This window comes from Echinicola vietnamensis DSM 17526 (assembly GCF_000325705.1).
In the GTDB taxonomy this organism is placed as follows: domain Bacteria; phylum Bacteroidota; class Bacteroidia; order Cytophagales; family Cyclobacteriaceae; genus Echinicola; species Echinicola vietnamensis.
In genome coordinates this window covers 5,103,529-5,334,214 of record NC_019904.1, presented here as the reverse complement: position 1 = coordinate 5,334,214, position 230,686 = coordinate 5,103,529, and the positions used below count along the sequence as shown (strand labels likewise).

General features: G+C 45.2%; 191 protein-coding genes, 1 tRNA gene and 3 pseudogenes (2 of these 195 running past the window's edge). 160 read left to right on the top strand and 35 right to left on the bottom strand.

Annotated features, from left to right (window positions below):
* Together ECHVI_RS21710 and ECHVI_RS21705 are read left to right on the top strand one after the other, a co-directional pair.
* Positions 1–274, top strand: the 3' portion of a protein-coding gene (locus ECHVI_RS21710) for a heavy metal translocating P-type ATPase (protein WP_425386805.1). The gene continues 1,472 nt to the left of window position 1, outside the view; the window shows 274 of its 1,746 coding nt (coding positions 1,473–1,746); its start codon lies off the left edge, out of view; it ends in the stop codon at positions 272–274.
* Between the two features lie 373 nt (positions 275–647).
* Positions 648–1,871 (top strand): transposase, encoded by a 1,224-nt coding sequence (locus ECHVI_RS21705; protein WP_222840300.1) that lies wholly within the window; start codon positions 648–650, stop codon positions 1,869–1,871.
* An 852-nt stretch (positions 1,872–2,723) separates the two neighbouring features.
* On the opposite strand, the gene ECHVI_RS21700 is transcribed toward ECHVI_RS21705, so the two are convergent.
* Complete coding sequence (locus ECHVI_RS21700; RefSeq protein ID WP_015268159.1) at positions 2,724–3,308, bottom strand: Crp/Fnr family transcriptional regulator; 585 nt, start codon at positions 3,306–3,308, stop codon at positions 2,724–2,726.
* Between the two features lie 327 nt (positions 3,309–3,635).
* On the opposite strand from ECHVI_RS21700, the gene ECHVI_RS21695 reads away from it, so the two are divergent.
* Positions 3,636–4,061, top strand: a complete 426-nt coding sequence (locus tag ECHVI_RS21695) for a MauE/DoxX family redox-associated membrane protein (RefSeq protein ID WP_245553392.1) — start codon at positions 3,636–3,638, stop codon at positions 4,059–4,061.
* A 424-nt stretch (positions 4,062–4,485) separates the two neighbouring features.
* On the top strand, positions 4,486–4,755 hold the full coding sequence (locus ECHVI_RS21690) for a hypothetical protein (protein WP_015268157.1): 270 nt from the start codon (positions 4,486–4,488) through the stop codon (positions 4,753–4,755).
* A gap of 53 nt (positions 4,756–4,808) precedes the next feature.
* Here the strand turns inward: ECHVI_RS21690 and ECHVI_RS21685 are convergent, their stop codons facing one another.
* The 3 genes from ECHVI_RS21685 to ECHVI_RS23155 all read right to left on the bottom strand — a co-directional run bounded on the left by ECHVI_RS21685 (position 4,809) and on the right by ECHVI_RS23155 (position 11,470).
* The gene (locus ECHVI_RS21685; RefSeq protein WP_015268156.1) at positions 4,809–6,167 is read right to left on the bottom strand and encodes a RagB/SusD family nutrient uptake outer membrane protein; all 1,359 of its coding nucleotides are present in this window, start codon (positions 6,165–6,167) and stop codon (positions 4,809–4,811) included.
* Positions 6,168–6,870: 703 nt separating this feature from the next.
* Positions 6,871–10,083: a SusC/RagA family TonB-linked outer membrane protein gene (locus tag ECHVI_RS21680; RefSeq protein WP_015268154.1), complete on the bottom strand. Its 3,213-nt coding sequence runs from the start codon at positions 10,081–10,083 to the stop codon at positions 6,871–6,873.
* 34 nt (positions 10,084–10,117) lie between these two features.
* Positions 10,118–11,470: a TlpA family protein disulfide reductase gene (locus tag ECHVI_RS23155; RefSeq protein ID WP_015268153.1), complete on the bottom strand. Its 1,353-nt coding sequence runs from the start codon at positions 11,468–11,470 to the stop codon at positions 10,118–10,120.
* Between the two features lie 934 nt (positions 11,471–12,404).
* On the opposite strand from ECHVI_RS23155, the gene ECHVI_RS21670 reads away from it, so the two are divergent.
* The 6 genes from ECHVI_RS21670 to ECHVI_RS23145 all read left to right on the top strand — a co-directional run bounded on the left by ECHVI_RS21670 (position 12,405) and on the right by ECHVI_RS23145 (position 20,488).
* Positions 12,405–12,806 carry a helix-turn-helix domain-containing protein gene (locus ECHVI_RS21670; protein WP_015268151.1) on the top strand — a complete coding sequence of 134 codons (402 nt, stop codon included), beginning with the start codon at positions 12,405–12,407 and terminating at the stop codon, positions 12,804–12,806.
* 107 nt (positions 12,807–12,913) lie between these two features.
* Positions 12,914–14,935 (top strand): ATP-dependent nuclease, encoded by a 2,022-nt coding sequence (locus tag ECHVI_RS21665; protein ID WP_015268150.1) that lies wholly within the window; start codon positions 12,914–12,916, stop codon positions 14,933–14,935.
* A gap of 6 nt (positions 14,936–14,941) precedes the next feature.
* A complete protein-coding gene (locus tag ECHVI_RS21660) occupies positions 14,942–16,687 on the top strand; it encodes a UvrD-helicase domain-containing protein (protein ID WP_015268149.1) in 1,746 nt (581 codons plus the stop codon).
* Positions 16,688–16,960: 273 nt separating this feature from the next.
* Positions 16,961–17,326 (top strand): 4-fold beta flower protein, encoded by a 366-nt coding sequence (locus ECHVI_RS23150; RefSeq protein ID WP_015268148.1) that lies wholly within the window; start codon positions 16,961–16,963, stop codon positions 17,324–17,326.
* A gap of 287 nt (positions 17,327–17,613) precedes the next feature.
* On the top strand, positions 17,614–19,197 hold the full coding sequence (locus ECHVI_RS21650) for a type I restriction-modification system subunit M (protein WP_015268147.1): 1,584 nt from the start codon (positions 17,614–17,616) through the stop codon (positions 19,195–19,197).
* Positions 19,198–19,249: 52 nt separating this feature from the next.
* Positions 19,250–20,488, top strand: coding sequence for a restriction endonuclease subunit S (locus ECHVI_RS23145; protein WP_015268146.1), 1,239 nt, complete (start codon positions 19,250–19,252; stop codon positions 20,486–20,488).
* Here ECHVI_RS23145 and ECHVI_RS24180 read toward each other — a convergent pair.
* Complete coding sequence (locus ECHVI_RS24180; RefSeq protein WP_052331478.1) at positions 20,481–21,557, bottom strand: restriction endonuclease subunit S; 1,077 nt, start codon at positions 21,555–21,557, stop codon at positions 20,481–20,483. The genes ECHVI_RS23145 and ECHVI_RS24180 overlap by 8 nt on opposite strands.
* A gap of 130 nt (positions 21,558–21,687) precedes the next feature.
* Here ECHVI_RS24180 and ECHVI_RS21635 point away from each other — a divergent pair, with 130 nt between their 5' ends.
* From ECHVI_RS21635 to ECHVI_RS23485, 10 genes are all read left to right on the top strand, one after another.
* Positions 21,688–22,614 (top strand): tyrosine-type recombinase/integrase, encoded by a 927-nt coding sequence (locus ECHVI_RS21635; RefSeq protein WP_015268144.1) that lies wholly within the window; start codon positions 21,688–21,690, stop codon positions 22,612–22,614.
* Between the two features lie 277 nt (positions 22,615–22,891).
* Positions 22,892–23,797: an Abi family protein gene (locus tag ECHVI_RS21630; protein ID WP_015268143.1), complete on the top strand. Its 906-nt coding sequence runs from the start codon at positions 22,892–22,894 to the stop codon at positions 23,795–23,797.
* Positions 23,798–23,984: 187 nt separating this feature from the next.
* Positions 23,985–25,217, top strand: a complete 1,233-nt coding sequence (locus tag ECHVI_RS21625; protein WP_015264509.1) for an IS4 family transposase — start codon at positions 23,985–23,987, stop codon at positions 25,215–25,217.
* Positions 25,218–25,318: 101 nt separating this feature from the next.
* Positions 25,319–28,195, top strand: a complete 2,877-nt coding sequence (locus ECHVI_RS21620; RefSeq protein ID WP_015268142.1) for a type I restriction endonuclease subunit R — start codon at positions 25,319–25,321, stop codon at positions 28,193–28,195.
* A 131-nt stretch (positions 28,196–28,326) separates the two neighbouring features.
* Positions 28,327–28,746 carry a hypothetical protein gene (locus tag ECHVI_RS21615; protein WP_015268141.1) on the top strand — a complete coding sequence of 140 codons (420 nt, stop codon included), beginning with the start codon at positions 28,327–28,329 and terminating at the stop codon, positions 28,744–28,746.
* A gap of 819 nt (positions 28,747–29,565) precedes the next feature.
* Complete coding sequence (locus ECHVI_RS21610) at positions 29,566–30,039, top strand: DinB family protein (RefSeq protein ID WP_226333958.1); 474 nt, start codon at positions 29,566–29,568, stop codon at positions 30,037–30,039.
* Positions 30,040–30,572: 533 nt separating this feature from the next.
* Positions 30,573–31,487: an IS1595-like element ISEvi2 family transposase gene (locus ECHVI_RS21605; RefSeq protein ID WP_015268139.1), complete on the top strand. Its 915-nt coding sequence runs from the start codon at positions 30,573–30,575 to the stop codon at positions 31,485–31,487.
* A gap of 226 nt (positions 31,488–31,713) precedes the next feature.
* Complete coding sequence (locus ECHVI_RS21600) at positions 31,714–32,184, top strand: JAB domain-containing protein (RefSeq protein ID WP_015268138.1); 471 nt, start codon at positions 31,714–31,716, stop codon at positions 32,182–32,184.
* 196 nt (positions 32,185–32,380) lie between these two features.
* On the top strand, positions 32,381–32,530 hold the full coding sequence (locus tag ECHVI_RS23800) for a hypothetical protein (protein ID WP_015268137.1): 150 nt from the start codon (positions 32,381–32,383) through the stop codon (positions 32,528–32,530).
* A 10-nt stretch (positions 32,531–32,540) separates the two neighbouring features.
* Positions 32,541–34,094 (top strand): recombinase family protein, encoded by a 1,554-nt coding sequence (locus ECHVI_RS23485; RefSeq protein ID WP_342662028.1) that lies wholly within the window; start codon positions 32,541–32,543, stop codon positions 34,092–34,094.
* On the opposite strand, the gene ECHVI_RS21595 is transcribed toward ECHVI_RS23485, so the two are convergent.
* Positions 34,060–34,132: transfer RNA gene (locus tag ECHVI_RS21595), tRNA-Gln, on the bottom strand. The genes ECHVI_RS23485 and ECHVI_RS21595 overlap by 35 nt on opposite strands.
* Positions 34,133–34,290: 158 nt before the next feature.
* Positions 34,291–37,977: a phosphoribosylformylglycinamidine synthase gene (purL, locus tag ECHVI_RS21590; RefSeq protein ID WP_015268135.1), complete on the bottom strand. Its 3,687-nt coding sequence runs from the start codon at positions 37,975–37,977 to the stop codon at positions 34,291–34,293.
* A 517-nt stretch (positions 37,978–38,494) separates the two neighbouring features.
* Between purL and ECHVI_RS21580 the strand changes: the two genes are divergently transcribed.
* The 4 genes from ECHVI_RS21580 to ECHVI_RS21565 are packed head-to-tail and all read left to right on the top strand — an operon-like array spanning position 38,495 to position 45,023.
* The gene (locus ECHVI_RS21580; RefSeq protein ID WP_015268134.1) at positions 38,495–39,100 is read left to right on the top strand and encodes a TetR/AcrR family transcriptional regulator; all 606 of its coding nucleotides are present in this window, start codon (positions 38,495–38,497) and stop codon (positions 39,098–39,100) included.
* A 3-nt stretch (positions 39,101–39,103) separates the two neighbouring features.
* Positions 39,104–40,459 carry a TolC family protein gene (locus ECHVI_RS21575; protein ID WP_015268133.1) on the top strand — a complete coding sequence of 452 codons (1,356 nt, stop codon included), beginning with the start codon at positions 39,104–39,106 and terminating at the stop codon, positions 40,457–40,459.
* Positions 40,456–41,619, top strand: coding sequence for an efflux RND transporter periplasmic adaptor subunit (locus ECHVI_RS21570; protein WP_015268132.1), 1,164 nt, complete (start codon positions 40,456–40,458; stop codon positions 41,617–41,619). Before ECHVI_RS21575 ends, ECHVI_RS21570 begins: the two co-directional genes overlap by 4 nt.
* 2 nt (positions 41,620–41,621) lie before the next feature.
* Positions 41,622–45,023, top strand: a complete 3,402-nt coding sequence (locus ECHVI_RS21565; protein ID WP_015268131.1) for an efflux RND transporter permease subunit — start codon at positions 41,622–41,624, stop codon at positions 45,021–45,023.
* A 241-nt stretch (positions 45,024–45,264) separates the two neighbouring features.
* Here ECHVI_RS21565 and ECHVI_RS21560 read toward each other — a convergent pair whose 3' ends face one another.
* Together ECHVI_RS21560 and ECHVI_RS21555 are read right to left on the bottom strand one after the other, a co-directional pair.
* On the bottom strand, positions 45,265–45,684 hold the full coding sequence (locus ECHVI_RS21560; RefSeq protein ID WP_015268130.1) for a hypothetical protein: 420 nt from the start codon (positions 45,682–45,684) through the stop codon (positions 45,265–45,267).
* 118 nt (positions 45,685–45,802) lie between these two features.
* On the bottom strand, positions 45,803–47,659 hold the full coding sequence (locus tag ECHVI_RS21555; protein ID WP_157501568.1) for a M1 family metallopeptidase: 1,857 nt from the start codon (positions 47,657–47,659) through the stop codon (positions 45,803–45,805).
* A 233-nt stretch (positions 47,660–47,892) separates the two neighbouring features.
* On the opposite strand from ECHVI_RS21555, the gene ECHVI_RS21550 reads away from it, so the two are divergent.
* Both ECHVI_RS21550 and ECHVI_RS21545 read left to right on the top strand, forming a co-directional pair.
* A complete protein-coding gene (locus ECHVI_RS21550; protein ID WP_015268128.1) occupies positions 47,893–48,207 on the top strand; it encodes a hypothetical protein in 315 nt (104 codons plus the stop codon).
* Positions 48,208–48,217: 10 nt separating this feature from the next.
* Positions 48,218–48,889, top strand: a complete 672-nt coding sequence (locus tag ECHVI_RS21545) for a hypothetical protein (RefSeq protein ID WP_015268127.1) — start codon at positions 48,218–48,220, stop codon at positions 48,887–48,889.
* Positions 48,890–48,973: 84 nt separating this feature from the next.
* Here the strand turns inward: ECHVI_RS21545 and ECHVI_RS21540 are convergent, their stop codons facing one another.
* The gene (locus tag ECHVI_RS21540; protein WP_015268126.1) at positions 48,974–50,035 is read right to left on the bottom strand and encodes an endonuclease/exonuclease/phosphatase family protein; all 1,062 of its coding nucleotides are present in this window, start codon (positions 50,033–50,035) and stop codon (positions 48,974–48,976) included.
* Between the two features lie 246 nt (positions 50,036–50,281).
* Between ECHVI_RS21540 and ECHVI_RS21535 the strand changes: the two genes are divergently transcribed.
* The 3 genes from ECHVI_RS21535 (at position 50,282) to ECHVI_RS21525 (ending at position 53,876) form a co-directional block, all read left to right on the top strand.
* A complete protein-coding gene (locus ECHVI_RS21535; protein ID WP_015268125.1) occupies positions 50,282–50,860 on the top strand; it encodes a DUF2911 domain-containing protein in 579 nt (192 codons plus the stop codon).
* Positions 50,861–51,067: 207 nt separating this feature from the next.
* Positions 51,068–53,503, top strand: a complete 2,436-nt coding sequence (locus ECHVI_RS21530; RefSeq protein ID WP_015268124.1) for a penicillin acylase family protein — start codon at positions 51,068–51,070, stop codon at positions 53,501–53,503.
* Between the two features lies 1 nt (position 53,504).
* The gene (locus ECHVI_RS21525; RefSeq protein WP_015268123.1) at positions 53,505–53,876 is read left to right on the top strand and encodes a hypothetical protein; all 372 of its coding nucleotides are present in this window, start codon (positions 53,505–53,507) and stop codon (positions 53,874–53,876) included.
* 62 nt (positions 53,877–53,938) lie between these two features.
* Here ECHVI_RS21525 and ECHVI_RS21520 read toward each other — a convergent pair whose 3' ends face one another.
* Positions 53,939–54,442 (bottom strand): UpxY family transcription antiterminator, encoded by a 504-nt coding sequence (locus tag ECHVI_RS21520; protein ID WP_015268122.1) that lies wholly within the window; start codon positions 54,440–54,442, stop codon positions 53,939–53,941.
* A 693-nt stretch (positions 54,443–55,135) separates the two neighbouring features.
* On the opposite strand from ECHVI_RS21520, the gene menD reads away from it, so the two are divergent.
* From menD to ECHVI_RS21340, 36 genes are all read left to right on the top strand, one after another.
* The gene (gene menD / locus ECHVI_RS21515) at positions 55,136–56,872 is read left to right on the top strand and encodes a 2-succinyl-5-enolpyruvyl-6-hydroxy-3-cyclohexene-1-carboxylic-acid synthase (RefSeq protein ID WP_015268120.1); all 1,737 of its coding nucleotides are present in this window, start codon (positions 55,136–55,138) and stop codon (positions 56,870–56,872) included.
* Positions 56,873–56,883: 11 nt separating this feature from the next.
* Positions 56,884–58,413, top strand: coding sequence for an MATE family efflux transporter (locus tag ECHVI_RS21510; RefSeq protein WP_015268119.1), 1,530 nt, complete (start codon positions 56,884–56,886; stop codon positions 58,411–58,413).
* Positions 58,410–59,288 (top strand): SDR family NAD(P)-dependent oxidoreductase, encoded by an 879-nt coding sequence (locus tag ECHVI_RS21505; protein ID WP_015268118.1) that lies wholly within the window; start codon positions 58,410–58,412, stop codon positions 59,286–59,288. Before ECHVI_RS21510 ends, ECHVI_RS21505 begins: the two co-directional genes overlap by 4 nt.
* A 167-nt stretch (positions 59,289–59,455) precedes the next feature.
* A complete protein-coding gene (locus tag ECHVI_RS21500) occupies positions 59,456–60,772 on the top strand; it encodes a UDP-glucose dehydrogenase family protein (protein ID WP_015268117.1) in 1,317 nt (438 codons plus the stop codon).
* Between the two features lie 39 nt (positions 60,773–60,811).
* Complete coding sequence (locus ECHVI_RS21495; protein WP_015268116.1) at positions 60,812–61,900, top strand: SDR family oxidoreductase; 1,089 nt, start codon at positions 60,812–60,814, stop codon at positions 61,898–61,900.
* A 26-nt stretch (positions 61,901–61,926) separates the two neighbouring features.
* The gene (locus ECHVI_RS21490) at positions 61,927–62,925 is read left to right on the top strand and encodes a mannose-1-phosphate guanylyltransferase (RefSeq protein WP_015268115.1); all 999 of its coding nucleotides are present in this window, start codon (positions 61,927–61,929) and stop codon (positions 62,923–62,925) included.
* Between the two features lie 52 nt (positions 62,926–62,977).
* Positions 62,978–63,739, top strand: a complete 762-nt coding sequence (gene cysQ / locus ECHVI_RS21485) for a 3'(2'),5'-bisphosphate nucleotidase CysQ (RefSeq protein ID WP_015268114.1) — start codon at positions 62,978–62,980, stop codon at positions 63,737–63,739.
* A gap of 387 nt (positions 63,740–64,126) precedes the next feature.
* On the top strand, positions 64,127–65,446 hold the full coding sequence (locus ECHVI_RS21480) for a nucleotide sugar dehydrogenase (protein ID WP_015268113.1): 1,320 nt from the start codon (positions 64,127–64,129) through the stop codon (positions 65,444–65,446).
* An 824-nt stretch (positions 65,447–66,270) separates the two neighbouring features.
* Positions 66,271–66,783: a helix-turn-helix domain-containing protein gene (locus tag ECHVI_RS21475; RefSeq protein WP_041739111.1), complete on the top strand. Its 513-nt coding sequence runs from the start codon at positions 66,271–66,273 to the stop codon at positions 66,781–66,783.
* 240 nt (positions 66,784–67,023) lie between these two features.
* Positions 67,024–68,340, top strand: coding sequence for a UDP-glucose dehydrogenase family protein (locus ECHVI_RS21470; RefSeq protein WP_015268111.1), 1,317 nt, complete (start codon positions 67,024–67,026; stop codon positions 68,338–68,340).
* A 141-nt stretch (positions 68,341–68,481) separates the two neighbouring features.
* Positions 68,482–68,787 carry a GIY-YIG nuclease family protein gene (locus tag ECHVI_RS21465; RefSeq protein WP_015268110.1) on the top strand — a complete coding sequence of 102 codons (306 nt, stop codon included), beginning with the start codon at positions 68,482–68,484 and terminating at the stop codon, positions 68,785–68,787.
* A 250-nt stretch (positions 68,788–69,037) separates the two neighbouring features.
* Positions 69,038–71,623: an SLBB domain-containing protein gene (locus ECHVI_RS21460; protein ID WP_015268109.1), complete on the top strand. Its 2,586-nt coding sequence runs from the start codon at positions 69,038–69,040 to the stop codon at positions 71,621–71,623.
* A gap of 110 nt (positions 71,624–71,733) precedes the next feature.
* Positions 71,734–72,849 carry a GNVR domain-containing protein gene (locus ECHVI_RS21455; RefSeq protein WP_015268108.1) on the top strand — a complete coding sequence of 372 codons (1,116 nt, stop codon included), beginning with the start codon at positions 71,734–71,736 and terminating at the stop codon, positions 72,847–72,849.
* Positions 72,850–72,959: 110 nt separating this feature from the next.
* On the top strand, positions 72,960–74,279 hold the full coding sequence (locus ECHVI_RS21450; protein WP_015268107.1) for a nucleotide sugar dehydrogenase: 1,320 nt from the start codon (positions 72,960–72,962) through the stop codon (positions 74,277–74,279).
* Between the two features lie 95 nt (positions 74,280–74,374).
* Complete coding sequence (locus tag ECHVI_RS21445) at positions 74,375–75,598, top strand: O-antigen polymerase (RefSeq protein ID WP_169316429.1); 1,224 nt, start codon at positions 74,375–74,377, stop codon at positions 75,596–75,598.
* Positions 75,591–76,706, top strand: a complete 1,116-nt coding sequence (gmd, locus tag ECHVI_RS21440; protein WP_015268105.1) for a GDP-mannose 4,6-dehydratase — start codon at positions 75,591–75,593, stop codon at positions 76,704–76,706. The genes ECHVI_RS21445 and gmd overlap by 8 nt, the downstream gene beginning before the upstream one ends.
* A complete protein-coding gene (locus ECHVI_RS21435; protein WP_015268104.1) occupies positions 76,699–77,646 on the top strand; it encodes a GDP-L-fucose synthase family protein in 948 nt (315 codons plus the stop codon). The genes gmd and ECHVI_RS21435 overlap by 8 nt, the downstream gene beginning before the upstream one ends.
* Positions 77,639–78,796, top strand: a complete 1,158-nt coding sequence (locus ECHVI_RS21430; RefSeq protein ID WP_015268103.1) for a DegT/DnrJ/EryC1/StrS family aminotransferase — start codon at positions 77,639–77,641, stop codon at positions 78,794–78,796. Before ECHVI_RS21435 ends, ECHVI_RS21430 begins: the two co-directional genes overlap by 8 nt.
* A 66-nt stretch (positions 78,797–78,862) precedes the next feature.
* Positions 78,863–80,116 carry an oligosaccharide flippase family protein gene (locus ECHVI_RS21425; RefSeq protein ID WP_015268102.1) on the top strand — a complete coding sequence of 418 codons (1,254 nt, stop codon included), beginning with the start codon at positions 78,863–78,865 and terminating at the stop codon, positions 80,114–80,116.
* A 7-nt stretch (positions 80,117–80,123) separates the two neighbouring features.
* Complete coding sequence (locus ECHVI_RS21420; RefSeq protein WP_015268101.1) at positions 80,124–81,248, top strand: glycosyltransferase family 4 protein; 1,125 nt, start codon at positions 80,124–80,126, stop codon at positions 81,246–81,248.
* Positions 81,249–81,264: 16 nt separating this feature from the next.
* Positions 81,265–82,443, top strand: coding sequence for a glycosyltransferase family 4 protein (locus ECHVI_RS21415; protein WP_169316428.1), 1,179 nt, complete (start codon positions 81,265–81,267; stop codon positions 82,441–82,443).
* 5 nt (positions 82,444–82,448) lie between these two features.
* A complete protein-coding gene (locus ECHVI_RS21410; protein WP_015268099.1) occupies positions 82,449–83,183 on the top strand; it encodes a glycosyltransferase family 2 protein in 735 nt (244 codons plus the stop codon).
* The gene (locus ECHVI_RS21405) at positions 83,180–84,160 is read left to right on the top strand and encodes an NAD-dependent epimerase/dehydratase family protein (protein WP_015268098.1); all 981 of its coding nucleotides are present in this window, start codon (positions 83,180–83,182) and stop codon (positions 84,158–84,160) included. The genes ECHVI_RS21410 and ECHVI_RS21405 overlap by 4 nt, the downstream gene beginning before the upstream one ends.
* Before the next feature lie 53 nt (positions 84,161–84,213).
* On the top strand, positions 84,214–85,482 hold the full coding sequence (locus ECHVI_RS21400) for a hypothetical protein (protein WP_015268097.1): 1,269 nt from the start codon (positions 84,214–84,216) through the stop codon (positions 85,480–85,482).
* Between the two features lie 8 nt (positions 85,483–85,490).
* Complete coding sequence (locus ECHVI_RS21395; protein WP_015268096.1) at positions 85,491–87,194, top strand: capsule assembly Wzi family protein; 1,704 nt, start codon at positions 85,491–85,493, stop codon at positions 87,192–87,194.
* 48 nt (positions 87,195–87,242) lie between these two features.
* On the top strand, positions 87,243–88,397 hold the full coding sequence (locus ECHVI_RS21390; RefSeq protein ID WP_015268095.1) for a glycosyltransferase family 4 protein: 1,155 nt from the start codon (positions 87,243–87,245) through the stop codon (positions 88,395–88,397).
* Positions 88,398–88,644: 247 nt separating this feature from the next.
* Complete coding sequence (locus ECHVI_RS21385; RefSeq protein ID WP_015268094.1) at positions 88,645–89,571, top strand: nucleotidyltransferase family protein; 927 nt, start codon at positions 88,645–88,647, stop codon at positions 89,569–89,571.
* A 218-nt stretch (positions 89,572–89,789) separates the two neighbouring features.
* Entirely contained in the window at positions 89,790–90,095 is a 306-nt protein-coding gene (tnpA, locus tag ECHVI_RS21380) for an IS66 family insertion sequence element accessory protein TnpA (RefSeq protein ID WP_041738757.1), read from the top strand.
* Positions 90,095–90,436, top strand: coding sequence for an IS66 family insertion sequence element accessory protein TnpB (gene tnpB / locus ECHVI_RS21375; protein WP_015267031.1), 342 nt, complete (start codon positions 90,095–90,097; stop codon positions 90,434–90,436). The genes tnpA (ECHVI_RS21380) and tnpB (ECHVI_RS21375) overlap by 1 nt, the downstream gene beginning before the upstream one ends.
* Positions 90,437–90,606: 170 nt before the next feature.
* Positions 90,607–92,160 (top strand): IS66 family transposase, encoded by a 1,554-nt coding sequence (tnpC, locus tag ECHVI_RS21370; RefSeq protein ID WP_015267032.1) that lies wholly within the window; start codon positions 90,607–90,609, stop codon positions 92,158–92,160.
* 230 nt (positions 92,161–92,390) lie between these two features.
* Complete coding sequence (locus ECHVI_RS21365; RefSeq protein WP_015268093.1) at positions 92,391–92,771, top strand: plasmid mobilization protein; 381 nt, start codon at positions 92,391–92,393, stop codon at positions 92,769–92,771.
* Positions 92,768–94,036, top strand: a complete 1,269-nt coding sequence (locus ECHVI_RS21360) for a relaxase/mobilization nuclease domain-containing protein (RefSeq protein WP_015268092.1) — start codon at positions 92,768–92,770, stop codon at positions 94,034–94,036. Before ECHVI_RS21365 ends, ECHVI_RS21360 begins: the two co-directional genes overlap by 4 nt.
* Entirely contained in the window at positions 94,036–96,018 is a 1,983-nt protein-coding gene (gene mobC, locus ECHVI_RS21355) for a conjugal transfer protein MobC (RefSeq protein ID WP_015268091.1), read from the top strand. Before ECHVI_RS21360 ends, mobC begins: the two co-directional genes overlap by 1 nt.
* Positions 96,019–96,348: 330 nt before the next feature.
* A complete protein-coding gene (locus tag ECHVI_RS21350; protein ID WP_015268090.1) occupies positions 96,349–96,543 on the top strand; it encodes a hypothetical protein in 195 nt (64 codons plus the stop codon).
* Positions 96,543–98,375, top strand: coding sequence for a tetratricopeptide repeat-containing sensor histidine kinase (locus ECHVI_RS21345; RefSeq protein WP_015268089.1), 1,833 nt, complete (start codon positions 96,543–96,545; stop codon positions 98,373–98,375). Before ECHVI_RS21350 ends, ECHVI_RS21345 begins: the two co-directional genes overlap by 1 nt.
* A 771-nt stretch (positions 98,376–99,146) precedes the next feature.
* Positions 99,147–99,530, top strand: coding sequence for a response regulator (locus ECHVI_RS21340; protein WP_015268088.1), 384 nt, complete (start codon positions 99,147–99,149; stop codon positions 99,528–99,530).
* Between the two features lie 422 nt (positions 99,531–99,952).
* On the opposite strand, the gene ECHVI_RS21335 is transcribed toward ECHVI_RS21340, so the two are convergent.
* On the bottom strand, positions 99,953–100,504 hold the full coding sequence (locus ECHVI_RS21335) for a hypothetical protein (RefSeq protein ID WP_015268087.1): 552 nt from the start codon (positions 100,502–100,504) through the stop codon (positions 99,953–99,955).
* 271 nt (positions 100,505–100,775) lie between these two features.
* Positions 100,776–101,174, bottom strand: coding sequence for a hypothetical protein (locus tag ECHVI_RS21330; protein WP_041739099.1), 399 nt, complete (start codon positions 101,172–101,174; stop codon positions 100,776–100,778).
* 907 nt (positions 101,175–102,081) lie between these two features.
* Here ECHVI_RS21330 and ECHVI_RS21315 point away from each other — a divergent pair.
* The 3 genes from ECHVI_RS21315 to ECHVI_RS21305 all read left to right on the top strand — a co-directional run bounded on the left by ECHVI_RS21315 (position 102,082) and on the right by ECHVI_RS21305 (position 108,284).
* On the top strand, positions 102,082–103,440 hold the full coding sequence (locus tag ECHVI_RS21315; protein ID WP_015268084.1) for a TlpA family protein disulfide reductase: 1,359 nt from the start codon (positions 102,082–102,084) through the stop codon (positions 103,438–103,440).
* Positions 103,441–103,457: 17 nt separating this feature from the next.
* Entirely contained in the window at positions 103,458–106,664 is a 3,207-nt protein-coding gene (locus ECHVI_RS21310) for a SusC/RagA family TonB-linked outer membrane protein (protein ID WP_015268083.1), read from the top strand.
* A 264-nt stretch (positions 106,665–106,928) separates the two neighbouring features.
* Entirely contained in the window at positions 106,929–108,284 is a 1,356-nt protein-coding gene (locus ECHVI_RS21305; RefSeq protein ID WP_015268082.1) for a RagB/SusD family nutrient uptake outer membrane protein, read from the top strand.
* A 47-nt stretch (positions 108,285–108,331) separates the two neighbouring features.
* On the opposite strand, the gene ECHVI_RS21300 is transcribed toward ECHVI_RS21305, so the two are convergent.
* Both ECHVI_RS21300 and ECHVI_RS21295 read right to left on the bottom strand, forming a co-directional pair.
* The gene (locus tag ECHVI_RS21300; RefSeq protein ID WP_015268081.1) at positions 108,332–108,601 is read right to left on the bottom strand and encodes a DUF6520 family protein; all 270 of its coding nucleotides are present in this window, start codon (positions 108,599–108,601) and stop codon (positions 108,332–108,334) included.
* 166 nt (positions 108,602–108,767) lie between these two features.
* Positions 108,768–109,199: a MauE/DoxX family redox-associated membrane protein gene (locus tag ECHVI_RS21295; RefSeq protein ID WP_015268080.1), complete on the bottom strand. Its 432-nt coding sequence runs from the start codon at positions 109,197–109,199 to the stop codon at positions 108,768–108,770.
* Positions 109,200–109,471: 272 nt separating this feature from the next.
* Here ECHVI_RS21295 and ECHVI_RS21290 point away from each other — a divergent pair, with 272 nt between their 5' ends.
* From ECHVI_RS21290 to ECHVI_RS23480, 21 genes and pseudogenes are all read left to right on the top strand, one after another.
* Entirely contained in the window at positions 109,472–111,001 is a 1,530-nt protein-coding gene (locus ECHVI_RS21290; protein ID WP_015268078.1) for a cyclic nucleotide-binding domain-containing protein, read from the top strand.
* A 4-nt stretch (positions 111,002–111,005) separates the two neighbouring features.
* The gene (locus ECHVI_RS21285) at positions 111,006–111,845 is read left to right on the top strand and encodes an RteC domain-containing protein (protein WP_015268077.1); all 840 of its coding nucleotides are present in this window, start codon (positions 111,006–111,008) and stop codon (positions 111,843–111,845) included.
* A 259-nt stretch (positions 111,846–112,104) separates the two neighbouring features.
* Entirely contained in the window at positions 112,105–112,452 is a 348-nt protein-coding gene (locus tag ECHVI_RS21280; RefSeq protein WP_015268076.1) for a hypothetical protein, read from the top strand.
* Positions 112,430–112,735 carry a DUF4134 domain-containing protein gene (locus tag ECHVI_RS21275; protein ID WP_015268075.1) on the top strand — a complete coding sequence of 102 codons (306 nt, stop codon included), beginning with the start codon at positions 112,430–112,432 and terminating at the stop codon, positions 112,733–112,735. Before ECHVI_RS21280 ends, ECHVI_RS21275 begins: the two co-directional genes overlap by 23 nt.
* A gap of 1 nt (position 112,736) precedes the next feature.
* Complete coding sequence (locus ECHVI_RS21270) at positions 112,737–113,063, top strand: DUF4133 domain-containing protein (RefSeq protein WP_015268074.1); 327 nt, start codon at positions 112,737–112,739, stop codon at positions 113,061–113,063.
* Entirely contained in the window at positions 113,056–115,524 is a 2,469-nt protein-coding gene (locus ECHVI_RS21265; RefSeq protein WP_015268073.1) for a TraG family conjugative transposon ATPase, read from the top strand. The genes ECHVI_RS21270 and ECHVI_RS21265 overlap by 8 nt, the downstream gene beginning before the upstream one ends.
* Positions 115,525–115,538: 14 nt before the next feature.
* The gene (locus ECHVI_RS21260) at positions 115,539–116,219 is read left to right on the top strand and encodes a conjugal transfer protein TraI (protein ID WP_157501566.1); all 681 of its coding nucleotides are present in this window, start codon (positions 115,539–115,541) and stop codon (positions 116,217–116,219) included.
* Positions 116,203–116,853, top strand: a complete 651-nt coding sequence (locus tag ECHVI_RS21255) for a hypothetical protein (protein ID WP_157501564.1) — start codon at positions 116,203–116,205, stop codon at positions 116,851–116,853. The genes ECHVI_RS21260 and ECHVI_RS21255 overlap by 17 nt, the downstream gene beginning before the upstream one ends.
* The gene (locus ECHVI_RS21250; RefSeq protein ID WP_157501562.1) at positions 116,850–117,479 is read left to right on the top strand and encodes a TerB family tellurite resistance protein; all 630 of its coding nucleotides are present in this window, start codon (positions 116,850–116,852) and stop codon (positions 117,477–117,479) included. The genes ECHVI_RS21255 and ECHVI_RS21250 overlap by 4 nt, the downstream gene beginning before the upstream one ends.
* Positions 117,476–118,516: a conjugative transposon protein TraJ gene (gene traJ / locus ECHVI_RS21245; protein WP_015268069.1), complete on the top strand. Its 1,041-nt coding sequence runs from the start codon at positions 117,476–117,478 to the stop codon at positions 118,514–118,516. Before ECHVI_RS21250 ends, traJ begins: the two co-directional genes overlap by 4 nt.
* 1 nt (position 118,517) lies before the next feature.
* Positions 118,518–119,135: a conjugative transposon protein TraK gene (gene traK, locus ECHVI_RS21240; protein WP_015268068.1), complete on the top strand. Its 618-nt coding sequence runs from the start codon at positions 118,518–118,520 to the stop codon at positions 119,133–119,135.
* A gap of 294 nt (positions 119,136–119,429) precedes the next feature.
* Positions 119,430–120,644, top strand: coding sequence for a conjugative transposon protein TraM (gene traM, locus ECHVI_RS21235; RefSeq protein WP_015268067.1), 1,215 nt, complete (start codon positions 119,430–119,432; stop codon positions 120,642–120,644).
* A gap of 1 nt (position 120,645) precedes the next feature.
* Positions 120,646–121,521, top strand: a complete 876-nt coding sequence (locus ECHVI_RS21230) for a DUF4138 domain-containing protein (RefSeq protein ID WP_041739088.1) — start codon at positions 120,646–120,648, stop codon at positions 121,519–121,521.
* Positions 121,522–121,524: 3 nt separating this feature from the next.
* Positions 121,525–122,304: a hypothetical protein gene (locus tag ECHVI_RS21225; RefSeq protein WP_015268065.1), complete on the top strand. Its 780-nt coding sequence runs from the start codon at positions 121,525–121,527 to the stop codon at positions 122,302–122,304.
* A gap of 236 nt (positions 122,305–122,540) precedes the next feature.
* A complete protein-coding gene (locus ECHVI_RS21220) occupies positions 122,541–123,098 on the top strand; it encodes a beta-galactosidase small subunit-related protein (protein ID WP_041739085.1) in 558 nt (185 codons plus the stop codon).
* Positions 123,091–124,536, top strand: coding sequence for a sulfatase (locus tag ECHVI_RS21215; protein ID WP_015268064.1), 1,446 nt, complete (start codon positions 123,091–123,093; stop codon positions 124,534–124,536). The genes ECHVI_RS21220 and ECHVI_RS21215 overlap by 8 nt, the downstream gene beginning before the upstream one ends.
* A 634-nt stretch (positions 124,537–125,170) precedes the next feature.
* Positions 125,171–125,506, top strand: a complete 336-nt coding sequence (locus tag ECHVI_RS21210) for a JAB domain-containing protein (protein WP_015268062.1) — start codon at positions 125,171–125,173, stop codon at positions 125,504–125,506.
* A gap of 131 nt (positions 125,507–125,637) precedes the next feature.
* Positions 125,638–126,906, top strand: coding sequence for a site-specific integrase (locus ECHVI_RS21205; RefSeq protein ID WP_015263897.1), 1,269 nt, complete (start codon positions 125,638–125,640; stop codon positions 126,904–126,906).
* A complete protein-coding gene (locus tag ECHVI_RS21200) occupies positions 126,899–127,882 on the top strand; it encodes a tyrosine-type recombinase/integrase (RefSeq protein ID WP_015263898.1) in 984 nt (327 codons plus the stop codon). The genes ECHVI_RS21205 and ECHVI_RS21200 overlap by 8 nt, the downstream gene beginning before the upstream one ends.
* Complete coding sequence (locus tag ECHVI_RS21195; protein WP_015263899.1) at positions 127,869–128,882, top strand: site-specific integrase; 1,014 nt, start codon at positions 127,869–127,871, stop codon at positions 128,880–128,882. The genes ECHVI_RS21200 and ECHVI_RS21195 overlap by 14 nt, the downstream gene beginning before the upstream one ends.
* A gap of 117 nt (positions 128,883–128,999) precedes the next feature.
* Positions 129,000–129,158: pseudogene (locus ECHVI_RS23480) on the top strand (JAB domain-containing protein); the annotation flags it as partial.
* A gap of 170 nt (positions 129,159–129,328) precedes the next feature.
* Here ECHVI_RS23480 and ECHVI_RS21185 read toward each other — a convergent pair.
* Complete coding sequence (locus ECHVI_RS21185) at positions 129,329–133,495, bottom strand: hybrid sensor histidine kinase/response regulator transcription factor (RefSeq protein ID WP_041739081.1); 4,167 nt, start codon at positions 133,493–133,495, stop codon at positions 129,329–129,331.
* 327 nt (positions 133,496–133,822) lie between these two features.
* Here ECHVI_RS21185 and ECHVI_RS21180 point away from each other — a divergent pair, with 327 nt between their 5' ends.
* From ECHVI_RS21180 to ECHVI_RS21125, 14 genes and pseudogenes are all read left to right on the top strand, one after another.
* Positions 133,823–136,996: a SusC/RagA family TonB-linked outer membrane protein gene (locus ECHVI_RS21180; RefSeq protein ID WP_015268060.1), complete on the top strand. Its 3,174-nt coding sequence runs from the start codon at positions 133,823–133,825 to the stop codon at positions 136,994–136,996.
* Between the two features lie 16 nt (positions 136,997–137,012).
* Positions 137,013–138,506 (top strand): RagB/SusD family nutrient uptake outer membrane protein, encoded by a 1,494-nt coding sequence (locus tag ECHVI_RS21175; RefSeq protein WP_015268059.1) that lies wholly within the window; start codon positions 137,013–137,015, stop codon positions 138,504–138,506.
* 50 nt (positions 138,507–138,556) lie between these two features.
* Positions 138,557–139,486, top strand: a complete 930-nt coding sequence (locus tag ECHVI_RS21170; protein WP_015268058.1) for a dihydrodipicolinate synthase family protein — start codon at positions 138,557–138,559, stop codon at positions 139,484–139,486.
* A 37-nt stretch (positions 139,487–139,523) separates the two neighbouring features.
* Positions 139,524–142,235, top strand: coding sequence for a sodium:solute symporter family protein (locus ECHVI_RS21165; protein ID WP_015268057.1), 2,712 nt, complete (start codon positions 139,524–139,526; stop codon positions 142,233–142,235).
* An 18-nt stretch (positions 142,236–142,253) separates the two neighbouring features.
* Positions 142,254–143,813 (top strand): sialidase family protein, encoded by a 1,560-nt coding sequence (locus tag ECHVI_RS21160; protein WP_041739079.1) that lies wholly within the window; start codon positions 142,254–142,256, stop codon positions 143,811–143,813.
* Positions 143,810–145,345, top strand: coding sequence for a sulfatase family protein (locus ECHVI_RS21155; protein WP_015268055.1), 1,536 nt, complete (start codon positions 143,810–143,812; stop codon positions 145,343–145,345). The genes ECHVI_RS21160 and ECHVI_RS21155 overlap by 4 nt, the downstream gene beginning before the upstream one ends.
* 43 nt (positions 145,346–145,388) lie before the next feature.
* Positions 145,389–146,576, top strand: coding sequence for a n-acyl-d-glucosamine 2-epimerase (locus ECHVI_RS21150; RefSeq protein ID WP_015268054.1), 1,188 nt, complete (start codon positions 145,389–145,391; stop codon positions 146,574–146,576).
* 59 nt (positions 146,577–146,635) lie between these two features.
* Entirely contained in the window at positions 146,636–147,406 is a 771-nt protein-coding gene (locus tag ECHVI_RS21145; protein ID WP_015268053.1) for a creatininase family protein, read from the top strand.
* Between the two features lie 5 nt (positions 147,407–147,411).
* Complete coding sequence (locus ECHVI_RS21140) at positions 147,412–149,517, top strand: GDSL-type esterase/lipase family protein (RefSeq protein ID WP_015268052.1); 2,106 nt, start codon at positions 147,412–147,414, stop codon at positions 149,515–149,517.
* 7 nt (positions 149,518–149,524) lie between these two features.
* Positions 149,525–150,262, top strand: coding sequence for a family 20 glycosylhydrolase (locus ECHVI_RS21135; RefSeq protein ID WP_083892007.1), 738 nt, complete (start codon positions 149,525–149,527; stop codon positions 150,260–150,262).
* A 75-nt stretch (positions 150,263–150,337) separates the two neighbouring features.
* On the top strand, positions 150,338–151,228 hold the full coding sequence (locus ECHVI_RS21130) for an IS4 family transposase (protein ID WP_281168832.1): 891 nt from the start codon (positions 150,338–150,340) through the stop codon (positions 151,226–151,228).
* Positions 151,210–151,569: a transposase gene (locus tag ECHVI_RS24265; protein WP_281168831.1), complete on the top strand. Its 360-nt coding sequence runs from the start codon at positions 151,210–151,212 to the stop codon at positions 151,567–151,569. The genes ECHVI_RS21130 and ECHVI_RS24265 overlap by 19 nt, the downstream gene beginning before the upstream one ends.
* 93 nt (positions 151,570–151,662) lie before the next feature.
* Positions 151,663–151,755, top strand: a pseudogene (locus tag ECHVI_RS24260) (family 20 glycosylhydrolase); the annotation flags it as partial.
* 12 nt (positions 151,756–151,767) lie between these two features.
* Complete coding sequence (locus ECHVI_RS21125) at positions 151,768–152,988, top strand: hypothetical protein (protein WP_245553391.1); 1,221 nt, start codon at positions 151,768–151,770, stop codon at positions 152,986–152,988.
* 62 nt (positions 152,989–153,050) lie between these two features.
* Here ECHVI_RS21125 and ECHVI_RS23795 read toward each other — a convergent pair whose 3' ends face one another.
* Positions 153,051–153,308 carry a hypothetical protein gene (locus ECHVI_RS23795; protein WP_015268051.1) on the bottom strand — a complete coding sequence of 86 codons (258 nt, stop codon included), beginning with the start codon at positions 153,306–153,308 and terminating at the stop codon, positions 153,051–153,053.
* A gap of 340 nt (positions 153,309–153,648) precedes the next feature.
* Here ECHVI_RS23795 and ECHVI_RS23135 point away from each other — a divergent pair, with 340 nt between their 5' ends.
* Together ECHVI_RS23135 and ECHVI_RS21110 are read left to right on the top strand one after the other, a co-directional pair.
* Complete coding sequence (locus ECHVI_RS23135) at positions 153,649–154,299, top strand: hypothetical protein (protein ID WP_015268050.1); 651 nt, start codon at positions 153,649–153,651, stop codon at positions 154,297–154,299.
* Between the two features lie 137 nt (positions 154,300–154,436).
* On the top strand, positions 154,437–155,012 hold the full coding sequence (locus tag ECHVI_RS21110) for an AAA family ATPase (RefSeq protein ID WP_015268049.1): 576 nt from the start codon (positions 154,437–154,439) through the stop codon (positions 155,010–155,012).
* 182 nt (positions 155,013–155,194) lie between these two features.
* Here the strand turns inward: ECHVI_RS21110 and ECHVI_RS21105 are convergent, their stop codons facing one another.
* From ECHVI_RS21105 to ECHVI_RS21085, 5 genes are all read right to left on the bottom strand, one after another.
* A complete protein-coding gene (locus ECHVI_RS21105; protein WP_015268048.1) occupies positions 155,195–156,418 on the bottom strand; it encodes a PepSY-associated TM helix domain-containing protein in 1,224 nt (407 codons plus the stop codon).
* Positions 156,419–156,436: 18 nt separating this feature from the next.
* Positions 156,437–157,690, bottom strand: a complete 1,254-nt coding sequence (locus tag ECHVI_RS21100; protein WP_015268047.1) for a hypothetical protein — start codon at positions 157,688–157,690, stop codon at positions 156,437–156,439.
* 46 nt (positions 157,691–157,736) lie between these two features.
* Positions 157,737–160,115 carry a TonB-dependent receptor gene (locus ECHVI_RS21095; RefSeq protein ID WP_052331474.1) on the bottom strand — a complete coding sequence of 793 codons (2,379 nt, stop codon included), beginning with the start codon at positions 160,113–160,115 and terminating at the stop codon, positions 157,737–157,739.
* Positions 160,115–160,732: a hypothetical protein gene (locus tag ECHVI_RS21090; RefSeq protein WP_015268045.1), complete on the bottom strand. Its 618-nt coding sequence runs from the start codon at positions 160,730–160,732 to the stop codon at positions 160,115–160,117. Before ECHVI_RS21090 ends, ECHVI_RS21095 begins: the two co-directional genes overlap by 1 nt.
* A gap of 138 nt (positions 160,733–160,870) precedes the next feature.
* The gene (locus ECHVI_RS21085; RefSeq protein ID WP_015268044.1) at positions 160,871–161,422 is read right to left on the bottom strand and encodes an RNA polymerase sigma-70 factor; all 552 of its coding nucleotides are present in this window, start codon (positions 161,420–161,422) and stop codon (positions 160,871–160,873) included.
* A 247-nt stretch (positions 161,423–161,669) separates the two neighbouring features.
* On the opposite strand from ECHVI_RS21085, the gene ECHVI_RS21080 reads away from it, so the two are divergent.
* Complete coding sequence (locus tag ECHVI_RS21080) at positions 161,670–163,976, top strand: TonB-dependent receptor (protein ID WP_217189906.1); 2,307 nt, start codon at positions 161,670–161,672, stop codon at positions 163,974–163,976.
* A 138-nt stretch (positions 163,977–164,114) separates the two neighbouring features.
* Here ECHVI_RS21080 and ECHVI_RS21075 read toward each other — a convergent pair whose 3' ends face one another.
* Positions 164,115–164,261: a hypothetical protein gene (locus ECHVI_RS21075; protein ID WP_157501559.1), complete on the bottom strand. Its 147-nt coding sequence runs from the start codon at positions 164,259–164,261 to the stop codon at positions 164,115–164,117.
* 208 nt (positions 164,262–164,469) lie between these two features.
* Here ECHVI_RS21075 and ECHVI_RS21070 point away from each other — a divergent pair, with 208 nt between their 5' ends.
* The 5 genes from ECHVI_RS21070 (at position 164,470) to ECHVI_RS21050 (ending at position 172,436) form a co-directional block, all read left to right on the top strand.
* Positions 164,470–165,033 carry an RNA polymerase sigma factor gene (locus ECHVI_RS21070; protein WP_015268041.1) on the top strand — a complete coding sequence of 188 codons (564 nt, stop codon included), beginning with the start codon at positions 164,470–164,472 and terminating at the stop codon, positions 165,031–165,033.
* A gap of 90 nt (positions 165,034–165,123) precedes the next feature.
* Positions 165,124–166,095, top strand: coding sequence for a FecR family protein (locus ECHVI_RS21065; protein WP_015268040.1), 972 nt, complete (start codon positions 165,124–165,126; stop codon positions 166,093–166,095).
* A 114-nt stretch (positions 166,096–166,209) separates the two neighbouring features.
* Positions 166,210–169,728, top strand: a complete 3,519-nt coding sequence (locus ECHVI_RS21060; RefSeq protein WP_015268039.1) for a SusC/RagA family TonB-linked outer membrane protein — start codon at positions 166,210–166,212, stop codon at positions 169,726–169,728.
* 20 nt (positions 169,729–169,748) lie between these two features.
* A complete protein-coding gene (locus ECHVI_RS21055; protein ID WP_015268038.1) occupies positions 169,749–171,488 on the top strand; it encodes a RagB/SusD family nutrient uptake outer membrane protein in 1,740 nt (579 codons plus the stop codon).
* 18 nt (positions 171,489–171,506) lie between these two features.
* Positions 171,507–172,436, top strand: coding sequence for a DUF6528 family protein (locus ECHVI_RS21050; protein ID WP_015268037.1), 930 nt, complete (start codon positions 171,507–171,509; stop codon positions 172,434–172,436).
* A 1,411-nt stretch (positions 172,437–173,847) separates the two neighbouring features.
* Here the strand turns inward: ECHVI_RS21050 and ECHVI_RS21035 are convergent.
* Positions 173,848–174,873, bottom strand: coding sequence for a LacI family DNA-binding transcriptional regulator (locus ECHVI_RS21035; protein ID WP_015268035.1), 1,026 nt, complete (start codon positions 174,871–174,873; stop codon positions 173,848–173,850).
* 217 nt (positions 174,874–175,090) lie between these two features.
* On the opposite strand from ECHVI_RS21035, the gene ECHVI_RS21030 reads away from it, so the two are divergent.
* The 8 genes from ECHVI_RS21030 (at position 175,091) to ECHVI_RS20995 (ending at position 187,833) form a co-directional block, all read left to right on the top strand.
* Positions 175,091–178,174, top strand: a complete 3,084-nt coding sequence (locus ECHVI_RS21030; protein WP_015268034.1) for a SusC/RagA family TonB-linked outer membrane protein — start codon at positions 175,091–175,093, stop codon at positions 178,172–178,174.
* A gap of 12 nt (positions 178,175–178,186) precedes the next feature.
* Entirely contained in the window at positions 178,187–179,551 is a 1,365-nt protein-coding gene (locus ECHVI_RS21025; protein ID WP_015268033.1) for a RagB/SusD family nutrient uptake outer membrane protein, read from the top strand.
* 38 nt (positions 179,552–179,589) lie between these two features.
* Positions 179,590–181,032: a CBM96 family carbohydrate-binding protein gene (locus ECHVI_RS21020; RefSeq protein WP_015268032.1), complete on the top strand. Its 1,443-nt coding sequence runs from the start codon at positions 179,590–179,592 to the stop codon at positions 181,030–181,032.
* A 127-nt stretch (positions 181,033–181,159) separates the two neighbouring features.
* Positions 181,160–181,933 (top strand): 6-phosphogluconolactonase, encoded by a 774-nt coding sequence (locus ECHVI_RS21015; RefSeq protein ID WP_015268031.1) that lies wholly within the window; start codon positions 181,160–181,162, stop codon positions 181,931–181,933.
* A 27-nt stretch (positions 181,934–181,960) separates the two neighbouring features.
* Complete coding sequence (locus ECHVI_RS21010) at positions 181,961–183,562, top strand: family 20 glycosylhydrolase (RefSeq protein WP_015268030.1); 1,602 nt, start codon at positions 181,961–181,963, stop codon at positions 183,560–183,562.
* Position 183,563: 1 nt separating this feature from the next.
* Positions 183,564–185,036: a sodium:solute symporter family protein gene (locus tag ECHVI_RS21005; protein ID WP_015268029.1), complete on the top strand. Its 1,473-nt coding sequence runs from the start codon at positions 183,564–183,566 to the stop codon at positions 185,034–185,036.
* Between the two features lies 1 nt (position 185,037).
* On the top strand, positions 185,038–186,198 hold the full coding sequence (locus tag ECHVI_RS21000; RefSeq protein ID WP_015268028.1) for an N-acetylglucosamine-6-phosphate deacetylase: 1,161 nt from the start codon (positions 185,038–185,040) through the stop codon (positions 186,196–186,198).
* Between the two features lie 27 nt (positions 186,199–186,225).
* Complete coding sequence (locus ECHVI_RS20995; protein WP_015268027.1) at positions 186,226–187,833, top strand: beta-N-acetylhexosaminidase; 1,608 nt, start codon at positions 186,226–186,228, stop codon at positions 187,831–187,833.
* Positions 187,834–188,062: 229 nt separating this feature from the next.
* On the opposite strand, the gene ECHVI_RS20990 is transcribed toward ECHVI_RS20995, so the two are convergent.
* The 3 genes from ECHVI_RS20990 to ECHVI_RS20975 form a co-directional block, all read right to left on the bottom strand.
* Positions 188,063–188,248: a hypothetical protein gene (locus ECHVI_RS20990; protein ID WP_015268026.1), complete on the bottom strand. Its 186-nt coding sequence runs from the start codon at positions 188,246–188,248 to the stop codon at positions 188,063–188,065.
* Between the two features lie 174 nt (positions 188,249–188,422).
* Positions 188,423–188,638, bottom strand: coding sequence for a zeta toxin family protein (locus ECHVI_RS24175; RefSeq protein WP_245553390.1), 216 nt, complete (start codon positions 188,636–188,638; stop codon positions 188,423–188,425).
* 699 nt (positions 188,639–189,337) lie between these two features.
* The gene (locus ECHVI_RS20975; protein ID WP_157501557.1) at positions 189,338–189,580 is read right to left on the bottom strand and encodes an ATP-binding protein; all 243 of its coding nucleotides are present in this window, start codon (positions 189,578–189,580) and stop codon (positions 189,338–189,340) included.
* Positions 189,581–189,697: 117 nt separating this feature from the next.
* On the opposite strand from ECHVI_RS20975, the gene ECHVI_RS20970 reads away from it, so the two are divergent.
* The 17 genes and pseudogenes from ECHVI_RS20970 to ECHVI_RS20895 all read left to right on the top strand — a co-directional run bounded on the left by ECHVI_RS20970 (position 189,698) and on the right by ECHVI_RS20895 (position 200,947).
* Positions 189,698–190,510: an alpha/beta fold hydrolase gene (locus ECHVI_RS20970; RefSeq protein WP_015268024.1), complete on the top strand. Its 813-nt coding sequence runs from the start codon at positions 189,698–189,700 to the stop codon at positions 190,508–190,510.
* 109 nt (positions 190,511–190,619) lie between these two features.
* Positions 190,620–191,177 (top strand): dihydrofolate reductase family protein, encoded by a 558-nt coding sequence (locus tag ECHVI_RS20965; RefSeq protein WP_015268023.1) that lies wholly within the window; start codon positions 190,620–190,622, stop codon positions 191,175–191,177.
* Positions 191,178–191,237: 60 nt separating this feature from the next.
* Positions 191,238–192,317, top strand: coding sequence for an aldo/keto reductase (locus ECHVI_RS20960; RefSeq protein ID WP_015268022.1), 1,080 nt, complete (start codon positions 191,238–191,240; stop codon positions 192,315–192,317).
* Between the two features lie 14 nt (positions 192,318–192,331).
* Positions 192,332–192,829 (top strand): hypothetical protein, encoded by a 498-nt coding sequence (locus tag ECHVI_RS20955; RefSeq protein WP_015268021.1) that lies wholly within the window; start codon positions 192,332–192,334, stop codon positions 192,827–192,829.
* Positions 192,826–193,374: a sigma-70 family RNA polymerase sigma factor gene (locus tag ECHVI_RS20950; protein WP_015268020.1), complete on the top strand. Its 549-nt coding sequence runs from the start codon at positions 192,826–192,828 to the stop codon at positions 193,372–193,374. Before ECHVI_RS20955 ends, ECHVI_RS20950 begins: the two co-directional genes overlap by 4 nt.
* 59 nt (positions 193,375–193,433) lie before the next feature.
* A complete protein-coding gene (locus tag ECHVI_RS20945; protein WP_015268019.1) occupies positions 193,434–193,901 on the top strand; it encodes a DUF2703 domain-containing protein in 468 nt (155 codons plus the stop codon).
* 12 nt (positions 193,902–193,913) lie between these two features.
* The gene (locus tag ECHVI_RS20940) at positions 193,914–194,330 is read left to right on the top strand and encodes a VOC family protein (RefSeq protein ID WP_015268018.1); all 417 of its coding nucleotides are present in this window, start codon (positions 193,914–193,916) and stop codon (positions 194,328–194,330) included.
* A 70-nt stretch (positions 194,331–194,400) separates the two neighbouring features.
* Positions 194,401–195,321: a macrolide hydrolase EstT gene (estT, locus tag ECHVI_RS20935; RefSeq protein WP_041739056.1), complete on the top strand. Its 921-nt coding sequence runs from the start codon at positions 194,401–194,403 to the stop codon at positions 195,319–195,321.
* A gap of 115 nt (positions 195,322–195,436) precedes the next feature.
* A complete protein-coding gene (locus tag ECHVI_RS20930; protein ID WP_015268016.1) occupies positions 195,437–195,781 on the top strand; it encodes a YciI family protein in 345 nt (114 codons plus the stop codon).
* Positions 195,782–195,784: 3 nt separating this feature from the next.
* A complete protein-coding gene (locus ECHVI_RS20925; RefSeq protein ID WP_015268015.1) occupies positions 195,785–197,029 on the top strand; it encodes an RNA polymerase sigma factor in 1,245 nt (414 codons plus the stop codon).
* A 94-nt stretch (positions 197,030–197,123) separates the two neighbouring features.
* Positions 197,124–197,579: a helix-turn-helix domain-containing protein gene (locus ECHVI_RS20920; RefSeq protein WP_015268014.1), complete on the top strand. Its 456-nt coding sequence runs from the start codon at positions 197,124–197,126 to the stop codon at positions 197,577–197,579.
* A gap of 299 nt (positions 197,580–197,878) precedes the next feature.
* A pseudogene (locus ECHVI_RS24340) lies at positions 197,879–198,067 on the top strand (integrase core domain-containing protein); the annotation flags it as partial.
* A 33-nt stretch (positions 198,068–198,100) separates the two neighbouring features.
* Positions 198,101–198,829: a helix-turn-helix transcriptional regulator gene (locus ECHVI_RS20915; RefSeq protein ID WP_015268013.1), complete on the top strand. Its 729-nt coding sequence runs from the start codon at positions 198,101–198,103 to the stop codon at positions 198,827–198,829.
* Positions 198,830–198,895: 66 nt separating this feature from the next.
* Complete coding sequence (locus ECHVI_RS20910; RefSeq protein ID WP_015268012.1) at positions 198,896–199,432, top strand: dihydrofolate reductase family protein; 537 nt, start codon at positions 198,896–198,898, stop codon at positions 199,430–199,432.
* Positions 199,433–199,436: 4 nt separating this feature from the next.
* Positions 199,437–199,841 carry an SRPBCC domain-containing protein gene (locus ECHVI_RS20905; protein WP_015268011.1) on the top strand — a complete coding sequence of 135 codons (405 nt, stop codon included), beginning with the start codon at positions 199,437–199,439 and terminating at the stop codon, positions 199,839–199,841.
* 121 nt (positions 199,842–199,962) lie between these two features.
* Positions 199,963–200,535: a Crp/Fnr family transcriptional regulator gene (locus tag ECHVI_RS20900; RefSeq protein WP_015268010.1), complete on the top strand. Its 573-nt coding sequence runs from the start codon at positions 199,963–199,965 to the stop codon at positions 200,533–200,535.
* A 76-nt stretch (positions 200,536–200,611) separates the two neighbouring features.
* Positions 200,612–200,947, top strand: a complete 336-nt coding sequence (locus ECHVI_RS20895; protein WP_041739053.1) for a DUF4386 family protein — start codon at positions 200,612–200,614, stop codon at positions 200,945–200,947.
* On the opposite strand, the gene tnpC (ECHVI_RS20890) is transcribed toward ECHVI_RS20895, so the two are convergent.
* The 3 genes from tnpC (ECHVI_RS20890) to tnpA (ECHVI_RS20880) all read right to left on the bottom strand — a co-directional run bounded on the left by tnpC (ECHVI_RS20890) (position 200,925) and on the right by tnpA (ECHVI_RS20880) (position 203,295).
* Positions 200,925–202,478: an IS66 family transposase gene (tnpC, locus tag ECHVI_RS20890; protein ID WP_015267032.1), complete on the bottom strand. Its 1,554-nt coding sequence runs from the start codon at positions 202,476–202,478 to the stop codon at positions 200,925–200,927. The genes ECHVI_RS20895 and tnpC (ECHVI_RS20890) overlap by 23 nt on opposite strands.
* A gap of 170 nt (positions 202,479–202,648) precedes the next feature.
* Positions 202,649–202,990: an IS66 family insertion sequence element accessory protein TnpB gene (gene tnpB, locus ECHVI_RS20885; protein WP_015267031.1), complete on the bottom strand. Its 342-nt coding sequence runs from the start codon at positions 202,988–202,990 to the stop codon at positions 202,649–202,651.
* The gene (gene tnpA, locus ECHVI_RS20880) at positions 202,990–203,295 is read right to left on the bottom strand and encodes an IS66 family insertion sequence element accessory protein TnpA (RefSeq protein WP_041738757.1); all 306 of its coding nucleotides are present in this window, start codon (positions 203,293–203,295) and stop codon (positions 202,990–202,992) included. The genes tnpB (ECHVI_RS20885) and tnpA (ECHVI_RS20880) overlap by 1 nt, the downstream gene beginning before the upstream one ends.
* Before the next feature lie 24 nt (positions 203,296–203,319).
* Between tnpA (ECHVI_RS20880) and ECHVI_RS20875 the strand changes: the two genes are divergently transcribed.
* Together ECHVI_RS20875 and ECHVI_RS20870 are read left to right on the top strand one after the other, a co-directional pair.
* Positions 203,320–203,757 carry a DUF4386 domain-containing protein gene (locus ECHVI_RS20875; RefSeq protein ID WP_052331471.1) on the top strand — a complete coding sequence of 146 codons (438 nt, stop codon included), beginning with the start codon at positions 203,320–203,322 and terminating at the stop codon, positions 203,755–203,757.
* Positions 203,758–203,770: 13 nt separating this feature from the next.
* Positions 203,771–205,159, top strand: a complete 1,389-nt coding sequence (locus ECHVI_RS20870; protein ID WP_015268009.1) for a S41 family peptidase — start codon at positions 203,771–203,773, stop codon at positions 205,157–205,159.
* Between the two features lie 16 nt (positions 205,160–205,175).
* On the opposite strand, the gene ECHVI_RS20865 is transcribed toward ECHVI_RS20870, so the two are convergent.
* Entirely contained in the window at positions 205,176–206,063 is an 888-nt protein-coding gene (locus tag ECHVI_RS20865) for an IS1595-like element ISEvi1 family transposase (RefSeq protein WP_015266931.1), read from the bottom strand.
* Between the two features lie 279 nt (positions 206,064–206,342).
* Here ECHVI_RS20865 and ECHVI_RS20860 point away from each other — a divergent pair, with 279 nt between their 5' ends.
* From ECHVI_RS20860 to ECHVI_RS20830, 7 genes are read left to right on the top strand one after another with little or no spacing between them, the layout of a single operon-like run.
* On the top strand, positions 206,343–206,666 hold the full coding sequence (locus ECHVI_RS20860; protein WP_015268008.1) for a metalloregulator ArsR/SmtB family transcription factor: 324 nt from the start codon (positions 206,343–206,345) through the stop codon (positions 206,664–206,666).
* Positions 206,666–207,628 carry an SRPBCC domain-containing protein gene (locus tag ECHVI_RS20855; protein WP_015268007.1) on the top strand — a complete coding sequence of 321 codons (963 nt, stop codon included), beginning with the start codon at positions 206,666–206,668 and terminating at the stop codon, positions 207,626–207,628. Before ECHVI_RS20860 ends, ECHVI_RS20855 begins: the two co-directional genes overlap by 1 nt.
* A gap of 5 nt (positions 207,629–207,633) precedes the next feature.
* On the top strand, positions 207,634–208,014 hold the full coding sequence (locus ECHVI_RS20850; protein ID WP_015268006.1) for a DoxX family protein: 381 nt from the start codon (positions 207,634–207,636) through the stop codon (positions 208,012–208,014).
* 5 nt (positions 208,015–208,019) lie between these two features.
* Entirely contained in the window at positions 208,020–208,232 is a 213-nt protein-coding gene (locus tag ECHVI_RS20845) for a DUF4287 domain-containing protein (RefSeq protein WP_015268005.1), read from the top strand.
* A gap of 18 nt (positions 208,233–208,250) precedes the next feature.
* On the top strand, positions 208,251–208,628 hold the full coding sequence (locus tag ECHVI_RS20840; RefSeq protein WP_015268004.1) for a nuclear transport factor 2-like protein: 378 nt from the start codon (positions 208,251–208,253) through the stop codon (positions 208,626–208,628).
* Positions 208,629–208,649: 21 nt separating this feature from the next.
* A complete protein-coding gene (locus tag ECHVI_RS20835; RefSeq protein ID WP_015268003.1) occupies positions 208,650–209,054 on the top strand; it encodes a cupin domain-containing protein in 405 nt (134 codons plus the stop codon).
* Positions 209,047–209,289, top strand: coding sequence for a hypothetical protein (locus ECHVI_RS20830; protein ID WP_015268002.1), 243 nt, complete (start codon positions 209,047–209,049; stop codon positions 209,287–209,289). Before ECHVI_RS20835 ends, ECHVI_RS20830 begins: the two co-directional genes overlap by 8 nt.
* 24 nt (positions 209,290–209,313) lie before the next feature.
* Here ECHVI_RS20830 and ECHVI_RS20825 read toward each other — a convergent pair whose 3' ends face one another.
* Complete coding sequence (locus tag ECHVI_RS20825; protein ID WP_015268001.1) at positions 209,314–209,742, bottom strand: hypothetical protein; 429 nt, start codon at positions 209,740–209,742, stop codon at positions 209,314–209,316.
* Positions 209,743–209,854: 112 nt separating this feature from the next.
* Here ECHVI_RS20825 and ECHVI_RS20820 point away from each other — a divergent pair, with 112 nt between their 5' ends.
* From ECHVI_RS20820 to ECHVI_RS20775, 10 genes are all read left to right on the top strand, one after another.
* A complete protein-coding gene (locus tag ECHVI_RS20820) occupies positions 209,855–210,175 on the top strand; it encodes an ArsR/SmtB family transcription factor (protein WP_015268000.1) in 321 nt (106 codons plus the stop codon).
* Positions 210,176–210,184: 9 nt separating this feature from the next.
* On the top strand, positions 210,185–210,649 hold the full coding sequence (locus ECHVI_RS20815; RefSeq protein ID WP_015267999.1) for an SRPBCC domain-containing protein: 465 nt from the start codon (positions 210,185–210,187) through the stop codon (positions 210,647–210,649).
* Positions 210,650–210,655: 6 nt separating this feature from the next.
* Positions 210,656–211,039: a DoxX family protein gene (locus ECHVI_RS20810; protein ID WP_015267998.1), complete on the top strand. Its 384-nt coding sequence runs from the start codon at positions 210,656–210,658 to the stop codon at positions 211,037–211,039.
* A complete protein-coding gene (locus ECHVI_RS20805) occupies positions 211,036–211,392 on the top strand; it encodes an iron chaperone (protein ID WP_015267997.1) in 357 nt (118 codons plus the stop codon). Before ECHVI_RS20810 ends, ECHVI_RS20805 begins: the two co-directional genes overlap by 4 nt.
* 9 nt (positions 211,393–211,401) lie before the next feature.
* Entirely contained in the window at positions 211,402–211,755 is a 354-nt protein-coding gene (locus ECHVI_RS20800) for a DUF4180 domain-containing protein (RefSeq protein ID WP_015267996.1), read from the top strand.
* A gap of 17 nt (positions 211,756–211,772) precedes the next feature.
* Positions 211,773–212,351 (top strand): YdeI/OmpD-associated family protein, encoded by a 579-nt coding sequence (locus ECHVI_RS20795; RefSeq protein ID WP_015267995.1) that lies wholly within the window; start codon positions 211,773–211,775, stop codon positions 212,349–212,351.
* Between the two features lie 108 nt (positions 212,352–212,459).
* Positions 212,460–212,603 carry a hypothetical protein gene (locus tag ECHVI_RS20790; RefSeq protein ID WP_245553388.1) on the top strand — a complete coding sequence of 48 codons (144 nt, stop codon included), beginning with the start codon at positions 212,460–212,462 and terminating at the stop codon, positions 212,601–212,603.
* Positions 212,604–212,785: 182 nt separating this feature from the next.
* Positions 212,786–213,109, top strand: coding sequence for an ArsR/SmtB family transcription factor (locus tag ECHVI_RS20785; protein ID WP_015267993.1), 324 nt, complete (start codon positions 212,786–212,788; stop codon positions 213,107–213,109).
* Positions 213,099–213,602 carry an SRPBCC family protein gene (locus tag ECHVI_RS20780; protein ID WP_245553387.1) on the top strand — a complete coding sequence of 168 codons (504 nt, stop codon included), beginning with the start codon at positions 213,099–213,101 and terminating at the stop codon, positions 213,600–213,602. Before ECHVI_RS20785 ends, ECHVI_RS20780 begins: the two co-directional genes overlap by 11 nt.
* Before the next feature lie 628 nt (positions 213,603–214,230).
* Positions 214,231–214,932, top strand: a complete 702-nt coding sequence (locus ECHVI_RS20775) for a hypothetical protein (protein ID WP_041739046.1) — start codon at positions 214,231–214,233, stop codon at positions 214,930–214,932.
* A gap of 40 nt (positions 214,933–214,972) precedes the next feature.
* Here ECHVI_RS20775 and ECHVI_RS23790 read toward each other — a convergent pair whose 3' ends face one another.
* The 3 genes from ECHVI_RS23790 to ECHVI_RS20765 all read right to left on the bottom strand — a co-directional run bounded on the left by ECHVI_RS23790 (position 214,973) and on the right by ECHVI_RS20765 (position 216,616).
* Entirely contained in the window at positions 214,973–215,137 is a 165-nt protein-coding gene (locus ECHVI_RS23790) for a hypothetical protein (protein ID WP_169316427.1), read from the bottom strand.
* A 471-nt stretch (positions 215,138–215,608) separates the two neighbouring features.
* On the bottom strand, positions 215,609–216,034 hold the full coding sequence (locus ECHVI_RS20770; protein WP_157501553.1) for a hypothetical protein: 426 nt from the start codon (positions 216,032–216,034) through the stop codon (positions 215,609–215,611).
* Between the two features lie 207 nt (positions 216,035–216,241).
* Positions 216,242–216,616, bottom strand: coding sequence for a GreA/GreB family elongation factor (locus tag ECHVI_RS20765; protein WP_015267989.1), 375 nt, complete (start codon positions 216,614–216,616; stop codon positions 216,242–216,244).
* A 664-nt stretch (positions 216,617–217,280) separates the two neighbouring features.
* Here ECHVI_RS20765 and ECHVI_RS20755 point away from each other — a divergent pair.
* The 5 genes from ECHVI_RS20755 to ECHVI_RS20735 all read left to right on the top strand — a co-directional run.
* Positions 217,281–221,363 (top strand): hybrid sensor histidine kinase/response regulator transcription factor, encoded by a 4,083-nt coding sequence (locus tag ECHVI_RS20755; protein ID WP_015267986.1) that lies wholly within the window; start codon positions 217,281–217,283, stop codon positions 221,361–221,363.
* 178 nt (positions 221,364–221,541) lie between these two features.
* Entirely contained in the window at positions 221,542–224,616 is a 3,075-nt protein-coding gene (locus tag ECHVI_RS20750) for a SusC/RagA family TonB-linked outer membrane protein (RefSeq protein ID WP_015267985.1), read from the top strand.
* A 14-nt stretch (positions 224,617–224,630) separates the two neighbouring features.
* Positions 224,631–226,367 carry a RagB/SusD family nutrient uptake outer membrane protein gene (locus ECHVI_RS20745; protein WP_083891999.1) on the top strand — a complete coding sequence of 579 codons (1,737 nt, stop codon included), beginning with the start codon at positions 224,631–224,633 and terminating at the stop codon, positions 226,365–226,367.
* Positions 226,368–226,424: 57 nt separating this feature from the next.
* Complete coding sequence (locus ECHVI_RS20740) at positions 226,425–229,298, top strand: SusC/RagA family TonB-linked outer membrane protein (RefSeq protein ID WP_083891998.1); 2,874 nt, start codon at positions 226,425–226,427, stop codon at positions 229,296–229,298.
* 15 nt (positions 229,299–229,313) lie between these two features.
* A protein-coding gene (locus ECHVI_RS20735) for a RagB/SusD family nutrient uptake outer membrane protein (RefSeq protein ID WP_052331467.1) crosses the window boundary here: on the top strand, positions 229,314–230,686 show its 5' portion. The gene runs 307 nt beyond the window's last position; 1,373 of the gene's 1,680 nt are visible here — the first part of the coding sequence; the start codon lies at positions 229,314–229,316; the stop codon falls past the right edge of the window.

Sequence of the window (230,686 nt, the reverse complement as noted above, 5' to 3'; positions counted from 1 at the left end):
AATGGGTGGTTTGGGCAGTGATGCCGCCATTGAGACAGCCGATGTGGTCATTCAGACCGACCAGCCCTCTAAAATTGCTACTGCTATTCAAATAGGTAAACAGACCAAGCGTATCGTATGGCAAAATATCAGCCTGGCATTTGGGGTGAAGGTTATTGTGCTGGCACTGGGAGCCGGAGGCCTGGCTACCATGTGGGAAGCCGTCTTTGCTGATGTGGGAGTGGCCTTTCTCGCGATTTTGAATGCGATAAGAATCCAGAAAATGAAGTTTTAAACCAAACTGTAGTGTGTTTAATTATAGCTGAATGTAATTAGAGAGGTTTTAAAGGACTAAATAGTGCCTGTAAGAAAACAAGAAAATAGCCTTTAGGACAATCCCAGGGCTGGTTTTGTTGTGGATTTTATTTTGAATCTAAAGGGGGGAATTATGTCAAAAGGTCAAAAAGGCTTATTTTGGGCCATATAAAGCGATTCAGGTTTTCAGGTTCGGACCAAAATAATTCTTTGTCAACAAATATGCGCCCACGATTCGAAGCCCAGCTCAGCCTGGGATGTACCCCGATAGAAGAAGTGAAGATCCCCACCAAGACACGCAGCCACCTGGCCGCGTTGATGGCGGCCCTGCAGTACATTTATATCACATGTATATGCAGTACTTTCTGGGCTACAGTTCCTACAGCCCGGAACCTCCTTTTGACCCCTCCCTTTTTGTGGAGATCCGCAAACGGATGGGAGATGAACTGATCGCCGAGATGAATGCCAGGGTACTGGCCTACAGCTCACCGGTACCGGTCCGGGACATGAATGGCGACGGGGCTGACGATGACGGGGACGGCCCCCATAAGGGGGAACTGCTGATTGATGCCACGGCCTGTCTGCAGGACATTGCCTACCCCATCGATCTGAACCTGCTCAATGATGCCCGCCTGAAGAGCGAGTCGATCATTGATCTGCTCCACAAAAAGCTTCCGGAGGGCAAGAAGCCGCGAACCTATCGTAAGAAGGCCCGTAAGGACTACCTTAAAGTGGCCCAAAACCGGAACCCGGGCCGTAAAACGATCCGAAAGGGCATCAAGTCCCAGCTCCAATACCTCAGGCGTAACCTGAAAACCATAGAAGGCCAACTGGACAGGTTCAAAATATTTCCCCTGCCCCATAAATGGCAGCGGTATTATTGGATCATCCAGACACTGTACCTCCAGCAGAAGGAGATGTTCGATAACCGGTCGAGGAGTGTGGAGGACCGGATCGTGAGTATCCACCAGCCCCATGTCCGCCCGATAGTCCGGGGCAAGGCCCGGAACAAAACCGAGTTTGGGGCGAAGATCCACCTTTTGCTGGTAGACGGATATGCCTTTTTGGACACCATTTCCTGGGACGCCTACCATGAAGGCTGCCACCTGGCCGATTATGTGGAGAACTACCGGAAGCGCTTTGGCTTTTATCCTGCCAAGGTTTTGGCCGATAAACTGTACTGCAGCCGGGAAAACCGGAAATGGCTTAAATCCAAGGGGATCAAGCTGTCGGCCAAGCTCCTGGGCCGGCCCTCGGCCCGGGCAGTGGAAGACCACGTAAGGCCGGGGGAAAGGAATCCGATAGAGGGCAAGTTCGGGCAGGCCAAGAACGGTTATGGGATGGACCGGATCAGGGCAAGGCTCAGGAATACCAGCCAATCATGGATTGCCTCTATCATCTTGGTGCTCAACCTGGTCAGATTGGCCGGGCGGGCACTGTTGTGCCGGAGTTTTTCAGCATGGAATGCCCTGGGAATGACCATTATAGACCGGGAAAATAGCTTCTTGGACGACCTGGTTGATAAAAACCGGCCTGAGCGGAATTTCAGGCCGGTTCTTATACCCTGTTCATGCTGAGTTTTTCAGCAGGCCCTACTTATACTACCAGGGACTGGATTGGAAGAGCGAGTCGGGAAGTCCGCTATGGGACTGAGTGATGACCGCCAACAAGTGGGTGTGGAACCTGGATAACTGAGCTTGGGATTTTGAGATTTCAACATTTTAATAGGTTAAACGGAGGACAGTTTGCCCCAATCCGGGGCCGCGATCCTGCGGCCAGCAAGATGTAGTTTTGTATACAAAACCATCTCTTCAGCCTCCAAAGTCGGATTGAAAGGTGCTCGGGACTCGCAGCCTTTTGATGGGGGAAACTATTGGTTTTATGGTGGGAACTTGGCTTTTACTTGCCTTTGAAAAGATCAATTTTTTAAGGAGCTAATCGGTTAGTTGGAGCAGTTATGATTTCATATCCTTAATGATAATTTTATCGGTATCCACTTCCCCTTCCTGCAAAGATATTCCGGTCAGGAAAACGGTCAAGGGCAGGCTAAATGCTTCCTGCCGTCAGCACCCTTGACCTTTATTCCTTCCCGTTATAAAGTGGCATCCAAGAGAAGTGAATGGGGAGGTGTGGTTGAAGGCAGTCATCAAAAGGCAAAATGTGAGCTATTGCAAAGAGAAATTATTAAGGTTTTGAAGGAGATATTGGGTGTCGTTCTGGACACCAGCAAGATGTAGGATTGTCTGATGCCATTCCCATCTTGCAGTTCCCTTTATTATTATGGGAACAAAATCCTTCGAAGGCGGATTTTTTGTTTTTGAGATAAAGGACAATAAGTGAAACTCTGTTTTGCGAAACATTTTTTTTAGAAATAGGTTAATTGACTTTTTATCAGGTAGAGAGGGGCTTCAATCATTACATGTGTTGCTTTATGGAAGCTGATTGATCAATTTGGTGATAGTGGCTGAGGATGTATTGAATATAAAAGCCAGGTCTTTTTTGGAGAGAAAGGCCCTCTCTTCTTTGTATTGTTCCCAGAAAAATGGGAAGCCCTCATCGATGGGAAGCTGAAAGGATTTTAGGTATTTGTAGGTTTCTTCCAATAATTCCCGGTTGATCAGTGTACTTAGTCGGCTGATTTCGGGCATTTCATTTAGAAGTGCGATTTCTGCTTCTTTTTTCAATGAAAAGCAAGAAACGTAACTCAGTGCCCTTAGGTAGAAAGGGGAATCGGATTGGTCAAAATAGGCATTTAGATCAGCGGCCACAGTACCTTCCATGAAAATCTTTACTCGGTAGTCACGTCCTTTCTTGGCCGGAAAAAGTAGGGCAGCTGTACCGGTATAAATAAAATGAGTGGATTGTTCTGGTTCATTCAGCTCACGAATGATTTCTCCTTTTTGAAAGGTGTTGACCTGAAGATAGGGCCTCAGGTTTCTGTATATCTCAGGACGTAATTTTATCAAATGGTCAAAAGCTTCTTTCAGCAATTCGGTCTTCAATACCTTCCCCATAATGCAAACAATTAGGTGAAACAATCATCATCATTCTGTTGGATTAAAACAGTAAATCATATCCAAAATACTAAGGGAGAGGTTTCCCTTCAAATATTCAAATACAAATTAGGGATGGTTTACCCTCTAAACAAGAAAATAGATTTATGTGGTAATTGATTGTAAATCAATGGTGTAATTTTTTTTAGGATCGGTTTTAGGTTTTACCTTCAAAAATACAAAGTCAAATGTATGGCCAGGTTTAGGAATGATTTCCTTAGACTTTATGGGCAATAAATCGAATAAGAAGATGCATAAATGATGGATGGCGTTTTGATGGTAACTAATATGAAGATCAATATAAACTGGTTGGTGTTTCAGGCGGCAGTGATTGCATTTGTTGTTTTATGGACAATGACAGGATTGGAAAAGCTGATAGGTTTTGGAGAATTTCAAGATGCAATGCAGAACCAAACCCTTCCGGTCGGGATTTCCAGGAAGCTGGCTACTTTGATTGTTTTCCTTGAGCTTTTATTTGTCCCTTTCTTACTGTTCAGGAAAACGCAAAAGTGGGGATTGTTGCTGTCCATACTGCTGATGACGGTCTTTTCAACATATATAGGACTTGTGTGGATGGGAGCATTTCCTAGGGTGCCCTGCTCTTGTGCAGGATTTATTGAATCCATGAGCTGGTCGGGGCATTTATTGTTCAACTTGGCTTTTATTCTACTCGGAGTGTTAGGGCTAATGATAAAAACGGAGGTTGAACGTTAGGTGATCTGATCTCTGGGTTTAGGTGGACAACTGATGGAACTACTGAGCATAGAATAGCATATTACTATTAAATAACTAATAATTACAATTCAACAAAAAAAAATACTGCCCAATCTCTCGGGAGAAGGTGTTAGGTGAGATTTACTTTTTCTCTGGCAGTAAAAGGAGGATGCCGAAAATCCTATAAAGTGTAGGCAAAAAGCAACCTATAACCCGAAAGATGCATTAGCATATCTGTTGCAGTTTGAAATTGCTTTAAAATCAGTCGCTACGCTTTAGTTTTCGACTCTACCGTAGCAGAGCTACGCTTGCGTCTCCAAACTAACTGATTTTCTTGCACTATCAAACATCACTACGATTCCCAATGCATAAATCGGGTTTAAACGTTAGGGGATTTTGATGGTTAAAAATCCCATTTTCAATAATGAAAAAGTTAATTAATAACATACCGCTGTTGGCATTTGTGCTGACAGCCATGACAGCGTTGACAATCAACCTCTCCGCAGAGGATGTGCAGGGAACCAAAGAGGCCCTGAACCCAAATACCCATACCTGGGAGGATATCACCAATCAGGAATTGGGGGTAGATTACAATTGTGATACGGAGGTCGATACGGACTGTACCCGTGAAATGGATGAGTTGGGACAAGAGGTTCCTGACTCGAGAGTGGAAGGCGAATTCAAGCCCATCTAAATTTAAAAACTATTTCAATTAAAAAAGCCAGGGGCCATGCCCCTGGCTTTTTTCTATCTTGGATTTTGTTTCATGTCATTCAGCTGCAATTCATCCAATGGTATGGGATAGGCATATTTTGGACTTCCTGGTTCTAAAGTGTAGATTTCCCCATCCAAGTCCCTAGTGACTATCTTTTCATATTGACTGCCTGTCAGTCTCCTCAAATCCTCCCAACGCAATCCACGAAAAACCAATTCTTTTCTTCGTTCTTCCAATATCCGCTCCAATAAATCCTCCCCTGAAATCCCTGCTATGGGTTCAAACTTTCCTACCTCAAATCGGTGCTCTAATAGATAGTTCAGATCCTCCAAAGCCAGCTCCTCATTGCCCAGTCTTACAGCCGCTTCTGCCCTGTTCAGCAAAAGTTCATCCGTGGCTATTCCATCAAACAAATAAAGATTACCCATATAGGTTCCCCTGAATTTGACATGGCCATCCTGATTAGGTTGGGTAAAGAACAGTGACTTTCTTAGGTCACCGGCTGCATAACTTTCATAGATTTCCGAAAGGATAAAAGTATCGGAAGAATAACCAATGGAGCCTGATGAAAAATAACTGCAATAGACCACTTCCTCATTAAGCCTCTTGAAACCAAAAGTATTACCCTGCTCTAAATTGGCATAATCCATCAGTTCATTTCCCAGTTCAAGTGCAAGTGAAGTGTAATTAAACACTTTTTGATAATCCCCCATAGAAAGATAAACCCTTGCCAATAGCCCATAAACCGCTTGCTTGGAAGGTCTGGTGGCAATGGTCGCCCTCGAAGGCAATAAGTCCAATGCGACTTCCAAATCTGCAATTACCTGGGCATAGCTATCTTCGATGGAAGACCTTTTTGCCAGTTTATTAACATCAGCACTTAATTTTAAAGGGATACCCAAATCAGGATCTGCCAGATGATAGGGCATGGTAAAAATCCGAAGCAGATTATAAAATGCACTTGAACGATAGAATAAAGCCGATCCCCTCAAACGGTCCCAGTCCACCTGCTCATTTGAATCCGGCACAATATCATCAAGTTGCTCCAGGGCAACATTAGCGTAAAAAACCTGTTCATAAAGGGAGTTCCAAGAAACAAACCTGCCTGTTGGAGAGATAATGTCTGCCCAGACATGGGCATTACGGGTAATCTCATTCCAGCTTTCCCATTCTTGCTTGCTGATAAAATAATCATCTGAGGCTACCTCACCCATATCGGAATTTCTGTTCATGATATATTCATTATCCAAAAGGGCCTGTATATCTTCCAAGTTATCAGGAACCACCAGATCGGTACTGGGCTTTTCATCCAGAAAATCCTGACAGGAAGACAATAAATGAATGATACTGATGATCATAATGGTGAGTATGGGGTTAGTTATGTTTTTCATTTGGTTAGATTTTATGTTAGATATTAGACACCAGACGCTAGACAAAAGACTTGTTTACGGATTCTAGGCCGTATCATACCCGTCATTGCTGTTATGGTTTCCATGTCAATTAATTACCCCCTAAATCCCCCTTGAGGGGGACTTCTTGATATCGTAACCAAAATCGGTTCTTCCCCCTTCAGGGGAGGTTAGGAGGGGGTAAATTCTTTCTTATTTACTCTTTTATCCATCTTGCTACTTTCTTCTAAAAAGAGTCCCGGTTTCCCGTCTGGAAACATTTCCCGCAGTTTATTAAGATGATGTATGATCACATATGAAGAAATTGCGCGGTAAGGGACTCGTTGATAGTAGCTAGATTTTAGTACATAGTAGCAAGACTTGTTCACGTGAGCGAGATTGTTACTTTTTCCGTCATTGCGAAGGATCTGCCCTGTCTGACGCAGTCAGGAGTGGCGGAGACTGTGGCAATCTCCTATTCCAAAGACGGGACTGCCACTCCGCTTGTGCGGATCGCAGTGACGGAGAAATAGGTGTTCTCGCCTCCGAATTCAATCTTTCCTCTTTTTTCTTTATTCTGTCTTGCTACTATCATCTTGCTACTTTTTACTTAAAGTAAGCCCCGCCCACCAAGATTTGCCTTTAATAATCAATCCGGTTTAAAATAAACATAGATTAGGGCGGACGGAGCTATACCTTTAGTGCTTTAGAAATCTATTTTCACTCCTAGAGCAATGCTCTTAAGTGGCTTTGCTGTTCTGAAATCGGGATCCAAAGGGTCATCTTTTGCCGCTTTCCAAATGATCCCCAGGTTATTGGCATAGGCATATAGGGCCATTCTTTGGAAAGGTAGTTTGGGGGATGTCCTTTGGTCAAAGGTATATCCCAAGCGGATGTCCTGTAGCCTAATATGATCCCCTTTCTCCACGAGCACCGAGGAAAAACTATAGAAATTATCCCTATTGGCATTCAACCTGTCCGGCATGGATGGCACGTGGGTACTGGTTTCATCCCCCGGGTTTTGCCAACGCAGGGCAAAGTCCCCATGTCCCCCTTGGGCATTGAGGACATTGGCATATCGCACGCTGTTCCTCCTGTAATAATAGCCCAAGCGGTAACTGATATTAAAGGACAGGTTCCATCCTTGCCAACTGAAATCATTTCTAAGTGCACCAAAATGGCTTGGTCTGGATGGCCCATGGTAAATCAGGCTTTCAGGGGTGGCTCCAGTGATGATGCCTCGATAATCATTGGAGGCTTCGCCGTCCAGATAGCCCAAGGGATCTCCGGTATCCGGGTCCAGTCCTGCCCAAGCATAGCTATAAATAGCATAAAGCGGTTTCCCACTAAGTGGTATGGGCAAATCATGATCTCCGCCCATTCCCAATGAAAGGTATTGGTTCACAGGGCCCACCAACTCATAATCGCCGACCCTTTCCTTGATCCAAGAATGGAAATGATTGATGCGCCACTGGAAAGCTCCCCTGATCACTGAAGCACTGATATTAAAATCCAGGCCATGTGTTTGTGTACTGGCCGTGTTTCCCCTAAACTCCGTAATGCCGGAACTTGGGGCATAGGGTATATCCCCGATCAGGTCCAGTCCATTTTTGATATAATATTCCAAGGTGCCCGAAAACCTATCATCCTTCGATGCCCAGTCCAATCCCAGGTTGACGATCTTAATGCGCTCCCAGCTCAATGATGGATTGGGCGGGTTGAGGATGATTCCTTTGGGCAAACCTGTAATATTGCTGTTGCCGTTCCTTATGGCCGTAGTATAGGCAGAAACCCGCTTGTCAATATTGCCATTATAGCCATAGGTAAATCTCAGCTTGGCATAGGGCAGCCAATCTTTCATGGGATAGAAATCTTCCTCACTCAATATCCATGCAGCCCCAACAGACCAAAGCGGCACGCCCTTTTGGTTGGCATCTACCCCAAAGAGGTTGGAGGTATCCTTTCTGCCACTTACCGAAAGGGTATATTTCCCCTGATGGGTATAGGCAGAATTCAGGTAATAGCTAAGATAGCGGTCCACTGTCCCGCCTACCTGGTCCCCATTGGGAATGCGTAAGGAGGCAGAGGGGAAATAATACACTGGATAGGGATTGACATAGTCCATCTGGGCAATATTGCCCACCCGATAATTATATCCGTAAAAGCGGGTCCCAAGACTGGAACTTTCAAAGGACTTTACTTCTGCCCCTGCTATGGACACCCAGTCCCCTTGCTCCCAGTCCGTTTCATAGTTCAGCTGCGCCCGTCCGTTATGTGAAAAGCTTGAATATTGGGAACGGTCCAAAATCCCGCCCTCAGGAATGATGCGGGTAAGGTTTCCCTCTTCATCCACCTGTGTGTACTGGTTGACCCAGTCACGGGCATAATAGCTTTTCGCTCCATAGTGCTGTTTAACTTCCTGCTCATTGGTCCAGTACTGGTAGGATACTTGGGCATTCAGGCCTTTGATGATTTTATAATCCAATCCAAGGTTCATACGGATATCCCTGCCTTGCAAAATATCGGATTGCTCATGGATGTCCTGCAAGGGATTATAGCGCCAGTCCAGCAGACCTTCAGCTTCAGCACCATCCAAAAATCCACCCCGGTAGTCCTTGGTGATGGCCATAGGATTACCATTTTCATCCCTGAACTGCACATAAGGGGCCAGCACATCATTGCTGGATTGCTTGAGTTCACCATAGGCCAGCCCATTGCGGTCTTTATGGGTTTTGGTGAAGTAGATACCTGTGCTTAGCTTTAGCCGATCCTTCAGTAGCTTGATTTCCTGTTTTCCTCCCAGGGTAAAGCGTTCCATGCCCCTGTACTTGACGGTCTCCAGGTTCTTATCCCAACCTGCTGTCAGGAAATAACTTTGTCTTTCGCTGCCACCGGAGATATTCAGGGCGTATTGTTGATTGATGCTTTTTCGGTAAAAATCCCTCAAGTATGCCTCCCGCAGATCCTGTTTTCTGTAGGCAGCTATGCGAGCATCCGCTATTGACTGGTCGATTTCCCCATCCCTAGCAGCGATCAAGGTTTCCACTACAGGACTTAGCGCTGTCTTTCTGGGCGTGTTTTCTTTGGAATTATAAAATCCCCTGTCAAAAAGCATCAGCTCGGTATCTATAAAATCATTTACCGACATCTGGGGCTGGTAATAAGGATCAAAGACCTCTCCGATTGTAATATTGCTGTTCAGGGAAACCTTGGGCTTACTGCCTATCCGGCCGCTTTTGGTGCTGATCACGATCACCCCATTGCCGGCCTTTACTCCCCAGATGGAAGCGGCAGCTGCATCCCTGAGTACATTGATGCTTTCCACATCATTGGGGTTGATGTTCTCTATGGGACCATCATAGGGAAAGCCATCCACTATGATCAATGGGCTGCTATTGGCAAATAGGGTGCTTCTGCCACGGATGGAAAGAGCATCAGATGCAGGGCCATTTCGGTTAAATATCAGTCCCGGCGTCACGTCCCCAAGCCGCTCAAGAATGCTAGTGCTAACAGGGCGCTCGATCAGGCTGCTGTCCAGATGGACAAAAGAGCCAGTGGCCCGCTCCTTGGAAATTTGCTGGTAACCCGTGGAGACCACTTCCACGCCTTCCAGTCCCATTGCTTCTTTTTCCAGTTTTACGATCAGCTCCTCCTCCAAGGGTAGGCTAATGTCCCTGCTTTGTCTTTGGTAGCCCAAATAGCTGGATACTATACGGAGCTCAGATTTAGCTACCTGAAGTGAAAAAACTCCGTATTCATCCGTCACCGTTCCCTTTCCACTATCCGCTATCTGTATGGTCGCCCCAATCAACGGCACATCCCGATGGTCCAAGACCTTCCCCTTGAGGATATAGGTCTCCTGTGCCATGGCCATTCCGGACCACAGCCAACAAATTATCCATGGTATAATCTTTTTCATATTTGTGATTTTATTAGGGTTAAAAATTTATTTGTCATTGACCCCGATCCCTGATGACCAGCATCTTGATGGGCATGACCTTTTTGACCAGGTCCAAGCCATAGGGAGCAAGGGTCTTCCTGATACTTTCCAGGTCATTCATCTTGCCCTCCAATTGGATATCTACCCTATACTCAATCCCCGTATCATCCACGATGGGAATCCTCATGAGTTGAAGATGGAAACGCCAGTGATAGGGGAGCAGTCCTATTCGCTCATTGTTCAGCTCGAGTCCAAAAGCATCCATTTCTATCTTTCTTTCTCCACCATCTGTTCTCAGGTCAATGGATGTATCCGTCCGGACCAAGGCCAATACCTCGGTATCCCTCATCTCCACAGCTGCCCAGTATTCGGGGAACATCCTTTCCAGGTCCGCTTTCATGATATCATATTCCTGCCCAGGGTATTGGGGAGATACGATAAGCTCATAGCAGAAACGATGGTCCAGCTTCCATTCATCATAATTGTCCAGATCGGCATTGTATTTTAGCAAGTCCGGTTCCTTTACTTCCAAAATCCTTCGATTGCGGTTGAAGTCCACCTTCCCCGCACCATAGGCAAGCCCGAAATAGGTGGGCAGGTCGGAATTGGTCAGGAAGATGCGCATCCAGCTTTTATCGGATTCCCCCGTGACCTTGTACATCGCCGGCATGCCCTCGATATAGGGCATAAAAACCGACTGCAGTAGAATCCGCTTGTCCTCATCAAATCCTCTGTTCCCGAAAAACAGCAGTTCATTCCTTTTAAAAAGGGCCTTGGGAGCTGATTTGCTTTCCAATTCTTTTACTCCCTCCAAAACTTGTCTGATACTGTCCCGAACCACCGATTCCTTAGAGGTAAAGGCCATTACCTTGCCCTCAGGGTCTATCCATACATAATGGGGCAAGGTCCTGTGTGGAAATAGCTGCCGTAAGGTATTGTCCGAAATCGCCATGGGCATCTCGATATCCTTTAGCACCTTCAATCGTGAAAAAAGTTTGTCCACTTCCTCCTGATCTTGGTAGGTTACTGGCAGGATTTCCAGCTTCCCCTCAAACTCCCGCCGTAAGCTATCCATCTTCGGAAAGCCTTTCACACAGGGCGCACACCAAGTGGCCCAGAAGTCCAGGATCAGCAGCTTGCCCTGGTAATCGGACAGTTGTATTTCCCCTTCAGGGTGATTGATAACATTTTTCACCAATAAGTCAGGCATCAGCTCACCCACCTTAAGTTCCTTCACCTGCAGGGAGACGGTATCGCCTACCGCCCCCGCAGGTGGGGTGCCTGCAACTTCCAATTGATTTCCATATAGATTGCTTCCGAAAAGGCATAGGTATGCCAGGAAGCAGTTTTTCGTTAACGCTTTCATAGTTATTAAGGTCTTTGTAGAAATATTGGAATACCTAAGGAGTCTCCTTAGGAGTAGCTAGTATTGAGTCGTGAGTATGGAGACTCGTTTTCGGAGTCGAGAACGTCCACTATCCGTCATTGCGATGACCAGAGGGAAGAAGCAATCCCGCCTTTGAAATACGATAGTTCCGCAGTCGTCTTTATGGTCTCCTTCGCAACGACGGATAAAATTCAACCTCGTAAACGAAACCTAATCTAGCTACTAACATCTAGCTACTAGCTACTCCAATAGCTTCTACATTTATAAGAAATTGATTTAATCCCAGTGCTTATAAAGCTCTAGGCCAGGCTGCCCTACCAGACGCCAATGATCTTCCGGAGGATCACTTGACGAATGCAGCCAACGAATTTTGTAGTCTTGAGTAACTAGTCATGAGTCATGAGCTCAATTGTTCTAACTACTCCATTTCGTAAAAATTGATACCGATTTTAGGTTCGATAGTATTTTAGGAAATTCGGTATCGGTATGTGATTCATATTCAGTAGCAAGTAATTAGTATAGCTTCCGTGAACAAAAGCTCCAGACTCCCTACTCAATACTCCCTACTAATTTTATATTGGATTCTTCGGTTTACGTTCGAAAAGTATATCGTACTTGGAGATGCCAGGCAGGATATCAAAGGAACGGTTATCATAATAGCATACCATAGCTTGCTCCTCAGGTTTTAATAATCTGAGCAGTAAGGAGGTGGCATTATGTGATCCGAAATGAACCATACACAATTTTACAGGAATGGCTTTGAAAAGCCTTAAAAACATAGTAGTTTCGTTATATATCTTAGTAGTTTAAAACAACTAGGAATTGGAATAATCCATATTTCATGCTAAAACACTTTTAAAAACTACAGGAAGTATGGTTATTTTTGTATATTGAATATAAATTCAAGCATCATATGAAGGAGGAAAATGGAAGCGAGTTTACAGTACTCGAGAACAAGAATATAGGTAGAAACTTTTCTGCTTTTCGTAAACTAAGGGACAAGAAAGCTTTAGAGGTGGCTGATTATTTGGGTATGTCAGAAGCCAACTATACCAAATATGAGCGTGGAGAGAATAAAATTACGATTGATCTTATTCAGAAGGTTGCTGAATTCTTGAAGGTGGATCCACTTCAGATTGTTTCCAGTCAACCAGGACATGTAATAGAAAATCTTACCGGTTCCCCTGTTGCAATACAAACTAATAGTACCTTTCAAACTACTAACGAAAAGCAAAATGAAATGATGCTCACGCTTATGCAAGAGATTGTTGAAATGAATAAGGCATTACGGAAAATGATAGAGGATAAGAAGTAATTTAGGATAGATTTTATGAGTGAAACTGTTGAAAAATACCCCATATGGGGTATTTTTTTTGTTTTATGTAACCCTTAGTTTTAAGGGGTGCATTGAAAATCTATTATATGAAAATCGAAAAAGTAGAAATAAATAACTTTAGGCTATTAAAAAACACTAGTCTTTCATTGCAAGAAAAAACAACCGTTATTGTTGGTCGTAACAACTCTGGTAAAACATCATTAACTGAGATATTCAGACGCTTCTCAAAACGAGATAGGTTTAAATTGGAAGATTTTAGTCTTAGTTCATTTCCTGATTTTTCTAGAGCTTTAAAAGCAAATTTAGCCCAAGAAAAGGATTCAGCAATTCGAGAAATTCTTCCAAGTATCGATATAATATTGATAGTTAACTATTTGGAGAATAAAGACGATTACGGAGTACTAAGTAATTTCATTATTGATTTAGATGAAAATTTAACAAATACACAAATTAAAATTTCATATAGATTACAAGATGGAAAGATAGATAGCTTTTTTTCAGGTATGACTGATGAAAAAGCTCCTGATTTCTTTGATATCATTCGGGAAAGAATTCCCATGTATTATGACTTTGAGGTAATTGCAATTGATTTAAAAGACCCTGATAATACTGCAAAAACTGAATTTGAAAACTACAAAAGATTAATTCGAACAGATTTTATTAATGCACAACGTTGGCTTGATGATGAAACTATAAAGGAAAACGATGTACTGGGAAAAGTACTAAGTAGCATTTTTAGCAATGCATCTAAAGAATCTGCACCAGAAGAAATGCAGAAAAAATCGAAAGAGCTTGATGAAGTTGTAAAACAAATACAAACAACGGTTGATTCTGATTTTAACACTAAAGTAAAAGCCTTAATTCCTGCTCTGAATATTATGGGATATCCAGGATTAAGTGACCCAAACTTTACTACAAAAACATCTTTTGATGCTAAAACTATTATTGAGAAAAACACCAAACTTCTATATGAGAAAGCTCATGGGATTACTCTACCGGAAACATATAACGGATTAGGTTCTAGAAACCTAATATTTATCTTGTTTCATTTATTTGACTATTTCAGACAATTTCAATCGGATGAAATACAACCAAAAAATCATGTAATCTTTATTGAAGAACCTGAAGCACACCTTCATCCTCAAATGCAGGAAGTATTTATCCGAAAGCTATATGAGATAGCAGATACTTTCTCTACACAGCTGAATGGAGGAAAAAAATGGCCAGTTCAATTTATAGTAACGAGCCATTCTACACACATTGCAAATGAAGCTGAATTTGATTCCATACGCTATTTTCTTACAAAAGGAACTGAAGATTTACAGACTTATATAAAAGACCTAAATGAGGAATTTAGTAAACCGGATAACGAAAAGGACAAAAACTTTATTCATAAATATTTAACGCTTACTAAATGTGATTTATTCTTTGCTGATAAGGCTATTCTAATTGAAGGGCCAACAGAAAGGATTCTAATGCCTGAATTTATAAAAAAACTAACTACGGCAAATCTAAACAGTCAGTTTATTTCAACGGTAGAGATTGGAGGTGCATATGCTCATCATTTTTATAAATTTCTTGATTTCCTAGAGTTAAAAACATTAATTATAACAGACCTCGATTCTACTAAACATAAACAAACTGACAAAGGGATTAAATACGAAGCATGCCAAGTTTCTGCTGGTGAAAAATCAAGCAACACAGGAATAATTAAGTGGTTCAGTTATAAGGACGATGAAGGTAATGATAAAGAAAATGTTGATTTATCTGAAATACGCACAAAAGTTCTAGAAGATAAAATTCAAGGCACTAGGAGAATAGCTTACCAAATTGATGAAGAGGTAAGAGAGTGTTGCGGTAGAAGTTTTGAAGATGCCTTTATTATTACAAACCCGACACTTTTTGGTATAGCTGAAACCAAAGGCAAAGCTTTAGAAGCAAAAGCATTTGAAGAAGCTAAAAAGTATACATCTAAAAAGACTGATTTTGCAATCAAATATGCTTATGTGGAATCAAAATGGGAAATTCCGCTTTATATTAAGGAAGGGTTAACATGGTTGTCTGAAAATGAATCGGATAAGGTTTTGAGTACAGATGTGATTAAATAATTGATTATGAATAGTCCAGCTGAAAAAGCATCAGAAGAGACATTAAAGAAAATCTACCTTGCGTTAGATAATGGAAATTCATTTCGTGTTGAAGCAGGTGCAGGTGCGGGTAAAACTTACTCTTTAATAAAAGCTTTACATTATTTGATAGAACATAAGTCAGCAGAGCTTCAAAAAGGATTTCAGAGAATTGCTTGTATAACATACACGAATGTCGCTACTGAAGAGATTAGAAATCGAATTGATAACCACCCATCGGTTTTTGTTGATACTATACATGGGTTTTGTTGGTCAATATTACAAGGGTTTCAGGCTCAAATGAGGGCTCAGATTGAATTAATAGGTGACGAAAAACTTATAGAAAAAATAGAGGACGCGGGAGGGCTAAGAAAACAAAAAATTGTATATGATTTAGGATATCGTAGTGCAACAGAAAAGGAAATCTTTATTCATCATGACAATGTGATTCAGTTATTCACTGCATTACTTTCCAAAGAAAAATTCAGAAGTATTCTTAAAAATCAATATCCAATTATTTTTATTGATGAATACCAAGACACAAATGAAGAGTTAGGAAAAGCAATAATATCAAATTTGATTGAATCAAAGTCTGATATGCAAATAGGATTATTTGGAGACCATTGGCAGAAAATTTATGAAAATGGTATTGGTGGAATGGTATCCGTTGATATTGAGGAAATAGGTAAAAAGGCAAACTTTAGGTCTGAAAAGAATTTAGTTAAATTTCTAAATAGGATGCGCCCAGGACTCCCTCAAATGGAAAAAGACCCATCTTCTGCTGGAGAAGTTAAAATCTTTCATTCAAATAATTGGATTGGTGTGAGGAGAGATGGTAAAGGAGGTGGACATTGGACAGGAGATTTGCCAGAGGCTGAAGCAGGTAATTATTTTAGAGCAGTAAAAAATAAGTTGATACAGGAAGGTTGGGAGTTTTCATTTGAAAAAACTAAAATTCTAATGCTTACTAATTCTGTTCTCGCTAGAGAACAAGGTTATAGCGGAATAACTAAAGTATTTAGGTTTTCAGATGATTATCTAAAAATGCAAAATAAATACATTGATTATTTTGTAAATATACTAGAACCAGTTTCAGAGTCATTCAGCAAAAAGAAATATGGTGAAATGTTAAAAGCGATTGGCATAAGAACACCAAGATTGAAAAACCATAGTGATAAGAAAGTTTGGAATGATAGTTTAAGCAAATTAATTAAAAATCGAAATTCTGGAACTATAGGTGATGTAATAGATTGTTTAGCCGAAACTCAAAAGCCTCGTTTGTCATCGAAAATTGAAGAATCTGAAGAGAAATATTCTAAACTCAAAGATTTAACCGAATTTGAGGATGAAGCAGACAAAAAACTTGTTTCAAAAATTAAAAAACTTAAATCTGTAAAATATTCAGAGGTCATTGAACTAGCTAAGTATATTGATGATAAAACCCCATTTTCAACAAATCATGGCGTAAAAGGAGCGGAATTTGAAAATGTATTGGTCATATGTGGTAGAGGATGGAATAAATACAATTGGAACCAGTTTCTTACCTGGGCAAACGATGGAGTTCCTGATGATAAGAAAGAATCTTTTGAACGTAATCGTAACCTTTTTTATGTTTCTTGTTCCAGACCTAAGAAAAGATTAGCAGTTTTATTTACACAAGAATTGTCTAGTTCAGCTATGGCAACATTAAACAAGTGGTTTTTACCAGAGAATATTTTCCCAATAATAATATAGACCAATATTCATTTTTCATGAGAAATCAGCTTTAGTTCTAAATCTTAAAACGAATTTGTTATATCGTAGGAATTAAGTAATTACTTGTTATCTTCTAACTCTGAAAATCTTCATGGATTTTCGGAATCGTGTATACTTGCTAAGTATAAGTACTAAATCATGCAACTACTCCTAGCCGGTACATTTAAACTCGAATTACAACATACCTACCTTATCGATTAATCTATAATTAGAAGTTTAATTAATGACTTTGTTAAAGAAAGTTTAGATATTATGCAAGAAACATTGTTTGACCGAAATGGAAATGCCATAGCCTATGTGGACTATGATGATGAAAACACAATCTATTTATGGAATGGAAAGCCCGCTGCCTATCTTGACGATGATAAACGTATTTATGGATTTAATGGCAAACACTTAGGTTGGTACGAAAATGGTGTTATTTGGAATTTGAGTGGAGAAAAAAATGGTTTTAATGATTCCGCTTTACCAGTATTTGCCAAATTTGAGCCTTTCAAATCATTTAAAAAATTTAAACCATTCAAATCCTTTAAACAATTCGCGAAGACTAAACCATACTATAAAACCAACACAAGTAAAGAATCACTATCTCAATTCTTAATGAATGGAGCTAAATAAGGATTAATAAATCAATGGAAATTTTATTGGGAGTATTCGCAGAACACTGTCTAAGACTTTAAAATTCATTTAAAGGAACAAAGTTTGACTTTAATTACTAGCATAGTCAAACTGAAATAACCAGTACACTTATGTAAATACTAAAAGCTGATTTCGAGATGAGATCAGCTTTTTATTTTTCAATAACTTCATGAAATCAATTTCCTCAATATCTTTTTTTATTATTTTTAGCCTAGCCCAGCCGACTTTACTATTTTTAGCCTTCCATTTTTATTGAATACACCGAAATGTCAGAAGATCAAAAACAAAAGCTGGAAAGTCAATTATGGGGTATTGCCAACCTCCTTCGTGGAAAGATCAGTGCGGATGATTATAGGGATTATATCCTGGGCTTTATATTCTACAAATACCTTTCCGAAAAACAATACCTCTATGCCAATGAGCTGCTCAAGAGTGAGGGAATAGAAGATTATGCGAGCTTAACTGAATCGGATTTATTGGATGCCATTAAGGAAGAATCATTATTGAAATTGGGCTACTTCTTACAGCCTCAAGAACTTTTTTCAGCTTTGGCGGCCAAGGGGAATACCGATTATGAAGATCCTGATAAGGTGGAGGGTAATGGCAGCAATTATATCCTGGATGATCTGCAAGCCGTGCTGAACCATATTGAGCAGAGCACTATGGGTACGGAGTCGGAAGATGATTTTAATGCCCTGTTCGAGGATCTTGACCTGAACTCCACCAAGATCGGCCGTACACCCAATGCCCGAAATGAGATCATCGTGCAGATCCTTAATCGCTTGAATCAAATCGATTTTAAACTAGAATATATTCATTCTGACGTATTGGGCGATGCCTATGAATACCTGATTGCGAAGTTTGCTGCCGGTGCTGGCAAATCAGCAGGGGAATTTTATACCCCGCAGCAGGTGTCCAAGATTTTGGCTAAAATCGTGACCACAGGAAAATCTAAACTAAAGTCAGTGTACGATCCTACCTGTGGTTCTGGTTCCTTACTCCTTCGAGTAGCGAAAGAGGCGACGGTAAGTGAATATTATGGGCAAGAGCTGAATCGTACCACTTATAACCTTGCGCGGATGAATATGATCCTTCATGATGTGCATTTCAGTGATTTTGATATCCGCCATGAGGACACCCTGGAAAATCCCCAGCATAAGGATGAACGTTTTGAAGCCATCGTGGCCAATCCGCCTTTTTCGGCTCACTGGAAATCAGATGCCAATCCTCTGAATGCCACTGATGAGCGTTTCAGTCAATATGGCAAGTTGGCACCCAAAACCAAAGCGGATTATGCCTTTGTGCAGCACATGCTGTATCATCTGGCAGACAATGGCATTATGGCTTGTGTGCTTCCCCATGGGGTGCTCTTTCGTGGTGCATCCGAAGGAATTATTCGCCAGTACCTGATAAAGGAACTCAATTACTTAGATGCAGTGATCGGCCTCCCTGCCAATATCTTTTATGGGACTTCTATTCCTACCTGTATTTTGGTGCTCAGTAAGTGCCGAAAGTCGGATGATAATATAGTCTTTATTGATGCCAGTGGAGAGGATCACTATGTAAAGGAAAAGAACCAGAATGCTTTGCGGGACCAGGATGTGGAATTGATCGTGGACACCTATCAAAATCGTAAATCCATCGACAAGTTCAGTTATGTGGCCAACTTAGCAGAGATCGCTGAAAATGACTATAACCTCAATATCCCTCGCTATGTGGACACTTTTGAAGAGGAAGAACCGGTGGATATTGATGCTGTAATGAAAGAAATCAAAAGTTTGGAGGCCAAGCGGGCAGAACTGGATCAGGAAATTGCCGGGTATTTTAAAGAACTGGGCTTGAATTTTTAATTGACCATTATCAATCCTTAATGTTTTTTAATACAGAGAAAAGCGAACAAGAATGGCAAAGCACAACAAAGAAGTAGGCAATTTTCCCCCTTTGAGATTTCACAAGAATAATAAGGAGTGGGTCAGAAAGAAGATAGGAGAGATATCATCTATATCATCTGGAGGGACTCCAAGTCGTGGAAAATATGAATTTTGGGGTGGAAACATTCCATGGATTACAACTAGCTTAATAGATTTTAATGAAATCCAACGAGCAGAAGAATATATTACAAAAGAAGGGTTAAACCAATCCTCTGCTAAACTATTCCCAAAAGGAACAATACTGATGGCAATGTATGGACAAGGGAAAACGCGAGGTAAAGTTGCAATTTTGGGAATCGAGGCAACAACAAATCAAGCATGTGCAGCTATCAAAGTAAAACAGGGAATGGATGCCAGATTCCTTTATACCTATTTGGAAAAGGAATATGACAGAATAAGGAATATAGCGAACGACGGAGGACAACAAAATCTAAGTGCAAGTCTTATTAAAAGCTATAAAATAAGTCTGCCAAACTTAAATGAACAAGTAAAAATATCCTCCTTTCTTTTGTTAATTGATCGACGTATTAACACCCAAATCAAAATCATTGAACAATTAGAAACCTTAATGTCAGGTCTTCGGCAAAAAATCTTTTCTCGGCAGCTAAGATTTAAGGATGATGAGGGGAATGATTTTCCAAAATGGGAGGAGAAGAATCTAATACAATTGGCAAGTAGAATCATATCCAAAAACAAAGAGAATAACCAAAATGTATTAACCATATCTGCACAACAGGGCCTAATTAGTCAATTGAAGTTTTTCAACAAATCAGTTGCAGCCAAAGATCTTAAAGGATACTATTTAATGAAAAATAATGACTTTGCTTATAATAAAAGTTATTCTGATGGGTACCCAATGGGCGCAATTAAAAAGCTTACTCGATACGATAATGGAGTTGTGTCTTCACTTTATATCTGTTTCAGGTTTAACGCCTTCGTAAACACAGTATTTATGGAGCATTATTTTGAATCTGGCCTACATAACCGTGAGATTGAAAAATACGCCCAAGAAGGCGCAAGAAATCATGGGTTACTGAATATTGGGATTATTGACTTTTTCAATACAAAAATTTCAATTCCAAATACTGACGAACAAACCAAAATCGCCAATTTTCTCTCATCCTTTGACAAGAAGATAGAGGCAGAAAAGGAAATCTTAATCCAGTACCAAAGCCAGAAAAAATACTTTTTACAAAACCTGTTTATATAAATAAATTTTGCAAGAAATATCGCTTTTGCTGCTTCAATAGCTCTAAATGTTTGGATTCAAGATCTATTTTTTGATCTATTGCGAATAAAGTGGTGGTGATTTTTTGTTGTTCTTTAACACTTGGGATTTTAATTGCAATTTTCTCTATGGTACTTTTCGAAAGACTTGGCACCCCTGAGGCTTCATTAAATTTCAACCAATTTATCTGCTCAAAAACATAAAATAGGAATCGAGGTAAAATGCTCTTATAGGAATGAGTAAAAAACAAAGTGTCGACGGTCCAGATCTTTCCATTATAGTAGAATGGTTTATCTATGGTTCCTTTTCTGCCAATACATACGGTTTCTCCCTCATAAAGGCAGGAATCAACGGATGTCATGTACCCACCTGTTCCAAACACAGGTACTTCTCCTTCAGCTAGATGTTTATAATCTTTACCGCTTCCAATTTTGACAACATCACCAATCTTAACCTCCTTCCACTTTTCAATGTGTTCCAAAAAACGAACTTGACATGACAATAATTTTTTGCTTAGAGAATTCTTTTGGGACTGCAACTCCTCAATGATTTTGATTTGGGTTTTGATTCGTTCGCTTAATAAAGATAAGAAACTGGCAATTTTCTGTTGCTCAGATACTGTTGGAAATGATACTTTAAATCCTTTAATGCTTTCGAAATTTAAGCCTTCACGTCCACTGCCAGTTTGACCTTCAAAAATTAGCTTTTGACCACGCCATGAGCTTAGAATTGATTGAAGAAAATTTGGATTATCTTTTTTCAGCCGTATTATTGAAACATGTTGATTTACATTACCTTCTTTAAAATTCGTTGGAACGACACAGCTTCGTCCTATTGATCCTCCAGTAATATTCAGAAGAATATCACCCGCCAAAACTTTACTACTTTTCATACTTTCATGCATTTCTTCAGGAATACATGTATGATCCAATATAAGAGAGTTATCTATTACGTTCTGACTCCTGATAAAAGGTATTCCAGAAGTATGATATACACTCTCACCTCCTTTTGGTGTTTTTACCACTTCCAATTTTTGAGGATAGGTCTCCAATCCGTTTTAGCTTCCACTCCCCACTAAACCCCGGAAATCTCAAAGGGGGAAACTAGATGATTTATCCTCCTCAAGGTTCTATAGCCTAGTTTGACTTCCTTTGGCCTTATTTATCTTAAAACTAAAAAACATGTTAAAACAAATGACTATTTCGGAAGTGATCACATTATGGAAAACTGACAAAAAGCAATATGTAAAAAAGTCCAGCTTTTCGGCTTATGTACTGCTGATCGAAAATCATATCCTTCCGGAATTTGGTAATGAATGTCAACTCAGTGAAAGTAGGGTCCAGGATTTTATTTTCCGAAAATTGGACCAAGGTCTTAGCCAGAAAACCGTAAAAGATATGCTGATTGTTTTGAAAATGATTTTGAAATTCGGTGTGAAAAACCAGTGGCTTAGAGATAGCCCATTGGATATCCGGTTTCCAACAGAACGAGAAAAACAACATATAGAAGTTCTGAGCAAGTCCCAGCAGAAAAAGATCATGCAGCATATACAGCAGCATTTTACTTTCAGAAATCTGGGCATTTATATTTGTTTGAGTACTGGTCTACGTATCGGTGAGGTCTGTGCCCTCTCCTGGGAAGATGTAGATACCGACATGGGAATCATTCGTGTGAGCAAATCCATCCAGCGGATTTATACAATAGAGAATGAAATAAGGAAAACAGAACTGATATTGGATACGCCTAAAACGAAGAACTCCATCCGTGAGATTCCTATCAGTCGGGATTTATTGCGCTTGCTGAAACCTATTAAGAAAATTATGAACCCCGCTTTTTTCGTCCTTACCAATGAGCAAAAGCCTACTGAGCCGAGAACTTATAGAAGTTACTATCAGAAATTTATGGAAGAATTAAATATGACCGGGCTAAAGTTTCATGGTTTGCGTCACAGCTTTGCGACACGCTGTATAGAAAGCAATTGTGATTATAAAACGGTGAGTGTCTTGCTGGGCCATTCGAATATTAGCACTACCCTTAATCTGTATGTTCATCCGAATATGGAGCAAAAGAAAAAAGCCATTGATAAAATGGCCATGGCCTTGAAGTAGTAATCATTTTAATTTATTTGCGCCTCATTCTCAACAGCTAGAACTCTTTTATTAATCTTAATGTAAATATTAATAATATGTACAATTGTTGTAGAAATAGCGAGAATAATATTTACAGGTATTGACAAAAATATTTACAAATATTTACAAAATGTGACAAAAGTGTGTACTTTTGTATCAACAGTACTCGCCACGCTACCCATCAGAACAGCGTCCCAGGGCGAGTCTTTTGCGTTTTAGGGGTTTTTATTACCATTTTTTATACTTTTCTTGCACTATGCTGTATGAAAAGAAACCTACTTCCATAGATGAACAAATAGCACTTTTGCTGGAGCGGGGAATGATTATCAAAAACATTCCATTAGCAAAAAAGTACCTTAGCCATGTCAGTTATTACCGCTTGGTAGGGTATTGGTACCCCATGTTTGCTGATAAAGAAACCCACGAGTTCAAGGAAAACAGCCGATTTGAAGATGCCATTTCCTTATATAATTTTGATCATAAACTTAGGATGCTGCTTTTTGATGTGATTGAAAAAATTGAAATCAGCTTGCGTACCAAAATGATCTACCATTTATCCCATGAATTTGACCCTTGGTGGTTCCAGGACAGCAACCTATTCATTAATATTCCTTCCTTAGTAAAAACACTTGGTAACTTGGAGGAGGAAGTAGAAAGATGCAAGGATATCTTTATGAAAGAACACAAGAAGAAATATAAAGATGACCTCAGGTTCCCCCCTTCCTGGAAAAGTTTAGAGCTTACAAGTTTAGGAGGCTTGTCCAAACTCTATGGAAATTTAAAACCTTCTGTAAAATCCAAGGATATCATTGCCGGAGAATATGGCGCGGTAAACCATACATTTCTCCCCAGTTGGCTTCAGTCCATTACCCAAATCAGGAATTATTGTGCCCATCATAGTCGCTTATGGAATAAAAATTTACCGGGAAGACCAAAGCTATTATCTTCACCACCACACCCATGGATTGAAGATCTACCTAAGCAACATGAATTCCAGAAAATATATATCCACCTGTGCATCATGAAGTACCTTTTGAATACCATCCAGCCCAACAATTCTTTTACCTTGAGGTTGGCCAAACTTCTGGAGGATTTCCCTACAGTGGATCCCAATGCATTAGGTTTTAAGGGAAATTGGAAAAGCGAACCTTTATGGTCTTAATAAATACGTTTAGATATTAAATTCTTAGCATTTTATAGGCCTTTCGGTAATGAAACCATTATCTTAGGTGTCAAAAGTAGATTTTTTAACATTGGTGTCCGGTAAAAAATAAATGAAAGAGGGCCAGTCCATTGCTGAACCAGCCCATTGTGGCTACTTTTGAGTTACGACACAAAAAAGTTAAGCCATGGGCAAAAGTAGTAATTTTAGCGGACAGCCGATATTCAATCAGTTAATAAAGTTCATTGACAAGGGGGAGGTAAGGGAGATAGCCCGCAGGCATAATGCGGAGCGTTATGTGAAGAAGTTCACGACTTATAACCACTTGATAGTAATGCTGTTTGTAGCATTTGAGGGCTATCATTCCATTCGTGAGACACTTGTCGGTTTGTTGGCCAATGCCCATAGATTGGCCCATTTGGGTCTGAACTATGTGGTAAGGCGGAGTACGTTATCAGAAGCCAACAAACGACGTGTGAGCGATGTGTTCGCCGATATATACATGAGTGTGTACCAAAGGCATGGTGACAGTTTAACGGACAGCCGGTTGAAGGATGCTGATATGAAGAGGCTCTATATTATGGATTCTACCACCATTAGTCTGTTCAAGGATATTCTCAAGGGAGTAGGCAGGAACCCTAAAACGGGCAAAAAGAAAGGAGGTATTAAGGCCCACACCATCATCAGGGCGAGTGACCATGTTCCTTATCTTGTCCGTTACAGTGCGGCTGTCCGACATGACCATACCTTCCTGGATGAGGTTTTCAACCTGCCCGGGGGCTCTATCATCACTTTTGATAAGGGATATGTGGATTATGGAAAATATGAGGTCCTGACCGAAAGCGGGATATGGTATGTGACCAGGTTAAAAGACAATGCTGTCTATCAGGCCCGAAAGGAGTTTAATATTCCTGATCAGGCAGATTCCGGAGTACTCAAGGATGAAGAAATCATCTTACGATATGGCAAGAACAAGCAACAGGAGCACCGTTCCAGGAGAATAGCCTATTGGGACAGCAAAAGTGAACGCCTGTTTGAGTTCATTACCAATAATTTTGAGATGGCAGCAGAGAAGATAGCACTCATCTATAAAAGACGCTGGCAGATAGAGCTATTATTCAAACAGCTTAAGCAGAACTTCCCTTTAAAGTACTTCTTGGGCGACAATGAAAATGCCATAGAAATACAGATATGGTCGGCCATGTTGGCCAATCTCCTTTTGACCTTGATCAAAAGCCAGGTCAAAAGGAAATGGGCTTTCTCCAACTTGGTATCCCTGGTCAGACAGCAATTAATGAATTATATCAGCTTGTATAGGTTCCTGGAGGATCCGGAAGGAAGCTGGAGAGCCATCATACAAGAAGATATTTTGAAAAATCAAAACACACTGTTCCCTGAGATGAGGGGGGCTTGCTCCTGACAAAAACCAAGTAACCGCTTTATAATCAGTAGGTTGAGAATTGAATTTAACTAATATCCGGGTTTACCGGACAACAATGATTTTTTAAGTAGAAATAGCATATGACCACACAGCCTGAACAGGTACTGGAAAATAACCTTATCAAGCAGTTGCAGCAACTGGGCTATCAGAAAGTGATGATTCCAGATGAAGCAGCTTTATTGAGCAATTTAAAAGCCCAGCTTGAAAAGCACAATAAGACCCAGCTAAGTGAGCAGGAGTTTACCCAAATCCTAAACTATATCAATAAAGGCAGTATCTATGACAGGGCCAAGATCCTGCGTGATCGGGTTCCCTATGTCAATGCCCAAAATGAAACCAAGACCATTGAGCTGATCAATCAGGTACACTGGTGCCAAAATGAATTTCAAGTGGCCCAGCAGATCAGCATAGAAGGCAAATACAAGAACCGCTATGATGTGACCATCCTGATCAATGGACTTCCCTTGGTACAGGTGGAGCTAAAGCGTAGGGGACTTGAACTAAAAGAAGCTTTTAAGCAGATAGAACGCTATGGGATTCACTCTTATGGGACTGGTCAAGGCCTGTTTCAGTTTATCCAGTTTTTTATCATCAGTAATGGGGTCAATACCAAGTACTATGCGAATACTCCTATAAAAGACAGGCAGTTCAAACAGACCTTTTACTGGGCGGACACACATAATAAACTAATCACACAGCTTTCTGCCTTTGCGGATGTATTTATGGAGCCTTGTCACCTCTCCAAGATGATCACCAAGTATGTGGTTTTGAACGAATCCAACAAATCCCTGATGGTCTTGAGACCCTATCAATTTTATGCTACAGAGGCCATTATCGATCGGGTAAAGACCACAACCAAGTACGGTTATATCTGGCATACTACTGGATCTGGCAAGACGCTGACTTCATTTAAAACTAGCCAGATATTGACCAATCTTCCACAGGTGCATAAGGTGGTCTTTGTGGTGGACAGGAAGGACTTGGATTATCAGACCACCAAGGAGTTTAACAGCTTTAGCAAAGGAAGTATAGACGGTACCAATGATACCGGAACCTTGGTAAAGCAATTGGCAGGCGATAATAAATTGATCGTAACTACCATACAAAAACTCAATACTGCGGTCACCAAAAAGCGCTTTTTCCATAAACTGGAAACCCTGCAGGACAAGCGCATCGTCTTTATATTTGATGAATGTCATCGTAGTCAGTTTGGCAAGACCCATGAAAGCATCAAAAGCTTTTTTGTGAATGGGCAGATGTTTGGCTTTACGGGGACACCGATTTTTGAGGAAAATGCAGGTACCAATGAATACGGTAAGCGGACTACCACCATGCTCTTTCAGGATTGCCTCCATAAGTATGTGATCACTGATGCCATACGGGATGAAAATGTATTGAAATTTTCGATAGAATATATCCAGACCTTTAAGCGTAAGGATCAGGTTCAGGATATCAATGTAGAGGCTATTGATGAAGCGGAAGTGATGGAAGCCTCTCCTCGATTAAATAATATTGTTGATTATATCATCACCCACCATAAGCGAAAAACCCATAACCAACGTTTTACGGCCATCTTCTGTGTGCCCAGTGTGGAAGTATTGATCCGTTATTATGTATTGTTCAAGAAAAAAGCAGTAGAAGAGCAACATGATTATAAAATCGCCACCATCTTCTCCTATGGTGCCAATGATGAGTTATTGGGCAAAGATGAACAGGATAATACCAATCATTTCAATATCTCTTCAAGAGTGAGTATTGCGGCAGAAGATGCCGGACCTTATGGACAAGCCACCATCAAGCATCCTCGGGAGTTTTTGGATGACTTTATCAGTGACTATAACCAGACCTTTGGGTCTAACTATAGTACCAAGGACAGCCAGACCTTTTATAATTATTACCAGAATATTGCTAAGCGGGTGAAAAATCAGGAAATAGATATTCTTCTGGTGGTGAATATGTTCTTGACCGGTTTTGACAGCAAGCACCTCAATACCCTCTATGTTGATAAAAACCTACAATACCATGGATTGATACAGGCTTATTCCAGAACGAACAGAATCCTAGATGAGCGCAAATCACAAGGAAATATCGTCTGCTTCCGGAACCTGAAGAAAAACACCGATAAGGCTATTAAACTCTTTTCCAATATTGAAGCCAAAGATGAAATCATCATCGCTCCCTATGAAGAGTATGTACGAAAATTCAATGAGCTGTTTATCGATATGCTCAAAATCGCTCCTACCATCAATAGTGTTAACAGCCTAAAAACCGAGGAGGATGAGTTGGCTTTTATTAAGGCCTTTAGGGAATTGATGCGGGTACGTAATGTATTGAAGACCTTCACGGAATTTGAGCACGATGATCTTTCTATGACTGATCAGGGGTTTGAAGATTATAAAAGCAAGTATCTGGACCTTTATGATAAAACTCGCAGCCAAAACCAAAAGGAGAAAGTATCCATATTGGATGATATTGATTTTGAGTTAGAGCTGATCCACCGAGACGAGGTAAATGTAGCTTATATTGTTAAGCTGCTAGGTCAGCTAAAAGATGCCAAACCAGAAGAAAGGGAAAAGCAGCAAAAGGCTATTGTAGATATGGTTTCTGGAGATACACAGCTAAGAAGTAAACTCAAGCTGATAGAGAAGTTTATCAATGAAAACCTTCCCAAGGTACAGGATTCAGATGATGTATCGGATGAATTTGATGCTTTCTGGACCAAGGAAAAGATGCAGGCCATTGAGGACTTGAGCAAGGAGGAGCACCTTGATATGGAAAAGCTGCAGGGTGTTATTGGCAATTATATGTTTACAGAAAAGCGGCCTTTGCGGGATGATGTAATAGGGATGATGAAAAAACGACCAGGATTACGGGAGCGACGTACCGTTGCAGAACGGGTGACTGATAAGGTGTTAGGCTATGTAGAGACCTTTATCAATGGAGTGAGTAGGGTTTAGTAATCATCACTCTAGTTTTACATTGGGACCTTGGATAATGAAATAGGTTATTATTGGGAAAATTGGGAGATTATTAAGTGACGTAGTTTTTAGTATTTCATTAATTATTTTATGAGTAAACATTCGAAAGTATGCCGTTTGAATTAGGTAATATCAAGCTTCCCGCAGCAATGACAATTATTATCCTATTGATTTCTACATTAGGTTCAGGAATATTGATGATTTATGCCTTTAATAGACCTTTGTTTTTTGAACTTGAAACAGTCAAATTAATATTGTTAGCGACGTCTATTTCTACACCGATATGGGCATTTAATACTTTCCTCATTATGTATTTTGAATTTGCAGATAACAATCTTGATGAAGTAATGTATGTAAATAGTATTGTAGGGAGTTTTGTAACTTCCTTAGTATTTGCCTTACCTACTATTATAGCATTTTTATATCCTTATGAGGTTAAATATGCTGTCATAGCCATTATAGTCTTACAGTTCTTATTTTTAATGGCATTGATTTATGATAAGAAGGTGAGTGGTTCGCAAACACATTAGGTGTCCTAATTATTCCTAATATTATTCTAGTTAGACTTCCTATTAGTTTATAGTTACCAAAATATGCCACTAATCAATATAATATTTCCAAGAATTAATTTACCTGAAGGTAACGTATCCCCAAGACATCCCCTAGGTATCTATAAGGGAAGTACTAAGTAGGAGTAAAGAGGAGACATAGAGGGAACATCGAGGAGACATAGAGGGAACATCGAGGAGACGTAGTGGGAACGTCTAGGGAACGTCCAAATTTTATTTGGTGGTTATCTTATGTTCTTTTATTCAGGGATAGTATAGTTTTAACGGTCTTCATGAATGCCTTGCATTTCCATTGATGAAAAGAACCAAACCTGCCTGCTGCAGGCAGGAATCTAGGCCCGTGGAGCCTTCTTCAAATTGAGGAAATTTGGTTACCGATAACAATTCAATTGCCTCAATTTAATTTTGTGCCACTTGATTTTGGCTAAAAATGAGTAGATCTCGCTCGTCCACTTCGCGAGCTAACTCATTTTTTTAACGCCCCCATCAACTGTCACAAAACCGAATGCTCCAAAGGCCAATTAATGGGATTTCGATGAGTATTTCGTTTCTTCAGGGATCGGATAGTAGTAAAGAGGAGACATAGAGGGAACGTCTAGGGATTGTTTGGGTTTTATATTGTGGCTTTGGGAGGGGGGAAAGGGTAGGGGTTCTCCTATGGATGCTCCCATGCCTAGTGGAGATCCCCAGTGTCAAGTCAAGGTGTAAATGAAGTATAAGGTCTAACTGAAGCGAGTAATAATCAAGTTTAAGAAAAAATAAAATACACTTTTCGATATTATGATAATGACTCAAACTGAATTAATTATTTTAAATTTTAAAGAAATAAGGCGCAGAAGCATAGCACTCTGGCAGGGACTCCCCAAAAGCCATTATAATTGGAAACCTGATGAAAATGCAACAACTGCTATTGAAATGGTTAGGCACGTCCTAGAGGCTGACTACGGTTGGAATATTATCATTAATAATGGTGATATGTCAACTTACAGCACTCCATGGAAGAATAGACCCTTTCAGAGTGTTGAGGATGAACTTGAATTTGCTAAACCATATCGAGAAATATTTCTAAATAGTGTACAGAAGTTTTCAGACAGAGAGCTTATTGAAAACACTATTATTCATCCTGGTAATGGGGAATTGAAACCACTCGGACAATATTTATTACGAATAGGTTATCATGAATCTGTCCACGCAGGGCAATTTATTTCGTACCTGAGAGGAATGGGGGTAGAGCGACCATTTATTTGGGATTAATTTCTAAAAATTACAGTTAACAAAATCTGAATGCAAGTGGTCAGGCAGGGATGAACAGATAAACTATTAACTAACTTTGGACGTTATGGGAAGGTCTTAATTTTTTTTGGTGGTTTTAGAGGGGAAAAGGGCTGGGGCTGCCCTGCAAGCTGGCTACTCGCTAAAAACAGTCACTGACTGTTTTCTTTACGCTCGTCCCCCTATGGATGCTCCCATGCCTAGTATACCCCTAGTATACTATACGTTTACTTTTGGCTGAATTCTAAGAAACCGTTGTACTTTATGGATAGGTTAAGATTAGGCCCTTCGCTATAGATCTTTAATGTATAAAACTTTCACAAATCCATTTTACTGACCCAAAATATAAATCGGTGAGGCCATTATTTTTGTTAAAGATGTGTTTTTGAAATTAATAAATATGTATATCCGCAATTGCACCAGTAGCCAAATAAAATAACATTGACAGTTGGTGTCCATTGCTTCAATAGAGTTATTACTATCTATAAATTAGGTCAAAACAAACGGTTCTGACCATGAATATCATCAACTTCATCAATCGGTTTCCTGACGAATCTTCCTGTGTCGAGTTTATCAGGCAGAAAAGGGGCCAAGCTGGTATTGTCTGTAAAAGGTGCGACTGTACCAAGCATTATTGGTTGGCCAACAAAAAGTCCTTTCAATGCTCTTCCTGCAGCTTCCGAACAAGTATCAAAAGTGGTACGGTTATGGAAAACAGTAACCTTCCGATCAGGACATGGTTGTTGGCCATGACCTTCATTACAGCTACCAAGAAGGGATTCAGTGCATCGGAACTGCAAAGGCAGCTGGGCATGAAGCGATATGAACCTGTTTTCAGAATGTACCATAAGCTCCGCAAGGTCATGGGGAAACGCGATGATATCTACAGGCTTGAAGACATGGTCGAGTATGACGAGGCTTTTGTGGGCCAAGCCACCAAAAGCCCGAACAAGCTCAAACGAGGCAGGGGCAGCCAAAAACGGTCGATTGTGGCGGTAATGGCCGAATCAACGGTTTTGGAAGACCTTGAAACGGGCAAGTCCGACAAGAGCTGTAGATATTTTAAGATGAAGAAGATAAAGAACCTGGAGGCGAAAACTGCCCAGAATTTGGTCAGGGAATTTATTGATCCAAACTCCGTGCTTCAAACAGATATGAGCACCACCTTCTCAGACCTGAGTGATTGTATAGATGTGCATGTCAAGGAGATATCGGGAACCGAAAAGGGGCACTTCAACCTCAAATGGGTACACATTGCTATAAGTAACTTAAAGAAACACCTGCAGACATACCATATGATAAGTGAAAGAATGATGCAAAACTATCTTGACGAGTTCTGTTATAAGCTCAACAGAAGATATTTCGGTCAAAAACTATTTGACAGGCTCATCATTGCTGCTATTTATCCCTACTGGCATGATTGCGGATAATCATATTAATAAATTAGACCCTTCATTATGGCTAAGCGCTTTTATCAATGATTCTTATTAATCATGTCACAATTTAGCTTTCGGGCTGCTGAAGCGGCCAAGAGTGTCCGGCATAAACACTTTCCTGCCCACATAGCCCTCATTTATTCCGTTGCCACTTGGCCTTGATTGCCCTCAAGCTGTATTACGTACCATAATTAATTTCTAACCATTAAATCGAAATATTATGGATATCAAGAACATAAATCTCGTGTCAAACCAAGTATCAGAAATAATTTTGAGCTATCAGCCGGAAATCAAGTTGTCAGACTTGCCAAAAATCACTTCATCCAAGGAAGCATATGAACTGTTAATTGGGAATTGGGATCAATCCAAACTGCGATTTATAGAGCAGTTTAAAGTGATGTTGTTGAACCGGGCCAATAAGGTTCTCGGAATCGTAAATATATCTACTGGGGGTATATCTGGAACTGTGGCTGATCCCAAGTTGATTTTTGCCAGTGCTTTAAAGACCAATAGTTCAGCAATCATCTTAAGCCATAATCATCCCTCGGGAAATCGTATGCCAAGTAGGACAGATAGGATACTTACCAAAAAGATAGTTGAATTGGGAGTATTGATGGAACTGCCAGTAATTGATCATATTATTGTGACCTCTGAAAGTTATTATTCATTCTCAGATGAAGGAGGGCTGTAAGGCCCTTTTTTTATTGCTGGTAATTTTTTAGTTTTATCTTGATCAAGATGATGTACTTTTTGCCGGACCATCTTGTATTCGTGCCTTTTCGATTTTTTAAAGGAGTGAAAATATTTTACCCTACTTGGGATTAACTGGTGAATAGTTTCCAAGCAAACAATGGACTTTATAGGGTTTACCAAACCATATCCATTTTATGCAGGAATTAAAACCAGAGCTAGCACAAAAAATATTGGAGAAACATGGACACACCATTTCCTCATCAGAAGCAAGTAGCCTGCTCCATTTTATGGAAGAGTTGGCAATTGGTATTGTCAAGGCAGTATTGCGGAAGGAAATGGAATAAATAAAATAATATGATGGAAACGGCTGATTTGTATGTAAGGGTGAGTACAGACGAACAAGCAGACAAAGGTTACTCACAGCGGAACCAAGAAGAGGTATTGGTAAGGTATTGTAATAATCATGGAATTACCGTCAACCGGGTGATATATGAAGATTTTTCTGCTAAAACATTTTATCGTCCAGAATGGTCTAGACTTCTTGGGCAACTTAAAGAGAAAGGGAATAAGAGTAACCTCGTGCTATTTACCAAATGGGATCGCTTTAGTCGAAATGCCGGAGATGCCTATATGATGATCAATACCCTCCGAAAGCTGGGGGTAGAGCCACAAGCCATCGAACAACCCTTGGACTTGTCAATCCCTGAAAATAAAATGATGTTGGCCTTTTATCTGGCAGCACCCGAAGTAGAGAATGATCGTAGGGCATTGAATATATTTCATGGTATGCGGAGAGGATTAAAGGAAGGTAGATGGCTTTGGATGGCACCCTTTGGATATAGAAATGCTAGGGATAGTTTTAAACGTCCTATTATAGAGATTGAGGAGGAAGAGGCAGCTCATGTAAAATGGATTTTCGAAAACCTTGCAGCTGCTAATTACTCCTCAGAACAGGTGCTTTTGCATGCCAGAAGAAGAGGGGCTAAACTGCCAAAAAATAAGTTTTGGAGGATTGTTAGAAATCCGTTCTATTGTGGGAAGCTTTATGTCCCTGAATTTAATGGTGAAAAGGGACATTTTGTAAAAGCTCAACATCAAGCCTTGATTTCAGAGGATCTGTTTTATAGGGTGCAGGATGCGTTACAGTTGAAAAAGAGAAAGCGGAGAACTGAAATTGTAAGTCCAGAAGAGATTCCTTTAAGAGGTTTCTTAAAATGTCCTAAATGCAGCAGGAACCTTACAGCAAGTGCTTCAAAAGGTAGGAACCAATATTATCATTATTACCACTGTACATCAAAATGTGGTGTGAGGTTTAAGGCCAAGGATGTAAATACCTCCTTCAGAAAATTCCTATCGAAATACAAGCCCAAAAAGGGTATGATAGACTTATTCGAAATGATCTTTAATCAAGCTTTTTTAAGCGAAAATAAAATTGACCTGAGCGAAAAAAGAAAGCTGAAAACAGCCATAGAAAAACTGGAACAAAAGATTTCCAAAACCAGGGATTTGTACATTGATGAAAAACTGGATATTGAGGATTATCGAGTGGTAAAAAGAAGGTGCGAAGAGGAAATAGAACGATTGGAAGCCAAAGGGACAAAAATCGAATCAATCATTACCCAGGATATTCCAGAGAAAGTCAAAAAGGCCCTTGGAATGGCTGAGAGGCTTGATTTATTTTTCGATACTGCTGATTTGGGAATTAAAAGAAAGATAATTGGTTCGATCTTCCCCGAAAATATCGTCTTTGATGGTAAGCAACATCGAACCGCTCGGGTGAACGAATTCTTTCGGGCTATCTATAAGATTAACAGTATGATAGCCTGTAAAAAAATAAGTCCAAAGTCGAAAAATTCAACTTTGGACCGAGTTGTTGACCCACTAGGGCTCGAACCTAGACTCTTCTGAACCAAAATCAGACGTGTTGCCAGTTACACCATGGGTCAGTATTTATGCCTTTAAGACCTCGTTTGCCTTAAATGTGACACAAAGGTATGCGCTTTTTTTTTTAATGCAAACCCTGCTATAAAGTTTTTTTTAAGGGTTTTTTGTAAGTCCCTTGGAGTCAGTAAAAAAAAATACTGGCGCCAAGGGACCCTTTGTGTTATTGATGGGAAGCGACCCATTCCTTGGCATTGACGAATGCCTCTACCCAAGGGGTGATTTCTTGGTCTTTTAGATCCGACGGATAGTGCGGCCAGTTCCAAGGTGCCAATGAACGTTCGATATGCGGCATGATGGCCAAATGCCGGCCGTCCCTGGAGGCCAGGCCTGCCACGGCATGGTCCGATCCGTTCGGGTTGCCCGGGTAGGCCTGGTAGCTGTATTTCATGCCGATGTTATACGCCTCCTGGTCCTTTGGAAGGGAGAATTTACCTTCCCCATGGGCCACCCAAACGCCAAGACGTTGTCCGGAAAGGGATCCGAACATCACCGTGTTGTTCTCTGGAATGTCCACGTTGACAAAGGCCGATTCAAATTTATGGCTTTCGTTGTGCAGCATTTTTGGCTTCACATCGTGGTCGCGATTGATCAGTCCGAGTTCGATCATGAGCTGACAGCCGTTGCAAACGCCAAGGCTCAGGGTGTCTGGGCGTGCATAGAACTTGTCCAGTGCCGTTTTGGCCTTTTCATTGTACAGGAAGGCCCCTGCCCAGCCTTTGGCGGATCCCAGTACGTCGGAATTGGAGAAACCGCCTACAAATACGATCATGTTGACATCTTCCAGGGTTTCACGCCCCGCGATCAGATCGGTCATGTGGACGTCCTTCACATCGAAGCCTGCCAGCCAAAGGGCGTAGGCCATTTCTCGATCGCCGTTGACACCCTTTTCCCGAATAATGGCCGCTTTGGTGCCGGATGCATCGTGGCGGAAAGGGTTGAGCTTAAAGGCATCGTAGGTGCCTTCCCAGTCTTTGCCGAAGGTGAAATCCAAGGCTTGGTGCTTGTAGTTTTCAAAACGTTCCTTGGCCAGTTTTTTGCCGCTCTGTTTTTGGTCAAGCAAGAAGGAAGACCTGAACCAGGTGTCACGGTGTTCGGCGACATCCAGCGACAGTCCTTGTCCTTCAAGGGTGATTTTACTGTCAGCGGTTACCTCGCCCAAGGCAATATACGAAATGCCCAGTTCGTCCAATGTAGCTTTAACCGCTTTGGCCTCCTTGGCCTGGATGACCACGCCCGGGTTTTCTGCGAAAAGGGCCTTGATGATGTCTTTTTCTGCGAGTTGATCGGTATTGATTTTCAGTCCACATTCCTGGGTAGGAAAGGCCATCTCGAGCAGGGCAGTGATCAGTCCCCCGGAAGAGATGTCGTGGCCAGAGAGGAGCATCCCTTTTCCGATCAACTGCTGGACGGCCATAAAGGCCTTTGCAAAGTAGGTGCTGTCCTTGACAGTAGGAGGGGTGCTGCCGATTTTATTGACCACCTGCGCAAAGCTGCTTCCGCCGAGCTGTGCACTGTCCCTGGAGAAGTCGATGTACAATATTTCGGTGCCCACTGCCGGTTTGAGGTCAGGGGTTACCGTCTTGCGGATATCCGCACATTCGCCCACACTGGAGATGATGACGGTACCCGGGGAATAAACCGTTTTGCCATCAGGATACTTTTGGGTCATGGACAGGGAGTCCTTTCCGGTAGGGATGTTGATGCCCAGGTCTATGGCAAAATCACTGACCGCCTGAACGGCCCTGTACAACCGGTCGTTTTCCCCTTCGTTCTTGGCGGGCCACATCCAGTTGGCGCTGAGCGAAACCCCGCTGAGCCCATCTTCTATCGGTGCCCAGACCAGGTTGGTAAGGGCTTCGGCGATGGCCAGTTTGGATCCTGCCTCCGGATCGGCCAGTGCTGCCACGGGGGCATGGCCAATGGAGGTGGCAATGCCTTTTTTGCCGGTAAAGTCAATGGCCATTACCGCCACGTTGTTCAGGGGTACCTGGATGGCGCCAGTGGTCTGTTGGGTGGCCACACGGCCAGTGACCGAACGGTCCACTTTGTTGGTCAGCCAGTCCTTGCAGGCCACGGCCTCCAATTGGAGGACTTCTGCAATATAATGTTCCAGCGCATCTACCTTGTAGGCAGGTTCGGCATAGTTTACGGTTGTTTTCTTATCGGTAAGGATGGTTTTCGGCGAGCTGCCGAACATATGGGAAAGGTCCCAGTCTACCGGCTTTTCGCCGGAATTTTTGTTTTCGAACTTGAAGTGCATGTCGCCGGTGGTCTCGCCCACCACATAGAACGGTGCACGTTCCCGTTCGGAGATCTTTTTCAGCGTTTCCACATGCTCCTTGCCAATGACCAAGCCCATTCTTTCCTGGGATTCGTTGCCGATGATTTCCTTGGCCGAAAGGGTAGGATCGCCGACGGGCAGCTTGTCGATATCGATGTTCCCTCCGGTATCTTCCACCAGTTCCGAAAGACAGTTCAGGTGGCCGCCGGCACCGTGGTCGTGAATGGAGATGATCGGGTTATGGTCGTTTTCGGCCATGGCACGGATGACATTGGCCACCCTTTTTTGCATCTCCGGGTTGGAACGCTGGATGGCGTTCAGCTCGATGGAATTGCTGAATTCTCCGGTGTTTACAGAAGAAACGGCACTTCCCCCCATGCCGATGCGGTAGTTGTCTCCGCCCATGATGACGATCTTGTTGCCCTTTACGGGAGTGTTTTTAAGGCTGTATTTTTCCCGGGTGAACCCAATGCCACCCGCAAGCATGATGACCTTGTCAAAGCCAAACTGCTTGTCGTTTTCTTCGTGCTCAAAGGTCAGGACACTGCCGGAGATCAAAGGTTGGCCGAACTTGTTGCCAAAGTCACTGGCGCCGTTCGAAGCCTTGATCAGGATATCCATCGGCGTTTGGTAGAGCCATTTTCGCTCCTTGAGGTCTTTTTCCCAGCTTCGCCCCGCTTCGCTCCTGGAATAGGAAGTCATATAAACAGCCGTACCGGCAAGTGGGACGGAGGCCGTTCCCCCGGCAAGCCGGTCCCGAATTTCGCCCCCTGAACCGGTGGCCGCCCCATTGAAGGGTTCCACGGTGGTGGGGAAGTTGTGGGTTTCCGCTTTCAGCGAGAGCACCGTATCAATGGTCTGAGGCTGGAAATAATCGGCCTTGTCCTGGCTCTTGGGGGCAAACTGCTGTGCTTTTGGCCCCTTTACAAAGGCCACATTGTCCTTATAGGCCGAAACAATTTTATTGGGGTGCTTGATGGAGGTCTTTTTGATCAGTTGGAAAAGGGTGTTTTCCTTTTCTTCTCCATCGATGATAAAGGTTCCGTTGAAGATTTTATGGCGACAGTGTTCGGAATTTACCTGGCTGAAGCCGAACACCTCACTGTCGGTCAGCGGTCTGCTCAAGCTTTTGCTGACCTTTTCCAAGTACTCGATTTCCTCATCGCTCAGCGCAAGGCCTTCCTGTGCATTATAGGATTTGATGTCCGTAATTGGCAGTACTTCCTCAGGTTTCAGGTCAATGGTAAAGATGTCCTGGTCCAGCCCAGGGTATTTGGCCTGGAGCATGGGATCGATTTTCTGGCCTTCTTCCAAAAGGCTGAATTCCTCGATCCTAAGGATTTCCGGGATGCCCATGTTGGCAGCGATTTCCACCGCATTGGTAGACCAAGGGGTGATCATTTCTTTTCTGGGGCCGGCAAAGCTGCCTTCCACCTTTTCTTGCGCCAATTGGTCGGCTTCTCCAAAAAGCCACGAGAGCTTTTGGAGATCTTCAGGTGCGACAGGTTGCTTGGCTTCTAGCGCGTAGATGGTATTTTTTTGTGGGGATTGGAAAAAGAGAATCATGTCCGCTGTTATTGGATGACCATAAATTAAGCAGCAAAGGTACGCAAATGGTTGAAAAGTTGGAAGGGGCTATAGCATTTTATGTCGATTGGCACCGGTGGGCATGGCGATTGCCATTTTTGGGAAAATCCCTTCCGGGTCAAATAGTTAGTGTTCAACGGGTTAAGGGAAAGGGGCGTTGGGGCATTTGGCACTTTACCGATAGGAGTAGGGACTTTACCGAGTATTTCGGAGGAATTGCCTAAAGGATCATGGTTGCTTGCCCTGTCATGGATACCTTTGCAAAAGGGAAAAAGGCTTGCCTATGGAACTGTTCGTATTCGGGCATTGCTTTGATCGGATATGGACAGTGGGGCCGGGGGATGGTGACCTTACGGGGCCAATGCACTGTTTTTTGACTTCTTGTAAGGTTTTTGTTAAATGGATCAAGGTGTTGAAATAAAACGTCGGAAACTTTGAGATTCCATAAAGTTTCCTCAGTTTTGCATGCGTGAACAATTAGAAGTGGATTGAGATTTTGGAGACACGCGAAAAGATAATGACCATTGCCATGGACCAATTTGCCCGTTTGGGGGTAAGGTATGTGACCGTGGACGACATTGCCCGGGCTGCCGGGGTATCAAAGAAGACCATTTACCAGGAATTCAAGGACAAGGCGGAATTGGTGCTGGAGGCCTTTAGGAACAAGATGCTGGAAGACCAGGCGTTTTTTACCAACCTCTACGATGAGAACAAAGGGGCGATATGGCATTTTGTGGAGGTTTCCAGGTATATCCGGTCCAGGTTTTCGTACATCAACCCGGTGGTCTTCAGTGAGATCCAGCGGTACTATCCGGGGTGTTGGAAGTTGTTTGAGGATTTTAGGCAAAATTGTGCCATCAAGACCATTTCCGACGTCCTGGAGAAAGGGAAGAAGGAAGGTACTTTCAGGCCTGAAATCAATGCGGATATTTTGGCACTGGTCAGGATGGACCAGATCGCGAGTACATTTGATTCGGAAAAATTCCCGCCATCAAAGTTCAATGTACTGGAAGTACAGATGGCGATCATGGACCATTTCATCCATGGTATATTGACCGATAAAGGAAGAGAACTATTTTATAAAATCAATAATCAGGAATAATTCATGCGTTTAACAACCAAATTCTCCCTTTTTGGTGTGCTGCTCACCTGCCTTTTGGCGGGCCGGGTATCCGCCCAGGAAGTGTTGGAGTTTACTTTAGAGGAAAGCGTCCAGTACGCTTTGGAAAACAACGCCGATGCCAAGAATGCCTTGTTGGAGACTTTTGCGTCGAAAGCTTCGGTGGGCGAGCAGGTGGCCCAGGGACTGCCCCAGATCAACGGCAGTTTTGATTTTACCAAGAACGTATCCATTCCGGTGATGTTCCTGCCCAACGAAGGCCCTTTTGCCGATCCCGACAACCCATCGGACGTGCTGCCGGTACAGTTTGGTGTCAACTACCAAAGTGGCATAACGGTAACGGTAAACCAGATGATCTTTGACGGTTCGTACTTTGTGGGGCTCAAGGCCGCACGGACGTACAGACAGCTCAGTGAATTTGACAAGGAAAAGACCGAAAACGATGTGATCGAAAACGTCAAAAAGGCCTTTTTTACCGTCCTGGTGAACAAGGAAAGGCAGGAGCTCGCAGAGGCCAACCTGGCCAGGATCGATACGCTGCTGCAGGAAACCACAGCCCTGTACGAGGAGGGGTTTGCCGAGAAGATCGAGGTCTCGCGGGTGAAGGTCCAGTACAACAACATCAGGACCGAGCTGGACAAGATCAATGCGGCCACCGAGATCAGCAAGCAATTGCTCAAGGTCCAAATGGGCCTGCCCATTGAATATGAAATCAGCGTGACCGAGAGCCTGCGGGATTTGAACCAGCCCCAGCAGATCCAGGAGTTATTGGACAACCCCGGGTACCGGCGAGTGGAAATGGACCAGCTGCAGACCAATTGGGAACTGGTAAAGCTGGACCTCAAGAACAACACCGTGCAGTACCTTCCCAGCCTCAATGCAAATTTCACCTACCAGCGTAACGGCGCAGGGCAGGAATTCAATACGGTATGGGACAGTGAAAACTGGTTTACGGGCGCATTTGTGGGACTTACCCTGAATGTTCCCATCTTTGACGGGCTGGCCAAGGCCAAGCGGATCCAGCAAAACCGCATCCAGCTGCAGCAGATCGAAAACCAGATGGACATGCTGGACGATAACATCGAGGTGGAGCGTTTCCAGGCAAGGACAAATTTGCAGAATAACCTCAAGACCCTGGATGTACAGCGGGAAAACATGGAACTGGCCACCGAGGTGTACGAGATCAGCCGGATCAAATACTCGGAGGGCGTAGGTTCCAACCTGGAAGTGGTGGAAGCCGATTCCGATTTAGTGGAGGCGGAAATCAACTACTACAGCGCATTATACGACGCCTTGATCTCCAAGGTGGACCTTGAAAAAGCATTAGGAATATTAAGATGAAAAAATACATATACCATTATAGCAATATGAAGACCTTTTCCCGATTATCATTGGCATTAGTGGCGGTCATGGCGTTTTCCTGCGGTGAGCAGGGGTCGGACCTGGAAGCCAAAAAAGCCCAGTTGAAAGCATACAAGGATCAGTACCACGAGCTGAAAAACAATATCTCGGAACTCGAAAAGGAGATTGCCGCCGAGGATTCCACTTTTGCAAAGAACAATAGGAAATCCGTATTGGTGACCACGGTGAAGGCCCAAAACCAAGCCTTTGAGCATTACCTGGAAGTGACCGGATCGGTACTCTCCAAAAAGAACGTCAACATCAGTGCGGAAGTGGCCGGAAGGATAGAGCAGATCGAGGTACAGGAAGGAATGCGGGCTACCAAGGGAGAGGTATTGGTGAGCATTGACGGGGAATCCATCGACAACAACATTGCCGAGCTGGAAACCCAGCTGGACCTGGCCACTACCCTGTACGAAAAGCAACAGCGCCTCTGGGACCGGGAAATCGGTACGGAAGTACAATACCTCGAGGCAAAGAACAGGGTGGAGTCTCTGGAAAAAAACCTGGCTACCCTGAAGACACAGAAAAACAAGACCACCATCCGCGCACCGTATCACGGTACCGTGGAAGAGGTCATGGTCAAGTTGGGAGAGCTGGTGCAGCCGGGCATGCCGATCATCAACTTTGTCGGGGAGAGTGACCTGTACATCGAAGCGGACATATCGGAGGCATATGTAGGAGTACTGGAGCAGGGCGATTCGGTAAGGGTGGAGTTTCCCTCCCTCGGCCGTGACATCAAGACCAAGGTGACCGCGGTCGGAGCCATCATCAATCCCAGCAACAGGACCTTCAAAATAGAGGTGTTCCTGCCCCGCTTGAAGCACATCAAGCCGAATATGATATCGGTATTGCGGATCAAGGATTATGAAAACAAAGCGGCCACTACCGTGCCCACCAACCTTATCCAACGGGATAACAAAGGGGAATATGTCTATGTGGTGGACAAGGGACAGGCCAAAAAGCAATACATTACCAAAGGGGAGACCTACCACCGGGTCTCCGAAATCAAGGAAGGACTTTCAGGAGGAGAAGTGCTGATCGACAAGGGATTCAGGGAAGTGGCTGAAGGTTCCAAAGTTCAAATCGTCGAAAGTTAATCATGGCAGAAAAACAACAAGATAAAAATGTAACCAGGGAATTTGGGCTATCCTCACTTGCGGTCAACAACAAGACCAGTGTGATCATCCTTTCGCTGATCATTACGTTTATGGGCCTTTACGCCTACCGGACGATGCCCAAGGAGAGTTTCCCTGAAATTGTGATCCCCACGGTCTATGTGGGGACCAGCTATCCGGGAAATTCCCCGGTGGACATGGAAAACCTCATCACACGTCCCATTGAAAAGGAGCTGAAGTCCCTCAAGGACGTCAAGACGATCGAGTCTACTTCCATACAGGATTACTCTACCATTATCATCGAGTTCAACCCAGGGGTGGACATTTCCAGGGCCCTGCAGGATACCAAGGATGCCGTGGACAAGTCCAAGAGCGAACTGCCCACCGACCTGGACCAGGATCCCAATATCTTCGAACTGGATTTTTCGGAGATGCCGATCATGTTTGTGAACCTTTCGGGCAATTATTCCCAGGAAGAACTGAAGGAGTTTGGCGAGTACCTGGAAGATGAGATCGAAGCCTTGCCCGAAATTTCGAGTGCTGACCTTACCGGTACCATTGAGCGGGAGATCCAGGTCAATGCCGACCTTTTCAAGATGGAGGCCATGGAGGTGAGCTTTGGGGATATCGCCGATGCGATATCCTCCGAAAACGTGACCATCTCCGGGGGAAATATCCTCAGCGGGGATTTCCGCAGGGCACTGCGGATCACAGGGGAGTTTGAAGACCCCGAAGAACTCAACGAGATCATTGTCAAAAGTGAAGGCGGCAACATCATCTACCTCAAGGATGTGGCCGAGGTAAAGGATACCTATAAGGAACGCGAAAGTTATGCCCGCGCTTCCAAGTTGCCGGTGGTAACGGTCAATGTGATCAAAAGAGGAGGCGAAAACCTCCTGGCCGCCAGTGACAAGATCAAGGAAATACTCGATGAGGCCGAGGCCAATCATTTTCCATCGGACCTGAAGGTCAGTATTACCAATGACCAATCCAAGGTGACCCGCAGCATGGTGGCCAACCTGGAAAACAGCATCATCTCGGGGATCATTTTGGTCATCATCGTACTGATGTTTTTTATGGGCTTCAGGAACGCCCTGTTTGTGGGCATTGCCATTCCGCTGTCCATGTTCATTTCCTTTATGATCCTCAATGCGTTCGGGGTGACGTTGAACATGATGGTGCTGTTTTCCATGATCCTGGCACTCGGGATGCTGGTGGACAACGGTATTGTGGTCGTGGAAAATGTCTATAGGCTCATGCAGGAAGGCAAGACCCCTATCCGTGCGGCCAAGGAAGGGGTCGGCGAAGTGGCCTGGCCGATCATTACCTCTACGGCCACCACCGTGGCGGCCTTTATTCCGCTGGCCTTCTGGCAGGATATCATGGGGGAATTCATGAAATACCTTCCCATTACGCTGATCATCGTGCTTTCCTCGTCCCTGTTTGTGGGACTGGTCATCAATCCGGTGGTGACAGCGATGTTCATGAAAATCCAGGACCTGGACAAGGTGAAGCCCAAGAAGCGCTCCTTTATCATTGCCGGTACACTGCTGACCATTGCGGCCATCTGCTATATCGCCCAGGTATTTACCATGGCCAATATTGCCCTGATTGCCGCCATCATCACGCTGATCAACGCGGTGTTCATGAAACGGGCCATCAGGTGGTTCCAGCAGGTGTTCCTGGTCTGGCTGGAGGAGAAGTATGAAGGATTGCTTTCCTTTGCCCTGAGGGGCAAAAAGCCATACCTGTTTTTCTTTGGCATGTTCGGCGTATTGGTGTTTTCCTTGGTGCTGTTGATGGTCAGGTCTCCAAAAGTAGAGTTTTTCCCCAGCAGTGACCCCAACTACGTGAATATCTTTATCGAATATCCCATAGGTACGGACATAGAGGCGACCAATGAATTCAGTAAGAAGGTGGAGGACGAGGTAATGGAGCTGATCGAGCCGCACAGGGATATCGTGGAGGCCTTTATCGCACAGGTCGGGGAAGGGACCAGTGACCCTTCCGAAGGGCCGAGTATGGGCGTGACCCCCCACAAGGCCATGCTGACCGTGAGTTTTGTCGAGTACCAATACCGTAACGGTAAGAATACCACCAAGATCATGGAGGAACTCCGGGAGGCCATGGCCAAATACCCCGGTGTACAGATCACTGTGGACAAGGAACAAAATGGTCCACCGGTAGGCAAACCCATCAACATCGAAGTGAGCGGTGAGGATTATGAAAAGCTGGTCGCCGAAGTGGAGGATATCCGGGAGTTTATCAAAGGAGCCAATATCGGGGGCATCGAAGAATTGAAGATGGACCTTCAGACGGGCAAACCGGAGCTGATCGTCAATATCGACAGGGAGAAGGCCCGTCGGTTTGGGCTGTCCACGTCCACCATCGCCAATGAATTGAGAACGGCCATCTTCGGTCTGGAAGTTTCCAAGTACAAAGAGGGTGAAGATGACTATCCGATCCAGTTGAGGCTGGCAGAGAAGTATCGCTATAATGTGGATGCCCTGGTCAACAAGAAGATCTATTTTATGGACAAGTTTGGCAACAAAAGGCATATCCCGATCACTTCGGTTGCCAATTTTGAATATAGCTCCACCTACGGTTCGGTGAAACGGAAGGACCTGGACAAGGTGATTACCATTTATTCCAATGTCAACGAAGGGTTCAACCCGACCGAAATCAATAACAGGATCAGGTCACGCCTGGAAGATTATGAACTTCCCGATGGCATGGACATCAAGTTCACCGGGGAGCAGGAAGAACAGGCCAAGTCCATGGAGTTCCTGATGCGGGCAATGATGATTGCCGTAGCGGCCATATTCCTGATCATCGTGGCACAGTTCAATTCCCTGATGACGCCGTTTATCATCATGTGCTCTGTAATCTTGAGTACGATCGGGGTGTTCATCGGTCTGGCGACCTTTAACATGGACTTTGTGGTGATCATGACCGGTATCGGGATCATCTCCCTGGCCGGGGTGGTGGTAAACAATGCCATCGTACTGATCGACTATACCAACCTTGTAAGGCAGCGGAAACGTTCTGACCGTGGACTGGGAGAGGACGAGCACCTTACCTATGATGACCTGGTGGCCAGTATCGTCGAAGGCGGAAAGACCCGTTTGCGCCCCGTACTGCTGACGGCCATCACCACCATCCTTGGGTTGATTCCAATGGCGATCGGTATGAACATTGATTTCTTTTCTTTGTTATCTGATTTTGACCCCCAGTTTTACGTAGGGGGCGATAATGCGGATTTTTGGGGACCAATGGCATGGACCGTAATATTTGGGCTAACCTTTGCGACCTTTCTCACGTTAGTAATTGTACCTGTCATGTATTTATTGGCAGACAAGATCAATATAGCTATTCGAAGAAAATAGTTTGTATAGATTTATTTAAAGGTTGGTGGTTTTTTAAGTGTTAAAACCTCCGGGGCAGTGTCCCGGAGGTTTTTGTTTTTTTGATCAAGCCATATTTCTGGGCGGATGGATTTCATTGTCCCTGGGGACAGTGATGCGCCACCGGCCGTCAACGGCACCAAGAGCGGACCGAGCCGTATTTCTGTCGGCCCGGGACCGCTGCAAGGAGGCATTACAACTGCCTTTCTCGTCGCCTGCGGAACTAGAGAAGTATCTTTTTGTATTTATAGGAGCAGCCCTCCATACACACAATTGATTTGGGACGAAGGACCATATAGTCTTCTTCAAACGTAATGTGGTAGGTAAATGGATTTGGAGTGTCGCCCATGTCACAGCCATAGGTGAATACAAGTTCTTCTTCGTCCAGCTTATAGGTGCCTTCATGGCATGATATGTCAAAATCGGTCGAGACCGTCAGTGACCCATCATGGCCAAAATGGTAAAGGGGACCGTTTTCGATCGTTTGGGTCGTCATATCCCGTCCGCCAGCACTAAAGGACTGCTCGACCAGTTGCCATGTTCCCGGAAGTCCTTGGGGATATTTTTGGAAAGTAGGATGGTCATCGAACAAGTCACATCCGGTCAGTGAGATAAAAATCACCAGCAGGTAAAAGGATTTCATACCGATAAAATCAGGTTTCTTGATCAGGACGCAAGGGAGGGGAGAAATGCCACTCTTAGGAGAAAAAAAAGAGGCTGACCTAGGGCCAGCCTCTGGAAATGTTATCGTAGGGATCGTCCTATTCTTCTTTTACCTCTGCCGGGAAGACATTGTTTTCCCTGTCAATGTCAGCCATTCTCTTGCTCGGGTCGATTTCCACTTTTTGGATGGTAGAGAAGGGCCTTTCGAGGGTGATTTCCTTGGTAATGTTTGTCCAGGGCCACCGTTGGGTCAGGATGCGCTTGGGCATGCCGGCCTCTTCAGGTTTGTTGCCACGCTGAATGACCAGGGGAAGGTAGACCATCTCTTGGCTGCCGTCCTCGTAGGTGATCACCAGGTCGATGGGCATTGGCATCAGTCCATCCCGCTGTAGGGTGATCTTGGTGCCGTCACCGGCCGCCTCTACCGATTTCACGGCATAGTCAATGGATTTGGTGCTGTTTACCCAGTATTCCTTGTACCAGTCGAGTTCCAGTCCACTCTGCTTTTCCATTTCCCGGATAATGTCGTTGGTCTTGGGGTGCTTGAACTTCCAGTCGTTGAAGTAGTTGAGCATGGCCCGGTCACGGTTTTTCTCGCCGATGATATAGCCCAGCTGGGCGATAAATACCGCTCCCTTGGAATAGGCCGCAGCACCATAGGCAAAATTCGTGTGGTAATGGTCGGAATGGGTGGTCATGGGCTCTTCCCTGCCTGATTTTGCCAACCGCTCATAGCCCACATAGGCACCCCTTTGGGGGAAGTCGGATGGTTCTTCTGAGAAAATATTGGCCATGGTCAGGTTGGTGGCGTAAGTGGTAAAGCCTTCGTCCATCCATGGATAAAGGGCCTCATTGGTGGCCAGCACGCCCTGGAACCAGCTGTGTGCCATTTCATGGACGGTTACCCCCACCAAACTTGGAAGGGACCGCTCCCCGGTGATCAGCGTGGACATGGGGTATTCCATGCCGCCATCACCGCCCTGGATAATGGAGTATTGCTTATACGGGTATTGGCCGAAATGCTCGCTCAGGAAAGCCATGGCCTTCGGGGAATACTCCTTGAGCTTTTCCCAATTCTCGGCAGTCTTGCTGTTCTTGATGTACAGATGGTGAATGGTAATGCCGTTGTCCATTTCGACCTTGTCATGGGTGTAATCAGGATCTGCTGCCCACATGAAATCGTGTACCTGTGGAGCCTTGAAATGCCATGTGAGGGTTTTGCCCCGGGGTCTTTTTACCTTCTGGCCTTCCTCTTCATAGCCATGGCCGATTTCCTCTGGGTTTTGCAGGTAGCCGGTGCCGCCAAGGACATAGCTTTTGTCAATGGTGATCCTGACATCGAAATCACCCCATATGCCATAGAATTCCCTGCCGATATACGGGTTGGCATGCCAGCCTTGATCGTCGTAATTGGCCATCTTGGGATACCACTGGGACATGGAATAGCGGACGCCTTCTTTGTTGTCACGCCCGGCGCGCCGGATCTGAAGCGGCACCTGGCCTTCAAAATCCATGGAAAATTCCACCGTGCTGTTGGGAAGGATAGGCTGGTCGAGCGTTACCTCCAGAATGGTGCCCACATGTTCGTAGTCCAGCTTTTTTCCGTCCATTTTAAGGCTCTTTACCTTCAGGTAGCCGATTTCCTCGGGAGAAAGGTTGTAAATGCGGTCCTGCACGCGACGGTCTGCATCGGCAATGGTCCTCGACCGCACATCCATCATGGAGTTTGGCTGGAAGGCATTGTAATAAAGATGGTAAAAGACACGGTAAAGGGTATCGGGCGAATTGTTGGTGTATTCAAGGTCCTGATGACCTTCGTACTGGTTTTTTTCGACGTCCATATCGACGTCCATTTTGTAGTTGACAGCCTGTTGCCAGCGGGTAGTCTGGGCGTTCAGGCCTACCGTACAGCATAAACTGAAGGCCAACAAAGCGGTTGAACGTATTAATCTCATAGTTATAAGTTTTTCCAAAAGTAAAAGAAAAACTAAAAAACACCTAAACCGTTTATCAAAGCTTCGTCCGTTCCTGTACGAAAACGGGTTTTTTAGGGCCTCGGGGAGCATTGGACCGATAATCTTTCAAGAGGATAGCGGATGGTGAAAATCAAGATGGTTGATTTTTTTGGTTTTTTTTAAACAATTTTGCTTCCCCACGGTTTGGTTTCCTAGACTGTAATCGACCATATATGTTCAAGTTCGCGCCCTTGCCAACAGGGCTACTCGTCTTTTTTGTTCTTTCCATCGCTTGGAAATGCTATCATATTGAGCAAAAAGTCGAGTGGACAAACGTTGCCAAATCCTATGACATCCGTATTGGGACGGGGAAGGGAGAGGCCGTGCAAATGCTGGGGAACCCTGATGAGGTAATCCCCAATGGAATGGACAGTACCTATCGCTATCAAGTTCCGTTGACCTCAGAGGGGGAAATCCAAATTACCTTTGATTCCCTGCAGCGGGTGGTCAAGGTGGTCCGCCTTAACCAACAGAAAGGCGGCCTTTAGCAGCCGATCGATGTCGGAAGGATTCCCCGGCCATGGTACCTTGCCCTCCTTTCGCATTTTGACCAAGGGAATTCGGTTTCCCGTGTTGGGCAAGTGGACGGCTACCGTCACGAAGTCGGATCAGGTGAGGGAAGGGGAAGGTCGCGCCCATAACGTCCGTGAACGAGCAACGGGACCGGTGGCCCGGATTTTGAAGATGTTTGGTCCATTACGGTTGTTGACCATTCACCCTATGAACAAAAATTTCATGACATTATTCGGTACCGACAGTGAACATTTACTGTTCGAGTCGCTGGTGGGCAGTTATAAAAACCGACGGGGCCAATTCCCCGGGGCAACTGAACGAAAGGACTTGGCATTGCTCAGCACCCTCTTGGGTGGCCCCAAACAGGTTTCCCTGAAAGAAATTCCCAAAAGTTACCGTACACTGGTCCGGGCCTGTGGTCCCCCATCGGTCGAATTGGCCTTGCGCAATGGATTGGATGAAACCGGCCAGCGGGCCGGGGTCTTTGGCTTTTCCCAATATCAGTTCTATGCCTTTCAGGAGATCGACCGGGAAAGGATAACCTTGGAGGTGATCGCCCTGGAGTTTCCAAAAGAACAATTGCCCCTGATCCTGCTCCAAAAACCGGATACGCCCTTCTGGAGATGCTTTAAGGAGCTGGTCCACGAGCATTTTTAGCAGCTATTGCTTTTCCATGGTCAAGATTAAGGATGCAGTGATTGTAGGGAAAGGTTAAGCGTTCCTGAAAGTGCTGAGCCAGTATCAGGGCGCCAGGGTCCGGTCGACCAGTGGCTCCAGTTGAAATACCGCTTTGATGGGATAATGATCGGAATAGTCGACTTCCCGGAGGGTATTGAACCGTAACGGGGCAAGGGAGGGATGGTAGAAGATATTGTCGATCCTCAGGAAAAACAGCACCTTGTTGAAGGTGAAGCCAAATCCTTTGCCCGCGGTTTCAAAACTGTTTTCGAGAAGCGATCGGATGGTGAAATAGGTATAACTGTAGGGGACATCATTGAAATCTCCCAACAAAATGGAAGGATGGGGGCTGTTTTTTATATGGGCTGCCAGCAGGTCCACCTGGCTGGCACGGTTGACCACGCCGCGGTTGAGCCTTCTCCAGGTCTTTCGGTAATTTTCCTTTATCCCGTCGATATTGTCCAACTGGTCTGCAGGAATGCTCATGGATTCCAGGTGCACGTTGTAAACGCGAATGGTGTCCCCTTTTATTTTCAGGTCCACGAACATGGCGCCGTTGGTCTTTCTGTTGTCGAACAGTTTGCCTTCATTGATGATCGGGTATTTTGAAAAAACAGCAAGCCCAAAGAACCGCTTTCCCTTTCGTTCCTCGACCGAATGTGCCGAACAGTGGTATTTTCCTTCCTGGCCAATAAGCTTGATGGCATTTCTTGAAGGAGTCGTGTTGTCCTGATAAAATTCCTGGATACCGATGATGTCGCTGTCCTGTTCCCTGATCCAATTGTAGATGTTCGGGGTGACCTTTGGGTCCCTTGCCTTGTATTTTTCATAATTGAACATATGGGCATTATAGCTCATTACCGATAGCCCTTTTCCCTCAACGGGAGAATTCCAGGCCATGCTCACCCCTACAAAACGCCAACCCAGCAATATGGCCACCAGCGGCAAAATGAGAAGCTTTCGCTTCAGCAGGACCAGTATGACCAGCAGCACAAAATTGATGAGCAGGAATACGGGAATGAGCACTGGTACCAGCCCTGCATAGGAAAGTTGTTCGGGTGAGATGTTGACACCAAAAAATAACAAGACCGAAACGAAGAACACGACGGATACCAGAAACCTCATATATAAAGTCATTAAAGGATAGCGAAAATAGTGGAAGATTAATCGAATATCAAGAAGTTTACCGGAGATAGGGACCAAATCAGTGAATTAATCACGATGGACAGCCAAGGAAAAGGGACTTGGGCAGTCCCGCAGCAGCTTGAAAAAGTGGTACAGGGAACGTTACAGCCGAATAATTTGTCCAAAAAAATAAGGCAACGTTGAAAAAATGTATAAATTCGTCTTAAATCAACTATTGTATTCTCTATGAAAAAGTTTGACAATTTACTTTTCGTGGGTTGTGTTTTGATGGCCTCGCTGCTGTCAAGTTGTGGAGGTTCCGGAGACAAGGAAAAGGAAACGGCCAAGGAAGAAGAAGCCCAGGCCATGGAAATGAAAGAAGAGGAGCGGGCCAGTCCCCTCCAAAATACCTCGGGCAAGATCGGTGGGAAGACCGTTTCGGTCCAATACGGTGCGCCATCGGTGAACGGCCGACAGATCTGGGGGAACCTGGAATCCTACGGTGAAGTGTGGCGGACCGGGGCAAACGAAGCCACCTTTGTGGAATTCTCCGGTGATGTCACCGTGGAAGGCGAGCCCTTGCCTGCAGGGAAATATTCCCTGTTTACCGTTCCGATGGAGGAAGGGGACTGGACAGTGATCTTTAACTCCGAATGGAACCTGGAGCACGGTCATTACCAGTACAAGGAAGAAAATGATGTGCTACGGGTGAAGGTGACACCGGAGTGGATGGAGGAAAACCAGGAACAACTGAAGATCTCCGTAGAGGATCCCGGGTTGGTCGTACGCTGGGAAAAGCTCCGTTTGCCGATAGCCATCCAATAAACAGGTAGCGAGGGCATTTGCCCCCGACCGACCATGAAAAAGCCCCGGGATCCCGGGGCTTTTTTTGTTGCTGGCCCATTGGTTACGGTATTAATACGTGGATTTCGAATATTTGGAAATATTACCGTCACGATAAATTGAAAATACACATTTAAGGCTTAAATTCGGGAATTGTTGCCCTGATATTACCTCCTTGAAGCCTGTTTTATGAAATATTTTGGTTTTTTAATCGTATTTATCGTATCCCTTGTGCTGGCTGTAGGGCTTTCGGTCAATTTTGGCCAGGTCCCCTCCCTGGGATATCTGATGGATCCCTACCATGGATTTTGGCAGAACGCCTACAGTGAGGATGAACTGGCACAAGAAACATTGTCCCTGGAAGGGCTGCATGCACCGGTAACGGTCGTTTATGATCAAAACCTGATCCCCCATGTATTTGCTGAAACCGAGGCTGACCTGATGATGGCCCAAGGTTATGTTACCGCGCAGCACCGCCTTTGGCAAATGGAATTCCAGACCAGGGCAGCGGCGGGGCGGATTTCAGAGATCGTGGGCAGTGCCGCATTGGACTTTGACAGGATGCAGCGAAGGAAGGGGCTTGGTTATGGGGCCGAAATGGGGCTGCAGTTCCTCAAAGAGCAGGAGCCGGCTACACTGGAATTGATCCATGCCTACACCGAAGGGGTGAACCGTTATATCGACCAGCTGGACCTTTCCCGGATGCCGGTAGAATATAAGATCTTGGACTACAGGCCAGAGGAGTGGACACCCTACAAGACGGTGCTCCTGCTGAAATACATGGCCGATATGTTGGTAGGGGACAAGGATTTGGAGTTTACCAATTTACGCCATGTCCTGGGCGGTGCCATGGTCGACCGGCTCTTTCCCGATATTCCCCTTGACAATGACCCGGTGATCGAAGCCGACCATGAATGGGATTTTGAGCCCTTGCCCGTCCATCGGCCGGACAGCGTGGCCTATCCTGATTTTTCACTGCTCATGGATCCCATGCCCGCTCCCGAGCCAGGGGTTGGCTCCAATAACTGGGCAGTAGCAGGAGAGAAGACCGAGAACGGGCATCCCATTCTCGCCAACGATCCTCATCTGGGACTTAATTTGCCCAGTCTGTGGTACGCCATGCAGCTCAGTACGCCGGAATATACCGTAAAGGGTGCCACCTTGCCCGGAGCCTTGGGAGTGATCAGCGGATTTAACGAACAGGTGGCCTGGGGCGTGACCAATGCCACCCGGGATGTGCGCGATTGGTATGCCATTACCTTCAAGGACAACAGCCGCTTGGAGTACCGCTACAACGATCAATGGATACAGAGTGCTGTCCGGGTGGAGGAAATAGCCGTGAAAGGGGACGTGTCCTTTATGGATACGGTCATCTATACCCATTACGGGCCAGTGGTCTATGACGAAGACTTTCGCCCCAACGGCCAAAAGAAGAACTTTGCCCTGAAATGGACCGCCCATGAGGGATCCAATGAGCAGCAGACCTTTCTGGATCTCAATGCGGCCCGCGACCATGGCGACTACCTGGCGGCCCTGGACCATTATACCGCACCGGCCCAGAATTTTGTGTTTGCTTCCTCCCAAGGGGATATCGCCATGAAGGTACAGGGGAAGTTTCCGCTGAAATGGCCCGGACAGGGCAAGTACCTCATGGACGGCAACGATCCGGCATTTGAGTGGAACGGCTATATTCCTTCCGAACACAATCCATCCACCCTGAATCCGGCGCGTGGATTCGTGAGTTCTGCCAACCAGTATTCGGTAGGGGAAAGTTATCCCTATTATATTTTTGACAATACCTTTGAGGATTACCGGAACCGGAGGATCAACGGACGGCTACGGGAAATGGAAGGAATCACCATGGCCGATATGCAGGCCCTGCAATTTGATGATTTTGACCTGCATGCCGCCGAGGCACTGCCGGTGATGTTGGAAAAGTTGAAACAGGATACCTCCAGAAGGTTTGGTCCCGAGGAGCAGGCCCTGCTTTCGGTGCTGGAAAAATGGGATTATTATGCCGATCCGGATGTGAAAGGTCCGGTGGCTTTTGAGTTGTGGTGGGATGCCTTTAAAGGAGGCGTTTGGAAGTGGCTGGACCAAGGGGACAGGCCTATTGTCCTTCCGGGCAATTATATGACCACTTTCCTGATGAAGGAGACGCCCAACGATAGTATCTTTGATCTTCCGAGCACAACTGGACTCCATGAAACCGTGGTGGACCACCTTCAGACCAGCTTCAAACGGGCTTCCCAGGAATGGCAGGCCCTGAAAGCCGAGCAAGGTGAAGACGTGGTGTGGGCCACTTACAAGAACACCACTGTCCAGCATTTGGTGCCTAATTTCCAGTCCTTTGGCCGGGAGGGCATATTTACGGGCGGAGGGCGAAGCATCGTCAACGCCACCAGTGAACGGCACGGGGCCAGCTGGAGGATGGTCGTGGAGCTTGGGCCGACCGTTAGGGCACATGGGATTTACCCTGGCGGCCAGTCCGGAAATCCCGGCAGTAGGTTTTACGATAACTTTATAGAAAAGTGGGCGGAGGGGCACTATATAGATTTTGGTCTGCATAAAAGGCAGGAGATGGAGAATATATTGTTTACCACCACCCTAAAACCCGTTGATTGAGATGAGATTCCTATTATATCTATTGGTATACGTGATGGTCACCGTGTTGATGGGCCCTTGGCTGACCTATTGGATGATGATGCTGGTGTGGGCAGTCCTGGGAGCGGCCCTGGGGGGAAGGGGAACCCATGTGTTTTTTGCTGCCGCCCTGGGCGTAGGGCTTACCTGGTTGGCACAGAGCTATTGGATTACCGTGGACACCGGATCGCACTTGCCCAGACAGGTGGCCGAGATCATGGGGATGGGCAAGGAGGAGCTGTTGATGCTGGTGACGGCGCTGCTGGGATTTTTGATCGGGGGCTTCAGTGCCCTGACGGGCAACCGGTTTCGGAAACTCTTTGAGCGAAACACTCCTTATTATTTCGACAGGTGACCGTGCCTGCTGGCGGGGGCGACCATCAGTATAACAGGAAGGCATCGGTAGGAGGCAGGGGACTAGCCGACCACTTCCAGGAATTTTACCGGGATATTGACCATGACGGTCTGGTGGATGCTGGGCACGCGGATGATAAAGAAATCCTGGTTGCCCTTCTGGATGCACTCTCCTTCAAAGCCCTGTAAGGGGCCACCAATGATTTTGACCTGCTGGCCTTCTTCAATATGGGTGGTTTCCACTTCCACGGCCACGCCCGTTTCCACGATGCGCTTGATGGCCTCGATCTCACTGTCCCTGACCACGGCATGGTCGCCGGAAAAATTGACGAATTTGACCGCTCCCTGGACCTGCAGGGCCTCCCAAAGCCGGCTTTTGTCCGAGCGGACAAAAATATAGCCGTTGAAAAGTGGCCGTTTGACCTTTTTCTTCCGATCGCTCCACTGCCGTACCTCTTCGATCATCGGCAGGTATGCGGTCACGCCTTTTTCTTCCAATCGCTGCGCCACCCGTTTCTCCGCCCTTGGGGCAGTGTACATCACGTACCAATTGCTCTCTGGATTCATGTGCTTTTGACTTTGAAAAATCAAAAATGGCAATATATCGGTGCATTATCAAGCTTTTTTTACGATATGCATGTCCTCCGGAACCCGTTTCCGGACACACTCCCCGGCCTGCAAACCATATCCTGTAGGGATGGGATGAAAATAAGATTTATTAATCTGAAATACATTAATTAATTTTTTAAAAACAATTTTTTGTATTTAAAATAAATTGTTCTACTTTTAGAATATCAAATGACACAGGGCGTAAATGAAGTAAATGTGAAGTGGGTTGACCCGGAGAACAGGGCTTCCGCAATAAGTGGAGAACAGGGCTTCCGCAATAAGTGGAGATGGGGCATACTGGAATTCCGATGCCCTTGAAAGTTCAGCTGGGGATTTTTGATTGTGCTGACATGGTTGTTTGATAGTCTGAGGCCAGGATCCCGGGAAATGCCTTTTGGGGTAGATTTTATGAAAGGGAAATTGGTCGAACAAAGGAATGCGACATACCCAAAATACCTTAATCAATCCTTAATATCCCAATGTCAAGAGGTCAAGGCCATGTGCGGGGAAGGTTATCTTTTTCTCGGATAGGAAGCCGGCTCAGGGCAAAAGGAAGTTTCGAATAGGATCGGGGAAATGGCAACATGTCCTTGCCGTTCAATAAGAGAGCATCACAATATAAAAAAATATAGGCATTTAAAAATTGAAAGTATGTATTCAGATGATAGGTTAATTCTTCAATTATTGTCACTGCTGAAACAATTCAACGTAAGGAAAATAGTTGTTTCACCTGGAAGTAGGCATTTTTCCATTATCCACTCCATGGAAAAGGACAGTTTTTTTCAGCTTTATTCTGTGGTGGACGAACGGAGTGCTGCCTTTTTTGCGCTGGGGCTGATTCAGAAATCCAATGAACCGGTAGCAGTGGCCTGTACCTCAGGCACGTCCACGATCAATTATGGTTCGGCAGTGGTAGAGGCTTTTTACCAGCACCTGCCGCTGTTGTTGCTGACTGCCGACCGTCTTCCGGAGTTGCTCAACCAAATGGAAGAGCAGATGTTCAAACAGGACGATGTTTTCAGGAACTTTGTGAAGTTTGAGGGACAGCTCAAGGAGGTGAAGAGCGGTTTCGACGAATGGTACTGCAATCGGGTGATCAACGAGGGACTGCTGTCGCTGACATCCCGCGGTCCCGGGCCCGTTCACCTGAACATCCCGATCGAATCGCACCAGGGAGATACCTTTAGTACTGCAGTACTGCCGAAGGTGAGGAAGATTACGCGAACCAGGGCAGATTTGGAGGATTTCCAATGGAGCCAATACGCAGAGCGGTTGAAGGGCAAACGTATCCTTGTGATCTGGGGCCAGGCAGCTCCCATGTCCGAACAATTACGTAAGTCCCTGGACGATTTCTGTGAAAGTTATAACTGTGCGATCCTTTGTGACAAGACGTCCAACTGTCGCCATGGCCATGCCATCGACAATGCCTTTGTGACCCTGCGCAACTTTTCCATTGACGAAGGGGCCAAGCGGCTTCCTGATGTGGTCATCACGGTTTTTGCCAATTATATTTTCAACAACAACATCAAGAAATACATCAGGAGGTTTTCGCCTAAATGTGAGCACTGGAGCGTAGCTCCCAGTGGGGATATTATCGATCCGTTCCATAAGCTCACAGATGTCTTTGAAATGGACGAAGGATTTTTCTTCAGGAAAATGGCCGAACCTTCCCATCAGGGTTCCACCGAATACCTGACGAGCTTAAAGGCCATATCCCAACGGATCATGGAGCCGGAAGTACCGTTCAGTGAGCTGTATGCAGTGGGGCAGCTGGTCAAATCCCTGCCCAAGGGCGCTTCCCTGCACATTGCAAACAGTGCTTCGGCAAGGATGGCCAATTTGTTCGTTACCGACGAATCCATCAACGCGTACTGTAACCGTGGCGTAAACGGGATCGATGGCTGTATGTCCGCAGCAGTGGGCTTTGCAGCAGCGGCAGATGAGCCCGTGTACCTGGTGATCGGTGACCTTACGTTTTTCTATGACATGAATGCGTTATGGAACCGCCACCTTTCCAAGAACCTCAGGATTCTCCTGCTCAACAACGAGGGAGGGGCCATCATGCACTTGCCGCTGAAGGAGTCATTGGCCGATGTCCTGTCCAAGCATATCTCCGCGGGACACCAGACCTCCGCAAAGGGATGGGTGGAATCCCTGGGGATGAAATACAATGCCGTCAGGAACCAGGAGGAATGCGACTCGGCCGTGGAATGGTTGGCCGATACAAGCCAGGAAGGGCCCATGGTACTGGAGGTCTTTACCAAAAAGGAAGTGGATATCAAGATTCTCAAGAAATATTTTGGCAGTTTGAACAGGGAAACAAAATTTGACAAGGCGAAATTAAAGGTCTCCCAGAAGATCGGAAAGTACGTCAATAAAAACCAATAAGGGAAGAATAGATGTCATCAAAGAATACGCGGATCGCCAAGAATTCGTTGTCGCTCTATCTTCGGATGCTGATAACGATGGGGGTTTCGCTATACACCGCAAGGGTGGTACTGCAGACCCTTGGGGTAAGCGATTATGGGCTCAACACGGTCGTAGGAGGGGTGGTGACCATGTTTTCCTTCCTCAGTGGTACGATGGCCTCGGCCACCCAGCGGTTCTTGAACTATGAGCAGGGTACCGAGGACGATAACAGTCTAAGGAAGGTGTTCAGCACCAGTCTTTATATCCATTACCTGATCGCCCTGGTGGTATTGGTGCTGGCAGAGACGGCCGGACTTTGGTTTTTGAATACCCGGTTGAACATTCCGGAAGGCAGGATGGTAGCGGCCAACTGGGTGTACCAGTTTTCCATACTTTCCTTTGTGCTGACAGTGGTCAATGTGCCCTATAATGCTGCCATAATTGCCAACGAGCGCATGACGGCATTTGCCTATATCAGTGTGATCGATGTGGTGCTGAAGCTGTTGATCGTCTATTTGCTCCAGTTGTTCATGGTGGACAAATTGATCCTGTACGGGTTTTTGACCTTCTGCGTCACCTTTGCGGTCAGGATGGCCGTGCGCTGGTATTCCCGCAAGAATTTCGAGGAATGTCGGGTAGGGGTGAGCAAGGATGAAACGTTCTTTAAAAAGATGATGGGGTTTTCCGGATGGACCATGATGAGCAGTGTCTCCGTGGTCCTGCGCAACCAGGGAATTGCAGTGGTGCTCAACATGTTCTTTGGAACGGTAGTGAATGCGGCACAGGGAATATCCAACCAGATCAATACCGTGGTGACGACCTTTGCAAGGAACTTTACCCAGGCGGTAAATCCACAGATCGTCAAGCAGTATGCGGCAGGTGATCTGACGGGCATGAAGAAGCTGCTGGTCACCAGTGTGAAGATGTCCTTTTTCCTGATCCTGTTGATCTCGTTGCCCATATTCATCGAGGCTCCGTTTATCCTGAAGCTATGGCTGGGGGAAGTGCCCGAGCACACGGTGGTGTTTGTGCGTTTGGTAATGGTAAGGGCCCTGATCGAATCCTACGCCAATCCAGTGGCCACGGCACAGGCGGCTACCGGCAAGGTAAGGAACTACCACATTACCCTCAGTGTCATTGGGCTGATGAACCTTCCCATCAGTTATGTGATGCTCATGATGGGCTACGAACCTGAGTCCACCCTGGTGGTTGCGATCCTCTTGTCCGCACTGATCAGCTTCATCAGGGTGTCGTTCCTGAGGAAATCTATCGGGTTTAAGTTCAGGGACTTCCTGACCGGGGTGTTGTTGCCTTCGGTGGTCGTGATCATTTTGGCCGTGCCCATACCTGGGTATTTGTACTATGTGATGCCGGCAAACGTGGTGAATTTCATCATCAAGGTGCTTTGTGCCTGCGCCACGGTACTGGCGGCAGTGTACCTGGTAGGGCTTTCCAAGCAGGAACGGAATTTTATCAATAATATCGTTATCAAGAAAATATTAGGAAAACGTAAGAAATGAAAAGTCTCATCAAGCGATTGGTCCCCAAGGGGATGAGGAACAAACTAAAGGGAATGGCACCCGGGAATTCGGGCGGGCAGGCCGTTGCGGTTCCCTATACCATCCAGGTGTCGACTCCCGGTCTCCTGAAAGGAAAAGTGGCCGTCGTGACCGGGGGCAGCGGAGCTATTGGAAGGGCCATCTGTTGTCGTTTGGCAGCGGACGGTGCCCTGGTGGTCGTCTGTGGAATGAGCCATGACAAGATGCAAGGGGTAGTGGACGAGATCGGAGCCAATGGCGGTAAGGCGGTAAAGAGGCAGCTGGACATCTCCAGTGAGGAAAAGATCATCGAATTTTACCAGTGGCTGAAAGAAAGCTACGGGCAGTTGGATATTTTGGTAAATTGCGCAGGCGGAAGTGCCCGGCAGGCAAGCAGGCCAATTTATGAACTGGAGACCGAGACCATAGATACCACCTTGCACGTGAACCTTCGGGGGGCGATACTTGTCACTCGGGAGGCTTCCAAGATCATGGTAGCGGCAAAGCGGGGGACAATCGTTTCGGTGACCTCGGTGATCGGGGAACATGGGAAGGCAAAGTTTTCCGAATATGCCGCGGCAAAGGCAGGTATCATTGCCTTTACCAAATCCATAGCCATGGAGCTGGGCAAGCTCGGCATTACGGCGAACTGTGTGTCCCCCGGAATCGTTCAGCGGGGCACCATTACCCCGGCGCAGATGGCAAAATTAAAGAAGACCAACTACATGAACGACTATGGCCGCCCAGAGGATATCTCCGAAATGGTGGCCTACCTCACCAGGGAAGAAGGAAAGTTCATTACCGGACAGAACTTTAAGGTGGACGGAGGACGGAGCCTGGGACTGAAGGGAGATTGACGCTCCTGTGGAGCAGCAGGCAAATGGTCCTGCCTTGCCGATGGGATAGTGGTGCGCCAAGCAATTTACCTTGCCCCTGGAGGCAACGGTCGGGAACATAAAAAAGGATTTTTAAGATAACCTTACTATAATAACAATTGATTATTTAACAAATAACAGCTAGAAAAATGAAAATTACTGTAGTAGGAACCGGATATGTAGGCTTGGTTTCAGGAGCCTGTTTTGCCGATGTCGGCATTGAAGTGGTCTGTGTGGACATCGACCAAAAGAAAATCGATAAGCTCAAGAACGGCATCATGCCCATTTATGAACCGGGGCTGGAAGAGATCGTTACCAGGAACTACAAGGATGGAAGGCTTTCCTTTTCCACCAACCTGGGCGAAGCTATCCAAGGGTCCGAAGTGGCCTTTATCGCCGTGGGAACGCCTCCGGGCGAGGACGGGTCGGCAGACCTCAAGTATGTGCTGGCCGTGGCCGATGAGATCGGCAGGACCATGTCCGATTATATCGTCGTGGCGACCAAGAGTACGGTTCCGGTAACGACAGGCTGTAAGGTAAAAGAGGCCATCCAACAGGCACTGGACAAGCGCAAGAGCGACCTGCCCTTTGCCGTGGCTTCCAACCCGGAATTTTTGAAAGAAGGTGCGGCAGTGGAAGACTTTTTGAAGCCGGACAGGATCATCATCGGCGTGGAGGATGAAAGGGCGGAAGAGATCATGAAGCGCCTGTACAAGCCCTTCCAGCTGAGCGGTGACCGGATCATCTACATGGACATTCCTTCTGCGGAAATGACCAAATATACCGCAAATGCCATGCTGGCCACCAAGATCAGCTTTATGAACGATATTGCCAACCTCTGCGAGCTGGTAGGTGCGGATGCCAATATGGTCAGGGCAGGGATCGGTTCGGACCCCAGGATCGGCAACAAGTTTATCTATCCCGGTGTGGGCTACGGCGGAAGCTGCTTTCCAAAGGACGTCAAGGCCATCATCCGGACGGCGAAGACCTACGGCTATGACCTGCGTGTCCTCCAATCCGTGGAAGCGGTAAATGACGACCAGAAACACCGTTTGGTGCACAAGATCAAGCAGCATTTCGGAGACGACCTCAGCGGCATGACCTTCGCCATGTGGGGACTGAGCTTTAAGCCCAATACCGACGATATGCGCGAGGCACCGGCCATTGTGATGATCAACGAACTCCGGGCCGCTGGCGCCAAGGTAAAGGCATATGACCCCATTGCCATGGAAGAGGCCAAGGAAGTGTACGTGGGCGATAAAGTGACCTACTGTGACGATGCCTATGATGCCTGTGTGGATGCGGATGCGCTGTTGCTGGTGACCGAATGGTCACAGTTCAGGATGCCGAGCTGGAGTGCATTGGGCAAATTGCTGAGCAATAAGGTAGTATTTGACGGCAGGAACATCTATGATAAGAAATACTTGGCGGAATTGGGCTTTACCCATTATGGCATCGGTATTTAATAATGCTTACCTTAAGGGGACAAAGCAAAACGAAAGGCAATGATTGGAACAACTGAAGGACATCAACTCTCCGGAGCAAAAGTATTGGTCACGGGCGGAGCCGGGTTTATCGGCTCCAACCTGATCGACGCCCTGCTGGAAGCCGGAAGCCGGGTGGTCTGTTTGGATAATTTCTCCACGGGCAAACGGACAAACTTGGAAAAGGCCCTGACCTCTTCCCGGTTTAGCCTGATCGAAGGGGATATTCGGGATTATACCACTTGTGCCGAGGCCGTGGAGGGATGCAAATGGGTGTTCCATCAAGCAGCATTGGGCTCTGTGCCGCGATCGATCGCCGACCCCATGACCTCTACCGATGTGAACATAGGGGGCTTCGTCAAAGTGCTCTTTGCCGCCAAGGAAGCAGGTGTACAGCGGGTGGTCTACGCGGCAAGCTCTTCAACATACGGTGATCATCCCGACCTGCCCAAGGTAGAGCATGTCATCGGCAATGCCCTTTCACCCTATGCCATCACCAAATATGTGGACGAGTTATTTGCCAAGAACTTTGCCGACACCTATGGGCTGGAAACCATTGGCCTGCGGTATTTCAACGTATTTGGCAGGAGACAGGATCCCGACGGGGCCTATGCAGCCGTCATCCCGAAATTTGTGCGGTGCCTGGTGGAAGGGGAATCCCCAAGGATTAACGGGGACGGTTCCTTTTCCAGGGACTTTACCTATATCGACAATGTCATCCAGGCCAATGTCAAGGCGGCCGTGACCGGGACGGCACTGATGAAGGCAAACCTTGCAGAGTATCATGCCCATATCGGCCGGCCGTTCAACACCGATGCGGTCATCTCAGAAGTGTTCAACGTGGCTTTTGGGGAGCGGGTAAACCTGAACGAGCTGGGAAGTTACCTGAAAGAAGAACTGTCAAAATTTGACAAGGAAATATCCGGGATCCCCATGGAATACGGTCCGCAGCGGGCCGGTGATGTGCCCCATTCCCTGGCTTCCATCGAGAAGGGCAGAAAGGTGATAGGGTATGAACCTGAATATTCCGTAAGGCAGGGACTGGGATTGGCATGTGAATGGTATTGGAATAGTTTTAAAAAAGAGCGTAACTTTGAAGCTGATTTTTAAACGTCAAGATAAACTTAACCAAACGAATGAAAATTACGAACGTAGTATTGTCCGGAGGGGTAGGCAGCAGGCTTTGGCCCCTTTCCCGAAAAAGTTGTCCCAAACAATACTTGCCTATTTTTGAGGAAAGGACCTTGTTCCAAAAGACGGTGGAGCGGAACCAGCCCCTGTGCGATCAACTGATGATCGTCGGCAACCAGGCCAACTATGAACTGTCCCGAAAGGATATTAAAGGGCTTGGCATTACCAAATATATCGAAGTGATCGAGGCCTGTCCCCGGAATACGGCAGCGGCCATTGCCTTTGCGGCGTTTCGTTCCGGGCCGGAGGATATTCTTTTTGTGACTCCCTCGGACCACCTGATTACCACGGGAGATGCCTATACTAAAAGTGTTGAGAGGGCCATTGAATTGGCCAAGGAAGACCATATCGTGACCTTCGGCCTCAAACCTACCCGCCCGGAAACCGGGTTTGGCTATATCGAGGCCGACGGGGAGTCGGTAAAGGGTTTCCGGGAAAAACCTGATCTGGCAACCGCAGAGCAGTTTTTAGAGCAGGGGAATTTTCTTTGGAACTCGGGTATGTTCTGCTTCAAGGCGCAGGTATTCCTTTCCGAGCTGGAAAGCTATGAGCCGGAGGTATTCAAACGTTCGCAAGAGGCCATGGAGGCGGCATCGGATGGGTTTTTGGACAAAGAACTGTCCATGAAGATCCCTTCTATATCGGTGGATTATGCCGTGATGGAGCGCACACGGAAAATAAAGGTAGTGCCATCCTCATTTGGCTGGTCGGACATGGGCTCTTTTGAGTCGGTATTCGAGTACATGGAGCAGCACGGCTATGAGCCCGATGCGCAGGGCAATATGATCATCGGCAGCAATGTCCACACGGAATTCGTGGGACTGGAAAATACCATTTTGGTACAGACCAAAGATGCCATCCTGGTACTGAAAAAGGAAAGTGCCCAGGACGTGAAAAAGGTGTTTGAGAAGTTGGAAAAGGATAAGCCTGAGCTGGTGGATTAGTAAAAGTCCAACGTAAAGGGCATGTGAAATCATAGAGCGATAAACCGGATAAATGAATGTAGAGGCACTTACTTTGGTAGCGGTAGGGGCAGCTAAGTCAGCAGGAACGGAGATCATGGAAGTGTATGGGGCTCCCGACATAGGATTGGCCTACAAAGAGGATGATTCCCCATTGACACGAGCAGACAAAGCAGCCCATCATTGTATTCTTGAGATACTTCAGGAGACAGGGCTACCGGTGCTTTCTGAAGAAGGAGAAGAGGTTCCTTATGCGGTCCGAAGCCAATGGGATTGGTTTTGGATGGTGGATCCATTGGACGGGACCAAAGAGTTTGTCAAAAGAAACGGTGAATTTACCGTGAACATTGCCCTGATCCATGAGGGACGTCCCGTGCTTGGCGTGGTCTATGCCCCGGTGATGGGCTGGATGTATTGGGGGAGCGAAGCGGAGGGTGCCTGGAAGCAGGTAGGTGACCGACCTCCATTCCGGTTAGGTCAGGTACAGAAAGAACAAGTAGGGACCATGGTCGTGAGCCTGTCCCATCCGAGTGCACGGACCAGGGCCTTTATGGCGGACTACCCCGAGGCCAGTGTGATCAGTATGGGCAGTTCGCTGAAGTTTATGTTGCTGGCCGAAGGCAAAGCGGAGATTTACCCCCGTTTTGCACCCTGCATGGAATGGGACACCGCTGCGGCCCATGGCGTGTTAAAGGCGATGGGAGGGCAGGTGTTGCAGGCCGAAAGTGATCAATCGTTGGAATACAACAAAAAGGATTTACATAACCCATATTTTATAGCCAGTACGGTGACGTAGAAAGAGGAATGATCGAATGCCATGCGATTTCCTTTTGTGAAAGGTGCAGTCAACGGGCTGCACCTATGTTTTATAAGCGTGCAGAACGAAAAAACAAGGACCTGGCATTTAGTTTGGTGGCTGCAAGGACGCTTAGTAGTAAAACCACGGATAATTAAAAATGCCACAAATTCCTAGAGGCACAAAATGCATGCTTTAACCTGCACTGGAAGGAATTTATAATTACTTGGAGCGTTTATGGCCTATTATTGTTCAGATAAATAAAGAGATTTATCGCTTCCAGAAATCATGGCTTGATCCAAAATCCAACCAAACAACTATATTTGTGAAACATCAATAAAACCAAAACAGACCTATTCTTACATTGCTTTATAATAGACACTACTCATGAATACGCTACTTTTTCCGCTTGAAAAAGCAAACATTGCCGTTATTGGCCTGGGCTATGTAGGCCTGCCCCTTGCCGTAGAATTTGCCAAGAAGTATCCGGTGACGGGCTTTGATATCTCCGGCCCCAGGGTAGAGGAGCTCTCCAAGGGAAAGGACCATACCCTGGAGGTGGAGGATGAACTTTTACGGTCCGTATTGGTCAACGACAAAAATGAGTTGGGGGATGGGGCAACCGGTTTTTACCCCACCTGCTCGGAGCGGGATATTGCTGATTGCAACGTTTATATCGTGACGGTGCCCACGCCTACCGACAAGCACAACCGTCCCGTGCTGACCCCAATGCTCAAGGCTTCCAAGGCCATCGGTAAGGTGTTGAAAAAAGGAGATGTGGTGATCTATGAATCTACCGTGTACCCCGGGGTGACCGAGGAGGAGTGCGTGCCGGTGCTGGAAAAAGGTTCAGGACTGAAATTCAACCAGGACTTTTTTGTGGGCTATTCCCCGGAAAGGATCAACCCTGGGGACAAGGAGCATACTGTTGCCAAGATATTAAAAGTGACTTCCGGTAGCTGCCCTGAAGCGGCCGAGTTTATCGATGGACTTTACCGGTCGGTCATCACGGCAGGGACCTTCAAGGCTTCCTCCATAAAAGTGGCCGAGGCGGCCAAGGTCATCGAGAATTCCCAGCGGGACATCAACATTGCCTTTGTCAACGAGCTTTCCAAGATCTTTAACCTGTTGCATATAGATACCCAGGAAGTACTGGAGGCGGCCGGTACCAAATGGAACTTCCTCCCTTTCCGCCCAGGCCTGGTCGGTGGGCACTGCATCGGGGTAGATCCTTTTTACCTTGCCCAAAAGGCGCAGGAAGTAGGATATCACCCCGAGATCATTTTGGCAGGAAGGCGCCTGAACGATTCCATGGGCAAACATGTCGCCACCGAGGTGATCAAGCACATGATGCGCAAGGACCTCAAGGTGATGGAATCCAAGGTGCTGATCCTGGGATTTACCTTCAAAGAGGATTGTCCAGATGTACGCAATACACGCGTGATCGATATTTACCGGGAACTGGAGAATTTTGACATTCATGTAGACGTCTACGACCCCTGGGCCAATCCTTCGGAAGTGGCGCACGAATACCATATCCAGGTGCTGGACCGTGACCAACAGCCGGACCTGTCTGGCTATTCGGCGATTATCCTGGCCGTTGCCCATCAGGAATTCAAGACCTGGACCATCCAAAAGTCCGATAAGCAGGTGGTTTACGATGTCAAGGGCATGCTGGACAAAGGCTTGGTGGATGCACGGCTGTAATCGGCTAGTGCTTTATCCGCTTGTCCCCTAGGAGAGGTGAAACTATTCTGCCATGGATGGACACGGATAAACACAGATTTAATGTTTTGATTTACTCAACTTCTCTTTTGAGTGAACTCCAGGAGCGGTTCCTCTCCTCACGGGAGAGGCTAGGAGAGGTAAAAACCATCCGAATTACCCCCTATGAGGCTGTTTCATAAATCAATAATCCGTCATCACGAGCGGAGTGAAGTGATCTCGATGTGCTTTCATTGCACGTATGACGAGATTGCTTCTTCCGATATCCATCGGAATCGCAATGACGAGGACTTATAAGACAACCTCAATTGTTCGGATATTTTCATGTTTCCATAGTTAAATGGATCAAAGGCTCAAATGGACAAAGGTTTAGGTGGGTGCTTTAGGCTGAGAGCCACCTAACTGAATACAGAGAAGGTACAATCAATACTTTTCCCATTTTAATCCTGAAGAAAGCACCAAAAAATCCTTAGTGCCTTCGAGCCTTCGTGGCCTATAACGAACACTCCTCCCATATTTACCACTCGATCCCTCTCCTCACAGGAGAGGCTAGGTGAGGTATAATATTCTTCAGTTATCGGTTGTTATCACGATTTATATGATGTAAAAAGAACTTAAAAATTATTTTTTTGCAATACATCATTTGATGTTTTCTTTTGAAGTGCTGATTTTCATTTGTACAACAATATTATGTGAATGTTATAAAATACGAAGTTAAGGGCGTTTTTAACGAAAAAAATGAAAAGTTTTGGAGATGTAATGTCTAACGAGTACTTTTGGTGCTCGTTAGGCCAAGGTGCTTTTTTATGCTCGATTCTTTGATTACATCCAAGACCAGACTGCGACTGTTGGTAAAGTTTTTTATCAACGCTGATAACCATAGTCACCTCCGTGGCCTGGCCGAGGAGTTTGGTGAATCCACCAATGCCATAAGAAAGGAGCTTAACAACCTGTCCGAAGCGGGTTACCTTCAAAAGGCTTCTGAAAAAAACAGGATCAGCTACAGTGCCAACACCCGGCACCCTTTGTTTTTTTCCCTACAGGATATCATCCGAAAATACATTGGCCTGGACACGCTGGTGGAGGAGGTCCTGAACCGGATGGGAGATGTGGAAAGTGTCATTCTTACCGGAGATTATGCCAATGGTCTCGATACGGGTACCATTGATGTCAGTATCAAGGGAAATGCGTTAAATGAAGAATACCTCGACATTCTGGGGAAACGTATCCAAGAAATGATCGACCGAAAAGTGAATTTTACCGTACTGGGAGATAATTCCCAGTCTGGCATCATTTTATATAATAAAGCGGCTGAGTAAGCAATTTAGCCTACTTGGCTTTTCTGATTACCTATCCCGATAAGCACGAAAATGTGACTGACCGGGCGAAGCTGTGGGCGGAGCCCAATAAAGAATTATAAATGAGGAATGATGAATTTAGATATTCATGGTGAATATACATGTAGTAATGGTCATAACATTCTCCATTCATAATTTCTAACTCTAAATTCAAAGCCTTAGGCTATTGACTTTTATTAAATCAATCTAACAGTAAAAAATATGAAAATCACTGTAGTAGGTACCGGTTATGTCGGGTTGGTTTCAGGAGCTTGTTTTGCAGACGTAGGGATTGAAGTGGTGTGTGTGGACATTGATCAGAAGAAGATCGATAAGCTCAAGCAAGGTGTGATGCCGATCTATGAACCTGGGCTCGAAGAAATCGTCGTACGGAACTATGAAAGTGGTCGACTGAAGTTTACCACCGATTTGGGAGAAGCCATCCAAGGATCAGAAGTGGCGTTTATCGCCGTGGGCACACCTCCGGGTGAGGATGGTTCTGCTGATCTCAAATATGTCTTGGCCGTGGCAGATGAAATTGGGCAAAAGATGTCCGACTATATCGTAGTGGCGACGAAAAGTACCGTTCCGGTAACCACGGGCAAGAAGGTTGAGCAGGCCATTAAGGTAGCGTTGGAAAAGCGGGACAGGGCCTTGGATTTTGCAGTAGCCTCAAATCCTGAATTCCTAAAAGAAGGTGCCGCGGTAGAGGACTTTTTAAAGCCGGATAGAATTGTGATCGGAGTGGAGGACGAAAGGGCAGAAAAGATCATGAGAAGGCTATATAAGCCTTTCCAGCTGAGCGGAGAGCGGATCATCTATATGGACATTCCCTCTGCAGAAATGACCAAATATACCGCAAATGCCATGTTGGCCACCAAGATCAGTTTTATGAACGACATTGCTAACCTTTGTGAGTTGGTAGGGGCCAATGCAAACATGGTACGCAAAGGCATCGGGTCAGATCCCAGAATTGGAAATAAATTTATTTACCCTGGTGTGGGATATGGGGGATCTTGTTTTCCCAAAGATGTAAAGGCGATTGTAAGAACTGCAAAGCAATATGGTTATAACCTTCGGGTGCTCCAAGCAGTGGAGGATGTCAACGATGACCAGAAGCATGTATTGGTCAAAAAGGTAAAGAAGCACTTTGGTGAGGATTTGACAGGAATGACCTTTGCGATGTGGGGACTGAGCTTTAAGCCAAATACCGATGACATGCGCGAGGCGCCGGCCATTGTAATGATCGATGAACTACGGGCAGCAGGAGCAGAAGTGAAAGCCTATGACCCCATAGCCATGGATGAAGCCAAGGAGGTATATGTGGGGGATAAAGTCACTTATTGTAAGGATGCTTATGATGCTTGCATCGATGCAGATGCTTTGCTCCTCGTGACAGAGTGGTCGGAATTCCGACTACCCAGTTGGTCAACGCTGAGCAAACTGCTCAAAAATAAAGTCGTCTTTGACGGTAGAAACATCTACGATGCCAAGTATTTGAAAGAGGAAGGGTTTGAGCACTATGGCATTGGCATTTAATAGGTAGACGGTTGGATTGAAGAGTTGTCATGCTGACGTGAGGAAGCATCTTTACGAAAAACGTCATCGAAATAAGACTCTCACCCCTTAGGATGCCAGTTCGTTACCTTTGAACAACACTTTATTTAAGGTGTAGAATCGATGGTTAAACCTTTAGGGACACATAATTATTTTGTGTACATTCTAACCAATAAAAATAAAACGGTATTGTACACTGGAGTTACAAATGATTTAAGAAACAGGTTATATCAACATGCTAATCCTGAAAAGAAGACCAGTTTCACATCAAAATACAATTGTTTCTATTTGATTTATTGGGAAAGATTTCCAGTTGTTTCAGAAGCTATACAAAGAGAAAGAGAGATTAAAGGTTGGAGACGGGAAAAAAAGGTTAAGTTGATAAATGATCATAATCCAAAATGGAAGTTTTTAAATGATGAAATTTAGATTTATTTCCGCCTTTGATTGACAATCGCCTTGTCATGCGGACGCCAGGAAGTATCTCTACGGAAATCGTTATCGTAAAAAGATTCCTCCTGATGTCGGAATGACAAATATTCAATCATACTGACGTGAGGATACATCTCGACATTTGCTACTTGCGAAAAAAGATTCCTCCTTACCTCGGAATGACAATAATACGATTCAATAATATCTCAGTTCAACAACACAACAATTCGACAATAACACAATAAGTATGTCCATCAATATCAAAGCTTTTTCCCTTACCCTGATCATGTTTATCATTTCGATAGCGCTACACGCCCAGTCACTATCGGACATCAAAAGTGTAAAAGTGGACCAGCTGACGGATGCGCAGATTGCGACCATCGTCCAGAAGGCTGAGGAACAGGGAATTTCCAAATCGCAGATTCCGGCACTTGCCGAGGAGCGGGGAATGCCTGCCATGGAAGCCAGTAAACTGGCCACGCGGATCAACCAACTAAACAGCGCGGGTGTATCAGCTGATGAGGCAAATAGTGGTACTATGGCGCAAAGACAATTGACGGATACGGCTAGAATAGGAAGGGATAGAAGTGAAGCAGACAGTCTATCAGAGGAGGAAAAAAAGATCTTTGGCTATGGGCTGTTTCATAACAAAAAGCTGAATTTCTCTCCCAACTTGAACATTCCGACGCCGCAAAGTTATGTGATCGGCACGGGAGACCAGTTGCTGATCGATATCTATGGCGACTCGCAGCAGTCGTATGACCTGAGCGTAAATCCGGAAGGACGGGTCTACATCCCTAATGTAGGCCCTATCAATGTGGGCGGTTCCACCATTCAAGCGGCTACTGCCCGGATCAAAAGGGAGCTGAGTAGCATCTATGCAGATTTAAACAGCAGTAATCCCCGGACCTTTATGCAGATCCGTTTGGGGAATATTCGTTCCATTCAAGTGGCTATGGTGGGAGAGCTGCAAAACCCAGGAGACTACACCTTGCCCTCCTTTGCATCGGTGTTCAATGCCCTGTATGCCGCGGGAGGACCGAATCGGCAAGGTTCCTTTAGAAATATCAGGGTATTCCGGGATTCGCGCCAAATTGCAGAGGTGGATGTCTATGAATTCTTGATGAACGGCAACCAGCAGCAAAACGTGCGCCTCCAAGACAACGATGTTATCATGGTACCGGCAGTAGAGACCCGTGTGGAAGTACAGGGGCCGGTGAGAAGGGAAGGCTTGTTCGAAATCCAAGCCGATGAAGATATCAACGACCTGATCCGCTATGCCGGAGGATTTAAAAGTGAAGCGTATACCGGCAGAGTGGCAGTGCGTAGGGTTTCTGATCAAGCCAGGGAAGTGGCAGACGTCAGTAAGGAGGCGTTTGGTAGCTTTAAGGTCAAGGATGGGGATATATTCTTGATCGGTAAAAAGTTGGAGCGTTTCGAAAATAGGGTGCAAATTTCAGGCGCAGTGTTCCACCCCGGAGAATTTGCCTTGTTTGAAGGAATGACGGTAAAAGACCTGATCGATAAAGCAGAAGGACTTCGCGGAGAAGCCTTTTTAAACCGGGCGACCCTTTATCGGACCCAACAGGACATGACCTTGGAGATTGTTCCAGTAGATGTGAAAGGGGTGGTAAACGGTACGGCTCAAGATATTATTTTACAGCGAGAAGATGTCCTGCACATACCGAGCAAGTATGACCTTAAGGAAGAGTATTATGTAAAGATCTCGGGTGAAGTCAATCGCCCAGGAGCCTTTGCCTTTGCCGATAATATGACCGTGGAGGATTTGGTGCTAAAAGCAGGTGGCTTTAAGGAGTCCGCTTCAGATGCTTATATCGAAGTGGCCAGAAGAGTAAAAGATCGCACCAACGGCCAAATCGCGGAAATCTTTACCATTGATATCGATGAAAACCTGGAAATAGATTCCGGTGATGAAGAAGTGGTATTGGAACCTTTTGACCATATCATTATCCGAAGAAGCCCCGGTTTCCAACGAGAAAAGATGGTGCGTGTAGAAGGGGAAGTAAACTATCCTGGACAATATACAATTTCCACTGCAAATGAACGTATTTCTGACTTGCTTAAACGGGCAGGAGGAATGAACCAGTTTGCCTATGCCAAAGGAGCCAAACTGATTCGAAGAACAGAATATTTTGTGCCGAAGAGTGACAATGAAGTCAGGAGCGAAAATTTAAGGGAAGTAAAGGAAAATTTGGTAAAAGAGGAGGGGAAAAATACAGAGGCAGAAGTAAATATGCTAAACCGGATTGATAAGAAAATCAATGACAAAGGAGGAGATATCTCCAATCAAAAGGGCTTGGCTGCAGATGAATTTAGAGCGGAGCGTGTTACAGATGTCTCCCAGTCGGATAGTACCAGGGCAGCAAAAGTGGAATTTAAGACTCAGGAAATGGTGGGGATAGACCTCCTTAAAATATTGGAAAATCCCGGATCCGATCAGGATTTGATATTACAAGAAGGAGATATTTTAAGTATTCCCAAGGAGCTTCAAACAATTCGCATGCGGGGAGAAGTATTGTTTCCCACTTCAGCTCGATTCGAATCCGGAAAGAGTTTTAAAGGATATATATCTAAAGCCGGAGGTTTTACGGACAATGCCCGAAAAGGAAAATCTTATGTGATTTATGCCAATGGGGATGTGAAGCGGACCAAGAACTTTATTTTCTTCAAGGATTATCCTAAAATGGAGCCAGGGGCGGAGATTATTGTTCCTGAAAAGCCGGAAAGAGAGCCGATGTCCGCTACAAACTGGATTGGACTGGCTTCCAGCTTGGCTACTTTGGGGATTTTAATTGATCGATTGGCGGAATAATCACTTCTCATTGGGATCCCATATGATGTGGAAGATGAGCATAGGAAGGCAAACTCGGGCCTAAGTACCTTAATTATTAAAAGGACCTTTTAGTTATAATTTAATTTGCGATGAACAACGACTCAACCAAATATATTGCATCTACAAAAGACGATGAAATAGACCTTTTGGCGTTAGCCAAAACTGTGTGGGGTAGACGAAAGCTAGTATTTAGGATTGTGGGAGGATTTTTTGTTTTGGGATTACTGATCGCATTATTATCCCCAAAAGAATTTACCGCCAAGGGGACGTATCTTCCCCAAACTTCCGAAGGGGGGAAGGCCGGAGGGTCGCTTTCAGGCTTGGCCTCCCTGGCAGGAATAAACCTTGGAGGAATGAGTGGAGGTTCAGAAATTCCTCCCATGTTATATCCCAAAATTGTGGGTAGTATTCCCTTTAAAAAGGCTATGTTAACTGCCCCGTTGCAGTTTGAGGGAATTGATCAAACAGTGACTTATCAAGAATACTATGAAGAGTACTACTCACCCGGTTTTTTGGGCTATATCAAAAAATATACACTTGGTTTACCAGGGGTTATCATAAAAGCTATCAAAGGAGAAACAGAAGCGGAGGAGGTTGTAAATAAGGAAGGAGAAATGATTACTGTATCAGGTGAAGAGCTGAGACATTTTAAAAGGCTCAATGGTCAAATCTCGATTTCTTTTAATGATAAGGAGGGGTTTGTGGAACTCTCCACGGTTATGCCTGAACCGAAGGCAGCAGCTCAACTGGCAAAGTATGCGGAGCAGTTACTGCAACAGGAAGTGATTGCCTTCAAAGTTAAAAATGCAGCCGAGCAATTAAAATTTACCGAGGAAAGGTACCAGGAAAAGAAAAGGGAATTTGGAAATATACAAACAAAGTTGGCTCACTTCAGGGATAGAAATCAAAACATCTCCAGTTCCGTTGCATTAAATCAATTGGAAAAGCTGGAAGCGGAGTATAATTTGGCTTTCTCGGTCTATTCCGAATTGGCCAAGCAATTGGAGCAAGCTAAGCTTCAAGTGAGTAAGGATACACCTGTTTTTTCAGTGATTGATCCTATTACCGTGCCGGCAGAAAAGTCTGCGCCTAAGAGGTCAATGATATTAGTGGTTTTTGTTGTTTTGGGACTTGTAATTTCCTTAGGGATAATATTAGGGCTAGAATACTTTAACACTATAAAAGAAGAATGGCGGGGTACTTAATCCGAAAAAAAATATAGTATTTACGAGAATACAATTCTAATGATAATCGAAAATTTTTCATTCTTTCTTTAAAATAATCAACTTCATTTTAGTAAATAATAAAATAAAATATGAATACAGCTCTTTTACCTTTGCACCAATCTAAAATTGCGGTGATTGGTTTAGGTTATGTCGGTTTACCGCTAGCGGTTGAATTAGCCAAGTACTATCCTACTGTGGGTTATGATATTTCTCCCAAAAGGATAGAAGGATTAGAAGAAGGGCATGATTTTACTTTGGAAGTAGAGGATGAAAAGTTACAATCTTCTTTAGTGAAGTCTTCGATCGGTTTGGATCATAAAGGCAAAGGCTTTTTACCTTCGAATGACGTTTCAGAAATTTCATCCTGCAATATTTTTATTGTAACTGTTCCAACCCCTATAAATGAACATAAGACACCGGATCTTCAACCATTGATTGCAGCGAGTACCATGTTGGGAAAACTTTTAAAGAAAGGAGATGTGGTCATTTATGAATCTACCACCTATCCGGGATGTACAGAAGAAGATTGCGTACCGATATTGGAGCGTGAATCTGGTTTGATATTTAATCAGGATTTTTATTGTGGTTATTCCCCAGAAAGGATTAATCCAGGAGATAAGGTGAACACCTTGACCAAAATCAAAAAAGTGACTTCGGGTTCAACCCCAGAAGTTGCGGACTATGTAAATGAACTTTATGCTTCAATTATTGAGGCAGGTACCTATAAAGCTTCAAGTATTAAGGTAGCAGAAGCTTCTAAAGCTATAGAAAATGCCCAAAGGGATGTCAATATTTCCTTTGTCAACGAATTGGCCTTAATTTTCGATCGCTTAGGTATTGATACGAATGAGGTGTTGGAAGCTGCTGGTACTAAATGGAATTTCTTAAAATATAAGCCTGGCTTAGTAGGAGGACACTGTATAGGGGTAGATCCTTATTATTTGGCCCATAAGGCTGAGCAAGTTGGCTATCATCCTGCAGTTATCCTCTCTGGAAGAAGAGTAAATGATAATATGGGGATGTTTGTGGCCAATAAAGTGATCAAATTGATGATCCAAAAAGGTAAGACCATTAAAGGAAGTAAGGCATTAATTTTAGGATTTACTTTTAAGGAAAATTGCCCAGATATCCGTAATACCAGGGTTATAGATATATATAAAGAATTAAATCAATTTGGTTTAGAGGTGGATGTTTATGATCCTTGGGCCTCCAGAGAAGAAGTGCAAGAAGAATATGGAATACAACTAACTTCAAAAAATAAATTAAGTAAATATGATGCTGTTATTTTAGCTGTAGGACATAAAGAGTTTAGCGATATGGATCTTGAGGATATAAAAACTAATGGTCTGTCTGTATTGTATGATACGAAAGCGTTTTATAGAAAGGATTTAGTACATGGAAGACTTTAAAACTAAGATTTTTAGATTTGTTTCAATCATCTAATATGGTAATAAGTAAGTCTAACATATATTTATTTCTTTACGAAATTTTTTTCTTTGGGATAATGACATTATGTTATTTAAATGTCATTATCCCTTTTTGGGGTTACTTAGGTTTTAAAAATAATTTTAATGAACATTCATTTTATATTGGAATAATCATTGTTATTTTTTTTACTGGACTTGGGATTAAACTGAAATCAAATTTTATTTCAACGGTATGGCATTTCATATTGATTTATTTATTTTATCCACAGGTAATATATTATTTTTCAACTTCAAATAATTTATTGCCAGTAGTTGGTTATATTATATTACTGATAGTATTTTTAGTAATTATTAAACTTCCTCTACCATTACTCGCCCTTCCTAAATTTAGTATTGAAACTTCAGAAAAAAATTTTTTAATAGTGTTCTGGGGTAGTTCCTTTTTAGTTTTTCCTTATTTAATATATTTTAAACATGTTGACTTTAACAATTTACTTCTTTCTGATATTTATGATACAAGATTGTCCTTTAGAGACGTTTCTAAACCTGGGATATTAAATTACTTACTATCACCACTTTCTAGAGTTATATTACCATCTCTGTTAGTAGTTGCTCTTTTAACAAGAAGATTTTTTTATGTTGGATTATGTTTTGTTTTTGTTGCTTATTTATTTTTAGCAAATGGAGCGTTGAAGAGTATTTTCTTGGGTTTTTTTGCTGTTGTGTTTTTTTATTTGGGTTCAACATTTCGGAAAAAACTCATTTTATTTATGAGCTTGATTTTGATACTGTGTTTTCTTTCAATTACGGAATATGAAATATACAGTACAGGATTTTTATCAGATATGGCAATTAGAAGGGTGTTTTTTGTACCTCCTTATTTTGAAGATTTATATTATAGTTATTTCAATGAACATAATTTTACTTATTACACACATTCTTTCCTTTCTTTTTTTAAATCCGGCGAGTCTAATTTATCGTTATCCAGAAAAATGGGGCAATACTTTTCTGGAAATGAAGATTTGAATGCAAATATTGGAATAATACCTGATGGTTTCTTAAGCATTGGTTGGATAGGAGTCGTATTACATTCAATTATATTTTCTATATCATTTAAAATCTTTAGCAATGTTAATGTCGGAAAGGAATATTTCGGGTTGTTTTTTGTTTATATCTATTATGCAAATACAGCTTTTATTGGGACTTTTTTTATTTCTCACGCTTTCCTTTTTTTATTAATATTTGTTTACATATTTCTAAATAATAAAAACAAATCTATAACAAATACAATATATGAGTAAAGTAGCATTAATTACTGGGGTAACAGGCCAAGACGGTGCGTACCTTAGCGAATTCTTATTAAAGAAAGGGTATTTGGTTCATGGTATAAAAAGAAGAAGTTCATTATTCAATACTGATAGAATTGATCATTTGTATCAAGACCCTCATGAAGAGAATAGAAACTTTTTTCTTCATTATGGTGATATGACAGATAGCACTAATTTAATAAGATTGATTCAAGAAATTCAACCTGATGAAATATATAATTTAGCTGCAATGAGTCATGTTCATGTTTCTTTTGAGACACCAGAATATACAGCAAACGCAGATGGTTTAGGGACCTTAAGGATCTTAGAAGCGATTAGACTTTTAGGCCTCGAGTCGAAAACTAAAATATATCAAGCATCTACTTCCGAATTGTATGGGAAAGTACAGGAGGTACCCCAAAAAGAGACCACACCTTTTTATCCAAGAAGTCCATATGCTGTTGCTAAAATGTATGCCTATTGGATTACTGTAAATTATCGTGAGGCTTATGGTATTTACGCATGTAATGGAGTTTTATTTAATCATGAATCCCCAATCCGAGGAGAAACTTTTGTTACAAGAAAAATTACTAGGGCTGTTTCAAAAATTGCTTTAGGCTTACAAGATAAATTTTACCTAGGAAATCTTGATTCTAAAAGAGACTGGGGCCATGCAAAAGATTATGTTCGAATGATGTGGATGATTTTACAAGCTGAAAAGGCAGAGGATTGGGTGATTGCTACTGGAATAACAACGACTGTCAGAGATTTTGTTCGAATGGCATTTAGTTATGTTGGTATTGAATTAGATTTCCAGGGAGATGGTGAGAATGAAGTGGCGTTAGTTAAAGCGTGCAATAACCCCGAATATCAAATACCAATTGGGAAGGAGATTTTATCAGTGGATCCAAAATATTATCGTCCTACTGAAGTAGATCTTTTAATTGGTGATTATTCTAAGGCAAAGAAGAAATTAGGATGGGAACCTAAATATGACCTAAGTGACTTAATTGATGAAATGATGGAGTCTGACTTGAAACTTATGACCAAACAGCAATTCCTGAAATCGGGTGGATACGAAATAAAAAATTATTATGAGTAAAAATAAGCCAATTTCAAGAATACTTTTGACTGGTGGGAGTGGGATGGTTGGCAGAAATATTTTGGAATATTCATCATTAATGCCGTATTATGAAATATTTTCTCCCAATAGTAAAGAGCTTAACCTGCTAAATAAAACCGATGTATACCAATACATCAATAAAACTAAACCTGATATAATAGTTCATGCAGCAGGGAAAGTTGGAGGAATACAAGCAAACATGGCTGATCCAGTTAATTTTTTATTAGAAAATTTAAACATGGGGCAGAATGTGATTTTAGGAGCAAAAGAAAATAACGTAAAAAAATTTCTTAATTTAAGTAGTTCTTGTGTATATCCCAGAAATGCAGTAAATCCTCTTCAAGAAAATTTAATATTGAAAGGAGAACTAGAACCAACCAATGAAGGATATGCTTTAGCTAAAATTTTTTCTACAAAGCTATGTGAGTATATTTCTAAGGAGGATCCGAGTTTCTTGTATAAAACCGTTATTCCATGTAATCTTTATGGAAAGCACGATAAATTTTCACCAAATAATTCACATATGCTTCCGGCAGTTATAAGGAAAATAGATGCTGCAAAAAGAAAGGGTATAAAGAAAGTTGATATTTGGGGAGATGGTAATTCTCGTAGAGAATTTATGTATGCAGAAGATTTGGCTGATTTTATCTTTTATGCATTAAAAAAGCTAGAATCTATGCCTCAAAATCTTAATGTTGGATTAGGTGTGGATTATTCAATTAATGAATATTATGAAACAGTAGCCAAAATAATAGGGTACGAGGGAGAATTTTTTCATGATTTATCAAAGCCCGTTGGTATGAAACAAAAAGTAGTTGATGTAAACAGATTAAATGAGTTTGGTTGGAAACCAAGTTTTTTACTTTCGGAAGGAATAAAAAGAACTTATCAATATTTCAAAGAAAATTATAATGATTAAATATCCATTGGCAACCTCAACATGGGATGATGCTGAACTACAGGCTATTAAAAATGTGATAGCAAAAGATATGTATACTATGGGGGAATATGTGCAAAGTTTTGAAAATGATTTTGCAAAATTCTTAGGCTCAAAATATTGTGTTATGGTGAATTCAGGGTCCTCAGCAAATTTATTAGCTGTGGCAGCCTTGTTTTATAAAAAAAATGATCCACTTAAAAAGGGGGATGAAGTTATTGTTCCTGCAGTATCATGGTCGACTTCATATTATCCATTGTATCAATATGGACTTAAGCTCAAATTTGTTGATATTGATATAAACACTTTAAATTATGATCTTGAAGCTTTAGAAGCTGCGGTTAATGATAAAACTAGAATGATACTAGCTGTCAATCTTCTCGGAAATCCTAACAACTTTGATAGGATTAACAGGATTATAGCAGATAAAGATATATTACTTTTGGAAGATAACTGCGAGTCGCTTGGAGCTACTTTTAATGGTAAGCAGGCAGGGACATTCGGAATCATGGGAACTTTCTCTACATTCTATTCTCATCATATTGCTACGATGGAAGGTGGTGTTATTTCAACTGATGATAAAGAATTGTATCATATTCTTTTAAGCTTAAGGTCCCATGGATGGACTAGACATCTACCAAAAGAAAATGAGGTTTCTAATAAAGGAGATGATTGGTTTAAGGAATCATTTAGATTTGTTCTTCCTGGATATAATGTTCGCCCTGTAGAGATGAGTGGGGCCATTGGAATAGAGCAACTTAAAAAACTAGATGATTTTATTAATGTAAGAAGGTCAAATGCTAAATATTTCAAAGAATTATTTTCCGGTAATGATGAGTTTATTTTACAAGAGGAATTAGGAGAGAGTAGTTGGTTTGGGTTCAGTATAATTTTAAAAGATAGTGCTAAGTACCGTAGAGATGAGTTGGTTGAATTATTAACTAATAAGGGAATAGATTGTCGACCAATAGTTACTGGGGACTTTACCAAGAATGAAGTATTAAAATATTTTGATTATGAAATTCATGGTGAAATGAAATCTGCTCAAAAGTTGGATACAAATGGATTATTTGTAGGTAATCATCAAATTGATCTTAAGGATCAAATTAATTATTTATATTCAATAATTTAAAATATAATCCACCCCTTTCAATAAAAGAGGGGTGGAGTTCTTTTCGTGATAGGTGTAATTTTGAATTTGAGTAAGTCTAGTTATTTTAGATTAATAGCAAATCAAGCTATTTATGTAATCATAGCCCAATTAATTCCTGTTATTTGTAGCCCTATTCTTACGAGAGTATATGATGAAAATGGAATGGCCGAAGTTACGGGCTTGGTTTCGTTATGTAGCATATTAATTGTTGCTTCAACTGGAAAGTTGGAAAATGCTTTAGTTTTAGAAAAAAATAAAGGAAGAATAAAAGATGTATTAGGATTAAACACCTTATTTGCATTCATTTTTTTTGTAATTGTATTCGCATTAGTTTTTATTTTTAAGGATTTTTTAGTTCGTAGTTTCAAATTAAACCATACGGTTTATTTAGTTCCCTTTTATGTTCTCTTTTATGCATTTTTTAATATTTTAAATTATTGGTTTATTAGAGAGAAAAAATTCACATTAAAGGCAATTTCTAAAATTGTTGAATCAATTATTTATGTGGCATTAGCCTTACTCGTAGCAAAGGTTTTTGGAAGAAATGAATTTGGATTGGCAATAGGTAAAATTACTGGTGTAATCATTGGGTGTTTGTTCCTATTTCTGAAAGCTAAATCGAGCCTTCCTGTTGTAAAGTATAATTTTAAGAGTATGAAAAATATATTCTTAAAATATAAAGATTTTCCTCTGCATAATGTTCCATCTAATATGATTAATATTGTTGGGATCCAGCTAATTGTAGTTTTTTTAGGGATTTATTATACCAAGGAAGAAGTTGGATATTTTGGCCTTGCCAATATGATCGTTGTTTTGCCTGTATCTTTTGTCGCTCAAACTATTAGTAATATTTTCTTTGAAAAGGTCGTTGAATCATTTAAAAGTGGTAAAGTATCTGAGGTGAAATCTACGTTTTTAAATACATTAGGAATTTTGCTTTTATTTGGAATTCCAGTTTTTCTTACATTAAAATTTTATGGAGAGGATATTATCGTATTGATTTTTGGAAAAGATTGGGAAATATCAGGTAAAGTGGTGGAGATAATTAGTTTAGTTTTTATTTCCCAAATTTTAGTTAGTCCATTAGGGATCATATTGGTTGGAATAAATAAAATCAAACTAAATGCGTATTGGCAATACGGTAGGTTTATACTAATGGTTTTTCTACTTTTTATAGGAGCAGATTTATTAAGATTGGATTATTTCGACTTATTATTTTTATACAGTATAGGAGTTTTAGTGAGTTATGTTTTTTATTTAGTTATAATTTTTAAGTCTGTATTTGGATTAGGTAAATAGAAAAAATATGATACTTCAGATATGTTCGTATTATCCCAGTAATGTTATCCATGGAATACTATTCAGTGAAATAGATAAGGTTTATGAACAACATATTCATGTCCCTATGTTAAAGTCGAGATATGAAGATTGGAATAAAAAGAATTTTGTTTGTTTACAACAAGGAGAAATATTCTATAGCCCATCGTGGAATCCTTTTGATAGAATAAATTATAGAAGTAGGATAAATAAGTCGTTAGAGAGCATCAGTGTTGATTATAATAAATTAAAATTAATACATGCACATACTTGGTTTGTTGATGGTGGTGTTGCTTATGAGATATTTAAGAAGTTTAATATTCCATATGTCATTACAGTTAGGAATTCTGATATAAATAGTATTTACAAATGGAGGATTGACTTACGAGGAGTGGCCTATGAAATACTCAAAAGCGCCAAGAAAATTATAGTTTTATCTCCTTCCTATAAGTTAAAATTGCTGGATTTGTTGCCTAAAAATGAATCAGATAAAATTGTACATAAAATTGAAGTCGTTCCTAGTGGATTAAAAAGTAAATGGTTACAAAATAATGACAATTTGGAGAAAGATACAAGTCGGATCAATTTTTTAAGTGTAGGAAGGATAGTGCCAGGAAAGAATTTTGATAAATTAATTGAAGCTTATAATTCAGTAAATATAAAAAATAAAGGTGACCTGTATATTGTTGGTTTTGAGAATCTTTCAAAATTTGAAATTAAATTAAAAAGTAAGTATTCCTTGGATCCAAATGTTAAATTACTGGATAGGATAAATGACTTTGAGGAACTAATTAATATTTATAAAAGATGTCATGTGTTCGTTTTACCTTCAAAAAGGGAGTCTTTTGGTTTGGTTTATATTGAAGCACTGAGTCAGGGATGTCCAATTATATATACAAAAAATGAAGGTGTTGATGGCTTTTTTAATAAAGAAGATATGATAGGTATAAGTGTAGAAGCAGATAGTATTTATTCGATTAAATCAGCGATGGAAGAAGTTGCTAACAATTTCAGCTCGTTTTCTACTAATACCGTCAATGTTTCAAAACGTTTTAGTATTGGAAAGGTAGCAGGTAGAGTTGTTAGTATATATAACAAGAGCATTAAAGAATAGTAAGATGAGTAATGTGATGTCAAAGAATATATTGTTAGTCAGTTTTGTTGTCAGTAATAAAGGGCATGGAAGAGAATATTTGACAAATATTGCTAATTTAACTTCAAAAAGTTCTAATGTTTCAGTGTTTGTTCCTTCAGATACAGATTTACAAAAGGAATTGTCTTCAGAGATAACTGTTTATAAAAGTAGATATGGATATGGTGCAATTGAAAGGGAGAAGTATAAGAAATATGGAAAATTATCGCAAGTAATTAGAGGGGGAGCGAGAGTTAGAGATAGTTTATCTATCTATAAAGACTTGATATCTTTAATTAAAAAATCAGATTTTGACATTATTCATATTTTGGATTCTGAATATATTTCACTTTTAAGTTTTTTGAATTCAATAAATGAGGAAGGAAAAATTTATATTACACTACATGCTTCTGACTTTTACTTTAATAGTTTTACTTTTGGTTCCATTTATAAATCATGTATTAGAAAATTGTTAAATCGGAGCTTTAATAAAGTTAATGGAGTAATATGTCATGGGGATTGGATAAAGGATAGGTTACAGAAATCATTTCCTTCTGTCTCCGAAAGAATTTTAGCATTAAATTACCCTAGCCAAGTATATAAGAATCTATCTTCTAAAAGTTTGATAAGAGAAAATCTTAGAATACCAAAGGATAAAACTTTGGTATTATTCATTGGAATGATCAGAAGAGATAAAAGAATTGAAATAGCCCTAGAAACCATTAGTTTACTTTCTGAAGAATATTGTTTACTAATTGCAGGTAATCCGACTGATTATTCCCTGTCAGACATTGATTATTTGATTGATAAATATAAGGTAGGCCATAAGGTAGTTACTGATTTAGGCTTTTTGCAAAAAAATAAATTCGAGGAATATTTTTCTATTTCTGATGTACTGTTATCGTGTCATTCTAAAACATTCCCTTCAGCAAGTGGTCCCGTTAGTGATGCGCGGACCTATGGTTTACCTGTAGTTGTTTCTCCTGGAGGACAACTACAATATTATGTTGAGAGTTCAAAGGTTGGAGTAGTTAGTAATGGATTCGCTGCAAAAGATTACGCAAGGGCTATTGAGGTAATAAAAGGTGAAAAAAATCAAATAAGAGAATCTATTGTTGAAGCATCTAGAGAATATTCATGGGATTCTTTTGTAAATCGTCAAGTTAACTTTTATTAAATATTATGAAAGTGTCTATTATAACACCATTATTCAATGGTGAGAACTTTATTTCTGAGACAATTGAGTCAGTGATTTCCCAAACTTATACCGATTGGGAAATGATAATAGTAGATGATGGTTCTCAGGATAAAGGTCCAGAAATTGTGAAGTCTTTTGCCAAAAATGATAAAAGAATTAATTTCTTTAGAAATGAGGAAAATTGTGGGCCAGCTATCAGCAGAAATAAAGCAATAGAAATGGCAAATGGGCGTTTTATTGCTTTTTTAGATAGTGATGATAGATGGACATCTCAAAAGTTGGAAAAACAAATTTCATTTATGCACAACGAAGATATACCTTTTTCATATACATGTTATAAGATGGTAAATGAAAATGGAAAATATTTGGGTGAAAAAATACCTCCAATAAAAGTAGATTATAAAAAAATGCTCGAGTCCAATTATATTGGTTGTTTAACTGCTGTATATGACTCACATAAGGTTGGAAAGGTTTATATGCCAAACATCCTAAAACGACAAGATTATGGGCTTTGGTTAAATTTATTGAAAAAGGTTAAATATGCTTACTGTATAAATGAAGTCCTAGCAGAATACACTATTAGATCCAGTTCTGTTTCTAGTAACAAAATTAAATTAATTAGATATAACTGGGAGTTGTTTAGGAATGTTGAAAAATTAAGTTTTACAAGATCTGTATATTATTTGTGTAAGAATATTTTAAATAAATTTAGAAAATGATTTCAATAATAGGTGGTTCTGGATTTATAGGGACTAGGTTATCAAATAGACTAATATCATCGGGAAAAGATATAGTAATCATTGACAAAAGGTCAAGTGGAACATTTCCAGATTTATGGAAATACTCAGATGTAAGAGAATTTGATGTTTTGTCCAAAGCTATTCAAGGGGATGTAATAATTAATTTAGCAGCAGAACACAGGGATGATGTAACACCTCTTTCGCTATATGATGAAGTAAATGTAGAAGGAGCAAAGAGAGTTTGCGAAGTTGCAGAAGAAAAGGGAATAAATCGTATAATTTTTACAAGTTCTGTAGCTGTGTATGGCTTTGCTCCCATTGGAACAGATGAATCTGGTGATATAAATTACTTTAATGATTATGGAAGGACAAAATATCTAGCAGAACAAGTTTATAAGGAATGGCAAAAGAGAGATTCTCAAAATAGAACTTTGGTAATTGTTAGACCGACGGTGGTATTTGGTGAGCAAAACAGAGGGAATGTTTATAACTTACTTAAACAAATTGCATCAGGCAAATTTATGATGGTGGGTAATGGAGAAAATGTTAAATCGATGGCCTATGTAGAGAATGTTGCAGCTTTTCTTGAATACTCTCTTGATTTTAAATCTGGAATTCATATATATAATTATATTGATAAACCTGATTTTACCATGAATACTTTGGTGAAAAAAGTATTTAAAGCATTAGGAAAAGAAGAAAAGGTGGGAATTAGAATTCCCTATTCAATTGGATATGGAATGGGGAAAATATTAGATTTAGGAGCGAAAATTTCAGGTAAAAAACTTCCTATTAGCTCAATTCGAGTGAAAAAGTTTTGCTCTAATACAAGTTTTAATACTAGTATTGTTAAATCAGGGTTTGAAGCTCCGGTATCCATTGAAGAAGGTCTATCACAAACAATTAAATATGAATTCGTAGACCGAAAAAAGGGAGAGGTGTTTTTTACCGAATAGAAAAGATTTAGTTAAAAGTGAATAGACATCTTTTTAAAACGTCCATATTTCTGTTGATTCTTTTAAGTGGGGGGCAATGTAGTGGACAAACACTAGATTATAAATTGTTCAACCCAAATTTAAATGAGTTTAAGAAAAACTTTAAATTCAGTTTACCTGATTATAGAAGTTCAAATTGTGATTTTAATAGTTTAACTAAATATTTAATTAAACTAAATTCTAATGAATCCAATATAGCTTATTATGGAGTAGCTCATGAGATATATTTACCCTTAATTATTGCCTTTAAGGAAAAGAGGATGGACGTCATTAGTCAATATGATACCTTATTTAGTGAAAGTAAGCTGTCCCATTTAATAAGTTCATTAGGTAATGACAGACTAAATGAATTGACATATTTCTATTTGGTATCAAATTATTTGAAATATAAATGTCATTTGGGTAATAAGGAAGAGAAGGTCAGATTGAATGAAATATATAAAATCATAAAAGGTTATATATTAGATTTTTGGATAGAGGATGTTGGAAATAATTGGGAAGCTGAACCGTTTGGTTATAAGGGAAAAAGAAGTAGAGTTGCATATTTATTAGATCATGAGTTAAATGATTTTAAAAAGGAAGAAAGATTTCATGGTGCAATTGTCGATCAGGATCTTTTTTTGATGGCTATTGGTACTAATTTGGCTGCTTGTGAATTGATTTATCAAAATGAGGTAAGTGATGAATTAACTGAAATAGTATACTACTTTTTTGAAGTTTTTAAAAGAAAGGTGGAATTTTTAGATGAGAAAAGATGGGTTTTTCAACCAGGAGCATTTTCAGAACATCGTGATTATAAATATGCTGGCAACAAACAGATCACAGCAAATATCGAAGTGAATAAAGTTTCTGGGATTTCTTGGGACGCTTCTCATTTTTCAAGATTTCCAGCATTTTTAGTTACATTAAAATCTATTTTAAGGGAGGATTCTCCACAAAGAAGGTATGTTGATCGTCTTATAGAGGGACTGTCAAATCAATTTATTGAAAAAGTTGTTGTTTATCCTAAAAACAAGAATGATTTGATTCAGTTTAATAATTTTATGGATGGAAACAATGGTGTTTTTCGTTATCGCTTCAAGGGAAAGTCTTCTGGATATACTCCTTATACGAATTGCTTACATATTTACTGGGGCTGGTGGAAATTGTTGAATGATGAGCGTATTTACAAAGTTTATGGAGAAATTTCTAATAACTTTCCTGAATATACCTCAATACAATTAAAAAAATTTTCACCTAATCCTATTATGCTCAAAGTCTATAAAGATTTGGTTGATTTATAATTTGTGTGATGAAAGGTAAACAACTCTTGTTTTTTGCAATATTCTGTTTGTTCATAAACATTAAGTTAAAGGGGCAGGGTATCCCTAGTGGGTATCCTATTTTTGAAGAAGCTATAAGAAGGCATCAACTAAGCAGTAAATTTGATTCGTCTTATAGTTTTAATTTGCGACCAATTCAAATGCCTATAAAAAGAGATAGTAAGAGTAAAGAAAATTATGACTTGTTTCAATTTGGAAGTAGCAATTACCTGAATAATGAAAAGGAATTAAAAGGGAAATATTTATTTGTATTACCAATAAGGAATTCAATAAAATTTACTTCAAAAAGACCTTATGGATATGGAGATGGAGTTATGATTCCAAGTGTTGGATTTCAGAATTTATTTTCAGCAGGAGTATTTTTAAAATTTAAATTTTTAAGTGTTCAGCTATATCCTGAATTCGTTTTTGCGGAAAACAAAAAATATGATGGCCTTCCAATTGGGTATTCAGATGCATTTTACAAGGCAAGATATATAAATTGGAATCTAGGGGATACACCGGAGCGTATTGGAAAAATAGGTTATTCTAAATTTGGATTAGGGCAATCAAAAATTTCATTGAACTATGGGGCTTTTGAGGTTGGAGTAGCCTCACAAAATATTTGGTGGGGACCAGGACAGTTTAACGCTTTAATTTTTTCCAATAATGCAGATGGGTTTCCACACCTAACCTTTAATACAACTAAACCAGCCAAAACTTTGGTTGGGAATTTTGAAGGACAAATTTTAATGGGGAAATTAACTAATAGCGGTACCGAACCTTCTCAGATAAATGAGTTAAATGATAAATATTATGATCCGCTACCTAATGATGATAAATACCTAAATGGTATAATGATTAGTTATAATCCTAAATGGATACCAGGCTTGTTTCTCGGTTTTACAAGAACATATCAGCAATATTTCGAGGATAATGACGGATCTTTTAAGTATTATTTCCCCATTTTTGAGACTTTCACCAAAAACAAATTATTTGAGGGGGGGAATAGTGTTGAATATGATGGTAGACGCCAAGATCAACAAATTTCAATCTTTGGACGATATAATTTAAGCAAAGCTAAAGCTGAAATTTATTTTGAGTTTGGACGTCGTGATCATGCATATAATTGGAGGGAGTTTATATTAAACCCTGAGCATGCACGAGCTTATTTATTAGGGTTTAAAAAATTATTTAGTTTACCAGTCAAAAATAAATTTTTACAGGTGCGTGGTGAAATGTTACAGCAACAGGGATCTATTAATGGATTGATTAGGTATAAAAATAGTAGTGGAGGGGCATGGAGTACTCATTATCAGCTTAGAGGTTTTGTTAATAATGGCCAACCTCTTGGTGGTGGTATTGGAACAGGCAGTAATTCCCAGAATATTGAAATTTCATTAATAGAGGATCTTAATAAGTTTGGGCTTCTTTTTGAAAGAATAGCTAATCATCAAGATGTTTATTATCTAGGATTAGGGATGCAAGAAGAAAAGCAACCGTGGGTAGATTTATCGCTAGGATTCTTGTTCGACTACCAATGGGATCGGTTTTTACTGAGTTCCCGTTTACAAATGATCAATGGCTTGAATTACCAGTGGCAACTAGACCCGGCAAGCACGGAAGAGTTTCCTGTGGGAAAAGATAAGTTCAGTGTGTTTGCACAAGCGCATTTGATTTATTTGTTAAAATAGCGACCTTTATTAGATAGGATAATACTTTGATTGTTTAGTTAGATAATTATGTATATTGTTTTTTCCAGTATATTGGCTTTTTGCATTGGACTGATCATTTTCCCTTTTTTGATAAGGTGGATTAAGCAGAGCAATTTAATGGATTTGCCGGGGGGCAGAAAGATCCATAAAGCAGCTATTCCATCCATGGGAGGCATTGGGATATTGATTGCATTTGCCTTGATTATTGTTCTTGATATAGCCCATATTCCCATAGGAAAGTATCAATATTTGCTTGTAAGTATGGCAGTGTTATTTCTAATAGGATTCTTAGATGATTGGAAGGAGTTGTCTGCACTACAAAAACTTATAGGACAATTATTGGCATTTACATTAGTTGTAGTGCTTGGTGAGGTAAGATTAGTGAGTTTTTATGGGTTGTTGGGTATTGGAGAATTGCCGCTTTGGTTAAGTTATGGTTTATCGATTTTTCTTTTTGTAGGACTCACCAATGCATATAATTTAATTGATGGATTGGATGGGCTAGCTGGGACCTTGGGGCTGATTTCTTGTAGCTTTTTAGGTGCCTGGTTTTTGGCTACTAAACATATGTCAGAAGGAGTTATCTGTTTAGTGATGGCAGGAAGTTTATTGTCCTTTCTCGTATATAATTGGTACCCCGCTAAGATATTTATGGGAGATACCGGCTCCTTGCCCATAGGATTTTTTGTCACTGTCTTTTTGTTGATTTTTGTTCAATACAATGGAATATTACCAGATTATTCGTTTTATAAGTTTCAGGCTCCTATTACGGCAGGGTTAATAATGTTGGTCATTTGTTGTTATGACACCTTGCGGGTTTTTGTGCGGAGATTAAAAAAAGGGAAATCGCCTTTTGCGCCTGATAAATCCCATGTACACCACTTTTTGATACGAATGGGATACCGGCATGATCAGGTAGCGCTTTTTTTGGGAGGGATTAAGTGCGGATTGATCATTTTAGTATTATTCTTAAAAGACGTTCAGGAAATCTTTTTATTGCCAGGGGTGGTATTGCTTGTTGTGGCTATGGGAAGTATGCTCAATGCCCTTACCTTAAGAAGGGTAAGGGAAAAAGTAAAAAACGCTCCACGAGTTCTTGCAAAATCTCCATATACAGTTCAGAAAATCCAAAAAGAGTATAATAAAGTAGGCGATAACCCCTCATTAGAAATTGGAAAATAGTATAACAAAGGAAGGGATGCCTACTCGAAAAGTTCGTATGGCGAAGATCCGAGCAAAGAAGCAATCTTATATTTGGATATGAGATTGCTTAGCCCTACCTCCAGGCAATGAATTGTATAATATAAAGTTTTAGTTCGAAATTTTATTTTGTCAATACTCTTGTAGTAGTGTGGTTCTGCGTGTAGTAGTTGTTTGATTCCACAATACAACACCAGACAACAACAGACCCTAATAAACAAAACATATAATGCAAACAACAAAACCAGCCCTTTTGATATTGGCTGCGGGTATGGGCTCGCGGTATGGGGGGAACAAGCAGATTGATGGCTTTGGCCCTAATAACGAAACCATTTTGGAATACGCCATTTACGATGCCATTCAGGCCGGATTCGGCAAGGTAGTGTTTGTCGTAAGGGCGGAGATCCTTGACTTGGTAAAAGATCGTTTTCTGGATAAGATAAATGATCTGATCCAGGTCGAATTTGTGATCCAATCCCTCACCAGCCTGGTACCTGCAGCTTATCAAAACCCTGAACGAACAAAACCCTACGGTACAGCACATGCAGTACTCTGTGCCAAAGAGGTAATAGAAGAACCTTTTGCGGTCATCAATGCAGATGATTTCTACGGGAAAGAAGCTATTGATCGTTTAGGGAAATTTCTGACCCATCCCCAAGGGGATCACCAGCACTGCATGGTGGGGTATGCCCTTAAAAATGTCCTCTCTCAGCATGGCACCGTTAACCGTGGCGTTTGTGATGCCAATGATAAGGGAGAACTTACGGGGATGACAGAACGTGAAAAGATCTCCCGGGAAGGAGAGAAGGTCATTAGCCGCATGGGTGAGGACGTTCTTGAAATCAGTGAAAATACTCCGGTTTCCATGAACTGCTGGGGATTTCAGCCATCCTTCTTTGCGGAAACAGAAAAGCGATGGAAAGTTTTCTTGGAAGAAAACAAGGACAATAGTAAAGCGGAATTCTATATCCCTACCGTGGTGAATGACCTGATTGCCGAAAGCAAGGCTTCCGTCAGGATATTGGAAGGAGGAAAGACCTGGTTTGGCGTGACCTACCCCGAGGACAAGGTCACCGTGGAAGAAGCCCTGAATTTCATGCACCAGAAAGGTGTTTATCCAGGGAAATTATGGGAGCCTAAAAAAGTCCGGATGTAGATAGAAGAATTTCAGTATTATAAATTGGATGAAAGCCATTTGCGAAAGCGAATGGCTTTTTTATTGCATTTTTTTCAGGACTCCGGTCCAACTGGTGAAATTGTTTTCTTTCTGTTTGTGAATTTGCCATTGAATCAAAAACTATTGATCATGGCAAACTATAACGTAACCACCTTATAAAGTACATGTTTCATGGCGTGTTTTGACCGCATAGCTTTGTGGAAAAAGCAAAAGTGATGAACCTACAAGAAGAAATGGCCGCCCTTGTCAAAGAGTACAAGAGCAGCGGTCTGACGCAGAAATCCTTCAGTGCGCGAAAGGGGATCGGTTATCCCAAGTTCAATTATTGGTACCGAAAGCTGGCGGGGGAACAGGTCCGGGAACCCACTGGTTTTCTACCGGTCCGTACCCAGGGCAGCAGTGTTCCTGCAGAGGCGGTGGAAGTGGTGTACCCGAACGGGGTAAAGCTGCGGGTGCCGTCCGAGGACCTATCGCTGTTGTCCAACCTGATCAGGCTGTACTGATGTTTTCGCTGGGCTCCCACCACCAATATTTCCTGTACCGCAGCCCGGTTGACATGCGCAAAGGGTTCAACGGGCTTTCCGGGATCGTCACCAATGAACTGGACCGTGACCCGGTCTCCGGGGAAGTGTTCGTCTTTGTCAACCGCCACCGCAACCTGATCAAACTCCTGCACTGGGAGAAGGGCGGTTTCGTGGTCTATTACAAACGATTGGAAAAAGGCACTTTCCTGCTCCCGGAGGACAGGGGTGACGGCGTGCTGGATTGGCCCGAACTGGTGCTGATGGTCGCGGGCATCCAGGTGGAAGGCTACCGGCAGCGTCCCCGGTATATCCCCGGTTGATTTTTTTTACTGACCCGTGTTCAGCTTTTCGGGGCTGTATGCCCTTCTGTTAGTCCTACGGACAGCTTTTTGAAGCCAGAATGGCCGAAATCATCTCCTGAGGTTTTTTTCCACAGGGGCTGTGGAAAAAAAGTCCATGGTTTTATAAGCGGGAGGTTTTATTTTCGGGCATGTCAAAGCCACTCGACCAGTTGACCAAAGCCGAACTGCTTGCCCTGCTGCAAAAGTCAGAGCAACAGGTGGCCGACCGTGAGCGGGTGATAGCCGAGAAGGAACGTATCCTGGCCGAGAAAGAAGCTTATGAGAAGCAGTTGTTGGCGATGATCGAGAAGTTCAAGCGCATGTCCTTTGCCCAGAAGCGGGAGCGCTTTTTAGGGAACAAGGACCAGATGGCCCTGCCCTTTGAACCTGACCAAGAGCAAGAACAGCAACAGCAGGAAGGGTTTTCCCGCAAGGTGGAATACATCCGCAAGAAACGTCCCGCCCATACGGGCAGACAGCCCTTGCCCGACCACCTTCCCGTGGAAGAGATCGAGATCCATCCGGAAGGGGACCTTTCCGGCATGGAGTGTATCGGCAAGGAAGTGACCGAAGAGCTGGACTATATCCCTGCCCAATATATCCGCAGAAGATACATCCGCTATAAGTATGCCCCAAAGGACAGGTACAGCAGTGCCGGGGTAAAGATCGGCCTGTTGCCGGAAAGGGCCATTCCAAAGGGCATCCCGGGTTACGGCCTGCTCACCGACATCCTTACAAGGAAATACCTGGAACATATGCCGCTGTACCGGCAGGCGCAGCGTTTCAAACGGGAAAAGATCCCCATAGCGCCCACCACACTTGAGGGATGGGTGAAACAGGGGCTGGAAAAACTCGAACCCCTGTACGACTGTCTGGTGGACGACACCAAGGCCATGGGCTATCTTATGGTGGACGAGAGTACCATCCGGGTATTGGACAGCGACAACAAGAAGGGCGCCTGCCACACGGGTTACTACTGGGTATACCATAACCCTTTGGAAAACACCGTACTCTTTGATTACCGGCCTACCCGGAGCAAGGAAGGCCCCAGTGCCATACTGGAAAACTTTCAGGGCTACCTGCAGAGTGATGGATATGGCGTGTACGAACATTATGTGGCCAATAAGCAGGTCACCCACCTGGCCTGTTGGGCACATGCAAGGAGAAAGTTTTTTGAGACCTTGGTGGAAAACAAGAAGGCCGCTTCCGAGGCCCTGGGCTTTATCGGCAAGCTTTACGATGTGGAAAGAAAGGCCAAGAAGGAAAACCTCTCTGCCGAAGACCGCAAGAAGCTCCGTTTGGACGAGGCCTTGCCGGTGATCAACAAAATGTCCGAGTGGATCAAGAAGCAGCTGCCCAAGGCCCTGCCCAAAAGTGGGCTGAGAAAAGCCCTGTTCTACTCGGCAAACAGATGGGCCGAACTGTCCAATTACCTGTATGACGGTAAACTGGAGATCGACAACAATCCCGTGGAAAGGGAAATCAGATCAATGGTGGTCGGCAGAAAAAACTACCTGTTTGCCGGCTCCCATAAAGCGGCCCAAAGGGCGGCCATGATCTATTCCTTCTTCGGCATCTGTAAATTACATGACGTCAATCCCCAACAGTGGCTCGAACATGCTCTGAGAAATATCATGACCACCAACCATAAGAACATCCGTGACCTATACCCACAAAACTTTAACCAAACAACACGCGGTTAATAGGGCGGTTACACTATAACACAAAATCATCAAACAATATCCTTTCCTCGACACCGCATTTTGAAGAGGTAAAGTCATTTTTTTTACAACAGTCCGTCCCCGTTTCCGAGGCAGAAGTGTTTTATTTTTACTACCAGTCCACCGGGTGGCACAAGGAAAATGGCATGCCGCTAGGCAATTGGAAAGAGGCTGCCCATGACTGGTTGTACAATCTCGAAAACTAGTGTTTTATGGCGACAAAGCAAAAGACGGAAAAAGTTGTGGTGATGTCCAAGATATCCCAAGACCACTACCAAGAGCTGTTGGGACTGTTGTCGAAATCAACCAACCACTCCATGAGTGCGCTGATAAGGCAAATCCTGTCAAACAGGCCTATCAAGTGTAGAACACATGATCAGACCTATGAAAGGGTCCTGGAAGGGATGCATGCCATTCACATGGAAATCCAGGAAATAGGGGTGAACGTAGACCAAATGGTCCATGGATTTTTGGTCAACCATGATACTCCCAGGAACCGGAAAATGGCCAGACGGCTGGAAGGAATGGTGAAGGAGGCGCTGGTGAAATTGGAGGTTTTGGAGAAAGTGGTACAAGGACATTTCAGGAAATGATGGCAGTGATAAAGGTAGGAAGGAACATAAACAGCATCCTTTATTACCATTTCAGGAAGATCAGTGAAGGCAAGGCCGACTTGATCACGGTACACGGTTTTGGGGGCCAGGGGGAGCGTATGGACCGAAAGGAATTGAATGCGTATTTTCGATCCTATACTCTCAGGAACAATAGGGTAAAGGTAAATGCGATCCATATCTTCCTGCATTTTTCCCAAACGGACAGTTTGGATAAACGCAGTTTACGATACATAGCCCAGCAATACATGAAACGAATCGGTTACGGCAAACAACCCTATGTGGTGTTCAACCATACAGATAGTTACAAACCCCACATACATGTCCTCAGTACTACCATATCCAAAAACGGAAAACGGTTGGAAACCCATCATTTGGGTAAGACACTCTCCAAGAAGGCCTGTAGGGAGTTGGTGGCCGAGATGGGACGTCATTCTTCTCCTCAACCACCGGAGCAACATTCATATCCGGCACGTTTGGAGAAACTTGAGTATGGTAAAACAGAAACCCTCGGTAGGATGGAAAGCATCATAAAGGGAGTCTTGCGCCAGTATACCTTTGGCTCAATAGCTGAATTTGCAGCTGTTTTGCACCAGTTCAACGTGGGGCTGGTACAGGGCAAAAGAGGAGGGAGGATGTGGAGGAACCGTGGACTGGCCTATTGTCCATTGGACGATCATGGAAGGCATTTGGGAGGTTTGGTGAAAGCAAGTTCCTTATCCCTGCGTCCCACATTTGGAAGTATAACCAATCGGATGGAACGGAATAAAAGAGTGTCTCCCTCCAAAGTGGCTGAAGCAAAAGAACGCTTTTTGGAAGTGCAGGATAACATGGTAAAAGATGCATTGATGGACCTGGATGGAACATTTAAAAAAAATGGATTTGCCATCAGTATCCAAATGGGAAGGGATAAGAAAAGGGCAATAGCCATAGACCACCTTAACAGGACGACGTTCACCATCTCCGGGAAATTGTTACGGGAAGTTTCACGGCAAGTGGCCATTAAGTTGGTGGAAAGGTATCCCGTGATCCAGGAAGCACTAGAGGAAAAGTCAAGCAATGGAGGGCATGAAGAAACCGTGGATAATGCTTATCGGAAGGAAGAAATACCTGTATGGAAGCTGGATACCGCACCGGAATTCCAGAAATTCGTTGAAAGGGTGAGCAGGCTCAGGGATGTCCTGCCCAAACAGTCTATTTCCCTCCCAAGGTCCCGAAATTCCAAATTTTCCCCAAACCGATCATAATGGCTACAGGAGAGAACCAACAGACCCTTCGTAAGATCCTTGACCTCACCCGTAAGGTAAGCATTGCCATCTTGCTCATCCACCTTTACCTGGAACTTCCATGCGTCTTTTCAAAATGGGGACTTTCCTTGCCCGTCCTAACGGTATTTGTGGAGAACGTAGGGGAATTGCCTTTTCTGAAGGACGACATTTATGCAAAAATACTATGTTTGGGAATGCTCTACGTTAGCCTGCTTGGTGCAAAGGGGAAAAAAGATACCGCCATAAAGTGGCTGCCGGCCTTGATCACCATGGTGCTGGGAAGTGTCCTGTTTTTCTTGGCCACCTATTGGGAGGCAGTAGTGCTGGGCCGTTTGGTTTTCGGATACTGCTACCTTATCTCCATGGTGACAGGCTACCTTATGGTCCTATGGGGAGGGAGTAGGTTGTCGCGCTGTTTAAAAGAGCAGGTGAGCAAGGACGTGTTCAATCATGACAATGAGACCTTTCCCCAAGAGGAGCGCCTGCTTGAAAATGAATATTCGGTGAACCTACCGGCGATATACCGCCTGAAACAAAAAAGCAGGCCCAGCTGGATCAACATCATCAACCCCTTCCGGGCCCTGTTGGTATTGGGAACACCAGGTTCAGGGAAAAGCTATTTTGTCATCCGGCATGTGATCGTTCAACACATAGCTAAGGGCTTTTCCATGTTTATCTATGATTTTAAGTACGATGACCTCTCCCGAATTGCCTATAATGCCCTGCGGAAAAATAAGGCCGCCTACAGGATAGCACCGACATTCTACACCATCAATTTTGATGACCTTTCCCGCAGTCATCGGTGCAATCCCCTTGAACCGTCCACCATGCTGGACATCACCGATGCCAGCGAGGCTTCTCGGACCATTATGATGGGGCTAAACAGGGAATGGATTAAAAAACAAGGGGACTTCTTTGTAGAATCGCCGATTAATTTTCTAACTGCCGTGATCTGGTTTCTCAAACGGTACAAGGAAGGGAAGTACTGTACCCTTCCCCATGTCATTGAAATGATGCAGGTAGAGTACGAGAAGCTGTTTTCGGTCCTGCGGTGTGAACCGGAGATAGAGGTGCTGATCAATCCCTTTGTCTCCGCATTTATGCAAGGGGCTGCCGATCAACTTGAAGGCCAGATTGCCAGTGCAAAGATCACCATGGCCCGGTTATCCTCCCCACAGCTTTACTATGTGCTTTCCGAAAGTGAATTTACCCTGGACATCAACAATCCGGACAGGCCGAAGATCGTATGCATGGGAAACAACCCACAAAAGCAACAGGTGTACGGTGCAGTGCTGAGCCTGTATATTTCCAGGATCACCAAGCTGGCCAACCAGAAGGGAAAGCTCAAGTCCAGCCTGGTCTTCGATGAATTTCCGACCATTTATTTTAACGGGATAGATAACCTGATCGCCACGGCAAGGAGCAACAAGGTGGCGACCTGTCTGGGCGTTCAGGATTACAGCCAGCTCAAAAAGGACTACGGCAGGGAGCATGCAGAGGTGATCATGAACACGGTGGGCAATATCGTTTCAGGGCAGGTGCTTGGCGATACGGCAAAGCAATTGTCCGAACGGTTTGGGAAGATCCGACAGCCCAGGCAGAGCAGGTCCGTCAATTCCAACGATACCTCCATAAGCCATTCGGTACAGCTTGACCTTGCAGTGCCCCAATCTACGATCGCCTCCCTGTCCTCGGGGGAATTTGTGGGGATGGTGGCCGATACGCCCGATCAGCCCATCAAATTAAAGGGGTTTCATGCCGCTATCCAAAATGACCATGAGGCAATCCGAAGGGAAGAAAGAGGATACCGGCCCATTCCACCATGCAGGAAACTAACCGAACACGAAGTGGCCAATAATTACAAAAGGATCAAATCCGAGGTCAGCGAACTGATAGAGTCGGAACTGGACAGGATGCTGGACAGCCCAGGACTGGCAGGCCTGATCATCAGAAAGCGATAAAGATCCATAATTGGTGACTTGAAGCCCATAGCGGATTGAACCATGGTTGAATTGCAAAAGTAAGGTAGCTGAATGGTAAACTAAGTCAGGCTCATGAAAGGCCAAGGAATTGCGAAATCCGTATGGAAGGTGCCTTTTAGTATTCAGAAATGGTTTCCCTCCATTCTTGGATTGAAGGACTTAAATGGGCTTTTCTTATAAAATTCATCATGGCAAAACCAATGGTGGCAAAGTGGTTTTTTCGAAAATTTTAAGGGGGAATAATGGTTATTTAATGTCAAAGTTTATTTATTGTATACCAAGAGCAAGAAAACTAAAGTGTACATTTTTATGGTACGTAAGTCCTGTATAGCATCTTGGTACCTTTGGGCAGTAAATATTGTACTGTCCTCCGTAACGTTCGCCCAGGAGCTGGACAGGGATAGTTTGCGGAAAAAAGTAGAGCAGTTTCAGCAAGATCCCGGTTACGAAAAGGACACAGGCTATATCAATTCCGGTATTGGAGTACCGCCCCGGATTCGGTGATGGCCATATCGAAAAGGGCCCTTCTGGTTAGCAATCGAATAGGATACGAACGGGGAGTGTTGGCCGCGCTGATCAATATCGGTACGGCCCATTATGAAAAAGGAAACTTCAAGGAAGCCATAGTGGTGGAAAAGGATGCAATGGCACAGGCCGAAAAATTGGGATTCAGAAAGGAAATAGGGGTATTGTGCATAAACCTGTCGATGGTCTACTTGGATATAGGTTTGTACGAAAAGGCACAGCAACTGGCTTATAGAGGCTTGGAAATCGCCACCCAAAACGGTTTTGACAAGCAAGTGGCCCGAAATCACTGGACCATTGGACAGGTCCATGAGCTTCAGGGGAATTTACGGGAAGCAAGGAAGTCCTATACCCTGAGCAAGTCCCTATATGACCGTTCAGGTTACCACGATATCCAGCACATGTTGGATATAAGGATAGGCCGGTCGTATCTCCAGGAAAACCTGCATGCAAAAGCCAATGAGTTTTATGAGCGGGCATTAAAAGAAAGTAGGGGGGGGCATAGGGCCGGAATGGTCAGGTCCTATATGGCTTTGGGGGACTTATTGGAGCAGACGGGAAATCCGGTGACGGCCATGGAAAAGTATGCTGAAGCAATAAATATTGCGATGAAGATGGGGACCGAACAAAAAGTAGCCGAAGCAGACCTTAAAATAGCAAAATGCCTACTTGAGGCAGGGAAACCGACTGAAGCTTATGTTCAAGTGCAAAGAGGACTCCATATGGCACGGAAAATCAACCATATTGCCCTGACAAGAGAGGGATTACTTGTCTTAAGTGGGATACAAGCGGCAAAGGGCGATTATAAAGCAGCACTTGACAGTTATCAGGAATATACCCTTCTTGGAGACAGTTTGATGAATCAAGAGGTAAGGATTCAATTGGTGAGAGCCGAGGAGCAGTTCCGGCATGACCAAGCGATAAAAACAGTCAACCAAAAGCACAGGGAGCAATTGCTTCGCCAGCGTAATTTCACCTATTTTATCCTCGTCCTATCGATATTATTGGTCTTGATGGTCCTGTTGTTATTTCTCTATCTCCGAAATATACGCCGTACCAATAGGATACAAAAAAAACACCAAGAAGAGATGGATGCTCAGAACAGGGAACTTGAAAGGATGGGGAATTTCAAGGACAGGATATTGTCAGTAGTGGCACATGATGTAAAGACACCGTTGAACTCCCTTAAAAGTACCATTGACATGTATCAGGAAGGGATGTTCACCAAAGAAGAAATGGAAATGCTTACCAAGGAGATCGGCACGAAATTAAGCGAGGTCAATTATTTTGTAAAGGACCTCGTCTTGTGGGCGAAAAGCCAGATGACCGAAACTTCAGCACGTCCGGTCAGGTTTGAAATAAAGGAAATAGTGAAAAAGACCATATCTTTACTCCTCCCTGACGCAACAAAGAAAGGGATAGAGATCATTGATCGTACAGGACCAAGGATGGTCCTTGCCGATGTGGAAATGGTCAAAATTGTTGTACGTAACTTTCTGGCCAATGCCATTAAATATTCTGGACAGGGTGACCAGATCATCATTAACAATAAGACCAATAGTGGGGGAAGGTTGTTGATGGTCTCCGTGGTGGATACTGGTACAGGTATTCCAGCAGAAAGGTTGCCGCATATCTTCGATGAAGTGAACATGAGCACAGAAGGTACCCACCATGAAATAGGTACAGGGCTGGGGCTTGTCCTGAGCAGGCAATACATTGAAATGAACAATGGAAAAATTGGGGTAGAGTCAGAACAGGGAAAAGGAAGTACCTTTTGGTTTGCCATTCCATTGGATGAACAACCTTCTTGATGGTATGCCTTGGCCTTTTCCCATCGGTAGATCCATTATGTTCACCAAGAGAGCTGGCTGGGGATATTGTGCTTAAATTTTCAAGGTTTCCACACATTTTTAACGTGGAGGCATAATATCCTCCTATTATTTGATAGTTTTGACCAGTAGGAGGTATTTACTTTTTGTTGCTGAACTTCATGACAATGGAAGGTCCCAAAAAGCGCCAAACAGTGAGATGGCGATAATAAATCCGACCGCTAGCGGGAACTTTCGGCCTCCTTATCCGCATTCACTCACGGACCCTTTCGTTCTGCTGATATACATCATTAATTGGACATTATAAAACAAGGTTTATTCATAACTTGTCTTAGAAAGTTTTTTGGGATAAAACACATAAAATACAGGTTTTATTTGATGTTTATTTTAGACGATCGGAAAGCAAGAACAGCTGTCATAAGGTGTGAAAATAAATAATACGCATTTCAAATGCGTATTATAGATTATGTGTGCTGATTTTTAGTAAAATGCATATAATAAAATGTTTAATGGGATATGTATAAATAATATTGTTAATTTAAAGCGGTCACTTGGAGAAGTCAAGTGGATCAGCAGGGCGGGGTGACAAATGTCAGGCTTTTTAGTTATCGATTTTAATCCCCATCCAATTGCCCTTTTTGGGATAGGAAAGTCCCGGTTAAAGAACCAGTTGACTCCATTTTTAGTGTCATGAAGGTATTGGTTAGAATTTCAAGGGCCTTGGTAATGTTTTTATATTTCAACTAACATTTTATGCGCAAACGCGAAATTTTATTGGTGGATGATGACCACGTGATCAACTTGGTGCATCAAAGAATGATCAAAAAGAATTTTCCTTCCCTCAAGCTGGTTGTGCATACATCAGCTAGGGGCTGTCTGGATTACGTAATGCTCAATCCAAAGACTTGTTTTCTCTTGTTCCTGGATATACATATGCCACAAATGGGCGGTTGGGAATTTATTGATGAATTGCTCAGAATGGACCTGACCGATAGGGTACATGTCTTTATCGTGTCATCTTCCATCGATCCCAGGGATGTTGGCCGTGCAAAGGGAATTGATATTGTTCATGATTATTTACCAAAACCCCTTTCCCGTGAAATACTACAGGAAATAAAAGTCGATTTGTCTTTTTGATAATGAGGGAGAGGAGAAAGAACCAATAAAAGTTAAGAGGGGATCAAGGTGAACAAGCTGATTGAAATTCAAGAGGGACAAAAGGTTGTCCTTGTGGTCCTGTTGACACCCCTTTGGTTTAGAGGTGCCCAGTATAAGGCAATATTTGGAGCAATTAATCAGGCAAACCAATAGGTGTAATTCCGTTCATGATCTGGTAACCATGCAGCTCTTTGTGAAGGGTAAAACAGATGGATAAATAAAGTGCCGGCCAATAGTTCCTTTTGGAAGAAACCCCGGCCAATGAGTACCTATGGCTGAGATATAAAAATAACAATTGTCCTTGCAGGTGTTCTAAAAAGGTCCGGGAGGTTCTTGTCACCTTTTTCTGTCGGCACTATTGGAAAATTCCTCAGTTTATGATGACGTCCATTACCTTTTCGCTATATGTATAGGTCTCTGCTTATACTAAACTGCTTTAGATAAATGAAACCACTGATAAGGACCAGGACAATGCCCATAATATTGGTGATGGTAGTAGAAAAACCAAGGAACAGGATAAACATTCCCGAGATCAGAAGCCTTTCGGAAAACCGGACCATTTCCATTGCCTCCAGCTTTTCAATATTCCTTGAAAGTCGGTAAAGTTCCTTGTCGATCTGGATCTGGGCAATGATGATCCATACAAGTGAAACCCCGAGAATAAGGAGTCCCATCGTATTGATTACAGGCAAGTCAAAGGCGTCCAACGGTAGGAATAAATAATAGAATTGGGGCAGCCCTGCATATACTATGGTCATAAGGCCGAAGCAAGAAAAGATCAACCAATAATAACCACTAATCCTTTTTAGCAGCTTATATTCCTTTACCATTTCCGGCCGTGCAACTTCCTTGATGGAGAACCTGTCCAACCTCAGCTTGTTCCAAAAGAGGATGATCAGGGTAACGACTACCATAAAGGCCATCAAGTAAACCTGTAGTTTGGGATTGGGCATATTGGGAGTGTTTTGATATGAAATCTATCCGCCATTTCCAGCCTTTTGCAAAATAAAGGGTTTTCACCTTATAGGGCAACTGTTTGGTGGAGGGAATTTTAAAGGCTGACTTTCTATTGTGAAAATAGGGGGTACTTTCCGGGTTGACATAATCGAAGTTTCGCAAACACACCCATTAAGACTAAATTTTTTAAGTGATTGCTATTGCAGGTAACCCTTTGACAGCCTTGTATTTGTTTAGTTAAAGTCTGATTGATTTTGGTTAGGAATTCTATATTTTTTTTCTTTTCAAATTCTTCAATTCATTTTCTAAGTTTCTAATTTCTTCCTTAAGATTCATATTCATTTTAAGAATTTCGTTGTGACTTTCTAGGAGGCGATGGTATTTATCTTTCCATTCATAAGCTGTATTTGCATTTTGTTGCTTATCTCTATTATCGTATTCTTGTTTAAATGATTGGAATGATATTTCTTTATTTATCTCGGGAAACTCAATAGATAAGTCTCGCCACATTGCCTTAGCATATTTAGTTATAATTTGGTAAGAAAGATTTTCTATTTGATAATGTTTATATAATGTTCCAGGTTCATACCCTGCTCTTTTAGCAATAACTTTTCCTGAATCAGGATGAGAATTAATAATCGATTTTAATACCTTTCCTCTATGCACAGTAGTACCTTATTATGAATGCTCATTATTAAATCGCAAGGTAAATATTAAGAGTGTATAATATCTATATGTAAAAAGTTGTATTTTAATATATTTATATGTATATTTATGCATTGAGTTAATATTTTAAACTTTCTTTACCAATAAAAAACTATAAACATTAACTATGCATGTATGATTTAGTTTATTGAAAAGAATAAGTTAATTTAGCGAATCTTTCGTTTAACATTCGAAGCATTCGCACTTTGCGTCTTGAAACTGAAAACGACCAATTTAAAAGGAACGAGACAAAAAGTGGGGAAATGCTCACGCCATTGGCGTGAGCTACTCGCTTGTTCGTTCCAAGGTGCTTGGTCGTACCTCAGTTTCGGCAAGAAAGAGAGCTCACGCTTTATTTTTTGCGAAAGGCGTTCCATAAAAGACTTTACAAAATATGGGACATATTGTATATCCTTTTTTAATAACAGACTATCAAACTGATAATCCTGCTTGGGTTGATTCAAAAACAACTCTATACATACAAATAAAGCAAGGAATCACTAATTTCGAGATCGTCTTTCGTCGGAAACCAAAGAATCCGATATAACCTATTATATAATGGGTGCTTTTGCCTGCTCTCGGCTTGCCCCATTTTCCTATCTGTTCCTTGTCTGCTTTTCGGCAAGTGATTTTTGGCCGCCTTCGGGAGGCTAGCACTGCTGTCCATTTTTCCGGTTGCCCGGGATACCGGAAGAAGACCAGTGATATTCAATTTATTTCTTATCCAGGTAGAAAGAGGAATCCCCGTTGAAGATGGGGACACCCGATTTTGGTCAGGATCCTTCCAGAAATATTTTCCCGTACTATGGGAGGACAAGGGGGATCGGCTACTAGTGGGTGTTGGAGTTTTCTACTTAATCCTAAAAACATGAAAAAAATAATATACTTATGTTTACTGGCATACCTATGCCTTTATGGCAAGGCTGCCCTTGCACAGCTCAAATTGAACGAAGACCCTTCCACCGAAGAAAACAAGTTTTCGGACCTACAGGACTTAAAGCCACTGGAGATAGGGGACAGGGTTCCTGATCTGGCCATCGAAAATGTCATCAACCATCGGGAAGGAGAGTTAAGGATATCGGACTACAGGGGTAAGTTGTTGATCCTTGATTTTTGGGCTACCTGGTGCGCCCCTTGCGTGAAGGGAATGCCAAAAATAGCCGCACTTGACCAGGAACTGGACGAGGTTGCCATACTCCCGGTGACCTATCAGGACAAGGAGGAGGTGGAGAAGTTGTTTTCCCGATTGGATTACCTGAAGGAAGTATCCATGCCCATGGCCGTATCGGACGAACAGCTGAGGAAGTTGTTTCCTCACAGGACCCTGCCCCATTATGTTTGGATAAATGGAGAGGGAGTGGTGATAGCATTTACAGGAAAGGAGGCCGTGGCCAAGGATTCCATCCGGCAGGTCCTTGAAGGAGAGGAAATGTTGGAGACCAAGGAGCCACCCAAGGCCCTGTTCGACCGCAACCAGCTCTTGCTCATGGGAAACCACGGATTTGACGAGGATAAGGAAATCCTGCTGCAATCGGTCTTCCTCCCATATATAAAGGACATGCCGGCCATGTACAAAGTTTCAGGAAAACCCGACAGGAGCCGGATGCGGATACTTTTGACCAATTCCACTATCCCTACTTTTTTTGGACTGGCCTATGGGGTCGGTAAGGTGGAATTTAACCGCAACAGGAGGGCCTTGGAGGTGGATGACCCAGGCAAACTTCGTCACAGCCTTTCAAGGGACGATTATGATGAATGGAAATTGGCCAACAGGTTCTGTTACGAACTATTGGTATCCCCAAAATACCCGGGACAGGAGTATGATATCATGAAAGAGGACCTCAAGCGGATGTTTCCACAATATAAGGCCACCATAGAAGAACGTAAAACCGAAGTACTGGCCCTGGTGCGGACAGACGACAGCATCCGACTGGGGACAGCGGGTGGGGAACCTTACAGCGACATGGACTATGTGGGAGCCTCCCTGAAAAATAAAAAGATATCACTGCTGGCCTATTACTGGCGGTATTACCTGCAGCATTTGAAACTCCCCATAATCGATGCCACGGGAATGGATTATCCCGTGGACATCCTGTTGGAAGGAAAAATGAGTGACCTTGGTGAAATCAGAAAATGCCTTCGTCCCTATGGGCTGGACCTGATCAAAAAGAAAATGCCCATCGATATATTGGTCATCAGGGACTCCGAAAGGAAAAATGATAATTGAAAGATAATAGCCGTAACATGAAAAGATATATTCTGATAGCCTACTTTTTCTTTTGGGCCATGGACACAATGGCACAGGAGACCCTGACCGGGAGCGTAAAAGATGTTCAGGGAACGCCCCTCTTTGGGGCGGTGGTCCAGGTTGTGGGAAGCAATAATGGAGCCGTAACAAATGAAAGCGGGACGTTCAGCCTTGTCCTGCCACCAGGAGAACATCGGCTTTCGGTAAGTTTCCTGGGATATGAAAAGCAGGTTAAAAAGATCAATGTTCCCATTTCCGGGCAGCCGGAATTTGTACTGGAACCTGATGGCCTGGACATGGATGCGGTGGAGGTGGTCTCAACGGGATACCAGCAGGTTGCAAAGGAAAGGGCCACGGGCTCGTTTGTCCAGTTGGACAGCACCCTTGTGAACAGGCCTGTCAGTACCGATGTGCTGGACAGGCTGGCCGATGTGACCCCTGGACTGGTATTCAACCGTACGGGCCCCGATTCCGATGCCATTTCCATCAGGGGCAGGAGTACCCTGTTTTCCAATACTCAGCCCTTGATCGTGGTGGACGGTTTCCCCTATGACGGTCCGATAGGATCCATCAATCCCAATGACGTGGCAACCATCAATGTGTTAAGGGATGCCGCCGCGGCATCCATCTGGGGAGTGAGAGCAGGAAATGGAGTGATCGTCATTACCACCAAGAAAGGAAAAGCAGGCGGAGGGATCAAGGTGTCGGCCAACAGCAATTTGACCATAGGGGAACGGTTTGACCCCTACTACCTTCCGGTCATGGATGTCGGTGATTTTATTGATACGGAGTTGGACCTATTCGAAAAGGGATATTATGTTTCCATGGAAAACTCGGCAAGAAAGACCGCCCTCAGCCCAGTGGTCGAGACCTTGATAGCCGCGCGTGATGGGGTGATCAGTCCAGAAGAGGCCACCTCAACAATCCAGGCCTTTCGCCGGCAGGATGTACGCGAGGATTTTCTGCGCGAATTCTATCGACGACCGGTCAACCAGCAATATGCCATGAACATATCCGGAGGGGACGAATATCAGGACTATTACCTGTCCGCGGGCTGGGACCGGAACCTGGAAGGCAATATAGGGGATGGGAAGGAGCGGATGACCATCGGGGGAAAACACCATCTGGAAATGGGAGGGGGAAAGCTTCAACTGAATACCGGAATTTACTATGTGAAATCCAAAAATGCCCGGAATGGTTTGGCATACGGGGAGATGAAGCAATCCGCCAACGATGTATTGCCACCATATACCACGTTCAGGGACGAAAACGGGGATCCATTGCCCGTAACCAAGGACTACAGGACGGGATTTTTGGAAGCCGCACACGAAGAAGGGTTGCTGGACTGGACCTACGTACCCCTAAAGGATGTTTCGGAGCGAAGCAATGTCCTGACAGGAAGTGATATCAGGATGAATGCGGGGGTGGTATACAGTCCTGTGGAAGGGTTGAAAATGGGGCTTTCTTATCAATATTGGAGTAATCAGCAGGAGGTGACGCAACATTATACCGCGGACAGCTATTATGCCAGGGACCTGATCAACCAATATACACAGGTGTCAGAGTCCGGTCAACTGACCAGGATAATCCCCCTTGGGGGGATACTTGACCACTCGAGCACTTCATCGGATTCCCACCACGGTAGGGCACAGATAAGTTATGCGGCCGAAGGGGAAAGCGGTGAATGGACGAGCATCGCAGGGGCGGAAATCAAGTCCCAAAACAGCAGGTCGATGGGCAACCGCTTCTACGGGTACAACGCAAGAGTGGGCAGCATAGCACAAATGGATTATGTCAATCCATATCCGGTATACTATTACCCGGCTGCTCGCCTTCGAATTCCCTACCTGGACAACATCGGAGGGGCCATTGACCGGTATGTCAGTTATTACCTCAACACGGCCTATACGCACAAGGACAAATATACCATCTCGGCCAGTGCAAGAAAGGATGCGTCCAACCTGTTTGGAGTGGATGCCAACCAGAAAGGGGTGCCGCTCTGGTCAACAGGCCTGGCATGGACCTTGAGTGACGAGGGGTTTTATCCTGCGGCCAACTGGCTGCCCTATGTCAAGCTACGGATGTCCTATGGGTATAACGGGAATATTGACAAGGGGATATCCGCATACACCACTGCTTTAAGAAGGAACAACAGTTCCATCACTGGACTGCCTACGGCCATTGTGGTTAATCCTCCAAATCCTTCACTGAAGTGGGAGCGCATCAAAATAGTGAATATCGGCGTTGACTGGGCCTCCAGGGACGACCGGTTTTCAGGCAGTATCGAATACTACAGCAAGCATGGGCTAGATCTGATCGGTGATACCCCATATCCCCCAAGTACGGGTATATCGGAATTTCGGGGAAATACCGCTGACACAAGGACCCGGGGGATCGACGCTTCCTTCACCACCGTGGTGCTGGACAAAGGTATTAAATGGAAGATCAATAACTTCCATTCCTGGGTAAAGGAAGAGGTAGGGGACTACTCACTTGAGGGCCCGGTCAACCAATACTTGTCACGGGGGATGGGGAGCCAACAGGATACCCCTATTCCGCTGAGCGGAAAGCCCCTTTATGCGATATACAGCTATGAATGGGCAGGGCTCGACCCACAGACCGGGGACCCAATGGGATGGGTGGACGGGGAGCCTTCAACAGATTACAGGGCCATCATAACGGGGGCAAGTCCTCAAAGCCTGACCTATCACGGGCCCTCACGGCCAACCCATTTTGGCGCGGTGCGGAACGACCTTCGCTGGAAGGGCCTCAGCCTTTCGATAAACATCAGTTATCGGTTGGGATACTATTACAGAAAGGAAAGCGTGCGGTACGCCACGGTCCTTTCCGGACAAGGCGGCCACGGGGACTTTGCCATCAGGTGGAAGGAAGAAGGAGATGAAAGATTTACCCATGTGCCTTCCCTCCCTGAGCGCACGGACGCGAACCGTGATAATTTCTACAGTTACTCTTCGGTATTGGTCGAACGGGGTGACCATGTCAGGTTACAGGATGTCAGGCTGGGCTATGGACTGGAAACCGGCTTGTTCCCAAACATGCCCTTCAGGCATGCGGAGATCTACCTGTATGCCAATAACCTGGGGATCCTGTGGAAAGCGGCGAAGGACGATCCCCTGGATCCTGATTTTAGAAATGCCAGGCCCTTGTCGAGCATTTCCATGGGGGTACGCATTGACCTCTGAAACCACAAATAAGCAGCCCTGCCCATTTATTTATATGTTCAACAATAAATGAAAACTACCTAATAGCACTAAGGGGAAGACCGGGCAGTGGCTGCTTTTAACATAAATGGAGCCACCGAAAAATGATACGGTGGTTACAGGCTTCAGGTCCCTAACCGCCACTTTCTTCATATGTAAGTACCATACATTAAAAACCAAAAGCGGGACAAGTTTCCATACGGGAAACCGGGACCTTTTTTCTTTGACCTAATAAGTTAATAATCCATGAAAAAGATAACTCCTTACCCCATTGCCATTATGATAATCAGTATCGTACACCTACTGACTGCCTGTGATAGTTTTTTGGATGAAAAGCCGAATACCGGACTGGTGGTTCCCGATAACCTAGAGGACATCCAGGCCTTATTGGACAATGATTACGTTATGAACAGGAATGCAGACCTGGGGGAGATCGCCTCCGATGACTATACAATAACCAGGGCAGAATGGGATAGCTGGAGCGAGACCGCAAGGAACGCCCATATATGGAACGACCAGGTCTTTCCCTCCGGCCGTTCGGTGGCCTGGAACAATCTGTACGAGCAGGTTTTCTATGCCAATGTGTCCATCGAACAACTTGGAAGGATCCGGGAAGACAGTGAAGGGCAGAAATGGGAGCACCTGTACGGAAGTGCATTGGTCTACAGGTCCAGTGCGTTCTACAACCTGCTCAGGATATTTACGATGCCCTTCCATCTAGCACCGGAAGAGTTGGGTATTCCTATCCGGCTGGAAGCAGATGTCAACAAGTTGGCCGGCAGGTCCGGAATATCGGAATGCTACCAACAGGTGATAGGGGACCTGGAGCAGGCACTGCCCTATCTTCCCGACAAGGTCCCGGTGACCACAAGGCCATCCAAGCAGGCCGTATACGGCCTGCTTTCAAGAGTATACCTTACGATGGGAAATTATGAAAAGGTGTTGGAATCTACCGGTAAGGCCCTTGACCTGAATGCCGAGCTGATGGACTACGCCGCTTTAAATTCAAGTGGACCTTTCGGCTTCACGGGACTGAACAAGGAAATCATCTATTGCAGCTACTTTTCCTCTGGGTCCGTTGCCTATACATCCGATGCTTTTATTGTACCGGAACTGTATGATGAGTACGGCCCGGGTGATCTTAGAAAGGATTTGTTCTTTACCGCTCCGAATGAAGAGGGACAGGTTAAGTTCAAAGGTACCTATATGGGCAATCTCTATCAATTTGATGGGATAGCGACGGATGAACTGTTGCTGTCCAGAGCGGAAGCCGCCGTAAGGCTGGGTGATGATGCCCTGGCCCTGGGATGTCTGAATGAGCTCTTGGAACATCGTTATGAGGATGGGGCTTTTGAAGAAGTATCGGGCCTTGCCGGAGAGGAACTGTTGGGAAAGGTCCTCAGAGAAAGAAGGAAGGAGTTGGTGTTCAGAGGGCTGCGATGGGAAGACCTGAGACGGCTTTCTGGTAGTAGGTATGAAAAAACGATCGTCCGGCAATTAGGGGACCTTACCTATCGGCTGAATCCTGGCGATGCAAAATATGCCTTTCCAATACCCATGGACGAAATCCAAATGAACGGAATCCCACAGAATCCAAGGTAAATCAAAGGCCAGGGGTTCTGCCCCTGGCCTTTTTTTAACCCCTGCCCCTAAAGTGGTTGGTATTCTCCTTCCACACGGGTGCCGGCGATTTCCTGGCCGAACTCGTCCAGTTCACGGGTACAGTCCGTTTCCACTTCCTCGTCACAGTTATAGTGGATGCCCTGCATTTGTCCAGTGATGTCCTCCCACTGGTTATTGGCCGGGTTCAGCGCCTCTTTGGTCCCTTGGACCTCTTCAGCCGGAAGGTTAATGGCCAGCGCGCTGGCCGCTGCCAGTACAAAGGCCAATAGCGGCATGTTTTTCAATAGTTTTTTCATGATTGAAATCGGGATTTTTGACCATCAAAATCCCATAAACGTTTTATGGTTACGTTGCCTACTCTTATCGGGATTTTCGGCTTCCTCCATTTGCTGCCTGGGGAAAAGATTAATCTCACCTAATGACTTTTTCCCGTGAGATTGGGCAGTTATTGTTGATTTTCTTCTATATCGTGTTTAGTGGCCTTATCAGGCCTATTATTCCCAAGAGTATAAATGCCGCGTTGAACAGTAAATGTCCACTCCAGCCTATTGCCTCAAGAAAGCCCGCACACGAGCAGGGAACCCTTGGGAATGCCCCCATCCAGACAAGACCGATATAGGTCGTAAAAGCGGTCATCAACAGGGTTGAAAGCAATAGGGCGGTTTTTCTGGTCTTGCTGTTCAAAAGCAGCAATGCCAATAGCAATTCGATGATCAGGACGGTCGGAGCTAGCCCTTCTGCCCAAGCCAGGGGGAAAACCTGGTTCCTGATTTCTCCAAGGTAGCTAGCGTAATCCACTAACTTTTCGATCCCCGTAAATGTCCATAGGGACAGGTAAAGGATGGCTGCCGTTTGATATAATGGATCCTTTGAATCTGTTGCCGTCGTTTTCATGGCTTCAAATTCGACGATAACATAGAAAATTACAATAGGAGGGTCGTAAAGTATGAAAATGTCATACTTTGGGTACGAAAATGTCCTTTTTTTGAGGTTAAATGGAAAAAAGTGCTTGAAAAACTTGACTTGATTTTTGAACTCTTTTTAGTTTGATTCCATAATCTATTGAAAGCCATTGTTTTAATGTGTGGTTGCTTTTTCCTTGACTGTTGAGGAATGGGTTTTTTGCCATGCCTGAATGTTGGTTTTTTTAATCTAAATAAGAAACTATGAAAAAGTTATCGGACCTCGAAAAACTCAAAGACCTGCTGGACGATTTTTACAAGGTGGATATGGAACACTATGAATCCATCGAGCACCGGGTTAAATTTTTTACCTATCGGAAAAACGAAGTGATCAGAAAAAAGGGCAGGGAAGAAAACGAAGTGAATTTTATCATGGAAGGGTTGGCGGGGATCACCCTGAACAACAGGCTACGCCGGGTATACCCGCCACAGTATTTTGCCATGGACCTGGCAAGTTTCGAGAAGCAATTGGACAGCAACCATGAAGTGGTCGCCCTGCAACCGTGCAGGGTGGCCTGTTGCTCAAGGGACAACCTGGAGATGATCCTTCCCAATATGGAGGGTTTTAGGATTTTATACGAAAGGGTGGTGGCCCATACGGAAAGCTGGGAGCGGTTTTGGACGGAAATCGATGGACTGCCCTATCGATCGGCATGGCGGATGGTCAGGGAGAAATTAAGGGGTGAAGTGGGAAAACTGACCCAGAAGCAGTTGGCGCAACTGCTGGACATCTCCATCAGGACCATGGCAAGGATCGGGACGGATCCCGGGGAAAGGACCTCAGACCGGACCTCAATGGTCCTGCACAAGGGCTTCCCCTTGCGGGACCACCGTGAGCGGGAATTCATCAAAGGCTCACTGGATGCCTGGCGGACCTATTTTTTTGTGCCACTGAATACCGAGGCGGCCAGGACCTTGGGGGAAATGAAAATGGATTTTTTGGTGGGGAGGCTATATCCCCTGGGGAACGAGGAGCGGGTGGCCTGGGCAGGTAGGGTGATCTCCCTGCTTACCGCCATTGATGTTTTTATGTACCAGGTACCGCTAAGGGAACGATCCAAATATTGGAAGGAGGTAAAGACATGGATAGATCCCGGTCTACGGACACGAACACAGTCGGATGTACCGGTACGGGGACAGGCCTATGTTACGGCAGTAAAAGACCTGTTCAATGAAATTTCCATGGATGCCGAAGGAGTTGAATTACTGTCGGCCTTGATAGGGGACTATGTCGGCGGCAGGGACTGGCAATTCATCCATTATCCCATTGAGACCGAATCCCAAATAAGGGAATATGAACGGCAGCGCCAACGGTTTTCGGAAGGTAAACTGTGCATGCAGCTGCTGAAGATCGTCTACAGGGAACAGTGGCGGGAACTGAGGCCCCACCAGGGATTTTTGGAGGCCTATATGGAAATGGGCAGCAACCTGGTACGGTTGTCCAATGAAATATTGGCCGTGGACACGGTGGTGTTCGGCAACCTTCCCCATAACCTGGTACCCCTTAAAAGCAGGGCGGAACGCAAGGACAGCAAAAGGGTGGTGCGGGAACTCATGGAAGCGTACGGAGAGGAAAGGGAGCTCATGAATGCCCTCAAGGAAAAGTTTTTTGCCGAAAGGCCAAATGAAGCACGAAATGGAATGTCGGCATTTTTGGAATTGATGGAAGGACAGGTGGCCGCATGGGAGACCTGGTACAGGACAATTTTGATGCACGCAAGGAAAACCAACTGAAACCATGGATATTCAAAAATTGGCCCAAACGCTAAAAGAACGCCTGGACAGGGAGCTGCCAGAGGCCAGTGCCCTGGGAGAGGACCGTTTGTTTCATTTGCAGGCCGCACACAAAAATGCCGAAAAGGTACTGGGGGAGCTCGATGTGGCCCTGGCAAAATATGAATTCGGTGACGAGGCAGCGGAAATCCATTTTTTTAAGCACATAAAGCCGGATTTCCATTCGGAATCCATCTATTATGCCGAACTGTTCAACCTGGAATCAGCACGGCCGATTTCCCAAAAAGGTGACCAGGTCAAATACCTCCTGAAAGAACAGCAAAAGCTCCAGGCATTTTTGAATTTCAACAGGGACCTTCACCAATATTACATGCTGGACAGGACCCATTTCGACCGGCATTATTTTTTGCGGGCGGGAAGGGCCGACTTTCTGGTGTCAAGGGCCTTTCACACACCGATCGACAGGAGCAGTTGTACCGTGGCCTGCTTGGGGATCTCGACCATACTTGCCGCTATCAGGATCAACAAGTACATCAATTCGGCCATCCAGTCCCTCCAAGGACCGCCGGCCACGGCACAGAAACAGGTGACACTCAAATGGACGGGGAAGAAAAACCAGTTGGTAGAACTCGTCTATGCCCTAAAAGTGGCCGGAGTGCTCAACCATGGACAGGCAGAGATCAGGGAAGTGGCCAAGGTCATGGGGCAACTGCTCGGTGGGGACATGGGGGACGTATATAAACGGTTCCAGGAGATCAGGATCCGTAAAAAGGGAAGGACATTGTTCCTGGAGGTGCTGAAGGAGAAATTGGAGGACTATATACTGGAGAGTGAAGGACTCTAGTCCCTTCCAATGCATGGGGCGACCGTCCTGGGTGCGGCTTGGCATTGCCCAATGGCCGGGGCAGTGCAACCGGTCATGGAGTGAAGTTTCCCTCCGGGCCTGGTACCCTTGGCCCGTGTGGTCGGAAAGGGCCCTGGTCCCAAGGGAGGGGCCAAGGATTGGTGCTTCGGAGATTTTTTTTACCGGAGTCCGCACCGACTGGTGAATTTTTTATTGCGGCCTTTTTGAGATTTGTACCATCATCAAACCAAAAAAGGATATGCCGGAATGGATCTCGTTTGGCCCGGGTTTCTGGTCAGCATTGGCCGGAACCGTTCTCCTGTACTATATGATCGTGCTCTCCATCCTGTTCGGACCGTTTGCCCTTGCAAAAAGGAAAGCCCGTCAACATGCACGCATTTCCCCGGCAGGGGAGGAAACGCTCTGCCGTGCCTTCCAGGAGTATGCCCGTATCCATGCGGGCCTTGACCCGCCCAGGTTCAAAAAGGGCAAACTGATCGTCCCTTCCCATATCCAATTGGACCTGCTTTCACAAGCACCTTTCTGCCGGGCGGTGGAAAGGGAAAACACCAAACCATCACACCATGACACACAACCAACTCAGTAAAGGGCTGCTCATTCTGCTGCTGACGGGGATTTCCCTGTCGGCATTCGGACAGGACGGCAATGCCGGCATCATGGAGGCCACCACCAAGGTGCGCAGCTACTTCCAGTCCGGGGTCAACCTGATGTACGCCATCGGTGCCATCGTCGGGCTGATCGGCGCGGTAAAGGTCTTCAACAAGTGGAACTCCGGGGAGCCGGATACCGGCAAGGTGGCCGCCGCATGGTTCGGCAGCTGCGTGTTCCTGGTCATCGTGGCCACCGTGCTCACCAGCTTCTTCGGTTGACATGAAGCGCTATACGGTCAACAAGGGCGTCAACCGGCCCATTTCCTTTAAGGGCCTGCAGGCACAGTACATCCTGTACCTGGGCATTGGCCTGGTGGTATTGCTGCTGGTATTTGCGATGGGCTATGTGCTGGGCCTGTCCTTTTGGACCAACGGGGTGGCCTGTGGCTTTATGGGCTACCTGTTGGTGGAAGGGACCTTCAAAATGAACAGGAAATATGGCCGGCACGGCCTGAAAAAACGGCTGGTCCACCGCAAGGTCCCCCTGGGGATCAAGGTGCGTGACCGGGACTTTGTCAGAACACTGAACCCGACAGCACATGGATAGGAGCAATGTAAGGGAACTGGACAGGTGGTTTCCCATCAGGAAGCTGGAAAAGGGATTCCTGATCAGCGGAGCAGGGGACATCACCGCAAGCTATGCGCTCCGGTTACCGGAAATCTTTACCCTCGATGGACCTGGCTATTCCGCCCTGCAGTCCAACTGGGCCAAAGCGATCCGGCTTTTACCGGAAGGGTGCATCCTCCATAAACAGGACTGGTTTGTCCGAAAGGGCTTTAAGGGGACTGTCCCAACCGAAGGCAGGGACTTTTTGGACAGGAGCAGCGGGCTGTTCTTCCACGAGCGTCCCTACCTTGACCATCGCTGTTGCCTTTTCCTGACGCTTCCGCGAAAGGGGAAGGGGCCTAGCGGTCTGGCCAGCTCCAACCTGCTGGCGCCAAGGTTCCTTTCGCCCGAACTGCTGGACGGCAAAAGGTTGGAGGAGTTTGAAAACGTGCTGGGCCAGTTTGTCCAAACGGTCGCCGACGGCGGAACGGAAATCGTGAGAATGGCCGATGCGGACCTTCTGGGTACTTCCCAAGCCCCGGGATTATTGGAAAGCTACCTGTTTTTGGATCCCTGTGCGGCAAAGCCCCGGATAAAAGACATTGCCTTCAAGCCGGAACTGCGGATAGGCACTTCCAGGGTGCAGGTGTTTTCCCTGTCCGAAATGGAATGCCTGCCCAATGTCCTGCACGACCACATGTCGCATGAAGCATACGGTACCGACAAGAGGACCTTTGCCATCGGCCAGGCAGCCCCTCTGGGCCAGCTGCTGGACATCGACCATATCTACAACCAGTATGTGGTCATGGAAAACGGGCAGGCCGTGGCAAAGGAGCTCGAGAGCAGGGCCCTTCGCATGCAGGGCCTTTCCGCCTACAGCAGGGAGAACCTCCATTCCGGGCAGGCGATCCAGGAATACCTCAACGAGAGCATCCGGGAAGGCAGCCGGCCGGTAAGGGCGCATTTCAATGTGGTCGCCTGGTCGGAGGACCCGGAGGAAACCAAAGCGGTCAGGAACAAAACGGGCGCGGCCTTTGCCAGGCTCGATGCGGTGGCCAAGGAGGAAAGCCTTGCCGCCCCACAGCTGTTCTGGGCAGGGATCCCCGGCAATGCGGCGGCACTGCCCAAGGAGGAGACCTTTTTGACCTTTGGCCGGCAGGCCAGCTGCCTGTTCAACATGGAAACGGGCTATGTCTCCAGCCCCTCGCCCTTTGGCATGCGGCTGGGAGACCGGCAGACGGGGAAGCCGGTCAACGTGGACCTTTCCGATGAGCCCATGGAACGCGGCTGGACCACCAACCGCAACAAGTTCATCCTCGGGCCATCGGGCAGCGGCAAGAGCTTCTTTACCAACCATATGGTGCGCAGCTACCATGCCAAAGGTGCCCATGTGGTGCTGGTGGACGTGGGGCATTCCTACCGCGGACTGTGCGAGCTGGTGGGCGGTTATTACTTTACCTATGAGCAGGACCGTCCCATTTGCTTCAACCCCTTCCACCTGGGGGGAAGGCCCCTGGACACCGAAAAGAAGGAAAGCATCAAGACGCTGCTGCTGGCCCTGTGGAAAAAGGACGACGAGACCTTTACGCGCAGCGAGTACGTGGCCATCTCCAACGCCCTGGGAAGTTATTATGAAGGACTCGACGGGGAGACCTTTCCCTGTTTTGATACCTTTTTTGAATTCTGTTCAACAGGTTTCAAACAGCAGCTGGAAGCGCAGGGCGTAAAGGACCGCGACTTTGACATCGACAACTTCCTGTACGTGCTGCGGCCCTATTACCGGGGCGGGGAGTTCGACTACCTGCTCAACGCGCGGGAAAACCTCGACCTGCTCGAACAGCGGTTTATCGTCTTCGAGCTCGACAACATCAAGGACCACCCCATCCTGTTTCCGGTGGTCACGCTGATCATCATGGAGATCTTCGTTTCCAAGATGCGGAAGCTGCGCGGCGTGCGCAAGATGATCCTGATCGAGGAGGCCTGGAAGGCCATTGCCAAGGAAGGGATGGCAGAATACATCAAATATTTGTTCAAGACGGTCCGCAAGTTCTTCGGGGAGGCCGTAGTGGTCACCCAGGAAGTAGAGGACATCATCTCGAGCCCCATCATCAAACAGGCCATCATCAACAACTCGGACTGCAAGATCCTGCTCGACCAGTCCAAGTACCGCAACAAGTTCGACGGGATCCGCGAGCTGTTGGGCCTTACCGAGAAGGAGACCATGCAGGTCATGTCGATCAACAGGGCCAACGAACCGGGCAGAAAGTACAAGGAAGTGTTCATCGGCCTGGGCCCGGTGGGCAAGGTGTACCGTACCGAGGTGTCGCCGGAGGAATACCTGGCCTATACCACCGAACAAAAGGAGAAGATAAAGGTGCAGGAAAGGGCCCGTGCCTTCGGGGGCGACCTTGAAAAGGGGATCGCCTCGGTGGCCATGGAAATGAAGGGAGGTCAGGAATGAGGGTGCCAAAGGGAGTGAAAACAGTGATACTGGCCGGGCTGCTGCTATTTGGGGCCCCGCAAATGCCCCGCACGGAGGCAGCAGTACCGGCCTATATCCTGGAGATCATCCGCAAAGGGGTGAAAAAGGCCATCGTGGCCATCGACCTGAAGATCCAGCGCATGCAGAACAACACCATCTGGCTGCAGAATGCCCAGAAGGTGCTGGAAAATACGCTCAACAAGCTCAAGCTGGAGGAGATCGCCGAGTGGGGCGAGCGGCAGAAGGAGCTTTACGGGGATTATTACGACGGTCTCTGGAAGGTGAAGAGCGCCATTGCCCAGTACCAAAAGGTCCGGGACATTGCCCGGATGCAGGGCAGGCTGGTCACCGAATACCAAAAGGCCTGGCGGCACATCACGGCCAGCGGCCAGTTTTCGGCATCCGAACTCCGCTGGATGGAAAAAGTGTACCTGGGCATCCTCGACCATTCGGTGCGCAACCTCGAACAGGTACTCGGCGTGGTCAGCGCCTTCAACATGAAAATGGACGACGGCGAACGCCTTGCCCTGATCGACAGGGTGGAAAAGAAGGTGCGCTTTAACCTCAGCGACCTGATGCGGTTCAACGAGCGCAACCTGTTGATCGCCCGGCAGCGGAGCCATGCCAAGGGAGCAGTAAAAACCTTAAAGGATATCCATGATGAAAACGACTAGCCTTTTACTCCTGCTGTGGCTGCTTTGTTGGCCGGGCAGGGCCCAGACCTTCGGCGAATGGTTCCGGCAGAAAAAGACCCAGAAGGCCTACCTGGCCAAACAGATTACCGGGCTGCAACTGTATATCGGGTACGCCAGGAAAGGATATGAGACGCTCCGAACCGGATGGGATGCCGTGCAGATGGTCCGCAACGGGGAGTTCAACCTGCACGGGGACTTCTTTGGCGGCCTTGCCTCGATCAGCCCGGCTGTCAGAAATTACCAAGTTGTCCCGGAATTTATCGCTTTACAGCTCCGGTTGCTGGGCCGGATAAACACGGCCAAAAAGCTGTTTGCTGCCCAGGGCAGGTTGAAGCCATCCGAAAAGCAGTACCTCGGACAGGTATTCGAAAATGTGGTATCGACCGCGTCCAAGCTGCTCGACGAGCTGATGGCCGTGGCACTGCAACCGGGACTGGAGCTTTCCGAAGGGAAGCGCCTGGAGCTGGTCGACCGGTTATACGTGGAACTACGGGCACTGGACCGGTTTCTCCGGGAATTCAACAGTACAAACTACCGATTGCTGCGGCACCGGGCCTGGCATGCGGGGGATTTGAAAACGATTCGACAACTGAACCAACTGAAAAAACCATGAAACACTTTATGACGGGAATACTATTGCTGGGCATGTTGTGCCTTTCCCCGGTCCGGGCCAGTGCCCAGGTCGGAGAAGCCTCACAGTTGCTGCTCAACGTGGAAAAGCTCAACCAGTTCAAGCAGATCCTCAACGACATGTACCAGGGCTACCGGACCCTGAGCCGTGGCTATAACGCGGTAAGGGACATTGCCTCGGGAAATTTTGGACTGCACAAGCTCTTTATCGAAGGGCTTTCCACGGTAAGCCCCGTGGTGAAACGCTACCATAAGGTGGGCGGGATCATCCACTACCAACAGGTCATATTGTCCGAATACCGCAGGGCCTACCGCCAGTTTTTGGACAGGGGGAAGTTTTCCCGGGAAGAGCTCGACTACCTGGCCCTGGTCTACGGCAACCTGCTCGACATGAGCGTCTGCAACATGGAAGAGCTGCTGCTGGTGGTGACGGGAGGCAAACTGCAAATGTCCGATGGGGAAAGGATGGCGGCCATTGACCGGATCTTCGATGAGATCAAGGACCGCTATGTATTTGTACGGGCCTTCAACAACGAGGCCGCCGTCCTGAACCGGCAGCGAAAGCAGCGGGCAGCAGATCTGAAGACCCTTCGGTCCCTTCGGCCATGAAAAGGGCCATCGCAACGGCAATATTGGGCTTTGTGGCCCTCGGTGCACGGGCGCAAGGGGTAAGTGGCGGGGCAGGGGGACTCCACCAGGTGTTGGACAGCCTCTATGCCGACATGGTGCCGCTGGCCTCCGAACTGATCGGGGCAGGACGGGCAATTGCGGGCTTTGCGGCCCTGTTCTATATCGCAAGCAGGGTCTGGGGACATATCGCCAGGGCAGAGGCCGTGGATTTCTATCCGCTGCTGCGCCCCTTTGCCCTGGGCATGGCCATCATGCTCTTCCCCTCCGTGCTCCATTTGATGAACGCCGTGCTTTCCCCGCTGGCAAATGAAACGGGAAGGATGGTAGAAGGGTCGAATGCGGCAGTGGACCGTCTGCTGGAGGCAAAGCAGCGGGCATTGGAATCCACCGAGTACTGGGAAATGTACGTGGGCGAAAGCGGCAGCGGGAACCGGGAAGGATGGTATGAATACACCCATCCGGAAGGCAGTGAAGAGGGCTTTTGGGAAGGCCTGGGCAATGATATCAAATTTGCCATGGAAAAGGCCTCCTTCAACTTCTCCAACTCCATCAAAAAATGGATGAGCGAAGTGCTGGAGGTGCTCTACCATGCTGCCGCCCTTTGCATCAATACCATCAGGGTCTTTTATTTGATCATCCTTTCGGTCCTGGGCCCCATTGTCATGGGAATTTCCGTCTTTGACGGTTTCGGGCATTCCCTGCGCTCCTGGATTGCCCGCTATATCAACGTGTACATGTGGCTTCCGGTAGCCAATATCTTCGGGGCCATCATCGGCAAGATCCAGGAGAACATGCTCCTGATCGACATCGGCCAGGTGGAAAACCAGGGCAAGACCTTCTTTTCCAGTACCGATACCGCCTATTTGATCTTCCTGGTCATTGCCATCATCGGTTATTTTACCGTGCCCTCGGTGGCCAATTACATCGTCCATGCAGCCGGTGGGGACACGCTGCTCCACAAGACAAGCCGTATGGTGACCTCTGCCCCCACCACAGCTGCCAAAATCCTTACCTGATATGTTCGAACACCTGACCAATATAGAAACCGCCTTCGGGCATGTGAAACGCTTTAGCCTGGTGCTGTCCCTTGGGGCCATACTGATGGCCCTGGGAGCGGTATGGCTTTCCTACCGCTTCCAGCAACAGGCCACCGAACGGGTGTACATCCTGCTGGACGGAAAGGTCATGGAAGCCTTTGCGAGCGGCAGGCAGGACAACCTGGAAGTGGAAGCCAGGGAACATGTCATCCGGTTCCATGACCGCTTCTTTACCCTTTCCCCTGATGGGGACCTGATCAATCAGCAACTCTCCGAGGCCCTTTACCTGGGGGACGGCACGGTGCGGGACGCCTATCGGGTATTGCGGGAGCAGGGGTACTATGACCGGTTGGTTACCGGGAACATCAGCCAGGAAATGGCAGTGGACAGCGTGACACTGGCCATGGACAGTCGGCCCTACCGCTTCCGGTTTTATGGCAGGCAGCAGATCACCAGGCCCACCTCGAAACTGACTAGAAGACTGGTCACCACCGGGGTGCTGCGCGAAGTGGCCCGCTCCCGGCACAATCCGCATGGCCTGCTGATCGAAAAATGGGAAACACTGGAAAACAAGGACCTTAAAATCGAAAAAAGATGAAACAAACCACTACTACCGTAATGGACCCAGACAACGACATGGAAACACCGCCCAGCTGGATAAGGGGATTGCCAAGGGACCTTGCAGCCTACCTGTCCGGACTGGACAACCGGTTGGTGTACCACCAGCGGATAGGACTGTTTTCCCTGTTCTTTGCCGCCTGGGCGGCCGTCATCGCCCTGCAGGCCCATTCCGGCACGGACCATGGGCCCGTATCCGAAATAGCAGGAATGCCCCCTGGGCCCCAACGGCCATTAATCGATTCGACAGTTCAACAATTTAAACACACAGACCATGAAAAGATTCAACAACAACCAACGGACCCTCTTGCTGGTCCTGCCACTGATCGTCCTGCCCTTTATCCTGGCATTTACCTGGGCGGGACAGGGACTGGACAAGAACAACGGGGCCACCAAGCAAAGGCTGAGCACGGCCCTTCCCGAACCGCAGCTCGAACAGCGGACGCTCGGAAAAATGGAACTTTACAGGAAGGAGGCCAAAGCGGCCAGCCACCGGAAGGAACTGATGCGGATGGACCCCTATCTGAAGGACAGGGCTTCCGATAGTGAAAAAGTAAGTGGTCCACTGCTTCCCCTGTCCGATGGTGGGCACCTCGGGGAAAGGGAAGGCGACCTGCTGGACAAACTGGAACAGCTTGACCAACAGCTCCAGCAAAGCAGCCCGGGGGCACAATTGGAAAGGAAAGGGCAGCCTGCTGCCAATGGCCCGGCACGGGCACCCGGACTGTCCAACGACGTCAGGCAATTGGAAGCGTTGATGGACAGGATGCAGCCCACCGGCCCGGATCCCGAACTGCAGCAGTTGGAAGGGATGCTCGACAAGATCCTGGACGTACAGCACCCGGAAAGGGTCGAAAGCCGCCACCGTGAAAAACAGATGGAAAGACCGCGGTTCAAGGTATTAACCGAAAACGAAAGGAAGGTGGAAAGCATGGATAAATTGACCCTGCCCGACATGGAAGATGGGTCTATCGAGCGAAATGCCTTTTACGGCCTGGAGGAGCAGTCCCCCATGGAACATGCCGTCAAGGCGGCCATTGCCGCAGAGGTGGCCGAAGAGACCACCTTTGAAAGGGAGGGCAGGGTCAAGATCAAACTGTTGGAGGAAGTGCGGGTAAACGGCATGGCCTACCCAAAAGGGAGCCTGGTCTACGGGGAGGCGGCCCTGGACGGAAGCCGGGTCAAATTGGTCGTCACCTCCTTGCGGTCCGGCAAATATATCCTTCCCGTGGAACTGGAGGCCCATGACCAGGACGCCATGCCCGGTATTCCCATCAGTGGCAGCCTTGGGCAGGAAATACAGCAGGGGGCCGGCGATGCCCTGGTAAACGGAATGCCCAATATGGCCTCGGGCATGACCCTGGAAACCCAGATGGCCTCGGCAGGCGTATCGGCAGCAAAGGGCCTGTTCAGAAAGAAGAACAAGGCCATAAAAATAACACTGAAGGCCGGCCACCCCATTTTACTCATCAACACCCAAAACGCATAAAATGATGAAAATACGAATGGCAATAATGGCCTTTCTGTGCATACTGACGGTTGCACAGAAGGCGCAGGGACAGGTGGCCATAACCCCCGTCCCAAAGGAGGCCGTCCTTCCTGCCTACCCGGTAAGCGTCGGATGGGACCACACCACCGTACTGGTCTTTGGTTCCAAGGTGGTGAGCGTGGACCGCGGCCACGGGCATGTCATGGCAAAGGTAGAGGCAAAAGCCCCGAACCTGTTGCTCTTGAAGGCAGGGCAGCGCTCCTTCAGGACCACCAACCTGCATGTGGTCACCGCCGATGCGCGGCTGTACCATTTCAGGGTCAGCTATGATGAGTCCCTTGCCCGCTCTTCCATCAACATCGCCCGTCAGGATCTATTATTCTGGGAAAATTTGCGGTTAAGGGGCCTCGGCTTAGGAATAGATAAGCTGGAAAGGGCAGGAGGTGCCGTGATGGAAGAAGAAGCGTTCCTTCGAAGGACGTCCAGGGATTACCGGATGAAATTCAGGCTGGAAGGGATTTACCAAAAGGAGGGATTGCTCTTCTTCAGGTTCCGGTTGGACAACCGCTCCCGCCTGGCCTTTGATCCGGAAGAGCCGGTGTTTTCCATTACCGATAAAAAGCAGTCCGGGCATGCCTCTGTCCGGGAGCAGTCCCTTGGGCCGATATTCCTGAAATGGAAAACGGGCAAAGGGGTCCAGGGCCATGGGCACAACCTGCTGGTGGCCGGATTCCCCCAATTTACCCTATCCGATAAAAAGCTACTGGACATACAGCTCAATGAAAAAAACGGGGACAGGAACCTTCGCCTAAAGGTCAGGGGCAGGGACATCCTGAAAACAAGAAACCTGACCGATGTTCAACCTGAAACAAGATAAACCATGGACCAGGAAAATTTGGAATACCTCAAGGAAAAGTTAAAGTACACAGGTTTTGATACCGACCTGAACGCGGCACTGGAAAAACAGATCAAGGCAGGAAACCAGGCCTTCCAGTTGCCGCACCAAATGGAAATAGAAGGCAAGAAAATGGACTTTTCGCTTTATTTCAGAAAGTCCAATACGTCGGAGCGGTACTTTCTCAACAAATACGATGCAAGCCTCCACAATCCCAATCCGGAAATTGCCCCCAAACAGCACACCTTCTACAACAACCAATCGGTGACGGCCAAGGAGGCCTTCAACCTGTTGGAGGGTAGGGCGGTGAAAAAGGGGATGCTCAACCAGGAAAACGAGCCCTACCAGGCCTGGATGCAACTGGACTTTTCCCAAAAGGACAAGAACAACAACTTCAAAATAGAGTCCTACCATGAGAACTATGGATTTGACAGCAAGGAGGCCCTGTCCAAACTGCCGATCAAGGAACTGCAGGACCCTACCAAGACCGAATGGATGGTCAAGGCCTTTGAAAAGGGCAATGTCTATCCGGTGACCATGGAAAGGGGAGGCAAGGAAGAGATCATGTACGTATCGGCCAATCCCAAGTTCAAGTCGGTAAAAGTCCATGATGCCGAGATGAAGATGGTCAAGACAAACGACCTGGTGCTGGGCAAGGACCAGGGAAAAGAGTCAAAGCAGGAGAAACAGGAAGGAAAGCAACAGGCCGCAGGAGTGAAGAACACTCCCAAGGAACCCAAGAAGGGGAGAGGGGCGAAGATGTAATCCTAGGCAGCACTTGATAATACGGCAACACCTTCAATGAGATTGGAGGTGTTTTTTGTTTTGTGGTCCGGTCCTTTACTTTGGTGTAAAAACACTAAATCTAAACTGGGGGTAGCCATTTTTTACGACATTCTACCAATCAAAATGAACCGCTTACTCACAGCGCGAAGGGAAAGAGCAACACCGCATTTTTGGTAGCACTGTATCTCAAAATCTTCAATCGAACTCCCTTCGGAATGTGGCTAAAGTTAAAAAATGATTTTGCTGAAGTGGATTGGGATGGACCAGGACCACATGAAAGTTATCTTGACCGTAAGACTTTGGCCTTGGTGGGAGCTTATCATTCCAGTGTCGAGGGGCTTTTTCATCCCTATGTAAGACCCCAGGAAAACGGATACCGCACAGACACCAGAGCAGTGAGATTTGCCGATAAAGAGGGGACTGGATTAGTGGTAGTGGGACATTCCCAGTTTTCGTGGGGCGCCAGTTATTATGATGAGGATTCCTTCGGCCAAAAGAAAAAAATGGAGGTAAGGCATACAGTGGATATGAAAAAACAAGATTATATCAAGGTGAACATAGACTATGGACAGATGGGTGTAGGAGGAGACAACAGCTGGGGAGAAAGGCCCCATACCCAGTACAGGATTTTGCCACATGACCATTATTATGCATTTACCATAAAATTACAGAAAAACAAAGAACCATTTGCAGATGTATTGGAATCAATAGAAATGGGGTATATTGGCTGTCCTATAGACAAGGAAATATCCAATTACTATCATAATGAGTAAGATTATAGCGAGTACTCTTATTGCTCTGGCCCTTTCAGCCAATGTGTTTAGTCAATCCATGGAGCTTGCTGGCCCCTCAGAAAAGCCCAATGTGATTTTGATCAATGTAGATGACCTTGGTTGGAAGGATCTCGGATTTATGGGTGCGGAATTTTATGAAACCCCTAACCTGGATCGGCTGGCCAGCAGTGGAGTGGTGTTTAGACAGGCTTATGCTGGAGCTGCCAATTGTGCTCCAAGTAGAGCAAATATGCTTACAGGTAAGTATGGTATGAGCCATGGCATATATACCGTGCACCCACCAGATAGGGGCGATCCCAAAACCCGGATCCTTATTCCTTCTCATAATGAAAAGTTTATCCCCAATGGAATGAAAACCCTGGGGCATCTTTTTAAGGAAAATGGTTATGTTACCGGTACGTTTGGGAAATGGCATGTTTCTGTAGATCCCCTGGAATATGGTTTTGACTATAATGTAGCGGGCGGCCCACAGGGCCATCCTGGTAGAGGAGGATACTTTAGCCCCTTTAAAGTGGATCATATTAAACCCCAAAAGGAAGGAGAATACCTTACCGATAGGCTGACCTCAGAAGCCATTGATTTCGTGGAATCCCATCGGGACACACCGTTTTTTCTATATCTTCCTTTTTATACTGTGCATAGTCCATTGATGGCCAAAGAAGAAGATCTCAAACGTTTCTCATCAAAAGAAGGAAAGCCAGGAAGGAACAATTCCACTTATGCGGCCATGATCTATACCATGGACAAGAATGTAGGACGACTGCTGGAAAAGGTGAATGAGTTGGGCATCTCTGAAAATACCATTGTAATTTTTACTTCGGATAATGGAGGAATTAGGGCAACAAGCCATCAAGATCCTCTTCGTGCTGGTAAAGGAAGTTACTATGAAGGTGGAATCAGGGTGCCTATGGTCATAAGCTGGATTGGCACTATCCAAGCGGACGTGAATAATGATCCAGTGAGCCAAATGGATTTGTTTCCTACACTAGCCAGAATCATTGGTGACGAAAAAGAGGACTGGGATCTAGAAGGCAGTGATATTACTGCCGCGTTGAAAGGGCAAAAAATGGCCGAGAGGGATCTTTTCTGGCATTTTCCTATTTACCTGCAAGCTTATAAACCTTTAGAGGACCAAGCCAGGGATCCGCTTTTTAGGACCAGACCAGGATCAGTGATTCGTTCCGGCGATTGGAAACTGCATCAATATTTTGAAGATGGGGGATTGGAGCTCTATCATCTTGGAGAGGACCTAGGTGAGAAGCACAATGTCGCCAGTGAGCATCCTGAGGTGGTAAAAGGACTTCTCGACAAATTGGTGAGATGGAGGAAGAAATACGATGCTCCTGTGCCAACAGAGCCCAATCCATCGTACGATGAAAAGTTTGAGAAAGAGCAAAGATTAATGCTTTTAAAATAATAATTGATGTTAAATCGGTATACAATAATACTGTTTGTTTCCAAAAACATTTTTGGAAAGTATCACAGTGTCTTTAATGATCATCGAAGGGAAAAATGTGATGATTTGATAAAAATCAAAATTGGGCAGCCCTGTGGGCCGGGGTGTCCACTATTTCCCGCCAGGGGCGGCGATGCCGTTGCGATCCCTGCCGTGCGATGGAGTTGTGCCCCGTAAACACCCGATACGATTTTTTGGCCTTTGATCAAAGGCCTGTTTGAGACGGATTCTGGCTACTTTCTTGCCTTCTGGGCCAGTTTTGCTGAGAAGTGAAAAAGCGCGTTCCCTTTGCAAAGAAGTTGAAGTGGGCCGTGAACAGTGGATTACTTCCCAAAAGTTACCCACAATTAACCCCCATAACAATAGTACTGTCCTTTCATTTTATTTAGCATACCTTCCTTTTTGAAAAGTAGGAGGGGGTTGTGCATTAATCACTCCACAAAATTAGCTTTCGGGCGGCAGGGCAGCCATGAGCTTACGGCATAAACACCACGCTTCCCGCTGTGCCCTCCTTTATTCCGTTGCCACTTGGCCTTGTTTGCCCTCAAGCTGTAGGGCTTCCATAATTAATTTCTAACCTTAAACATGAAATGTTATGGATACCAACAAGAACACCGTTCTCAGCCAAGTAGCCGAAATTACCTTGAGCTACCGTCCCAACTCCAAGATGTCAGACAAGCCGCAGATCGTTTCCTCCCAAGGTGCCGCCAAAGTGCTCAGGGCCAACTGGGACGAATCCAAACTGGAGTTCATCGAAGAGTTCAAGGTGATATTGCTGAACAGGGCAAACCGGGTACTGGGCATTGTCAACGCCTCGTCCGGTGGAACATGCGGAACCGTAGTGGACCTGAAAGTGATCTTTGCAGCGGCCATGAAGGCATCGGCATCGGGCATTATCCTCGCCCATTATGTGAAGTATATGATTATGTAAAGCGCTGGGTGTAAACATTTGATTTTTTGATAGTTAACAAGAGTTTACTTTACATAAAAATACGCTGTCTTCCTTTTGTTAAAGAGCCTGGTCATTTTATTTAGGGGTAGTATTCACCAAAAAAAATGATCATGAACAAGCATTTCACAGAGTTCAATGAACTCACCAACAGTGCAGGTAATTACCTTGAACAGAAGCTCTGTTATTCATTAAAGACATCCTATGAATATGCGAAGGTCTGGAAACGGCTCAGAGAATTTATGTTTTCCAATGGTTTTAGTCATTATGATAAGTCAGTAGAAGAGCAGTTTTTACGGTTTAATTTTAAAAACAAAAGTTGGAAGGATCTGACTGTCAGTCAAAGAGTCACTTATAATGGGCTGAAGATGCTTACCGAGTATCATCAGACAGGCAAGATCAACATTCCTTCACTGCCAAGTAAATATCCACTGGACTTTAGGGGCCCCATTGGTAAAGTTATTCTGGATTTTTTGAGGCGCAGACAGCAAAGGGGGATGTCCAGAAGCAGTCTCCACAATTATCAAAGACATTTATATGAATTTATGGAGTACTGTGAAAAGCGAGGTATTGGCAGCGTTGGGTATATTGATCTGCCCTTACTGCTTCATTTCATAAACCAGTACAACTGTGATAAGAAAACCGTAATGATTGTCTTGATTTCGACCTTACGGATTTTCCTGCGGTATCTGTTTAAGGAAAACCTTACGGCTATTGACTATTCTTCTAAGGTCCCAAGATGTAAAAAAGTTACCCAGCCCAAGATACCTTCCCTCTATTCAAAGGAAGAAGTAGAAAAACTGATTGCATCAGTAGACAGATCAAGCCCTACCGGGAAAAGGAACTATGCTATTATCATGCTTGCCGCCAGGCTCGGGCTCAGGGCTTCGGATATCTCCAGATTAAAATTTAAAAATTTACATTGGAACACCAGTACGATTGAGATTGACCAGGTAAAAACAGGGAACCCATTACAGCTCCCCTTGTTGCCAGACGTTGGCAATGCCATCATCGATTATTTACAATACGGACGTCCTGTTTCAGAAGAACCCCATGTGTTTTTAACAGGAAGGCCGCCATACGGTTGTTTTACTACTAGCAACGTGGTTACCCATGTTGTTCAGAGAGCGATAATAAAAGCCGGTATTGACACCAAAAACAGAAGGTTTGGTCCCCATTCATTACGGCATAGCTTGGGATTCAGAATGTTGGAAAAAAGCACTATGCTCCCCGTTATATCGGAGGTTTTTGGTCACAAAAGTTCAGAGTCCACAAGGTTTTACCTCCGGATCGATCTAACCTCCATGAAGCAATGTATGCTGGACGTCCCGCCTGTACCAACAGAGTTTTATCAGCAGAGAGGAGGTGCGTTTTATGGATAAATGTTATCACAGTGTATATGGCCTGCACATAAAGCAGTTCATACAGACCAAGAGAAAACTGGGGTTCAAGTATGTGACAGAGACTTTTGCGCTATCCAAAATCGATGATCTTGCAACACAAACGAGGCAGACATCACAAGGCATCACAAAGGCATTCGCCGACATGTGGGCTGAAAAGCGACCCAACGAATCCAGAGGATATCATTATCATAGAATGCTGATGTTGGTACAACTATCCTCCTATATAAATGATATAGGGATTGAATCATATATTCCAAAACTTCCCCGCTTTCCCGAGAATACGTTTATACCATATGTATATTCACGGGACGAGATTGCCATGCTATTTAAGGCATGTGATGAATTAAGGATGCAAATTGCCCACAGGGAATCCTGCTTGTTTTGCATGCCCGTCCTATTGAGACTACTTTATGCAACAGGAATACGCATAGGTGAAGCGCTTGATTTAAAAGATGAGGATGTCAATCTGGAAGACGGGTATATCCGTATTCAGGATTCTAAGAATAAAAAGCAGAGAGCCATTCCTATATCAGCTTCTTTGAACTTGGTATGTAAAGAATATCTTTCTTACAGGGCATGGCTTCCTTATAAGAACTCAACAACCGGATTTTTCTTCGTAAATGTCAGTGGTAATAAGTGTGGCCAGGGTTTTCGGAAATGGTTCAGAAAATGTTTAGAACATGCCAATATCCCATATTTGGGAGAAAAACATGGGCCGCGTATACATGATCTACGGCATACTTTTGCTGTCAACTCTCTTGCCGGTATGGCAGAAGCAGGAATCGATCTGTATGCCTCGCTACCGATATTGTCCAACTATCTTGGGCACCAGTCAATAGGAGCAACTGACCATTATGTGCGGTTGACAGCTTCAATGTTCCCGGACCTGATCAGGGATATGGATAAAACGTGTATTGATGTCTTTCCAAAATTCAGAAACTATGGGGCCGACTGACTTTGCAAAGCATATCTCAGACTTTATCTCAAAATACCTTCCCAATGAAAATGGGGCTAGTCTCAATACCATAACTGCCTATAGAGATACATTCGTATTACTGCTGTCCTTCATTGAAAAGCATAGGAAGGTGAAACTGGAAAAGCTGACATTGGATTACATCACAAAAGAAACAATCGTCGCATTTTTGGATTGGATACAGAGCGAAAGGAAGTGCAGTAACTCAACCCGCAATTTACGGTTGGCTGCTATTCATTCCTTTTACAGGTACTTGCAATATCAACACTTGGACAACCTTTACGAATGTCAACGTATCTTATCCATTAGATCCAAGAAAACAGCCAAAGACAGCATCAAATACCTAAGCGTTGAGGGTATCAGGCTTCTGTTACAGCAACCCGATACAACAACCAGGAAAGGCAGGCGTAACCTTGCTTTATTGGCATTAATGTATGACACAGGAGCAAGGGTCCAGGAGATCATTGATCTGACACCATCCATGTTACGGCTCGACAAACCTGCCACCATCAAAATCATTGGAAAAGGCAATAAAGCAAGGTTAGTTCCAATGCTTGATGCACAAACAGTACACCTTAAAAACTATCTGAAAGAGTACGAGTTGGATAGTCCTTCGGCGAAACTGTACCCTCTTTTTTCAAACAGTAAAAAAGAAAAACTGACACGCGCAGGAATCAATTACATTATCCAGAAGTATGTAGGAATGGCAAGGAAAGAAAATAAGCTGATGATACCTTTAAAAATCACTTGTCATTCCTTCAGACATACAAAGGCGATGCACCTCCTTCAGGCGGGTGTTAACCTGGTCTATATCCGTGATATACTGGGACACGTCTCTGTGCAGACCACAGAAATTTATGCCAGAGCTGACTCCAAACAGAAACGCATTGCCCTGGAAAAAGCATATGAAGACGTAAATCCAGGTGAAAAGGCTGTATGGCTTAATAATGAGAATCTTATCTCTTGGCTCAAAAGATTCTGATATTTTTATGTAAAGTGATTCTTGATTAATCCTCATAGTATCAGGTTTTTACAGGGATTACTTTACATAATCATATACTTCACATAATGCACCTTATGTAAAGCTTTACATAAAGCCCATAACCATCCTTCCGGAACCCTTCGCCCCAGTGACCAGGACAATCGCCTGACCGAGAAAATGGTCAAGGCAGGCAAGTTGTTAGAATTGCCGGTAATGGACCATATCATATTGACCGCAGAAGGGTACTATTCATTTGCCGATATGGGAGGGCTTTAGGGCCCTTTTTTATTCATTATTTCAAAATGAATATGATATCTATTTTATAGAATGGGCTAGGTCTGCTAAATGAAAATCAGTTGTTCAACTTTTGTCAAATTTTATACTGTGATTTAGAAGTTTGTTACTTTACCATAAAATCATTTTATACTCAAAATAGGGTGTATCATTTATGAAAATATTGATTTTGAATATTGTCTTGGGCTTGAACCGAATTGTTTTTGAAAGCATTTGCTAAAGTACTTTGGATTATTAAATCCAACCATATAACTGATCTCTGATACTTTATATTCACTTTGCAGGAGCAATTGGGCAGCCCTCTTTAATCGAAGGGTCTGAATGAATTCGTTTGGTGTATGATCAGTGGTGGCTTTTATTTTGTCAAATAACACCGTCCTGCTCATTCCCATCTCCTGGACAAACATGGTAATATCGAAATCAGGATTGTCCATATGTTTTTCGGCCACCTTGATGGCTTTTTCCAACAATTCGGTATCGGCTGGACTGATGGATATTTCGGAAGGCATGATTTCAGGTTTTAACCTAAAAGCTTCCTTGAACTTTTTCCTGGTGTGGAGAAGGTTACGGATTTTGGCAATCAAAAGATCCAAAGGAAAAGGTTTGCTCAAATAATCATCTGCCCCGGATGAATAGCCTTCCATTTGGTAATCATGGTTACTCCTGGCGGTCAGGAGCAAAACAGGGATATGGCTTGTTTTGATTTCGCTTTTTAAAAGCCTACATAACTCCACACCGTCCATTTCTGGCATCATTACGTCCGATATAATAATGTCGGGGGAGTGGGAAGTGGCCACTTGAAGCCCCTCTCTTCCATTGCAGGCAGTTAGGATATGGAAGTGCTCCTTCAAGGCAGACTTCATAAGGGACAGCAGCTCCACATTGTCCTCCACCAATAATAGCTTCTTGGTCCTTAGGGAAGCATCTACTGAAATAGTAGTGTTTTTTGGATTAAAAGAGGACAGCATATGTAAATCCAACGAGGACAGTTCCTTTTCCATCGTAGGCCTTTCAGGTTTTCCAATGGAAGTAATATTGCCTATTTCATGAGGTTTAAAGTGTGCCATACCTTTTCTGATAAAAACCGAAAAGACGGTACGGACACCGGGAATACTGGACATGCTGATTTTACCATGGTGGAATTCGACAATGTTCTTGCTCAGTGATAACCCTATACCGGTCCCGGCCGTAATGTTGCGATGGCTGTCCTCAATTTGGAAAAAGCGCTCAAAAATACGGTCTTGGTATACTAAGGGAATGCCCTTGCCATTATCTTCAACATTGATTTCAATCCCTTCAATTTCGGTGTTTTCCTCAGCCAGGACGTGGTTTTTTAATTGGAGGGATATTGCCCCTCCGTCCTGCGTAAATTTAAAGGCATTGAAACATAAATTATAGGCTACCTTTTCCATTTGGTCAAGATCAAACCAGATGGTCTCGGGCAAGTTATCGTCAAGTATCAACCTAAAGTCGATATTACGTTGTTTGGCCATGGCCTCGAAAGAGGAATAAACACCTTTGATGAAATAAATGGGATCGTTTTCCTGTACCTCCAGCTTTAAATGTCCAGTTTCCTGTTTTCTGAATTCCAAAAGTTGATTGATCAGCTTTAACAATCTAGAGGCATTGTTGTGGATAGAGTTCAATTGGAGATGGATTTGATGGGGGAGGTCCTTCTGACCGATGAGCTGTTCAAGAGGCAATTTAATAAGCATTAAAGGTGTCCTTAACTCATGGGAGATATTGGTGAAGAACCGCAATTTCAGTTGGTTGATCTCTTCCTGCTTTTGTTTTTCGAGGCGTTCAAAGCGAAGGTCGTTTTTCATCTTGATTCTGAAACCGATAATGGATTTGACAAAATAGGCAATGAGAAGAAAAAGGATACCATATACCCCGTAGGCGATCGTGCTTTTGTACCATGGTGGGAGGACCGATATCCGGAGCGTTCTTTCCTCTGAGCTTTGAAGATTGTTTTCTGAGGTGCTCTTTACCTTAAAAGTATATTTTCCCGGTAATAAATTGGAATAGGCTGCATAACGTCTGGATGCATCGGTATGTATCCAATCCTTATCGAAACCCGCTAACATATAGGCATAGCCAATTTTTTCCTGTTGGTTAAACTCCATGCCACTGAATTCCAATTCAAAACTGTTATGGTCATCGTAAAGGGTCAGGTCATCCGTATAGCCAATGGATTTTTCTAGCAGTACATTTTGCTCTACGGTATCTCCAGGGTGGACCAAGCGGTTGAGCACACGGAGTTTTGTCAATATTGGTTTTTGGGGACTTTGGGGAAGGCCTATCTGTTCTGGAAGGAAAGCATTGAACCCGTTGGTGCCTCCGAAATACATTTTCCCATCGATTGCCTTAAAAGCAGATCCCAGGTTGAATTCATTTGACTGGAGGCCATCTTCTGCTGTGTAATTTTTGAATGTGTCCATCTCCGGGTCAAAGGAAGAAAGTCCCTTTACCGTGCTGATCCAGAGTTGCCCTCCATTGTCCTCCAATACGGCCTTGATGACATCGCTGGGAAGTCCGTCTTTTTCCCTAAAGTGATCAAAATTACCAGTAGCAGGATCCAACCGGTTTAATCCTCCTCCGAAGGTACCAACCCAAATGCCCCCCCGTTTGTCTTCGTACAGGGAGGTGATAATATCATGGCTTATGCTTTTGGGATTTGTTGGATCATGTTTATAATATTCAAATGTCCCTTTCTCAAAATCGTATCGGTTGAGCCCTCCTCCATAGGTCCCGATCCAAAGTCTGTTCTTGGAATCGACCAAAAGTGTACGTATATCGTTGAAACTAGGGGTCCTCGGGTTGTTGGGGATATGGGTGAAGTGCTCAAAATGATCAGTATTGGGGTCAAACCTGTTCAGCCCCCCTCCATTTGCCATTCCTATCCATAACCTGCCGCTTCCATCTTCGGCAATCGCCCATATTTCATCCTTGCTCAACGAAGTGCTGTCATGGGGATCATGGTGATAAGCCCTTATGCTGCTCAAAGAAGGGGAATAAAGGTAAAGCCCCGACCCGTCCGTGCCTATCCACAACTGGTGCCGGCTATCCTCAAAAATCACTTGTACATTGGTGGAACCCTGTTCCGTACTCCCGCCGAGAGGAATGGGACGAAAGTTGTCAGAACCGTCCATTTTAAGGTCTAAACCTCCATTGAACATCCCGATCCAAAGGTTTTTCTGATGGTCGATAAGAATGGATTTGACCATTTTTCCAGATAAACTACCCTTGTCTCCAGCCTGGGGACGGTAGTGTTCAAAGTGTTGAGAAGAGGGGTTGATTTTGTTGAGTCCTTCACCGGAATACATACCGATCCACAAATTTCCATTTTTATCCTCCAGCATGGTATAGACGGATTTTCCGTTCAAGCTGTAGCTGTCACTGGGATTGTCATCGTAATGAAACAGGGTGGAGGTCTTGGTCTCGTAGGCAAAAAGTCCCCCTCCCAAAGTTCCAATCCAGATGTTGCCCTGTTGGCCCTGCAAAAAGCTGGTGATATTTTCTCCCATTAGGCTCGAAGAGGTTTTGAAAGGGACATAAGTATTACTGTCCCGTTCCTTTAGGAAAACACCATGGTGCTCCGTGCCTATCCACATATTTCCATTTCCATCTTCAAAGAAACATTTTACCGATTTTACCTCCTGCCCTCGGTGGGACAGTGTTATCTTGGAGAAGGCCCCGGTAGCGGGATCCAGTTTCTGGGCACCATGATCATATGTGCCGATCCATATCTGCTGGCTGCCGTCCTCATATACCTGCCAGATATTGTTGTCGGCTAACCTTGAATTGTCCTTTGTGTAATGGGTGACTTTGAGCCGTCCAACCAATTGGTCTAAGCCAAAGTCTTCCGTGGGATGAGGGACAGTAACCTTATATATACCATCTGTCAAGGTGCTGACCCAAATATTTCCTTGCTGGTCCAACAATAAAGGCCCCGTTTTTTTGGACCCGATCAAGGCATGGTTTCGAAGCGAGCAAAAGGATTCCGTAGTGGGATCATAAATATTGATGCCCCCGCCTTCTGTACTGATCCAAATATACCCGTTTTTGTCCTGGGCCAAGCCCCTGATGACATTGTTGTTGAGGCTGTTCGGATTATTGAATTGATGTTTATAGACCGTAAATTGATATCCGTCAAACTTGGCCAGCCCATCATCGGTTCCGAACCAAAGGTAGCCCATATCGTCTTGGAGGATGGCCAAAATGGAATTTTGGGGAAGGCCTTCCTGCGAATTGAAATGGGTGAACTTATAATATGGATGGCCCGTGCCCTGGCCATGCAATGCTGTACATGTCAACATCAGGGTGATTATTGAAATGTAAAGGCGATTTAGCATATCATCTAGTAATATTATTGAACTTTCTAAACTAATTTTTTTCAAGGATATTTTGTGGTGTGCCAGCTGTGAAATTTCATTCCAGTACGATTTTACCCCATTTTTAGTACAATATTTAACCTTACGGGATTTTTATACCCCTTTTTAAGGACCATTGATACCCATGGCTGAAAATTTCCCTTGCTAGCTTTGTTAGGTAAGCTATTGTTAGCGATCAGCAACTGTACAGTTACCACTTAAAGAGCTTTCATCATTTATTACACTTACCATAACACTTTAACCCAAAAGGATATGTATTGGAAAAACTACTTTAGAACATGTCTGATATTGCTTTTGGTGTTTCTTTCACAAGGGCTTGTTGCCCAGGAGAAAAACATCACAGGCATTGTCTCGGACAACAGCACAGGGGAAACGATTCCCGGCGTGAACATTTTGATAGACGGTACCTCCCAAGGCACCGTAACGGATTTGGATGGAAAGTTCTCCATCACTGCAAACACAGGCGATGTATTGATTTTTAGCTATATAGGCTATGTGACCAAAAAAGTCACCATCGATCATGCCTCAAACCTGAACGTCGGCATGGAAACCGACTCCAAACAACTTGAAGAAATTGTCGTCATTGGATATGGTGAGCAATCCCGGGAGACATTGACCTCATCGGTAGCCAAACTCGACAAAAAGGTCCTTGAAAACATCCCTTTTTCCAACGCAGCGTCTGCATTGAAAGGTACGGTCTCCGGTGTGAGGGTACAGACTACTACCGGACAGCCCGGAGCAGCCCCCAGGATCATTGTACGTGGAGGAACATCCATCAATAACCCAAATGGCGCCGAACCCCTGTATATTATAGATGGCGTGATCAGGGACAACATGAACGATATCAATCCTGATGATATCGAATCCCTGCAGGTATTGAAGGATGCGGCAGCAACGGCCATTTATGGAGCCAGAGGTTCTAACGGTGTGGTGATCATCACTACCAAATCAGGGAAAGTTGGCAAAACATCCGTTACCTACCGGTTTAACATAGGCGCTTCGCAAATGTGGAACAGATACGATATGGCTTCCGCAAGGGATTATATCTATTTTAATAGAAACGGAGTCCTGGCTACCTCTGAAAAACATCCAGAACACCTTTTTAGATTGGGGCTGGCAAATGGATTTGGCATTGGGAATGACCTTTCCAATGCCACGGCCTTTACCCCACAGTACCTGACTTCCGAAAATGAATACAAGCTTAATGAAGGATGGCAATCCATGCCTGATCCGGCCAACCCTGATGAAACCATCATCTTTGCAGAAACGGATTGGCAGGATGTCCTCTTCAGGACAGCGGTAAGCCAAAACCATTATGTAAACGTCAGTGGGGGATCGGAAAAGGCAAGGTATGATATTGGGGTAGGGTACCTGGACAATGAAGGGGTGGCTATCAATACGGATTTTAAGCGCTTTACCACTCGCATGAACGGTGATATCCAAGTGAACGATAAACTGGGAGTATATGGAAGGCTAAACTTTACATCCAGCTCCAACAGTCAGGTTTACAGTGAAAACCAACTTTTCCAAAGGGCATTGGGACTTCCTCCAACTGCCAAGCTCTATTATGAGGATGGAACATTGGCGCCCGGCCAAAACAGGAGTATGGGAAATCCATTATATCAATTGGATCGGATCGATGCCTTGAATGCCACGCACAGGATGACATTGTCAGGCGGGGCGAACTGGGAGATTTTCAAGGATTTCACCTTTGAACCGATGGCTTCACTGTATTATGTGCAGAGCACCCAAAACAGTTTTCAAAAATCCTACTACAATGGTCCGACACAATTGGTGGATTCCCGTAATGCTTCGGCTTCCAATTCCACCTATTGGCAGAAACAGTTTGATGGCGTGTTCAGCTATCAAAAAGTATTGGGATTCCATAATTTTCAGTTCAAGCTGGGAGGTTCCTATTATGATAGGCAAAACTATGTGGCCAGTGCATCGGGTAGGGGTGCCGCATCCGACCTGATCCCAACGTTGAATGCATCAGCAGAGCCGACCGCAGTGAGCAGCTCTTTGAGCCAACAGGTCATTATCGGGTACTTTGGCAGGGTGAATTATGATTTTGATAAGAAATACCTGTTGTCACTTACCGCCCGTTATGACGGTGCTTCCAATTTGGGATCAAATAACTATTGGGGATTTTTTCCGGGAATTTCCGCAGGATGGAATTTACATAGGGAAGCGTTCTGGGCGAATATGCCCGAGACATGGTCTTCTTTCAAGGTAAGGGCTTCCTATGGGGTGAACGGAAATATCGGCAACCTCTCCGATTTTCATGCACAGGGACTGTATTCCGTTGGCAACAGGTATAATGATCAGGCCGCCATCCAAAATAACAGGATGGCCAATCAGGACCTTCAATGGGAACGGTCCGGAACCTTCGATATTGGCTTGGATTTGGGGTTGTTCAACGACCGGGTGAGTGTTATTGCCGACTATTATAATAGGCTCACTGATAACCTCCTGACCAATCTGGAGCTTCCACAGTCAACTGGATTTAGTAGTATTTTGACCAATTTGGGCTCCTTGCGGAATGAAGGGGTAGAAATGGAAATAGGTGCCGCAATAATCCAAAAACAGGATTTCGCTTGGAATGTTTCTGCCAACGCTTCCTACAACATTAATACCGTAGTGGAGCTGCCAGAGAACGATAACGAGAACAACCGGATAGGCGGTGTCCTGGTATATGATCAAATGACCGGGCAATACACTTGGAAAGGTGGCTTGCAGGAAGGTGGACATGTCGGTGATTTGTTTGCCTATCAACAGCTCGGCGTATACGCAACCGACCAAGAGGCTGCGGAAGGACCTTATGATGAATTGGTGCCCGGAACGGACAAGAGCAAATTTGGAGGTGATGTCAATTGGGCTGATCTGGATGCAAATGACTCTATCGACAGTAGGGACAGGGTGTATGCTGGAAATATCTATCCCAAATGGACCGGAGGATTTACCAACACGTTTAGCTATAAGGGACTTTCCCTCACTGTCCGTACTGATTTTGCCCTTGGACATACCATTTATCACGAAAGCAGGGCAAGGTTTAACGGTCAGTACCAAGGGGATATTGGGATTTTGGAAGAAACGACCACCTCCTGGCAACAACAGGGAGATGAGACCGATATATCCCGGTATTATTGGGCAGACCAGTTGGCCCAAAACAATTCATTCCGAGGAAATACATTGTATTATGAGAAGGGCGACTACTTGGCCATACGGGAACTGACACTGAGCTATACCCTACCGAAAAAGTGGGTGAATGCCCTGAAAATCGGAAATGTCAGGACGTACATGACGGGATCCAACCTATACTACTTTACACAGTACACCGGTCTGAATCCTGAAGAAGGCGGTACTGATTCGGGAAGATATCCCATTCCCCGGAGCTTTTTGCTCGGAGTAAATGTCAATTTTTAATCCAAAACGAAAGATCATGAAGAGTATGAAAATCAAACTAATGCAGGCCGCAGTATGCTTGGGCATGCTTTCGCCTATGGTTTCCTGTACCGGGAATTTGGAACTCACCCCAACAAGTGAAATCACTGTTGCCGGGTTTTGGACCTCAGAGGACAACGCCAGGGGGGCACTTAACGGGATGTACGTTCGCTTTAGGGACCAGTCCGCCAGCAACCTGTTTATTTGGGGAGAAGGACGCAGCGGAACATTGACCTATGGACTTCAGGCTTCTGAAGGGCTGGAAAGATATTTTGAAAATACGATCGACCCCAATTTTGCAGGTCCTGACTGGCTGCGGATGTATACAGTGGTGCACGATGCCAACCTTTTGATAGCATATGTCCCCGAAATCGGGTTTACCAATGAGGCCGACAAAAACAGAATGCTGGCGGAAGCCTATACCATGCGGGCCTTTGTTTACTATACCATGGCCAAAACCTGGGGAGGTGTTCCACTGGTGATCAGCCCAACCGAAGGATATGATGCCGAAACGACCTTTAGGGAACGTTCTTCGGTGGAAGCAATATTCACCCAAGTAAAGGAGGACCTTAATACGGCCCTGTCACTTTATCCCGATAACTCGTTGGCCGCAGGAAAGGCTTCGTGGAGCAAGCCCGCTGCAAACGCCCTCAAGGGGGATGTGTACCTGTGGACAGCCAAACAGCTTGACGGTGGTAATACTGATTTTCAAACGGCACTGGAAGCCCTTCAAGAAGCAGACGTTTCAGCACTTGAACTTCTTCCCAATTATGATGATATCTTCCGATACGATAACAAAGGGAACAATGAAATATTGATGGCCGTGCATTTTAGGGACCTGGAATCAGGGACTAACTACAACAGTGGCATGTACATCAGGGACGATCAGATTCCAGCCGGGGCAGCCCCCGAGGTAATTGCCCAAGTAGGACAGGGAGGTGGTCTGAATAGATGGGGACCATCACCGGTGGTGACCTCCGCTTTTTCCAATGGTGACCAACGTAAAAATGCAACGTTCCTTAGTCTAACAGTCCCCGATGAGGAAGGCCAAATGGAACCATATGCCAATATAGTAACCAAACTGAAGGGGTACATAGACCCTTCTGGACGTAGGTTTTTGGATGATGTGGTATTGTACCGCTACGCTGATTTGTTGCTGATGATTGCCGAGGCAAAAAATGCCCTGGGAATGGACCCTTCCGAGGAGATCAACAGGGTTAGGGCAAGGGCCTATGGACAAGATTTTGAAGCACACCGTTTTGTGGACTTGGGGCAGGTTGCAAATGATGAGGCCATATTGCAGGAACGCCTGCTGGAGCTGGCCTATGAAGGAAAAAGATGGTGGGACCTGGTACGCTTTGACAAGGAGTTTGAACTGGTGCCCTCCCTACAGGGCAGGGAAAATGAGCAGTATCTGACCCTGTGGCCAATTTCTTTGAATACGATTAGCCTCAATTCGAAAATCATACAAAATCCTGGATACGGAAATTAATTATCAGGCGGCAGGAGGGCAGTAGCCTTCCTGCCCATAAAATAGCAACCATGAAATTCAAGAAAATTCACGGCCTGATCGCGGCCACTTTTACGCCGTTTTGCGAAGATGGATCCCTTGACGAGCGCAAAATCCCTGTCCTGGCGCAGTCCTTAAGGGCCAATGGTATGGCAGGGGCATTTATTGCAGGCACTACCGGTGAGGGTGCAGCCATGACCTACGACGAAAAGATCAGACTATTGGAGGCCTGGGCACCTTTTTCAGCTGCCGAATTTAAGGTAATGGCCATGCTGGGCGGCACCAGTCAAAAAGAAGCCATCGCCCTGGCAGATCGGGCAAATGCCTTGGGGATCTATGGGATAGCCATGACGGCTCCCTATTACATGCGACCAAATTCGGTCAAGCAGTTGGTAGACTATTACGAATCCATTGCCGCCGCAGCGCCGGACCAGGCATTTTATTTTTACCATATTCCATTACTTTCCAAAGTAGAGCTGCCCATGTTGGACTTTTTGGAAGAGGTAGGTGAAAGGATTCCCAACTTTGCTGGCATCAAATACACACATAATGACTTAATGGAATTTAACAGGTGCCTGCGTTTTCAAGGTGGCAAATATGATATTTTATGGGGCTGGGACGAGACCATGCTGGCAGGATTGTCCATGGGAGCAAAAGGAGCCGTCGGCAGCACATATAATTATGCCGGACCACTTTACCAGAACCTCATGGAAGCTTTTCAGCAACAGGATATGGAAGCGGCTAGACATTGGCAAGAGAAGTCCATTGACCTGATCAGTTTATTCGGTCATTATGGTGGAGCAGCCTGCGGAAAGGCCATCATGAAATTGTGTGGCCTGGATTGTGGCCAGTTCCGCTATCCCGTAAAGCAGCTGGAAAAGGGAGATTATGAGGAACTGAAAGAATGTTTGGACCAGCTGGGTTTTTTCCAATATAGTAGTAACGAAAAACAGGAGCAATAGGACAAGCATAATTCCCATTGCAACAAAACAATCATCCATGAGAGCTATAATCTATATTACCTGTATCTTATTTTTCACAAGCTTCGGAAAAGTCGTCTGTGGGCAAGGGCTTTTCGATAATTATCTCGGGAGTTTTACCTTTCAGGATTTACCTGACTTGCCGGCAAATGCAGGTGACAGTGCGTCCCATGGGTATGCGGGAATGTTTGCTGGTGTTCACCAGGATGTGTTGATATTGGCAGGTGGCGCCAATTTCCCGGAGGAAGCGCCGTGGAATGGAGGGAAAAAACACTTCTCCCAACACATCTACGTTTTGGAGAAATCATCCCATGGATATCAATGGGTAGCAGGACTGGAACTGAAATTGCCCTTTCCAGTTGCCTATGGTACCAGCATCTCGACACCCAATGGTGTTTTGTGCGTTGGTGGCAATGACCAAGGCCAAACGTTCAACAAAGCATTTCTACTGAAGTGGAATCCAGCCTTACGGCAGGTGGAGCTACAATACCTGCCCGATTTGCCCTTGGCGCTCAGCAACTCCACGGGTGGCCTAATAGGGACCAACGTTTACCTGGCAGGCGGAGAAGGAGAAGAGGTCACGGATGCTTTTTTTCGAATGGATCTTGGTCGAGATAAATTGCAGTGGGAGAGATTGTCCCCGTGGCCCGGTAAGCCGCGTTCTCATGCCATGTCCGCTGTCCAGAGCAATGGGGTGAACGATTGTTTTTATTTGTTTGGAGGAAGGCGAAAGCAGCAAAATGACGTAAGTGAGCTGTACACAGATGCCTATTGTTATGACCCCCAAAAGGAAGTTTGGAAGCGACTGAGTGAAATACAAAATGAGGAAGGGAAGCCCCTTACCTTATCGGCCGGGGCAACTGGCCCCCAGGGAGCAGGTCAAATCCTGTTTTATGGGGGCGTGAGAGGGGATGTTTTCAACGAACTGGAGCGATATGCGGAAGCACTTTCTGACCCAGAAGATTCAGTGGAATATAGGCAACTTATGCTGGACCGGAATAACCTGATGGAAAACCATCCCGGCTTCAACAGGGATATCCTGGTTTATCATACCATAACGGACAGTTGGCACACCATGGGCAAACTTCCATTCATGACGCCTGTGACCACCACGGCCGTTTCGTGGGACGGGAAGATGGTACTGCCGTCAGGGGAGGTTTCTCCTGGGGTGCGGACCGCCTCCATCCACTCGGTCGGGTTCAGAAAGGAGGGGGCCTTCGGTTGGGTAAACTATACCATTTTAGGTCTTTATCTGGGATCTCTCGTATTGATGGGGATCTTGATTTCCAGTAAGCAACATTCCACAGAGGACTTTTTTAAGGCAGGGGGAAGGGTCCCATGGTGGGCAGCAGGAATCAGTATTTTCGGTACCCAGCTCAGCGCGATTACCTTTATGGCCATCCCGGCCAAGACATTTGCCACGGATTGGACGCTGTTTTTTTTATTGATGACCATTATCATTGTAGCACCGGTAATCATATGTATATTCCTCCCGTTCTTTAGAAGATTGAATATCACCACCGCCTATGAATATTTGGAACTGAGGTATAACCGGTCGGTAAGGCTCATTGGCAGCCTGATCTATGTGGGACTTCAGTTGGGAAGGCTTGGGATCGTATTGTTGCTTCCTTCCCTGGCCCTGACCGTGGTGACGGGAATAGATGTATCCATATGTATTCTGATCATGGGGCTTTTGAGTATTTTATACACTGTTTTAGGAGGTATTGAAGCAGTGATCTGGACAGATGTCATACAGGTGGTTGTACTGCTCGGAGGTGCATTGATATGTTTGGGATTTGTTTTTTATGAAATCCATGAAGGCCCGGCCGAATTAATGGCCATGGTCAGGGATAACCAAAAAGGAAAGATTTTTGACATGCGAATGGATTTTACCGGTACCAGTTTTTGGGTAGTACTCGTAGGGGGAATAGCCGCCAATATCGTACAATATGGCAGTGACCAAACGGTGGTTCAACGGTACCTGACCACCAAAGATGAGCGGTCTGCAGCAAATGGGATTGTCACCGGGGCACTGATGGCACTGCCTTCCGCACTGATCTTCTTTAGCATGGGGACGGCACTTTACCTGTTTTATAAATTGCACCCCGCAGAGCTTAGCCCTGCAGTCCAAAATACAGACAGTATATTTCCCTTTTTTATTGTAACCCAACTGCCGACCGGGGTTTCCGGGCTGTTGATAGCCGCAGTTTTTGCCGCAGCGATGTCCAGCCTGGACAGCAGCATGAATTCGGTGGCCACCGTGGTGACCACTGATTTCTATCGCAACTGGTTTCCAAAGGATACCACAGGGAAAAATACCCTGGGATTTGCCCGTTTGATAACGGTAATTGTCGGGGCTTTTGGGACAGGTTTTGCCTTGGTAATGGCACGTTTGGGACTGCCTTCACTCTGGGATCAGTTCAACATGATCATAGGCCTTTTTGCGGGAGGTTTGGGAGGGATCTTTCTGATCGGCATGCTTTCCAAAAAGGTCAATGGTAAGGGAGCATTGCTAGGGCTATTGTGCAGTGCAGTGGTGCAGGTGGCCGTAAAGTATGGTTCGGAATTGAGTATTCACCTATATGCCCTGACGGGGTTGTTAAGCGCCATGGGGATGACATATTTATGCAGTTTCTTCTTTACCGATAAATTGGATGTCAGTGGCCTAACGGTCCATTCCTTGGGCAATAAAGTAGAAAAACAAGAGAATAATAAATTGGAAAATGCCTAATCAAGAAAAATATTGGAGATGATAACATTCAGCAAAATTCAGACATTTCTCATGGGAAGCCTATTGATCATGATGGTCAACTGTACTTCCCGGCCTACAGGAGCAGCAGACGTGGTTCAGGTAACCGTAAACCAACACACCGTCCCGGTTATCAAGGGGCAAAACAATGATGTACTTTCAATGGAATTTACCCTAAAGGAAGGGGATGTTTTGGAACAAATATCATTGGCCACGGATGGGGCTGAAGAACTGGAGGCACTGACTGTCTATGAATTGGAAAAGGGAACAGGAGGGAATAAAGAACCCATAGCGGCATTGGTAAGGGTCGGTGAAAAAGCGGTGGTTAACATGGACAGGCCCTTATCTCCCGGTGACCATAAATTGGTGGTGGGCATCCAGCCCAAGAAAAGCGCGTCCTTAAAGAAAACACTTCAAATAGGCATAAAGGACATATCGTTTGGCAATTCCGGTGCAGCCATTGCAAAGCAAAGCGGTTCCATGCCACTTCGTCTGGCCACAAGCTTACGAAACGCCGGCGACGACGGAGTGGCCGCATATAGGATACCCGGGTTGGCCACGACCAAAAAAGGCAGTTTGATCGCAGTGTATGATATACGGCACAACAGCTCGGTAGACCTACAGGAGGATATTGATGTGGGAATGAGCAGGAGTACTGATGGAGGAGAGAACTGGGAACCCATGAAGACCATCATGGACATGGAAGAGTGGGGAGGGAAACCCCAGAAGGAAAATGGCATAGGAGATCCGGCCATATTAGTGGATCCGGCCAATAATACGATCTATGTGGTAGCCCTTTGGCTGCACGGAAAACCGGGAGAAAGGGCTTGGTTCAGCTCAGGGGCAGGGATGTCTCCCGATGAAACAGGGCAGCTGATGATGGTCAAAAGCCACGATGATGGAAAGACGTGGTCTGATCCCATCAATATTACCCGACAAATCAAAAAAAGGGAGTGGAAACTCATGTTTAACGGTCCGGGCAAAGGCATTACCATGAGGGACGGTACATTGGTTTTTGCCGGACAATATAAAGATGAAAACGACATGCCTTACAGTACCCTGATCTACAGTCAAGATCAAGGAGAAACCTGGCATATCGGAACCGGGGCAAAGGCAAATACCACCGAGGCCCAGGTAGTTGAGCTCAATGACGGAAGCCTGATGCTTAACATGAGGGACAATAGGGGCGGGGCACGTTCAGTGGCCGTTACCAAAGACCTGGGGAAAACCTGGAAAGAGCATCCTTCAAGCCGATCAGCTTTGGTCGAGCCCGTCTGTATGGCAAGTCTCATTACCTACCCTGAAAACAGGCAATCCATGGATGCCTCTCATCTGTTCTTTTCAAATCCGGCCGTAACAGACGGGAGGTATAACATGACCATCAAATCCAGTAAGGACGAAGGCATGTCATGGACTAAAGGGCTTTTATTGGATGAAGGAAAAGGTTGGGGCTACTCTTGCCTCACGGTAATCGATAAGGAGCATTTGGGCATCCTGTACGAGAGCAGCCAAGCCCACATGACCTTTCAGATCATAAGGACCACTGAACTGATCCCATGAATAAAGCAGCGCTAACGAATATCAGTGGTTCCCTGTGGATGTGGTTTTTGTTCATGCTGCCTATGGGCTCATGTGATAAAAAAGAAGTTAACGGGACAGGGGAAAAACGGAAAATGAACGTGCTTTTGATCGTGTCAGAGGACAATGGGCCAGAACTTGGGTGTTACGGAAACCAAGAAGTGTCTACGCCCAATATTGACCAGCTTTCAGCTACCGGGGTAAGGTTTAACAATGCATTTGTTACCTATTCGGTATGCAGCCCCTCTCGTTCGACCCTGTTTACGGGGCTTTATCCCCATCAAAATGGACAAATTGGGCTGGCTACCCATCACTATCAAATGTACGATTCTTTAAAAACCCTTCCCCATTATTTACATGGTGCAGGATATCGGGCAGGGATTATCGGTAAAAGGCACGTCAATCCCCCAGGTGCTTTCCAATGGGACTATGAAGCCATAAAAGGATCAAATTTTGAAAAAGTACAGCTTGACAAATATGCTGAAAATGCCTTGGATTTTATCCAAAGGGATTCTGTCCGACCTTATTTCTTAATGGTCAATTTTCCTGATGCACATTTTCCATTACAAAAACAAGTGGAGGGATTGCCTCCAGATCCCTTGAATGCAGAGGACGTTAACGGCAGCCTGCCCTTTATTGGTGTGGACAGTAAAAGGTTACGCGAGTATACAGCCAATTATTACAATAGCATGGCCCGTCTGGATATTGCCGTGGGATGGTTGCTAAAGAAGCTGGAGGACAAGGGGTTATTGGAAAATACGGTGATCATCTATATGGGGGACCATGGTCCCCAGTTTTCAAGGGCCAAGTGTTCCAATTATGAAGCAGGACTCAGGGTGCCGTTAATCATTCGCCATCCACACCGATACCATCATGTCGGTGTCCGAAATGAATTGGTGTCATCGATCGATATTATCCCCACCATCATGGATATTGTCGGCTTAAGGATACCCGAGTCATTGGATGGTATGTCGTTACTGCCACTACTGGAGCAGCAGGAACCCAAATCAAAGTGGAGGGACTATGTTTTCGCTGGAGGTACAGGCTCTACCTCGATGTTATTTTATCCAAGAAGAAGTGTGAGGAGTGATCGCTACAAGCTGATCCAAAATTTATTGTATACAAGAGAAAACCCCAAATACTCCTTTTATGCGGATCATTTAAATGGGCATTTTGCCGCTGGTACAGAGGAGTTGGAATTGTTGGGAGCCACAGATGAAGTAAGGGCCGCCTATGCAACATGGAAAAACCCACCTGAATATGAGCTTTATGATCTTCAGGAAGACCCACATGAGTTTAACAACATCATTGACAAGGCCAAATACCAATCCATAAAGGATGAAATGATCGCTGCTTTGCGCAAATGGCAAATAGAAACGGACGATCCATTTTATGACCAAGGAATCCTGGACCGGTTTGTGGAGGAAGTGGATTCGGTAAACCAGCATTTCCCAGACCATTCCTATGCCAAGGATCCTTCCTTTCGGTGGAATTACCTGCAATATTTTAAATAACCGGATGAAATAGGTTGCCAATAAAGAAATTTTACAGCGTACCATGGACAAAAATAAGATTCTTGAATATACCCAACTGTATAAGGCCACACTTTTGGAAAATGTCATCCCTTTTTGGACACAAAACTCTCCCGATTGGGTAAATGGAGGCTATTACACCTGTTTGGACAGAACAGGAAAGGTTTTCGATACCGATAAGTTCGTTTGGTTGCAGGGACGACAGGCCTGGATGTTTAGCTTTCTCTACCAAGAAGTGGATAGAAAAGAGGAATGGTTGGCAATATCCAAGCTGGGAATTGATTTCTTGGAAAAATATGGAAGCGACAGTGATGGCAATTACTACTTTTCCCTGACACAAAAAGGCCGCCCGCTGATACAGCCATATAATGTTTTTTCCGACTGTTTTGTGGCCATGGCCTTTGCCAGGTATGGACAAATCCCAGGAAACGAGAGCATGGGGAGCAAGGCCATAGCAATATTCCAAAAAATATTGGACCGCCAGGCCAATCCCAAGGGGATATATAACAAGGTTTACCCAGGAACAAGGCCTTTGAAGAACTTTGCTTTGCCGATGATCCTGAGCAATCTCTGTTTGGAAATGGAGCCCTTGCTGGACCAAGGTATGGTAGAAGAAATACTGGACACCTGTGTCCAGGAAGTCATGGTGAACTTTCTGGACCAGGATACCATGGTGATGTTCGAGAACAGGACATTGGATAATGGATATTCCAATAGTTTTGAAGGCCGCTTACTCAATCCCGGGCATGCCATTGAAGCAATGTGGTTCATGATGGATATAGCAAAAAGAAGGGGAGATCAATCACTGGCCAATAGAGCCGTGACGATAATGTTGCGGCAACTGGAACACGGGTGGGACAAGGAGTTTGGAGGAATATTTTATTTCTTAGACCATGAAGGGCATCCACCCCAACAACTGGAATGGGACCAAAAGCTTTGGTGGGTACACTTGGAAACCCTGGTGGCCTTGGTAAAGGGATATCACCTGACGGGGGAGACGCGCTGTTGGGAGTGGTTTGAGAAGGTACACAAATATGCCTGGAAAAATTTTCATGATCCAAAACAGGGGGAATGGTTTGGGTATTTGAACAGAAGGGGCGAAGTACTGCTCGATCTTAAGGGAGGTAAATGGAAAGGCTGTTTCCACGTTCCGCGAGCCCTTTACCAGGTCTGGAGGACCTTGGAAAGTGAGGTAGACAAGAAAAACTTTTAAACTATATACAGAAAAGCCCAACACTAGGCAGCATTGACCCTTTAAACGACATCATTACCATGAAAAAATACATATTGAACCAATGCAGTTGGAAAACGATCAAAGAGGAAAAGTTCGGCATGGCCCTACTTCCCTGGGGTGCCACAGAACCGCACAACTATCATTTGCCGTATGGAACGGATACACTTCAATCGGAAAAAATCGCCGAATTAGTTGCCGATAAGGCCTATACCAATGGAGTTAAATGCATGGTGCTTCCCTCCATTCCCTTGGGAGTACAAAATCCCGGACAAGTCGATTATCCTTTTTGCCTTCATACAAGACCAACCACCCAGCGGGCGATTTTGCAGGATATTTTAGCGGCATTGGATCGTCAAGGAATCCATAAAGTGATCATTATCAACAGTCATGGGGGCAACGGATTTAAACCCTTCATCCGGGAGCTCCAAGTTCAGTTTGAACATTGTTTTATCGGAGTAATCGATTGGTTTAACGTAATGAACAATGAAGATTATTTTGACGAGCCCGGTGACCATGCTGGAGAAATGGAAACCAGCGTCATGCAGTTTTGCTACCCGGAGTTGGTTTTGCCCTTGGAAGAGGCAGGTGAGGGTAAAGCTACCGGATTTAAATTGGCAGGTCTGAACAGTAAGTTGGTATGGACACCAAGGAATTGGGGGAAAATAAGCAATGACACCGGAGTGGGCAATCCGCGAAAAGCCTCTGCCAACAAAGGAAGACTTTTTTTGGACGACCTGACCAATAGCATCATGGAATTTTTAATGGAATTGGACAAGGTAGGTCCCATGGACATTTACCAAAAACGGTGATAGGAATGAAAATCCTGAAGAAGAATTCAAATAGGGGAATCCTATTTTTAATAATCCTGTTTTTACTGACGATCAATGTAAATGCACAAACCAAAATAAAGGTGGCGTGCATAGGCAATTCAGTCACCTATGGTTTGGGGATTTCGACAAGAAACGTGTTCTCTTATCCTGCCAGGCTTCAATTTCTGTTAGGAAAGGAGTATGAAGTCAAAAATTATGGTCACAGCGGGGCTACACTACTACGGAAAGGTCACCGTCCCTATTCTTTGACCAAAGAATTTGGTAATGCCCTGACCTATAAACCTGACATAGCCATCATCAATTTGGGATTAAACGATACGGATCCAAGAAATTGGCCCGATTACGGTCTTTCTTTCGAAGCCGATTATGCCTGGTTAATAGAACAATTCAGGAATGTAAACCCAAACATTGAAATCTATGTGGGATTGTTAACACCGATATTCAGTGGTCACCCACGTTTCGGATCAGGTACCCATCTTTGGCACAAAGCAATCAATAACAAGATCGTTAAAGTGGCCCATGCAAATGGGGTAGGATTGATAGATTTATTTACCCCTCTGGTAAATCGGCCGGACTTGTTCCCAGACCATATCCATCCCATAGAAGAAGGAGCCGCTATAATGGCAAATACGGTTTGTTCATATCTTGTCAAAGATTTTGGAGGGTTGAAAATACCGGAATTATTTGCCGATGGTATGGTCCTTCAGCGAGGAGATCGTATTCCTGTTTTTGGTAGAGGGAATCCAGACCAGGTGGTGACCGTGGATTTTCAAGGTAAAAAAAGGCGTGCAGTGGTGGATTCGGGAGGGAATTGGATCCTATACCTTACCGGGGTTAAAACAGGAGGTCCATTTGTGATGGAAATCCACCATTCCGAGGAGACCATTACCTTAAAAGATGTATCGGTAGGGGATGTATGGTTATGTATGGGCCAATCGAACATGGATTTTCCCTTACAAGCTTCCCGATCATGGAGAACGGGAGAAGTACCGTTAAAAAACCAAAATATTAGACTTTTTAAATTCCATGCCTTAAAGTCAACCGACAATATTCCTTGGGACAGGGCAACCCTTGAGAAAGTCAACGGACTCGGATATTTTAAGGGTAGCTGGAACGTAGAAAGGAAGGGATTTTCTGCGATAGGCTATCATTTTGGAGTGTCCGTACAAGACCGGCTAAAGGTACCAATCGGTATTGTCCAGTTGAGTTTAGGAGGGGCCCCAATCGAAGCATTTATGGATAAAGAGGTACTTTGGGATGACCCGCAATTGGTTAATTTATTGAAGGATTGGATTAATTCGGATTATATCATGCCATGGGTGAGGGAAAGGGCAACGGTCAATATGACCCATAAAGTTTCCGAAAGACAACGGCATCCTTACCAACCTTCCTATATATATGATGCAGCATTATGCAATATCGTTCCTTTCGGCATCAAAGGGATCTTATGGTACCAAGGGGAGAGCAATACCCATAATCCTGGTTTGTATAAAAGGATGTTCTTTCGAATGATCGAGGATTTTCGTAAGAAATGGCAAAATGATCGACTTCCGGTTTATTTTGTCCAGCTTCCCGGGATGGACCGTCCTTCTTGGCCTTGTTTCAGGAAAATGCAACATGAAATTGACCAAGAACTTTCATTTTCGGAAATGGCGGTAACGTTGGATCTTGGAGATTCGCTCAACGTACATCCTGCAAAAAAGAGGGAGGTAGGTGAACGCTTGGCCATAAAGGCCCTATCCAATACCTATTCCATGGATATTTTGGCAAACGCCCCAAAAATGACATCGGTGGAAGATGGACAGGACGAGATTATCGTGAGCTTTGAAGATGGAGAGGGACTATGTACCCTCAATGGTGAAAGCGTGATGGGGTTTGAACTGGTCAACGCAAAGGGACAATCGGTAGCGGTTCGTGGAAATATAAAGGGTGGTCAAGTGAAGCTGCCGGTACACAATAACTTTCAGGTGAAGGAAGTACGGTATGGATTTAAGCCTTTTACAAGAGCCAACCTGTCCAACATGTCAGGAATGCCCATGGGTACTTCATCCATAAAGATACCATCAAAAATTAGCGGGAAACATAAGTAATCAAAACATGAGAAATACCCTATTGTCCTTGTTTTCAACACTCTGTTTTATTGGAATATCCTTGCAGGTATTGGGACAAAAAGAAAACGTTTCCAAAGGTTTTGTGACCAAAAAGGGAATAGAAGAGCTAAAGGAAGTGCCTGTGAAATTGATACCCTATCCTGATTCGGTCTTGTGGGAACGAGGAGAAAGGATCGTCGTAGACGGTCTGGAACTGCAAGGAGAAGGAAATATAAGCGAGTCATTATGGAATGAGTGCTATGACATCATTGGAGAAAAGGACTTTTTACCTACTAAAAAAAATCTTCTGATCATTACGCTAGAGAAAATCCCAAAACTGGAAAGGGAAGCCTATAATCTCATGGCCTCTCAGGAGGGAGTGACCATTCAATCAAATACAGAAGAGGGCTTTTATTATGGACTGAAAACCCTTCGACAATTGATCATTCAAGAAAATGGCATCCATTATGTTCCCAGGGTCAAAATATATGATAAGCCCCGGTTTCCCATTCGTGGATTCATGATAGATGCAGGAAGGAATTATCAGGATCTGGAATTGATAAAAGAGCATCTTGAGATTATGTCAGACTATAAATTGAATGTGTTTCACTGGCATTTGACCGATAGGCCAGCGTGGCGGATAGAAAGTAAGGCTTACCCACAGCTGACTGCAGCCGAAAACCACAGGGAAGGGAGGAATGCCGGCAGCTATTATTCTTATACATTGGTGTCCGGTAAAAAATAAATGAAAGAGGGCCAGTCCATTGCTGAACCAGCCCATTGTGGCTACTTTTGAGTTACGACACAAAAAAGTTAAGCCATGGGCAAAAGTAGTAATTTTAGCGGACAGCCGATATTCAATCAGTTAATAAAGTTCATTGACAAGGGGGAGGTAAGGGAGATAGCCCGCAGGCATAATGCGGAGCGTTATGTGAAGAAGTTCACGACTTATAACCACTTGATAGTAATGCTGTTTGTAGCATTTGAGGGCTATCATTCCATTCGTGAGACACTTGTCGGTTTGTTGGCCAATGCCCATAGATTGGCCCATTTGGGTCTGAACTATGTGGTAAGGCGGAGTACGTTATCAGAAGCCAACAAACGACGTGTGAGCGATGTGTTCGCCGATATATACATGAGTGTGTACCAAAGGCATGGTGACAGTTTAACGGACAGCCGGTTGAAGGATGCTGATATGAAGAGGCTCTATATTATGGATTCTACCACCATTAGTCTGTTCAAGGATATTCTCAAGGGAGTAGGCAGGAACCCTAAAACGGGCAAAAAGAAAGGAGGTATTAAGGCCCACACCATCATCAGGGCGAGTGACCATGTTCCTTATCTTGTCCGTTACAGTGCGGCTGTCCGACATGACCATACCTTCCTGGATGAGGTTTTCAACCTGCCCGGGGGCTCTATCATCACTTTTGATAAGGGATATGTGGATTATGGAAAATATGAGGTCCTGACCGAAAGCGGGATATGGTATGTGACCAGGTTAAAAGACAATGCTGTCTATCAGGCCCGAAAGGAGTTTAATATTCCTGATCAGGCAGATTCCGGAGTACTCAAGGATGAAGAAATCATCTTACGATATGGCAAGAACAAGCAACAGGAGCACCGTTCCAGGAGAATAGCCTATTGGGACAGCAAAAGTGAACGCCGTTTGAGTTCATTACCAATAATTTTGAGATGGCAGCAGAGAAGATAGCACTCATCTATAAAAGACGCTGGCAGATAGAGCTATTATTCAAACAGCTTAAGCAGAACTTCCCTTTAAAGTACTTCTTGGGCGACAATGAAAATGCCATAGAAATACAGATATGGTCGGCCATGTTGGCCAATCTCCTTTTGACCTTGATCAAAAGCCAGGTCAAAAGGAAATGGGCTTTCTCCAACTTGGTATCCCTGGTCAGACAGCAATTAATGAATTATATCAGCTTGTATAGGTTCCTGGAGGATCCGGAAGGAAGCTGGAGAGCCATCATACAAGAAGATATTTTGAAAAATCAAAACACACTGTTCCCTGAGATGAGGGGGGCTTGCCCCTGACGAAAAATAAATAACCACTTTGTAATCAAGAGGTTGAAAATTGAATTTAACTAATATCCGGGTTTACCGGACAACAATGATTCTTATAATGAAATCAGGGAACTGATAACTTATGCCGCGGAGCGAAAAATCCAAGTAATCCCGGAAATAGATATGCCAGGGCACAGTGACTCATTTACCAAGGCAATGGGCTTTAAAATGGAATCAAAAGAAGGCATGGAAGCATTGGAGGTTATTTTGAGGGAATTCTTTTCAGAAATCCCGAAAGAACTGGCTCCCATTATCCACATTGGTTCAGATGAAGTTCACATACCGAATCCAGCAGGATTCATTGAGCGAATGGTGGATATAGTGGAATCCAATGGGAGGAAGGCCATGATGTGGAGTCCAGGGCTTCCCGCGTCTCCTTCGGTTTTACGGCAGTCCTGGGGGGAGATGGATACCGTAGGGGAAAAACACCAGCGTTTTTTGGAAATCGACTCCCGTAACAGTTATATCAATAACGCTGAACCCATGACATTTGTAAATAAGTTGCTTTTCAAGCCAATAGGGGCTACCATGGAAAAAAATGATTGTCTTGGAGGGATCCTGTGCCTTTGGCATGATGTCAATGTGGCTGACCAAAAAGACGTATACCTTAACAATCCCGTTTATCCCGGCCTGCTGACCTATGCATGGAGCACTTGGACAGCTGACATATTGGTGGCTCCTGATATATTTATGACCACGCTTCCTCCACTTGGTAGCGAAGCTGCCGATTACTTTAATGTATATGAAGATTACCTAATGGACCATAAAAAACGGTTCTTCGGGGATAGGGCCTTTCCCTATCTTAGACAGAGTGATCGTGCATGGAAGCTATATGGGCCGACAGACCATCCCATGATCGACCTTGAAGCGATTGACAAATGGATAGGTGAGGTTGGTGAATTTACCCAGGGCAGGGGAAATACCATCATCATTCGAGATAGATTCCAGCAGGGTGGCTATTTCCCCGATATTCAGGTAGGGGAAACAGTTGTAGCCAAAACTTCCATTTTCAGCCAGGAGAAACAAGAGGTTCTCGCGTGGATTGCCTTTGAAACACCATTGAGGGCCAATAGGACCTATGGAGGTATTCCAGAGACCGGCAATTGGGATTCACATGGAGGAAAGATATGGGTGAATGGTGAACCTTTGCCTTCACCGGAATGGGAAAATCCAGGATGGAATCCCTCCAATACCGAAGGTTGGGCCAGCAAAAAGGACCAAGAGGTTCCGTGGGGAAAAGATGAGCTTTATTGGCGCAGGGAACCTTATAAGCTGTATTTGGAAAAAGGAAGGAATGAGGTGACCATTACCATTCCCTATACTAATATCTATCAAAACTGTATGGTCACTTTTGGCATTTTCGATAAGTTACCCTATGAATCATATTAAAAAGAGAGGGGATTAGAGGCTTTTTGTATTTATTGGAGTACAAAAAATAAAGGTATAAACTTCTATTTATTAGCAGTCTTTTTGAAGCCCGGGACCAATACAATCGCCTGACCGAAAAAATGGTCAATAAAGGATGTGGTGAGAGATTTGGGTTGGAATTCCCAGTTGCCCGACAAATCTATTGTTTCAGGGGTTGTCCCGGACTTATTGCCCATGGCTATTTTGGCCAATAGCACTCTTTCAAAGATGTCAAGAGATGGTCGGGAAGTACTCCTGGAAAACTTATTTCCAACCCTAGGTTTACCAACAGTCAATGGCATGATCAAGGAGTTATTTATGGTGTTTCATCAAGAGGGATTGGGATCGGATGGCATGTATGGATTGAAAACCAAAAGTTTGTCCACCGGCTTCCATTATTCTTGAAAGGCTTTTCGGTACCGTTCTTGGAACATATGTCAATAAAAAAACGCCATTGCTGAATTTGTCGGCGTGTAAACCTCCCCGTTCCAACGGAAGGGCGGTCAGGGCCCTGTTTCCTGTCCAATTTATAGGTGTTGGGAAAAAGGAGGGTGTACAAAGGCGAACATAGGGTGTCCACTGGTGGATAATTTATCAGTTGTCCCGGACCGCCCAAGCAATGGCTAAAAAAAAATGACCATAATGATGAAGTACGTGATCAATGCCCTTTGCCTGCTAGGGGCGGGCTACCTTTCCTACCGTTATCCACTGTTTGTATTTCTACTGGTGGCCCTTATGTTTGCCGTTTTGCTGTATTTGGTGGTGGCCGGTATCTTTTTGCTGATAAAGAAGAGATTTGCTTGGCAAAGGCTCTCTACGCCGTTCGCCATTCTGGCCATGGCCCTGACCGGGGTGGTAATGGGCCTTCTTAAACCATTGCCAGACCCCGTTATCCGATCGGACAATGCCGGAAAGGAGCTACGATATGCCCATGGCACCGACCAAGGGGACAGGATGAACCTTAAATTCTTCCTGCCCCCGTTCAGGGAGCAAATGAAGGACCGTGATCGCATGCGAGTTGAACAGGTCAAAGCATTGGTCGACAAGGGGCTGGCAACGCGGCCAAGGGATAAATTTCATGCTGCCTTTGTCCTCCACCACAACCCGATGAAGGACAGTTCTATGTATGAACTTGCCCATTCCCTGGCCGACCAGGCTGCCGCTGCCCCCACCATGGCCGGGGAATACCAGGTACAGTGGCTGGCCAGGGCCACATACGACCGGTGGATGCTTTCCATCGGGCGGCCCCAAAAATATGGTACCCAGGGAGGGGTAAGCTTTTCCATTGAATAGTATCCCAGGCCATTTCCATTCCTTTTTGTCCGGGCAGGTCCCCAAAGCGAAGTTGCGGGCAATGGATGCATCCGTGAAATGAAGAATGGGACGGGGGAGTCCTTTTATAATTTTCCAATAATCAACAATTTTAAAGAATGAAAAGGTGTTGGATCCAAAATAACTTTTATGTCATTACCGGAGGTCCCGGAGTGGGGAAAACCACCCTTCTGGAAGAACTGAAGAACAGGGGCCATAGGACGGTCCCCGAGATTGCCCGTGAACTGATTCGTGAACAGCAGCAGAAGGACGGCAATGCCCTTCCCTGGCGGGACAGGGAGTTGTACAGGGACATCCTGTTTGAACGTTCCGTTATTGGCTTTGAGGAGAACTGTCATGGGATATCCAAGGAGTTGCCGGTCTTTTTTGACCGGGGGTTTTTGGATGCCATATGCTACGGGGAACTTATCCGGACGGCAATCAGTAGGCGCATGAAGGCGTATGCGGAAAATTGGCGGTACAACCCACTGGTATTTATCCTTCCCCCATGGAAGGAAATCTACCAAACGGACGGCCAGCGGAAACAGGATTGGACGGAAGCTGTACAGACCTTTGAGAAGATGTTGGATACCTATGCCGGTTATGGGTATGAGACCGTTACGGTGCCCAAGGGACCGGTCAGGAAGAGAGCTGATTTTGTATTGGGGTATGTAGAAGGACTTGGTGGCAAATAGGTGTGCCGGGCAGATGGGCTTTGGGAAATGATATGCTCATCCCTGCCATTTTAAGGATCCCCGGGAAGACCAACACCGATATAAACCTTCATGTCAGGACCATTGAACACCGCGCAAGGTTGGGATGGATCCATACCGGGTGTTACAGAGGGTACGGACCCGTTTGTGCTTTGTTGGGGCCTTTAGGGCCGGGGGGTGGCGGCCGTTGTCGCAGGCCTTTGGGCAGGATGCCTGCTCCCGGAAGGTCGACGTTTCCCTTTTCGCCTTTTTCCCAGCCAAATAAGGCATCCGCTTACCGGAAGACTGGCAGCAACCAAACTCGTCAGAAAGGCAAGGACTTTGCCCGGGATGCCCAAGATACTCCCCACATGGATCGGATAGTTCAGCTCAGCGGCCTTTTCCCCATTGGTAAGGTTTTCGAACCGTGATTCCTCGATGATTTCAGCGGTGTAGGGATGGATAAGGTACCGGATATAATTTCCATAGCCGTGGTTTCCCATTGTCGCATTGATGGACATGGGGCTGTCCTCCTTACGGGGAAACCTGATGTAAAAATAGCGGGCATCGGGGTGCCTGCCAACCATTTTGGCCATTATGGCGTCCAATACCTGGGCCTGGTCCGGTTCGGAGAAGGTGATTTTTGGATGTTTGTGGCCGGCTTTTATGGACTTTCCCCCATTGGCGACCCATTGGATCCCTTCGCCTACCCAATCAAAGGACCATACCAATCCGGTAACGGCCATGACAAGGGCAAAGACCAACGCATAAAACCCAAGGATGTTGTGCAGGTCATAGTTCCTGCGCTTCCATCGGGTCGTCCGTTTCCATCGGAACCAGAACCGTTGCCTGGCAGCAGACCGGTTTTTGGGCCACCAAAGTACCAATCCGGTGATCAACATGACCACGAATACCAGTATGCCATAGCCCACCACTTCGTGGCCAATGGAATAGGGCAGAAGGAGGGTGAAATGTGCCCACAGGACAACATTGAAAAACTCCCACTTGGTGTTTTCAATATGGACCACTTCCCCGGTGTAGGGATTGAGGAATACCTTATAAAAGTAAACGATGTAATCTCCGTACCAGCGCACGGTCTGGTCCGTGCCTTCATTGAACTTTCTGAACTGAATATAGACGGTTTCATTTTCGGCGGTAGGGTAATAGGCCCTTTCCACGGAATATCCATTGCCCAGGGCTTCTTCGGCAGCATTGACCAGTGCGGTCAATGGCATTCGGTCATTGCCCCCTGGCGGTGGATCGATGTACATCCTGTCCTGGTAAACCAAAGGACGTATCTCGTCCTGAAATACCCACAGACAGCCGGTAATGGACACCATAAACACCACTAGCCCGGATGTCAATCCGAGCCAGAGGTGAATCTTTCCTATGGTTTTTTTGATGTTCATTTTATGACGGGAAAATCCTTACCTTACTTTCTGAATGCCCATCAGCGAACCCGGGAGGGAAATGCCTTCCGTATAGGAACCATCTGGAGCATACCGGATAATGGTAGCGTTGCCGTCCTCATCTGAAATACTGCTGTAGTTTTGGCCATCGATAAAGTAGGGCGACCCCACATATGATCCTGCATAGGGCAGGTCGGCTTTGCCCACGACCGTTTGTTCGGGAAGGTTGATTTCGTAGGTGAACCAACTTAAACTATAATAGTCCCTTCCGTCCAGTTCGGGAGACCAAGCCAGTTTTTCGGTGTCCAAAACCCTTACGTATCCATGGTTTTCCTTGGGAGACTTGCCCAAAGAAATGCCCACACTATAGCCTTCGATTTGATCCATGTAATTGGGATCATAATCCTGGTCAAAGCCATCAGCACCGGCTTCCACTTTTAAGATGCACCCACAGTCTTCTTTTTCCCTGGATGTTGTGGCAAATGGCAGGTAGTAGCTGGTGCCATAATAGGCGTCCCCATTTTCCATGACGGCAGGCATGACGGCCATGGGACACCTGTCGGTTTCAGCATAGGAAATGACCGCATCATTTTCAATGTCGATGATGGCCAGGCCGGTTTTGTCCAAATACGTTTCATTGTCCCAATTGAGCCATCCGGCCGGAATATAAAGCCGGTTGCCCACGATCTGGAATTCATCAAATGGCATGGACACCCAATACCCCTGATAGCCGTCACGCAGTTGTTCGGGTAGGTCAAAGGATTTGGTGATGGACATGTCTTCAGGGTTCCAAACGATGATCTGTCCTTGGGTATAGTCAATGTAATAGGCTTTAGTTTCACTGAAGAAAATATTACGGTTTTGAAGATCGGTTACCCCTTCATTGGCCATGGAGAAACGGTCCCCTTCCCAAATTTCGTTGTCCGCTGTGATGTCATACCGTGTGAAACTGTAGTCCGCAGGGTCGGCAATGGTTAAATAATTTTCGGATTCGGGGGCGAAAAACCGGGCGTTGCCGGAAGTTTCAATGGCATTGGCGGGATCCACCTCGCCGGTCATCAGGTCTTCGACCAACGTGGTATAATGCAATCTCCCATCAGGAGTGTTTACCCGGTAAAATAGGGCATAAAGATCGCCCCCTTCTTCGGGTTCGGGACCGTTGGTTTCGGGTTCATCGTCGTTGCAGGAAAAGACGGCAAGCGAGAGCATTACCGCAAATAGACGGATAAACTGGTTTTTGTAGCGGTAGGCTACGTTCCTTTTGTTTTTCATGGATAAATACATTTTATACATATTGGTTAAATGAACATTTATTGGTTTAAAATGATGTGGTCAATTTCAAATAGAAGGCCCTGCCCGGTTTTTGGACTCCAAAGAAGTCATAGACCTCCGAATTGGTGAGGTTGTGGACCTCCGCGGTCAGGGAAGTTTTCAGCCCTTTGACGGGCATTTGATAGGTGGCGCCTGCATGTTGGATAAATTGTGCAGGGATGATGGCCTTGAATTTCTTGAGGCCCACGCTTTCCCAGCCCTTGTAAAACGCGTGTACATAACGGTTTTTGAGGAATAGATGCAGGTTCCCTGCATGGGTAAACAGCTCCGGGAAATGATAGCCTACACTGTTATGGATGAAGAAATAGGGCCTGTTGGGGATGCGATCTCCTGCATAGGGACCAAAATCGCCCTTGGGGCTTCGGTTCCTGAATTCCTGGACAGTGGTGTTGGCGGTGACCTGCAGGCGTTTATTGGAAGACTGCCATGACCCGTTGAATTCAACACCTAGTGACCGGGCCGCAAAAACGTTTTGATAGCTGAAAACCTCATTATTGCCCAGCAGTAGGATAAGCTGGTCGGTGCCGCGCAAAAAACCATTCAGGGAAAGCTTCCACGGTCCATGGGCGTCCAGGGAACTGGAGAAATGAACCGCCAGGTTGGCATTATGGCTCCTTTCTGGCTTCAAGGATAGATTGGGCAAGATCAACCTACCGTTGCCGAAAATCTCTCCCGACCTGGGCAACCGTGTGGCCCATTCATAGGATGCCTTCAGCATCCACCGCGGATGCAGGTGAAAGCGAAGACTGGTGCCGATACCAAAATTGTTTGACTCCCGGTCCATGGTCCTGGTGACTTCAAGGGTGCTTGTGGGTTCTTCTGCGCGGACAGCTTGGAAGTAGTGCTTGACAAAGAAGCTGTTTTCCAATTTTTCATCGGCCGAATTGAAGCGGTGTTCCAGTCCGTTTATCCAAGTAAACAGCGTGTTTATTTCATGAAGGGGGTCGATGGTCTCGTTTTCTTCGTCCCATCTTTCGTCACCGGACCGGGAGACATAGGTGGGGGCCGACGAAGCCCGTAAAAGATGGTTTGCTCCCAGTTGATACTCCATTCCAAGCCGTGCATAGGTGACATGGTCCCATATCAGGCGGTCGGTTGCTTGTCCGAGCTCGCCCGGGGAGCGTTCTCGTGGTGTCCCGTCTGCCTCCCTGACCACATCTCCTGTCCAGGTATAGATGTACCGACTGGTATCCACAAAGTTTACCCGGTCATAGGTATATCCGCTGGCAAAGTTGATGCGAAGGTGCCCGGCAATTTCTTTTCGATAGCGCAGCAGGGCACCTTGGTTGGTGTTCCGGCTGGTGACTTCGCCATAGACGATCGACATGACGTTGTTGTTTTGGATATCGCGGGCAGTGTGGTTGGCAAAAACTTCCAACGATATTTCATCTGCCCATTTTTGGTCTGCCAGGCCCACGGTTCCGCGTAGGCCGTAGCTTTGGTACGAATCGTGGAACCGGGGCACGGTAGCATCGTGCAGTTTTCCCCCGTCTCCCACAATTTCCACATCCACGAGGTAATTGTTCTTCGCGTGGTCATAGTACCCGCTGCCACGAACAAAGAAGCCTTTTGCATTGGTTTTGCGCTGCGCCTCCAGTGACAGCCGATGTGTGCCAAAGGAACCCACCTGATAGGATACCGCCCCTTTGCCATGGTTGCTGCTGCCATTGGACACCAGGTTCACGGCACCCCCAAGGGCATCGGCTCCCAGATCCACGGGGACTACCCCTTTATAGATTTCTGCCCGCTCAATCAAATTTACGGGTACATTGGCGATTCCCGAGCTGTACCCCATAATGTCCAACGGTATACCGTCCAGCATAAACCGGATCTGGTCGTCGGTGAGGCCGTTAAGGGAAAAACGGTTTTCCGAACCCAGTCCGCCCGATCGCCGTACATTTACCCCCGATACGGTGTTGAGGACCTCACCGAGATCGGCCGTTTGGAGTTTTGCTTCTTTGGTATCCACTACGGTGACGGCCTTGGAGGATTCGCGGAGCAAGGTCGATTCGGTTTTGCCCATCACGGTCACCTCACCAAGTTGTTGGGCGGTTTCGGCCATGTAAAAGTCAAGGGAAACAGACCTGCCCGAAATGAAGTTGACTTCCTTGATTTGGGGCGCGTAGCCCAAAGCATTACAGGATACGGTGTGCTTTCCAGGACTGATGCCCTCAATCCCATAGTGGCCATGTTCATCCGTTACGGTTCCCAGTTGGGTGCCCGCTATCCTGATGACCATGCCGGGAAGAGGGGGACCGGCTTCCAACCGTACCGTTCCGACCAGTGCGGCCGAATGCTCCTGGGCATTCCCTTGGAGCAGCGTCTGGTATAGGAGCAACATAATGAGTAGGCTTCTTTTCATCATCAGACGCATATACTAAAGGTGGATTTCCTAAGTTGGTTTTCATAGAACAGCATTTCACCTGACCGAAAGTCGATTTGCCTGAAACCCTTGGTCTTGGTATTGAGGTAATAGGTGACCTTGCCGGGAGAAGCGGACAGGGTCTTTCCATCACAGGTTACCAATTTTGGGGAAGGGGAACTGTTGTAGACCCTTAACACTCCCTCAAAACTCAGTTCACAGCTGCTGGCAGCAACCTTTTTGGATGTGCCCGGAATATTGCTGAAGTAGAGCATATTGTCCGTTGAAGGAGCAGGATGTTCGTCCTTCACCGAGGTCTTGGCTATGGTCTGTGGTCCCGAATTGGACCCTGCCCAAAAAGAACCGGACAAAAGGCCCGTGGCCAGCGCAATGCCTGCTGCATAACGAAGCAGGGTACGGGGCAAGGGAAGGCCCTTCCCGGATTTCACTCCTTTGGCCAGGCCGATCCATACCTCGGAATCCAAGGCCTGTAGTTCGGATGCGGTAAGTTGGGGTGCTTCCTCATGGACGGAGTCCAGCCAAGACTCCACCAGTTCCCGTTCAGCGGGCGTGCACAGGTTACGGCTATACCTGTCCAGCAATTCATTTGTAACGTTCATTTCGGTAAGGATTTTTGGACCATTTAAAGGTATAGCCGTACAGCCCTTGGTTTTCCCTGAGTGCCTTATGAAAAAAAGTTGTTTTTTAGAGGGACAGGTGATGGCCACTGGTGGGTTTTTCCTGATAGGGTAACGTGATCAACGGGAAGAGGTGTCGATCCTGGACCGGAGAAATTTGAGGGCTTTGGTAAGGTGGGATTCCACGGTTTTTTCGGTGACGGTCAGGGAGAGGGCGATTTCTTTGTTGTTCAGGCCTTTTTCCCTGCTCAACCGGTATACTTCGCGGCACTGGGAGGGCAGTTTCTCCACGAGGGCCGAAATGCTCCCGCTCAATTCATTGAACAGTACCCTTTCCTCCGTGGAACGTGACCACCGACCTGCATTTTCAACAAGATAATGTTGGTGCTTCTCCCTGCTGTTTTTTTTACGGTAATGGTCTATTATTTCCAGTTTAACGGCCCGGAAAAGGTAGTGTTTGATGGAACCATGGACCCTGAGCCCTTCACGCCGTTCCCATAGCGAGAGAAAGACGTCCTGGACGATTTCCTTTGCGGCTTCCCTGTCACCGGTACGGTTATGGGCCATGGAAATCATCGCCCTTGAATACATTGTGTAGAGCTCCTCGAACTCCTTTTCCGAATGGACGGAACGGGCTGTGCGTTGATGGTTTTTTTTACTTCTAAGGAACATTTGGTCGGAAGGGTTAAAGAATATTGGGTGTTCGGACAACAAAATAAAGAGGGGCGTTCCGTTGAATCAAGCGTTTATTAAAATTAAATCTAAATAAAAATATGATTGAAAAAATCAATTGGAATTTTCTCTGGCAAAGCTGCAGGCAAGGAAAATATCCATTACTTTTGTTTTGTTTTTAATTAATCCAAATAAAATCAAAATGAACCTTTTCCTATCAAATAGCGCCTCAAAGGGTATTTTCATAATGTATATCATCGTGCTGGGAGGTACATTTTCCTCCCTGGCACAGCAAGGGCAATCATCGGTGCATGGAAAGATCACTGACAACGACGGGCTGCCCATTTCCTACGCAAACGTATATTTCAAAGAACTTGACAAGGGAGCCCTTTCCGACGGGAAGGGAGCATTTGTCGTGGAGGGCCTACCAAGGGGCAATCACCAATTGTTGGTCTCGCATATCGGTTTTGGAAAGCGGACTGTGCAGGTAGCGCTAAAGTCAGGTGAAAGAAAGGACCTCGGCAAAATAGTGCTCTTTGAAAACGGGAGCGACCTTCAGGAAGTGATCGTGTCCGATAGGAAAGTAAACCGCTTTGCCGATAAAGCTACCGAATACGTGGCCAGGATGCCTTTGGAAAACCTTGAAAATCCCCAGGTTTACAGTGTGGTGAACAAGGAACTCCTACAAGAACAAGTATTGACGGACATCGACCAGAGTGTTAGGAATGCAACAGGGGTAGTACCGGTCGTCTATCCCTCCGGAGGTTTTGCCGCGACGTTCAGGGGGTTCAATATCGGGATCAATTCCAGGAACGGTATGGAGACGTCCACTGGTAGGTCCAGCGTGGATATCGGTAATGTCGAGCGGATAGAGGTGCTCAAAGGCCCGTCGGGAACCTTGTTTGGGAGTAATGTTTCCTCTTTTGGGGGCGTGGTAAATTTGGTCACCAAAAAGCCAACGGAGGATAAACAGACCGAAATAGGCTATACGACGGGAAGCTTTAACTTGCACCGTATCACCGCCGACATCAATACTCCCTTGACCCGGGACAAGAAAACCTTGTTCAGGTTGAACACCGCACTGAACCGACAGAAAAGTTTCCTGGATTACGGGTTTAACAACACCTTCTTGATCGCTCCTAGCTTGAAACATATCGCATCCGACAGGCTTTCCCTTACCTTGGACGCAGAACTGTTCGACGCCAAAAGTACGCGGACCCTATACTCCAGGTATGGTACAAATTCCGGTATTACAAGCCCCGAAGATTTATTGATCGATTACAATAAAGTACTCTTCCACGAGGATGCCAATGCCTCCACCTCATCCTTGAAACTGTTTACCCAAGCCCAGTACAGATTGGCAGCGAACTGGACGTCGACGACCCTTTTTTCCTATGTGGAAGAGGATGTCGATCACAGTTACCAATATTATGCGACCTGGCTCTCACCGGGCTTGGCGGCCAGGAACATAGGCAATTGGGGACCTATCTATAACAGCTATACCAATATCCAGGAAAATATCAATGGGGAATTTGCCACAGGGACCGTTCGTCACAAAATGCTCGTGGGAGCGAGCTTGAGGTTTATGGATGCGCGGAGTGAGGCTGCCACTTCCGGATTTATAGATACCGTAGATGTGACCACCGATTTCAGGGTGCTGCGAAAGCAAGAACTTGACCCCTATATGGTGGCCGGAAACTGGCCGGGATGGCACCGGGCCAATGACAATACCTATAGCGTCTATGTTTCCGATGTGCTGGAACTGACCGACCGCCTTTCCACCATGCTCAGTTTACGACTGGACCATTTTTCCAGGCCGGATAACGGGGCTGTCGAAGGCTATGAACAAACCTCACTAGCTCCAAAGCTCGGACTGGTGTACCAGTTGGTTAAAGAACAGGTGTCGGTATTTGGGAATTACATGAACGGATTTCAGAACCAGGCGCCTGCCAACCAGCCGGACGGGGCACTGTTGGTGCTGGATCCTTTATATGCCGAACAGGCAGAAGGGGGCGTTAAGGCAGAAGTATTTGATAAGCGACTTACCGCTACGATAAGCTATTACCATATCGCCATAGATAATGCCGTTCGGACCAATGCAGACGGTTTTGTCGAACAGGATGGCCGTCAGGTAAGCAAGGGGGGCGATTTTGAAGTGGTTGCCAATCCCATTGCCGGATTGAACATCGTGGGGGGATATGCCTTTAATGACAATAGGATCGTGAAGGCCAGTGACGAGGATATCGAGGGCAACAAGGCAGTGGGTGCCCCTGAAAATGTGGCCAACCTTTGGCTTTCCTATGCGCTCCAAGGCAAGCTCAAGGGGCTTGGGATCGGGGTAGGAGGCAACTATGTGGATGAAAACTACCTGTTCAGCGACAATGTGGTGGCCGTTCCTTCCTATACATTGCTCAATGCTTCCATATTCTTTGAACAACCATCATGGAGATTGGGGCTAAAAGGAAATAACCTTGCCAATGAGAAATATTGGTCCAGCTACGGAGTGGCACAGGCACCTGCAAATTTTGCCGCAAACCTGACCGTCAGGTTTTAAATCAGGTGTAGGGAAGGGATCAGCGCTGACCAATGAATGGAAGGCGGTACTTGACCGCCGGATGCCCGGGTATCTGGCGGCTTCTGTTTTTGAAGAAGATTTTGGTCATCATCGGTTGTCGCTTCGGACAATTTCCCACTATACTGTAATCTTCAGGGACATGATGAGGCCGTCTTTTAGGGTAAGGTGGTATTTCAGGATAATGGGACTCCCGGGGAACGTTCCGGAGTTTTCCGTGGTCAGCACTGCTCCGTTGCCCATTTCCTTATATTCCAAAGGCTTCATAACGGTATTGTATTTCTTATTTGCCGCTGCAATCCATCCTTCGATTTCTGGTCTTCCCGTGAAGGTTTTTCCGAACACCGATCGGCACAAGGAAACCACACCGCCGGAAAAGTACCGTCCTCGGCCAAAAACTTAAACATTGCTTAACAGGATAAAAGTGCTATTTAAAGGAATTTCCCTTTGATTTGGAATGCTAAAACCCACATCAATGAAGGAATTAACTGATCAAAAACTCTATGAAAGAATAAAAGACTCAGACCATTCCGCCTTCCAAGAACTGTTTGACCGTTATTGGAAGAAGTTGTTTGGGTTCACTTTTCGAATGCTCCAGAATGTCGAGCAGTCAGAGGATATAGTCCAGGAAATTTTTCTTTCCCTATGGGAGAAGGCCCCCCTAAAAGACGTTGCTCATATAAAGAGCTATCTTTATTCTGCAGTAAAATACCAGGTGTCTTCGGTGATCAGAAACCAAAAGTGGGAGTTGGACTGGGATACCATTGAGGGCATATACGAAGTGCAGGTGCCGACTTACGATCCGCTGGAACTGGAAGAGGTGAACAGGTTTGTAGAAATTAGTATAGACACGCTTCCCCCAAAATGTAAAGAGATCTATTGCCTACAAAAGGAGGAAGGTTATACCGCCAAGGAAATCGCTTCCAATCTCAACATTTCCCCCCGTACTGTTGAAGGGCACCTTCACAAAGCCAAAAAGATCCTTAAGGCTAAATTACAACTTTATGATGTGCTGGTATTAACGGTATTTTACCTGTAGCCATCCCAGGTTACCAAACTGTTAAATTCTCGTTTTCGGGCAGGTAGTCAGGCCGCTTCATGCTACTAAAGAAGTGTAAAAACGAGCAGCATGAACAAAGGAGAATTTGAAAGACTACTTGAACAACAGGCCAAGGGAAAAACAACACCAGAGGAGGAAGAGGCCATTCGCCAAGCCTACAAAAAGATATACTTCAGCCAAAAGCCCCTTCAATGGAATGACCGTCTCGCGGAGGATGTCAAGGGGAGATTAGAGCATAACCTGGCTTCGAAAATGACTTTGGGCAAAAGAAATAGACCTTTTATTAGGTTGAAGCCCCTTGTCAAAGTTGCGGCGGTACTGGCCCTGGTTATTCTAGGAGGTTTTTTGGCAGGAAAGTACGTTACCTTACTTCCTAAAGCCGAGCTGATCACCAAGCGCACTACAGCCAGCCAGCGTGCGACGATCACCCTTAGCGATGGTACGAAGGTCCATTTGAATGTAGGTTCAGCCATTACCTTTCCTGAGCAGTTTTATGGAGAACATCGTAAGGTAACGTTGGAAGGCGAAGCTTTTTTTGAGGTAACAAGGGACGTTCAAAAGCCTTTTATAGTGGAAACAGCCTCCTTGAGTACCAAGGTGCTGGGGACCAGCTTTAACATCAATGCACATGAATCCCAAACGGAAATGGTCACGGTCGTTTCAGGCAAAGTTCAGGTAAGCCAAACCGCGAAGCCTGAAATGAAGGCAATCCTGTTACCTGATGAAGCGGTTGTTTTTAACCGATCGTCCGGCTCATTAAATAAGCAACGGGCAGATGCAGGGCAGGTCCTTGATTGGAAAAAAGAGTATATAGAATTTGACAAGGTGTCTTTTAAAGATGCCATAAGACTGTTGGGCCAATTTTATCACACAGAAATAATACTGGAAAATTTTCAAAATGACCATTGCCAGATCAGGGCTATCTGTAAAAACAACGGTATTGAGCACTTACTCGGCCAACTCCAATTACTGGTGGATTTTGACTACAGGATCCAAAAGGATGGAAGTATTGTCATTGATTACCACGGATGTAAAAAGTAACCAAATGCCTATGTAAAACAAAATTGACCAAAAAAAGGCTGGATTGCGGCAACAATCCAGCCAACAACCGGGAAGTTATTCCCAATCATTTTATTGAAATAAACACCTAAAATTATGAAAATTTATTTACGTAAACGAATCGTGATTCTAACCAAGCACACTTTTAGGGTATTTTTGATTCAACTGGTCTGCTTACAGGCCCTGTTGGCCAATCCTTCCAATAGTCAGGGACTGGAAGATTACCATGTTAGGGTAGATGCCCACAAGGCTTCCCTAGTAGAGGTCTTATCTGGACTGGAACACCAGACCGACTTTAGGTTTGCCTACAACCAAAAGCTGATTCAAAGCCAACAAAAAATTACCTTGAAACTGGATGCCGATCTAAGGACCGTCCTGAAGAAAATCACCGAACAATGCGATTTTCAGTTCAGAAGAATAGACGAAAGCATTTTTGTCACCGCTGTAAATACCCAGGACAAAAGCAGAAAACCCGTAGAAGAAGACCGCACCCTGAAGGGAAAGGTCATCGATGCGGAAACTGACGAGCCTATTGTGGGGGGGACCATCATTGTAGAAGGAGGTTCCAAAGGGACTGTCACCGACCTGGAAGGACGCTTTGAGTTGACCGTGGACGGAAAGGCTAGACGTCTCCGCGTTTCATTTTTGGGCTATGAGCCAAAGACCATCGAGATAGGCAACCAGAACCAGTTTACCATATCGCTTTCCCCAAAAGAAGGAGTTCTGGAAGAGGTAGTGGTAGTGGGTTATGGAGAACAGAAGAAAGCCAACCTTAGCGGGGCAGTGGACAATATTGGAGGAAAGTCACTTTCCGCACTGCAGGTCAATACCATAGGGGAAGCCCTGTTGGGACAATTGCCCGGCGTGTATGTCGACATTGCCGATGGCAAACCGGGAAGGGCAGCGGGTTTCAATATCCGAGGAAGTACTTCTATCAATGGTGGTGGGCCACTTATCGTAATAGACGGGGTACCGCAGACGACCAACGATCTCAACAATATATCCCCCCATGATATTGAAGAAATTTCCGTGCTCAAAGATGCCGCTTCCACGGCCATTTACGGTGCACGCGCTTCTTTTGGTGTGATCCTGGTGACCACCAAAAGGGGGAATGAGGCGATGTCGGTGAGGTATGACAATTATTTTGGTTTCAGCAAACCGACAAGGGTTCCCGAACTGTACGATAACCCTTTGGACTACCTTAGTATCAATGAAAATGAATTCAATGCCAATATTGGCCATAATTATTTTACCGATGCCCAAATAGCGTATCCCGAGCAAGTGGCCGCTGATCCCTCCCTTCCCCATGCTACAGTGGAAGACATAGGCGGTAGGCCCAACTTGCTCTTGGGTGGACAAGTGTACAATTATTATGACCTGTGGTTCAGGGACCTTACGCCAAAACAAAACCACCGCTTCAGTGTGGGCGGCAAGGACAAGAAGTTCCAATATTACCTTTCGGGCGACTTTAACCATGAAGAGGGAGCACTCAGCTTCAAGCCGGAAAAGATCAACCGTTACACCCTTAGGTCGAACATTACTTACAACGTAACCGAAAACCTTTCGGTGTTTAACAGTACAAGTTTGGTCAAAAGGGATGAAGAACACCCCAACCAATACCTTTACGGGTTTACCTCGAATGTATGGCGCTTCATAGAAAACTCCAACCCCATGATGCCTGAGTATGTGGAAATTGACGGGGAAATGGTCCCTACCGATATCGGCTTTTATAGGGAGTTTGTAGAAAATCAATCCGGCATCGAACAGGCCATGCACGATACCAAGTCAACCATCGGAGTAGACTGGAAAATCCTTGGCGGTAAATTAAAGCTACATGTCGATGGTACCTATCAGTTTACCAACACGGAAAAATTACGCTGGTGGGACAATACGGGCCCATACCTTTCCAATTCATTCAACAATAGAAACATTGTGCTCGACTATTATGCCGATGCCGGGCCATCCAAGATCTATCGGAGCAGATGGAGGACCATTCGTAACAATATCAATGCCTATGGAACCTATGACACTTCCTATGGCCTCCATAACCTGACGGTAATGGCCGGGTACAACCAAGAAAGCTATAACTATCTCTATTCCTATGCCGACCGGGAGTATCCCCTCCAGGTTCCCCAGCACTCGCTGAACCTGGCATCCGGAGTGGCCAATGTCAGCGATGACGATGACAAGAACGCCAGCCGCAGTGTGTTTACAAGGATAAACTATAATTGGAACGGAAAGTACTTATTGGAAATTAACGGCAGCTACTTTCTATCTTCAAAGTTTGCCAAAGAAAACAGGGGCCATGCATTCATTGCAGGTTCTGGTGCTTGGCGGATCTCAGAGGAATCGTTCTTTGACAACATCCGCTCCACGGTCAATAACGTTAAGCTTAGGGTTTCCTATGGCTCCATAGGGAATGCCAATATTGGCTCCTATGACTATATCCCCATCATGGGCGTAAGCCAATCGGCTTATACGCTGGAGGGAGAGCGGGTCAACTATACTTCGTCCCCGAACCCAAAATCGGCCAATTTTACTTGGGAAACCGTTGAAACGTTGAATTTTGGTCTGGACGCCACTTTCTTTAGGAATAGGCTTACGACCACCCTTGACGTTTACCAGCGCAATACCGATAATATGCTGGCCAATTTCAGGTCCCTCCCTTCTGTGTTCGGAGCTACCGTTCCCAAGGAAAATATTGCATCGCTCAAGACCCAAGGATGGGAGCTGAACCTTGCGTGGAATGACACGAGGAAAGTCGGCAGGAACCCCTTTAGCTATGGCGTAAGGTTTAACATATCGGATTATCATTCCGAAATCACCGACTATTATAATCCGACCAATTACTTGGCCGACTATTATCGGGGACAGCAATTGGGGGAAATTTGGGGCTTGACCACCGAAGGATATTTTCAGACAGATGAAGAAGCCCAGAACGGGGCCCTGCTGGAGACCAATTCCTACAAAGCGTACGCTGCAGCCGGAACGATCAAATTTCAGGACATAAACGGTGATGGAGTGATCAATTTTGGAGAACGCACCTTGGAGAATCCAGGGGATTATAGAAAAATCGGTAATACCACCCCCAGGTACCAATATGGGATTACCCTTAACGGCGCCTGGAAAGGTATTGACCTTAACGTATTTTTCCGTGGCGTAGGCAAAAGGGACATCTATCCAGGGGCAGAAGCCGTGAATTTTTGGGGTCCGTACAACAGAAAGTACCAAGTGATGCTACAGCATACCGTGGACGAGCGTTGGACACCGGATAATCCTGATGCCTATTTTCCCAGACCACAAGGATACCTGGCCTTGGGAAATAATGACCTTGGCGTACCCCAGACCAAGTACCTTCAGGATGCGTCCTTCCTAAGGCTCAAAAACCTGACGGTGGGCTATACCATTCCTTCTTCCTTGACCGAAAGGATCAAGATCAGTCATGTCAGGGTGTACTTTTCAGGTCAGAACCTTTGGGAAACAACAGCCCTGCACTTCAGTTTGGATCCGGAAGGATTGACCAAGGATCCAGATGCCAATGAAAGCAGGGTAGGGCTGGGAACCGCATATCCCATCCAAAGGGTATTCTCATTTGGCCTTCAGGTAAAACTCTAACAACAAAACCGTACAAAAAGATGAAAAACATAATATTGCTAGTAGGAGCAGTTGTCAGTTTAATGGGATGCAACAATGATTTTCTTGAACTGACGCCCGGTACCGAACTGGGAGAAACCGAGGATTTCTGGAACAACGAAAGCAGCGTGGAAACATATTCCAATGGGTTCTACGGTTATATCGACCGAGACCTGATTACCGAGGACTTTTCCAGTGACAACAGTGAACACATCGGCAATCCCCCTGCCATAAGAAGGGGAATTTATTCCATTCCCACCTCCCTTGGAAGCGGAGGGTGGAGCTGGGGACAGCTTCGGGACATCAACTATTTTATTGAAAATGTGAGCCATGCCGATCTTGAAGGAAATGTAAAAAGCAGGAGCCTGGCACTGGCCAGGTTTTTCAGGGCTTGGTTCTACTATGACAAGGTCAGGCAGTTTGGAGACGTGCCGTGGTATGGAAAGGTGTTGGACACCAATGATGAAGACCTGTACAAGCCAAGGGATTCAAGAATACTGGTAATGGATTCGGTAAGGAAAGACCTGGATTATGCCATAGCACACCTTCCAGCAGAAACCTTTAAAAACCGTATATCCAAATGGACCGCCCTGGCGCTAAAATCCCGGATATGCCTATATGAGGGGACCTGGAGAAAATACCATACAGAAGCGGCCCTTTCGGAAAGCGATGAATTTCTGGAAGAAGCCGCCGAAGCCAGCAGGTCCATCATGGATGCAGCTATCTATTCCTTATTCCAAACCGGAAATGCCGACACCGATTATTTTGAGCTCTTCCAGCCAAAGGATGCCCATACCGAAGAGGTGATCTTGGCGCGTTCCTCGGACACCCAGACTTTTTATTATACTCCGCTGTTCACTTCCACTTCAAACGGTAATTTTGGTGCCACACGTGACTTGGTAGGTACCTACCTGATGAAGGATGGAAGGACTTTCCAACAGGCCTACCCTCAGGCCCAAAAGCGGGATACGATGTCCTATTTCAACGAGTTCCGGAACCGCGATCCGAGGCTTTCCCAAACACTGGTCTCCCCGGGGTATGTGCGGGTAGGTACTGAAAAGGAAGCTGTTTCCGACTTTTCCCAAAATGTAACAGGTTATATGGTCCATAAACGGGTAGGACCCCCCATTGAAGATCAGGGGGGTGGTTATCGTGATGTGATTATTTTTAGGTATGCAGAGGTATTGCTCAACTATGCCGAGGCCAAAGCAGAACTTGGCGAGCTCGGTCAACAGGGGATAGACCAGACCATAAATCCCATCAGGGAAAGGGTAGGGATGCCACACTTGAGCCTCCCCGTGGAAGTCGACGGCTTTTTGGACAGGATGTACGATCATACTTCTGATCCCTTGGTTTTGGAAATAAGAAGGGAAAGACGGGTTGAGCTGGCCTTCGAAGGGTTTCGGACTGATGACTTAAAACGTTGGAAGGAAGGTCATTTGTTTAGGGAAAAATACGAAGGTATCTATGTGAAGGGGCTCGAAGAGTACATTGATCTAAATGGTGATGGCAATCCCAATCTCTATGTCCTGGAATATGATGAAACTCCACCTGCCGACCAGATCGAAGGGGTGCAGTATTTCAGAATGTCCGAAATCCATGGGCTAAGTGAGGATAATCAAGGACGTATAGTTCCGTATAACGCCATACTCCCCGGGTTTGAAGATCATGAGTACCTAAAACCAATTCCCACGGAAGAACTTACCCTCAACCCAGAACTGGAACAAAATCCTGGATGGTAGGATTTAACTAATGGATATATGAAAACGAACGTATTGATTTTGGTATTTTTGGCCGCTACAACGGTTGCCGCTTGTGTAAGTAGGGCTGACAACGAACATAACCACATCCGTCCGGATTCTTCCGTAAGGGAGTTGATTGTCTGTGGAGATGACAAAGTCCTTATATTCCATCCAACTGACGGAGGTTATCAAAAAGAATGGGAGTGGAGTGCCGCCAATTCCAATGGCATGCCTCCGGGGTATGTCGGTTATTTTAAAACCAACGATGAGTGCAAACCCGTGGGGGACAACCGGCTATTGGTCACCTCTTCAGGTGGTGGGGCAGCATTGATAGAAAGGTCAACTGGCAATACCTTGTTCTATGCCCATGTGCCCAATGCCCATTCTGCCGAATACCTCCCTGAAGGAAGGATCGCCGTGGCCCTGTCCACCGCCAGCGGAGGCAATGCCATCCAATTATTTGATGCCCTAAAACCAAACAAGGTGCTCTATTCCGATAGTCTATATTCCGGACATGGTGTGGTATGGGTAGAAGACCGGGAAAGTTTATTTGCGTTGGGGTATGGTGAGCTCCGGGAATACAAACTGAAAGAGTGGGATAGTACCACCCCGAAACTGGAAATGAAAGCCTTTTGGGAAATACCCGATGAAAGCGGACATGACCTCTATCTGACAAAGGACCAAAAGCTGCTTTTTTCAACGACCAATAGTGTTTGGGAATTTAACTTGCAAACCAACAAGTTTGGCCCATTCGACCAACTGGAGAACGTAGGCCATGTGAAATCCATCAATTACCATTCCGGGACCAAGGAACTGGTCTATACCAAGGGGGAAGTAAGTTGGTGGACCCATCATGTTTATTTTGCCAACCCAGCGGATACACTCACGGACGAAAGTGTGAAAATATATAAGTCGCGGGTCTATTGGAAGGATCAAACACCTTTATAAGGGGTTCTCGTTAGCTGCCCAACAGAAACCGCAATTTGATGGTGTCCCGGCCTGACAGTTCATTATCCAAGGGATGCGCATAGGAAAAACCCATCAAGAGAGCTGTCAGGTCAAAAATGGTTTTATCGTGAATTGTAGGGTGGAACCGAACAATGGGTTGAATTCATGGGGCATGTCTTTCGGTGCCCCATGAAAAATACTTGCCCCGTTAGTGGTTCTTTTCGGTTGGTTTGGAGGTGGGGGACGCCGCAGATCGGGCAGTAATACCTCTGGCCGTGGAGGGGATCGGAAAATTCGGGTGGAAATATGGAGGCTTTATTTCCTGTGAGTCGCAAGCGACCATTTTTATTGTCGCATTGCACACACGCATGTATGGTGATGAACACCTGAATTTGAAACAGCGAAGGATCAATGAAACAAACACGTTGATTAACGAAAAACCATCTGCAAATGGTCATAAGCAATCGGCTTGCTCGTAAGTGTTTTACTGCCCAAGACCGCGGTATTGCCTATGAAATAAATGGGCACGCAACAACTAAGGCTGTTTTGGTGTAGATGCCACTTGGTGATCGGATAGGGCTATCCTTGCAAACAACTCTGCACATCCAGGTCCCAATAATGTTACGTTTAAATCCTATGATTTTTCAGTAAAACTCGATCAAAGATGGACAAACAGGCTTGCCCAAAGGCCCAGGGTAAACAGATCCCGGCCGTTTGGGCTGCCTGTTTTGGTTTGCAGGAGAAGGCAAGCAGCAGCAGAAAGACGAACGTGTGTACTCGCAATAAATTCATATAGCTTGTTGATTATGGTGTTAAACGAATGCATTGACATCCGAAATTCTTGATCGGAAGTAAGGGGATCAATAGATGTTGGACAAACATATGGGCTTTCCCGCTCCGGAAATGTTAAAATTTAACTTCTGCACGGAATTTAACATATCCTTAAAATTGCATTGGGATTTCACCATGGCCATTATCAAGAAAAATGGTTTTCTTCATATCGAATGCACCGCAACAGGGGACAGGACGATAGTCGGAAGGAATACCTATGGCAATGTCAGGCGGAACGCTGGTCCATGTTGTGGGGACAATTGCGGAGGATGGTCATTGGGGGCAAAGGTTTGGGCGGGGCTAAATGTTTGTTGCCCAATAAGACGTAGTCAACAGGTTGAAATTCTTGTTGAAAACCAAGGGTTGAAGGTCTTTTGGGGAACCTATAATCAAAAGGAAGATTGTTGGTTTGGTTCTAGTAGGTTAAAAGAGAATGCCTCAATACCATGAAAGGGTAGGTGCAAAGCATGTTTCTTTCATGGATTTTCAAGCTGTGAAGGTATAGGGGAATATATTGACATGGCTGTTAGGATTGACGGTCGCCCAACAGCAGGTCTGGTCGTATAAAAAACTGCCGCGATTACTTTGAACTGGATTCCCTGATGATCAGTTCGGTCTTTAGGGTGACAATTTCCGATTCGATCAAATCGTTCCCATCTTCTTCGATTTGTCTGATAAGAAGTTTGGCCGCTGCCAGGCCCATTTCGAATGCCCGGTCGTTTACCGTCGAAAGGTTGGGCTCTATGATCTTGGAAATGGGATAATTGCTGAAACCGACGACGGCCACCTGGTCAGGGACCTTGAAGCCGTTTTTTTGAAATACCTGGATGGCACTGACCGCCGTGTAATCGTTGGAACAAAAAATCCCATCTGGCTTGACACGGTGGGAAAGGAGTTCCTTGGCGGCTGATAGGCCTTCATCATAGGTAAGCCCTTTGGTAAAGTGGACAAGATCGGAGGAAATCTCCAACCGGTGGTTTTCCAGTGCTTTCCTATAACCTTCATAGCGGGATTTGAATATTCCCGTTGTCTGGGGCCCGCCAATATGGGCTATTTTTTGACATCCATTTTCGATCAAATGTTCCGTGGCCCGCATGGAGGATTCAAAATCATTGATGATGACCTTGTTGGCTTCAAATCCCGTGGGAACCCGGTCATAAAATACCATTGGCATCTTCATCTTTTTGAGTTTCCTGAAATGGTCTATGCCCCTTGTTTCTGCTCCCTGGCAAATGATCACACCTGAAAACATATTGTTCTGCAGGGTGTCGGTAATTCTCTTTTCGCGTTTAAAGGAATTCCTGCTTTGGAAGATCGTTACGTTGTAGCCCGACTTATGGGCATGTTCCTCAATTCCGCTGATGACCAGAGAATGGAAGTGAATGTCGATTTGCGGCACGATTACCCCGATCGTATGTGTTTTGCTTTTTCTGAAACTCGATGCAATGGAGTTACGGGTAAAGCCCAGTTCTTCGGCTTTTGACCTGACCCTTTCCTTTGTTTCCGGACTTATGCCCGGGTGGTCGTCCAAGGCCCGTGAAATGGTCGAAACGGCCAGGTCCAGCTCTTTGGACAGATCCTTTAAGGTAATTCTTTTCTTGTTCATGGAAAACTTTCGGCAAACGTTTGCAATATAAGAATAATTTTAGAACCCTTCCCCAACATTTCAGTAGGGATACAATTCGGGAATCAGTAATCTCCCTTTGATTTTTTGAAATTTTTATGAAAAATATATGCAAACGTTTGCTATTAATTTGCATTGGGTTTACATTTGGATAATACGATTATGAAAATTCTTCTGATAACATTTTAATCCAAATTCTATGGGGCATTTTAACAGGTATGTAAAGGCCAAATCATGGTTTTCAGCATTGGTGATTCTATTAAATATGGTTTGGTCTTTTAGTTTGTTTGCGCAAGGGAAAAACGTGACAGGAGTCGTAAAGGACGGAGAAAGTGGAGATCCTCTGGTCGGGGTGTCCGTTTTGGTAAAAGGAACTTCCAAAGGGGTGGTAACCGATTTGGACGGGGCCTATTCCATTCAGGATGTCTCTACCGAAGATGTGTTGATGTTCTCTTATTTGGGATATTCCATGAAGGAAATCCCCATCGGCAGTCGGTCCGTAATTGATGTGGAGCTTGTCTCGAACACAAGTGATCTGGACGAGGTGGTCATCGTCGGGTATGGTGTCCAGGAAAAAAGGAACTTGACAGGGGCCATTGCCTCGGTAGGAAGCGAAGAGGTTCGCAAAACAAACGTGCAGGATCCCATATCGCTTTTACAGGGAAGGGCGGCCGGAGTCCAGGTGACCTCCAATTCAGGGGCACCTGGGGGAGGAATGACCATCAATATTCGCGGTAACTCCTCGCTGAATGCAGGAAATAATCCCCTGTATGTAGTTGATGGTGTTCCGATCGAAACGAACGTGACCTCGTCATTGAACGGATCCGAAAATTTTGGCCTCAATCCATTGGCGGCCATTAATCCAGCGGATATCGAGTCAATTGAAATATTGAAGGATGCTTCCTCAACGGCCATATACGGTTCCAGGGCGGCCAATGGGGTCGTGTTGATCACCACAAAAAGGGGAAAGGATGGAAAGGCACAAATTAACTTGAACGTACATTCAGGGGTAAGCCAGATCACCAGAAAGCTGGACGTGCTCAATGCGAGCCAATACAGAAGTGCCGTGCTGGATTCCTACGCCAATTCCGATGATGGACGGGAACCTATTTTTGCTGTTGTCGATTCCTTGAGCTCTACCAATAATGGAGATGTGGATTGGCAGCGTGAACTGCTCAGAAAAGCCGTCCAGACCAGTGTGGACCTGTCCGTGCAGGGAGGATCCGAAAATGTAAGGTATGCTTGGAGTTCCTCGTTTTTGGACCAAGACGGTATCGTCCTCAATTCGAACTACCGCAGGATCACTTCCCGGCTCAACGTGGACTTCAATGTGACCGATCGCCTTACGGTAGGGCAAAGTATATCCTATTCAAATGGCGTGAACAACAGGATCAATGCGGCGGGCACCGGAAACCTTAGCATCATCAGGGAATTGCTGATCCGCCCTCCGTCATATTCGATGTACCTGCCCGATGGTTCCCTCAACGGGTACCAGTTTGGCAAACGGAACCCAGTGGGGCTTGCAGAGCTTTCTACAAATCTCAACAAGAGCAACCGCATCATTGCCGGCCAATACCTCGAATACAAATTGGCCGAAGGCCTGAAGTTCAGGACCTCCGTCAACGTGGACTTCCTTTCCATGAAAGAGGATACCTTCATTCCCTCGACCCTGGATTATAGGGAGGGGTACAATACGGGCTCGGTCCGTTCCACCAATAACCTGACCTGGTCCAATGAAAATATACTGACCTATCAAAAGCAAGTCGATGGAAAGCACAATCTGGGTGGTCTTTTGGGCTTCAGTTACCAGGACTGGGACTATGAGCGCACAGGATTGGACGGGATGTTTTTTCCAAGTGATGATATCCGGACCCTGAACGGGGCCGGGACCATTTCAAACCAAGAGGTGAACATAGCCACATCACATTCCCTGCTTTCCTACTTTGGAAGGGTGTCCTACGATTATGAACGGAGGTACCTTTTCGAAGCCAATCTGAGGGCAGATGGTTCCTCCAGGTTTGGAAGGGACAATCGTTTTGGGTTCTTTCCTTCGGCGTCTGTGGGATGGAGGTTTTCCGATGAACCGTTTTTGAACGGTGCGGGAGTGCTTGATGATGGCAAATTGCGCTTTAGCGCGGGCCAGACAGGTAACGAGGCGATTGGGAACTACACCTCGCAAGGAGAGTTTATGGTGGGGGCCAACTACCTGGATTATTCCGGGGCCGCGCCTACAGTGATGCCCAATTCGGGATTGTCATGGGAAACCACTACCCAGTATAATGCGGGAATGGACCTGGCCTTTTGGCAGGGAAGGCTTGGCCTGACCGTAGATGCATACATCAAGGACACCAAGGACCTGCTCTATAATGTGCCCATTCCAAGGGAAACGGGCTTTGGGTACATCACCCAAAATATCGGAAAGATCCGGAACAAGGGAATCGAAGTGCTGCTCAATACACACAATGTTGCCACCCGGCATTTCACCTGGAGTACAAGTCTCAACATCAGTAAAAACACCAACATCGTCAAGGAATTGCCCGAGGAGCTGTTGACCAATGGTTTTATCCAAAACGGAAATTTCCATATCCTTCAGGAAGGATATCCGATCGGTACGTTTTACGGGTGGCGATTTGATGGGGTTTATGCCAGGGATGAAGACAATATCAATGGTGTCACCAATGGATCCCAGGGACCCGTATTCGAAGGAGGGGATCCCATCTGGCATGACCTCAACGGGGATAATGTGATCGATCAAAATGACAGACAGGTCATCGGCAATGCCACACCGGATTTTTTCGGTGGGATCACCAATGACCTTTCCTATAAAAACTTCAGCCTGAGCTTTATGTTTCAATTTTCCTATGGAGGGGAGATCTACAGCGAGATCAACCACCAGCGTAATTCCATTGTACGATACAACAACCTGTCCACCGCTGCACTTGACCGGTGGAGGGAACAAGGGGACATTACCGATTTTCCAAAACCTGTACAGGACGATCCGCTGCAGAGTGACAGCAGGATACAGAGCAGATGGGTAGAGGATGGCTCTTACATTAAATTGAAGAACGTGAACCTGCGCTACTCCTTGCCGCTGGAATTGGTCAACCGTATTGGACTGTCCCGGTTGGATGCCTATGTGACGGGCACCAACCTGGTCACATGGACCAACTATACCGGTTTTGATCCTGATGTCAGTTCGTACAGCGGACTGAGAATAGGAGTGGACGAGGGATCATATCCCCAAAGTAGAACGGTGATCGTAGGCCTATCAATTGGACTGTAAATGAAAAAACTTATGAAAATTAGCACGAATACCTTTATGACAATGCTGGCGCTCGTTTTCTTCTCATGTTCGGACATGTTGGACAAAGACCCGGTCAGCAGCTTTTCCGCCCAGGGATTTTATAAGACTTCGAGTGACGCGCAATCCGGGGTCTATGGCATATACGATGCGGCACAGTCCGCTTTCTCCTTGAACTTTTCCCTGTGGGGAGAAGGGAGGGCGGATGCGGTAAGCACCAACCAGTCCGGGGATCCCTTTCTGCTACAGGAAAACAACCTGAACCCCACGCTGAACTCGGCACGATGGGACAACCTTTACAGGACCATTAGCAGGGCCAACTATGCCATAAAATACATCCCGCCTGTTTTTGAGGAAGGGGAAGAGTTCGGGTTACAGTTGTTGGGGCAGGCCAGGGCCCTCAGGGCTTTGTGCTATTTCTATGCCGTGCGGGTATGGGGAGATGTGCCCTTGATTCTGGAACCTTATGAAAGCGTACAGCAGGACCTGTTCAATACCCGTACCGACACCGAGACCGTTCTGGAAAGTGTAGAAGAAGATCTCTTGTTTGCAGCCGAACACTGCAGGGCAAGTTTTGGGGGCGAAAGGGACAGGAACCTGATTACCCAAGGAGGGGCCAATGCCTTACTGGTCCAGGTGTACATGTGGCGGGGAGACTATGCCGCTGCGATTGCTGCGGCGGAAAAAGTACTGGACAATTCCTTGTACCGTTTGGTATCCATCAGTGACTGGTCAAAGATCTTTACGCAAGGGTACTCCAATGAAAGCATTTTTGAAATAGGCTATAATGAAGTGCAGACCAATTCCCTGCGCGTGTTGTACGCCTTGGGATCGGACAGTAATTTCTTTCCCAGTGAGTCCTTTCGGGATTCCTTTGAGGAAGGTGACCAAAGGCAACGGCTCATTTACGATGTGACCGCTGCCCAACCGCGAAAGATCTGGAAATTTTTTGGAGAGGGGTTCAATGACGAAAGTCCCGATCCGTCTGCGAACAATATCGTCATGGTCAGGTTGGCGGATATCATCTTGCTGAAAGCGGAAGCCCATAACCAATTGGGAGAGGCCGAGGAAGCCCTGTCCCTATTGAATACCATTCGGACCAGGGCGGGACTGGAAAGCCTTACCTTGACGGCCGCACAGACCCTTTATGGGGATTTGGAGTCCGCCATTTTGCACGAGCGCTCGATCGAACTGTGTTATGAGGGGCATCGGTGGTTCGACCTGGTGAGGACAGGAAAGGCAATGGAGGTCATGGGGCCGATCAACGGCCTGAGCGAAGAGGAAAACCTGGTTTGGCCCATACACCAGGACGCCATAAACAGGAATCCGAATTTGGGCCAGAATGGGTTTTATGAGTAAAACCAGTGCCATTAATTTTCAACGTAAAACCAATAGCAATGAAGAGTTTATCGATAAAAATAAATGGAGCCATACTTGCGCTCGTCCTGACCGGAGCGGTGTTTTATGGCTGCACGGTCCAAGAGGATTTTGATTACCGGCCGGCGGGCATTACCGGTAAGCTGGGAGTGTCTGCATTAGAGTATTTCCAATCCCACGAATCATTTACCATGCTCAGTTCTGCCATTGCCCTGGCCGGACTGTCCGATGCCTACCGCGCAGACGAAACCAAAACCTTTATCGCCCCTACCGACAGGGCCTTTGGGGAATATCTCCAAGCAAATGCCTATGGAAGTTTGGAAGATGTGCCGGTGCCGATCTTGAGGAACCTCCTGAGGTACCACATCGTCGACAACAAGGTGCTGTTTACCGATCCAGAATTGTTCGAAAGTAATTTGCCGATACCATATACCACCGAAAGCGGTCAGGTGATGTACCTTTCCCACAACACCAATTTCGTGGGGCTGGTCAATCAGGGGACCAGCAAGCAATGGGAAATTTCCACCTCAAACCTTGAGCCTACCAACGGGGTGATCCATGTGGTAAACGAAATCGTTTATTTTTCGGCAGCATCCACCGATTTGGACGAGCTGGATCCTTCGGTGAAAACGGATACCATATTTCCATTGGCAGATACCTATATAAATGGCGGAGCAGCAGCCAGTAGGAATTTCGGCGCTGACAATCTGTTAAAAGTTAAAAACGTGACAGGTGATGGGGATTACGACCGAAAGGCGTACCTCATGTTCGATCTGAAGGAACTGCCTTCAGAGGGCGTCATCACCGATCTCCGGTTTGAAGTGGGCGTATCCTTTACCCATGCAAAGAATCTGGACATGAACCTTTATCAGGTACCTGATACCACCTGGACCGAGATGGGCCTGAACTGGAACAATGCCACCATGCCGGTCGACCCGCCAATTGCCACCATCACCACCGCTAAGGTCAGTTCCTTCAATTTCGATTTGACGGATTTCTACGGAGGCCTTGAGCAAAGGGGGAAACTTTCCCTGATGATCGATGGCCAGGATACAGGAGACGAAACCAATGATCTGGCCTCCAAGGAGCACGAAACATTGCCTGCCCCCATGATCATCGCCATCATTGCCACAGGAAACAGTGTGCTTGATCTGGAGACCAACACGGGAATATCAGTGGAATCGGGCGGTAGTGTGGCCCTGGACGCGGGGATGCTGGAAGTAACGGGGGCATCGGCCAATGACATCATCTATACCGTGGAGGAAGCTGCCCAGGAAGGCTGGCTGGTCAGTGGAGCGACCATCCTAAAACCGGGCGACCGGTTCACCCAAAATGACATCAATGTCATGAACTTGGTCTATATCCACAACGGAGAGGGGACAGAAGACCAGCTGGTCCTTTCGGCTCGGGATAGGGCAGGAGCAAAACTTGACACCTTCGAGGTGGACATCCGTATCGAATGAAAACAATCACGACTCCCTCAGGGAACAAAAAATTATAGTATTAACAGCGTTTTAACTAACTTATAGAGGGTAAGGAGCAGCCTGTCCGGTCAACGATGGGATGTCCTGCCCGCTTTCTTAAAAAAAAATGATAGACCTTCAAAAAGACATCCATGTCTTTTCCGACCGAAAACTGGCGGGAACGGCCGCGGGGAAAGAAGTAGAGCAATGTATCGTAAACTTGCAGGCTGCCCAGGAAGAAGTAAGAATCGTTTTTGCGGCCGCCCCTTCCCAAACGGGAATGCTATCTTATTTGGCGCAATCAACCCAGATAAAGTGGGAAAGAGTGATCGCCTTCCATATGGACGAATACATTGGCCTCAGGGCAGGTGCCCCGGAATTGTTCGCATCCTATTTGGAGCAGATGTTGTTTTCCAAATTGCCCTTTAAAAAAGTAAATTTGATCAGGACACATGGCGATATTGATGGTGAACTTTCTCGGTATGGGCGCCTGATTGCCGAAGCCCCCATAGACTTGGTCTGTCTGGGCATAGGTGAGAATGGACATATCGCTTTCAATGACCCGCCGGTGGCGGACTTTGATGACCCCCTGGTGGTTAAAGTGGTCGAATTGGATGAAGCATGTAGGATCCAGCAGGTAAACGACAAGTGTTTTGACCATCTGGATGATGTCCCGACCAGTGCGGTTACGCTCACTATTCCCGCCCTAATGGCAGCAAAGGCGATGGTATGTGTCGTATTAGGTGAAAATAAGAGCCAGGCGGTCAGCGATACCTTGACCAAACCTGTCAGCACGGAGTGCCCCGCATCCATTCTGACCACCCATCCCAATTGCATGTTCTATTTTAACAAAGAGGCCGTAGCGAAGCTCGACGAACGGTCCTATAGAATAACGAAATAAATTCAATTAAATAAAATAAAAGATCCCTTGGAAACACCCACCAAAAGCAAAGCCCCCCACAAGCAGGTACTTCCTCCATTAGCAGCCTATCGCCTGGTGATATGCCTTCTGTGCCTTATTCAGTCCATCGCAGCATATCCCCAAGTAAAGGAAGCTGTGAAAGGTGACGACTTTAATGTGAAAGGCTTCCATTTGGACCTTCGCGTCCAAGTGATGACGCCCGAGGCGTTGAAGGATTTTGCAAGGCAAATGGCGGATTTTGGATTGAATACGCTCGTGATGGAATGGGAGGCGACCTATCCGTTCAAGGACCACCTGACCATTGCCAACCAGTTTTCATACAGTCGTGAGGAAATCGATGATTTTATCGCCTACTGTGATCAATTGGGGATTCAGGTCGTTCCCTTGCAACAAAGCCTGGGACATGTGGAATACATATTAAGAAATCCAAGATACAGTGAGCTGAAAGAAGACAGAAAGGACATTTCCCAGCTATGTCCCATGAAAATAGCAGAAAGTGAAGTCCTGTTCCAGTCCCTGTTCGAAGATTTGGCCCAAACCCATAATTCGGATTATATCCATATTGGTGGAGATGAGACGTACTTGCTGGGGCACTGTGATCTATGTCGTGCCAGGGTGGAAGAGGTCGGCAAATCCCAACTTTTTGTCGACCACATGAAAATGATCGCCAACCTGGTCATCGAAAATGGAAAAACCCCATTGATGTGGGCAGATATTATCCTGAAGTATCCCGAGGCCGCTGCCGAGCTGCCCAAAGAAACCGTGTTTGTCGATTGGAACTATGGCTGGAAGGCCAACCATTTTGGGGATATATCCAAACTGCAGGAGTTAGGGTTTGCCTTTTGGGGAGCACCATCCATCCGCAGTCATCCGGACAATTGGTACATGACCAACTGGCGGACCCATTTCAACAATCAACGGGACTTTATTCCCTTTTCCAGAGAAAGCGGGTATGAAGGAATGGTCATGACCTCCTGGTCCACTTCCGGACTGTATGGTTTTACCTGGGACGTAGGCTACGATGTTGCCAATATGGTACAGATCAGGAATACCTATCCCATGTCAGGGTTCAGGATTTTGATAGCCAGCTACGCTGCGGCCCTGTCCCATCCCGAGGAATTTGCTCCCCGGGAATTTGTGTTGGATTATGCTTCGGAGAGATTTGGTCTGGACGGACAGGAATCGTTACGGCTGTGGGAGTTTTTGAATTTTCAGCGGGAGCTGATCTCGGACGCCAAACCGGTGAAGAGCAAAAATGTGGAAGAGGTCAAGCAACATTACAGACAGGTCAGCGATCCGGTATTGCAGCTTGATCCTGGCCGGAATGTGGAAGAATTCCTTCATTTTAAGCTAATGGCAAAATTGCGAATGCTCTATTTGGACTATAAAGAAGTGGATGAAGTGTACAATTCGCCAGCGTTCACACAGGCGCTTGTCCCGAGCCTTATCCTGCAAATGGAAGCTGTTCTGGATCGCTCCGAAGTACTGGGCAAAGAATTTGCCGACCTGAATTCCGGTTTTCTATATGATGCCGAAATAGCGGAGCTCAACAGACAACGGGAGCTGCCAATGAACGTCTTGTACCACCGATTGGCAAAGTTAAAGTAACATGGAGCTGCTGGATTGGATCGTACTGGGACTATATTTTGTGATGCTGCTGTCCATTGGGCTGTGGGCTTATTTCCGGGTAAGGAATTCGGAAGATTTCTATACGGCAGGAGGGAGGCTTCCTTGGTGGCTTTCTGGGATATCCCACCATGTTTCAGGCTATAGCGGGGCTGTATTCGTAGCCTATGCAGGGATAGCCTATACCCATGGATTTACCATTTATGTCTGGTGGGCTTTGACCGTGGCCATTGCCGTTTTGGTCGCTGCCTTTTACATTGCGCCAAGATGGGCCAGGTTGCGGGTGACCTTTGGGGTCCAGTCGCCCACGGAGTATTTGTTGATCCGCTATAATCTTCCCACCCAGCAGATGATCGCTTGGATAGGTACTGTCATCAAAATTTTTGATACGGGAGGAAAATTGGCCGCCATTGCGATTTTGTTGAATGTCTTTAGTGGAACTTCCATCACTTTCGGGATACTGCTGGTGGGCTTTATCTCTTTGATCTATATCACCATCGGGGGACTCTGGGCCGATGTATGGAATGACTTTGGACAGTTTATCATTCAATTGTTGGCGGGCCTTACCATGTTTGTCATGGTCCTCTTCAAATTGGGTGACGGTATTTCGGGAATTTTCACCCTCTGGGACCGGCTTCCCGAATCGCATGGGGCATTCTTCCATGATCCCTACACCATTGGGTTTGCGGCCGCAATGCTGATGATCAATTTTTTCAGCTATAGTGGTGGGACCTGGAACCTGGCAACCCGGTTTATATCCACCACCTCCGGTAAAGTGGCCAAAAAGGCCGCTTTGCTTTCTTCGGTCCTTTATTTTATATGGCCCTTGGTCCTGTTTTATCCCATGTTTGCTGCACCGGTTTTTTTTGAAAACCTCGTAGACCCGACTTTGTCCTATGGTAAAATGGTGTTGGAGTTCCTTCCCAATGGACTGATAGGATTGGTGTTGGCATCACTGTTTGCCAACACGCTTTCCATGACGGCCTCGGATTCCAATACGGTTTCAGCGGTTATAAGCAGGGACATTTTACCGGTGCTGTTTCCGCAGGTCAAGCGCTTTTCCAAGGCCCAGGCCCTGACCCTGGCACGTGTCACTACGTTGTGCTTTACCATATTGACCATTGTCATCGCTGTCAATGCCGCCCATTTCGGGGGCGTTTTCGGTTTAATGATTTCATGGTTTGCCGCCTTGTTGGGGCCCATAGCGATTCCCATGATCTTGGGTCTGCTGCCCGCATTTAAAAGGAGCGGCGCAATGTCGGCCATGATTGCTGTTTTTTCCGGGCTTTTCACATTTGTATTGCTTAAAATTTGCCCAGTGGGCTCGTTGGCCGTGGAAATAGGAGCACCTACCTTGGTCGCTTTCCTTACCTTCGTGGTCACAGGACTCTTTGGAACCGGAGAAATATCACCCGAGGTCGACCAATTAATTGATGGATTAAGCAATCAGGATTAGTATGGGGAAAATAGAACATATCGAAGGCATCCACTATCAAACACAACGGCCTATCCGGCTGACATTTGATGGGGAATGGATTACTGGCATGGAAGAACAAGAGCATATTTCCTCTTCCCTGATGATTGCTCCCGGACTGGTAGATCTACAGGTCAATGGATTTCAGGGAGTGGATTTTAACGAACCCGGCCTTACGGTGGATGAAGTGGTATCCTGTACGCGGAGACTTTGGGAAAATGGCGTGACGACGTTTTTTCCGACGTTGATCACGGCCAGTGAAGCAGCATTGTCGGATGCCATCAAGAAGATAGTACAAGCCTGCCAGGACCCGGTGATAGCCAGAACAATAGCAGGGATCCATTTGGAAGGCCCATTCATCAGTAAGGATGCGGGGCCTCGGGGAGCGCATCCGCTTAAATATGTGCAAGCACCAAACTGGGGACTGGTTTCCCGTCTTCAAAAAGTGGCGAAGGGAAAGATCAAGTTGGTCACCCTTTCTCCCGAACATGATCAAACCAACGAGGTGATAAAAAAATGTGTGGCCGAGCAAATCCACGTAGCCATTGGGCATACCGCGGCCAAGACCGACCAGCTTGGAAAGGCCGTTGAGGTAGGGGCGGACCTTTCGACGCATTTGGGGAATGCCGCCCACCTTTCCTTGCCGAGACATCCCAATTATATCTGGGATCAGCTGGCTTTGGATGGGCTCTGGACAAGTATGATATCAGATGGGTTTCATTTGCCCGATGCGGTCATGAAGGTGTTCATGCGCGTAAAGCCCGACAAAACTTTCTTGGTGAGTGATTCCACCAAGTTTGCTGGCCAACCGGCCGGCAGCTATCAAAGCCCCATAGGGGGAACGGTTAGGCTGAGCCCTGGGGGGAGGCTGTGCATGCAGGACAATCCCAATTTATTGGCAGGGTCGGCAGCTTCACTCAAATCCTGCCTGGAATATTTGGCCCGAGCAAAACTCGCATCACTTCCCCAGGCCATTGACATGGCATCGATCAGGCCACTTTCCTATTTGGCAAAGGGCAAGAAAATCAAGGCCTTCCAGAAAGGAAGCAGGGCGGATGTGGTCCTGTTTGAATACAAGGACCATAAAATGGTGATCCACAGGGCCATCAAGAGTGGGAGACAAGTTTATTCATCGGAAATATAGTACAGTTTTCAAAGCATTATTTAGATCATGAAATATACCAGATCAGTTTGTTTTCTCCTTGGTTGGATGGTAGCCGTAATGGCCCATGCCGACCTGGAAGCCCAGATCATCCCCTATCCATTGAGCATAGTGGCCTTGGAAGGTGCCTTGGAATTGAATGCAGGAGTACCGATTATCGCAGGAGATGGACTGGGGACAGAAGCCGGATTCCTGTCGGACTATCTGAAGGAACATTTTCAAACCGCATCTCCGATCATGGAAAACGGAAGTGGTATCCAGCTACGTCTGAATGGGGATTTGGCGGATTCCCTGGGTAATGAAGGATATTCCATGGTGATTGACCAATCCATTGAAATAGTTGCCCCTACTCCTACAGGGATATTCTATGGTGTCCAGACGCTGAAACAATTGTTGGCTCCGGAGTTTTCCAAGGGGGTAACCGACCATGTCCAGGTTGCCAATACAAGAATTGTCGATAGGCCACGGTTTTCCTGGAGGGCATTTATGTTGGATGATTGCAGGAATTTCATGGGCATGGATGTGGTCAAGAAGATGCTGGACCACATGGCCATGCTGAAAATGAACGTTTTTCATTGGCATTTGACAGACGACCAGGCCTGGCGCATAGAGATCAAAAAATACCCCAAGCTTACTGAAGTGGGCGGTACAAGAAAAGACACCCAATTGGCTAGAGGAAGCAGTGATAGGGTAGGGGAACCACAAACGGGCCATTATACCCAAGAGGAGATCAGGGAAATCATCCGATATGCAGCAGACCGCCATATCGTGATCGTTCCGGAAATAGAAATGCCAGGCCATGCCATGGCAGCGATAGCGGCCTACCCATGGATCGGTTCGTTGGGAACTACCGTGGAAGTGCCGGTTACATTTGGGAAAATGGAAGACTCTTTCAATGTAACAGACCCAAGGGTCGTTCGGTTTCTAAAGGATATATTGGATGAAGTGGCAGCCCTGTTTCCGGGTGATGCCATTCATATTGGCGGGGATGAAGTCAACCATAATCCATGGATGGATTCCGAATCCATCAGGGGGTATATGCGTGCCAACGGACTTTCTACCCCGATGGACCTTCAGATTCATTTTACCAATCAGATTTCTTCCTATCTTGCCTCAAAGGGCAAAAGGATGATGGGATGGAACGATATATTGGGCCATGATATTCACGATGAACGAAGTGGTTCCACCGAAAAGGTGGAACAGACGCTGGAAAAATCATCTATTGTCCATTTTTGGAAAGGAGACCTGGGACTGGTGGAATCAGCGGCCAGAGATGGTTATGAAGTGGTCAACAGCAACCATTGGGATACCTATCTTGACTATACCTACCAAAGGCTTCCCTTATCAAAGGCCTATGCATTTGATCCGGTTCCGGCAGGTTTGCCCGAAGCGTACCATGGCAAAATTTTAGGATTGGGCACACAGATGTGGACCGAATATACCAGGACCGAAGCTGACATGCTCAGGCAGGCGTTCCCCCGTATATTGGCATATGCCGAGGTCGGCTGGTCTTTTCCCGAGAATAAAAATTACGACAGGTTCCTTAAAGCCGTAAAAGGAATAACGATGCAGTTTAGGCAAAATGGGATAGTATTTGGCGATTATTTGGAAGAATGAAAATGAAGGTTGCTTTGGTTTATAGATCAAGGGCATAAACGGCCATGCGGAAAACAAAAAGGAAGAAAGTGCCTACCAGGATATTCCCGCCTGCAGGAAGCTGGGGGAAACCGAGGTAATGGACAACTATAAACGGATCAAGGCGGAGATCAACGAACTGGTGGAATCGGAACCGGAAAGGATGATGGACAGTCCCGGACTGGAAAAGTATGTTATCGAGAAGAGGTAACTACTTTGTTTTATGTCCGTATTTGGTGGTGGGACTGGCCTCAAAAGGACTCAATTCCACAATTTCCCCATCTTTGTACACCACAATCGGACTGTTTTTTTGCTTTTTGAACTCGACCATTTTTTTATAGGTTTCCTCCAGTCCCTTGATGATTTTGTCCCTGGTATTGTCCATTTTACCTGTCATATTTATGTTTTAACATATCCCAATTTCTTTTGTCATTAACGTTGATTTCATTACCGGGGTTCTCCGCTATGATTTCATAAGGTTCTCCGGAATTGTCAATCAGGAACCATTGGTCAACAATGGGCAAATATAGCTTGAAAAAATTATTCAGCCCCTTTTCATACCTTCTGAGTATCACATCATAGGGGATATGGTGTCCCCCTCCAGGACCCTTACCCTCATCCGTTCGACGGCCAATTGGGGTGAATGTAACCAAAAGAAAAGTAGATATACCTGAAACCCCTTTTCCTTTGCATCTTTGATGAGTTTGGTATAACTCCTGGTCGAAAGGGTAGTTTCAAAAGCAAAACTTTCCCCATTCCTGATCAGGCTTTTGATCCGGGCAAGCATTAGCCTTCCCGCCTGTATGCTGGTCTTTTCAGGCCGGAACGGTGAAATCCCTTTGGCAATTTCATCTGCGTTGACATATTCCTAACAATCCAGTATTTCAGGAAGGATGGTATAAGAAGCAGTGGTTTTCCCGGCTCCATTACATCCCGCCATGACATATAACTTTTTCATGTTATGTAAATATAAGCGATGAAGGATTAAAGAGGCCTATTTTTCATTTCTTATTCAATTACCCCGCAAAGTTAGGCAGGCAGTCCCCATACAGGTCAAGGAACTTCGGCATAAAGCCATTGCCACCTGCTCCGCCTGTTTATTCCGATCCTCCTTGCCTTCAAATGTGATTTTTGGACTCCCCCAAATGGATGATTTCTACCTCCGATTTTTCAACCAGTTGCAGTAATTCTTGTTCCGCGTTCACGCATACAGGACATCCTGCATGGTAGAATGTTGATTTTGCCATAGTTTTGTCAATATTTATGTTAAAGCGATATTGCTTTAACAAAATTGGGAAGCCTGGCGGATTTTTGTATGGACCAGAACCTTTAGGGATTGACATGAACTGGATCAGGGGGAATATAGCTGAGGATGGTAATGGGGCATGAAAAAGCTGCCATTGCACGAGAGAATAGTGGGAGTGTCACGTTAAACCAGCTTCATTTACGGGTAATCAGTATGTATGAAGAGAAATGGGCACGCTCATTATTGCTCCAACGGTACGGTAAAATGGAAAACGGTGCGTCCTCCCACAGGGGACCCTGTCCATATCCCCCCATTGTTTTCAGAGAGGATGGCTTTGATAATTGACGGCCCAGGAGGTTGTCTGTCCCTGTTCAGGCGGAAGAAAACTTTGTATATGTTTTTCCTGTATTCCTCCGGGATGCCCGGGCCATTGTCCCGGACCGGTGGGAGGGCTTTTGGTCCTTTCTTTTCAACAAGTCGCAAATGACCCTTTTGATTGTCGCATTGTACATACATATGATTGGTGATGAACACCTAAATTTGAAACAATGAAGTGGATCAATTGAGCAGGCACTTTGATTAACGAAAACCAATCTACAAATGGTCAAAAAGAATGGGCTTGATCGTAAGTATTTTACCACCCAGGATGGTTGTGAAATTGTATATAAAATTGACGGTGAGGTTACTAATCCTGTTTTGGTGTTGTCCAATTCAATAGCTACGGATCTGGCCATGTGGGATGGACAGGTGGAGGCCTTTTGCAAAAGCTACAGGCTTTTGCGGTTTGATACAAGAGGACATGGCTTATCTGAAAGCCCTGTTGGCGATTACTCTGTAGCGCGCTTGGCAAAAGATGTCATAGAGTTAATGGATTACCTCGGTATTGAGAAAGCCCATTTTTGCGGCCTTTCGCTCGGAGGTTTTATCGGGCAGTGGTTAGGTGTACATGTGCCTCACAGGTTAGATAAATTAATTCTTGCAAACACCTCTCCATACCTCGGTCCCGATACCATCTGGAATGAGAACATTCATTTACTTCGAAACGGTTCAGATATGTCACACTTTGAAGAGCTCTTCATCAATGGGTGGTTTCCAAAGCAAATGATAAATAACCAGAAGAATAGAGTTGTTCCTTTTCGAAAAATGATCCTCAGTACCTCACCCATCGGGCTTGCAGGGGCGTATGCAGCAGTTAGAGATGCTGATTTTCGCAAAACCAATGCCCTTATACCTAATAAAACATTGATTTTGGCGGGTGAGCATGATCAAGTTACCAAACCGGAACACAGTAAGCTTATGCATGAAGTAATTCGAGGTGCTACACTTAAGGTTTTGCCTGTTGTCCACCTCTCAAATATTGAAAGAATAAATGAATTTGAACGATTGGTACTGCAATTTTTAAGCAGTCCTTGAGGTGAACCATTTATCAGAATTGCCGCAAACATAAAGGATTGCTTTAAAACGGTTGTGTGGCATTTGGGGTTGTCCAAAACCTGATTACTGTTTTTGAAATCAATATATTATGGGAAAACTAATAGCGTATGAATTTCTTTCCATGGACGGTTATATGGCTGGTAAGGCAGGCCAGGAAATGGATTTTGTGACCAGTAAATTTTTACCGGAGATGGAGGAGGATATTGCATTGGCCTATCAGCATGTTGATAGGTTCCTTTTTGGAAAGACCACGTATGAAAGCCTCGCCCAATACTGGCCTACTGTATCGCAGGAAGAAGAACCTCTGGCCGATATTATGAATAAAATGCACAAAGTGGTCTTTTCAAGTACGTTGGGACAATTGGAATGGAACAATGCCCACCTGGCGGTGAAAGGGCTTGAGCAAGAAGTAAGGTCTTTGAAGGAAAAGGAAGGGAAAGATATCATGATCATTGGCAGTGCCAGCCTGGTCCAACAGTTGACAGGTCTGGGGTTAATTGATGAATATAGGTTTTTGTTGTTTCCGGTTTTACTGGGAGGAGGCAAACCATTGTTCAAGGCACAGGAAAAAGCCATTAACCTTCATTTGACAAAATCAAAAGCTTATACAAACGGGACGTTACTGTTAAGCTACACGAGGGAATAGCAACCATTAATAAACCCAGGGTATGGTTCCAGGACAATAATAAACATTAAAGTAAACTACATGGATTTAACACATTATCGAACTTTTGGTAGATCAGGGCTGCGGATAAGTCCCATGACACTGGGAGCGATGACCTTCGGATTGGATTGGGAATATGGAGCCTCACCCGAAGATTCAAAAGCCATCCTGGCCAAATACATGGAGATGGGAGGGAATTCAGTGGATACGGCCAATATATACACCAAGGGACATTCCGAAAAAATCATAGGGGACCATTTAAAGGAAAATAATATAAGAAGGGACAGCATGGTGATCGCTACCAAGTTTTTTGGAAACATGTACCCCGGGGATCCGAACGGTGGAGGCACCAGTCGGAAGACAATGATCGAGTCACTGGAAAACTCACTGAGACGCCTTCAAACTGACTTCGTTGATTTGTACTGGGTTCATGCGTATGACGAGTTTACGCCTATCGAGGAAACCATGTCCGCCCTTCACGATATGGTCACTGCGGGGAAAGTGCGTTACATCGCCATTTCCGACACACCTGCATGGAAAATTTCCCAAGCCCAGATGATTGCCCAATTTCGCGGATGGTCTTCCTTTATTGGTTTGCAAACGGAATATTCCCTATTGGAACGAACCTCTGAAGGAGAATTGATTCCAATGGCCAAGGAAATGGGCTTGGGCGTTATGCCATGGTCTCCTTTGAAGCAAGGCATTCTGACCGGTAAGTACACAAGAGAAAACAAGGGAGAAAAGCTCAGCGAACGCTATGAAAACCCAGAGTTCTCTGAAGGAACCTATGACGTAATTGATAGGTTAATAAAACTTGCAAAAGAGAAGGGTGTAACCCCTACAGAAATTGCATTGGCCTGGGTTCTGTCCAGGCCTGGAGTGGTTTCTACGCTTATGGGGGTTCGTACCATGCAACACCTGACCAATAACCTTAAGGCCATGGAAGTGGAGCTTTCCAAAGCGGATATGGCATCGCTAAATGAAGTTTCAGATCCACCGCTCAATTTCCCTGTTCCTTTTCTGAGAAGTGCAAGGAATGTGGCCCATGCAGGGGCAAACATTAATGGCTGGCCATCGATCGTACCACCTATTTTACCGAAGGACCAGAAAGAAGTGTATTGATAAAACGAAGCAACATGAGACTCATCTTAATTCCTGGCGCTTGGTCTGACCAATCTATTTGGGAACCCCTGGCAGCAGCACGTTTTCCAGAGAAAATTGCGGGGCTGATATTTATTGTGGCCTTTTTACCTGAAAATGGGAAATCGCTCCTGCAGGTAGCAGGATTGGATGAGGCTGCAGAAACCAGCGCCATTGAGCAAAACAATGGTTTATGGCCACCACCCACGAAGGAAGAATTAATGGACCAACCATTTTTATCGGAATCTCAAAAACACTATTTATTAAACAAAATGGTTGGCCACCCGGGCAAGACGGTTACCGATAAAGCAAAGATACACGAGGGTGCCCTAGATAAAATGCCTAAATTCTATATTGGAGCTGACTTCTCTAACAGTATAAAGGCAAACCCTGTTAAGGGTAGCATTAATTTTGAAAAATTGGATGGAGGTCATTGGCCTATGCTTAGCAAATCGAAAGAATTAGCTGGAATAATTAAAGACTTACAGATATGAAGTGCGATGTATATACCATTTGGGAAACTTATCAGAGGCAATTACACGCTTATGTAAGAAAACGAGTGTCAAACACTTACGATGCTGAGGATATTTTGCAAACCGTACTGATTAAAGTCACGAATCATTGTGAGCAAAGGAACGATGTAGCCCACATCACACCCTGGCTTTATCGCATTACCCAAAACACCATCAACGACCATTACAAAAGATCAAAAAAGATTGTCCCAACTGATGACCAAACCAACCTAAGTAGAGAACAAGAAGGCGGATATGACGAAGATTTCTTTGTTTGGCTGCACAAGTTTATGGATCAGCTACCCAGCAAGTATGCACGGCCATTACATCTCTCCGACATCAAGGGAGTACCTCAAAAAGAAATTGCAGAAAAGCTAGGTTTATCATTGACGGCCACCAAATCAAGAATTCAAAGGGCCAGAAAAATACTGCGAGAAAGATTTGATGAATGCGGCAAGGTAGAAGCTTCAGGGGACCAGTTACTGTCCTATAACATTACCAAAAGTTGTTGTCTAAATACGCTATAATATTTTGCGTCTTTTCAGTGCTTTCAGCGAATAAACTATAATTTAAATCATTAGGAAAAATGGAAGCGCAGACAAAAAGCGTATTAAAAGTAGAGATCATTCAAGTAGAGATGTCAAACGACACAAGCAGTTCCTGTTCGGCTTGTGACACAGTACAAGGCAAATTAACATCGGCCATTCAGGAGGTACAAAAGCTCTTTGATCATATTGACTGTGAAATCTTGTTGAAGTCAACCAAAGTAAAAAATACAGAAGAGGCTGAAAAAGCTCAAATTATCGCTTCACCTACCATACGGGTAGGCTATTTAGATTTTTACCCGAACCATATCCACGATAATTCTGAAGAAAGGGAATGGACGTGGAAGGATTTAACCTTGCCTGAACCCACAAAAGAAATCCTGATAGAGGTTTTGTTAAAGGGCTACTTTGAACCTCGAGAGGAGTCAAAAAAAATGGAAATGTCACCATATATTTTAAAGTCCTTAAACGAAAGTCAACAAGAAAAATCAGACTGCGAATGCAGCTAAAATATAATTATCATGAAAACAAAACAGATTTGGGCCAACCTGGCCGTAGAGAACATACATCGCACGAAATCATTTTATGTATCTTTAGGCTTTCAGTTAAATGGTAGGCCTTCTGACGATCTGGTCAGTTTCTTTTTTGGACCAGATAACTTTGTGATTCACTTCTTCAGAAAAGAAAAGCTGGAATCGAGCCTGGAGGGTAAAACAGCAGACCTAAGCCAAGGCAATGAAGTCATGTTTTCCTTAGCAGCTGATACTAAGGCTGCGTATGACGACTGGGTAATTGAAATCCAGCAAGCAGGTGGTACCATTGTTTTCGATTCAAACACCGATAGAAAAGCCTATTATGACGACAATGGCTTTTACGTGTGCGTGTTTACAGATCCGGATGGACATAAATTCAATTTGCTATATAATAAGAATATATGATGCACAGATCAACGGTATCATACTTTCATTAAAACGAAGTTGAAGTTCAACAAAACATGAGTATTACCCTATGAAAAATAGACTATTATTAATATATATTGCTTGCAGCATTTTTGTTAGTAGCTGCTATCGAAAAAAGGTTGAAATGAAAGAACAATTAGTAAAAAACAATGAAGTTGAAATTTTTACCCAAAGTTTTGGTGAGGAAAAGAATCCCGCAATACTTTTAATTTCAGGAGCTACGGTCTCCATGTTATATTGGGACGAGGAATTTTGCACGCAATTAGCTGCAAATGGTTTTTTTGTAATTCGTTTTGATAATAGAGATGTCGGAAAATCAACCTTTTACGAACCAGGTGAAGCACAGTATGACATTGTTGATTTGACGAATGATGTTATTGCAATTTTAGATGATTATGAAATCGATCAAGCACATCTAGTTGGGATGTCATTAGGTGGCCTAATTTCACAAATTGCTGCAATAAATTATCCGGAAAGAATTCAAACAATGACACTTTTTGCTACAGGGCCTTGGGGAGATTCCGATCCAAGTATTCCAGAAATGGATACCCGAATTTTGGATTTTCATAGTAAAGCTAGTTCAGTAGACTGGACTAACGAAGATAGTGTGGTAACCTATTTAATTAAAGGTTCCCAGTTAATGTCTGGTAAAAAAGAGTTTGAGAGAGAAAGAATTGAAAACCTAATAAGAGCTGAATTTAATAGAGCAAACAATTATATCAGTATGTTTAATCATGCCACCTTAGCTGGTGGCGAAAAGTTTTGGGATAGATTAGATGAAATCCAACAACCTACTTTAGTGATACATGGGACGGAAGATAAAATTTGGCATTATAGGAACGCAAGTGTTTTGGTGAGAAAAATAAAAAAGTCAAAATTACTTACACTAGAAGGCACTGGACATGAACTACATAGTCAAGATTGGAATGTGATAATAGAAGGTATAAAAAAACACATAAAAGGAGATTAAAAAAACAGCAGACTATGTTGTAATTAGAGGGTAACACTATAAAGAAAACCTGAATGCTTTGTCCCCATTTTGAAAGCCCAATCGTCATTAGGGTGAACATAAAAAATTTATCAAAATGAAAGAATTCGCATTAATTTTCAGATTAAAGGACATTTCGGACTTTAAACCATCGCCCGAACAAATGCAGGAACGTATGAACTGGCTGGGTGGGATTGCCGCACAAAACAAAATTGTCGATAAAGGGAACACCCTCTTGCCAAGCCCGGAAAGTGCCAAAACGATACAACCGAATAATGTCGTCACAGACGGGCCTTACACTGAAATCAAAGAATTTATCAGTGGTTACCTGGTTGTAAAAGCCGAAAACATTGAGGAGGCTGTGGAAATGGCAAAGGGTAATCCGATTTTTGATCAAGTGGGTGGAAGTATAGAAGTGCGAGAAGTCCTAAAACGTGATTAGTTTTTGAAATCTCAAGTATCACATAGGGAACTTGTTCCGCATCTTTTCCGACAGGAATACGCGAAAATGACGGCAATATTATGCCGTCATTTTGGTTTAAAGCATATGGAAATTGCCGAAGACATTACCAGCGACACCTTTCTGAAAGCGTCCGAACATTGGGCAATCAACGGGGTTCCCGAAAATCCTACGGCCTGGCTCTATACAGTGGCCAAAAACAAGGCCAGGGATTATTTCAAGCGAACCGATGTATTTGAAAAGCAGATCATGCCTGACCTTAAGTCAGGTGATACCGAGCCAAGTGAAATGGTATCATTTGATGACCAACTCATTTCAGATAGCCAGTTGGCCATGATATTTGCCGTCTGCCACCCGGCCAATTCAGGTGAAAGTCAAATTGCATTGGCACTTCAAATTCTGTGTGGTTTTAGTGTAGAAGAGATTGCCAATGCGTTTCTCTCTAAAAGGGATACCATTAAAAAGCGATTGCAACGGGCAAGAAATAACCTTCGTAACACCGATTTCCAAATTAAAACATTATCGACAACTGAAATCCAGTCTAGACAGGGAACGGTTTTAAAAACGTTGTACCTGCTATTTAACGAGGGCTACTATTCAACATCGGGCAATAAATTTATCCGGAAAGAGCTTTGTTCGGAAGCAATAAGATTGATGTTGGTATTAACCGAAAACCCGCTCACCAATTCAGCTCAAACCAATGCTTTGATGGCGTTAATGTGTTTTCAGAGTTCACGAATCGAGGCTCGTACAGACGAAAATGGTGAAGTCATTCTGTTTGATGAACAGGACAAAAATCTATGGGATATGTCACTCATCGAACGGGGGATTTATTATTTGGTCAATGCCACCAATGGAAAGGAAACCTCAAAATATCATTTGGAAGCAGGCATAGCTTACTGGCACACCACTCAGCATGGCGATAAATGGGGAAATATCCTGCGATTGTACAATCAATTGCTATTGATGGAATACTCCCCCATAACTGCGTTGAACAGAACCTTTGCTTTTTCCAAGGTTTACGGACACCAAATGGCCATTGCGGAAGCTGAAAAGTTAGGCATAAGAGAAAGCAGTCAATACTATGAATTGTTGGGGTATCTATACGCCCAATCCGATAAAATAAAAGCAATTCAATACTATGAAGCAGCCATAAAACATACGAAATCTAACACCAAAAAAGCCACCTTGAAAAGGGAAATTGAGCGATTGCAGAAGATTATATGGTGAGAAACACAAACCCTAAAAGCAATTGAAATGAAAATCGACCAAAAAGTATCCCACGGAAAAGAAAGTACGAAACAAGGTTAACATTGAAAAAGAAATGGAAACAGAGGTCTACCCAAAAGTTTATTTATACAGGAGAATAGTTCAAGCAAAACTATTCATTGACATCCACTATGCGGATAAAATAGACGTTGACAACATTTCCGATGAAGCCTATTTTTCAAAATTCCATTTTATAAGACTTTTCAAAACAATTTATGGAAAGACACCTCACCAATATTTGAAATCCGTGAGGATTGAAAAAGATCAACAAATTTTAAAAAAAGAAGGTATTTCAGTAAGCGAAGTTTGTACAGCTGTTGGCTTTGATAGCTTCTCCTCTTTTAGTACGTTGTTCAAAAGAATGACGGGCGAATCACCATCCGCCTATTCAAAACGTCATATGGAAACCAAAGAGAAAAAGGATAAGAAACCTTTGGCATTTGTGGCAAGTTGCTATGCCTATCAACACGGATGGTTAGAGAATGGCAATTTTGAAGAAGTCAGCAAATAATTGATTACCGATATTGCGGATGCATTAAGGCTAAAAAAATAGAATAATGATTACAAAAATGACAGTTATTTGACAAAGAGATTTTGTGTTTCACTTTTTTGAGTATAAAAACGCACCCATTATCAAATTCTTTAGGGTGTTATTGATTTAAAACAAATAACTGATTATCCAATAATGCATCAAGCAGCCACTTTTTTTGCCGTAAATTCCTTCACTCTATCTTTTTCTTTTGAAATTCAAACGGCAACTCTGCTCATCTGGAAAGGTTCGATAAACTCTAAAATTTCCATTCGTTTGAAGACTTGGAACAACTAAGGATAATTGCTGAAGAAGGGAGGGTAGATTACAATCATAATCACCCACATAGTTCGCTGAACGGCCTATCTCCAATAACCTTTTACCAAAAGGCTGTTGAGCAAGGAAATATTAAGCCAAGATCGATTGATATTAATCAGAAAAAGTTGAATTTAGAGTGGTCCGATAGCTAGTAAAGCTTCAGTACAACAATACTAGATAATCCAATGAAATACAAAATAATAAAGCCTCCCCTTGAATTAGCCCCCTTTATTAATTTCTATTGGGAGTTGAAAGGAAATAATTTTAAAGGTCAAAAGGAACGGGTTTTCCCAGATGGATGCACTGGTATTGTGATGAATCTAGGAAACAAATGCCTTACAGATAACGGCTCACTATCAATGGAATTTGGGAAAACTTACGTGGTTGGTGCCATGACTTCATTTAAAGATAGCTTTATTGATACTGATACACATTTAATAGGGGCATGCCTAAAGCCGGGCACTTTTACAAACTTCTATGCCTTACAGCATGAACTGACTAACGATACCGTTGAATTTGAAAAACCTCAATCTTTTAATCTTGATAAAACTTTTGAAAATTCTTTCAATTATTTTAATCAGTTTTTTTCGTCAAGATTAAAAAACAAAAATTACCAACTACAATCAATTATCAGCGATATTCATTCAACGAATGGGCAACTGTGTATCCACGAATTATCAAAACGCAACTTTACAACAACTAGGCAACTCGAACGCAGATTTAAAAAACTCGTTGGAATATCGCCAAAAAAATATTCAAACATTATCCGTTTTAGAAATGCTTTAGGTTTAATTAAAGATTCAAGGCAAAATCAGAGTTTACTAGATATTGCTTTTGAATGTGGATATTATGATCATTCACATCTCACAAACGAAATAAAGCGATATACAGGTCTTCGGCCCTCTGATCTCTAAAAGGTCGTTTTTTTCCAAAGCAAGCTTTTGGGGACATTCTTAGTTTTGTGGAAAAATTTATATTCAATGAGAAAAGTAAAACTATTTATAGCAACCAGTTTAGACGGATTTATAGCCCAACCAAATGATGACCTTAGTTTTTTAAAGTTAGTCGAAAAAGAAGGAGAAGATTATGGATATACAGCATTTACATCTACTGTTGACACTATTATTATAGGTCGCAAAACTTATGATTATGTTGTAAAAGAGATTGGTGCTTCTCACTACGATAATGGGAAACGAGATGTTTATGTAGTTACAAGAACAGATCGACCAGATAGTGGTAGAATCAAGTTCTATTCAGGCAGTCTGGTGGATCTAATTGCTAAACTAAAAAGTAAAAAGGGAAAAGACATTTATTGTGATGGCGGTGCTGAAGTTGTCAATGAACTTTTGAAGAATGACTTAATAGATGAACTCACTATTTCCATTGTCCCCATTCTTGTTGGTAATGGTACAAGATTATTTAAAGAAGGTAGACCAGAGCAACTATTGGAATTTGTAAGTGCCAAAACCTTTGATACGGGATTGGTGCAGTTGTATTACAAGCGAAAAAAAATATAAGAAAATGGAAAGTCAAGTCGGAAAAACTAAAGATGTAGGATTTCAATTTGGAATTAGGAAAACTTTTCCTGTTTCGAGTGAAAAGGCATGGGATTTCTTGTTCTCCAATTCTGGTCTAAGTATATGGTTAGGTAAATTGAAAAATGAACTTGAAATTAAAAAGGAATACGAAACTAAAAATGGCATAACAGGTCTTGTTCGTGTTTTTAAAACAAATTCACACATTCGCTTGAATTGGAAACTTGCCCATTGGGAAAACGTGTCAACCGTTCAAATTCGAGTTATTGGAAATCAGACAAAGGCAACCATAGCCATCCATCAAGAGAAATTATTGAATACCGAACAGCGAAATGAAATGAATACATATTGGACCGAGATAATGAAGAAAATCGAGGCTGAATTATTATGATCGAGGTGTTATGGCATCTTTATTTCTGATAAATGGGATACTATCAATAATAACGTTTAATTATATCAACTCATTACGCTTTATAAATCCTTATCAAAAGATTGAATAAACAACTGGGATTTTGGAAAACAAAATATTAAAATACCTCTCAAAACACACTTCAATTACAAAGGAGTTAGAGAATGCCATACACGAAAGTGTATTTTTCAAAACCTATAAAAAAGGTACTATACTACTTAAAGAAGGTAGTTTAGCAAATGAATGCTATTTCATTTTAGAAGGTTGTATTAGAAGCTACTTTTTAAAAGGTGGAGAAGAAAAAACCATAGAATTTTATACAGAAGAAGATGCTGTAACACCTGCCAATTATGGAAAATCAACCCCTTCCAAGTATTACCTAGAATGTATTGAAGATACTGTTGTTAATGTGGGAAATCCAACCATAGAAAAAGAAATCTATCAAAAGTATCCCGAGTTAGAATCCTTATCGAGGGTAATAGCTGAAGTAATATTAACGAAGCAACAAGAATCTTTCACTGAATTTAAAACATCAACCCCAGAAGAACGCTATTTAAATTTACTTAAGACAAAACCAGACTTACTACAAAGAGTTCCTCAGCACCAGGTAGCAAGCTACTTAGGCATAAAGCCAGAATCATTAAGTCGAATAAGAAAAAGGTTGATGGTTAAGTAGATTGCATTCTTAACTTAAGTCAATGTATTCCAATAAGCACCATAATATTTTTGGGGAAATTTTAATCAAAAATTTTATGGATAACCTCAGAAAAAAGTCAATTACCGTTGGTATATTATTAATTCTTGGCATAGCCGTAGGTATTTTAAGTATAGACCCGGTTATTGATGAGATGGGTAATCTTGAAAGCGTTTCGATTCATTCAAATGAAATACTAATGAGGGCTTTCATGCAATTTATCTTAGCTCTGATTTATGCAAGTATTCCTATAATCCTATACACGCTACTAAAAAAAATCAACACCAGTTTAACGATTGGTTTTCTTGTTTTTAGAATTATTTCTGTAGCATTCATTTTTATAGGCTGGCTGAGCATACGTAACCGCCCTATTAACCGCGTGTTGTTTGGTTAAAGTTTTGTGGGTATAGGTCACGGATGTTCTTATGGTTGGTGGTCATGATATTTCTCAGAGCATGTTCGAGCCACTGTTGGGGATTGACGTCATGTAATTTACAGATGCCGAAGAAGGAATAGATCATGGCCGCCCTTTGGGCCGCTTTATGGGAGCCGGCAAACAGGTAGTTTTTTCTGCCGACCACCATTGATCTGATTTCCCTTTCCACGGGATTGTTGTCGATCTCCAGTTTACCGTCATACAGGTAATTGGACAGTTCGGCCCATCTGTTTGCCGAGTAGAACAGGGCTTTTCTCAGCCCACTTTTGGGCAGGGCCTTGGGCAGCTGCTTCTTGATCCACTCGGACATTTTGTTGATCACCGGCAAGGCCTCGTCCAAACGGAGCTTCTTGCGGTCTTCGGCAGAGAGGTTTTCCTTCTTGGCCTTTCTTTCCACATCGTAAAGCTTGCCGATAAAGCCCAGGGCCTCGGAAGCGGCCTTCTTGTTTTCCACCAAGGTCTCAAAAAACTTTCTCCTTGCATGTGCCCAACAGGCCAGGTGGGTGACCTGCTTATTGGCCACATAATGTTCGTACACGCCATATCCATCACTCTGCAGGTAGCCCTGAAAGTTTTCCAGTATGGCACTGGGGCCTTCCTTGCTCCGGGTAGGCCGGTAATCAAAGAGTACGGTGTTTTCCAAAGGGTTATGGTATACCCAGTAGTAACCCGTGTGGCAGGCGCCCTTCTTGTTGTCGCTGTCCAATACCCGGATGGTACTCTCGTCCACCATAAGATAGCCCATGGCCTTGGTGTCGTCCACCAGACAGTCGTACAGGGGTTCGAGTTTTTCCAGCCCCTGTTTCACCCATCCCTCAAGTGTGGTGGGCGCTATGGGGATCTTTTCCCGTTTGAAACGCTGCGCCTGCCGGTACAGCGGCATATGTTCCAGGTATTTCCTTGTAAGGATGTCGGTGAGCAGGCCGTAACCCGGGATGCCCTTTGGAATGGCCCTTTCCGGCAACAGGCCGATCTTTACCCCGGCACTGCTGTACCTGTCCTTTGGGGCATACTTATAGCGGATGTATCTTCTGCGGATATATTGGGCAGGGATATAGTCCAGCTCTTCGGTCACTTCCTTGCCGATACACTCCATGCCGGAAAGGTCCCCTTCCGGATGGATCTCGATCTCTTCCACGGGAAGGTGGTCGGGCAAGGGCTGTCTGCCCGTATGGGCGGGACGTTTCTTGCGGATGTATTCCACCTTGCGGGAAAACCCTTCCTGCTGTTGCTGTTCTTGCTCTTGGTCAGGTTCAAAGGGCAGGGCCATCTGGTCCTTGTTCCCTAAAAAGCGCTCCCGCTTCTGGGCAAAGGACATGCGCTTGAACTTCTCGATCATCGCCAACAACTGCTTCTCATAAGCTTCTTTCTCGGCCAGGATACGTTCCTTCTCGGCTATCACCCGCTCACGGTCGGCCACCTGTTGCTCTGACTTTTGCAGCAGGGCAAGCAGTTCGGCTTTGGTCAACTGGTCGAGTGGCTTTGACATGCCCGAAAATAAAACCTCCCGCTTATAAAACCATGGACTTTTTTTCCACAGCCCCTGTGGAAAAAAACCTCAGGAGATGATTTCGGCCATTCTGGCTTCAAAAAGCTGTCCGTAGGACTAACAGAAGGGCATACAGCCCCGAAAAGCTGAACACGGGTCAGTAAAAAAAATCAACCGGGGATATACCGGGGACGCTGCCGGTAGCCTTCCACCTGGATGCCCGCGACCATCAGCACCAGTTCGGGCCAATCCAGCACGCCGTCACCCCTGTCCTCCGGGAGCAGGAAAGTGCCTTTTTCCAATCGTTTGTAATAGACCACGAAACCGCCCTTCTCCCAGTGCAGGAGTTTGATCAGGTTGCGGTGGCGGTTGACAAAGACGAACACTTCCCCGGAGACCGGGTCACGGTCCAGTTCATTGGTGACGATCCCGGAAAGCCCGTTGAACCCTTTGCGCATGTCAACCGGGCTGCGGTACAGGAAATATTGGTGGTGGGAGCCCAGCGAAAACATCAGTACAGCCTGATCAGGTTGGACAACAGCGATAGGTCCTCGGACGGCACCCGCAGCTTTACCCCGTTCGGGTACACCACTTCCACCGCCTCTGCAGGAACACTGCTGCCCTGGGTACGGACCGGTAGAAAACCAGTGGGTTCCCGGACCTGTTCCCCCGCCAGCTTTCGGTACCAATAATTGAACTTGGGATAACCGATCCCCTTTCGCGCACTGAAGGATTTCTGCGTCAGACCGCTGCTCTTGTACTCTTTGACAAGGGCGGCCATTTCTTCTTGTAGGTTCATCACTTTTGCTTTTTCCACAAAGCTATGCGGTCAAAACACGCCATGAAACATGTACTTTATAAGGTGGTTACGAGCATACTGTTGTTATTGACTTTAAGTCACGAATTTGTAATAGCAGGAAGCCCGGTATCTTCACATTTTCAAACATTAGATAATTTATTACGCTCCGGTAGAGATCTAATAAACCATGTGGCAATGCCCTTAATCCTAAGCGTGGGTAACCTCATGTTCTATTCCATTTTGTATCAATCAAAACTCATCCCGAGGTGGCTATCTGTTTGGGGACTTATTGCTACTGTGTTAAGCGGGATTTTAGCAAGCCTTCTGCTTATGTTTGGTGTTATAGGAATTATTACTCCTACCTATATCTCATTGGCCATTCCAACGGCTTTGTTGGAGATAACTGTAGCAGTTTGGTTGATTGTTAAAGGGTTTGATTCAAATGTTGTAATTTTTATTACTGAGAGAAATGAGTACTAAATATTGTATAACAATGTTCATCTCAATTTTATTTCCCTTGTACGCTTTAGGGCAAAATCAACTATCACAAGACCAAGTTTTAGAGGACTATACCGTTTTCAAAGAAATTATAACCACAGGACATCCAAGTTTGTATGAATATACATCAAAACCTGAATGGGACAGTATTTTTGGCACGTTTGAACAAAAAGGAATTCAAGAAGTAAGAACTTCAAATGACTTATTTAAATCTATTACCTCTATTGCTGACAAGGCTAAGGATGGCCATTTAATAATACACCAAAGAAAAATGGATACGATACCTCCATTATTCCCATTACTTTTGAAAATCATAGATGGGAAACTATATACCGACACAGATGATTTTAAAATTCCCATTGGTTCAGAAATAACGTCTATTAATGGTATGTCTTCTCAAACTATTTTGAAAGACTTATTGAAGTACGCCCCATCCGATGGTTTCAACCTAACGAAAAAATACCGCCAAATAGAAAAGGAATTTGGCATACTTTACTTTTACGAATACGGAACCAAAGCAAATTATTCAGTAAAATTGACGACCCCAAACGGAGGAACTAAAACCGTTGAAATTGCTTCAAAATCATTTGAAAACATCGGTAACCGATACCCTAAAAGAAATTCCCATTTTGCATTATATCACCAAGACACAAATCAACTTGATTACTTTAAAAAAAGGATAGCTGAAAAGTGGCCATTTGTTTATTACCTAGACTCCATAAAAACAACAGTATTAACCGTTAACTCATTTGGTTTGGACCCAAAGGGATTTAAATCCAGACTAATTGAGATATTTAAAGAAATTAAGAAGAAGAAAGCCGTAAACCTAATAATAGACATTAGGCAAAACATTGGAGGGTACAGAATCAACGCAATTAACTTGTATTCCTTTTTAACGGATGAGCCTTTTAAACAAAGAATATCAGAAAGTGCTATCACGAACGTTCTTCCCCACGAAGAGAATGTAATTCATACCTTATCCGACTATAGCGAATTTTTTGAAATGTATTTTGCTTCTGCCAAAAAAGAAAGCGGCAAGTGGATACTTACAGAAGACCACGCTCAAGCAGAAATGATTCCTTATAAAAAACCATTCAAAGGGAAAGTGTATGTTCTAATTGGAGGAAATACATTTTCTGCTGCAAGTGCTTTTGCTTTAAGTGCAAAAAACGACCAAAACATAACGCTTGCTGGAGAAGAAACAGGAGGTGGGTATTATTTTCATACTGCACAATATTCTGCTTTGTATGAACTACCACATTCAAAAATAATGGTTCGTATGCCTTTTGTAAAAATAGATAAGTATGTGCTTGACCATTCTGTTCCAAAAGGTAGTGGGATATTGCCCGATATTGAATTGATCTTAACAGTAAAAGACTTATAGAGGTGACCAGTTAATATCATATTAAGTCAGCAATATGGATTTTTTTCTTACTGACCATTCTGGTGATCAAATTGTGGAAGATCGTGTCCTTGCTCTGTGAGCGGTTGATTCTGTAGGAAAACTCACTTAGGTAGCGGTCTATATGCCTTTTGCTTACCCAGGAAAACGTCGTCCTTAACCACGATTTTACCTGATGGATCATGGTGTGAATTGCTTTAAAATTTAAGCCTAATTCACTGGGAGTCTGTTTGATGGTAAAGTCATTTTTGATAGGACGATACCCTTTCCATTCGTCTGTCTGAACTTGGGCACCCCTGTCGATGTGGCTCTCAAAGATGGGACGTAGTGATTTGGCTGAAAAATCCTTGATCTGTAAAGCATAAAACCGTTTGACTTTTCCTGCATCAGTAAGTTCTACCGCGCATACTACCTTCTTTTTCTTACCTCCATAGCTCCTTCCGGTATGTCCGGCTTCTTGGCCCCCTACTACGAATTCGTCCACATGAACTTCTCCCTTCATCGGATGATTTCCGCTCGATTTCATGGCCTCACGTACTTTATGCATGAAGCTCATGGCTGTTTTACGGTTAATGCCATACCGTTTGGCCATATACATCGCAGAGAGACTTTTGGTACTTGTGCTCATCTCAAAACAGATATAAAATGCCTTTACAAGACCAAATTTGACTTTATGGAAAAGGGTGCCTGCGCCAGCACTTTCTGTATCGCTACATTTATTGCAGGTACGTGCGTAATCCTTTCTGATCTGGCTACCCTGATGACCACACTTGCGACACGTAAATCCATCTTTCCACTTAAGTTCGGACAAATATTTCTTACAATCCAACTCGGTCTGGAACCTTCTACTGAACTCTATAAGCTCTTGTCCTTTGAAAACATCCATTATCTGCTTGTTTAAAAGCATAAATATATGAAATTAAACGGTCACCTCTAAAGACTTAATTAGTGGAGTTGATAGTCAATTAGACTATGTTATAAAACAGATGGATATAAAATAAACGAGTCAAAAGCAAAACTGTTTGAATTTTTAACCACTAAAACATTTTAAACAGGTCTTCATCTGTTGAGGTATTCAAGAAAGTAATCTTGATAAACTTCTGTTGATTTTTATTTATGTAGTCAAATGGCTTCATATATATTTGTAGCCAAATAACTTCATATAATGAAATTAAGACGTGATATTTTTCAAGCCATTTCCGACCCAACAAGACGTGGAATACTGGTATTGCTTACCACACAAGCTATGACAGCTGGTGCCATTGCAGAAAATTTTGATGCAGCAAGACCTACCATTTCTAAGCATATTCAAATATTAAATGAATGTGATTTGGTGGAAGCAAATCAACAAGGAAGAGAAATATACTACGTGTTAAAAGTTGATAAAATGAAGGAAATCGATAAATGGTTAGAGCAGTTTAGAGCCATTTGGGAAGATCGATTTAACCAATTAGATAACGTATTAGAAAAACTCAAAAACAAACAATAATGAACAAAGCAATTCTATTCAACTTTACCGTTGACAAAGACAACAAGCAAATTAACGTAGAACGATCATTCAACGCTCCAAAAGATATGGTTTGGAAAGCCTGGACTACTCCTGAAATATTAGATCAATGGTGGGCTCCAAAACCTTATAAAACGGTAACCAAGTCGATGAACTTTACCGAGGGAGGACAATGGCATTACTACATGGCGGGGCCTCAAGGTGAGCAACATTGGTGCTTGTTTGATTTTGAAAAAATAGTGCCTTTAACGAGCTTTTCTGGTCTGGATGCTTTCTGTGATGAAAATGCCGTGATAAGTGGCACCAAACCGAGAGTGAAATGGCACAACGAGTTTATTGACAAAGGCGATACCGCTTTGGTGGAAATCAACATTCAGTTTGATCAATTGGAAGATCTGGAGACCATCATAGAAATGGGCTTCAAAGAAGGCTTTACTGCAGGGCTTGAAAACTTAGATCAATACATTGAATCACAATTCAAATTACGTAAACAAAACAAACCGAATAATAAGGCACGTGTATCTAGCTATTTAAACTTTCCAGGCAATACAGAAGAAGCCTTTCGCTATTACAAACAAGTTTTTAAATCTGATTTCATCAATGGCATTAAACGCTTTGACGAAGTACCGGCTGACCATAGTCATCCTCCAATGGACGAATCGGTCAAAAAAATGGTGTTGCACGTAGAACTTCCCATACTTGGTGGTCATATTTTAATGGGTACTGATGCTCCTAAAGAATTTGGGATGACTGTAAAGCCAGGTAACAACATGCACCTTAATCTAGAACCAGAATCGAGAGTGGAGGCAAAGCGTCTTTTTGATGCTCTTTCTGAAGGTGGACAAATAGAAATGCCTATCGAAGATACGTTTTGGGGTGCATATTATGGGAGTTGTACAGATAAATTCGGAATCAACTGGATGATTAATTATCAAAACAAATAGCTGCTATGAAGAAGTATAAAACCATATTCTGGATAGCGACTTCAGTCATTTTCGTCATGGAAGCGTTAATGCCATTGGCAACGCTCCTATTTGCACATGAATATTTCAACGCGGGAACCAAACCCCTGGGCTATCCTGACTACTTTGCCTATACTTTAATTGTTTGCAAGATATTAGGAGCAAGCGCAATAATGCTTCCAAAGCTTCCTGTTAAACTAAGAGAGTGGGCTTATGCGGGCTTATCCTTCAATTTAATTTTTGCAACCATAAGTCATATGGCGGTTGACCAAGTAATGGCAAATATTGCAATGCCCATTGTGGTAGGCATTGTGTTGGGGATATCGTATAGCTACTCACAAAAAATCAAACTTCAATCTATAAACTAATAAATATGTCATTCCAAACGTACATTACGAACATAGAAGAAAAAACAGGCAAAAAAGCCCAAGACTTCCAGAACCTTGCAGAAGAAAAAGCCTTCACAAAAAACGGGGAGTTAGTTGTAAAAGCTACCGAAGTAACCACTTGGTTGAAAGAAGAATTTGAATTGGGTCATGGACACGCCATGGCCATGTATGCCTACCTTAAAGGAAAACGGGAATAGCACTTTAATCCTTTTCAGATGACCAAAATAATATCCAGTCCTAATTGTGGCAATTCGCCCAAAATGGAATTCTTAAGACAATTTAACATAGCCTTTGCTGAAGGCAATGTCGGCTTTCTAACGGATAATGTAGCCCAAGACATTGTGTGGGACATCATTGGCGATAAGAAAATCGAAGGAAATGAAGCTTTTAAGGAGGAGCTAGAAAAAATGCAGTCTACAAAAGTTACCGAATTGATATTGAACCAAATCCTATCTCACGGTAAAGAAGGTGCCGTAAACGGACTAATGACAATGGAAAACGGGAATCAATATGCCTTCTCAGATTTTTATGTTTTCCAGAGTACGAAAGGTGAAAAGGTCAAGGCCATCACATCCTATTGCATAGAAGTATAATGTCATAATTGAAAATCTAGAATGAAAGAAAAAGACGAACCAATTGTCCTAAAAACCAATGAAGGTAGAACCTACAAAATGGGTACAATGACCGCTGTTTTCAAGGCAGATGAAGATGAAACTTCTAATAAGTATAGCATTTCTGAGTGGTGGCTCGAACCAAATTCAGAAGGACCAGGAGCGCATCAGCACGAAGAAAATGATGAAATATTTTATGGTATTGAAGGTACTACGTCTATACTGGTAGGCGTAAAATGGATTGATATTGAAAAAGGTGCCTTTCTAAGGATTCCTGCCAAAACCATTCACGACTTTGCTAACCGCACAGATGAAAAATGTGGAGTGCTTAATTTCTTTATTCCTGGAGGGTTTGAGCGAAACATGCCATCCATAGTAAAATGGTTTGAAGAAAACGAGAATGAATGAGCAATTAAATGATCCTCCTAACTGCATTGAGATATTCAAAACGAATGTCGGTAATCAACAGTTGGCCAACAAAATAGTTAGCGACCTCAAACAGCTGCATCCAAACTATCGTATCAATTTAGATTTGGAAGATTGTGATAGGATTTTAAGAGTTGAGGGTCGCCATGCTATTGACATATCAGGTATTCTTAATTTTGGTAAATGCAATGGAATAGAAGTAAGCTTGATACCTTAATAAAGCTGGCATGGAGCTACCTGGCTAGAGTTCGTTTTTCACTTCAGTAGTTGGCAAAAGTCGGGAATCTTCAAGTGCAGCCGTTCGATGGCCAGCATGCTTTAAATAATCTTCGTTTTGGGCAAATTCCATAAACTTCTTTACAGATTGATGCTTCACCAACAAAATGGCATCCCACTTTTCGGTTTCCGGACCAATTAAAAAATCTCTTCCTTTACCGAAATAGAGAATCTCGCTCCCTGCTTCTTGTAGTGGTGGCAAAGTACTGTCAAGATATAATTGATAAGCTTCTTCACCACTTATTTCTTGTTCTGGTCTCAAGTGCGCCATGTCTGAATAATCAGCTTTTTCCTTGAACTTCAACAAGTTAAGCATTGTGATTTCTCCCTTTCCGTTAAAGCTTTGATAAAACTGCTTGCCTGAATCCGGTGTAGCGTCAATATACTTTTTCATGACCCTGTTGGTTTTTATAGAGCTAATTTAATCGATCGTTCTAAAATATCATATTAAGAAAATTTGCGCAACTAAATAACTGCATTTATATTTGCAGTCAAATAACTGCGTAATGAAGTTAAGAAGAGACGTATTTCAAGCCATTGCAGATCCCACGAGGAGGGCCATAATTACCATGGTGGCGGCAAGCACAATGACACCGGGAGCCATTGCAGGGCATTTCGATTATTCCAGGCAAACCATTTCAAAGCACATTCAAATCCTGACAGAGTGTGAAATATTGGAACAGGAGCAAAAAGGAAGGGAGATTTACTACAAACTTAACCCGGTGGGGATGAAGCAAATAGCTGATTTTATCGAGCCTTTTAGAAAAATGTGGGATGATCGCTTTAATGCCCTGGAAGCCGTAATGCAAAAACACCTGTCTAAATAAAAACAAACTATGGTACAAAAAACAAAAGTGAATGCCCCTGAAGGCAAACAAGAGCTAACCATTATAAGGGACTTTGACCTTCCGGTAGTGCTGGTATACAAAGCTTACACGGAGGCGGAATTTGTTGCTCAGTGGATGGGTACAACAGTTTTAAAGCTGGAAAACAGAAATCATGGAAGTTATGCCTTTGAAACCTCGCACGAAGGGCAGGTAATGTTTAAGGCCAATGGCACTATTCATAAGGTGATTCCTGACCAGGAAATCGTTCGAACCTTTGAAATGGAAGGTATGGCGATGGGCGTACAATTGGAGTTTCTACATTTTGAAAAGGTTTCCCATGATAAAAGCAAATTAACGATTCAGATTGTCTACAAATCCGAAAAACACCGAGCCGAGCAACTAAAACTCCCATTTGCTTATGGCTTGAATAGGGCTCACGATAAACTGGAGGAAATTCTAACGGACGTAAAATAACTTGTTATGAAAAAACGAGACAAAATTATTTACTGGATAGCTACGGTCTGGCTGTCCTTGGGGATGTTGTCCACGGGAATTGTCCAATTGATAAAAATGGAGGAAGAAGTTGCGAGTATGCAGCACTTAGGTTATCCGGGTTATTTATTGACCATTCTGGGCGTTTGGAAAATTTTAGGCGTAACCGCCATTCTTATTCCAAAATATCCATTGTTAAAAGAATGGGCGTATGCAGGTTTTTTCTTTGTGATGACTGGAGCTATGGCCTCACACTTGATAATTGGAGATGATACCACTACACTCTTTGGCCCTGGTTTGCTTATTGTATTGACAGTTGTTTCCTGGTGTTTCAGGCCAGAGCCTAGAAAATTAACAATGCCCAAAAAATGAAAGAAATCAAGCCCAGGACAGTAGATGAGTTTATCGATAGATCACCAGCAGTTGCCAAGGAAATAATGCTTAAGCTCAGGGAACTGATCGAAACTACAGAACCAAAGGCAGCGGGGGGTATCAAATGGAACGTGCCTATCTACAATTATAATGGCATTCTTGCCGGATTTTCTTTGGCAAAGAATCACGTGAGTTTTGGTATTGATTCCCTGTCGGATGAAGTGCGGAAAACCCTGGAAGCAAAGGGATACAAAACAGGGAAGAAAACCATTCAAATTAAGTTTGGCCAAGAGGTTCCTTCTTCCGAGATTAAACAACTGATAAAAGATCAATCAAAGCTTAACGAATTATAACAGCATCGAATGGAAATAATAGAACATTCACTTAAGGGTATTAAAGTAGCAGAGGTCATTTCCAATGAAATTATAATTCAAAACCTTGAAGATGCTATAGACTTAATGGGGAACATCTATTACCAAGGTTTTGATAAACTGATCTTATACCAAAAAAATATTACTGCAGACTTTTTTGATTTAAAGACCAAACTAGCAGGCGATATTCTTCAAAAATTTGCCCAGTATCAACTGCCATTAATTATCATAGGGGATTTTTCAATATATTCTAGCAAGAGCCTAAATGATTTTATTTATGAAAGTAACCAAGGAAGGCAGGTGCGTTTTCAAAGCTCACTAAATGAAGCGTTAAACGTATTGTGAAATTAAATAATTCTTGGATGGAAAAAGTTGACCAATACATAGAAAAGATAAAAAACTGGAAAGAAGAGACCCTCTTGTTGCGAGAGGTCTGTTTGGAATGTGGGCTTGAAGAAGATTTTAAATGGATGCATCCCTGTTACACCCACAACGGTAAAAATATCGTGCTCATACACGGCTTCAAAGACTATTGTGCCTTGCTTTTCCATAAAGGGGTTTTGCTGGATGATACCGAAAATATTTTGGTCCAACAAACTGAAAATGTACAATCGGCACGTCAAATACGGTTTACGAGCGCCAAGGAAATCATCGATTTAAAATCCGTTGTCAAGACTTATGTTTTTGAAACCATAGAAGCCGAAAAGTCAGGCTTAAAGGTGGAGTGGAAAAAGACTTCGGAATATGAAGTGCCTACTGAACTTGAAGAGGCTTTTAAAAATTATCCTGAATTAGAAACTGCTTTTTACAACCTAACACCTGGGAGACAAAGAGGTTATTTATTCTACCTCTCTCAGGCCAAACAATCGAAAACCCGGTTTTCAAGAATTGAAAAGACCTTTTCTAAAATATTAGAAGGAAAAGGATATAACGAGCGATAACCCAATTTCAAATTTATTTTAATTGTGACACCATCGATGGTCGAAATTTTTAAAACAAACATTTGCGATGAACACTTAGCCCGTACAATAGTATCTGAGCTAAATCTGATGTATTCAGATTACCTTATCAATATTGACTTGGAAGATGGTGATAAGGTGTTGCGCGTGGAAAGCCGTGGGGAAATTGATGTATCAGGGGTTATCGCTTTTGGAAATGAGAAAGAAGTCCAAATTGAGCTAATTGATGATTAAAAGGTATTGATTGCCCTACCGTACATAAGGGGACCGATTCCCGTTTCAAATTCCTGGCCAGCTTTTACCATCCAATTTTTAAATCCTATGGTATGGATCGGTCGGAAAATTATCGGCGAATATTTGTGAAACCGAAAGGTTGCGTATGTATTTGCAACCAAAAGGTTTCTTAAAGTAGTGGGATGAGAAGAGATATATTTCAGGCCATAGCCGATCCTACCCGAAGGGCAATAATAGTCCTGATAGCCATTCAGGCACTTACGCCCAACGCCATTGCCGAGCATTTTGATGTCTCCAGGCAGGCCGTATCGAAACATTTACGGATTTTGCAGGAGTGTGAAGTGGTGAAAAAAGAACATTCAGGACGGGAGGTCTTCTATGAACTTGAGGTAGAAAAAATGAAAGAGATCGACCAGTGGTTAGAACAATTTCGAAAAATTTGGGAAACCAGGTTCAATCAATTGGACGATGTATTAGCAACCATAAAAAAGAATAATGATGAATAACCATGCTTCATTGGACCTTTCGGTTAACAGGGCAAACAATAGTATTCATATCAAACGTAAGTTCGATGCCGATCTTAAAAAAGTATGGCAGGCCTGGAGCGATCCGGAACTGCTCGACAAATGGTGGGCACCCAAACCCTATCATATTGAGACCAAATCGCTGGATTTTAAAGAAGGTGGACGGTGGCTTTATGCGATGGTAAGTCCTGAAAATAAAAAGGACTGGTGTAAGGCGGATTACAAGATTATTAAACCGTTAAAATCCATTTCCTGGCTGGACGCCTTTTGTGATGAAGAGGGCAATGATACTTCCGGAAAACCAAATTCTTTTTGGACAATCGTTTTTACAGAAGATAACGGAACCACCACAGTGGCTACCACGCTTCGGCACGGGAGCATTACTGATCTTGACAATATGATCGAAATGGGTTTTAAAGAAGGCTATGAAATGGCATTGTCAAACTTGGATGGACTTTTGTCAAATACTGAATAGCCGGCCATGGAATGGTCGTAATTTGACTTTCTCAAAGAAGGGAGGACAACAATGAAACCCGTAGGGGATGGCTGGGAAAAAGCTGAATTGCTGGAAAAACGGTTTGTGCCAAACCATTGGTGGTCAAGTCATATAAAATATGGATCTTGATGAAGGTGGCCATTGACAATAAGCTAAAGTAGGGCCAGGCTGAATCGGATTCTGGGGAGAGCAGGTTTTACCGAAATTAAACGATTTGTTTATTACGATCATTGGATGGATTTTGAGTTGAAAAAGTAAATCCAACTATGCCAAGAACGAAGTGGGACATGATTTTTTCGATTTGAATGAAAAATCAAAAGTGGAGACTATTACGGTGTTTGATTGGTTTGAAAGGTTTAGAAATTGAAATGAATAATAGTTTGTAATTTACCCCGGAAAGATTGGAAGAAGTAGTGGTAATCCTAAAAATAAAGGAGAAAATTATTCCTTGTTAATGCTATTATAGGTCCGTAATTTATTGAGGTATAATGAATGGGGTTGAAGGAAGTGTGGCCAGGATGGAAACGGGAATGGTTCTCCGGCGCTTCAAGGATGAGCAGTTCTTCTCTTCAAGGGTTGGACGCGTACATCAGCTATTTTATCTGGTATGGATAAAATGACCTGGTACGCCCGGGCAGGGCTGTCGTGGAATTTGTTGTCATATCCATTGGGAGTTTTCGATGGAGTATCGATCAATTTTTTTACAAAGTATTGGCCTGATTTTGTGTTTGCCAGTTCTATAATCATCCCCTGTCAATTAAATGCACACATAACCAATGTTGAGCCACTGATGTTTATTGCCGAAACGGAAAACAATACCAAACTTCACCTTATTTTATGGGACGGGTCCTTACGGGAGCTGGTCAGATGCTTTCCGGACAGGAAAACTGATCATTTGGCCGTTGGGATCATACGGAAAAAACTATTTCGATCCAATGGCCGGTTCCTGATCTGTCTTTATGTGGACGGGTCGCGCCATTATAGGCCTGTCCTGAAGGACTGGCTGGACAGGGCAGGGGAGTATATTTATTTGCTCGAACGGGTATATGGCAACCGCCAATTGCAGAAGGGGGGCGATCATGTGGGAAATGATATCGGTTGTTTCAGGTTGCCCGAAGTTCTTTCCGTCACACTTCCTTTCCCAACACCCGGTTTGTTGACCGAAATAGCGCCGCATGCCCCTGAAGATTGCCCGTTGCCGTTTAGGGGGGAGGTTTTCCGTTTTGATTCCAGGTCGTTGTTCTGTATTTATGAAAGACAGGTCCCTGAACCCGCAAGATCCACGGTAAAGGAAACCGGTAACGGTTGAAGCCAATTATTTGCTTTCCTTTTTCTGGAAATGATGGAATTCAATGCCCTTGTGGGATCAAAATGAACCATGACACTTGCCATTGTTCCAAGAAATCTTCCTCCCGGTCCACTGCTTGGTGCCCAAGTGTACAACCAACCTCAATGGCCAATGCCGCCTTATCTGAAAAGGAATTGTTGTCCTCCACGTCCATAGGCATGGTCATGCTCCTGTAGGACCAAATCCATACCGTGAGGTTCGAACAAAGGTCGGAAGGTGATGGTCGTCCAATCCTGGGGAGTTTCCTTCAGGACCATTTGCAGCTATTCCTTTAGTACCTTGAGAGTGCTCGTCCAGGACTATTTCCTGAGAATTGAGCGATGCGATCCTGGCATTGAATTGTCGGTAAGTAGACCGTTTCCTCGAATCCCGCAGGGTCGTTGAGGGGAAGGTTGAGCTGCCTTTGCCAAGGGAAGTCCAGCTTCAGTCCGCCATTTGTGTTCAGGTCATTTCCATGTTTTCCGGGTGTGGGGATACTGGGGGCCATGGCGTGGATGAAACCGCCTAGAAGGTTCAATTGGCCCTATGCCGAATCGGGATGTGTACGGTTTGTCAGGTCGCCGGAATGAAGCCCGAATGTGGCATCGGACATGGCGCATATGCCTGCCTGATCACCCTTGACCACAGGGGCTTCAGGTCATGCCGTAGGAACCTGTCCATCGTGATGTGGACCCACGTGCCGCGATATTTCATCGTTTAGCCGGTCCAAGGTCTCCCGGTCCAGTTTGTAGGTTTCCATGATATGGAGTAAAAGACCGGCAGCTGCCATAGAAGCTTCGTACGACCCGTTTGCCAGTAGGTCCAGAAAAAAGGACATTTTTTCACGGCAGGTTTCCAGGGAATATTCCGAACAGGCTCCGACCAGGAAGGTATGGATTTCCACATGGTCCCTGTCCAGGAGCAATTCACATAAAAAGGGAAAGATCCTATCGTCCCTGAAATTCCTGACCAGTGTTGCGATGATCCCGGGCTTTTCGCCAATGTCTTCGGTGGTCCCTACAAGCCCGATCAGTTCGCCCACCATGTTTATTTTAAGATCGGTAAAGTCCGCGGTATTTGCCATGTCAAAAGGGTTAATGGAATTCCAAACGGAAAAGGGCCCTAAAAGGTTTTGTCCCACCGGATCCCCCATCGACTTTCTGACAATGGTCCGGAAAGGTCCCAAAAGCCGTGGATTAGCTGATAGGAGTGCTGTGCCCAATAGCAAGGGAAATCCCCTGTTATTGGGCACAGGCTTAAGTGTCGAGGGGCGTAAAACCCAATGGATCGTTTAAGGCTGTTGTACCTTTAATATCCTTAACCTCCTTTCGCCTGAGGGCAGGGTCCATGAAAATTCATGGCCCTCTTGGAATCCCAACAAGGCCACCGCAAGTGGGGCCATTATCGAAATATGACCGGCGGTCACATTGGAATCCTGAGGTGGAACAAGGGTGACACGGATGTTCTTGCCCTGTCCGGTATCCAATACCGTTACAGTGGACCCCAGTCTTACGACAAGGTCATTGACCAAATGATCGGCCACGATTTCGCAGTTCCTCAACTCCCTTTCCAATAAGAGTGCGTCCTTTTGATATCCCAGGGAGACTGTAGCCGTCAATATTTTTTTTATGGAGTGATAGTCTGATTTCTTAACTAATGGTTTCATCAAAATCATAATTTGAAATGTATGCTTCCAGCGCTTTCTACAGGACATCAAAAGCGTGCAATGTCGAATTGCCCCATCCCATGGATAGGGGAAAAGAAATGATCGGTCGGAAACAGGCTCTCCCTTATGCCCTAAGGGAGAGCAACGGAATAAAGGCCTTGCTACAGGAATACAGAAATATTGCCTGCCTTCCGGCAGGAGGCAATATTTCAAATAAAATAAGTTTTACGGATTTCGGAATCATGCTTAAAACACCCTTACGGCCCTACAAAAAAAAGAGATGGTCCTGCCATGTCCAATACAGGGGCAAAACATAAGCGTTTTTGCCCATAGGGACTACTCCCCGATGACATTGGTGTTTTGTGACCAACCCGAATCGATATTTATCCGACATATTCCTCAAGACAATGGGAAGTTAATGATTATTTTAATGTTCGGCCATATAACGGTCCTAAATCTGTACTGCTACCGGGAGGAGGGTAGGTCAAATAGTCCGCTTAAGCAGGATATGGGTAGTGTGCTTTAGGTAGTTTCTGAATTTTAATACCGGTATTGGGTGATATTGTGCAATAAATGGGTAATGGTGACCGGTATTTGGAAGGTTTCCTTTTGTATGTTTGTAGATGTTTGATAACTTCAGTCTGCCTATAGAACTAATTGCTACATGATGCTCTTCCGGATACCTTTACTTTTCATATTCTGCCTCTCCATCCAATTGGTCCTTGGACAGGACAATGCTCAGGAAAGGCTGACAGGATATGAACGGAATTATATTGGGATAGAGAGCGGCCTGTCCAATAATGCGGTCACGGCAATTTACCAGGATAAGAAAGGGTTCGTATGGATCGGTACCTATGATGGCCTGAACAGGTACGACGGATATGACTTTTTGGTGTTCAGGAATCAGCCCAGGGATACGTCATCCTTGGTCCATAACCGGATTGTGAGTATTTATGGCGACAGGAACGAGGTATGGGTGGGAACCAAAAGAGGCCTCAGCGTATATGATTACCATACGGGGAAGTTCCAAGCAAGGTATTACGAGGATCCCAAAACCAAAAGAAGGCATAAACTAACGGCCAACATCAACCACATCACCGGCAGGGACGGTAAAATCGTAGTGGCCACGGCAGGACAGGGAGTGATGGTACGGGCTGATGGCGGTCCCCTGTCAAGGGTTCCCTTGTGGGACGCAGGGAAACGGTATTATGACTATCATGCCCAGGGAGCAGCCGTTGACAAGGACCATAACGTTTGGGCCTTTATCCAGGGATATGGACTGGCCGTAAGGAAAGAGGAGGACAGCTGCTTTAAGGTGGTGCTAAAGGACATAAAAAGCGCCAACTGTATCGAGTTGGACAGCGAGGGTAATATTTGGATCGGTTCGGACTATGGCCTGGCCCGTTTCCATGTTCAACAGAAGGATTGGTATTTGTATCCGGCGCAAATCACCAAAAACAAGATTACCGATATCATGAACGTCGCCGATGACGGACAGATATGGGTCGCCACGGATGGAAACGGGTTGCTCGTCCTGGAAAAGGGATCGGAAAAGTCCTATTTTCTGAAAGAAGGTACCGTTCCATCCGATTTGGTCAGCAATGCCGTATATGGCTTGGCCCTTGACCGACAGGGAAGGAAATGGGTCGGCACCCTAAGGGGAGGGGTCAATATCCTTGAAAAGAAACAAAACCGGTTCGTTACCGTCCATAACCCCGATAATTTGGTAAATGGCCTGCCGAGCGATTTTATACTTTCTTTCTGCCAGACCAGTGGTGATAGCCTCTGGGTCGGTACCGACGGGGGTGGGGTGAGCATATGGGACAGGAAACGTGACAGGTACACCAACTACCGACACCGGAGCGGAAAGCCTGGGTCCCTTCCCAATGATTTTGTAACGGCCATCGTGGAAAGGGAAAACAACCTGTGGCTTGCTACATATGGTGGGGGCGTTTGCAGGTATGACAGCCGGGCCGATGCCTTTGTCCCCTACACCCTGAGCAATCCGGAGGGCATGGCCCACTGGTATATTTGGGTCCTGTTCAAGGACCGGTCAGGTGATTTGTGGGCAGCCACATCAAATGGAGAAGGGCTTTATCGGTACAACGGACAAAAGGACCGCTTCGACTTCGTGGACGTGGGCATATACGGGATCATCTCGATGGCCCAAGACCATAATGGAGATTACTGGGTGGGGACGTTTGACCATTTGGTGAAGCTTGACCTATCCGTGGAGCAGGACCATGAAGTGATTGACATAGGCTATCCTGTCAGGGATATCATGTCCCTAGGACCGGAAGACCTTCTGGTGGCCACAGAAGGCAGTGGGATCTGGAGGTTTGACAGTGGACAGGGAACAGCCAAGACCTACCTTCAGGAAGAGGGACTGCCCAATAATTCGGTACTGAAAATGGTAGGGGACCGAAATGGAAAAATTTGGATGAGCACCTATAAAGGATTGGCAAAATTTGATCCGGAAGGAGAGAAATTCACCAGTTTTTTTGCCTCCGACGGCCTGCAGAGCAACCAGTTCAATTACAACGCCGGAATAAGGCTCGATGATGGGAAATTGGCCTTTGGTGGCATTAAGGGATTTAACCTCATAGATCCCCTGCACCAAAAAAGCGAAGGGAGCTTCCCCCACATTCACCTTACCCAACTTAGGGTGAACAACCAACCGGGGCATCCCGATGGGAAGACCATATTTGCCCTTGACAAGCTTGAACTGCCATATGACCAATCCATGGTTTCCCTGGATTTTTTGGCCCTGGAGTATGCCCATCCCGAAAAGATAGCATATGCATACCACATGGAAGGGTGGGACGAGAAATGGCACTTTGTCAAGAATTCCAGAATGGCCAATTATTCCAAGCTTAGGGAAGGGGAATATACCTTCCACGTCAGGGCAACCAATGCTCAGGGAGAATGGAGTCCCCAGGTGGTTTCGCTCCCCATTTCCATCCTTCCACCTTGGTACAGGACCTGGTGGGCCTATGGACTCTATAGTGTCATCGTTGGGGGATTGGCAGGGATATTGGTCCTTTACCAAAGAAAACAGGACAAACTGAAGTACCAGGTAAGCCTTTCAAGGGAAATGGCCCGTCGGGAAAAGGAACTCAACGAAAAAAAGTTGAACTTCTTTACCAATATCTCCCATGAGTTCAGGTCCCCTTTGACCATGATCATCAACCCGTTAAAGGAGGTGATGTACGGGGAACGGAAACAGCTTGAAGCGGGGGCCGTAGAGGTGGTCTATAGAAACTCGAAAAGACTATTGAGCTTAGTGGACCAACTGCTGCTCTTCAGGAAGGTCCAGACCGAAGTGGGGAATGTGAAAATGGTAAAACTGGATGTTATTGGCCTTTGTAAAGAGGTGTTTAGCTGTTTTATCCACCATGCCAAGGATTTGGACATTTCTTATCAATTCCACGCAGAGCTTGATTCCTTCGAAGTTGTTGCAGACCGGCAGAAATTGGAAATTGCGGTGTTCAACCTGGTATCCAACGCCCTGAAATTTGTGCCGCCCCATACGGGAAAGGTCCTGGTCAGTGCCGTGCATGCCTCCAATAGGTTTACGGTAACGGTGGAAGACAACGGAAAGGGAATCGGAGAAGGGGACCGTGAAAGGATATTTGACCTTTTCTACCAGGGGAATTCCCAATCAGGGGCAAAGGGGTTTGGAATTGGGCTCTATTTGGTGAAAAAGCTTGTGGAAGAGCACAAGGGATCCGTTGACCTTACCGACAGCACATGGGGAGGGGCAAAGTTTACCATTGGCCTGCCTACCGGGAAATCCCATGTCCCGGACGGTCTGGTCCATGAGGACGTCGGGGAACAAATGGTCTTCCTGGAGGAACTGTTTGATTTTGAAAATAACCACATGCCCCAAAAAACGGAAACATGGGACGGGCTGGCCACGATTACCGATGGAGTCGTGACGGCCAAAAAAAGGGTGCTGGCAGTTGATGATAATCCCCAGCTCCGCCAATATATCAAGAGAATTTTCGAAACACAGTTTCAAGTAGTGCTGGCAGAGAGTGCAGAGCAGGCACTTGAAATAGTGGAAGGACAAGAGATCGACCTGATAATTTCAGATGTGGTCATGAAAGGAATGAACGGTGTGGAGCTGTGCAAAGAGCTGAAATCCAGGGAGGAATATCGCTATATTCCAATGGTGCTCTTGACAGCCAGTGCCTCGGACAGCATAAAGCTCAAGGGCATTGAAGTAGGGGCCGATGATTACATTACCAAACCATTTGATAAAAATTACCTCATGGCCAGGGTAAAAGGGATACTGAGGCAGCAGGAATCCGTCCAGCGCCATCTGCTGACATCGGTTTCCAAGAAACCCACCGATAGGAAACTGTCCAAGGAAGACAAGGAATTTATCGATAAAATGGTAAAGGTAATCGAAGAAAACCTGGACAATGATGGGTTTTCCATCCAGGTGCTCGCCGTCGACATGTGCATGAGCCATTCCATGTTGTACAGGAAAGTAAAATTGGCCACCGGCAAAACGGTCAACGAGATAATCCGCTTTGTGAGGTTAAGGGCGATCGCCACTACCCTGATCACCACCGATGCCCAGGTGAACGAGGCCGTTTCAAGTGCCGGTTGGCACGACCTCAAATATTTCAGGAAACAGTTCAGCCAGCAATACGGTATGACCCCTTCGGCATTTCAGAAAAAATACAGGGGAGCGGTTACCGAACGACAGTATATCCTGAATGCAGGCTTTTTTAAATGACAGGTGTAAAATTGCCCGTATGTTGCCATTCAGGCGCTTATGTTTCCCAAATGTTATTTCACCCCCCTTATTAGCCGAAAAAACCCCGCCCATTTTTAAGCTGTACATGCCAAATTTGGAAAGATCTGGGAAGTAGCCCGGATCTTGAAAATTATTGTTTACCCAAAATACAGATGAAATGAGAAGACATATACAGGGCATGGGCATTCTCTTGTTTGCCCAACTGCTACTGTTGTTGTTTCACGGTGCTGCCTACGGGCAGCAGATTACCGTAAGCGGAACAGTGACCTCCGGGGAAGATGGGACCACCCTGCCCGGTGTGAATATCCTGTTAAAAGGTACCGGAAAGGGTACCATTTCGGATATCGATGGCAAGTATTCCATCACCGTGCCCTCCACGGGCACCTTGGTCTTTACCTTTATTGGCTATAAGTCCAGGGAAATGGCCATTGGGAACCGAACGGTACTGGATGTCGAAATGGGCCCAGACCTCCAGGCGTTGGACGAAGTGGTGGTAGTGGGATTTGGAGAGCAGAAGAAGGCGACCATGACAGGGGCAGTGGCCAGCATTGGGGACAAGGAGTTGGTACAGAGCCCAGTGGCCAATATCAGTAACTCCCTTGTAGGCCGGCTACCAGGGCTTATTGCCGTGCAGTCCAGTGGGGAACCCGGCTATGACCAATCCAGTTTGAAAATCCGGGGAATTGCTACCCTCAATACTGGGGCCGAATCAGATCCGCTGATCTTGGTGGACGGCGTACAGCGTTCCAACCTGAACCAGATCGATCCGCATGAAATCGAAACGTTGAGTATCCTTAAGGATGCCTCTGCCACTGCGGTATTTGGGGTGCGGGGAGCCAATGGGGTGATCCTTATCACCACCAAAACCGGTAGCAAGGGGAAGCCCGAGATCAACTACACGGCCAATTTTGGGCTCCAAAGTCCAAATTCACTGCCAGATTTGCTGGACAGCTATCAGTATGCCATGCTGCGAAACGAAGCCAGCGTCAATTCAGGACAGGAACCTTACTTCAGTGAATCTTCACTGGAACTGTACCGGAATGGGGGTGATCCCTATTTCCATCCCAATGTGGACTGGTTTGACCTGGTGCTAAAAGACTATTCTGCCCAACAACAACATAACTTTAACATCAGCGGGGGAACGGACAACACCCGGTACTTTGTATCGCTTGGATATTTTGACCAGAACGGAGCATATGATGTCCAGGATGTGCAGACAGCCTATTCGGCCAATCCAAAATTCAAGCGGTATAACTTCCGCTCCAATTTTGATATTGACTTTAATAAGGACTTTTCAGCATCGGTAAAGCTCAGTGGCCAGTTTACCGATTCCAATTATCCAGGCTATGGGGCAGGAGAAATCTTTTTCAGGATACTGAATTCCAATCCCATGATGAACCCCGGGGTCATTGATGGCAAATTGATCTCCGGTGTGGAAGGGCTTCCTTCCAGTTCGGGAAGCCCGTTGGATGCCATTGTCAATAACGGCTACCAACGGAATTTTGGGAGTACCATGAACACCAATGTAAGCCTAAAGCACAAATTGGGCTTTATTACAGAGGGATTGAGCGTAAGGGGGATGGTGGCCTATGACAACTACTACCAGCATAATGTTAGCAGGAGCAAGGAAAGCATGAAATACCGGATCGTAAAGGATCCTGAAGACCCTACCCAACCGGTGTTTTTGCCCCAGGGGATGGATGCGCCATTTTCCTTCGGTGAGAGCTATGGAAGGAACAGGAAGACCTATTTTGAAGGAGCTGTGGACTATTCGCGCAGTTTTGGACAACACAATATCACTGGTATGGCGCTTTATATGCAGGAACGCTATACCGCCCCCGGACAGGAATACAACGTGCCCAGGGGCTATCAGGGGTTGGTCGGAAGGGTGACCTATAACTTTAAGGAAAAGTACCTTTCCGAATTCAACATGGGCTATAATGGTTCGGAAAATTTTCCTGAAGGCAAGCGTTTTGGTTTTTTTCCCTCCTTTTCCTTGGGCTGGGTGCTGACCGAAGAGTCCTTCATACCGACGGGAGATTTCTTGTCCTATGTCAAGATACGTGGTTCGTATGGTGAAGTAGGGAACGACAAGATCGGCGGGGCTCGGTTCCTTTACCTGCCATCGGTCTTCTACCCCAACAGTGGAGGGTACCATTTTGGCCAATATGGGGACAACTACCAGTGGTATTCCGGGTCCCAGGAAGGCAGAGTGGGCAATCCCGATGTTACCTGGGAGAGGGCCAAGAAGTTCAATCTTGGGATAGAGACCGGTTTTTTTGGGGACAAGCTCCGGATCAATGCCGATATCTTTGCCGAAAAAAGGGACAATATCCTCTGGTACCTGGGTACCGTGCCCGATTTGGTGCAAGCTGACCTGCCCCCAGTGAACATAGGTAAAGTGGAAAACAAAGGTTTTGAACTGGAAGTGAACTTCAACGACCAGATCGGGGAATTCAAATACTGGGTAAAGTCTAATTATTCCCTGGCCAAAAACAAGATCCTGTACATGGACGAGCCCAATAGGGCCCATGAATGGCTGCAGCGTACCGGGCATCCGGTGGGCCAATACTGGGGATTGCAAAGCGATGGTTTTTACAATACCGAAGAAGAGCTCGCATCGGCCCCGACATCGGCATTTACGGCCGAACTCCAAGTAGGGGATATCCGCTATGTAGACCAAAACGATGACGGTACCATCGACCAGTACGATGAAGTGCCCATCGGGAATTCAAATTTTCCACAGGTCATCTATGGGCTTTCCTTTGGAGGACAGTACAAGGGCTTTGATTTTTCGGTGCTGTTCCAAGGTGCCGACAGGGTGTCCACCTACATCGACCAGATGGGTGCCTGGGCATTTGATACCGATTGGCGGAATGCCACTTCCCGGCACTTGGAACGTTGGACGCAAGAGCGGTATGAGCAGAACCTTCCCATTTCCTATCCGCGGGTGGAACTGTCCCCCACTTCAGGGAAGCATAATTACCGACCTTCTGATTTTTGGCTGGAGGATGCCAGCTATATCCGCTTGAAAAATGCGGAGATCGCTTATAATTTCCAAAGCCGTTTTTTGAACAGGCTCGGAGTGACCAACCTTCGGGTATTTGCCAATGGCAACAATCTGTTGACCTGGAGCGATATGGTGAATTTTGACCCTGAAGCACCTGCAGGAAGGGGTGGTTTTTACCCTCAGATGCGGGTGTACAACTTGGGACTGAACGTCCGCTTTTAACCGTAAACCTTAAGATGATGAAAGCCATAAAAAGAACGATATTATATATGGGAATGGCCACAGCCTGTTTACTGTCGTATGCCTGCGATGATGAATTTTTGGGCAAGCCGGAAAGCAATGATGTATCCATAGAGGACATCTTTTCCAATAGGGTGCAGGCCGAATCCTTCCTTTGGGAAACCTATAACAGCTGTATGCCACTTGGATTTCCCATTGATTGGGGAAAGCACAATGGTATGTATGCTTCCATGTTGATGGCCGCAAGTGACGAAGGGGACGTGTACGATACCTGGCCTTCCTCAAATGACCATAACACCGGGGTCTGGAGCACCGCCGACAACAGGGAAGATGATTTTGGCACACACTACAAGGGGATAAGGAACACTTGGATTTTTATCGAAAATGTGGACATGGTACCCGATATTCCCGATAGTGAAAAACAACAGCTAAAAGCTGAGGCGATGGTCCTGATGGGACTACAATACCATGAACTCATGAAACGGTATGGGGCAGTGCCATTGGTGACCGAAGTGCTGAGTGCCTCTGGCGACATCATGCTGCCGAGAAATACCTATGGGGAATGTGTCGAATTTATCGTCCACAATTGTGAAACTGCCGCCGAGGTGCTTCCAGACAGCTATCCATCGGAATTCATGGGGCGGATTACCAGAGGGGTGGCCCTGGCACTCAAGGCACGGGTACTGTTGTACGCGGCCAGTCCATTGCACAATACCGACGCACCCTATCTGCCGGGGGAGGAAACCCTGACCGGCTATGGGGATTATGATGGGCAACGGTGGCAAAGAGCGGCAGCGGCCAACAAGGCCGTTCTCGATTGGGCAGCTGAGAACGGGACCCACCTGGTACGGGCTTCAGAAGATCCGGCAGCCAATTATCGAGCGGCCGTAGAGGTACAGGGCAATCCGGAGATGTTGCTGGCCAACCAGTCCAATGGATGGTGGGGTGCATGGAGCCCCATGTTTCAGCAATTTGTCATGCCCCGCGGGATCTACGGGGGATGGTATGGACACGGAGTGACCCTGAACCACGCCAACCAATACCATACCCTTTCAGGGGAGGACCAGGTATGGGAAGACCAGGGCACCTATGCCGAGTTTACCTCCAAAATGCAGGCCATGGAGCCTCGCTTCCAGTATTCTGTATTCTATTCAGGTTCAAAATGGAACGATGAGATCGGGACGAGGGAATTTTTTAAGCGTACGGACGGTACCTGGTCGGACGGTGCCCCGGTCAATGGAGTAGGCTACATGAAAAAGTACTTGGGAAGGGGCAACTGGGGCGGTGGCCAGTTCCATTGGATGGTCTTCCGTCTGGCAGAGTTTTACCTGAATTATGCCGAGGCCCTAAACGAAGCCAGTCCCCTGGATCCGATGGCCATCGAAGCGCTGAATGCCATCAAGGAAAGGGCAGGTATCCCGGCCATAGATGCCGCAGACCCACGATACAATACCCAGGATAAGCTCAGGGAAGAAATCAAACGGGAAAGGGCCATTGAACTGGCCTTTGAGGAACATCGGTTTTTTGACGTGAGGAGATGGAGGATTGCAGGACAGGAGGGAGTCATGAGCGGCCAGATGTGGGGACTAAACCTATATGAACAGGAAGCCGGGAACCTGGTGTACCGTAGGGAGCCATTTGAGTCTCGGGTATGGGAGGACCGCATGTACCTGTACCCAATCCCGCAGAGCGAAATCGATAAAGGTTACCTACAGCAAAATCCAGGTTGGTAAGGGAAATGCAACCTAGGGCATTTCCAGGAAATCGTTAAATCTGAAATACCAAAATCTATGAAAAATTCATTAATCAGCTATATAAAACAACCGGGAACACGGATGATGGCAGTGGGGTGCCTGTTGGCAGCATCCGTTACCATTTCTTTTCCTTCCATGTCCCAATCCATGGCTCCAAGCATTGCAATGGAGCGGGATTCGGTAAAAATGGAAAATACCGCAATTCCCGCTTCCTATGGAAGGAACACCCATATTGCCTATGGTACCGAACGGGCACTCCGGGTTACGGGATCGATGGCAACCATAAACGGTGAGTCCTTGCAGAAAACCTTTGTGCCCACCCTGAGCAATACGCTCTTTGGCCGGCTCCCTGGCCTTACGGTCATGCACGGTTCGGGGGAACCGGGCTATGACGAGCCCAATCTATTGGTCAGGGGCCTAGGGACCATGAACGATGCCACTCCCCTGGTCATGGTAGATGGTTTTGAGGCTTCGTTTGACCAGCTTTCCGCCTATGAAATCGAAAGTGTATCCGTACTCAAGGATGCCGCAGCAGTAGCTCTGTACGGTATGAGGGGAGCCAACGGCGTATTGCTGGTGACGACCAAGAGAGGAAGTGCAGGGGATACACAGATCCGTTTTACCGCTAGGACCGGGTTCCAAAAACCCACCAGGTTGCCCGATTTTGTCAATGCCTACCAATATGCCAGCCTTTATAACGAAGCCCTTTCAAACGATGGCCTTCCATTGCGTTATTCAGATGAACAGTTGGAAGGCCACCGGACCGGGACGGATCCCTACCTTTATCCGGATGTCAACTGGTACGATCAGGTGCTGCAGCAAAGTGCTCCCATAAGCGATTATAACCTTACCTTTTCCGGTGGAAGCGACAATGCCCGATATTTTATCCTGTTGGGCTACCTGCAGAACCAGGGGCTGTACGCCAATACCGATGGGGACAGGAAGGAAAATTCCAATGCCCATTTTGAACGGGTGAATTTCCGGTCAAATATCGACGTTGCCCTTTCTCCCAAAGTGGCCGCATCCCTGGATTTTGGGGGTAGGATAGAAGACCGGTATTTTCCGAACTATAATGGGGCAGCCCTGTGGGAAAACATGGCCCGCTATCCGGCAGGTGCATTTCCGGTAAGGAATCCCGATGGTTCCTGGGGGGGCACCACCATTTACCCGGACAATCCCGTGGCTTCCGTACTGGGCAGGGGATATACTTCCTCACATGACAGGAACATCATGGCAAACCTCAGGCTTTCCGAGGATTTGGGGGATTTTGTTCCCGGCCTACGGTTTTCCCAGGCACTGGGGATCAACAATTGGCATCGCGGGAATTACAACCGGACCAGAAACCTGGCGTTTTACGAACTTTTGCCCGGAGAGGGCACAGAAGATTACCGCTATATCCAGCGGGGGCTGGACACAGGTTTTACCGTGGACGAAAGCGGGAATGACCAATGGAACAGGTTGAGTGTACAGTTGGGATTGGACTATCGCAAAAATTGGGACAGCAGTGACCTTTTGGCCATGCTCATGTACCACCAGGACGTACTCTTCGTAGGAGGAAACAATGTGCCCTACGCACAGCAACGCCTCATGGGAAGGTTGTCATATGGTGTAAAGGATACCTATTTCACCGAACTGGCCTTTTCCTATAGCGGTTCGGAGCGGTTTGAAAAAGGGAGCCGCTTTGGGTTCTTCCCGGCCCTGTCGGCAGCTTGGCTGGCCAGCAACGAGGACTTCCTGAAAGGGAACAATGTGCTTACATTTCTTAAAGCCCGTGCCTCGGTAGGCCTTGCCGGCAATGACCAATTTGGCGGAAGCCGGTTTGCCTATACCCAGGATTTCTACTATTCGGGGGACTACAGGCTCGGGGCCGACAACAATTCCATCGGCACCATTGTGGAGGGCCCCTTGGCAAACCCCGATATCGGATGGGAAAAGGACCTTAAGTTCAACTTTGGCCTGGATGGGCAATTGTTCCAAAAACTCGATGTCAGCCTAGACCTGTTTTACAACAGGCGGAATAATATCCCCATTGATGGTTCCAATATCTTCCCAGGTTACCTGGGCGTAACGGCTCCCTACCTGAATTTTGGCACCGTGCATAATAGGGGCTTTGAGGTCAATCTGCTTTATAACGGTGATTTCCACAATGGCGGATACTACCTGGGCGGTAGTGTATCCTATGCGAAAAACAAGATTATGGATATGCAGGAAATGACCTATCCCGAATCCTATATGCAGCGGACAGGCCATCCCATAGGGCAACCCTTTGGCTGGCTGTCAGATGGCTTTTACCAAGAGGATGATTTCAACGCCGATGGCAGTCTTCGGGACGGGGTGGTGTCGTCGGCCTTTGCACCGGCCAGGCCAGGCGATATAAAATATAGGGACCTGAACGGTGACGGAACCGTCGACCAAAACGATGAGACGTCCATTGGGAACCCTTGGCAACCCAAGGTAAACTATTCCTTTACCCTGGGGATGAACTACAAGGGATTTGATCTGGAAGCCCTGTTCTACGGATTGGCAGGAAGGGATGTGGCCCTTAACGGGACCTATTTCTGGGCCCTCCAGGACGACGCCAATATCGGTGTGAATGCCTTGGGGAGATGGACGCCCGAAACAGCCGGATCCGCCACATATCCAAGGTTGACCACACTTTCCGACCCACACAATTACCGGCCTTCGGATTTTTGGCAGGAATCGGGAAATGTCCTGCGCCTGAGGAATGTGGAGCTGGGCTATACCTTTCCCGAAAGCCTTACGGAAAAAATCAGCGTGGACAGGGTAAGGGTGTTTGCCAATGCGGTAAACATGTTGACCTGGGACAAAATGGAAATGGTAGATCCGGAAAGTTATGGGGGATATCCACCGTTAAAGTCATTTAATTTAGGATTGAGTGTCCAGTTTTAAACCGATAAACCCGCAATGATGATGAACATAAAACAAATGATACCGCTGTTGGCACTGTTGCTTGCCTGTGCATGTGTGGAAGATGTGCTGGACAGGAGAATGGATACCAATTACACCGAGGAACAGGTGTTTTCCTCCTATACCACTATAAGGAATTTTGGAATAGGCATTTACAGCCACCTTCCGGCGGGCTTTGACCGTTTTGGCGGGGGCACATTGGCCTCGGCAACCGATGACGCCCTGCATTCCGGACAGGATGGCCAAGTACAACAACTGGCACATGGCAATTGGGGCGCCTTTTCCAACCCAGATGACCAATGGGGAAATCTCTATGATGGGATCAGAAAGGCCAACCTGTTTCTGGAAAATTCCGTGGACTTTGAAAATACCATCCTGCGCGATACCATTACAGAACAGGGCAAGCAGACCTATCAGACACAGGTAAACGACCTGGGATGGTTAAGGGCAGAGGCACATTTTCTAAAGGCTTTCTTTTATTTTGAGCTGACCAAAAGGTACGGTGAAGTGCCCATTATTGAAGAGGTGTTGGACCTAGAGGACGTGGTCGGATATGAGCGCCGTCCGTATGGGGAGTGTGTGGATCATATGCTGTCCGAACTGGAACTGGCCATGGAAGGAATGAGGGACACTTGGGAAGGATATGACGAAAACAGGATGTTGGGCAGGGCGACCACTGGGGCAGCCATGGCCCTTAAGACAAGGATCCTACTTTATGCAGCCAGTCCGCTCCACAATCCGGAAAATGATCCTTCCAAATGGCAAAGTGCGGCCCGAGCGGCATATGAGGTGATCAACAGTGGCAGGTATGGGTTGTTTGATAACTATGGCAACCTGTTCAGGAGCAGTGACAATACAGAGATCATTCTATCCCGCCGATATGCGGCTTCAAATTCCCTGGAGCGGAGCATGTATCCTGTAGGGTTTACCGGGGCTTTGGGCGGCACCAATCCCTCCCAAAACCTGGTGGATGCCTATCAGACCATTAATGGCCTTTCCATCACTGAAGATGAACGTTACGACCCCCAACACCCTTATCAAAATAGGGATCCCCGCTTGAAGATGTCCATCCTGACACATGGAGCAAGCTATAAGGGCCGACCATTGGAAATTTGGCGAGGGGGATTGGATGGTCCGGGAAGGGCCAGGGCTACCAAAACGGGATATTACCAGAAGAAATATGTGGATGAAAACCTCGACCTTCTGCAGAACAGGACCAGTGTCCACGCCTGGATTTATTTCAGGTATGGAGAGATATTGTTGAACTATGCCGAAGCCATGAACGAGGTACATGGTCCTGATGGAACTTCTGAAATGATGCCCTGGTCAGCAAGAGAGGCACTGAACGCGTTAAGGGCACGGCCCGGCGT

What these genes read in the sequence shown, in the direction of transcription:
- ECHVI_RS21705 (WP_222840300.1), top strand. Translation starts at nt 648, where the DNA reads ATGCAGTACTTTCTGGGCTACAGTTCCTACAGCCCGGAACCTCCTTTT.
- ECHVI_RS21700 (WP_015268159.1), bottom strand. Translation starts at nt 3,308, where the DNA reads ATGGGGAAGGTATTGAAGACCGAATTGCTGAAAGAAGCTTTTGACCAT.
- ECHVI_RS21695 (WP_245553392.1), top strand. Translation starts at nt 3,636, where the DNA reads ATGAAGATCAATATAAACTGGTTGGTGTTTCAGGCGGCAGTGATTGCA.
- ECHVI_RS21690 (WP_015268157.1), top strand. Translation starts at nt 4,486, where the DNA reads ATGAAAAAGTTAATTAATAACATACCGCTGTTGGCATTTGTGCTGACA.
- ECHVI_RS21685 (WP_015268156.1), bottom strand. Translation starts at nt 6,167, where the DNA reads ATGAAAAACATAACTAACCCCATACTCACCATTATGATCATCAGTATC.
- ECHVI_RS21680 (WP_015268154.1), bottom strand. Translation starts at nt 10,083, where the DNA reads ATGAAAAAGATTATACCATGGATAATTTGTTGGCTGTGGTCCGGAATG.
- ECHVI_RS23155 (WP_015268153.1), bottom strand. Translation starts at nt 11,470, where the DNA reads ATGAAAGCGTTAACGAAAAACTGCTTCCTGGCATACCTATGCCTTTTC.
- ECHVI_RS21670 (WP_015268151.1), top strand. Translation starts at nt 12,405, where the DNA reads ATGAAGGAGGAAAATGGAAGCGAGTTTACAGTACTCGAGAACAAGAAT.
- ECHVI_RS21665 (WP_015268150.1), top strand. Translation starts at nt 12,914, where the DNA reads ATGAAAATCGAAAAAGTAGAAATAAATAACTTTAGGCTATTAAAAAAC.
- ECHVI_RS21660 (WP_015268149.1), top strand. Translation starts at nt 14,942, where the DNA reads ATGAATAGTCCAGCTGAAAAAGCATCAGAAGAGACATTAAAGAAAATC.
- ECHVI_RS23150 (WP_015268148.1), top strand. Translation starts at nt 16,961, where the DNA reads ATGCAAGAAACATTGTTTGACCGAAATGGAAATGCCATAGCCTATGTG.
- ECHVI_RS21650 (WP_015268147.1), top strand. Translation starts at nt 17,614, where the DNA reads ATGTCAGAAGATCAAAAACAAAAGCTGGAAAGTCAATTATGGGGTATT.
- ECHVI_RS23145 (WP_015268146.1), top strand. Translation starts at nt 19,250, where the DNA reads ATGGCAAAGCACAACAAAGAAGTAGGCAATTTTCCCCCTTTGAGATTT.
- ECHVI_RS21635 (WP_015268144.1), top strand. Translation starts at nt 21,688, where the DNA reads ATGTTAAAACAAATGACTATTTCGGAAGTGATCACATTATGGAAAACT.
- ECHVI_RS21630 (WP_015268143.1), top strand. Translation starts at nt 22,892, where the DNA reads ATGCTGTATGAAAAGAAACCTACTTCCATAGATGAACAAATAGCACTT.
- ECHVI_RS21625 (WP_015264509.1), top strand. Translation starts at nt 23,985, where the DNA reads ATGGGCAAAAGTAGTAATTTTAGCGGACAGCCGATATTCAATCAGTTA.
- ECHVI_RS21620 (WP_015268142.1), top strand. Translation starts at nt 25,319, where the DNA reads ATGACCACACAGCCTGAACAGGTACTGGAAAATAACCTTATCAAGCAG.
- ECHVI_RS21615 (WP_015268141.1), top strand. Translation starts at nt 28,327, where the DNA reads ATGCCGTTTGAATTAGGTAATATCAAGCTTCCCGCAGCAATGACAATT.
- ECHVI_RS21610 (WP_226333958.1), top strand. Translation starts at nt 29,566, where the DNA reads ATGATAATGACTCAAACTGAATTAATTATTTTAAATTTTAAAGAAATA.
- ECHVI_RS21605 (WP_015268139.1), top strand. Translation starts at nt 30,573, where the DNA reads ATGAATATCATCAACTTCATCAATCGGTTTCCTGACGAATCTTCCTGT.
- ECHVI_RS21600 (WP_015268138.1), top strand. Translation starts at nt 31,714, where the DNA reads ATGGATATCAAGAACATAAATCTCGTGTCAAACCAAGTATCAGAAATA.
- ECHVI_RS23800 (WP_015268137.1), top strand. Translation starts at nt 32,381, where the DNA reads ATGCAGGAATTAAAACCAGAGCTAGCACAAAAAATATTGGAGAAACAT.
- ECHVI_RS23485 (WP_342662028.1), top strand. Translation starts at nt 32,541, where the DNA reads ATGATGGAAACGGCTGATTTGTATGTAAGGGTGAGTACAGACGAACAA.
- purL (WP_015268135.1), bottom strand. Translation starts at nt 37,977, where the DNA reads ATGATTCTCTTTTTCCAATCCCCACAAAAAAATACCATCTACGCGCTA.
- ECHVI_RS21575 (WP_015268133.1), top strand. Translation starts at nt 39,104, where the DNA reads ATGCGTTTAACAACCAAATTCTCCCTTTTTGGTGTGCTGCTCACCTGC.
- ECHVI_RS21570 (WP_015268132.1), top strand. Translation starts at nt 40,456, where the DNA reads ATGAAAAAATACATATACCATTATAGCAATATGAAGACCTTTTCCCGA.
- ECHVI_RS21565 (WP_015268131.1), top strand. Translation starts at nt 41,622, where the DNA reads ATGGCAGAAAAACAACAAGATAAAAATGTAACCAGGGAATTTGGGCTA.
- ECHVI_RS21560 (WP_015268130.1), bottom strand. Translation starts at nt 45,684, where the DNA reads ATGAAATCCTTTTACCTGCTGGTGATTTTTATCTCACTGACCGGATGT.
- ECHVI_RS21555 (WP_157501568.1), bottom strand. Translation starts at nt 47,659, where the DNA reads ATGAGATTAATACGTTCAACCGCTTTGTTGGCCTTCAGTTTATGCTGT.
- ECHVI_RS21550 (WP_015268128.1), top strand. Translation starts at nt 47,893, where the DNA reads ATGTTCAAGTTCGCGCCCTTGCCAACAGGGCTACTCGTCTTTTTTGTT.
- ECHVI_RS21545 (WP_015268127.1), top strand. Translation starts at nt 48,218, where the DNA reads ATGTCGGAAGGATTCCCCGGCCATGGTACCTTGCCCTCCTTTCGCATT.
- ECHVI_RS21540 (WP_015268126.1), bottom strand. Translation starts at nt 50,035, where the DNA reads ATGAGGTTTCTGGTATCCGTCGTGTTCTTCGTTTCGGTCTTGTTATTT.
- ECHVI_RS21535 (WP_015268125.1), top strand. Translation starts at nt 50,282, where the DNA reads ATGAAAAAGTTTGACAATTTACTTTTCGTGGGTTGTGTTTTGATGGCC.
- ECHVI_RS21530 (WP_015268124.1), top strand. Translation starts at nt 51,068, where the DNA reads ATGAAATATTTTGGTTTTTTAATCGTATTTATCGTATCCCTTGTGCTG.
- ECHVI_RS21525 (WP_015268123.1), top strand. Translation starts at nt 53,505, where the DNA reads ATGAGATTCCTATTATATCTATTGGTATACGTGATGGTCACCGTGTTG.
- ECHVI_RS21520 (WP_015268122.1), bottom strand. Translation starts at nt 54,442, where the DNA reads ATGAATCCAGAGAGCAATTGGTACGTGATGTACACTGCCCCAAGGGCG.
- menD (WP_015268120.1), top strand. Translation starts at nt 55,136, where the DNA reads ATGTATTCAGATGATAGGTTAATTCTTCAATTATTGTCACTGCTGAAA.
- ECHVI_RS21510 (WP_015268119.1), top strand. Translation starts at nt 56,884, where the DNA reads ATGTCATCAAAGAATACGCGGATCGCCAAGAATTCGTTGTCGCTCTAT.
- ECHVI_RS21505 (WP_015268118.1), top strand. Translation starts at nt 58,410, where the DNA reads ATGAAAAGTCTCATCAAGCGATTGGTCCCCAAGGGGATGAGGAACAAA.
- ECHVI_RS21500 (WP_015268117.1), top strand. Translation starts at nt 59,456, where the DNA reads ATGAAAATTACTGTAGTAGGAACCGGATATGTAGGCTTGGTTTCAGGA.
- ECHVI_RS21495 (WP_015268116.1), top strand. Translation starts at nt 60,812, where the DNA reads ATGATTGGAACAACTGAAGGACATCAACTCTCCGGAGCAAAAGTATTG.
- ECHVI_RS21490 (WP_015268115.1), top strand. Translation starts at nt 61,927, where the DNA reads ATGAAAATTACGAACGTAGTATTGTCCGGAGGGGTAGGCAGCAGGCTT.
- cysQ (WP_015268114.1), top strand. Translation starts at nt 62,978, where the DNA reads ATGAATGTAGAGGCACTTACTTTGGTAGCGGTAGGGGCAGCTAAGTCA.
- ECHVI_RS21480 (WP_015268113.1), top strand. Translation starts at nt 64,127, where the DNA reads ATGAATACGCTACTTTTTCCGCTTGAAAAAGCAAACATTGCCGTTATT.
- ECHVI_RS21475 (WP_041739111.1), top strand. Translation starts at nt 66,271, where the DNA reads ATGCTCGATTCTTTGATTACATCCAAGACCAGACTGCGACTGTTGGTA.
- ECHVI_RS21470 (WP_015268111.1), top strand. Translation starts at nt 67,024, where the DNA reads ATGAAAATCACTGTAGTAGGTACCGGTTATGTCGGGTTGGTTTCAGGA.
- ECHVI_RS21465 (WP_015268110.1), top strand. Translation starts at nt 68,482, where the DNA reads ATGGTTAAACCTTTAGGGACACATAATTATTTTGTGTACATTCTAACC.
- ECHVI_RS21460 (WP_015268109.1), top strand. Translation starts at nt 69,038, where the DNA reads ATGTCCATCAATATCAAAGCTTTTTCCCTTACCCTGATCATGTTTATC.
- ECHVI_RS21455 (WP_015268108.1), top strand. Translation starts at nt 71,734, where the DNA reads ATGAACAACGACTCAACCAAATATATTGCATCTACAAAAGACGATGAA.
- ECHVI_RS21450 (WP_015268107.1), top strand. Translation starts at nt 72,960, where the DNA reads ATGAATACAGCTCTTTTACCTTTGCACCAATCTAAAATTGCGGTGATT.
- ECHVI_RS21445 (WP_169316429.1), top strand. Translation starts at nt 74,375, where the DNA reads ATGACATTATGTTATTTAAATGTCATTATCCCTTTTTGGGGTTACTTA.
- gmd (WP_015268105.1), top strand. Translation starts at nt 75,591, where the DNA reads ATGAGTAAAGTAGCATTAATTACTGGGGTAACAGGCCAAGACGGTGCG.
- ECHVI_RS21435 (WP_015268104.1), top strand. Translation starts at nt 76,699, where the DNA reads ATGAGTAAAAATAAGCCAATTTCAAGAATACTTTTGACTGGTGGGAGT.
- ECHVI_RS21430 (WP_015268103.1), top strand. Translation starts at nt 77,639, where the DNA reads ATGATTAAATATCCATTGGCAACCTCAACATGGGATGATGCTGAACTA.
- ECHVI_RS21420 (WP_015268101.1), top strand. Translation starts at nt 80,124, where the DNA reads ATGATACTTCAGATATGTTCGTATTATCCCAGTAATGTTATCCATGGA.
- ECHVI_RS21415 (WP_169316428.1), top strand. Translation starts at nt 81,265, where the DNA reads ATGTCAAAGAATATATTGTTAGTCAGTTTTGTTGTCAGTAATAAAGGG.
- ECHVI_RS21410 (WP_015268099.1), top strand. Translation starts at nt 82,449, where the DNA reads ATGAAAGTGTCTATTATAACACCATTATTCAATGGTGAGAACTTTATT.
- ECHVI_RS21405 (WP_015268098.1), top strand. Translation starts at nt 83,180, where the DNA reads ATGATTTCAATAATAGGTGGTTCTGGATTTATAGGGACTAGGTTATCA.
- ECHVI_RS21395 (WP_015268096.1), top strand. Translation starts at nt 85,491, where the DNA reads ATGAAAGGTAAACAACTCTTGTTTTTTGCAATATTCTGTTTGTTCATA.
- ECHVI_RS21390 (WP_015268095.1), top strand. Translation starts at nt 87,243, where the DNA reads ATGTATATTGTTTTTTCCAGTATATTGGCTTTTTGCATTGGACTGATC.
- ECHVI_RS21385 (WP_015268094.1), top strand. Translation starts at nt 88,645, where the DNA reads ATGCAAACAACAAAACCAGCCCTTTTGATATTGGCTGCGGGTATGGGC.
- tnpB (WP_015267031.1), top strand. Translation starts at nt 90,095, where the DNA reads ATGTTTTCGCTGGGCTCCCACCACCAATATTTCCTGTACCGCAGCCCG.
- tnpC (WP_015267032.1), top strand. Translation starts at nt 90,607, where the DNA reads ATGTCAAAGCCACTCGACCAGTTGACCAAAGCCGAACTGCTTGCCCTG.
- ECHVI_RS21365 (WP_015268093.1), top strand. Translation starts at nt 92,391, where the DNA reads ATGGCGACAAAGCAAAAGACGGAAAAAGTTGTGGTGATGTCCAAGATA.
- ECHVI_RS21360 (WP_015268092.1), top strand. Translation starts at nt 92,768, where the DNA reads ATGATGGCAGTGATAAAGGTAGGAAGGAACATAAACAGCATCCTTTAT.
- mobC (WP_015268091.1), top strand. Translation starts at nt 94,036, where the DNA reads ATGGCTACAGGAGAGAACCAACAGACCCTTCGTAAGATCCTTGACCTC.
- ECHVI_RS21350 (WP_015268090.1), top strand. Translation starts at nt 96,349, where the DNA reads ATGGTACGTAAGTCCTGTATAGCATCTTGGTACCTTTGGGCAGTAAAT.
- ECHVI_RS21345 (WP_015268089.1), top strand. Translation starts at nt 96,543, where the DNA reads ATGGCCATATCGAAAAGGGCCCTTCTGGTTAGCAATCGAATAGGATAC.
- ECHVI_RS21340 (WP_015268088.1), top strand. Translation starts at nt 99,147, where the DNA reads ATGCGCAAACGCGAAATTTTATTGGTGGATGATGACCACGTGATCAAC.
- ECHVI_RS21335 (WP_015268087.1), bottom strand. Translation starts at nt 100,504, where the DNA reads ATGCCCAATCCCAAACTACAGGTTTACTTGATGGCCTTTATGGTAGTC.
- ECHVI_RS21315 (WP_015268084.1), top strand. Translation starts at nt 102,082, where the DNA reads ATGAAAAAAATAATATACTTATGTTTACTGGCATACCTATGCCTTTAT.
- ECHVI_RS21310 (WP_015268083.1), top strand. Translation starts at nt 103,458, where the DNA reads ATGAAAAGATATATTCTGATAGCCTACTTTTTCTTTTGGGCCATGGAC.
- ECHVI_RS21305 (WP_015268082.1), top strand. Translation starts at nt 106,929, where the DNA reads ATGAAAAAGATAACTCCTTACCCCATTGCCATTATGATAATCAGTATC.
- ECHVI_RS21300 (WP_015268081.1), bottom strand. Translation starts at nt 108,601, where the DNA reads ATGAAAAAACTATTGAAAAACATGCCGCTATTGGCCTTTGTACTGGCA.
- ECHVI_RS21295 (WP_015268080.1), bottom strand. Translation starts at nt 109,199, where the DNA reads ATGAAAACGACGGCAACAGATTCAAAGGATCCATTATATCAAACGGCA.
- ECHVI_RS21290 (WP_015268078.1), top strand. Translation starts at nt 109,472, where the DNA reads ATGAAAAAGTTATCGGACCTCGAAAAACTCAAAGACCTGCTGGACGAT.
- ECHVI_RS21285 (WP_015268077.1), top strand. Translation starts at nt 111,006, where the DNA reads ATGGATATTCAAAAATTGGCCCAAACGCTAAAAGAACGCCTGGACAGG.
- ECHVI_RS21280 (WP_015268076.1), top strand. Translation starts at nt 112,105, where the DNA reads ATGCCGGAATGGATCTCGTTTGGCCCGGGTTTCTGGTCAGCATTGGCC.
- ECHVI_RS21275 (WP_015268075.1), top strand. Translation starts at nt 112,430, where the DNA reads ATGACACACAACCAACTCAGTAAAGGGCTGCTCATTCTGCTGCTGACG.
- ECHVI_RS21270 (WP_015268074.1), top strand. Translation starts at nt 112,737, where the DNA reads ATGAAGCGCTATACGGTCAACAAGGGCGTCAACCGGCCCATTTCCTTT.
- ECHVI_RS21265 (WP_015268073.1), top strand. Translation starts at nt 113,056, where the DNA reads ATGGATAGGAGCAATGTAAGGGAACTGGACAGGTGGTTTCCCATCAGG.
- ECHVI_RS21255 (WP_157501564.1), top strand. Translation starts at nt 116,203, where the DNA reads ATGATGAAAACGACTAGCCTTTTACTCCTGCTGTGGCTGCTTTGTTGG.
- ECHVI_RS21250 (WP_157501562.1), top strand. Translation starts at nt 116,850, where the DNA reads ATGAAACACTTTATGACGGGAATACTATTGCTGGGCATGTTGTGCCTT.
- traJ (WP_015268069.1), top strand. Translation starts at nt 117,476, where the DNA reads ATGAAAAGGGCCATCGCAACGGCAATATTGGGCTTTGTGGCCCTCGGT.
- traK (WP_015268068.1), top strand. Translation starts at nt 118,518, where the DNA reads ATGTTCGAACACCTGACCAATATAGAAACCGCCTTCGGGCATGTGAAA.
- traM (WP_015268067.1), top strand. Translation starts at nt 119,430, where the DNA reads ATGAAAAGATTCAACAACAACCAACGGACCCTCTTGCTGGTCCTGCCA.
- ECHVI_RS21230 (WP_041739088.1), top strand. Translation starts at nt 120,646, where the DNA reads ATGATGAAAATACGAATGGCAATAATGGCCTTTCTGTGCATACTGACG.
- ECHVI_RS21225 (WP_015268065.1), top strand. Translation starts at nt 121,525, where the DNA reads ATGGACCAGGAAAATTTGGAATACCTCAAGGAAAAGTTAAAGTACACA.
- ECHVI_RS21220 (WP_041739085.1), top strand. Translation starts at nt 122,541, where the DNA reads ATGTGGCTAAAGTTAAAAAATGATTTTGCTGAAGTGGATTGGGATGGA.
- ECHVI_RS21215 (WP_015268064.1), top strand. Translation starts at nt 123,091, where the DNA reads ATGAGTAAGATTATAGCGAGTACTCTTATTGCTCTGGCCCTTTCAGCC.
- ECHVI_RS21210 (WP_015268062.1), top strand. Translation starts at nt 125,171, where the DNA reads ATGGATACCAACAAGAACACCGTTCTCAGCCAAGTAGCCGAAATTACC.
- ECHVI_RS21205 (WP_015263897.1), top strand. Translation starts at nt 125,638, where the DNA reads ATGAACAAGCATTTCACAGAGTTCAATGAACTCACCAACAGTGCAGGT.
- ECHVI_RS21200 (WP_015263898.1), top strand. Translation starts at nt 126,899, where the DNA reads ATGGATAAATGTTATCACAGTGTATATGGCCTGCACATAAAGCAGTTC.
- ECHVI_RS21195 (WP_015263899.1), top strand. Translation starts at nt 127,869, where the DNA reads ATGGGGCCGACTGACTTTGCAAAGCATATCTCAGACTTTATCTCAAAA.
- ECHVI_RS21185 (WP_041739081.1), bottom strand. Translation starts at nt 133,495, where the DNA reads ATGTTGACATGTACAGCATTGCATGGCCAGGGCACGGGCCATCCATAT.
- ECHVI_RS21180 (WP_015268060.1), top strand. Translation starts at nt 133,823, where the DNA reads ATGTATTGGAAAAACTACTTTAGAACATGTCTGATATTGCTTTTGGTG.
- ECHVI_RS21175 (WP_015268059.1), top strand. Translation starts at nt 137,013, where the DNA reads ATGAAGAGTATGAAAATCAAACTAATGCAGGCCGCAGTATGCTTGGGC.
- ECHVI_RS21170 (WP_015268058.1), top strand. Translation starts at nt 138,557, where the DNA reads ATGAAATTCAAGAAAATTCACGGCCTGATCGCGGCCACTTTTACGCCG.
- ECHVI_RS21165 (WP_015268057.1), top strand. Translation starts at nt 139,524, where the DNA reads ATGAGAGCTATAATCTATATTACCTGTATCTTATTTTTCACAAGCTTC.
- ECHVI_RS21160 (WP_041739079.1), top strand. Translation starts at nt 142,254, where the DNA reads ATGATAACATTCAGCAAAATTCAGACATTTCTCATGGGAAGCCTATTG.
- ECHVI_RS21155 (WP_015268055.1), top strand. Translation starts at nt 143,810, where the DNA reads ATGAATAAAGCAGCGCTAACGAATATCAGTGGTTCCCTGTGGATGTGG.
- ECHVI_RS21150 (WP_015268054.1), top strand. Translation starts at nt 145,389, where the DNA reads ATGGACAAAAATAAGATTCTTGAATATACCCAACTGTATAAGGCCACA.
- ECHVI_RS21145 (WP_015268053.1), top strand. Translation starts at nt 146,636, where the DNA reads ATGAAAAAATACATATTGAACCAATGCAGTTGGAAAACGATCAAAGAG.
- ECHVI_RS21140 (WP_015268052.1), top strand. Translation starts at nt 147,412, where the DNA reads ATGAAAATCCTGAAGAAGAATTCAAATAGGGGAATCCTATTTTTAATA.
- ECHVI_RS21135 (WP_083892007.1), top strand. Translation starts at nt 149,525, where the DNA reads ATGAGAAATACCCTATTGTCCTTGTTTTCAACACTCTGTTTTATTGGA.
- ECHVI_RS21130 (WP_281168832.1), top strand. Translation starts at nt 150,338, where the DNA reads ATGGGCAAAAGTAGTAATTTTAGCGGACAGCCGATATTCAATCAGTTA.
- ECHVI_RS24265 (WP_281168831.1), top strand. Translation starts at nt 151,210, where the DNA reads ATGGCAGCAGAGAAGATAGCACTCATCTATAAAAGACGCTGGCAGATA.
- ECHVI_RS21125 (WP_245553391.1), top strand. Translation starts at nt 151,768, where the DNA reads ATGGAATCAAAAGAAGGCATGGAAGCATTGGAGGTTATTTTGAGGGAA.
- ECHVI_RS23795 (WP_015268051.1), bottom strand. Translation starts at nt 153,308, where the DNA reads ATGCCATTGACTGTTGGTAAACCTAGGGTTGGAAATAAGTTTTCCAGG.
- ECHVI_RS23135 (WP_015268050.1), top strand. Translation starts at nt 153,649, where the DNA reads ATGATGAAGTACGTGATCAATGCCCTTTGCCTGCTAGGGGCGGGCTAC.
- ECHVI_RS21110 (WP_015268049.1), top strand. Translation starts at nt 154,437, where the DNA reads ATGAAAAGGTGTTGGATCCAAAATAACTTTTATGTCATTACCGGAGGT.
- ECHVI_RS21105 (WP_015268048.1), bottom strand. Translation starts at nt 156,418, where the DNA reads ATGAACATCAAAAAAACCATAGGAAAGATTCACCTCTGGCTCGGATTG.
- ECHVI_RS21100 (WP_015268047.1), bottom strand. Translation starts at nt 157,690, where the DNA reads ATGAAAAACAAAAGGAACGTAGCCTACCGCTACAAAAACCAGTTTATC.
- ECHVI_RS21095 (WP_052331474.1), bottom strand. Translation starts at nt 160,115, where the DNA reads ATGATGAAAAGAAGCCTACTCATTATGTTGCTCCTATACCAGACGCTG.
- ECHVI_RS21090 (WP_015268045.1), bottom strand. Translation starts at nt 160,732, where the DNA reads ATGAACGTTACAAATGAATTGCTGGACAGGTATAGCCGTAACCTGTGC.
- ECHVI_RS21085 (WP_015268044.1), bottom strand. Translation starts at nt 161,422, where the DNA reads ATGTTCCTTAGAAGTAAAAAAAACCATCAACGCACAGCCCGTTCCGTC.
- ECHVI_RS21080 (WP_217189906.1), top strand. Translation starts at nt 161,670, where the DNA reads ATGTATATCATCGTGCTGGGAGGTACATTTTCCTCCCTGGCACAGCAA.
- ECHVI_RS21075 (WP_157501559.1), bottom strand. Translation starts at nt 164,261, where the DNA reads ATGAAGCCTTTGGAATATAAGGAAATGGGCAACGGAGCAGTGCTGACC.
- ECHVI_RS21070 (WP_015268041.1), top strand. Translation starts at nt 164,470, where the DNA reads ATGAAGGAATTAACTGATCAAAAACTCTATGAAAGAATAAAAGACTCA.
- ECHVI_RS21065 (WP_015268040.1), top strand. Translation starts at nt 165,124, where the DNA reads ATGAACAAAGGAGAATTTGAAAGACTACTTGAACAACAGGCCAAGGGA.
- ECHVI_RS21060 (WP_015268039.1), top strand. Translation starts at nt 166,210, where the DNA reads ATGAAAATTTATTTACGTAAACGAATCGTGATTCTAACCAAGCACACT.
- ECHVI_RS21055 (WP_015268038.1), top strand. Translation starts at nt 169,749, where the DNA reads ATGAAAAACATAATATTGCTAGTAGGAGCAGTTGTCAGTTTAATGGGA.
- ECHVI_RS21050 (WP_015268037.1), top strand. Translation starts at nt 171,507, where the DNA reads ATGAAAACGAACGTATTGATTTTGGTATTTTTGGCCGCTACAACGGTT.
- ECHVI_RS21035 (WP_015268035.1), bottom strand. Translation starts at nt 174,873, where the DNA reads ATGAACAAGAAAAGAATTACCTTAAAGGATCTGTCCAAAGAGCTGGAC.
- ECHVI_RS21030 (WP_015268034.1), top strand. Translation starts at nt 175,091, where the DNA reads ATGGGGCATTTTAACAGGTATGTAAAGGCCAAATCATGGTTTTCAGCA.
- ECHVI_RS21025 (WP_015268033.1), top strand. Translation starts at nt 178,187, where the DNA reads ATGAAAATTAGCACGAATACCTTTATGACAATGCTGGCGCTCGTTTTC.
- ECHVI_RS21020 (WP_015268032.1), top strand. Translation starts at nt 179,590, where the DNA reads ATGAAGAGTTTATCGATAAAAATAAATGGAGCCATACTTGCGCTCGTC.
- ECHVI_RS21015 (WP_015268031.1), top strand. Translation starts at nt 181,160, where the DNA reads ATGATAGACCTTCAAAAAGACATCCATGTCTTTTCCGACCGAAAACTG.
- ECHVI_RS21005 (WP_015268029.1), top strand. Translation starts at nt 183,564, where the DNA reads ATGGAGCTGCTGGATTGGATCGTACTGGGACTATATTTTGTGATGCTG.
- ECHVI_RS21000 (WP_015268028.1), top strand. Translation starts at nt 185,038, where the DNA reads ATGGGGAAAATAGAACATATCGAAGGCATCCACTATCAAACACAACGG.
- ECHVI_RS20995 (WP_015268027.1), top strand. Translation starts at nt 186,226, where the DNA reads ATGAAATATACCAGATCAGTTTGTTTTCTCCTTGGTTGGATGGTAGCC.
- ECHVI_RS20990 (WP_015268026.1), bottom strand. Translation starts at nt 188,248, where the DNA reads ATGACAGGTAAAATGGACAATACCAGGGACAAAATCATCAAGGGACTG.
- ECHVI_RS24175 (WP_245553390.1), bottom strand. Translation starts at nt 188,638, where the DNA reads ATGCTTGCCCGGATCAAAAGCCTGATCAGGAATGGGGAAAGTTTTGCT.
- ECHVI_RS20970 (WP_015268024.1), top strand. Translation starts at nt 189,698, where the DNA reads ATGGTCAAAAAGAATGGGCTTGATCGTAAGTATTTTACCACCCAGGAT.
- ECHVI_RS20965 (WP_015268023.1), top strand. Translation starts at nt 190,620, where the DNA reads ATGGGAAAACTAATAGCGTATGAATTTCTTTCCATGGACGGTTATATG.
- ECHVI_RS20960 (WP_015268022.1), top strand. Translation starts at nt 191,238, where the DNA reads ATGGATTTAACACATTATCGAACTTTTGGTAGATCAGGGCTGCGGATA.
- ECHVI_RS20955 (WP_015268021.1), top strand. Translation starts at nt 192,332, where the DNA reads ATGAGACTCATCTTAATTCCTGGCGCTTGGTCTGACCAATCTATTTGG.
- ECHVI_RS20950 (WP_015268020.1), top strand. Translation starts at nt 192,826, where the DNA reads ATGAAGTGCGATGTATATACCATTTGGGAAACTTATCAGAGGCAATTA.
- ECHVI_RS20945 (WP_015268019.1), top strand. Translation starts at nt 193,434, where the DNA reads ATGGAAGCGCAGACAAAAAGCGTATTAAAAGTAGAGATCATTCAAGTA.
- ECHVI_RS20940 (WP_015268018.1), top strand. Translation starts at nt 193,914, where the DNA reads ATGAAAACAAAACAGATTTGGGCCAACCTGGCCGTAGAGAACATACAT.
- estT (WP_041739056.1), top strand. Translation starts at nt 194,401, where the DNA reads ATGAAAAATAGACTATTATTAATATATATTGCTTGCAGCATTTTTGTT.
- ECHVI_RS20930 (WP_015268016.1), top strand. Translation starts at nt 195,437, where the DNA reads ATGAAAGAATTCGCATTAATTTTCAGATTAAAGGACATTTCGGACTTT.
- ECHVI_RS20920 (WP_015268014.1), top strand. Translation starts at nt 197,124, where the DNA reads ATGGAAACAGAGGTCTACCCAAAAGTTTATTTATACAGGAGAATAGTT.
- ECHVI_RS20915 (WP_015268013.1), top strand. Translation starts at nt 198,101, where the DNA reads ATGAAATACAAAATAATAAAGCCTCCCCTTGAATTAGCCCCCTTTATT.
- ECHVI_RS20910 (WP_015268012.1), top strand. Translation starts at nt 198,896, where the DNA reads ATGAGAAAAGTAAAACTATTTATAGCAACCAGTTTAGACGGATTTATA.
- ECHVI_RS20905 (WP_015268011.1), top strand. Translation starts at nt 199,437, where the DNA reads ATGGAAAGTCAAGTCGGAAAAACTAAAGATGTAGGATTTCAATTTGGA.
- ECHVI_RS20895 (WP_041739053.1), top strand. Translation starts at nt 200,612, where the DNA reads ATGGATAACCTCAGAAAAAAGTCAATTACCGTTGGTATATTATTAATT.
- tnpC (WP_015267032.1), bottom strand. Translation starts at nt 202,478, where the DNA reads ATGTCAAAGCCACTCGACCAGTTGACCAAAGCCGAACTGCTTGCCCTG.
- tnpB (WP_015267031.1), bottom strand. Translation starts at nt 202,990, where the DNA reads ATGTTTTCGCTGGGCTCCCACCACCAATATTTCCTGTACCGCAGCCCG.
- ECHVI_RS20875 (WP_052331471.1), top strand. Translation starts at nt 203,320, where the DNA reads ATGAAACATGTACTTTATAAGGTGGTTACGAGCATACTGTTGTTATTG.
- ECHVI_RS20870 (WP_015268009.1), top strand. Translation starts at nt 203,771, where the DNA reads ATGTTCATCTCAATTTTATTTCCCTTGTACGCTTTAGGGCAAAATCAA.
- ECHVI_RS20865 (WP_015266931.1), bottom strand. Translation starts at nt 206,063, where the DNA reads ATGGATGTTTTCAAAGGACAAGAGCTTATAGAGTTCAGTAGAAGGTTC.
- ECHVI_RS20860 (WP_015268008.1), top strand. Translation starts at nt 206,343, where the DNA reads ATGAAATTAAGACGTGATATTTTTCAAGCCATTTCCGACCCAACAAGA.
- ECHVI_RS20855 (WP_015268007.1), top strand. Translation starts at nt 206,666, where the DNA reads ATGAACAAAGCAATTCTATTCAACTTTACCGTTGACAAAGACAACAAG.
- ECHVI_RS20850 (WP_015268006.1), top strand. Translation starts at nt 207,634, where the DNA reads ATGAAGAAGTATAAAACCATATTCTGGATAGCGACTTCAGTCATTTTC.
- ECHVI_RS20845 (WP_015268005.1), top strand. Translation starts at nt 208,020, where the DNA reads ATGTCATTCCAAACGTACATTACGAACATAGAAGAAAAAACAGGCAAA.
- ECHVI_RS20840 (WP_015268004.1), top strand. Translation starts at nt 208,251, where the DNA reads ATGACCAAAATAATATCCAGTCCTAATTGTGGCAATTCGCCCAAAATG.
- ECHVI_RS20835 (WP_015268003.1), top strand. Translation starts at nt 208,650, where the DNA reads ATGAAAGAAAAAGACGAACCAATTGTCCTAAAAACCAATGAAGGTAGA.
- ECHVI_RS20830 (WP_015268002.1), top strand. Translation starts at nt 209,047, where the DNA reads ATGAATGAGCAATTAAATGATCCTCCTAACTGCATTGAGATATTCAAA.
- ECHVI_RS20825 (WP_015268001.1), bottom strand. Translation starts at nt 209,742, where the DNA reads ATGAAAAAGTATATTGACGCTACACCGGATTCAGGCAAGCAGTTTTAT.
- ECHVI_RS20820 (WP_015268000.1), top strand. Translation starts at nt 209,855, where the DNA reads ATGAAGTTAAGAAGAGACGTATTTCAAGCCATTGCAGATCCCACGAGG.
- ECHVI_RS20815 (WP_015267999.1), top strand. Translation starts at nt 210,185, where the DNA reads ATGGTACAAAAAACAAAAGTGAATGCCCCTGAAGGCAAACAAGAGCTA.
- ECHVI_RS20810 (WP_015267998.1), top strand. Translation starts at nt 210,656, where the DNA reads ATGAAAAAACGAGACAAAATTATTTACTGGATAGCTACGGTCTGGCTG.
- ECHVI_RS20805 (WP_015267997.1), top strand. Translation starts at nt 211,036, where the DNA reads ATGAAAGAAATCAAGCCCAGGACAGTAGATGAGTTTATCGATAGATCA.
- ECHVI_RS20800 (WP_015267996.1), top strand. Translation starts at nt 211,402, where the DNA reads ATGGAAATAATAGAACATTCACTTAAGGGTATTAAAGTAGCAGAGGTC.
- ECHVI_RS20795 (WP_015267995.1), top strand. Translation starts at nt 211,773, where the DNA reads ATGGAAAAAGTTGACCAATACATAGAAAAGATAAAAAACTGGAAAGAA.
- ECHVI_RS20790 (WP_245553388.1), top strand. Translation starts at nt 212,460, where the DNA reads ATGTATTCAGATTACCTTATCAATATTGACTTGGAAGATGGTGATAAG.
- ECHVI_RS20785 (WP_015267993.1), top strand. Translation starts at nt 212,786, where the DNA reads ATGAGAAGAGATATATTTCAGGCCATAGCCGATCCTACCCGAAGGGCA.
- ECHVI_RS20780 (WP_245553387.1), top strand. Translation starts at nt 213,099, where the DNA reads ATGATGAATAACCATGCTTCATTGGACCTTTCGGTTAACAGGGCAAAC.
- ECHVI_RS20775 (WP_041739046.1), top strand. Translation starts at nt 214,231, where the DNA reads ATGGATAAAATGACCTGGTACGCCCGGGCAGGGCTGTCGTGGAATTTG.
- ECHVI_RS23790 (WP_169316427.1), bottom strand. Translation starts at nt 215,137, where the DNA reads ATGACCATGCCTATGGACGTGGAGGACAACAATTCCTTTTCAGATAAG.
- ECHVI_RS20770 (WP_157501553.1), bottom strand. Translation starts at nt 216,034, where the DNA reads ATGGCAAATACCGCGGACTTTACCGATCTTAAAATAAACATGGTGGGC.
- ECHVI_RS20765 (WP_015267989.1), bottom strand. Translation starts at nt 216,616, where the DNA reads ATGAAACCATTAGTTAAGAAATCAGACTATCACTCCATAAAAAAAATA.
- ECHVI_RS20755 (WP_015267986.1), top strand. Translation starts at nt 217,281, where the DNA reads ATGATGCTCTTCCGGATACCTTTACTTTTCATATTCTGCCTCTCCATC.
- ECHVI_RS20750 (WP_015267985.1), top strand. Translation starts at nt 221,542, where the DNA reads ATGAGAAGACATATACAGGGCATGGGCATTCTCTTGTTTGCCCAACTG.
- ECHVI_RS20745 (WP_083891999.1), top strand. Translation starts at nt 224,631, where the DNA reads ATGATGAAAGCCATAAAAAGAACGATATTATATATGGGAATGGCCACA.
- ECHVI_RS20740 (WP_083891998.1), top strand. Translation starts at nt 226,425, where the DNA reads ATGAAAAATTCATTAATCAGCTATATAAAACAACCGGGAACACGGATG.